Source organism: Roseateles asaccharophilus (assembly GCF_031458115.1).
Lineage (GTDB): Bacteria > Pseudomonadota > Gammaproteobacteria > Burkholderiales > Burkholderiaceae_C > Pelomonas > Pelomonas asaccharophilus_A.
The window spans coordinates 55,698-280,083 of the sequence record NZ_JAVDXV010000009.1 but is presented as its reverse complement, the minus strand read 5'-3'; the positions used below and the strand labels follow the sequence as shown (position 1 = coordinate 280,083).

197 protein-coding genes, 1 pseudogene and 1 riboswitch (1 of these 199 running past the window's edge) are annotated in these 224,386 nt (G+C 69.6%); of the genes and pseudogenes, 108 read left to right on the top strand and 90 right to left on the bottom strand.

Going from position 1 to position 224,386, the window contains the following annotated elements; genetic code table 11:
• The 4 genes from J2X21_RS22165 to J2X21_RS22150 form a co-directional block, all read left to right on the top strand.
• Nucleotides 1-758, top strand: the 3' portion of a protein-coding gene (locus tag J2X21_RS22165; RefSeq protein WP_310332256.1) for a 23S rRNA (adenine(2030)-N(6))-methyltransferase RlmJ. It extends 97 nt beyond the left edge of the window; 758 of the gene's 855 nt are visible here — the last part of the coding sequence; its start codon lies beyond the left edge, outside the window; its stop codon occupies nucleotides 756-758.
• Nucleotides 759-778: 20 nt separating this feature from the next.
• The gene (locus tag J2X21_RS22160; protein ID WP_310332255.1) at nucleotides 779-1,540 is read left to right on the top strand and encodes a UPF0149 family protein; all 762 of its coding nucleotides are present in this window, start codon (nucleotides 779-781) and stop codon (nucleotides 1,538-1,540) included.
• A 118-nt stretch (nucleotides 1,541-1,658) separates the two neighbouring features.
• A complete protein-coding gene (locus J2X21_RS22155) occupies nucleotides 1,659-2,423 on the top strand; it encodes a metallophosphoesterase (protein ID WP_310332254.1) in 765 nt (254 codons plus the stop codon).
• A gap of 245 nt (nucleotides 2,424-2,668) precedes the next feature.
• Nucleotides 2,669-5,563 (top strand): carbohydrate-binding protein, encoded by a 2,895-nt coding sequence (locus J2X21_RS22150; protein ID WP_310332252.1) that lies wholly within the window; start codon nucleotides 2,669-2,671, stop codon nucleotides 5,561-5,563.
• Here the strand turns inward: J2X21_RS22150 and J2X21_RS22145 are convergent.
• Nucleotides 5,560-6,522, bottom strand: coding sequence for a DMT family transporter (locus J2X21_RS22145; RefSeq protein ID WP_310332251.1), 963 nt, complete (start codon nucleotides 6,520-6,522; stop codon nucleotides 5,560-5,562). The two genes, J2X21_RS22150 and J2X21_RS22145, sit on opposite strands and share 4 nt — an antisense overlap.
• Before the next feature lie 23 nt (nucleotides 6,523-6,545).
• Nucleotides 6,546-7,997, bottom strand: coding sequence for a glycerol-3-phosphate dehydrogenase (glpD, locus tag J2X21_RS22140; RefSeq protein WP_310332249.1), 1,452 nt, complete (start codon nucleotides 7,995-7,997; stop codon nucleotides 6,546-6,548).
• A 170-nt stretch (nucleotides 7,998-8,167) separates the two neighbouring features.
• On the opposite strand from glpD, the gene glpK reads away from it, so the two are divergent.
• Together glpK and J2X21_RS22130 are read left to right on the top strand one after the other, a co-directional pair.
• On the top strand, nucleotides 8,168-9,625 hold the full coding sequence (glpK, locus tag J2X21_RS22135; protein ID WP_310332247.1) for a glycerol kinase GlpK: 1,458 nt from the start codon (nucleotides 8,168-8,170) through the stop codon (nucleotides 9,623-9,625).
• A gap of 4 nt (nucleotides 9,626-9,629) precedes the next feature.
• Nucleotides 9,630-9,902 carry a hypothetical protein gene (locus J2X21_RS22130; RefSeq protein ID WP_310332246.1) on the top strand — a complete coding sequence of 91 codons (273 nt, stop codon included), beginning with the start codon at nucleotides 9,630-9,632 and terminating at the stop codon, nucleotides 9,900-9,902.
• Nucleotides 9,903-9,910: 8 nt separating this feature from the next.
• On the opposite strand, the gene J2X21_RS22125 is transcribed toward J2X21_RS22130, so the two are convergent.
• Nucleotides 9,911-10,240, bottom strand: a complete 330-nt coding sequence (locus tag J2X21_RS22125; RefSeq protein WP_310332244.1) for a DUF805 domain-containing protein — start codon at nucleotides 10,238-10,240, stop codon at nucleotides 9,911-9,913.
• Nucleotides 10,241-10,311: 71 nt separating this feature from the next.
• The gene (locus J2X21_RS22120) at nucleotides 10,312-10,890 is read right to left on the bottom strand and encodes a TMEM165/GDT1 family protein (RefSeq protein WP_310332399.1); all 579 of its coding nucleotides are present in this window, start codon (nucleotides 10,888-10,890) and stop codon (nucleotides 10,312-10,314) included.
• Between the two features lie 88 nt (nucleotides 10,891-10,978).
• Between J2X21_RS22120 and J2X21_RS22115 the strand changes: the two genes are divergently transcribed.
• Complete coding sequence (locus tag J2X21_RS22115; RefSeq protein WP_310332243.1) at nucleotides 10,979-11,374, top strand: VOC family protein; 396 nt, start codon at nucleotides 10,979-10,981, stop codon at nucleotides 11,372-11,374.
• 236 nt (nucleotides 11,375-11,610) lie between these two features.
• Nucleotides 11,611-12,306: a helix-turn-helix transcriptional regulator gene (locus J2X21_RS22110; RefSeq protein ID WP_310332241.1), complete on the top strand. Its 696-nt coding sequence runs from the start codon at nucleotides 11,611-11,613 to the stop codon at nucleotides 12,304-12,306.
• A 99-nt stretch (nucleotides 12,307-12,405) separates the two neighbouring features.
• Here the strand turns inward: J2X21_RS22110 and J2X21_RS22105 are convergent, their stop codons facing one another.
• The 4 genes from J2X21_RS22105 to J2X21_RS22090 all read right to left on the bottom strand — a co-directional run bounded on the left by J2X21_RS22105 (nucleotide 12,406) and on the right by J2X21_RS22090 (nucleotide 17,215).
• Entirely contained in the window at nucleotides 12,406-12,795 is a 390-nt protein-coding gene (locus J2X21_RS22105) for a DUF488 domain-containing protein (protein ID WP_310332239.1), read from the bottom strand.
• 3 nt (nucleotides 12,796-12,798) lie between these two features.
• A complete protein-coding gene (locus J2X21_RS22100) occupies nucleotides 12,799-15,597 on the bottom strand; it encodes an ATP-binding protein (protein ID WP_310332238.1) in 2,799 nt (932 codons plus the stop codon).
• Between the two features lie 118 nt (nucleotides 15,598-15,715).
• Nucleotides 15,716-16,798 carry an acyltransferase family protein gene (locus J2X21_RS22095; protein ID WP_310332237.1) on the bottom strand — a complete coding sequence of 361 codons (1,083 nt, stop codon included), beginning with the start codon at nucleotides 16,796-16,798 and terminating at the stop codon, nucleotides 15,716-15,718.
• Nucleotides 16,799-16,891: 93 nt separating this feature from the next.
• A complete protein-coding gene (locus J2X21_RS22090; RefSeq protein WP_310332236.1) occupies nucleotides 16,892-17,215 on the bottom strand; it encodes a BON domain-containing protein in 324 nt (107 codons plus the stop codon).
• A gap of 235 nt (nucleotides 17,216-17,450) precedes the next feature.
• Here J2X21_RS22090 and J2X21_RS22085 point away from each other — a divergent pair, with 235 nt between their 5' ends.
• From J2X21_RS22085 to J2X21_RS22075, 3 genes are read left to right on the top strand one after another with little or no spacing between them, the layout of a single operon-like run.
• Nucleotides 17,451-18,329, top strand: coding sequence for a hypothetical protein (locus J2X21_RS22085; protein ID WP_310332235.1), 879 nt, complete (start codon nucleotides 17,451-17,453; stop codon nucleotides 18,327-18,329).
• 38 nt (nucleotides 18,330-18,367) lie between these two features.
• Entirely contained in the window at nucleotides 18,368-18,664 is a 297-nt protein-coding gene (locus tag J2X21_RS22080) for an autorepressor SdpR family transcription factor (RefSeq protein ID WP_310332234.1), read from the top strand.
• Nucleotides 18,661-19,038, top strand: coding sequence for an SdpI family protein (locus tag J2X21_RS22075; RefSeq protein ID WP_310332233.1), 378 nt, complete (start codon nucleotides 18,661-18,663; stop codon nucleotides 19,036-19,038). Before J2X21_RS22080 ends, J2X21_RS22075 begins: the two co-directional genes overlap by 4 nt.
• 6 nt (nucleotides 19,039-19,044) lie before the next feature.
• Here the strand turns inward: J2X21_RS22075 and J2X21_RS22070 are convergent, their stop codons facing one another.
• Nucleotides 19,045-19,428, bottom strand: a complete 384-nt coding sequence (locus J2X21_RS22070) for a hypothetical protein (RefSeq protein ID WP_310332231.1) — start codon at nucleotides 19,426-19,428, stop codon at nucleotides 19,045-19,047.
• 152 nt (nucleotides 19,429-19,580) lie between these two features.
• Here J2X21_RS22070 and J2X21_RS22065 point away from each other — a divergent pair, with 152 nt between their 5' ends.
• From J2X21_RS22065 to J2X21_RS22050, 4 genes are all read left to right on the top strand, one after another.
• Entirely contained in the window at nucleotides 19,581-20,117 is a 537-nt protein-coding gene (locus tag J2X21_RS22065; RefSeq protein WP_310332229.1) for a DUF924 family protein, read from the top strand.
• Nucleotides 20,118-20,212: 95 nt separating this feature from the next.
• Nucleotides 20,213-21,994, top strand: a complete 1,782-nt coding sequence (locus tag J2X21_RS22060) for a hypothetical protein (RefSeq protein ID WP_310332228.1) — start codon at nucleotides 20,213-20,215, stop codon at nucleotides 21,992-21,994.
• Nucleotides 21,995-22,101: 107 nt separating this feature from the next.
• Nucleotides 22,102-22,320 carry a hypothetical protein gene (locus tag J2X21_RS22055; protein WP_310332226.1) on the top strand — a complete coding sequence of 73 codons (219 nt, stop codon included), beginning with the start codon at nucleotides 22,102-22,104 and terminating at the stop codon, nucleotides 22,318-22,320.
• A 69-nt stretch (nucleotides 22,321-22,389) separates the two neighbouring features.
• A complete protein-coding gene (locus tag J2X21_RS22050) occupies nucleotides 22,390-23,370 on the top strand; it encodes an XdhC family protein (protein ID WP_310332225.1) in 981 nt (326 codons plus the stop codon).
• 1 nt (nucleotide 23,371) lies between these two features.
• Here J2X21_RS22050 and J2X21_RS22045 read toward each other — a convergent pair whose 3' ends face one another.
• Nucleotides 23,372-23,995, bottom strand: a complete 624-nt coding sequence (locus tag J2X21_RS22045; RefSeq protein WP_310332223.1) for a DUF6515 family protein — start codon at nucleotides 23,993-23,995, stop codon at nucleotides 23,372-23,374.
• A 126-nt stretch (nucleotides 23,996-24,121) separates the two neighbouring features.
• Between J2X21_RS22045 and J2X21_RS22040 the strand changes: the two genes are divergently transcribed.
• On the top strand, nucleotides 24,122-24,748 hold the full coding sequence (locus J2X21_RS22040) for a glutathione S-transferase family protein (RefSeq protein ID WP_310332222.1): 627 nt from the start codon (nucleotides 24,122-24,124) through the stop codon (nucleotides 24,746-24,748).
• Nucleotides 24,749-25,184: 436 nt separating this feature from the next.
• The gene (locus J2X21_RS22035) at nucleotides 25,185-25,898 is read left to right on the top strand and encodes a PEP-CTERM sorting domain-containing protein (protein WP_310332221.1); all 714 of its coding nucleotides are present in this window, start codon (nucleotides 25,185-25,187) and stop codon (nucleotides 25,896-25,898) included.
• A gap of 4 nt (nucleotides 25,899-25,902) precedes the next feature.
• On the opposite strand, the gene sppA is transcribed toward J2X21_RS22035, so the two are convergent.
• Nucleotides 25,903-27,783, bottom strand: coding sequence for a signal peptide peptidase SppA (gene sppA, locus J2X21_RS22030; RefSeq protein ID WP_310332220.1), 1,881 nt, complete (start codon nucleotides 27,781-27,783; stop codon nucleotides 25,903-25,905).
• An 86-nt stretch (nucleotides 27,784-27,869) separates the two neighbouring features.
• Here sppA and J2X21_RS22025 point away from each other — a divergent pair, with 86 nt between their 5' ends.
• Both J2X21_RS22025 and J2X21_RS22020 read left to right on the top strand, forming a co-directional pair.
• Entirely contained in the window at nucleotides 27,870-29,522 is a 1,653-nt protein-coding gene (locus J2X21_RS22025; RefSeq protein ID WP_310332219.1) for an FMN-binding glutamate synthase family protein, read from the top strand.
• An 84-nt stretch (nucleotides 29,523-29,606) separates the two neighbouring features.
• On the top strand, nucleotides 29,607-30,254 hold the full coding sequence (locus tag J2X21_RS22020; protein ID WP_310332218.1) for a response regulator: 648 nt from the start codon (nucleotides 29,607-29,609) through the stop codon (nucleotides 30,252-30,254).
• Here the strand turns inward: J2X21_RS22020 and J2X21_RS22015 are convergent, their stop codons facing one another.
• Nucleotides 30,255-30,881 (bottom strand): glutathione S-transferase family protein, encoded by a 627-nt coding sequence (locus J2X21_RS22015; RefSeq protein ID WP_310332217.1) that lies wholly within the window; start codon nucleotides 30,879-30,881, stop codon nucleotides 30,255-30,257.
• A gap of 210 nt (nucleotides 30,882-31,091) precedes the next feature.
• On the opposite strand from J2X21_RS22015, the gene J2X21_RS22010 reads away from it, so the two are divergent.
• Genes J2X21_RS22010 through purB form a run of 3 tightly spaced genes read left to right on the top strand, consistent with a single transcriptional unit; the run spans nucleotide 31,092 to nucleotide 34,789 of the window.
• Complete coding sequence (locus J2X21_RS22010; RefSeq protein WP_310332216.1) at nucleotides 31,092-32,306, top strand: YjgN family protein; 1,215 nt, start codon at nucleotides 31,092-31,094, stop codon at nucleotides 32,304-32,306.
• Nucleotides 32,303-33,379 (top strand): M48 family metallopeptidase, encoded by a 1,077-nt coding sequence (locus J2X21_RS22005; RefSeq protein WP_310332215.1) that lies wholly within the window; start codon nucleotides 32,303-32,305, stop codon nucleotides 33,377-33,379. The genes J2X21_RS22010 and J2X21_RS22005 overlap by 4 nt, the downstream gene beginning before the upstream one ends.
• A 33-nt stretch (nucleotides 33,380-33,412) precedes the next feature.
• Nucleotides 33,413-34,789: an adenylosuccinate lyase gene (gene purB, locus J2X21_RS22000; protein ID WP_310332214.1), complete on the top strand. Its 1,377-nt coding sequence runs from the start codon at nucleotides 33,413-33,415 to the stop codon at nucleotides 34,787-34,789.
• 54 nt (nucleotides 34,790-34,843) lie between these two features.
• On the opposite strand, the gene J2X21_RS21995 is transcribed toward purB, so the two are convergent.
• Nucleotides 34,844-35,353: a GNAT family N-acetyltransferase gene (locus J2X21_RS21995; RefSeq protein WP_310332212.1), complete on the bottom strand. Its 510-nt coding sequence runs from the start codon at nucleotides 35,351-35,353 to the stop codon at nucleotides 34,844-34,846.
• A gap of 69 nt (nucleotides 35,354-35,422) precedes the next feature.
• Here J2X21_RS21995 and J2X21_RS21990 point away from each other — a divergent pair, with 69 nt between their 5' ends.
• The 6 genes from J2X21_RS21990 to J2X21_RS21965 all read left to right on the top strand — a co-directional run bounded on the left by J2X21_RS21990 (nucleotide 35,423) and on the right by J2X21_RS21965 (nucleotide 43,095).
• Complete coding sequence (locus tag J2X21_RS21990) at nucleotides 35,423-37,669, top strand: putative bifunctional diguanylate cyclase/phosphodiesterase (RefSeq protein ID WP_310332211.1); 2,247 nt, start codon at nucleotides 35,423-35,425, stop codon at nucleotides 37,667-37,669.
• A gap of 34 nt (nucleotides 37,670-37,703) precedes the next feature.
• On the top strand, nucleotides 37,704-38,507 hold the full coding sequence (gene pyrF / locus J2X21_RS21985) for an orotidine-5'-phosphate decarboxylase (RefSeq protein WP_310332210.1): 804 nt from the start codon (nucleotides 37,704-37,706) through the stop codon (nucleotides 38,505-38,507).
• Between the two features lie 92 nt (nucleotides 38,508-38,599).
• Nucleotides 38,600-41,884 (top strand): PAS domain-containing hybrid sensor histidine kinase/response regulator, encoded by a 3,285-nt coding sequence (locus J2X21_RS21980; RefSeq protein ID WP_310332208.1) that lies wholly within the window; start codon nucleotides 38,600-38,602, stop codon nucleotides 41,882-41,884.
• A 28-nt stretch (nucleotides 41,885-41,912) separates the two neighbouring features.
• Nucleotides 41,913-42,626, top strand: a complete 714-nt coding sequence (locus J2X21_RS21975; RefSeq protein ID WP_310332206.1) for a queuosine precursor transporter — start codon at nucleotides 41,913-41,915, stop codon at nucleotides 42,624-42,626.
• Between the two features lie 22 nt (nucleotides 42,627-42,648).
• The gene (locus tag J2X21_RS21970) at nucleotides 42,649-42,915 is read left to right on the top strand and encodes a hypothetical protein (RefSeq protein WP_310332205.1); all 267 of its coding nucleotides are present in this window, start codon (nucleotides 42,649-42,651) and stop codon (nucleotides 42,913-42,915) included.
• A 48-nt stretch (nucleotides 42,916-42,963) separates the two neighbouring features.
• The gene (locus J2X21_RS21965) at nucleotides 42,964-43,095 is read left to right on the top strand and encodes a hypothetical protein (RefSeq protein WP_310332204.1); all 132 of its coding nucleotides are present in this window, start codon (nucleotides 42,964-42,966) and stop codon (nucleotides 43,093-43,095) included.
• Between the two features lie 60 nt (nucleotides 43,096-43,155).
• Here the strand turns inward: J2X21_RS21965 and J2X21_RS21960 are convergent, their stop codons facing one another.
• Together J2X21_RS21960 and J2X21_RS21955 are read right to left on the bottom strand one after the other, a co-directional pair.
• Nucleotides 43,156-45,222, bottom strand: coding sequence for an alpha/beta hydrolase family protein (locus J2X21_RS21960; RefSeq protein WP_310332203.1), 2,067 nt, complete (start codon nucleotides 45,220-45,222; stop codon nucleotides 43,156-43,158).
• A gap of 70 nt (nucleotides 45,223-45,292) precedes the next feature.
• The gene (locus J2X21_RS21955; RefSeq protein WP_310332201.1) at nucleotides 45,293-48,304 is read right to left on the bottom strand and encodes a TonB-dependent receptor domain-containing protein; all 3,012 of its coding nucleotides are present in this window, start codon (nucleotides 48,302-48,304) and stop codon (nucleotides 45,293-45,295) included.
• Nucleotides 48,305-48,751: 447 nt separating this feature from the next.
• On the opposite strand from J2X21_RS21955, the gene J2X21_RS21950 reads away from it, so the two are divergent.
• The gene (locus tag J2X21_RS21950) at nucleotides 48,752-49,423 is read left to right on the top strand and encodes an alpha/beta hydrolase family protein (RefSeq protein WP_310332199.1); all 672 of its coding nucleotides are present in this window, start codon (nucleotides 48,752-48,754) and stop codon (nucleotides 49,421-49,423) included.
• Nucleotides 49,424-49,435: 12 nt separating this feature from the next.
• Here J2X21_RS21950 and J2X21_RS21945 read toward each other — a convergent pair whose 3' ends face one another.
• From J2X21_RS21945 to J2X21_RS21935, 3 genes are all read right to left on the bottom strand, one after another.
• On the bottom strand, nucleotides 49,436-51,154 hold the full coding sequence (locus J2X21_RS21945; RefSeq protein WP_310332198.1) for a M14 family metallopeptidase: 1,719 nt from the start codon (nucleotides 51,152-51,154) through the stop codon (nucleotides 49,436-49,438).
• A gap of 112 nt (nucleotides 51,155-51,266) precedes the next feature.
• Complete coding sequence (locus J2X21_RS21940) at nucleotides 51,267-52,028, bottom strand: LytR/AlgR family response regulator transcription factor (protein WP_310332197.1); 762 nt, start codon at nucleotides 52,026-52,028, stop codon at nucleotides 51,267-51,269.
• On the bottom strand, nucleotides 52,025-53,080 hold the full coding sequence (locus J2X21_RS21935; protein WP_310332195.1) for a sensor histidine kinase: 1,056 nt from the start codon (nucleotides 53,078-53,080) through the stop codon (nucleotides 52,025-52,027). Before J2X21_RS21935 ends, J2X21_RS21940 begins: the two co-directional genes overlap by 4 nt.
• Before the next feature lie 115 nt (nucleotides 53,081-53,195).
• Here J2X21_RS21935 and J2X21_RS21930 point away from each other — a divergent pair, with 115 nt between their 5' ends.
• The 3 genes from J2X21_RS21930 to pcaF are packed head-to-tail and all read left to right on the top strand — an operon-like array spanning nucleotide 53,196 to nucleotide 56,604.
• Nucleotides 53,196-53,993 carry an enoyl-CoA hydratase-related protein gene (locus tag J2X21_RS21930; protein WP_310332194.1) on the top strand — a complete coding sequence of 266 codons (798 nt, stop codon included), beginning with the start codon at nucleotides 53,196-53,198 and terminating at the stop codon, nucleotides 53,991-53,993.
• The gene (locus J2X21_RS21925; RefSeq protein ID WP_310332193.1) at nucleotides 53,990-55,402 is read left to right on the top strand and encodes a 3-hydroxyacyl-CoA dehydrogenase; all 1,413 of its coding nucleotides are present in this window, start codon (nucleotides 53,990-53,992) and stop codon (nucleotides 55,400-55,402) included. Before J2X21_RS21930 ends, J2X21_RS21925 begins: the two co-directional genes overlap by 4 nt.
• Nucleotides 55,399-56,604: a 3-oxoadipyl-CoA thiolase gene (gene pcaF, locus J2X21_RS21920; RefSeq protein ID WP_310332192.1), complete on the top strand. Its 1,206-nt coding sequence runs from the start codon at nucleotides 55,399-55,401 to the stop codon at nucleotides 56,602-56,604. Before J2X21_RS21925 ends, pcaF begins: the two co-directional genes overlap by 4 nt.
• 6 nt (nucleotides 56,605-56,610) lie before the next feature.
• Here the strand turns inward: pcaF and J2X21_RS21915 are convergent, their stop codons facing one another.
• Together J2X21_RS21915 and J2X21_RS21910 are read right to left on the bottom strand one after the other, a co-directional pair.
• The gene (locus J2X21_RS21915; protein ID WP_310332190.1) at nucleotides 56,611-57,819 is read right to left on the bottom strand and encodes an NAD(P)/FAD-dependent oxidoreductase; all 1,209 of its coding nucleotides are present in this window, start codon (nucleotides 57,817-57,819) and stop codon (nucleotides 56,611-56,613) included.
• Between the two features lie 95 nt (nucleotides 57,820-57,914).
• A complete protein-coding gene (locus J2X21_RS21910) occupies nucleotides 57,915-60,854 on the bottom strand; it encodes a TonB-dependent receptor plug domain-containing protein (RefSeq protein WP_310332188.1) in 2,940 nt (979 codons plus the stop codon).
• A gap of 652 nt (nucleotides 60,855-61,506) precedes the next feature.
• Here J2X21_RS21910 and J2X21_RS21905 point away from each other — a divergent pair.
• Nucleotides 61,507-64,428, top strand: coding sequence for a TonB-dependent receptor domain-containing protein (locus J2X21_RS21905; protein WP_310332186.1), 2,922 nt, complete (start codon nucleotides 61,507-61,509; stop codon nucleotides 64,426-64,428).
• Between the two features lie 101 nt (nucleotides 64,429-64,529).
• Entirely contained in the window at nucleotides 64,530-66,356 is a 1,827-nt protein-coding gene (locus J2X21_RS21900) for a tetratricopeptide repeat protein (RefSeq protein WP_310332184.1), read from the top strand.
• Here J2X21_RS21900 and J2X21_RS21895 read toward each other — a convergent pair.
• On the bottom strand, nucleotides 66,340-66,825 hold the full coding sequence (locus J2X21_RS21895; RefSeq protein WP_310332183.1) for a hypothetical protein: 486 nt from the start codon (nucleotides 66,823-66,825) through the stop codon (nucleotides 66,340-66,342). The two genes, J2X21_RS21900 and J2X21_RS21895, sit on opposite strands and share 17 nt — an antisense overlap.
• A 29-nt stretch (nucleotides 66,826-66,854) precedes the next feature.
• On the bottom strand, nucleotides 66,855-69,026 hold the full coding sequence (locus tag J2X21_RS21890; RefSeq protein WP_310332181.1) for a malate synthase G: 2,172 nt from the start codon (nucleotides 69,024-69,026) through the stop codon (nucleotides 66,855-66,857).
• Nucleotides 69,027-69,181: 155 nt separating this feature from the next.
• On the opposite strand from J2X21_RS21890, the gene J2X21_RS21885 reads away from it, so the two are divergent.
• Nucleotides 69,182-70,087 carry a LysR family transcriptional regulator gene (locus tag J2X21_RS21885; RefSeq protein ID WP_310332179.1) on the top strand — a complete coding sequence of 302 codons (906 nt, stop codon included), beginning with the start codon at nucleotides 69,182-69,184 and terminating at the stop codon, nucleotides 70,085-70,087.
• A 263-nt stretch (nucleotides 70,088-70,350) separates the two neighbouring features.
• Here J2X21_RS21885 and J2X21_RS21880 read toward each other — a convergent pair whose 3' ends face one another.
• The 7 genes from J2X21_RS21880 to J2X21_RS21850 all read right to left on the bottom strand — a co-directional run bounded on the left by J2X21_RS21880 (nucleotide 70,351) and on the right by J2X21_RS21850 (nucleotide 80,487).
• On the bottom strand, nucleotides 70,351-70,914 hold the full coding sequence (locus J2X21_RS21880) for a DUF922 domain-containing protein (RefSeq protein WP_310332178.1): 564 nt from the start codon (nucleotides 70,912-70,914) through the stop codon (nucleotides 70,351-70,353).
• On the bottom strand, nucleotides 70,907-72,607 hold the full coding sequence (locus J2X21_RS21875; protein WP_310332176.1) for an AMP-binding protein: 1,701 nt from the start codon (nucleotides 72,605-72,607) through the stop codon (nucleotides 70,907-70,909). Before J2X21_RS21875 ends, J2X21_RS21880 begins: the two co-directional genes overlap by 8 nt.
• A 106-nt stretch (nucleotides 72,608-72,713) precedes the next feature.
• Entirely contained in the window at nucleotides 72,714-75,590 is a 2,877-nt protein-coding gene (locus J2X21_RS21870; protein ID WP_310332175.1) for a serine/threonine-protein kinase, read from the bottom strand.
• Nucleotides 75,590-76,180 carry an ECF-type sigma factor gene (locus J2X21_RS21865; RefSeq protein WP_310332174.1) on the bottom strand — a complete coding sequence of 197 codons (591 nt, stop codon included), beginning with the start codon at nucleotides 76,178-76,180 and terminating at the stop codon, nucleotides 75,590-75,592. The genes J2X21_RS21870 and J2X21_RS21865 overlap by 1 nt, the downstream gene beginning before the upstream one ends.
• A gap of 4 nt (nucleotides 76,181-76,184) precedes the next feature.
• On the bottom strand, nucleotides 76,185-77,468 hold the full coding sequence (locus tag J2X21_RS21860) for a tryptophan--tRNA ligase (protein ID WP_310332173.1): 1,284 nt from the start codon (nucleotides 77,466-77,468) through the stop codon (nucleotides 76,185-76,187).
• A 36-nt stretch (nucleotides 77,469-77,504) separates the two neighbouring features.
• Nucleotides 77,505-78,527, bottom strand: a complete 1,023-nt coding sequence (locus tag J2X21_RS21855; protein ID WP_310332172.1) for a LacI family DNA-binding transcriptional regulator — start codon at nucleotides 78,525-78,527, stop codon at nucleotides 77,505-77,507.
• 31 nt (nucleotides 78,528-78,558) lie between these two features.
• Nucleotides 78,559-80,487: a glycoside hydrolase family 3 protein gene (locus J2X21_RS21850; RefSeq protein ID WP_310332171.1), complete on the bottom strand. Its 1,929-nt coding sequence runs from the start codon at nucleotides 80,485-80,487 to the stop codon at nucleotides 78,559-78,561.
• 194 nt (nucleotides 80,488-80,681) lie between these two features.
• Here J2X21_RS21850 and J2X21_RS21845 point away from each other — a divergent pair, with 194 nt between their 5' ends.
• The 9 genes from J2X21_RS21845 (at nucleotide 80,682) to J2X21_RS21805 (ending at nucleotide 93,218) form a co-directional block, all read left to right on the top strand.
• Nucleotides 80,682-83,402: a TonB-dependent receptor gene (locus tag J2X21_RS21845; protein WP_310332170.1), complete on the top strand. Its 2,721-nt coding sequence runs from the start codon at nucleotides 80,682-80,684 to the stop codon at nucleotides 83,400-83,402.
• A gap of 61 nt (nucleotides 83,403-83,463) precedes the next feature.
• A complete protein-coding gene (locus J2X21_RS21840) occupies nucleotides 83,464-84,816 on the top strand; it encodes a GH1 family beta-glucosidase (protein WP_310332169.1) in 1,353 nt (450 codons plus the stop codon).
• 133 nt (nucleotides 84,817-84,949) lie between these two features.
• On the top strand, nucleotides 84,950-86,179 hold the full coding sequence (locus J2X21_RS21835) for an ABC transporter substrate-binding protein (protein WP_310332167.1): 1,230 nt from the start codon (nucleotides 84,950-84,952) through the stop codon (nucleotides 86,177-86,179).
• A gap of 2 nt (nucleotides 86,180-86,181) precedes the next feature.
• Nucleotides 86,182-87,057 (top strand): carbohydrate ABC transporter permease, encoded by an 876-nt coding sequence (locus J2X21_RS21830; RefSeq protein WP_310332164.1) that lies wholly within the window; start codon nucleotides 86,182-86,184, stop codon nucleotides 87,055-87,057.
• Nucleotides 87,057-87,923, top strand: a complete 867-nt coding sequence (locus J2X21_RS21825) for a carbohydrate ABC transporter permease (protein WP_310332163.1) — start codon at nucleotides 87,057-87,059, stop codon at nucleotides 87,921-87,923. The genes J2X21_RS21830 and J2X21_RS21825 overlap by 1 nt, the downstream gene beginning before the upstream one ends.
• A gap of 145 nt (nucleotides 87,924-88,068) precedes the next feature.
• Nucleotides 88,069-89,121 carry an ABC transporter ATP-binding protein gene (locus J2X21_RS21820; protein WP_310332161.1) on the top strand — a complete coding sequence of 351 codons (1,053 nt, stop codon included), beginning with the start codon at nucleotides 88,069-88,071 and terminating at the stop codon, nucleotides 89,119-89,121.
• Between the two features lie 22 nt (nucleotides 89,122-89,143).
• Nucleotides 89,144-90,538, top strand: coding sequence for a glycoside hydrolase family 30 protein (locus J2X21_RS21815; RefSeq protein ID WP_310332159.1), 1,395 nt, complete (start codon nucleotides 89,144-89,146; stop codon nucleotides 90,536-90,538).
• A gap of 107 nt (nucleotides 90,539-90,645) precedes the next feature.
• Nucleotides 90,646-92,910 carry a putative bifunctional diguanylate cyclase/phosphodiesterase gene (locus tag J2X21_RS21810; protein ID WP_310332157.1) on the top strand — a complete coding sequence of 755 codons (2,265 nt, stop codon included), beginning with the start codon at nucleotides 90,646-90,648 and terminating at the stop codon, nucleotides 92,908-92,910.
• Nucleotides 92,911-92,978: 68 nt separating this feature from the next.
• On the top strand, nucleotides 92,979-93,218 hold the full coding sequence (locus tag J2X21_RS21805; RefSeq protein WP_310332155.1) for a hypothetical protein: 240 nt from the start codon (nucleotides 92,979-92,981) through the stop codon (nucleotides 93,216-93,218).
• On the opposite strand, the gene asd is transcribed toward J2X21_RS21805, so the two are convergent.
• Nucleotides 93,215-94,048, bottom strand: coding sequence for an archaetidylserine decarboxylase (asd, locus tag J2X21_RS21800; protein WP_310332153.1), 834 nt, complete (start codon nucleotides 94,046-94,048; stop codon nucleotides 93,215-93,217). The genes J2X21_RS21805 and asd overlap by 4 nt on opposite strands.
• A gap of 35 nt (nucleotides 94,049-94,083) precedes the next feature.
• Between asd and trhO the strand changes: the two genes are divergently transcribed.
• The gene (trhO, locus tag J2X21_RS21795; RefSeq protein WP_310332151.1) at nucleotides 94,084-94,875 is read left to right on the top strand and encodes an oxygen-dependent tRNA uridine(34) hydroxylase TrhO; all 792 of its coding nucleotides are present in this window, start codon (nucleotides 94,084-94,086) and stop codon (nucleotides 94,873-94,875) included.
• On the opposite strand, the gene J2X21_RS21790 is transcribed toward trhO, so the two are convergent.
• Nucleotides 94,872-96,749 carry a TOL_0244 family TonB-dependent receptor gene (locus tag J2X21_RS21790; RefSeq protein ID WP_310332149.1) on the bottom strand — a complete coding sequence of 626 codons (1,878 nt, stop codon included), beginning with the start codon at nucleotides 96,747-96,749 and terminating at the stop codon, nucleotides 94,872-94,874. The genes trhO and J2X21_RS21790 overlap by 4 nt on opposite strands.
• A gap of 187 nt (nucleotides 96,750-96,936) precedes the next feature.
• Between J2X21_RS21790 and J2X21_RS21785 the strand changes: the two genes are divergently transcribed.
• The 4 genes from J2X21_RS21785 (at nucleotide 96,937) to J2X21_RS21770 (ending at nucleotide 101,118) form a co-directional block, all read left to right on the top strand.
• Nucleotides 96,937-98,238 carry a UDP-N-acetylglucosamine 1-carboxyvinyltransferase gene (locus tag J2X21_RS21785; RefSeq protein WP_310332147.1) on the top strand — a complete coding sequence of 434 codons (1,302 nt, stop codon included), beginning with the start codon at nucleotides 96,937-96,939 and terminating at the stop codon, nucleotides 98,236-98,238.
• A 2-nt stretch (nucleotides 98,239-98,240) separates the two neighbouring features.
• Nucleotides 98,241-99,131 (top strand): hypothetical protein, encoded by an 891-nt coding sequence (locus tag J2X21_RS21780; protein ID WP_310332145.1) that lies wholly within the window; start codon nucleotides 98,241-98,243, stop codon nucleotides 99,129-99,131.
• A gap of 86 nt (nucleotides 99,132-99,217) precedes the next feature.
• Nucleotides 99,218-100,036 (top strand): pseudouridine synthase, encoded by an 819-nt coding sequence (locus J2X21_RS21775; RefSeq protein WP_310332143.1) that lies wholly within the window; start codon nucleotides 99,218-99,220, stop codon nucleotides 100,034-100,036.
• The gene (locus J2X21_RS21770) at nucleotides 100,033-101,118 is read left to right on the top strand and encodes a GGDEF domain-containing protein (protein ID WP_310332141.1); all 1,086 of its coding nucleotides are present in this window, start codon (nucleotides 100,033-100,035) and stop codon (nucleotides 101,116-101,118) included. The genes J2X21_RS21775 and J2X21_RS21770 overlap by 4 nt, the downstream gene beginning before the upstream one ends.
• 28 nt (nucleotides 101,119-101,146) lie before the next feature.
• On the opposite strand, the gene J2X21_RS21765 is transcribed toward J2X21_RS21770, so the two are convergent.
• The gene (locus J2X21_RS21765) at nucleotides 101,147-101,863 is read right to left on the bottom strand and encodes a hypothetical protein (RefSeq protein ID WP_310332138.1); all 717 of its coding nucleotides are present in this window, start codon (nucleotides 101,861-101,863) and stop codon (nucleotides 101,147-101,149) included.
• Between the two features lie 351 nt (nucleotides 101,864-102,214).
• On the opposite strand from J2X21_RS21765, the gene J2X21_RS21760 reads away from it, so the two are divergent.
• Nucleotides 102,215-103,204 (top strand): GGDEF domain-containing protein, encoded by a 990-nt coding sequence (locus tag J2X21_RS21760; RefSeq protein ID WP_310332136.1) that lies wholly within the window; start codon nucleotides 102,215-102,217, stop codon nucleotides 103,202-103,204.
• A gap of 119 nt (nucleotides 103,205-103,323) precedes the next feature.
• Here the strand turns inward: J2X21_RS21760 and J2X21_RS21755 are convergent, their stop codons facing one another.
• Nucleotides 103,324-104,142, bottom strand: a complete 819-nt coding sequence (locus J2X21_RS21755; RefSeq protein ID WP_310332134.1) for an HDOD domain-containing protein — start codon at nucleotides 104,140-104,142, stop codon at nucleotides 103,324-103,326.
• Between the two features lie 94 nt (nucleotides 104,143-104,236).
• On the bottom strand, nucleotides 104,237-105,001 hold the full coding sequence (locus tag J2X21_RS21750; protein ID WP_310332131.1) for a TSUP family transporter: 765 nt from the start codon (nucleotides 104,999-105,001) through the stop codon (nucleotides 104,237-104,239).
• A gap of 449 nt (nucleotides 105,002-105,450) precedes the next feature.
• Here J2X21_RS21750 and J2X21_RS21745 point away from each other — a divergent pair, with 449 nt between their 5' ends.
• The 13 genes from J2X21_RS21745 to J2X21_RS21685 all read left to right on the top strand — a co-directional run bounded on the left by J2X21_RS21745 (nucleotide 105,451) and on the right by J2X21_RS21685 (nucleotide 119,576).
• Complete coding sequence (locus J2X21_RS21745) at nucleotides 105,451-106,854, top strand: TIGR03790 family protein (RefSeq protein ID WP_310332129.1); 1,404 nt, start codon at nucleotides 105,451-105,453, stop codon at nucleotides 106,852-106,854.
• Between the two features lie 140 nt (nucleotides 106,855-106,994).
• Nucleotides 106,995-110,150, top strand: coding sequence for an NHL domain-containing protein (locus J2X21_RS21740; protein ID WP_310332127.1), 3,156 nt, complete (start codon nucleotides 106,995-106,997; stop codon nucleotides 110,148-110,150).
• 101 nt (nucleotides 110,151-110,251) lie between these two features.
• Nucleotides 110,252-110,680 carry a type II secretion system major pseudopilin GspG gene (gene gspG, locus J2X21_RS21735; protein WP_310332125.1) on the top strand — a complete coding sequence of 143 codons (429 nt, stop codon included), beginning with the start codon at nucleotides 110,252-110,254 and terminating at the stop codon, nucleotides 110,678-110,680.
• Nucleotides 110,680-111,873 carry a type II secretion system F family protein gene (locus J2X21_RS21730; RefSeq protein ID WP_310332123.1) on the top strand — a complete coding sequence of 398 codons (1,194 nt, stop codon included), beginning with the start codon at nucleotides 110,680-110,682 and terminating at the stop codon, nucleotides 111,871-111,873. Before gspG ends, J2X21_RS21730 begins: the two co-directional genes overlap by 1 nt.
• Nucleotides 111,870-113,381 carry a GspE/PulE family protein gene (locus J2X21_RS21725; protein ID WP_310332122.1) on the top strand — a complete coding sequence of 504 codons (1,512 nt, stop codon included), beginning with the start codon at nucleotides 111,870-111,872 and terminating at the stop codon, nucleotides 113,379-113,381. Before J2X21_RS21730 ends, J2X21_RS21725 begins: the two co-directional genes overlap by 4 nt.
• A complete protein-coding gene (locus J2X21_RS21720) occupies nucleotides 113,374-114,468 on the top strand; it encodes a hypothetical protein (RefSeq protein WP_310332120.1) in 1,095 nt (364 codons plus the stop codon). The genes J2X21_RS21725 and J2X21_RS21720 overlap by 8 nt, the downstream gene beginning before the upstream one ends.
• Nucleotides 114,465-114,968, top strand: a complete 504-nt coding sequence (locus tag J2X21_RS21715) for a GspMb/PilO family protein (RefSeq protein WP_310332118.1) — start codon at nucleotides 114,465-114,467, stop codon at nucleotides 114,966-114,968. The genes J2X21_RS21720 and J2X21_RS21715 overlap by 4 nt, the downstream gene beginning before the upstream one ends.
• On the top strand, nucleotides 114,965-115,471 hold the full coding sequence (locus J2X21_RS21710; RefSeq protein WP_310332116.1) for a hypothetical protein: 507 nt from the start codon (nucleotides 114,965-114,967) through the stop codon (nucleotides 115,469-115,471). Before J2X21_RS21715 ends, J2X21_RS21710 begins: the two co-directional genes overlap by 4 nt.
• Nucleotides 115,468-117,636: a secretin N-terminal domain-containing protein gene (locus J2X21_RS21705; RefSeq protein ID WP_310332114.1), complete on the top strand. Its 2,169-nt coding sequence runs from the start codon at nucleotides 115,468-115,470 to the stop codon at nucleotides 117,634-117,636. Before J2X21_RS21710 ends, J2X21_RS21705 begins: the two co-directional genes overlap by 4 nt.
• Nucleotides 117,637-117,642: 6 nt before the next feature.
• A complete protein-coding gene (locus J2X21_RS21700; RefSeq protein ID WP_310332112.1) occupies nucleotides 117,643-118,110 on the top strand; it encodes a type II secretion system protein in 468 nt (155 codons plus the stop codon).
• 2 nt (nucleotides 118,111-118,112) lie between these two features.
• The gene (locus J2X21_RS21695) at nucleotides 118,113-118,493 is read left to right on the top strand and encodes a type II secretion system protein (protein WP_310332110.1); all 381 of its coding nucleotides are present in this window, start codon (nucleotides 118,113-118,115) and stop codon (nucleotides 118,491-118,493) included.
• Nucleotides 118,480-119,028, top strand: a complete 549-nt coding sequence (locus tag J2X21_RS21690) for a type II secretion system protein (protein ID WP_310332109.1) — start codon at nucleotides 118,480-118,482, stop codon at nucleotides 119,026-119,028. The genes J2X21_RS21695 and J2X21_RS21690 overlap by 14 nt, the downstream gene beginning before the upstream one ends.
• A 104-nt stretch (nucleotides 119,029-119,132) precedes the next feature.
• Nucleotides 119,133-119,576 (top strand): hypothetical protein, encoded by a 444-nt coding sequence (locus J2X21_RS21685; RefSeq protein ID WP_310332108.1) that lies wholly within the window; start codon nucleotides 119,133-119,135, stop codon nucleotides 119,574-119,576.
• An 80-nt stretch (nucleotides 119,577-119,656) separates the two neighbouring features.
• Here the strand turns inward: J2X21_RS21685 and J2X21_RS21680 are convergent, their stop codons facing one another.
• A complete protein-coding gene (locus tag J2X21_RS21680) occupies nucleotides 119,657-120,205 on the bottom strand; it encodes a PEP-CTERM sorting domain-containing protein (RefSeq protein WP_310332107.1) in 549 nt (182 codons plus the stop codon).
• Nucleotides 120,206-120,444: 239 nt separating this feature from the next.
• Between J2X21_RS21680 and J2X21_RS21675 the strand changes: the two genes are divergently transcribed.
• Entirely contained in the window at nucleotides 120,445-123,189 is a 2,745-nt protein-coding gene (locus J2X21_RS21675; RefSeq protein WP_310332105.1) for a S8 family serine peptidase, read from the top strand.
• 70 nt (nucleotides 123,190-123,259) lie between these two features.
• Here J2X21_RS21675 and J2X21_RS21670 read toward each other — a convergent pair whose 3' ends face one another.
• Nucleotides 123,260-123,673 (bottom strand): hypothetical protein, encoded by a 414-nt coding sequence (locus J2X21_RS21670; RefSeq protein ID WP_310332103.1) that lies wholly within the window; start codon nucleotides 123,671-123,673, stop codon nucleotides 123,260-123,262.
• 98 nt (nucleotides 123,674-123,771) lie between these two features.
• Here J2X21_RS21670 and J2X21_RS21665 point away from each other — a divergent pair, with 98 nt between their 5' ends.
• Complete coding sequence (locus tag J2X21_RS21665) at nucleotides 123,772-124,260, top strand: CAP domain-containing protein (RefSeq protein ID WP_310332102.1); 489 nt, start codon at nucleotides 123,772-123,774, stop codon at nucleotides 124,258-124,260.
• Here the strand turns inward: J2X21_RS21665 and J2X21_RS21660 are convergent.
• On the bottom strand, nucleotides 124,257-124,910 hold the full coding sequence (locus tag J2X21_RS21660; protein ID WP_310332100.1) for a response regulator transcription factor: 654 nt from the start codon (nucleotides 124,908-124,910) through the stop codon (nucleotides 124,257-124,259). The two genes, J2X21_RS21665 and J2X21_RS21660, sit on opposite strands and share 4 nt — an antisense overlap.
• Entirely contained in the window at nucleotides 124,901-126,112 is a 1,212-nt protein-coding gene (locus J2X21_RS21655) for a sensor histidine kinase (protein ID WP_310332099.1), read from the bottom strand. The genes J2X21_RS21660 and J2X21_RS21655 overlap by 10 nt, the downstream gene beginning before the upstream one ends.
• A 110-nt stretch (nucleotides 126,113-126,222) precedes the next feature.
• On the opposite strand from J2X21_RS21655, the gene J2X21_RS21650 reads away from it, so the two are divergent.
• Nucleotides 126,223-127,761: an alkaline phosphatase PhoX gene (locus J2X21_RS21650; protein WP_310332098.1), complete on the top strand. Its 1,539-nt coding sequence runs from the start codon at nucleotides 126,223-126,225 to the stop codon at nucleotides 127,759-127,761.
• Between the two features lie 11 nt (nucleotides 127,762-127,772).
• A complete protein-coding gene (locus J2X21_RS21645; RefSeq protein WP_310332096.1) occupies nucleotides 127,773-128,363 on the top strand; it encodes a PEP-CTERM sorting domain-containing protein in 591 nt (196 codons plus the stop codon).
• On the opposite strand, the gene mnmA is transcribed toward J2X21_RS21645, so the two are convergent.
• Complete coding sequence (gene mnmA / locus J2X21_RS21640) at nucleotides 128,345-129,463, bottom strand: tRNA 2-thiouridine(34) synthase MnmA (protein ID WP_310332094.1); 1,119 nt, start codon at nucleotides 129,461-129,463, stop codon at nucleotides 128,345-128,347. The genes J2X21_RS21645 and mnmA overlap by 19 nt on opposite strands.
• A 25-nt stretch (nucleotides 129,464-129,488) precedes the next feature.
• Nucleotides 129,489-129,986, bottom strand: a complete 498-nt coding sequence (locus J2X21_RS21635; RefSeq protein WP_310332092.1) for an NUDIX hydrolase — start codon at nucleotides 129,984-129,986, stop codon at nucleotides 129,489-129,491.
• A gap of 85 nt (nucleotides 129,987-130,071) precedes the next feature.
• On the opposite strand from J2X21_RS21635, the gene J2X21_RS21630 reads away from it, so the two are divergent.
• The 7 genes from J2X21_RS21630 (at nucleotide 130,072) to J2X21_RS21600 (ending at nucleotide 137,225) form a co-directional block, all read left to right on the top strand.
• A complete protein-coding gene (locus tag J2X21_RS21630; protein ID WP_310332091.1) occupies nucleotides 130,072-131,187 on the top strand; it encodes a Re/Si-specific NAD(P)(+) transhydrogenase subunit alpha in 1,116 nt (371 codons plus the stop codon).
• Nucleotides 131,188-131,192: 5 nt separating this feature from the next.
• On the top strand, nucleotides 131,193-131,513 hold the full coding sequence (locus tag J2X21_RS21625; protein ID WP_310332398.1) for an NAD(P) transhydrogenase subunit alpha part 2: 321 nt from the start codon (nucleotides 131,193-131,195) through the stop codon (nucleotides 131,511-131,513).
• Nucleotides 131,510-132,934 (top strand): NAD(P)(+) transhydrogenase (Re/Si-specific) subunit beta, encoded by a 1,425-nt coding sequence (locus J2X21_RS21620; protein WP_310332090.1) that lies wholly within the window; start codon nucleotides 131,510-131,512, stop codon nucleotides 132,932-132,934. Before J2X21_RS21625 ends, J2X21_RS21620 begins: the two co-directional genes overlap by 4 nt.
• Before the next feature lie 93 nt (nucleotides 132,935-133,027).
• The gene (locus J2X21_RS21615; RefSeq protein ID WP_310332088.1) at nucleotides 133,028-134,701 is read left to right on the top strand and encodes a long-chain-fatty-acid--CoA ligase; all 1,674 of its coding nucleotides are present in this window, start codon (nucleotides 133,028-133,030) and stop codon (nucleotides 134,699-134,701) included.
• Between the two features lie 61 nt (nucleotides 134,702-134,762).
• Nucleotides 134,763-135,290, top strand: coding sequence for a hypothetical protein (locus J2X21_RS21610; RefSeq protein WP_310332087.1), 528 nt, complete (start codon nucleotides 134,763-134,765; stop codon nucleotides 135,288-135,290).
• A 40-nt stretch (nucleotides 135,291-135,330) separates the two neighbouring features.
• Nucleotides 135,331-136,044 (top strand): 16S rRNA (uracil(1498)-N(3))-methyltransferase, encoded by a 714-nt coding sequence (locus tag J2X21_RS21605; protein ID WP_310332085.1) that lies wholly within the window; start codon nucleotides 135,331-135,333, stop codon nucleotides 136,042-136,044.
• Nucleotides 136,041-137,225, top strand: coding sequence for an MFS transporter (locus tag J2X21_RS21600; protein WP_310332083.1), 1,185 nt, complete (start codon nucleotides 136,041-136,043; stop codon nucleotides 137,223-137,225). The genes J2X21_RS21605 and J2X21_RS21600 overlap by 4 nt, the downstream gene beginning before the upstream one ends.
• On the opposite strand, the gene J2X21_RS21595 is transcribed toward J2X21_RS21600, so the two are convergent.
• Nucleotides 137,176-137,688 carry a hypothetical protein gene (locus J2X21_RS21595; RefSeq protein WP_310332080.1) on the bottom strand — a complete coding sequence of 171 codons (513 nt, stop codon included), beginning with the start codon at nucleotides 137,686-137,688 and terminating at the stop codon, nucleotides 137,176-137,178. The genes J2X21_RS21600 and J2X21_RS21595 overlap by 50 nt on opposite strands.
• Nucleotides 137,678-138,946, bottom strand: coding sequence for a THUMP domain-containing class I SAM-dependent RNA methyltransferase (locus J2X21_RS21590; RefSeq protein WP_310332078.1), 1,269 nt, complete (start codon nucleotides 138,944-138,946; stop codon nucleotides 137,678-137,680). Before J2X21_RS21590 ends, J2X21_RS21595 begins: the two co-directional genes overlap by 11 nt.
• Nucleotides 138,947-139,003: 57 nt before the next feature.
• Between J2X21_RS21590 and J2X21_RS21585 the strand changes: the two genes are divergently transcribed.
• The 7 genes from J2X21_RS21585 to J2X21_RS21555 all read left to right on the top strand — a co-directional run bounded on the left by J2X21_RS21585 (nucleotide 139,004) and on the right by J2X21_RS21555 (nucleotide 145,925).
• Nucleotides 139,004-139,873 (top strand): alpha/beta hydrolase, encoded by an 870-nt coding sequence (locus tag J2X21_RS21585; RefSeq protein ID WP_310332076.1) that lies wholly within the window; start codon nucleotides 139,004-139,006, stop codon nucleotides 139,871-139,873.
• An 84-nt stretch (nucleotides 139,874-139,957) separates the two neighbouring features.
• A complete protein-coding gene (locus J2X21_RS21580; protein WP_310332074.1) occupies nucleotides 139,958-142,858 on the top strand; it encodes a monovalent cation/H+ antiporter subunit A in 2,901 nt (966 codons plus the stop codon).
• Complete coding sequence (locus tag J2X21_RS21575; RefSeq protein ID WP_310332072.1) at nucleotides 142,858-143,202, top strand: Na+/H+ antiporter subunit C; 345 nt, start codon at nucleotides 142,858-142,860, stop codon at nucleotides 143,200-143,202. Before J2X21_RS21580 ends, J2X21_RS21575 begins: the two co-directional genes overlap by 1 nt.
• Entirely contained in the window at nucleotides 143,202-144,830 is a 1,629-nt protein-coding gene (locus J2X21_RS21570; RefSeq protein ID WP_404667326.1) for a monovalent cation/H+ antiporter subunit D, read from the top strand. Before J2X21_RS21575 ends, J2X21_RS21570 begins: the two co-directional genes overlap by 1 nt.
• A complete protein-coding gene (locus J2X21_RS21565; RefSeq protein ID WP_310332068.1) occupies nucleotides 144,827-145,315 on the top strand; it encodes a Na+/H+ antiporter subunit E in 489 nt (162 codons plus the stop codon). The genes J2X21_RS21570 and J2X21_RS21565 overlap by 4 nt, the downstream gene beginning before the upstream one ends.
• The gene (locus J2X21_RS21560) at nucleotides 145,312-145,587 is read left to right on the top strand and encodes a K+/H+ antiporter subunit F (protein WP_310332066.1); all 276 of its coding nucleotides are present in this window, start codon (nucleotides 145,312-145,314) and stop codon (nucleotides 145,585-145,587) included. Before J2X21_RS21565 ends, J2X21_RS21560 begins: the two co-directional genes overlap by 4 nt.
• Complete coding sequence (locus J2X21_RS21555; RefSeq protein ID WP_310332065.1) at nucleotides 145,584-145,925, top strand: Na+/H+ antiporter subunit G; 342 nt, start codon at nucleotides 145,584-145,586, stop codon at nucleotides 145,923-145,925. The genes J2X21_RS21560 and J2X21_RS21555 overlap by 4 nt, the downstream gene beginning before the upstream one ends.
• 20 nt (nucleotides 145,926-145,945) lie before the next feature.
• Here the strand turns inward: J2X21_RS21555 and J2X21_RS21550 are convergent, their stop codons facing one another.
• On the bottom strand, nucleotides 145,946-146,881 hold the full coding sequence (locus J2X21_RS21550) for an alpha/beta fold hydrolase (RefSeq protein WP_310332063.1): 936 nt from the start codon (nucleotides 146,879-146,881) through the stop codon (nucleotides 145,946-145,948).
• Between the two features lie 28 nt (nucleotides 146,882-146,909).
• Nucleotides 146,910-147,269, bottom strand: coding sequence for a hypothetical protein (locus tag J2X21_RS21545; protein WP_310332061.1), 360 nt, complete (start codon nucleotides 147,267-147,269; stop codon nucleotides 146,910-146,912).
• Between the two features lie 122 nt (nucleotides 147,270-147,391).
• On the opposite strand from J2X21_RS21545, the gene J2X21_RS21540 reads away from it, so the two are divergent.
• Nucleotides 147,392-148,225, top strand: coding sequence for an AraC family transcriptional regulator (locus tag J2X21_RS21540; RefSeq protein ID WP_310332059.1), 834 nt, complete (start codon nucleotides 147,392-147,394; stop codon nucleotides 148,223-148,225).
• On the opposite strand, the gene J2X21_RS21535 is transcribed toward J2X21_RS21540, so the two are convergent.
• Genes J2X21_RS21535 through J2X21_RS21495 form a run of 9 tightly spaced genes read right to left on the bottom strand, consistent with a single transcriptional unit; the run spans nucleotide 148,222 to nucleotide 155,774 of the window.
• Complete coding sequence (locus J2X21_RS21535; RefSeq protein WP_310332057.1) at nucleotides 148,222-148,692, bottom strand: hypothetical protein; 471 nt, start codon at nucleotides 148,690-148,692, stop codon at nucleotides 148,222-148,224. The two genes, J2X21_RS21540 and J2X21_RS21535, sit on opposite strands and share 4 nt — an antisense overlap.
• Nucleotides 148,693-148,700: 8 nt before the next feature.
• Complete coding sequence (locus tag J2X21_RS21530; protein WP_310332055.1) at nucleotides 148,701-150,194, bottom strand: RNA polymerase factor sigma-54; 1,494 nt, start codon at nucleotides 150,192-150,194, stop codon at nucleotides 148,701-148,703.
• A 2-nt stretch (nucleotides 150,195-150,196) separates the two neighbouring features.
• Nucleotides 150,197-150,958 carry an LPS export ABC transporter ATP-binding protein gene (gene lptB / locus J2X21_RS21525; RefSeq protein ID WP_310332053.1) on the bottom strand — a complete coding sequence of 254 codons (762 nt, stop codon included), beginning with the start codon at nucleotides 150,956-150,958 and terminating at the stop codon, nucleotides 150,197-150,199.
• Nucleotides 150,955-151,560 (bottom strand): lipopolysaccharide transport periplasmic protein LptA, encoded by a 606-nt coding sequence (lptA, locus tag J2X21_RS21520; RefSeq protein WP_310332051.1) that lies wholly within the window; start codon nucleotides 151,558-151,560, stop codon nucleotides 150,955-150,957. The genes lptB and lptA overlap by 4 nt, the downstream gene beginning before the upstream one ends.
• A 45-nt stretch (nucleotides 151,561-151,605) precedes the next feature.
• A complete protein-coding gene (locus J2X21_RS21515) occupies nucleotides 151,606-152,259 on the bottom strand; it encodes a thiol:disulfide interchange protein DsbA/DsbL (RefSeq protein ID WP_310332049.1) in 654 nt (217 codons plus the stop codon).
• Nucleotides 152,260-152,261: 2 nt separating this feature from the next.
• The gene (locus J2X21_RS21510) at nucleotides 152,262-152,924 is read right to left on the bottom strand and encodes a thiol:disulfide interchange protein DsbA/DsbL (protein WP_310332047.1); all 663 of its coding nucleotides are present in this window, start codon (nucleotides 152,922-152,924) and stop codon (nucleotides 152,262-152,264) included.
• A gap of 31 nt (nucleotides 152,925-152,955) precedes the next feature.
• The gene (locus tag J2X21_RS21505; RefSeq protein ID WP_310332046.1) at nucleotides 152,956-153,606 is read right to left on the bottom strand and encodes an SPOR domain-containing protein; all 651 of its coding nucleotides are present in this window, start codon (nucleotides 153,604-153,606) and stop codon (nucleotides 152,956-152,958) included.
• Nucleotides 153,603-155,324: an arginine--tRNA ligase gene (gene argS, locus J2X21_RS21500; RefSeq protein WP_310332044.1), complete on the bottom strand. Its 1,722-nt coding sequence runs from the start codon at nucleotides 155,322-155,324 to the stop codon at nucleotides 153,603-153,605. Before argS ends, J2X21_RS21505 begins: the two co-directional genes overlap by 4 nt.
• 54 nt (nucleotides 155,325-155,378) lie before the next feature.
• Nucleotides 155,379-155,774 carry a VOC family protein gene (locus tag J2X21_RS21495; protein WP_310332043.1) on the bottom strand — a complete coding sequence of 132 codons (396 nt, stop codon included), beginning with the start codon at nucleotides 155,772-155,774 and terminating at the stop codon, nucleotides 155,379-155,381.
• Nucleotides 155,775-155,814: 40 nt separating this feature from the next.
• On the opposite strand from J2X21_RS21495, the gene J2X21_RS21490 reads away from it, so the two are divergent.
• From J2X21_RS21490 to J2X21_RS21480, 3 genes are all read left to right on the top strand, one after another.
• Nucleotides 155,815-157,164, top strand: a complete 1,350-nt coding sequence (locus tag J2X21_RS21490; RefSeq protein ID WP_310332040.1) for a serine/threonine-protein kinase — start codon at nucleotides 155,815-155,817, stop codon at nucleotides 157,162-157,164.
• Nucleotides 157,165-157,258: 94 nt separating this feature from the next.
• A complete protein-coding gene (locus tag J2X21_RS21485) occupies nucleotides 157,259-157,564 on the top strand; it encodes a PsiF family protein (protein ID WP_310332039.1) in 306 nt (101 codons plus the stop codon).
• Nucleotides 157,565-157,745: 181 nt separating this feature from the next.
• A complete protein-coding gene (locus J2X21_RS21480) occupies nucleotides 157,746-158,006 on the top strand; it encodes a glycine zipper domain-containing protein (protein ID WP_310332037.1) in 261 nt (86 codons plus the stop codon).
• Nucleotides 158,007-158,070: 64 nt separating this feature from the next.
• On the opposite strand, the gene J2X21_RS21475 is transcribed toward J2X21_RS21480, so the two are convergent.
• From J2X21_RS21475 to J2X21_RS21415, 13 genes are all read right to left on the bottom strand, one after another.
• On the bottom strand, nucleotides 158,071-161,067 hold the full coding sequence (locus J2X21_RS21475) for a TonB-dependent receptor (RefSeq protein ID WP_310332036.1): 2,997 nt from the start codon (nucleotides 161,065-161,067) through the stop codon (nucleotides 158,071-158,073).
• Nucleotides 161,068-161,227: 160 nt separating this feature from the next.
• Nucleotides 161,228-162,187, bottom strand: coding sequence for a peptide ABC transporter ATP-binding protein (locus tag J2X21_RS21470; RefSeq protein WP_310332034.1), 960 nt, complete (start codon nucleotides 162,185-162,187; stop codon nucleotides 161,228-161,230).
• Nucleotides 162,180-163,130, bottom strand: coding sequence for an ABC transporter ATP-binding protein (locus tag J2X21_RS21465; protein ID WP_310332032.1), 951 nt, complete (start codon nucleotides 163,128-163,130; stop codon nucleotides 162,180-162,182). Before J2X21_RS21465 ends, J2X21_RS21470 begins: the two co-directional genes overlap by 8 nt.
• Nucleotides 163,130-164,023: an ABC transporter permease subunit gene (locus J2X21_RS21460; protein ID WP_310332030.1), complete on the bottom strand. Its 894-nt coding sequence runs from the start codon at nucleotides 164,021-164,023 to the stop codon at nucleotides 163,130-163,132. Before J2X21_RS21460 ends, J2X21_RS21465 begins: the two co-directional genes overlap by 1 nt.
• Nucleotides 164,023-165,036: an ABC transporter permease gene (locus J2X21_RS21455; RefSeq protein WP_310332027.1), complete on the bottom strand. Its 1,014-nt coding sequence runs from the start codon at nucleotides 165,034-165,036 to the stop codon at nucleotides 164,023-164,025. The genes J2X21_RS21460 and J2X21_RS21455 overlap by 1 nt, the downstream gene beginning before the upstream one ends.
• Nucleotides 165,037-165,045: 9 nt before the next feature.
• Nucleotides 165,046-165,966 (bottom strand): N-acetylmuramoyl-L-alanine amidase, encoded by a 921-nt coding sequence (locus J2X21_RS21450; RefSeq protein WP_310332025.1) that lies wholly within the window; start codon nucleotides 165,964-165,966, stop codon nucleotides 165,046-165,048.
• Nucleotides 165,967-166,070: 104 nt separating this feature from the next.
• On the bottom strand, nucleotides 166,071-166,715 hold the full coding sequence (locus J2X21_RS21445; RefSeq protein WP_310332023.1) for a glutathione S-transferase family protein: 645 nt from the start codon (nucleotides 166,713-166,715) through the stop codon (nucleotides 166,071-166,073).
• An 84-nt stretch (nucleotides 166,716-166,799) separates the two neighbouring features.
• The gene (locus tag J2X21_RS21440) at nucleotides 166,800-167,606 is read right to left on the bottom strand and encodes a hypothetical protein (RefSeq protein WP_310332021.1); all 807 of its coding nucleotides are present in this window, start codon (nucleotides 167,604-167,606) and stop codon (nucleotides 166,800-166,802) included.
• A gap of 67 nt (nucleotides 167,607-167,673) precedes the next feature.
• The gene (locus J2X21_RS21435; RefSeq protein WP_310332020.1) at nucleotides 167,674-168,510 is read right to left on the bottom strand and encodes a pectate lyase; all 837 of its coding nucleotides are present in this window, start codon (nucleotides 168,508-168,510) and stop codon (nucleotides 167,674-167,676) included.
• A gap of 272 nt (nucleotides 168,511-168,782) precedes the next feature.
• A complete protein-coding gene (locus J2X21_RS21430) occupies nucleotides 168,783-169,304 on the bottom strand; it encodes a DUF2894 domain-containing protein (protein WP_404667315.1) in 522 nt (173 codons plus the stop codon).
• Nucleotides 169,305-169,312: 8 nt separating this feature from the next.
• Nucleotides 169,313-169,960 carry an OmpA family protein gene (locus J2X21_RS21425; protein WP_310332018.1) on the bottom strand — a complete coding sequence of 216 codons (648 nt, stop codon included), beginning with the start codon at nucleotides 169,958-169,960 and terminating at the stop codon, nucleotides 169,313-169,315.
• The gene (locus J2X21_RS21420) at nucleotides 169,953-172,667 is read right to left on the bottom strand and encodes a coiled-coil domain-containing protein (protein ID WP_310332017.1); all 2,715 of its coding nucleotides are present in this window, start codon (nucleotides 172,665-172,667) and stop codon (nucleotides 169,953-169,955) included. Before J2X21_RS21420 ends, J2X21_RS21425 begins: the two co-directional genes overlap by 8 nt.
• Nucleotides 172,667-173,341 carry a DUF3348 family protein gene (locus J2X21_RS21415; protein ID WP_310332015.1) on the bottom strand — a complete coding sequence of 225 codons (675 nt, stop codon included), beginning with the start codon at nucleotides 173,339-173,341 and terminating at the stop codon, nucleotides 172,667-172,669. The genes J2X21_RS21420 and J2X21_RS21415 overlap by 1 nt, the downstream gene beginning before the upstream one ends.
• Before the next feature lie 183 nt (nucleotides 173,342-173,524).
• Between J2X21_RS21415 and J2X21_RS21410 the strand changes: the two genes are divergently transcribed.
• Nucleotides 173,525-174,661 carry a threonine aldolase family protein gene (locus tag J2X21_RS21410; RefSeq protein ID WP_310332013.1) on the top strand — a complete coding sequence of 379 codons (1,137 nt, stop codon included), beginning with the start codon at nucleotides 173,525-173,527 and terminating at the stop codon, nucleotides 174,659-174,661.
• Nucleotides 174,662-174,673: 12 nt separating this feature from the next.
• Here the strand turns inward: J2X21_RS21410 and infA are convergent, their stop codons facing one another.
• The 4 genes from infA to J2X21_RS21390 all read right to left on the bottom strand — a co-directional run bounded on the left by infA (nucleotide 174,674) and on the right by J2X21_RS21390 (nucleotide 178,397).
• Nucleotides 174,674-174,922 (bottom strand): translation initiation factor IF-1, encoded by a 249-nt coding sequence (gene infA, locus J2X21_RS21405; protein WP_310332011.1) that lies wholly within the window; start codon nucleotides 174,920-174,922, stop codon nucleotides 174,674-174,676.
• Between the two features lie 336 nt (nucleotides 174,923-175,258).
• The gene (locus J2X21_RS21400) at nucleotides 175,259-176,563 is read right to left on the bottom strand and encodes an MFS transporter (RefSeq protein ID WP_310332009.1); all 1,305 of its coding nucleotides are present in this window, start codon (nucleotides 176,561-176,563) and stop codon (nucleotides 175,259-175,261) included.
• A 219-nt stretch (nucleotides 176,564-176,782) separates the two neighbouring features.
• Entirely contained in the window at nucleotides 176,783-177,463 is a 681-nt protein-coding gene (gene trhA / locus J2X21_RS21395; RefSeq protein WP_310332007.1) for a PAQR family membrane homeostasis protein TrhA, read from the bottom strand.
• 109 nt (nucleotides 177,464-177,572) lie between these two features.
• Entirely contained in the window at nucleotides 177,573-178,397 is an 825-nt protein-coding gene (locus tag J2X21_RS21390; protein ID WP_310332005.1) for a DUF5694 domain-containing protein, read from the bottom strand.
• A 212-nt stretch (nucleotides 178,398-178,609) separates the two neighbouring features.
• Between J2X21_RS21390 and J2X21_RS21385 the strand changes: the two genes are divergently transcribed.
• A complete protein-coding gene (locus J2X21_RS21385; RefSeq protein ID WP_310332003.1) occupies nucleotides 178,610-181,177 on the top strand; it encodes a cellulase family glycosylhydrolase in 2,568 nt (855 codons plus the stop codon).
• A 239-nt stretch (nucleotides 181,178-181,416) separates the two neighbouring features.
• Here J2X21_RS21385 and J2X21_RS21380 read toward each other — a convergent pair whose 3' ends face one another.
• The 7 genes from J2X21_RS21380 to J2X21_RS21350 all read right to left on the bottom strand — a co-directional run bounded on the left by J2X21_RS21380 (nucleotide 181,417) and on the right by J2X21_RS21350 (nucleotide 190,274).
• Nucleotides 181,417-182,022: a hypothetical protein gene (locus tag J2X21_RS21380; protein ID WP_310332002.1), complete on the bottom strand. Its 606-nt coding sequence runs from the start codon at nucleotides 182,020-182,022 to the stop codon at nucleotides 181,417-181,419.
• A gap of 89 nt (nucleotides 182,023-182,111) precedes the next feature.
• Complete coding sequence (locus J2X21_RS21375; RefSeq protein ID WP_310332000.1) at nucleotides 182,112-184,223, bottom strand: TonB-dependent receptor family protein; 2,112 nt, start codon at nucleotides 184,221-184,223, stop codon at nucleotides 182,112-182,114.
• Between the two features lie 36 nt (nucleotides 184,224-184,259).
• Complete coding sequence (locus J2X21_RS21370) at nucleotides 184,260-186,146, bottom strand: M3 family oligoendopeptidase (RefSeq protein ID WP_310331999.1); 1,887 nt, start codon at nucleotides 186,144-186,146, stop codon at nucleotides 184,260-184,262.
• Between the two features lie 62 nt (nucleotides 186,147-186,208).
• A complete protein-coding gene (locus J2X21_RS21365) occupies nucleotides 186,209-187,489 on the bottom strand; it encodes a phospholipase D-like domain-containing protein (RefSeq protein WP_310331997.1) in 1,281 nt (426 codons plus the stop codon).
• 162 nt (nucleotides 187,490-187,651) lie between these two features.
• Nucleotides 187,652-187,960 (bottom strand): HNH endonuclease, encoded by a 309-nt coding sequence (locus J2X21_RS21360; protein WP_310331995.1) that lies wholly within the window; start codon nucleotides 187,958-187,960, stop codon nucleotides 187,652-187,654.
• Nucleotides 187,961-187,979: 19 nt separating this feature from the next.
• Nucleotides 187,980-188,291, bottom strand: a complete 312-nt coding sequence (locus J2X21_RS21355; protein ID WP_310331994.1) for a DUF1330 domain-containing protein — start codon at nucleotides 188,289-188,291, stop codon at nucleotides 187,980-187,982.
• Nucleotides 188,292-188,384: 93 nt separating this feature from the next.
• Nucleotides 188,385-190,274 (bottom strand): sigma-54-dependent Fis family transcriptional regulator, encoded by a 1,890-nt coding sequence (locus tag J2X21_RS21350; RefSeq protein WP_310331992.1) that lies wholly within the window; start codon nucleotides 190,272-190,274, stop codon nucleotides 188,385-188,387.
• Nucleotides 190,275-190,560: 286 nt separating this feature from the next.
• Between J2X21_RS21350 and exaC the strand changes: the two genes are divergently transcribed.
• Nucleotides 190,561-192,084, top strand: coding sequence for an acetaldehyde dehydrogenase ExaC (gene exaC, locus J2X21_RS21345; RefSeq protein WP_310331991.1), 1,524 nt, complete (start codon nucleotides 190,561-190,563; stop codon nucleotides 192,082-192,084).
• 166 nt (nucleotides 192,085-192,250) lie between these two features.
• Nucleotides 192,251-192,628 carry a DUF779 domain-containing protein gene (locus tag J2X21_RS21340; RefSeq protein ID WP_310331989.1) on the top strand — a complete coding sequence of 126 codons (378 nt, stop codon included), beginning with the start codon at nucleotides 192,251-192,253 and terminating at the stop codon, nucleotides 192,626-192,628.
• A gap of 1 nt (nucleotide 192,629) precedes the next feature.
• Here J2X21_RS21340 and J2X21_RS21335 read toward each other — a convergent pair whose 3' ends face one another.
• The 3 genes and pseudogenes from J2X21_RS21335 to J2X21_RS21325 form a co-directional block, all read right to left on the bottom strand.
• Entirely contained in the window at nucleotides 192,630-193,286 is a 657-nt protein-coding gene (locus tag J2X21_RS21335) for a hypothetical protein (RefSeq protein ID WP_310331988.1), read from the bottom strand.
• Between the two features lie 120 nt (nucleotides 193,287-193,406).
• The gene (gene sugE / locus J2X21_RS21330; protein ID WP_310331986.1) at nucleotides 193,407-193,721 is read right to left on the bottom strand and encodes a quaternary ammonium compound efflux SMR transporter SugE; all 315 of its coding nucleotides are present in this window, start codon (nucleotides 193,719-193,721) and stop codon (nucleotides 193,407-193,409) included.
• 194 nt (nucleotides 193,722-193,915) lie between these two features.
• Nucleotides 193,916-194,158, bottom strand: a pseudogene (locus J2X21_RS21325) (alpha/beta hydrolase family protein); the annotation flags it as partial.
• 179 nt (nucleotides 194,159-194,337) lie between these two features.
• On the opposite strand from J2X21_RS21325, the gene J2X21_RS21320 reads away from it, so the two are divergent.
• Nucleotides 194,338-195,780: a CotH kinase family protein gene (locus J2X21_RS21320; protein ID WP_310331984.1), complete on the top strand. Its 1,443-nt coding sequence runs from the start codon at nucleotides 194,338-194,340 to the stop codon at nucleotides 195,778-195,780.
• A gap of 6 nt (nucleotides 195,781-195,786) precedes the next feature.
• On the opposite strand, the gene J2X21_RS21315 is transcribed toward J2X21_RS21320, so the two are convergent.
• The 5 genes from J2X21_RS21315 to J2X21_RS21295 all read right to left on the bottom strand — a co-directional run bounded on the left by J2X21_RS21315 (nucleotide 195,787) and on the right by J2X21_RS21295 (nucleotide 201,660).
• Nucleotides 195,787-197,040, bottom strand: coding sequence for a glycerophosphodiester phosphodiesterase family protein (locus J2X21_RS21315; RefSeq protein WP_310331983.1), 1,254 nt, complete (start codon nucleotides 197,038-197,040; stop codon nucleotides 195,787-195,789).
• Nucleotides 197,041-197,114: 74 nt separating this feature from the next.
• Nucleotides 197,115-198,377, bottom strand: a complete 1,263-nt coding sequence (locus tag J2X21_RS21310; RefSeq protein ID WP_310331982.1) for a glycoside hydrolase family 10-like protein — start codon at nucleotides 198,375-198,377, stop codon at nucleotides 197,115-197,117.
• 3 nt (nucleotides 198,378-198,380) lie between these two features.
• Nucleotides 198,381-199,514, bottom strand: a complete 1,134-nt coding sequence (locus tag J2X21_RS21305; RefSeq protein WP_310331981.1) for an acyltransferase family protein — start codon at nucleotides 199,512-199,514, stop codon at nucleotides 198,381-198,383.
• Entirely contained in the window at nucleotides 199,511-200,782 is a 1,272-nt protein-coding gene (locus tag J2X21_RS21300; protein ID WP_310331979.1) for an MFS transporter, read from the bottom strand. Before J2X21_RS21300 ends, J2X21_RS21305 begins: the two co-directional genes overlap by 4 nt.
• Nucleotides 200,779-201,660 carry an N-acetylmuramic acid 6-phosphate etherase gene (locus J2X21_RS21295; protein ID WP_310331977.1) on the bottom strand — a complete coding sequence of 294 codons (882 nt, stop codon included), beginning with the start codon at nucleotides 201,658-201,660 and terminating at the stop codon, nucleotides 200,779-200,781. Before J2X21_RS21295 ends, J2X21_RS21300 begins: the two co-directional genes overlap by 4 nt.
• Nucleotides 201,661-201,881: 221 nt before the next feature.
• On the opposite strand from J2X21_RS21295, the gene bufA2 reads away from it, so the two are divergent.
• The 6 genes from bufA2 (at nucleotide 201,882) to J2X21_RS21265 (ending at nucleotide 206,085) form a co-directional block, all read left to right on the top strand.
• Nucleotides 201,882-202,136, top strand: a complete 255-nt coding sequence (gene bufA2, locus J2X21_RS21290) for a BufA2 family periplasmic bufferin-type metallophore (RefSeq protein ID WP_310331975.1) — start codon at nucleotides 201,882-201,884, stop codon at nucleotides 202,134-202,136.
• A 132-nt stretch (nucleotides 202,137-202,268) separates the two neighbouring features.
• Entirely contained in the window at nucleotides 202,269-203,090 is an 822-nt protein-coding gene (bufB, locus tag J2X21_RS21285) for an MNIO family bufferin maturase (protein ID WP_310331974.1), read from the top strand.
• Complete coding sequence (locus J2X21_RS21280; protein ID WP_310331973.1) at nucleotides 203,087-203,863, top strand: HvfC/BufC N-terminal domain-containing protein; 777 nt, start codon at nucleotides 203,087-203,089, stop codon at nucleotides 203,861-203,863. Before bufB ends, J2X21_RS21280 begins: the two co-directional genes overlap by 4 nt.
• A gap of 46 nt (nucleotides 203,864-203,909) precedes the next feature.
• Nucleotides 203,910-204,440 carry a peroxiredoxin gene (locus J2X21_RS21275; protein ID WP_310331971.1) on the top strand — a complete coding sequence of 177 codons (531 nt, stop codon included), beginning with the start codon at nucleotides 203,910-203,912 and terminating at the stop codon, nucleotides 204,438-204,440.
• Nucleotides 204,440-205,831 carry an amidase gene (locus tag J2X21_RS21270; protein ID WP_404667325.1) on the top strand — a complete coding sequence of 464 codons (1,392 nt, stop codon included), beginning with the start codon at nucleotides 204,440-204,442 and terminating at the stop codon, nucleotides 205,829-205,831. Before J2X21_RS21275 ends, J2X21_RS21270 begins: the two co-directional genes overlap by 1 nt.
• A complete protein-coding gene (locus J2X21_RS21265; RefSeq protein ID WP_310331968.1) occupies nucleotides 205,828-206,085 on the top strand; it encodes a hypothetical protein in 258 nt (85 codons plus the stop codon). The genes J2X21_RS21270 and J2X21_RS21265 overlap by 4 nt, the downstream gene beginning before the upstream one ends.
• A 9-nt stretch (nucleotides 206,086-206,094) precedes the next feature.
• On the opposite strand, the gene J2X21_RS21260 is transcribed toward J2X21_RS21265, so the two are convergent.
• Nucleotides 206,095-207,570: a hypothetical protein gene (locus J2X21_RS21260; RefSeq protein WP_310331967.1), complete on the bottom strand. Its 1,476-nt coding sequence runs from the start codon at nucleotides 207,568-207,570 to the stop codon at nucleotides 206,095-206,097.
• On the bottom strand, nucleotides 207,567-208,088 hold the full coding sequence (locus J2X21_RS21255) for a hypothetical protein (protein ID WP_310331964.1): 522 nt from the start codon (nucleotides 208,086-208,088) through the stop codon (nucleotides 207,567-207,569). The genes J2X21_RS21260 and J2X21_RS21255 overlap by 4 nt, the downstream gene beginning before the upstream one ends.
• On the opposite strand from J2X21_RS21255, the gene J2X21_RS21250 reads away from it, so the two are divergent.
• The 7 genes from J2X21_RS21250 to metW all read left to right on the top strand — a co-directional run bounded on the left by J2X21_RS21250 (nucleotide 208,087) and on the right by metW (nucleotide 213,306).
• A complete protein-coding gene (locus J2X21_RS21250) occupies nucleotides 208,087-208,707 on the top strand; it encodes a glutathione S-transferase (RefSeq protein ID WP_310331962.1) in 621 nt (206 codons plus the stop codon). The two genes, J2X21_RS21255 and J2X21_RS21250, sit on opposite strands and share 2 nt — an antisense overlap.
• Before the next feature lie 8 nt (nucleotides 208,708-208,715).
• Nucleotides 208,716-208,904, top strand: a complete 189-nt coding sequence (locus J2X21_RS21245; protein ID WP_310331960.1) for a nuclear transport factor 2 family protein — start codon at nucleotides 208,716-208,718, stop codon at nucleotides 208,902-208,904.
• Nucleotides 208,905-209,226: 322 nt separating this feature from the next.
• A complete protein-coding gene (locus J2X21_RS21240) occupies nucleotides 209,227-209,379 on the top strand; it encodes a hypothetical protein (RefSeq protein ID WP_310331958.1) in 153 nt (50 codons plus the stop codon).
• 82 nt (nucleotides 209,380-209,461) lie between these two features.
• Entirely contained in the window at nucleotides 209,462-209,698 is a 237-nt protein-coding gene (locus tag J2X21_RS21235) for a hypothetical protein (RefSeq protein ID WP_310331956.1), read from the top strand.
• Between the two features lie 166 nt (nucleotides 209,699-209,864).
• Complete coding sequence (locus tag J2X21_RS21230; protein ID WP_310331954.1) at nucleotides 209,865-211,436, top strand: methyl-accepting chemotaxis protein; 1,572 nt, start codon at nucleotides 209,865-209,867, stop codon at nucleotides 211,434-211,436.
• Between the two features lie 2 nt (nucleotides 211,437-211,438).
• Nucleotides 211,439-211,514: riboswitch (SAM riboswitch) on the top strand.
• 44 nt (nucleotides 211,515-211,558) lie between these two features.
• Complete coding sequence (gene metX / locus J2X21_RS21225; protein ID WP_310331952.1) at nucleotides 211,559-212,734, top strand: homoserine O-succinyltransferase MetX; 1,176 nt, start codon at nucleotides 211,559-211,561, stop codon at nucleotides 212,732-212,734.
• Entirely contained in the window at nucleotides 212,731-213,306 is a 576-nt protein-coding gene (metW, locus tag J2X21_RS21220) for a methionine biosynthesis protein MetW (protein ID WP_310331950.1), read from the top strand. Before metX ends, metW begins: the two co-directional genes overlap by 4 nt.
• Nucleotides 213,307-213,528: 222 nt before the next feature.
• On the opposite strand, the gene J2X21_RS21215 is transcribed toward metW, so the two are convergent.
• Both J2X21_RS21215 and J2X21_RS21210 read right to left on the bottom strand, forming a co-directional pair.
• On the bottom strand, nucleotides 213,529-215,232 hold the full coding sequence (locus J2X21_RS21215; protein WP_310331947.1) for an MORN repeat-containing protein: 1,704 nt from the start codon (nucleotides 215,230-215,232) through the stop codon (nucleotides 213,529-213,531).
• Complete coding sequence (locus J2X21_RS21210; protein WP_310331945.1) at nucleotides 215,229-216,563, bottom strand: hypothetical protein; 1,335 nt, start codon at nucleotides 216,561-216,563, stop codon at nucleotides 215,229-215,231. The genes J2X21_RS21215 and J2X21_RS21210 overlap by 4 nt, the downstream gene beginning before the upstream one ends.
• Nucleotides 216,564-216,682: 119 nt before the next feature.
• On the opposite strand from J2X21_RS21210, the gene J2X21_RS21205 reads away from it, so the two are divergent.
• Entirely contained in the window at nucleotides 216,683-218,158 is a 1,476-nt protein-coding gene (locus tag J2X21_RS21205; RefSeq protein WP_310331944.1) for a M20 family metallopeptidase, read from the top strand.
• Nucleotides 218,159-218,161: 3 nt separating this feature from the next.
• Complete coding sequence (locus tag J2X21_RS21200) at nucleotides 218,162-219,109, top strand: LysR family transcriptional regulator (RefSeq protein WP_310331942.1); 948 nt, start codon at nucleotides 218,162-218,164, stop codon at nucleotides 219,107-219,109.
• Here the strand turns inward: J2X21_RS21200 and J2X21_RS21195 are convergent, their stop codons facing one another.
• A complete protein-coding gene (locus tag J2X21_RS21195; protein ID WP_310331941.1) occupies nucleotides 219,110-219,661 on the bottom strand; it encodes a hypothetical protein in 552 nt (183 codons plus the stop codon).
• Between the two features lie 90 nt (nucleotides 219,662-219,751).
• Between J2X21_RS21195 and J2X21_RS21190 the strand changes: the two genes are divergently transcribed.
• Genes J2X21_RS21190 through rsmA form a run of 3 tightly spaced genes read left to right on the top strand, consistent with a single transcriptional unit; the run spans nucleotide 219,752 to nucleotide 224,186 of the window.
• Entirely contained in the window at nucleotides 219,752-222,124 is a 2,373-nt protein-coding gene (locus J2X21_RS21190; RefSeq protein WP_310331939.1) for an LPS-assembly protein LptD, read from the top strand.
• The gene (locus J2X21_RS21185) at nucleotides 222,121-223,419 is read left to right on the top strand and encodes a peptidylprolyl isomerase (RefSeq protein WP_310331938.1); all 1,299 of its coding nucleotides are present in this window, start codon (nucleotides 222,121-222,123) and stop codon (nucleotides 223,417-223,419) included. The genes J2X21_RS21190 and J2X21_RS21185 overlap by 4 nt, the downstream gene beginning before the upstream one ends.
• Entirely contained in the window at nucleotides 223,407-224,186 is a 780-nt protein-coding gene (rsmA, locus tag J2X21_RS21180) for a 16S rRNA (adenine(1518)-N(6)/adenine(1519)-N(6))-dimethyltransferase RsmA (protein WP_404667313.1), read from the top strand. Before J2X21_RS21185 ends, rsmA begins: the two co-directional genes overlap by 13 nt.
• Nucleotides 224,187-224,386: the final 200 nt, after the last annotated feature.

Here is a 224,386-nt window from a genome sequence, read left to right as displayed (position 1 = left end):
ACAAGCCCTACACGCTGATCGACACCCATGCCGGCGCCGGCGGCTACTCGGTAGAGGGCCGCTACGCGCAGAAGAAGGGCGAGTACGGCGAAGGCATCGCCAAGCTCTACGACCGCAAGGACCTGCCCGCGCCGCTGGCCGATTACATGAGCCTGGTGCATGCCTTCAATCCCGACGGCCAGCTGCGCCAGTACCCGGGCTCACCGGCCATCGCCAACTTCCTGCTGCGCGAGACCGACCGGTTGCGCGTCTATGAGTTGCATTCGACCGACCACCGCATCCTCAGCAGCTACCTGGAGAGCCGCCCCAACACCCAGGTCAGCGACCGTGACGGCTTCAGCGCCATCAAGGGCGAACTGCCGTCGCCCACGCGACGTGCGGCGCTGCTGATGGACCCGTCTTACGAGATCAAGACCGACTACGCCAAGGTGCTGGCGGCGCTGCGCGAGGCGCTGGAGCGTGCGCCCGACACGGTCGTCATGATCTGGTATCCGCAGCTGCAGTTGCTGGAGTCCACCCAGATGCTGCCGCGCCTGAAGGCCAGCGCCGACAGCATGGCCAAGAAGGGCTGGCTGCATGCGCGGCTCACCGTGACCCAGGCCGACGAGCGCGGTTTCGGCATGATGGGCAGCGGCATGCTGGTCGTGAACCCGCCGTTCACGCTGCACGACGAACTGGCCGAGTGTTTGCCGCTGCTGGTGGAGCGGCTGGGGCAGTACGACGGTGCGAACTTCGTGCTGGAACAAAAAGCCGTTTGAGCCCGAAGGACAATCGAGCCATGAGCACCCAAGACCTGACCGATTCCGAGTTCGCCGAACTCGACGAACTCCTGGCCGCCACGCCCGCGCCGCTGCAGCCGCTGGACGCCTCCATGCTGGACGGCTACCTGTGCGGCGTCATCGTGCAGCCCCGCCTCATCGACGTGGACGAATGGCTGCCCAACATCTTCGACTACGACGGCGGCCTGCTGCCCGAGTCGGTGGATGCCACCTGGCTGGACCGCATCACCGAGCTGGTCCAGCGCCGCCATGCCGCGCTGAACAAGGGCCTGGTGGAAAACGGCTGGTTCGACCCCGTCATCCTGGACGTCGACGAGGAGCAGGAGCCCGAGCCGCTGCCCGAGGACGCTTCCGAAGACGAGCGTGCCGCGCGCGACAGCTATGACGCGCTGGGCCCCATCTCGCGTGCGTTGATGCCTTGGGTGGCCGGCTTCCAGCATGCGGCGCTGTGCTTTCCCGAACTGGCCGAGCTGCCCAACGACGACATCTCGGCCGCGATGGCGCGCCTGTACCGTCACCTGCCGGCCGAGACGCCGGAGGAGAAGGAAGTCGTCGCCACGCTGAACCGCGAGCATCCGCTGAAGGACCTGGACGACGCCATCGAGGAGCTGGTCGTCACGGTGGCCGACCTGGCCGACCTGACCGAGGAAGAGCGCTACCGCGTGGACACCATCCGGCGCGACACGCCCAAGGTGGGGCGCAACGATCCGTGCCCTTGTGGCTCGGGACGCAAGTACAAGACCTGCCACGGCAGTAATTGAGCCCCCCCGTACCGGCTTCGCCGGCCCCCCGATGGGGCGCTGCCAGTGGCCCGGCAAAGCCGGTTCCACGGCAGCCGCTGGATGAGGCCCGGCGCTGCGCGCGGGCCGACTGGTCATCATGAAGCTGCAACTGCTGTCCGATCTTCACCTGGAGACGGAGTCCTACCAGCCGGTGCCCGCCCCGGGCGCCGAGCTGCTGATCCTGGCCGGCGACATCGACACGACGTGGCGCAGCTTCGAGCTGTTCCGCGGCTGGCCGGTGCCCCTGCTGTTCGTGCCCGGCAACCACGAGTTCGACCGCCGTGACGTGGACGACGCGCGCGAGGCCTTGCGCGCGCATGTGACGGCGCTGGGCATGCGCATGCTGGACGACGAGTCCGTCGTGCTGCCCGATGCGCAGGGCCGGCGTGTGCGCTTTGTTGGCAGCACGCGCTGGTGCGACTTCGACGCGTTTGGCGCGGCAGGCCGCGAGCGCGCGATGCGCGCCGGCGGCTACTTCCAAAACGTCATGCAGGCCACGCGCTTTGGCGAGACCTTCGGCGTGGATGCCGTGCGCAAGCTGGGTCTGGAGCAGCGCGCGTGGCTGGCCGAGGAGCTGCAGCGCACGGGCGACTGGGACGCCACCGTCTGCGTCACGCACTTCGCACCCAGCCTGAAGAGCGCCGACCCGCGCTACGGCCGCCAGCCCGGCACGGCCAGCTTCTGCAACAACGACGACGACCTGCTGCCGCATGCGCAGCTGTGGGTGCACGGCCACCTGCATTGCCGCCACGATTACCGCGTGGGCGAGACCCGAGTCGTCGCCAATGCGCGCGGGCACAGCAAGCGCGGCGAGGCCGATGGCTTCGACGGGCAGCGCGTGTTCGACGTGTTCGCCCGCTGAGTCGGCGCGCGCATCGGGGAATCTCCCCGGGTCGCGTTACCAGCCGCGCCGATGCCGGCCCAGTACCCATGAGAGGCGGTCAGCGCCCTGTGGCGAATGCGAAGCCGCCCTGAAGCGGTTCTGAAGCTTTGAAGGTTGCGGCCTTGCGCCGCGCCAGGGCATCGCCGCGAGTGCGGTCGGCGCTCCTAGAGTGGTTTTCGACCCGCGCAAGACGGGTCTCGTGAAGACCACTACGGAGACAACCGATGCACCTGACGACACCGGCGGTGAGCCGCCTTCTTTCCTGCCTGCCTTTCTCCTTCCTGATGCTGGCCACGGCCGCGCAGGCGGCCACCTTCCAGGCCGAGAGTGCCGCATTGAGCGGAGGCGCCGTGACGGCCGGCAACCACACCGGCTACACCGGCAGCGGCTTCGTCGGCGGCTATGTGGACGGCAACAAGGGCAATGCGCAGACCAGCTTCACGGTCAGCGCGGCGGCGGCCGGCAACCACACGCTGAAGCTGCGCTACGCCAACGGCACCGGCTCGGCCAAGACGCTGACGCTGTATGTGGACGGCGTGTCCAGAGGCCAGGTCAGCCTGCCCGCCACCGCGTCGTGGAACGACTGGCTGGTGCACACCACCACCGTCGCGCTGACCGCCGGCAGTCACACGGTGGCCTACCGCTTCACCGCGGCCGACAGCGGCAACGTGAACCTCGATGCGCTGGACGTGGATGCCGTCGCCGCAGCGCCCGGCCTGCAGGCCGAGAACGCCGCGCTCAGCGGCGGTGCGACGGTGGCGACCGACCACACCGGCTACCAGGGCAGCGGCTTTGTCGGCGGCTTCACCGATGGCAACAAGGGCAACGCACAGGTGGCCTTCAGCGCGACGGCCGCGACCGCAGGCAACCATCAGCTCGCGCTGCGGTATGCCAACGGCACGGGCTCGGCCAAGACGCTGACGCTGTTCATCGACGGCGTATCAAGCGGCCAGGTCTCGCTGCCGGCCACGGCCAACTGGGACACCTGGGCCACGCAGACCACCACCGTCAGCCTTGCGCCCGGCGCGCGCACGCTGGCCTACCGCTTCACGGCGGCCGACAGCGGCAACGTGAACCTCGACGCACTCGAAGTGACGGCCGTCACCGGCGGCGGCACGGGCAACCCCAACGTGACGCCGGCCGAGGCCGAGACCTGGTTCCTGTCCGGCGGCGCCAGCGTGGCGACGTCCATCACCGGCTTCGACGGCAGCGGCTATGTGGCCGGCTTCTCCAACAACGGCGCGCGCGCCATCCGCAATGTGTTCATGGCCGCCGACGGCAGCGCCACCACCAGCCTGCGCTACCGCAACAGCAGCGGCGGCGCGCGCGTGCTGGACGTGCACGTCAACGCCGCCCGCGTGGGCACCGTGAGCCTGCCGGCCAACTCGGGCTGGACCACCGTGAGCCTGCCGCTGACGCTGCGCACGGGCCACAACACGGTCACGCTGCAGGCGGCGTCCACCGGCGCGGATGTGGGCATCGACAGCCTCGGCGTGCCCGGTGAGCTGGCCCAGGCCGCGCGTGGCGCCACCGTGCGCACGACGGCGTATGAGGCCGAGTCGGCGTCCACCAACGCCACGGTGCTGGCCGCCAGCCGCACGCCGTTCACCGTGCAGTCCGAATCCAGCGGCCGCAGCCTCGTGCGGCTCGCCAACACCGGCCACCAGGTCAGCTTCACGCTGACACAGCCCACCAATTCGCTGGTGCTGCGCTACTCCATCCCCGACTCGGCCGGCGGCGGCGGGCAATCGGCCACGCTGGCGCTCTACGCCAACGGCAGCAAGGTGCAGGACCTCAACCTCACGTCCACCTACGCCTGGCTCTACGGCGCCTACCCGTTCCGCGGCGTTCCCAGTGATGGCACGCCGCGCCACTTCTACGACGAGGTGCGCGTGAAGCTGGCCAGCAGCTACCCCGCGGGCACCGTCTTCAAGCTGCAGAAGGACAGCGGCAACACGGCCAGCTACTACGACATCGACCTCATCGAGACCGAGGTGGTGCCTGCCGCCTACGCGATGCCGGCCGGTGCGTTCTCCGTCACCAGCTATGGCGCGGTGTCGGGCGGCGGCGATGCGACCAACGCCTTCCAGCAGGCCATTGCCGCCGCGCAGCCCACGGGTGGCGTGGTGTGGGTGCCGGCCGGCACGTTCAAGCTGGGCACGCGCATCAACGTGGCGGGCGTCACCATCCGCGGCGCCGGCCCCTGGCATTCGACGGTGGAGCTCGGCGACAACGGCCGCGGCGGCTTCTACGCCACCGGCAGCAACCTGAAGATGGCCGACCTGCTGCTGCTGGGCAAGGTCACGATGCGCGACCCCGACGAGACGGTGCTGACCGATGCGCCGCTGGAGGGCAACTTCGGCACCGGCTCCATGCTGCAGAACCTGTGGTTCGAGCACACCAAGGTGGGCTTCTGGCCCGACTCCGGCACCAACGGCCTGTACGCCACGGGCCTGCGCATCCGCAACACCTTCGCCGACGGCGTGAACTTCCACGCCAATGTGCAGAACACGGTGATGGACCAGAGCGTGCTGCGCAACACCGGCGACGACGCGCTTGCCATGTACTCGCGCGGTGCGGCGGTGACGAACTCGGCCTATGTGCGCAACACCGTGCAGTCGCCCGTGCTGGCCAACGGCATCGGCATCTACGGTGGCAACGGCAACCGCGCCGAGTACAACGTCATCCAGGACACGGTGGTGGGGTCGTCCGGCATCACGGTCAGCTCGCGCTTCAGCCCGGTGCCGTTCAGCGGCACGACGCGCATCACCGGCAACACGCTGCTGCGTACCGGCGGCTTCGAGCCCAACTGGAACGATCAGTTCGGCGCGCTGTTCCTGTTCGCCGACACGTCCGCCATCACCGCGCCGGTCATCGTGAAGGACCTGCTCATCCAGGACAGCACCTACTCGGGCCTCTATATCAGCGGGCCCAGCCAGGTGCAGAACGCGCTGTTCGACGGCGTGACGATCAGCGGCGCCGGCACCTACGGCATCCAGATCAAGTCCGGCGGCAGCATCACGGTGCAGAACGTGACGGTCAGCGGTGCGGCGCAGGGCGGCATCAGCAACACGGGGGGCATGACCGTGACGCGCGGGCCGGGCAACAGCGGCTTCTAGACCTGTTTGACGGGCTTGATCCTTAGCGCCCACATCACGCCGGCGATCAGCAGCAGCACGCCGGCGATGGTCGCCGGCGGCGGCATGCGCTGGTTCCATGCGAAGGCATAGGCCAGCGCGGCCAGCGTCTCGAAGACGATCAGCTGGCCCGACAGCGAGGTTGGCAGCCGCTGGCTGGCCTCGTTCCAGCACAGGGTGCCCAGCCACGAAGACAGCAGGCCGATGGCCAGCATCAGGCCCACGAAGGCCAGCGGCTGCGCACCCAGCGGGAAGGCATAGCCCGAGGGCACCAGCGTGCCCGGCGCGGCCAGGTGGACGGCGCCCACGGCCAGCAGCCCCACCAGCGCCATGGGCCCGGTGACCAGGCCCTGCGCCGTGGCCCAGGCGCGCGGGCTGCGGTCCGCATGCGCGCGCAGCCAGTCGGCGTTGCGTATCGGATACCAGGTCCAGCAGGCCACCGCCGCGATGGCCAGCAGCGCGCCTTCGGCATAGCGGCGCAGGTCGCCGTTGCCGGCCTGCAGATGGGCCAGCTCATCGCGGTTGACCAGCGCCAGGCCCGCGGCGATCAGCGCCAGCGACGGTGCCAGCTTTGCCCAGGGCAGGTGCCCGTCGCGCATGCGATTGCGGTGGTTGGCGCAGACGGCGATGACCACCGGCAGCGTGCCGATGATCATCGTGGGCAGCGGCGCGCCGGCGCGCTGGATGGCGGCCGACAGCGTCAGGTAGTACAGGAAGTTGCCGATCGCGCTGAGCTTGGCGGCCTCCCACCAGTCGGCGGGGGTCAGCTCGCGCAGCGCGCGGCGGTCCATCAGCGCCAGCGGCAGCGCGATGAGGCCGAAGGCCAGGTAGCGGCCCGTCGTCAGCAGCGCCGGCGGACAGTTCGGCAACATGACCGGCGCGACGAACACCAGCCCCCACATCAATCCCGCCGCGAGGGCGAACAACACACCGGACAACATGGGGCGGCATCATGCCGCAGACCCTAAAACCAGGCGGCGACGGCCTCGCGCTGGGCCGGGCTGTAGTGCAGGCCCAGCTTGCTGCGCCGCCACAGCACATCCTCCGCGCTGCGCGCCCACTCGTGATCCACCAGGTGGCGCAGTTCGCTTTCGAACAAGCCCGGCGCGACCTCCGCGCCCGGCGATGCGGCCAGCACCTCGGCAGCGGCGCTGCCGTAGGCCCGCGCCAGGCGGGCCACCAGCGCGGCGGGCCGGTCCGCATGGCGGGCCTGCAGCGCCGCCGCGAAGCCGGCGATGTCCACGCCATGCGCGCCGAGGTCGCCACCGGGCAGCCGCGCGCGCTCGGTCCAGGGCCGGCGTGCTTCGCCCAACAGCTGGCCCAGCTGCGTGGCGCCGTCTTCTGCCAGCTTGCGGTAGGTGGTCAGCTTGCCGCCCCAGACGTTCAGCAGCGGCGCGGCACTGCAGTTCGTCTCCAGCAGGTAGTCGCGCGTGACGGACGAGGCCGAGCCGCCTTCGTCCAGCAGCGGCCGCACGCCGGCATAGGTCCACAGCACGTCGGCCGGCGTCACGGGCCGGGCCAGATAACGGCTGGCCTGCTCGCACAGATAGGCGATCTCGTCGGCCGCTATCCGCGCCTGCGCGGGCGGCTCGGCATCGTCGGGCAGCTCCACGTCCGTCGTGCCTATCAACGTGAAGCGGCCCTGGTAGGGGATGGCGAAGATGATGCGGCCATCGGGGTTCTGGAAGATGTAGGCGTGGTCGTGCGTGAAGCGCTGATCCACGACGATGTGGCTGCCCTTCACCAGCCGCAGTCCGCGTGCCGGCAGGCCCTGGCCGCGCAGGAAGGCTTCAGCCCACGGCCCGGCCGCGTTGACCAGCGCGCGGCTGCGCAGGTTGCGGCCGCTTTGCAGCGTGACCTGCCAGTGCTCCGCACGGCGCTCGGCACGCGTGACGGCGCAGCGCGTCAGCACCTCGGCACCGTGTGTCTTGGCGTCCTGTGCGTTGGCCACCACCAGCCGCGCGTCGTCCACCCAGCCGTCCGAATAGACAAAGCCGCGCGTGAACTCGGGCCGCAGCGGCTCGCCGTAGACGCTGCCGGCGAGATTGAGCCCGTGCGAGCCCGGCAGCAGCTCGCGGCGTGCCAGGTGGTCGTACAGAAACAGGCCCATGCGGATCATCCAGGCCGGGCGCAGGTGCGGCGCATGCGGCAGCACGAAGCGCAGCGGCTGGATGAGATGAGGCGCGCTCCTCAACAGCAGCTCGCGTTCCTGCAGCGCCTTTCGCACCAGCGAGAACTCGTAGGTCTCCAGGTAGCGCAGCCCGCCGTGGATCAGCTTGGTGGAGCTGGACGACGTGTGCTGGGCCAGGTCTTGCGCCTCGGCAAGCAGGATGCGCCAGCCGCGGCCGGCCAGGTCACGGGCCAGCCCCGCGCCATTGATGCCACCGCCCACCACCACGACGTCAAAATCGCCCATGAGGCTACTCTAGCCCCGCCCAGCCTTGCGTCGCTGAACGCCAGCGAGTCTGGTCGGCCCGCCGAGGGGGTGGCGATGCTCGCGGCATTGAGCCACGAGCGCATCGCCAGCGCGGGCCGGCTTGGGAGCGGCCCGGCGCTCGGCCCGCATACGATGGATGGATCACTGACATGGATGCATTGCTTGCACTGGACCAGGGGACTTCGAGTTCGCGGGCCGTGGTGTTCAGCCGCGACGGCCGCGTGCTGGCTTCGGCCCAGCGCGAGCTGACGCAGCATTTCCCGCAGCCGGGCTGGGTGGAGCACGACGCCGCCGAGATCTGGGCCGGCCAGGTTGAGTGCGCGCGCGAGGCGCTGGCCAAGGCCGGCGTGAAGCCCGCGGCCATCGGCATCACCAACCAGCGCGAGACCACCGTGCTGTGGGATCGCAAGACCGGTGAACCGCTGCACAAGGCGCTGGTCTGGCAGGACCGCCGCACGGCCGACTTCTGCGAGCAGCTGAAGGCACAGGGCGTGGAGCCGCGCGTGCGCGCGCTGACCGGCCTGGTGCTGGACCCGTACTTCTCAGCCACCAAGCTGCGCTGGCTGCTAGACAACGTCGCAGGCGCCCGCGAGCGCGCCGAGCGCGGCGAGCTGGCCTTCGGCACCGTGGATACGTGGCTGCTGTGGAAGCTGACCGACGGCAAGGTGCACGCGACCGACGCCAGCAACGCGTCGCGCACGCTGCTGTTCGACATCCACCGTGGCGACTGGAGCGACGAGCTGCTGGGCCTGTTCGGCATCCCGCGCGCGCTGCTGCCGGAGGTGCGGCCGTCGGCCGGTGTCTTCGGCCAGGCGCAGGAGTTCGGCATGCCCATCGCCGGCATCGCGGGCGACCAGCAGGCCGCGCTGTTCGGCCAGGCGGCGCTGCAGCCGGGCCAGGCCAAGAACACCTATGGCACCGGCTGCTTTCTGCTGATGCACACCGGCGCCCAGGCGCGCGCGTCGGCCCACGGCCTGGTCACCACGCGGGCGGCGCAGGTGGGCCCAGCGGCGCAGTACGCGCTGGAGGGCAGCGTGTTCGTCGGCGGCGCCGTCGTGCAGTGGCTGCGCGACGGGCTGGGGCTGATCCGCTCCAGCAGCGAGATCCAGGCGCTGGCCGAGAGCGTGCCCGACAGCGGCGGCGTGACGCTGGTTCCGGCCTTTGCCGGCCTGGGTGCGCCGCACTGGCGGGCCGACGCGCGGGGCGCCATCGTGGGCCTCACGCGCGGCAGCCATCGCGGCCACATCGCGCGTGCAGCAGTGGAAAGCATCGCGTTCCAGAGCGCCGAGCTGCTGCAGGCCATGCGCAACGATGGCGCCGCGCTGACCGAGTTGCGCGTGGACGGCGGCGCGTCGGCCAACGACCTGTTGATGCAGTTCCAGGCCGACCTGCTGGGCATCCCGGTGCTGCGGCCTCAGGTCATCGAAACGACGGCGCTGGGGGCCGCGCTGCTGGCGGGCATAGGTTCAGGCGTCTATGCGTCGCCCGAAGAAGTGAGTGGCATCTGGCAGCTGGACCGCGCCTTCGAGCCACGCATGTCGCGCGACGAGGCGGGGGCGCGGCTGGCGCAGTGGGACAAGGCCGTGCGGCAAGTGCTGGCGGAGTGAGCGCGTGACTGCGTGGTGGTTGTTGATCGCAGGGGCCGGCTTTGCCGGCCTGGCCGTGGATGCCTACCGCTTGCGGGGCGGCTCGCGCGATGCGCCGTACGAGGTCGTCGAAGCGAAGATCCTGGACCAGTCGCTGGACGGGGTGCCGCTGACGGAGCAGCGGGAGCGCCGGAAGTCTGTGCGTCGCCAAGTGGGCAACCCCGACGCCATGGTCTGGGTCTGGGGCATTCTTGCGGTGGGTTGCCTGGTGGCCGCGTTGTTCGCGGGCCTGGCTTGAGCGGTGCGTCAGGTACCGGTGAGCTGAGCGTCCACGCCGCCCTTGCCCTCCTGGGCCAGCAGCACGATGAGGATGATGCCGCCGATCAGCGGGATGAAGCCGATCAGCAGCCACCAGCCGCTGCGGTCGGTGTCATGCAGGCGGCGCACGGCGACAGCCAGCGACGGCAGGAAGGTGCCCAGCACCAGCAGGTAGTAGATGAAGTCGCTGAAGAGCGCACCTGCCACATAGATGATCACCAGGAACAGGAAGAACCACCAGTACTCCGAGCGGCTGGCGCGGCCGGAGAAGTCGACGTACTTGCTGAAGCAGGTGCGAATGGATTCCTGGAACGTCATGCGTTTCTCCATGAGGTGCGGTGCGCGCGGATGCTAGCCGCGCCCGCCACCGGGAGCACGCGGATCGGTGCTCACAACCCCAGGGATTGACCGACGCCGGCCAGCGTCATCACGCCCAGCACTGCAAAGATCACCGCCGCCACCCTGTGCACGAGCTTTACCGGCAGCTTGTCCGCGAGCTTGCCGCCCACCAGCACGGCCGGCACGTTGGCCACCATCATGCCGGCCGTGGTGCCCATGACCACGCCGATGAAGTCCGCCGGGAAGCGCGCCGCCAGCGCGACGGTAGCGATCTGCGTCTTGTCGCCCATCTCGGCGAGGAAGAACGCGATGACCGTCGTCACGAACACGCCGTGGCCGGGCTTGGGGGTGTCGTCCTCATCCAGCTTGTCGGGGATCAGCATCCAGCCCGCCATCGCGAGGAAGGACAGACCCAGGATCCAGCGTAGCGCCATCGGCCCGATGACGCTCGTGAGCCAGGTGCCTACGGCGCCGGCCACGGCATGGTTGACGATGGTCGCCACGAAGATGCCCAACACGATGGGCCAAGGCCGCTTGAAGCGGGCCGCGAGCATGAAGGCGAGGAGCTGGGTCTTGTCGCCGATCTCGGCGAGGGCCACCAGGCCGGTGGCGATGAGGAAGGACTGCATGGCCAGCGCATTATCGGCGGGGGCTGCTGACATGGTTTGACAGGCAGTCGGGCGCAGCATGCGGGCCTTGACCCACCCGGAGATCCGAATGCTGTTTGCCTACACCCTCGTCTTCGTGGCAGATGTCGCCGCGTCGCTGGACTTCTTCGACCAGGCCTTCGGCCTGCCGCGGCGCTTCCTGCACGAGAGCGGCGCCTACGGCGAGGTCGACACCGGCGAGGGCGGTGTGAAGCTCGCGTTCGTCGACCATGCGACCGCGCGTGACAGCGTGCAGGGCGACTACGTGGCCGCCGACACCAGCGCCAAGCCGCTGGGCATGGAGATCGGCTTCACGGTCCTGGATGTGCAGGCCGCCTTTGACCGCGCCGTGGCCGCCGGCGCCCGCCCGGTGGCGGCGCCGGTCAGCAAACCCTGGGGGCAGGTGGTGTCTTACGTGCGCTGCCCGGACGGCACGCTGGTGGAACTCTGCACGGCCATGGGCTGAGCGCGCGCCCTCGCGGGGCGGCCTGCCCCTTTGCGGCGCACGCCTTGGGCCACGAAGAGTTGGTCGTTGGCGAGGGATTGCAGCGGGGCACTGATGGTGCCCAGCGTAACCAGGTCGACCCGCTGGGTGCCGCGGGTCTCGGAGGAGGCGTAGATGGCCATGATGGTGTTCGACGTCGTTGTCGGTGACCCATGCCTTCTGCAAGGGGCGTGCCGGCTGCCCCAAAATGAATATCTATGCGCCGCGCCGACCGCCTCTTCCAGATCGTCCAGCTCATCCGCGGCCGCCGTCTCACGACGGCCGACTACCTGGCCCAGCGGCTGGAGGTGTCCATGCGCACCGTCTACCGCGACATCGCCGCGCTGGCACAGCAGGGCGTGCCCATCGAGGGCGAGGCCGGCGTGGGCTATCGCATGCGGGCGGGCTTCGACCTGCCGCCGCTGATGTTCAGCAAGCAGGAAGCGCAAGCCCTGGTCGCGACCGTGCGCATGGCCGAGTCGCGGCTGGACGCGGCGCTGGCCCGCCAGGCCGAGAACGCGCTGTCCAAGATCCTGGCCGTGCTGCCGCTGGACGCCCGCGCGGCGGCCGAGAGTCTGGCGCTGTATGCGCCGCTGCCGGCGCTGGACCCCGCCACCAGCGCCCACCTGACCGCGTTGCGCGAGGCCACCGAGGCGCGGCGCAAGCTGAAGATGGGCTACCTGGACCTGGGCGGCGTGAAGAGCGAGCGCATCGTGCGGCCGCTGGCCTGCTTGTTCTGGGGGCCGGTGTGGACGCTGTCGGCCTGGTGCGAGCTGCGCGACGACTTCCGCAGCTTCCGCGTGGACCGCATCGAGACGCTGCTGGCGCTGGACGAGACCTTCCGCGACGAGCCGGGCAAGACGCTGGCGGACATGAACCGCCAACGCGAGGCCCATGAGGCCGGTGGGGCATGAAATGGTGCCCCTCGTCCAGACCCGCTCCCGCTGAACGCGGGCGGCCCTGGCCGGTCCCCCGAGGGGACGGCTTGGGACGGCCGGCGCTTGGCCCGTGAGTCACTCGGCCATCTTTGCGCCCTTGTCCGCCAGCAGCGCGCGCAGCACCGACCGATGGCAGCGCGCCTCGTCCTCGCAATAGCAGCCCACCGCGAAGTTCGCATGCGCTGACAGCGCGGCCAGCACATCCAGCGTTCGGCTGGCGGCGGGTTCGGCCATCTCGGCGCGGTACTTCTTCGTGAACGCGGCCCAGGCGGCCGGCGTGTCGGCGTCCTGGCCCAGCTTCATGGTCTGCACGCTGGGCGCCAGCTCCGGATACCAGACGTCGTAGAAGTCGCGCGACGCGAACTCGGCCTTGGGCACGCCGCGCGGCGGGCGGCGCACGGTGCCGATGCGCGTGCCTTCATCCGGCGCGCGCGGGCTGCCGAGCCGGACGATGCGGATGGGCATGGCTCAGGACCTCCCCAACACGCGGAGAACTTCGGCTTCCGCCACCGGCTTCGCGATGAAGCCGTTCATGCCCGCCGCCAGCGCGGCCTGGCGCTCCTGGTCCAGCACGGCGGCGGTGAAGGCGTGGATGGGCAGGCCTGCGGTTGCCGGGTCGGCGCGCAGCAGCTGCGTCGCTTTCAAGCCGTCGATCTTGGGCATGTGCAGGTCCATCAGCACGGCGTCCAGCCGCGGGGCCTGCTCGCGCGCGATGGCGATGGCCTGCTCGCCGTCCTCGGCTTCCACGACCTCGGCGCCCAGGCGTTGCAGCAGCGCGCCGATGATGAGGCGGTTGACCGGGTTGTCCTCGGCCACCAGCAGGCGCTGGCCGGCCAGCGGGTGCAGCTGCGGGATGGGAATGCGCCGGCGCGCGGCCGTGTCGTCCACGGTCAGCGAGCGCGGCAGGCTCAGGTTGGCCCAGAACGTGGAGCCGCTGCGGCCGTCGCTGTCCACGCCCACGCTGCCGTCCATGCGCGCGGCCAGTTCGCGGCAGATGGACAGGCCCAGGCCCGTGCCGCCGAAGCGCCGCGTCGTGGAGTCGTCGGCCTGCGCGAACGGGCGGAACAGCCGCGGCTGCAGCTCGGGCGGCACGCCGATGCCGCTGTCCTGCACGGCGAAGCGCACGCGGTCCAGCGCGGGCGCCGTGACGCTGAGCCGGATGTGACCGCGCTCGGTGAACTTCAGCGCGTTGACGAGGAAGTTGGCGAGGATCTGGCGCACCCGCACCGAGTCGCCCACCACCAGGCGGGGCAGGTCGGGCGCCAGGTCGATGCGCATGTCCAGCCCGCGTTCGCGGCCCAGCGCCGCGCACCCCTCGAAGCTGGCCTGCACCAGCGCGTGCAGGTCGAACTCGATCTGCTCCAGCTCCAGATGGCCGGCCTCGATCTTGGACAGGTCCAGCACATTGGAGACGATCTCGTTCAGCGACTCGGCCGCGCCGACGAGGTGGGCCAGGTACTTGTCGCGATGCGGGTCGTCGGGGCCGCCCTGCTGCAGCAGCCGCGCCAGGCCCAGCACACCGTTCAGCGGCGTGCGGATCTCGTGGCTCATCGTCGCGAGGAAGGCGCTCTTGGCATGGCTGGCCGTCTCGGCCTGCTGCTTGGCCGCCTTGAGCTCGCGCTCCTGGCGGCGCTGCTCGGTAACGTCCTCGGCCACCCACAGCGTGGGGTGGTCGTCGTCGTGCCGGCCGGCCACGGTGGCGGGCAGGCCGCGGGCGTTGAACTGCACGGTGATGCGCCGGCCGTCGGGGCGGATGAAGTCGCGCTCGAAGGCCTGGGCGGCATCGGCGATGTCCTGCAGCGCGGGCAGCGCGGTGCTGCTGTCGGCCAGGCGCGGCTCGGTGCCGCCGAAGATGCCCTCCCAGTGGCGGTTCACGCGCTCGAAGCGCTCGCCGTGCGTCAGCGCGATGCCCACGCTGGCGTGGTCCAGGATGGCGTCGGCCTCGATGCGCTCGCGCTCGCGCGCGGTGATGTCGCGGGCGATCATCATCGTGGCGGGCTCGCCATCCCAGTCCAGCCGCGTGGCGGACAGCTGCAGGTCACGCCACTCGCCGTTGACGAGGATGGCGGTGCGGAAATCGCGCACGATGCCGTGCTCGTTGAGCGCGGCGCCCAGGCGTTGCGGCTCGCTGTCGTCGGCCCACAGGCCCAGCTGGCGGGCGCTGCGGCCCAGCAGTTCGTCGCGGCCGCGCGCCACCAGCGCGCAGAAGCCGTTGTTGACGAAGGCGATGCCGCCGTCGGCGATGCGGGCCACGCAGATGGCGTCGGGGCTGGCGCGCAGCAGGCGGTCCAGCAGGCCGGCGGTGCGCTGGTGCTGCTGCAGCGCGAGGCGCTCGCCGGTGATGTTGTGGCTGACGCCGCGCCAGCCCACATGCTGGCCGTTGGCGTCGAACATGGGCTCGCCCGAACTCAGCGTCCACAGCGTGCGGCGGTCGGGCGTTTCGAAGCCGTTGATGCGGTCGCGGTAGGGGCGCTGCGCGCGGATGTCTTCCAGCAGCGCGAGGTAGTCGGCGTCGCGCACGAGCCGGGCGCCGTCGGGCTCGCCCAGGCGCATGAAGTCCTCGCGCTTGTGGCCGCTGAGCGCCTCGAACTCGTCGGACAGCGATGTGATGCGAAAACGCGCGTCGGCCTCCCAGGCCCAGTTGTGCGAGGCCTGCACCAGCCGGTTCAGCCGTGCGCCCTCAGTAATCGCGCGGGCCAGCGCGGCACCGAGGATGCGGTTCAGCAACAGCGCCGACGCCAGGCCGCTGACGGCGAGGAGCAGGTGGGCGACCAGCCGGTCGGCCAGCTTGGGCAGCTCCGGCCGGTTCATGCCGGCCAGTACACCCTGGTGCTCGGCCACCGCCAGGCCCGCGATGGCGGCGAGATAGAGGGACGCCAGCGCGAACGCCGCCCGGTTGCCGGCCACGCCGCCGGCCAGCGCGATCAACAGCGCACCCGCCGCGAGGATGAGGGTGTGCACGCCCAGGCCGATGTGCACCGCGTGGCTGACGAGCGCCACCAGCGTGCCGCCCAGCACCAGCGTGGTCGCCAGCCGTGGTCGGCCCCCGCGCACCAGCCCGAAGGCCACGGCGCCCACGGCCAGCAGCGCCAGCCCCACCATCAGCCGCTGGCTGGCCCACAACGCGCGCAGGCTCAACACGGTTTCCATCGCGCCGATGGTGGCGGCCAGGGCGCCGACGAGGAGGACGATCCAGATCAGCGTGCGCGCGGCCATGCGCTGCAGCGCGTCGTTCGTCAGGCCGGAGTCGGTAGTTGCGGATGCCATGGGTGGATGGCGTGCCGTCTGGGCAGGCGACGGGCAGCCGCGGCCGACATTAGCACGCGAGTGGCGCGCGACTGCCCCAGGTTTTCAGGGGCTCGCGATGCGTGAAGGCAGGGTCTGTTCACGCGGTACGCGGGCGCGGCAGCCAGGCCAGCGGGTCCCAGCGCGCGGCCGGCAGCTCCACCCAGCGGTGGAAGGTCGGGGCCAGGCGGTGGGCGAGGGCCCAGGTCGCCACGAGCAGCGCCACGCCTGCCGCGGGCGGGGCGTCCGGCCATTGCGCCAGCAGCGCGTTCGTCAGCAGCAGCACCGGGAAGTGCAGCAGGAACAGCGCATACGACGGCGTGGCCCATGCGGTCAGGCGGTCGCCCCAGCGTGCCGGTAGCGGCGCGCGGCCCGCGGCCTGGCGCGTCTGCGCCCAGGCCAGCCACAGCGCGGTGGCCAGCGCGAGGGCCAGGCGGTCGCGCCAGTCCAGCAGCAGCGCGGTGCTCGCGGCCAGCACCAGCAGCGCCAGGCCCGCGCGGCCATGGCGCCAGCAGCCCAGCCAGTGCACCAGCGCGCCCAGGCCGTAGGCGGCAAAGAAGTAGGGCGCCCAGACGTCCAGCGTCGCGTCCAGGTTGAAGAAAAAGGCGGAGGCCAGCGCCATGCCGGCCACCAGCAGCGGGCCCGCGAGCTGGCGGCCCGGGTGCCGCCAGCCGCGCCTGGCCAGCCACAGCAGGCCCAGCAGCAGCGCGAACAGCTGCAGGTCGATGGCCACGTACCAGGCACCGACCGTCAGCGCTTCATAGCCCAGCACGTCGTGCAGCAGCAGCGCATGCGCCAGCAACTGGACCGCGCCGATGCCGCTGGGCAGCAGTTCGGGCAACGAGGAGGTAATCAGTGCCGACGCGCCCAGCGTCAGCGCCAGCGCGGCCAGGAAGGGCAGCACCAGCCGCAGATAGCGCCGCCACAGCAGCGCCGCCACGCCGGCCTGCAGCGCGCCGCCGCGTGGCGACAGCGCGCGAGCGCTCAGGTAGCCACCCACGACGAGGAAGACCTGCACAGCCATGCGGCCGTAGTCTTGCAGCAGCCCGGCGAGCGCCGGCAGCGCGTCATGCGCGGCGCGTGCGATGGGGCCGTAGCTGACCAGGTGGTGCAGCACGATGACCTGGGCGGCGAGGGCCTTCAGCAGATCGACCTGCGGCAGGCGATGAAGGGGCGTGGACATGACGGGCACAAAAAGAACGGGCCTGCACGTGGCAGGCCCGTTGTCGCGGACGGGCGGGATTCTATCGACCGCCCCTGGCGAGGATCAGCGTGTTCAGGTCGGCGTGACGGTCAGCTGGTTGTCGACCGACTTCACGCCCTCCACCGCCTTGGCGATGCTGTCGGCGCGGTCCTTCTCGGCCTGCGTCTTGACCTTGCCGGTCAGCTGCACATGGCCGTTGGCGTCGGTGTCCACCTGCACGTTGACGAGCGACGTGACCTTGCTGGCGGCCAGCTGGGCCTTGATCTTGGTGGTCACGACCGAGTCCTTGACCCAGGTCTTGGCGGTGGCGGTCTTGGTGGCGTCGTTGGCCTGCACGGCCAGCGGCGCGACCATGGCGCCGACGATGACGAGGGAGGCGATTCGCGAGAGCTTCATGACAGGTTTCCTTTCATCGGAAGCGGCAGCACCCGATGCGCACCGCTGAAACACGAATCTAGGAAATCGGTGAAGCGCCGAGGAGCGGACGGCGTGCTGCCGCGCTGTAGGACGGTTTCTCGCGAGCCACTGCCATTGGTTACATCTGAGAGGGAAGAAAAGGCCCGGCGGCCGCGTTGTCGGGAGGAAGGGGCGGGAGAGCCGGTCCCGAGAACTCGATCAGCGGGAGCCCACCATGCATTCAGTCCAACCCCTTGTTGTTGCCGCCGCGCTGCTGCTGGGCAGCCACGCCGACGCCGAAGAGGCAGCCCCCAATGCCGACAAGCGCGCCATCAACACCGCTGTGCAGCGCGATGCGCGCGGCAACCAGAGCGCGGCGGCGGCCGTCGGCCTGCCGGTGGGCAGCCAGGCCTGGGTGCAGGCGGGCGTGGGCCGCTCGCGCAGCCGCGATGCGGCCAGCGGCGCCACTTACAAGCCCAGTCAGGTCGCGGCGGGCGGTGGCGTCGCGGGCAGGAGCTGGCAGGCCAGCCTGAATGCCAGCCAGCGCCGCGACGGCGGCAAGCTGCGCCAGATGGACTGGGGCGCGTCGGCAGACTGGAAGCCGGTGGACGGCGTGGTGGTGGGCGTGGACGCCACCCGGCGCAGCGCCCGCGCGCGTGGCACGGCGGCGGGCGCCGCGGTGGAGCAGCGGCTGAAGGGGCAGGGCGCCGGCGTGCACGCCGCCGTGGCCGTGACGCCGCGCCTTTCCGTCTACGGCGCGACGATGCGCAACAAATACAAGAGCAGCACCACGCAACAGACCACCACGACCCCGCCCGGGCTGCTGGGCGCGCTGACCGGCAACCGCGTGTCCGTGGTCAACCGCGACGAGGCCGCACTCGACCGCAGCCATCAGCTGGGCGCAACCTGGCGCATCAGCGAGCGCGTGGCTTTGAACGGCGAGGTCACGCAGGACCGCGTGTTCGAAGGCGGTCGGCTGCAGAGCGTGCAGCTGAAGGCGGCCATCGCGGCGGGCATCAGCGGCTGGACCTTCACGCCCGGCATCGGTCGCAGCCGCGACGCGCAGGGTGCGTCCGTGAATTCGGGTTCGCTGGCGGCCAGCTTCGCGTGGTGAGGCTTGACACGATTCGATGTTTGGCTAATCATCGAATCATGAGCCTGGTCTTCAAAGCGCTGTCCGACCCCACCCGCCGCCGCGTGCTGCAGCTGCTGCGTGAGCGGCCCATGAGCGCCGGCGAGCTGAGCGACCAGTTCGATGTTTCCAAGCCCACGATGTCGGCGCACTTCGCGGTGCTGAAGGAGGCCGACCTCGTTCACGCGGAGAAGTCGGGCAAGTCCGTCATCTACCACCTGAAGCTCACGGTGCTTGAAGAGGCGCTGCTGGGCTTCGTCCATTCGTTCGGCGTGGGCACGGCCAGGCCGCGAGCCCGCAAGGAGATCGCGAGATGAACAAGGAAGTCGTCTCGTCTTTGGCCTGGGGCATCGGCATCGTCGTGCTGGCGTTGGCTGCCACGCTCGCGCGCAAGCTGGGCTACGTCGATGCGGACACGGTCACCCGCGTGGTCATCGCGGCCACCGGCTTGATGATCGCGGCGTTTGGCAACCGCATGCCCAAGGCCTTCGTGCCCAGCCTGTATGCCCGCAAGGTGCAGCGCGTGGGCGGCTGGTCGCTGGTGCTGAGCGGCCTCGTTTATGCCGGCCTGTGGGCGTTCGCGCCCATGCAGGTGGCGGTGGTGGGCGGCTGCCTGGCGGTTGGCGCCGGCATGGCCGTGACGATTGGCTATTGCCTGTCGCAGCGCGCCAAGCTGAAGAAGGTGGCCTGAGGCCACTCAGCGAGCGGCGCGCGCCGGCGGTCGGCGCTGCCAGTTCTCGACGGCGTTGATGACGGTCTCCCAGACGCCACGGTCGTAGGTCACCGCCGCGAACAGGTTGTCCTTGTTGGGCTGCTGCCTGACGGCCGTGCGGGCCAGCCGCTCCAGCGGTTCGCGCGCTGCGGCGACGCAGCCGGCCAGGTCGGCGAACATGGACGTCACGCGGTGGAACAGCACGCCGCGCTGCAGGTCGGTGGCCTTCAGCGATGGCATCTCCACGGCGCGCAGGAACACGCGCGCCTGCCCGTCGCCCAGCAGCTCCACGCAGAACTCGCGGCGCCAGCCGGTGAGGCTTTGTTCGGTGGTCAGCGTGGCCTGGGTGTCGTCGATGTGCAAGGTCATTTGATCAGTCTGCATGACGACGTGGTGCAAGCTGCCGCGGGTTGTATCGCGATGCTTCGGCACCAAGGCCTGCGGCTAACGTCGACTGCGACAAGTTGCGCGCTGTTTCCATGCAGACTTGGGGCCTGTTCACACTACGGGAGCAGGCCGCCATGCCCCACACCGTCCTCAGTTTCTGGTTCGACGAGATCCAGCCCGCCCAATGGTGGAAGGTGGATGCCGCCTTCGACGACCTGATCCGCATGCGCTTCGGCGCGCTGCACGAGCAGGCGCGGCGCTGCGAGCTGTTCGGCTGGCGCACCACGCCCGAAGGCCGGCTCGCCGAGGTCATAGCGCTGGACCAGTTCGCCCGCAACATCCACCGCGGTACGCCGGCCGCTTTCTCGGCTGACCCGCTGGCGCTGGCGTTGGCGCAGGAGGCCGTCGCGGCCGGTGCCGACCTGGCGCTGCCCGTCGAGCGGCGCGCCTTCCTCTACATGCCCTATATGCACAGCGAGTCCGCTGCCATACATGACGTGGCCGAGCCGCTGATGAAGGCCCGCGCGCCGCAGGGCACGCATGAGTTCGAGCTGAAGCACAAGGTCATCATCGATCGCTTCGGGCGCTACCCGCACCGCAATGCCATCCTGGGCCGTGCGTCCACGGTGGAGGAGGTCGGGTTCCTGAAGCAGCCGGGCTCAAGTTTCTGATGTGATCCAATAGCGAAATTGGAATCGATTCCAATTCCGCTCCCGATACCCGGGCGCGGCAGCCACGACAGCCAGGCCACTGGCGAGGACGAGACATGCCACGCAAGACCGCAAAGACCGATGTTGCGCGCCCGCGCGCCCCTGCCTCCCTGCTTCCCGCCCTGCTGGCGGCCGCCACGCTCGCGCTGCCGGCCGTGGCAGCGCCGCCTGACTTCGGCCCCAACGTGCACGTCCTGAGCCCGTCCACGCCGGGCCTGCAGCAGCGCATCCTGGACATCTACGAGGCGCAACAGCCCAACCACTTCGGGCCGCGCCGCGACGCCATCCTGCTGTTGCCGGGCACCTATGAGAACCTGCGCATCCCCGTGGGCTTCTACACGCATGTGCTGGGGCTGGGCCGCCATCCGGGCGACGTGCATGTCATCGGCGAGCTGCGCTCCAACGCTTTTCTGGAGAACGACAACGCGACGCAGAACTTCTGGCGCGGCGCCGAGAACTTCGCCGTGACGCCCACGCTGGGCCTGGAAGGCCACACGCTGCAATGGGCCGTGTCGCAGGCCATTCCGTTCCGGCGCATGCACGTGCGCGGCAACATCCGGCTCAACCAGAAGAACGGCTGGGCCAGCGGCGGCTGGTTCTCGGACGTGCTGGTGGACGGCCAGGTCAACTCGGCCACGCAGCAGCAATGGATCTCGCGCAACAGCGAGTGGGGCAGCTGGACGGGATCCAACTGGAACATGGTGTTCGTCGGCGTGCCCAATCCGCCAGCCGGCGAGTTCCCGACGCCGGGGCAGCGCTTCACGAAGATAGACAAGACGCCACTGGTGCGCGAGAAGCCCTATCTGTTCGTCGAGAAGGACGGCGGCTACGCGGTGCGTGTGCCCTCGCTGCGGCGCGACAGCATGGGCATCTCCTGGGCCAACGGCGCCGGCAAGCCCGTGATGACGCCGGGCAAGACGCTGCCGCTCGCGCGCTTTCACATCGCCAAGCCGGGCGACACGGCCGCCGCGCTGAACGCGCAGCTGGCCGCCGGCAAGCACCTGTTGTTCACGCCGGGCGAGTACCTGCTGACCGAGACGCTCCAGGTCAGCAAGCCCGGCACCGTCATGCTGGGCATAGGCTTCCCGACGCTGCGCTCGGACACCGGCGCGCCGCTGGTGAAGACGGCGGACGTGGACGGCCTGACCATCGCCGGCCTGTTTCTGGACGCCGGCCAGAAGGACTCCGGCGTGCTGATGGAGGTGGCGCCCACGGGCAGCGCCAGGCGCCACAAGGCCGACCCCATCGTGTTGCACGACCTGTTCTTTCGCGTCGGCGGCGCGGCGGCGGGCCAGGTGCACACGGCGCTGCGCATCAACGCGCACGACACCCTGGTGGACCACACGTGGATCTGGCGCGCCGACCATGGCGCCGGCGTCAGCTGGAGCGACAACCCGTCCGCCCACGGCCTGTGGGTCAATGGCGAGGACGTGACCATCTACGGCCTGTTCGTCGAGCATTTCCAGAAGGAGCAGGTCGTCTGGCAGGGCAATGGCGGGCGCGTCTATTTCTACCAGTCCGAGATCCCGTACGACCCGCCGACCCAGCCGGAATGGACCAACGCCGCCGGCGGCCGGGGTTTCGCGTCGTACAAGGTGGCGGACTCGGTGACGCGCCACGAGGCCTGGGGTCTGGGTGTCTACAGCGTGTTCCTGAAGCCCGATGTCGTGCTGGACCGCGCCATCGAGGCGCCCAACAAACCGGGCGTGCGCTTCCAGTCCATGATCACCGTCTGCCTGGTGGACAAGGGCAGCATCGAGCGCGTCATCAACGACGCGGGCGAGCCGGCGCGCTGCAAGGGCGGCAGCAACACGGCCACGCTGAAGAGCTACCCCTGAGATGAGACGCTGTCGGCGGTGTCCGACAGCGGGTCGCGCCGCCGTTACATCCTCCCGGTGCGGGCCGGCCCCCACACTGGCTGCACCATCAACCTGGGGGAATCACCATGGGACCGACCAAGATCATCGGCATCCTGCTGCTTGTGGCCGGCGCGGCCGCGCTGGCGCTGGGGGGCTTCAGCTACACCAAGGAGAACACCGTCGCCAAGCTCGGCCCGGTCGAGCTGTCCGCCAAGGAGACCGAGCGCGTCAATTTGCCGGTGTGGCTGGGTGTCGGCGCCATCGCCGTGGGCGGGCTGCTGCTGGTGTTCGGCCGCAAGAACTGACCTTGCCCCGGCGGCGGGTCGGATAGCCGCTTACCCTAGCGGCCTCGCCACTTCTGAATCCCGGCCGCAATGGACAACCTCGACCTCAGCGTGTTGCGCACGGCCGCCGGCTGGCGGGCGGAGGCGCGCGGCGTCGTGCTGGGCACGATCACGCGCACCTGGGGCTCGGCGCCGCGGCCGGTGGGTTCGCTGGTGGCGGTGCGCGACGACGGACTGATTGCCGGCTCCGTGTCGGGCGGCTGCATCGAGGACGACCTGGTCGCGCAACTGCGCGCCGGCAGCCTGCAGCTGGCCCGGCCCGCGCCGCTGCGCTACGGCGTGGGCGCCGAGGAGGCGCGCCGCTTCGGACTGCCCTGCGGCGGCACGCTGGAGTTGATGCTGGAGCCGCTGGGGCCGCAGTCGGCGGTGGACGAGTTGCTGGCGCGGCTGACCCGGGGCGAGCGCGTGCGCCGCACGCTGGAGCTGGCCACGGGCGCCGTCGCGCTGGCCGACGCCGAGCCCGGCGCCGACACGCTGGAGCTGAGCGACACGCAGCTGGTCAGCCACCACGGGCCGCAGTGGCGGCTGCTGGTCATAGGCGCCGGCCAGATGACCGACTACCTCGCGCAGATGGCACTGGCGCTGGGCTATGGCGTGACCGTGTGCGACCCACGCGAGGAGTACGCCGACGGCTTCGCCATCGCGGGCGCCACGCTGACGCGCGACATGCCCGACGACGTGGTCACAGCCTTCAAGCCCGATGGCGCCACCGCCATCGTCGCGCTGACGCACGACCCCAAGCTGGACGACCTTGCGTTGATGGAGGCGTTGAAGAGCGCCGCCTTCTACGTGGGCGCCATCGGTTCGCGCGTGAACCAGGCCAAGCGCCGTGCGCGGCTGGCCGAGCATTTCGACCTGACCGATCAGCAGCTGGACCGGCTGCACGGCCCCGTAGGCCTGGACATCGGCGCCCGCACGCCGCCGGAGATCGCGCTCAGCATCCTGGCGGAGATGACGGCGGTGCGCTACCGCGCGGCCGGCACTCGTCCCGAGGCCGGTTGCGCCGTCTGAATCACTTCAACGTGTAGCCGCGGCCATCCATGCAGGCCTCGACGGCGCGGTTGAACACGCTGCTATCCGCTTGCGCATTGGGCTGCGTCGTCGCCCAGCGGTTGCAGTCACGGCGGTCGGTCTCCAGCTGTTCGGGCGATTGGCCGTTGCGCGGGTAGATGATGGGATCGGCCTTGGGTGGCGGCGGTGGCGGGGCGGGCTGCACCTGCGGTGCGGCGGTGTCGGCCGGTGGCGTGGCGACGGCATAGCCCTCCGGCACCGGCCGGTAGTAGACGCCGTTGGCGTAGTAGTAGGGCTGGCCGCCCAGCGTCAGCGTCACATAGGACGGCGGCAGCAGCGGAATGACGACACCCACCGGTGGCGTCACGACGCGGTAGCGCGGGCCATAGGGCTGGTACCAGACGCCGCCGTGGAACCAGTAGCGGCCAGGGCCGGCGCCGACGATGACCGAACCGCGCGGCACGCGCGGTGCGACATAGCCCGGCGCGGGGTAGTAGTGGTCGTGGTGGTAGCGGTTGTCGAACACCATGCCGATGTTGGCGCGCACGCGCACGTCGGCATGGGCCGGCGCGGCGGCCAGCGCGGCGCACAGCGCCAGCAGAGGGAGGGTCAGCAAGGTCTTCATGGGGATTCACCTGTCGGGCCGGGATGGGAGGCCAACGCCGCCAGCGTGCCGGCCGCGCACTGCTGGGCGGTTGCAGCCACGTAAAGTTCGGCGCTCCCTCCTGTCGCCCGCCTGTCGCCGCCCGCCATGATCGAACTGCACTACTTTCCCAGCAACGCCAGCTTCGCGCCCCACATCCTGTTGGAGGAGATGGGCATCCCGTTCACGCTGCGCCAGGTGGACCGTGCCAACAACGAGCACAAGTCGCCGGCCTACCTGAAGCTCAACCCCAACGGCCTGATCCCGACGCTGGTGGATGGCGACCTGGTGCTGTACGAGACCGCCGCCATCCTGATGCACCTGGCCGACTGCCACCCCGGCTTCGCGCCGGCGCCCGGCACGCCCGAGCGCGCGCAGTACTACAAGTGGATGACCTGGCTGACCAACACGCTGCAGGCCATGCTGATCCACTACTTCTACCCGGACCGCATGGCCAGCGACGCCGCCGAGGTGAAGGCGCGCGCGGAGGCGCAGGTGGCGCCCATGCTGGACCAGCTGGACGCCGAGCTGGCCCGCCACGGCGGCCCGTGGTTCCTGGGCGCGAACTACACAGCCGTCGATCCGCTGGCCTTCATGCTGTGCCGTTGGACGCGCATGCAGGCCAACCCGGCCAAGACGCGGCCGGCGCTGGGCGCCTACCTGAAGCGCGTGTTCGAGCGTGAGGCGACGCAGCGCGTGGTCGCGAAGGAGAAGCTGCCGGATCCGGTGTATTGAGAGCTGATTTTTGTTTGATTGAGTTGCTTTTGCGAAGAGAGCGGCTCATCGAGAGATTGCGGGGAGTCCGTCCCGGCGGCCGGGTAACTTTCTTCTGCGGCGCCAGAAGAAAGTCACCAAAGAAGAGGCGCTGAACCGCATCCCATCGCGACGACACCATGAGCGGCGCGCGAAAACGTTCAGTCGCATGGCGCCTGGATGCGAACCGCTTCGCTCCGCGTCTGACTTGTGACGAACGCGCCTCGTCGCCCCACCTGCCCGTCCGACGCGCGGCTGCACGCCGTGCTCACCAAAACAGCCCAGTGCAGCGCCGCCCGGGCGGCGCGGCTGTCCCCCCACGTTCGCAGTGCCAGCCCATGGCCGGGTTCAGCGGCCATTTGCGTTGGTCGGAATGCGTCGAGCTTGTCGACCGCATTCCAGCCAAGGAGCACTCCACATGAACCACCGTCAATGGGCCGCCGCTGTGGCGGCCATCCTGGCCTTCAACAGCGCCCACGCCGCGTCCATCCTCGACACCTTCAGCGACGGCACCGGCCTGATCCAGACCGATGCCGCGCCGTTTGTCGAAACCCATCTGCCGTCGGCGCAGGCGCCCGGCGGCGGGCGTTACATCGCCAACAGCATCGAGGCCAGCGTGGCGCAACCGGCCAAGTTCACCTTTGCCGCGATCCAGGCCGGCGCCTACTTCACGCTGGCCGACGCGGCCGTGCCGCTGGTCACCAACCTGACCTATGGCGTGGCCAATCTGCTGGGCACGGATCTGTCCATCGACCTGCGCAGCGAGTCCGCCTTCAAGCTGGACTTCCGCTATGTGTCGGCGCCGATGTCGCTGACGCTGTCCGTCATCACGGCCCACGGCCCCGGCACGTTCGCCAGCGTCGCCGACTTCGCCACCGGCCTCAGCGCCTCGCAGGCGCAGAGCGTGGTCATCCCGTTCAGCGCCTTCGTCAACGACGCCGGCAACCCCAGCCCGGTGGACTGGGCCGACATCGACGCGATCAGCATCTACGTCTCCGGCCCCGGCGGCTCGGGCTTTGCGCTGGACACCTTCAGCACGCTGCCAGCCGTGCCCGAGCCGTCCAGCCTGGCCCTGCTGGCGGCGGGGCTGGGGCTGGTGGCGTTCACCGCGCGGCGCCGGCTGGGCCGCTGACGGGTCAGGGCACGCCGCAGAGGCAGTGCGCGGCCGCGGAGCGATCCCAGCGGCCTTGCGCCGACAGCCGCGCCAGTTCCTTCAGCGCCGCCAGTTCCTCGACGACAGGCGCCGGCAGCGCGTCCAGCCCCAGGGTCTGGCCAATGGACTGGGCCAGCGGCGGCGCCACCACGTCGGCCAGCGACGCCAGCAGCCGCTCCTTGCGGCTGACCTCGCGTTCCACATAGGCCAGCGGCGGCTTGTCGCCGTCCTTGACCTCCAGCTTGGCCAGCTTCACGGCGGTCTGCACCGCGTCGTCCAGGCTGCCCAAGCGGTCGATGAGGCCGCGCTCCTTGGCCTGCGCGCCGGTCCACACGCGGCCCTGGGCGACGGCATCGATCTTCTCGGGCGTGCTCTTGCGCGCCTGCGCGGCCAGCGTCGTGAAGCGGTCGTAGACGTTGTCGATGCTGGACTGGATGACGGCCTTCAGCCGCGGATCCAGCGCGCGTCGCGCGTCGTAGCCGCCGGCCAGCCAGGTGGTCGTCACGCCACCGGTGTGCAGCGACAGCTTGTCCATCAGCCCCTCGCCGGTGGGCAGCATGCCGAACACGCCGATGCTGCCGGTCACGGTGCCGGGGTCGGCGATGACGGCATCGCTGCTGGTCGAGATCCAGTAGCCGCCCGAGGCCGCCACGTCGCCCATGGACACGACGACCGGCTTGCCGGCCTTGCGCGTCAGCTCCAGCTCGCGGCGGATGATCTCAGACGCGAACGCGCTGCCGCCCGGCGAGTTCACGCGCAGCACGACGGCCTTGATGGCGTCGTCCTCGCGCGCCTTGCGGATCAGCCGTGCGGTGGAGTCGCCGCCGATGCGGCCCGGGCCGGCCTCGCCGTCGACGATCTCGCCCTCGGCCACGACGATGCCCACGCCCGGCTGCAGCGTGCTGGGCCGCGGCGCGGCCTTCACATGCGCGAGGTAGGCGCCCAGCGACACCTGGCGGAAGGTCTTGGCCTGCTCGTCCTTCGCGCCCTTGGCGATCAGCAGCTCGCGCATCTGGTCGCGCGTGCGCAGACCGTCCACCAGCTTCTCCTGCAGCGCCAGCTGGGCCGAGTCGCCCTTCAGCGCGGCCAGGCGTTGCGGCAGTTCGGCGATGCCCTTGGCGATGCTGCCGGCCTCCAGCTTGCGGGCCGCTTCGATGCTGGCCGTGAAGCCGTTCCACAGCTCGCCGTAGACCAGGCCCACCGACTCCTGGGTGGCCGGGCTGGGGCCGTTCTCGGTGTAGATCTCGACGGCGTTCTTGTAGGTGCCGGCCTTCATCACATGGGCCGTCACGCCCAGTCGGTCGAACGCGTCGCGGTAGTAGACGTTGTAGCGGCCGAAACCCTCCAGCGCCACGCTGCCCATGGGGTGCAGGTAGACCTCGTCGGCCTGCGCGGCGAGGAAGTAGGCGCGCTGGCTGTAGCTGTCCGCATAGGCCAGCACCGGCTTGCCACTTTTCTTGAAGCGCTGCAGCGCGGCGGCCACCTCGTGCAGGCTGCTCAGGCCGGCGCCGCGCAGCTCGTCCAGGTCCAGCAGCACGGCGCCGACGCTGTCGTCGCGGGCGGCCTGGTCCAGCACGGCCAGCACGTCGCGCAGCCGCGTCTGGCGCGCGGTGCTGCGGCCTTGCGCCTGCGCCATCAGCTGCTCGCGCGGGCTGCCGGAGAACTGCTCGACCAGATTGCCGTTCAGGTTCAGCACCAGCGTGGTCTTGGGCGCCAGCGGCGCGGGGCCGCGTGTCAGCCAGGCCGTCACGAAGATGACGATGAGCAGCAGCACGAACAGGTTCATCAGCGCGCGCCGTGTGCCGTCCAGCAGCCACCAGGCCTTGGAGAACAGCCAGCCAATCTTGGAGAGCACAGACTTCATCGACGTTCCCTGAGGGTTGTTTCGCGCCGATTGTGGGGCGTGGCGGCCTTAAGCTCCGGTCGTCACGGTGGAGGAGAAGGACACCTATGCTTGCCTGGCCCGGCTGGTTGAGACGCCTGAACACGCATTTTCCGCTGCGGTACGCGACCTGGATGCTGTGCGGCCTGCTGGCGATGTTCTTCGCCATACGCTGGACGGCCGGGCTGGCCGACGGCTTGCTGGCCGTGCTGTTCCTGGCGCTGACGCTGCTGGGCCTGCGCGACATGCGCCAGACGCGCCACTCCATCCTGCGCAACTATCCCGTCATCGGGCACCTGCGCTTCCTGCTGGAGTTCATCCGCCCCGAGATCCGCCAGTATTTCCTGGAGGGCGACAACGACGCCGCGCCGTTCTCGCGCGCGCAGCGCTCCATCGTCTACCAGCGCGCCAAGGGCGACCCCGACCAGCGCCCCTTCGGCACGCAGCTGGACACCGGCGCACGTGGCTACGAGTGGATCAACCACTCGCTGGCGCCCACCCACCTGCCCAGCCACGACTTCCGCATCACGGTGGGCGCGGGCCGCGCGCAGCCCTACTCGTGCAGCGTGTTCAACATCTCCGCGATGAGCTTCGGCGCGCTGAGCGCCAACGCCATCCTGGCGCTGAACAAGGGCGCCAAGCAGGGCGGCTTCGCGCACGACACCGGCGAGGGCTCCATCAGCATTCACCACCGCCAGCACGGCGGCGACCTGATCTGGGAGATCGGCTCGGGTTATTTCGGCTGCCGCAACGACGACGGCTCGTTCAACGCGGACAAGTTCGCCGCGAATGCGCGCGACCCGCAGGTCAAGATGATCGAGCTCAAGCTCAGCCAGGGCGCCAAGCCGGGCCACGGCGGCGTGCTGCCCGGCCCCAAGGTCACGGCCGAGATCGCTGCCGCGCGCGGCGTGCCCGAGGGCGTGTCCTGCATCTCGCCGGCCCGGCACAGCGCGTTCTCCACACCCATCGAGATGATGCGGTTCATCGAGCAGCTGCGTGAGCTTTCGGGCGGCAAGCCCACCGGCTTCAAGCTGTGCATAGGCCATCCATGGGAATGGTTTGCCGTCTGCAAGGCCATGCTGGAGACCGGCATCACGCCCGACTTCATCGTCGTGGACGGCGCCGAGGGCGGCACCGGCGCGGCGCCGCTGGAGTTCACCAACCATGTCGGCGCGCCGGTGCAGGAAGGGCTGCTGCTGGTGCACAACACGCTGGTGGGGCTGGACCTGCGCGACAAGATCAAGATCGGCTGTGCCGGCAAGGTCACCACCGCCTTCGACATCGTGCGGCTGATGGCGCTGGGCGCCGACTGGTGCAACTCGGGCCGCGGCTTCATGTTCGCGCTCGGCTGCATCCAGGCCCAGGCCTGCCACACGGGCCATTGCCCCACCGGCGTGACGACGCAGGACCCGCACCGCCAGCGTGCCATCGTCGTGCCCGACAAGGCGCAGCGTGTCTCCAACTTCCACCAGGGCACGCTGAAGGCGCTGAAGGAGCTGGTGGAGGCCGCCGGCCTGTGTCATCCGCAGGAGATCACGGCTCAGCACATCGTGCACCGGCTGGACAAGCACGAGGTAAAGCTGCTGGCCAACCTGCTGCCCTTCGTGAAGCGCGGCGCGCTGCTGCAGGGCGAGCTGCCGCACAACACCTTCCGCGTCTACTGGCCGCTGGCCAGCGCGCACAGCTTCGCGCCGCAGGGGGCGATCCAGCCTTCCCCCTGACCTTGGTGGCAACCGCCAGTTCATGGGGGTTGAAGACTACGATTTAGGGGGTTTTGTGCTGAAACGCGCACAATGCGCAACACCATGCCCACCGTCTACCTGCTTCGCCTCGGCGAGACCGCGCTGCAACGCACGCGGTCGCTGCTGCTGCGCGCCGATGGCGTGGAGCTGGCCGGCAGCAGCGGCAACCTGACCGACGCGCTGCAGGAGATCCACAGCCTGGCACCCGACATCGTCGCCAGCGACCTGCGTCTGGTCGACGCGCATGCCATGCGCGTGGCCCATGAACTGGGCCGGCTGCCCGTGAGGCCGCAGCTGCTGCTGCTGACGCCCACGGCCGACGACCTGCAGCTGTTCGCGGCGCTGAGCGCCGGTGCCAACGCGTATCACGTGGACGATGGCAGCGGCGCGGGCCTCGTCGAGGCGCTGGCGCGGCTGCACGACCGCCGTTCCATGCTCAGCCCGCAGCTGGCCCGGCAGGCGTTGGCCGCGTTTGGCATCGAGCGCAGCCCGCTGGTCACGGCCCGCCAGGCGGCAGCCGCGCTGGACGCGACGCCCGCCGGCCGTCAGATCGAGCAGGCCAGCCGCCATCTGCTGACGCTGCTGGCGCAAGGCCTGTTGCTGGCCGAGATCGCGACGCTGTGGGTGCTGGACGCCGCCGAGGTCGAGCGCCGCATCTGGCGCCTGGTGCGCCTGCTGCACGTCCGCTCGCGCGAACTGCTGATCGCCTGATCAGGCGGTCGGTACCGTCTCGGCGAAGCTGGCGCGCTGCGACAGCTTGTCCATGTGCCGAGCCAGGTTGGGATGGCTCTCGCGCCAGTGGATGTCCGGGAAGCGGAATTCCAGCCAGCCCAAAGCGCAGCCGACGGCGATGTCGGCCAGCGAGAAATGGTTGCCGGAGCACCAGGCCTTCTCGCCCAGCCCCTGGCTCATCGCGGCCAGCCCTGCATGCACCTTGCCCAGCTGGCGGTCCGCCCAGGCGGTGCTGCGCTGTGCGTCGGTGCGGTGCGGCCAGTGGCGTTCCTGGCGGGCCAGGATGGCTGCATCCATGATGCCGTCGGCCAGCGCCTCCCAGGTGCGCACCTCGCAGCGCTCGCGGCCGCGGTCGGGAATGAGCTTGCCCACCGGGGACAGCGTGTCCACGTACTCCACGATGACGCGCGAGTCGAACATCGCACCGGTGATGGAGTCCTGGCCTTCCATGACCAGGCAGGGCACCTTGCCCAGCGGGTTGATCTTCAGGATGGAGTCGCTGCCCCAGACGTCCTCGAGCACGAGCTGGAAATCGAGCTTCTTCTCAGCCATCACGATGCGCACCTTGCGCACGTAGGGGCTGGTGAGAGATCCGATCAACTTCATCGTCATAGGGCAAACACGGGCATCACAAGTCGAAACGATTCTAGCGATCGGTCCTTGAGCCAAGCCCAGTGAAAAAAGCCTGTCGGCTCGCCCCGACAGCCGCGCATCCAGGGGTTGCCAGTCTCCACGGTGCCCTGCAAAGTGCTGCCCGCCCAGACGCTGCGGTCACGTCGCCGGAAGCCGGAACACATGAGCATCCAGGGAGGATGAATGATCGATGCCGACTTGACCGCGGACGTGCCGTCCGTGGTCGAACCGCCGCCTGCGCCCGAGGCGCCCACCGAGCGCGAGCTGCCGCTGCACTTCAGCGGCACCGGCACCGAATACCTGCGCATCTGGCTGCTGCACACGCTGCTCATCCTGCTGACGCTGGGCCTGTACCTGCCGTTCGCGAAGGCGCGGCGCATCCGCTACCTGTACGCCAACACCTGGGTGGATGGCGACGCGCTGGCCTTCCATGGCGAGCCGAAGACGATGTTCCGCGGCTTTCTGGTGCTGGTGGCGCTGTTCGGCATCTATGCGATCGGCTCGCGCTTTTCGCCGCTGGCTGGCTACGTCGCCTTCCTGGGCCTGTGCGTGCTGTGGCCGGCGCTGTGGCGGGCGGGCCAGCAGTTCCGGCTCGCCAACACCTCGTGGCGCGGCCTGCGCATGGCCTTCCGCGGTGACCTGGCCGACGCCTACTCGGTCTTCGGCGTCGCGATCTGGCCGCTGGTGCTGATGATCGGCGTGCAGCAGTTCGCGCGCGCCGTCATGGAGGGCAGCGTGGCCATAGGCTCGCGCTGGGCCGGGCTGATCGGCGGCAGCATGATCGTCATCGGCGGCATCGGCGCCGTGCTCTACGTCGCGCTGCTGCCGCTGGCGCTGGCCAAGGTCAAGCACTACCAGCACAACCACTACCAGCTGGCCGACCAGCGCGCGCAGATGCAGCTGCCCACGCGGCGCTTCTACGGCCTGGCCGTGAAGACGCTGGGCTGGGTGCTGGTGCCGGCGTTGGTGGTGCTGGCCGTGCTGATGATCCGCGGCGTGGGGGCGTGGATGACGGACCACAAGTTCGCCGGTACGGCCGCCATCGGCGTGACGCTGTTGGCCTACCTGCTGTCCTTCGTGCTGATCCTGCCGTTCTTCCATGCCCGCCTGCAGAACCTGGTCTGGAACCACACGGCGTCGCAGCAGCTGCGCTTCGCGAGCCGGCTGAGCTTTCGCCGTCTGGCCTGGCTGAACACGAAGAACTGGGTGCTGACGCTGCTGACGCTGGGCCTGTACCGGCCGTTCGCGGTTGTCAACACCTGGAAGCTGAAGCTGGAGGCGGTCAGCATCACGGTGACCGGCTCCATGGACGGCTGGGACGGCAGCGACAGCGCCGCGGTGGCCGATGCGTCCGGCGAAGCCGCGGGTGATTTCTTTGGCATCGAGCTGGGCCTATGACCACGACCGCTTCCCCCACGCTGGCCATGCAGTGGTTCGATGGCCTGCGCCCCGTGCCGCGGCCCGTGAAGGTCTGGCTGGACGCGCAGCGCGTCTGCGTGCAGGTCGACGACGCCGCGCCGCGCGATTACGCGTCGGCCAGGTTGCGCTGGCCCGAGCCGCTGCAACATGGCCAGCGCCAGATCCTGCTGCCCGACGGCGGCGTGCTGAGCTGCACCGACGCGGCCGCCTACGATGACTGGCTGGGCCACAGTGGCCGCCGGCACGGCGCCATCCCGCGCTGGCAGCGCAGCACGCAACTGGCGCTGCTGACGCTGCTGCTGCTGGTCGCCACGCTGTTTGCCGGCTGGCGCTGGGGCGTGCCGGCGGTGGCGGACACCACCGTCAAGGTCTTGCCCGCGCACTTCGACGACCAGGTCGGCCGCCGCGTACTGAAGGAGCTGGACCGGCACTGGCTGCGGCCCAGCCGGCTGACCTGGCTGCAAAGGCGCACGGTGTTCGCGCGCTTCGCCAACGCGGTGAACGTGTCGCTGCAGCAGCGCGCGCTGCCGCAGTTGACGGAGTTCGAACTGGAGTTCCGTGAAGGCGGCCCCCGCTTCGGCCCCAACGCGCTGGCCTTGCCGGGTGGCGTCATCGTCGTGACCGACGAGCTGGTCAAGCTGCTGGAGGACCAGCCCGACGCCATCGTCGGTGTGCTGGGCCACGAACTGGGGCATGTGAAGCATCGCCACGGCATGCGGCTGACGCTGCGCGCCGGCGCGGCGGGCCTGGCCAGCGGCGTGTTGATCGGTGACTTCTCCCTCGTGCTGGCCGGCGCGCCGGCGCTGCTGGCGCAGCAGAGCTACTCGCGCGACTTCGAGCGCGAGGCCGACGACTACGCCCGCACGCTGCTGCGCGGCGCGGGCATCAAGCCGGCTGTCATGGTCAGCTTCTTCGAGCGGCTGCAGCAGCATCGCCAGGAGCACGGGGAGGACGAGGACACCGGCTATGCCACGGCGTTTTCCAGCCATCCGCCGGACGAGGAACGCATTGCCTTCTTCAAGGCCGAAGCCGCACCGCCCCCCAAAAACTAGAATCGCGGGTTTTCCACGATCCGCCCGGCTGCCATGACCACCTCCGACTACTCCGCCATCAGCGCCCTCTCGCCGCTGGACGGCCGCTATGCCGCCAAGGTGGCCGCACTGCGCCCGCTGCTGTCGGAGTACGGCCTGATGCACCGCCGCGTGCAGGTCGAGGTGGAGTGGTTCATCGCGCTGAGCGATGCCGGCTTCAAGGAGTTCAAGCCGCTGTCCAGCGCCGCGCGCTCGCGCCTGCGCCGCCTCGTGAAGAAGTTCAGCGAGGCCGATGCCGAGGAGATCAAAGCCATCGAGCGCACGACCAACCACGACGTGAAGGCCGTGGAGTACTGGATCAAGCGCAGCTTCGAAGGCCATCCCGAGCTGCTCGCCGCCGGCGAGTTCGTGCACTTCGCCTGCACCAGCGAAGACATCAACAACACCAGCCACGCGCTGATGCTGAAGGCCGCGCGCGACGAGGTCATGCTGCCGGCGCTGGACGGCATCATCGAGAAGCTGCGCGGCATGGCTCACCAGTTCGCGGCCATCCCGATGCTGAGCCGCACGCACGGCCAGACGGCCAGCCCCACCACCGTGGGCAAGGAGATCGCCAACGTCGTGGCCCGCCTGCAGACGGCGCGTGCGCGCATCGCCGCCGTGAAGCCGCTGGCCAAGATGAACGGCGCGGTGGGCAACTTCAACGCCCACCTGTCGGCCTGGCCCAAGCACGACTGGGAAGCCTTCAGCAAGACCGTCATCGAGAAGCAGTTGAAGCTGACGTTCAACCCGTACACCATCCAGATCGAGCCGCACGACTACATGGCCGAGCTGTTCGACGCCTTCACGCGCGCCAACACCATCCTGATCGACTGGTCGCGCGACGTCTGGGGCTACATCTCGCTGGGTTACTTCAAGCAGAAGACCAAGGCGGGCGAGATCGGCAGCTCGACGATGCCGCACAAGGTCAACCCCATCGACTTCGAGAACGCGGAAGGCAACTTCGGCCTGGCCAGCGCCGTGCTGACGCACCTGTCGCAGAAGCTGCCCGTGAGCCGCTGGCAGCGCGACCTGACCGACTCCACCGTGTTGCGCAACATGGGCGTGGGCCTGGGCTATGCGCTGCTGGGCTACGACTCGCTGGCCAAGGGCCTGGGCAAGCTGGAAGTGAACGAGGCCGCGCTGGCCGACGACCTCGACGCCGCCTGGGAAGTGCTGGCCGAGCCCATCCAGACGGTCATGCGTCGCTTTGGTCTGCCCAACCCCTACGAGCAGCTCAAGGAGCTGACGCGCGGCAAGGCCATCACGCAGGAATCCATTCGCGCCTTCATCGAAGGACTGGATCTGCCCAAGGCCGAGAAGGCGCGGCTGCTGAAGATGACGCCGGGTTCCTACACGGGTCTGGCGCAGGAACTGGCAAAGAAAGTTTGAAGACTTTGCGGGACAGACTGATCGAGCGCAGCGAGTAGCTCTGTCCCCAACTGGCTAGAGAGCCAGCTTGAACACTCTCGAGGGCTCGTTGTAGCCCTCGAGCCATTCCTGCCCCTGCTCGACGAAGCCCAGCTTGCCCAGCAGGCCCGTGCTGCGTGGGTTGTCGACGGCCGTGATGGCCATCAGCGTCTGCCAGGCCAGCCGCTCTCGCGCGTGCGTGACGCAGGCTTGCGCGGCCTCCAGCGCATAGCCCTGGCCTTCGTGAACGGCCAGCAGCGCATAACCCAGGTCGGGCTCCGGCAGCACCGCGCGCTTGAACAGGCCGCACATGCCCAGCAGTTCGCCGTCGCTACGGCGCTGCACGGCCCAGAAGCCGTGACCGAGTTCGCAGTAGGCCGCGAAGAGCCGTTTCTCGGCCCACGACAGCGCGTCGTCCAGCGTGCGCACGCCGGGGTCGTTGATGTTGCGAATCCATCCAGGCTCGTTGACCAGACGCAGCAGGAAGGGGGCATCAAGCGGTGTGAATTCACGCAGCGACAGGCGTGCGGTGTCCAGGATGTGCATGGATCCAGACAATAGCCTGTTACTGCCCCGACATTTCGCTACACGTCCGCCTCCACCCATCCATCGCTCATGAGCCTAGCGTCCGACACCAGCGACAACCCCGAGCTCAGCCAGGCGCTGCGCGAGCTGGATGTCATCCTGGCCAACGCCGGCGTGGGTGTGGTGTTCGTGAAGAACCGCACGCTGGTGCGCTGCAACCAGCGCTATGCCGAGATCTACGGCTTCGCCAGCCCCGAGGCGGCCGTGGGGCGTAGCAGCGTGGAGTTGTACGAGAGCGAGGACGCCGCGCGCAGCCTGGGCCGGCGCGCCTATCCGCTTCTGGCCGCCGGCGAGACCTTCCGCAGCGAGCAGCTGATGCTGCGTCAGAACGGCGAGGCCTTCTGGGCCCATCTGACCGGCCGCCTCATCAACCCCTACGACCCGGCCGATGGCTCGATCTGGATCGTCGACGACATCCACGACCGCCGGCTGGCCGATGCCGCGCTGGCCGATCTGCACGCCGAGCAGCAGCTGATCTTCGACCACGCGATGGTGGGCATCGTGTTCCTGCGCGGCCGCCGCGTGACGCGCGTGAACCGCGCGTTCGAGCAGATCTTCGGCTTCGAGCCCGGCGAGCTGGACGGCCAGTTCTCGCGCGCCTGGTACCTGAGCGACGAGGACTGGAAGGCCGCGGGCGACCTCTGCTATGAACCGCTGTCGCGCGGCGACTCTTTCCACGCCGAGATGCTGCTGGGCCGCAAGGACGGCAGCCCGGTCTGGTGCGAGGTGCGCAGCAAGGCGATTGACCGCAGCGACCTGTCGCGCGGCTCCATCTGGATCACGCAGGACATCACGGCCCGCAAGCTGGCCGAGCAGGAGCTGCTGAACGCCAAGAACCAGCTGGAAGCGCTGGTCGCGCAGCGCACCGAACAGCTGAGCCAGACCGTGGCGGAGCTGCAGCTGAAGATCGCCGAGCAGCAGGCCGCCGAGGCGCGTGCGCAGCGCCTGGCGATGTTCGACGGGCTGACCGGCCTGCCCAACCGCCACCTGCTGGCCGACCGCGCGACGCAGGCCATCGACATCGCACGCCGCAGCGACGAACCGCTGGCCGTGCTGTTCCTGGACCTGGACCACTTCAAGAACGTCAACGACTCGCTGGGCCACCGCGTGGGCGACACGTTGCTGGTGCAGCTGGCCGCGCGGCTGCGCGGCGCCGTGCGCGAGCAGGACACCGTGGCCCGCACCGGGGGCGACGAGTTCGTGCTGGTGCTGCCGCTGACCGACATCGCCGGCGCCGCCCACCTGGCCACCAAGCTGATGGCGCTGGCCAGCGCGCCCTTCCAGGTCGATCAGCAGGAGCTGACCGTCACGCCGTCCATGGGCATCGCGATGTTCCCGACCGACGGCGACGATTTCGACACGCTGTGCAAGTGCGCCGACGCGGCCATGTACCGCGCCAAGCGCGACGGCCGCAACGCCTACCGCTTCTTCACGAGCGAGATGCAGGCCCAGTCGGCCCGCGCGCTGACGCTGGAGAACGCGCTGCGCCGCGCGCTGGAGCGGCAACAGCTGAGCCTGCATTACCAGCCGCAGTTCGCGCTGGAGGCCGGTGGCGAGACCCGCATCGTCGGCGCCGAGGCGCTGCTGCGCTGGCAGCACCCCGAACTGGGCTGGGTGTCGCCGGCCGAATTCATCCCCATCGCCGAAACCACCGGGCTGATCCTGCCCATCGGCGAATGGGTGCTGCAGGAAGCGCTCTCCCAGCTGCGTCGCTGGGACCAGGCCGGCCTGCCGGAGCTGACCATGGCGGTCAACCTGTCGGCCGTGCAGTTTCGCAACGACGACCTGCCCGGCCTGGTGGGCCGCGTGCTGCACGACGTGGGCATGCCCGCCGAGCGCCTGGAGCTGGAGCTGACCGAGGGCGCCGCGATGGAGAACCCCGGCGCGGCCATCGCCGTGATGAACGAGCTGCACGCCCGCGGCGTGCGGCTGTCCATCGACGACTTCGGCACCGGCCACTCGTCGCTGAGCTATCTGAAGAAATTCCGCGTCGGAAAGCTGAAGATCGACCAGTCCTTCGTGCGCGACCTGACCGAGGACGCGGAAGACCGCGCCATCGTCGACGCCGTCATCCGCATGGCTGCGGCGCTGGGCCTGGAAACGCTGGCCGAAGGCGTCGAGACCGAAGGGCAGCTGGAGTTCCTGCGCCGCCAGGGTTGCATGGCCGTGCAAGGCTATCTGTTCAGCCGGCCTGTGCCGGCCGATGCCTTTGCTGAGTCCGTGCTCGCGGAGAATCCACCGATCTCCGCGCCCAACTCGGCCTACGCACTCCCATGAAGCCCGCTCGCGCAAGCGACTGGGTGCCCTCGCCATGACCTTCATCGCCCAGCTCCAAGCCCTGACCCCCAGCTCCCGCCTGTGCGTGGGCCTGGACCCCGAGCCCAGCCGCTTCCCCGGCGCCTGGGCCGGCGATGCCAGTCGCATCTACGACTTCTGCGCGGCCATCGTCGACGCCACGCACGACCTGGTCTGCGCGTTCAAGCCGCAGATCGCCTATTTCGCGGCGCACCGCGCCGAGGACCAGCTGGAGCGGCTGATCGCCCACATCCACGCGGTTGCGCCCCAGGTGCCCGTCATCCTGGACGCCAAGCGCGGCGACATCGGCTCCACCGCCGAGCAGTACGCCCGCGAGGCCTTCGTGCGCTACGCGGCAGATGCCGTGACGCTGTCACCCTTCATGGGCTTCGATTCCGTCGAGCCCTACCTGGCCTACGAGGGCAAGGGCGCCATCCTGCTGTGCCGCACGTCCAACAAGGGCGGCGACGACTGGCAGATGCAGCGCCTGGCCGATGTGCCCGGACATCCGCGGCTGTTCGAGCACCTGGCGCATCTGGCCGAGACGCAGTGGAACCGCAACGGCCAGCTGGGCCTGGTCGTTGGCGCCACCTATCCCGAGGAGATCGCCCGCGTGCGCCAGCTCGCGCCGACGCTGCCGCTGCTGGTGCCTGGCGTGGGTGCCCAGGGCGGCGACGCCGCTGCCGTCGTGCAGGCCGCCGGGCGTGACGCGCCGCTGGTGGTCAATTCGTCGCGCGCCATCCTGTACGCCCATGCGGGCGCCGATTTCGCCGAGAAGGCTCGCGCAGTCGCCATCGCCACGCGCGCCAGCCTGGCCTGAGGGCATGCGGCCCCCGCGCTCACTTCGTTCACTGCCCCCCGAGGGGGCGCGTCAGCGCCTTCGGGCGGCCGGGCGGCGCTGACATGGGCAGGATGGTTGACGAACTCAGCAGCCTCGTCGGCCATGCCCTGCCGCCTGAGCGGCAGCGTGAGCGGCTGCATGTGCGCATGCGCTGGCAGGCGTCGCGCGTCTTCCTGCTGGCCTGCGCCCAGATTTTCCTGCCGGTGGCGCTGCTGCTTTGGTTCACCCGCGAGCCTCACGAGTGGCAGGGAGGCTGGCTGCCGCCGGCCTTCGCACTGCTGATCGCCGCGCTGGCCTTGCTGCGGCTGGCGCTGCTGAATCGCATGCCCCAGCAGCAGGGGCCGTGGCTGGCGCTGGGCATGCTGGCGCTGGTCATGTCGCTGCCGGTGGTGGTGTCGGTGTCGCGGGACCTGGGCCTGTGGTCCATGAGCCTGCCGCTGATGGGCCTGGTGGTGGCCTTTGCGACCGGCCTGCTGGGCCTGTGGGCCGGTCTCACGCTGACCGGCCTGGGCGCGGCAGCGCTGCTGGGCCTGGGCGTGGCCGAGGCGCTGGGCTGGCACACCCGACCCGTCGCGTCGGCAGACCTGCTGCTGCGCGCATCGGCGCAGGCGGCCATGCTGTTCTCCGGCCTGATCACGGGCATCGGCGTACTGAAGATGGTCAAACGCTCGCTGGCCGAGGCCGAGGAGCGTACCGCGCGCTTCCGCGGCCTGCTGGGCATGGCGGTGGACTGGTACTGGGAGATGGACCGCGAGTTCCGCTTCACGCACGTGGCCGAGGAGCGCGAAGGCAACTCCGGCCTGGATCTGCAGTGCCGCCTGGGCAAGACACCCTGGGAGGTGGAGGGCATGGGCCTGTCCGACGACGAGCTGGATGCACACCGCGCCGATCTGGAGTCGCACCGTCCCTTCCACGGCATGGTGGCCCGCCGTACCGGCACCGACGGCAGCCCGCGCTGGGTGTCCATCAGCGGCGAGCCGCGCTTCGATGCGCAGGGCAACTTCCGCGGCTACTGGGGCGTGGGCCGCGACGTGACGCACGAGGTTGCCGCCGAGCAGACCGTGCACGCCACCGAGACGCGCTACCGCGAGCTGTTCCGCCGCTCACCCAGCCCGCTGGTGCTGCACCGCTGGGGCCGCGTCGTGGATGCCAACCCGGCCGCCATGGCGATGTTCGGCTACGCGCAGCGCTCCAGCATGATCGGTCAGGATCTGTTCAGCCACTACGAGCCGGGCGACGACGAGACCGCGCGCCAGCAGGCCGCGCGGCTGGAGGGCCTGGCGCCCGGCGCCATGCAGCCGATGGGTGAGTACCGGCTGCGAACGCTGTCGCGCCGCCGCCGCCTCGTGCAGGCCACCAGCGTGCGCGTCGAGACGGCCTCCGGACCGGCCACGCTGACCTTCTTCACCGACCAGACCGAACAGAGCCGCGCGCAGGATGCACTGCGCCGGAGCGAGGGCCTGCTGTCGCACCTGGTGGCGACCAGCCCCGAAGTCATCACGCTGACGGAGGCCGAGAGCGGCCGCTACGCGATGGTCAACAAGACCTTCGAGCAGCTCAGCGGCTGGAGCAGCGCCGAGGTGCTGGGCCGCACCGCCGAGGAGATCGGCATCTGGCACAACACCCACGACCGCGCCGCCGTGCGCGATGCCATCCGCCGTGACGGCATCGCCAGCAACCTGCCCATCAGCTTCCGCCGCAAGGATGGCAGCGCCGTCTCCATGCTGGTGTCGGTCGCACCGTTCGAGATGGACGGCCAGAACTATCTGGTGCTGTACGCGCGCGACGTGTCCGAGAGCGAGCGGACGCGGCTGGTGCATGGCGCCATCCTGGAGAACGCGTCCATCGGTATCGCGCTGACGCGCGACCAGCAGTTCGTGCTGGCCAACCCGCGCCTGGAAGCCATGTTCGGCTGGGAGCGCGGGGCGCTGATCGGCCAGCACGGCAGCGTGGTCTGGCCGTCGGTCGAGGACTGGCAGGCGGTGGGCCGCGAGGTCGGCCCGCGACTGGCCGCCGGCGAGCAGATCGAGGCCGAGCGCACGATGCGCCGCCGCGACGGCACCACCTTCCTGGCGCGGCTGCTGGCCCAGGTGGTGGACCCTGCCCACCCCAGCCGCGGCGGCACGATCTGGATCATCGAGGACATCACCGAGCGCCGTCGCGTGGAAGACCAGCTGGCCCACGCCAAGGACGAGGCCCAGGCCGCCAACCGCGCCAAGAGCGCCTTCCTGGCCAACACCAGCCACGAGATCCGCACGCCGCTGAACGGCCTGCTGGGCTTGGGCCGGCTGGCGCAGCAACCCGACCTCTCGGACGCGCAGCGGCGCGACTACCTGAACCAGATGATGGACAGCGCCGAAAGCCTGTCCGGGCTGATCTCCGACATCCTGGACCTGTCCAAGATCGAGGCCGGCCGCCTGACGCTGGAGAGCCAGCCGTTCTCGCTGCGCGAGCTGCTCGGGTCCATGCGCCTGGCCTATGTGACGCTGGCGCAGGCGCGCGGCCTGTCCTTCGCCGTCGAGATGGACCCGGCGCTGCCCACTTGGGTGTTCGGCGACCCGCTGCGCACGCGCCAGATCCTGTCCAACTACCTGACCAACGCGCTGAAGTTCACCGAGCGCGGCGGCGTCACCGTCAGCGTGAAGGCCTTGCCCGTCAACGGTCAGGGCAGCGCCGGCGAATGGGTGCGGGTGGAGGTGCGCGACAGCGGCCCAGGCATCGCGCCCGAGCAGCAGGCGCGGCTGTTCCAGCCCTTCACGCAGGCCGACGAATCCACCACGCGCCGCTTCGGCGGCACGGGCCTGGGCCTGTCCATCTGCCGCGAGCTGGCCATGCTGATGGGCGGCGAGGTCGGCGTCGTCAGCGCCGTGGGCGAGGGCTCCACCTTCTGGGCCGAGCTGCCTCTGCCCGGCGCGCCGGCACCGATGGCACACCAGCCGCGCGAATCGCGCGCCGCGCCCGATGCGCTGCAGGGCCGGCGCGTGCTGATCGCCGAGGACCACCCCGTCAACATGCTGATCGCCGTGGCGCAGCTGGAGCAATGGGGCATGGAGGTTGCGCAGGCCAGCGACGGCCGCCAGGCCATCGAGGCCGTGCTGGCCGCGGCCAGCGTGGGCAAGCCCTTCGACGTGGTGCTGATGGACGTGCAGATGCCGGTCATGGGCGGCCACGACGCAACGCGCGAGCTGCGCCGGCACTTCACGTCCGAGCAACTGCCCATCGTCGCGCTGACGGCGGCCGCGCTGGTCTCGGAGCGCGACGATGCGCTGGCCGCGGGCATGAATGACTTCCTGACCAAGCCCATCGACCCGCCCAAGCTGCACGCGGCTTTGCTGCGTTTGACGACCAAGCACTGAGAATGCGGGCTCCAACGGGAGGGAGCCCATGAACAAAGCCGAGCCTAGGAACTTCAAGTATTACGACTTGATCATGGCGGCCTGCGTCTGCGTGCTGCTGTGTGCCAACCTCATCGGGCCGGCCAAGGCGGCGCAGGTGGACCTGCCGCTGCTTGGCACCGTCACCTTCGGCGCGGACCTGTTCTTCTTCCCCATCAGCTACATCTTTGGCGACGTGCTGACCGAGGTCTACGGCTACGGCCGCGACCGCCGTGTCGTCTGGGCCGGCTTTGGCGCACTGGCGTTCGCAGCCTTCATGGCCTTCGTCATCGTCAACCTGCCGCCGGCGCGCAACGCCTTCATGGATGGCTACCAGCAGCACGTGGAGGCAATGTTCGGCAACACCTGGCGCGTGGTGGCGGCGTCCATGATCGCGTTCGCGGCGGGCAGCTTCGCCAACAGCTTCGTCATGGCCAAGATGAAGGTCGCGACCGCCGGGCGCTTCCTGTGGGCGCGCATCGTCGGCTCCACGGCCGTGGGCCAGCTGCTGGACACAGGCCTGTTCCTGACCATCGCGTTCTGGGGCATCTGGCCGCAGGAGCAACTGCTGGCGGTATTCGTCGCGCAGTACTTCTTCAAGCTGATCTGGGAGGCCGTGCTGTACCCGGTCACGGCGCGCTTCGTCGCCTTCCTGAAGAAGGCCGAGGGCCTGGACCACTACGACCGCGACACCAACTTCAACCCGTTCACGCTGAAGGTCTGAGGGCCAGGTGCAGAATCAGGGCATGTGGCGCCGTCTGCTCCTTGTGTTGACCCTGCTTGCCAGCTTGGCGCTGGTGCCGCTGGCGCGCGCGGCCCAGCCTTGCTGCGAGTCGGGCGGCTGCGATGCGATGCCGGCCTGCGTGAGCGTCTGCGCGCTGTGCGCGAGCCCGGTGGCGCTGCCCGTGATGGAGCCTTCCACGCCGGAGGCTGCACCGGCGCGCCTCGGGCCGGCGGTGCTGCCGCTCTCCTTTGACAACTGGATCGATGAAATCTGGAGCCCGCCCGACTAGCTCGCGGCGTCTGCCTTCTTCTCATCCATTCAACTTCAAAGGACTTCCATGAAATCCATGTTCATCAAGCTCGCGGCCGCCGCGAGCCTGCTGACGGCTTCCGCCGTCGCCCTGGCCGCGCAGAATTGCTGCGGCGACCTGGCCTGCTGCGTGCAGCGGCTGATGGCCTGCTGCCTGTAAGCCCGGCCTGAAGCAAGAACGGCGGCCCGCGGGCCGCCGTTCTTCATGGGTGAGTCAAGGTCAGAGACCGCCGCCGCCGCAACCCGAGCCGAGGTAGTTGCTGATCAGGTTCAGCTGGTCGGCGTTGGTCTTGCGCGTCCATGCAGGGCCGTGGCCGTAGTCCTTCAGCACGTGGTACTCCACCGGCTTGCCGGCGGCCTTGGCCTTGTCGACGAAGAGCTCCGACTGGATCAGCGGCACGGTCTGGTCGCGATCGCCGTGGTAGACCATCAGCGGGATCTCCATCTTGTCCGCCTTGGTCAGCGGGCTCAGGCCACGCACCGTCGGCTCCTGCCCGGATTGGAAGTACGGGTTGGTGAAGAACCTGGCCCAGATGCGCTCGATGTCGGACACGCCGGCGCCGGCGATGGCGCACTTGTAGAGGCCGTTGGACCGCACCGAGGCCGCGAACGCCGCGTAGCCGCCGTAGGAAAAGCCGAACAGGGCGACGCGCTTGGGATCGGCCAGCTTCTCGCTGACCAGCCACTTCACGGCGTCGTCCTTGTCGTCCTGCATCTTGCCGCCCCATTCACGGTCACCCGCAAACCACAGTGTGCGACCCCAGCCCGACGAGCCCCGGTACTGCGGCTGCAGCACGACGCGGCATTGCGACACGAGCAGCGGCACCCAGCCCGAGCGGTCGTAGTCCATCGTGTCGCGCGCCCATGGGCCGCCGTGAGGGTGGATGACAGCGGCATACGGGCCGGGGCCGCACAGTTGCGGATTGGGCACGGTCAGGTAGGCCGGGATGTTCAGGCCGTCGCGCGCCTTGTAATACACGAAGCGCGCGGTGCCCAGAGCGCGCCTGTCGACGTCCGGGAACTCCTTGGCCAGCAGCTGGATCTTCTGGTCTCGCAGCAGGTAGTGCTCGGTCGGGTACGTGGAGCCGCTGACACGGATCAAATAGGTCGGCTTTTCGCCGGCCACGTACTGCATCACGCGTACGGATACGCCGTCGAAGGAGCGCACCGCCGCGCGCTCGCCCGAGCCCACCATCACCAACTCTTGCGCCATTTCCTTGATGCCCAGCGCCTGCGCGATGCCCAGCACGGCTGACTCCATCTGCGGGTTGTCCCAGTGCTCGTCGTTGCCCAGGTGACCGTCCAGCGCAAAGCCATCGAAGCCCTCGTCGTTCGGGCCGTCGTCGTTGCGGAACGAACGCACGCCGGTTGCATCGAAAAACTTGTGCTCGAACAGCGTGTCGGTCACCTTGCGGGCAGCGATGTCGTACTCGTACAGGCCGGCGACCTCGCGGCCGACGTTGCTGCGGATGATGGCCGTGCCCGCCTTCGTGCCGGGGGCGATCACGTCGACCACGTCGCGGTTCTTCACGTAGCTGCGGAAGTGCTCCACCCACTCGCCATCCTTACCGCGCAGGTCGATGGCCGTGAACGTTCCCTGGCCATCGCTGCCCAGTCGCGTCTTGGCCCAGACCTCGCCCTTGGAGTTGGCAAGTACGGCGTTGTCCGAGTCGCCCAGCCGCATGATGCGGGTGGCCCGACCGGTGCGCAGGTTGTAGCGGTAGATGTCGCGGTTGGAGGACAGGCCCGAGTCGCTCAGCAGCACGACGTGATCGGGGTCGCCTGGCATGCGGCTCAGCACGGTCGGGTTGGACAGCGCCGCCACCTTCTTGGCGATCTCGGAGCGGGCGATCTCGGTGGAGGCCATCGGCTCCACCCAGTTCTTTCCCTCCAGGTCGGTGAACAGCAGCTTGCTGATGAAGGTCTTGACGACCTCGTCAGAGCGCAGGTCGTAGATCTGCGTCATGGTGACCTGCAGCATGTCGGTCTTCAGGAACGACGCGCTGCTGATCTGCATGCTCGTGGCGCCAATGACGGTGGGCTTGGCGTTCAGGTCCGACAGTTTCCAGACCAGGATGTTGCGGGAGTCGCCCTGGCTCTGGATGGCGATCATGTGCTTGCCATCGGGCGAGATGCGGAAGCCCGTCATGCCGGGGAACTGGGCCAGTGTCTCGATGGTGGGGACGCGGATGGGAGGTGGATCGGCAGCCACGGCAGCCTGGCAGAGCGCCAGCGCGGCACCCGTGGCGAGCAGCAGCCGCCCTACGTGGTTCAGGGTGGTTTTCATGCGGAATGAGTCTGAAAAAAAGCCCTGGCAACCACGGGGTGCCAGGGCGTTGATCGCTAAGAGTGGGCGATTAGAACGTCTTGGAGAAGTTCATGAAGAAACGACGGCCCAGGTAGTCGTAGCCGCTGTACAGAGGCGCATTGCCGACGCGGTTTGCATAGCCCTGCGAAATCATGGGCGGCGTCTTGTCAGCCAGGTTGCGCACGCCGAACGTCGCCGACCACTTGCCCACGCTGTCGCTGTACTTGACGGACGCCGAGTGCAGGAAGTAGTCAGGGGTACGCATCTGGTAGATGCTGGTGTCGGGGTTGTACAGCGCAGCGGATGCGGCCGAGGTGGCCTGACGCTGGTAATACTCATAGCTCGACGTGGCACCGACCCACTCCATGCCGTAGTAGGCCGTCCAGCCCTTCACGGTGTAGTTCACGTCCAGGGCACCAGACCAGCGCGGGATGCCGACGCGGCCGTTGTTCTGGATCAGCGGATCGGTCGGGAAGACCTTGCTGGCTTGCGAGTGGTACTCGGTGGCCGACAGGTTCACACGCAGCTTGCCGACGCCGACGTCGTTCGTGTAGCGGATGTTGTAGTCGTAGCCGCGGACGACGTCGGTCGACAGGTTGATGTAGCTGTTGTTGACCGTCAGCGCGTTGGTCGTGGCGTTACGCGTGATCAGGTTGCAATAGCCACCACCCGTGCGGAACGCCGGGTCGTCATAGCACAGAGCCAGGATGCTGCCCGTGGCGATGCGCGACACGCCGTTGTCCACCTTGACGTCGAAACGGTCCACGGCGATGGACACGTCACCGAAGCCGGTCGGCAGTGCGGGTTGCAGGATGATGCCCCACGACGAGTTCTTCGACGTTTCCGCAGCCAGACCCGACTCACGACCACCCTTGGTGATGGAGGTGATGCTTTGCGTCTGGTTGAAGGTCGGCGACAGGCCCTCGCTGGCGCAGTTCGCCGCGCGCGTCGTGCCCGCGGTGGGCGTGTTGCAGGGATCGCCCGACTGGTTCAGGAAGCCCGTCGTCGCGCCCACGAACTGCTCGAACAGTGCCGGAGCACGGTACGAGGTGCCGTTGGTGCCGCGCAGCGAGACCCAGCTGGTCGGGGCCCACAGGGCGCCGATCTTGTAGGTGGAGTCGGCGCCATAGGACTTGTAGTCGGCACGGCGGACGGAACCGTTCAGCGTCAGGTCCTTGGCCAGCGTCACGTTCTTCAGCAGCGGCACTTCGATTTCACCGAAGACGTCGAAAGCCTGGTCGCTGCCACGGGTCGGCGTGGAGGACGTGAAGTTGTAGATGTTGGCGGTCTGCTGGTCGACGGACGGAGTGTCGTCGATGGACATCTTGCGGAATTCGGCGCCGACGGCACCCTTCACGTCGCCGTAAGGCAGCTTGAAGATCTTGCCGGTGGCCGAGGCCGAGACGATGCTTTCCTTGTACTTGGTCGAGCCGGTGAAGTTGTCGTAGACAAAGCCCAGCCAGGCAGCCGGCAGCTGGCCGCCGATGACGGCCGAGGTCAGCGCAGGAGCGGCGACGCAGCCGTTGGCGGTATTGGCGCAGGCAAAGCTGTTGCCGTTCGCCACGACGTTCATGCTCTGCGACAGGCGGTCGGTGCGGAAGCCGTCGAAGGTGTAGCTGCCCTTGCTCTCTGCATGCTGGACCGAGACGTCATAGTCCCAGTTGAACATCATGGCGCCACGCACGCCGGCGACGACGCGCGTGAAGTCCACTTCCTGGCTGGAGTAGCTGTTGCCGGCACCGATGAAGCCGCGCACGCCCGTGGCCAGGCCGTTGGTCATCAAGGAGCCACCGGCCGGCAGGAAGGTGCTGAACTGCAGGTTGGCGGGGATCAGCGGGCTGCCCTTGGCGTAGTCCAGCGACAGCTGGCGGAAGCCGACCTGTGACGACTCGCGGCGGTTGAACAGCAGTTCCCAGTAGGCTTCGGTATCGCCGCCCAGAGCCGGGACGTCCATCGCACCTTGCGCGTACAGGTTGTGATTGCGCACCGGCGACATCACTGTGTTGTTCATCGCACGGGGGTCGAAGGTGTCGCGAACGTTCAGGTTGTTGCTGCCGCCGCCCACGCCTTCCCACCCAGCCAGACCGGTGGTCACGGCCGAGTTCGGACGCCAGCGGTTGAAGCTGGTGCCGACCGAGCCGGCAGCGCCAACGCCAGTGGCGGAGGCGGTGCCGAGGGTGTTGATGGTCACGCCGTTGGAGCCCGTGCCCGTGATCGGGTAGCACTTGGGCTTGCCGGTCAGCGGGTCGACGAAGTCGCCGCTGCCCCAGGCACCGACGACGCCGTTCGCGCTGGTGCGCAGGTAGTCGGTGTTGCAACGGGTCCATTCGCGCTGACCCAGGGTCATCGCGGTGTTCTCGCTGAAGTTGTACGACGCCAGGAAGCGCGAATGGTCGTTGACCACGCCGCCGGCGATGGAGAAGTTGTAGGCGTTGCCGCCGCCATGCTCCGTCTGCGAGAGGGAGCCGTCCAGGCGGATGCCCGTCAGGTTCTTCTTCGTGATGATGTTGATCACGCCGGCCACGGCATCGGAGCCGTAGATGGAGGAGGCGCCGTCCTTCAGCACTTCGATGCTGTCGACGATGGAGTTCGGCAGCGTGTTCAGGTCGGCGGCACCGACCGAGCCGCGCGTGCCGGACGGCGACATCCGGCGGCCGTTCAGCAGCACCAGCGAGCGGGTCGGGGCGAAGCCGCGCAGGCCCACGGTGTTGGCGCCCGGGCCGCCGTCGGTGACGTAGCCGCCGAAGGCGTTGTTGATCTGGCCGGCGCCGCCGGTCACTGAGGTGCTCTGCAGCACCTGGGCCGTGGACGTGAAGCCCGCCAGTGCGGCGTCTTCGTTCTTGATGATCTGGATCGGTGCCGGCGAGCTGAAGGCGTCGCGCTTGATGCGCGAGCCGGACGTCACGACGACGGTGTCCAGCTTCTGCGGCGTGGTGGTTTGGGTTTCTGCGGAAGTGGCCGGCTTGTTATTGTCGGCTGCGGTTTGCTGCGCTGCAGCATGATTCGCCAGGGTGAGGCTGAATACCGCGAGGGCGATGGGTTTCAGAGTGGGTTTGAACACGGTGGGGTGAGGGATAAGAAAAGGAACAACCGAAGCGGGATGTCTTCGATCGGCGCGACGCCGGGGTAGCGGCGCGACCATTCGGCTTGTCACCGAAACTTCATACTAGGGGGGCGGGTCAGGCCGAATGTGAACGGCGGGTAGACCTAGGGTCGACCCTAGGTGGATGATTGCTGTTGTGTGGCTGCATCGTTGCAATCAGCCAACACACGTAACTGCCCGACCGGGCGGTCGGCTAAAGAACAATGCTGCTAACAGCATCGCCATACTGTTTGGTGTGAAAAATAATCAGCAACCTTCGCTTACTGGAAAACCGGCCAATAAAGGTTGGCGAATTCATGCTCTGCTTGGGTGCATGAAGTCATGCCAACCCCGGTTTTTTTTAAATAATCCGCCCCAAATTCTTACTAGGCCGGAGAAATGGGATCTGGCGCCGAAAATACTGCGATGAGCACAAACCAAGAGACGGGTACGGCACCCGAGTTGCTGTTCGTGCTGCTGACCGACAGCGGCATCGCCCCCGACGGGCCCGACACGCTGGCGCCGCTGGCTGCCGCGCTGCAGGCGCAGTACCCGCGGGCGGTCACGCTGAACCTGCACCCGCCGCTGCGCGATGCCGAAGGGCGCTGCCGCTGGTGGGCGGACGAGTCACCCAGCCCCGCCGATGTAGAGACGGCGCTGCCGCACCTGATCGACCGGGTGCGCGCCGAGGGCGCGAAGCTGGGCCTGCCCTGGCAGCGCGTGGCGCTGGCCGGCGTGGGCGACGGCGCGCTGCTGGCGCTGGAGGCCGTGCAGGCTGAGCCCGCACTGGTGGGCCGCGTGCTGGCCTTCGCGGGCGGCTATATGGCCCGGCCCGAAGCGGCGCCGCAGGATGTCTGCGTGCACCTGTTCCACGGTCTGGAGGACCGGCGCTTCTCGTACCGCCACGTCGTCGACGCGGCGCAGGCGCTGGTGGACCTGGGCGCGGACGTGACGGCCGACCTGCTGCCGCACCTGGACCACGGCCTGCACCCGGCGCTGATCGCCAAGGCCATGGAGCAGCTGCGCAACTTCATTCCCGCGCGGCTGTGGCGCGAGGCCTTGATCGCCGCCCAGGAGAACGAGCGGCCTGTCGGCTGAGGCCGCGCCGGATCAGTCCAGCACGACTTCGGTCCGCACGATGCCGGCGCGCTCGGCGCTGGCCGACAGCGTGATGCGCGTGCCGACCGGCGCGCGCACCACCCACTCCGCCACGGCGCGGTCGCCGGTGGGCTGCTTGTTGGGCAGGAAGGCCAGCTGGCTCTGCTTGGGCGCATGGCCTTCCAGCTGCGGGCCTTCCATGCGCTCCTTGCCGTTGACCAGGCTGATGGCCGGGTCGCCGCTGGGCAGGTGCAGCTCGAACATGACGCCGCGCACGGTCTTGCGCTCCAGCGCGCGCTGCGTCACATAGGCCGGCAGGTAGCCCGAGTTGGCGACCGCCATGCGCACCCGCCACATGTCCGGGCCCAGCGCGCGCACCTCGGTGCGGATCAGCTCCAGCTTGGGCAGGCTCATCGCGATCTGCGTCATCCAGGCCGGGAAGCGCGCGGCCTCGCGCTCGCGCAAGGCGGGCGGCGGGTTGCGCCAGTAGTTCATCTTGTCCCAGCCGCCGATCTCGACGGCGCCCAGTTGCGGATGCTGGAACGGCGTCCACGCCACATAGGCCTGGCCGCCGCATTTCTCGTCGCTCCAGCGCAGCAGCTTCAGGTCGTCTTCCACCGGGTGCTCGCGGAACCAGTCGATCCACTTGTAGCCGTCGACGCCGGCCTCCTTGTTGGGCGACCACAGCTCCACGACCCAGAACAGCGCGCCCAGGTGCTCGTAGACCCAGTCCTGCGTGCCGGTGATGACGTCCTTGGGGTGGTAGCGGAACTCCTCGTAGATGCTGACGGCCGGGTAGCCCGTGTGCTTTTCGCCCAGCGCCGAGAACTGCTGGAACAGCCACAGGTCCTCGGGCGTCATGTCCTTGTCGCTGCGCGTGCCGCAGGGGCGCAGGATGACGCCGCTGTGCGTGTGGAAGCTGATGGCAGCGCCGATGTTGGGATGGCTGGTGATGAACTCCACCATCGCGCGCACCTCGGGCTCGCTGGTGGGGTAGGGGCCGGCGCCCAGCTGCTGGAACTCCTGGCGCCATTCGCCGGGGAAGTTGCGGTTCAGGTCCAAGCCTTCGCGGTCGGCGTTGAGCTTGATGGTCAGGCCGTCGTGGTTGCGGATGAAGCCCTCGGGGATCAGGCGGAAGTACTCGCCGCCGTGCTCGCCGGGCTCGCGCGGCACCATCAGCCGCGGGTCGCCGGCATGCTTCTTGTAGCCGCCGTGCGGGTCGGGCACGCGCATGGTCAGGATGCGGCCGTCGCCGTCCACGTCCTCGATGGTCAGGCCGTCCACCGGCTCCTCGGTGAAGGGGTAGGGGCGTGTGGAGCTGCGGATGTGGCGCGGTCGGTCGGCCAGTGCCAGCTCGGCGCCGTCGGGGTTCAGGCGCGGCACGATGTACAGCGTGCGCGTGTCCAGCAGCCGGTTGATCTGCTGCGCCTCGGCCGACGTGCCGCCGTGCTGCGTCAGCAGCTGGTGCATGTAGTAGATGCAGGTGGTGGACGCGGTCAGCTCGGCCGCGTGGATGTTCCCGTCCAGCCACATCGCCGGCTTGTCGATGTCCATGCCGCTGGCGAGATTCGTCACGACGACCACCCAGATGTCGCGCCCCTCGTAGCTCTTGCCGATGGAGCGCACCGACACGAGGTTGGGTCGGGCCTCGGCATAGGCGAACAGCAGCGAGGTCAGTTCGTCGTAGCGGTAGAAGTGGTCGAAGCGGGGGCTGGGCAGCGTGCTGGGCATGGCGTCGTCTGGGCCGTCGCGCAGGTCTGCGGGCGCCGGCGGGTGTCTTTTGTAAGACGCGGATTCTGGTGATGCACCAGAGCTGCGCAGCCAAGGGTTTCCACTGGATTCGCTACTGGCCCTTGAACAGCCCCTGGAACTGCCGCGACACCGGCAGCTTCTCCTCGCGGCCGCGCAGCGTGACGACCATGGTGCCTTCGTCCACGCGGACGGCGCGCGCGATGCAGCGGCTGTTGACCAGCACGCTGCGGTGGATCTGCCAGAACTGGTCGGGGTCCAGCTGCGCCAGCAGCTCGCGCAGCGGCGTGCGGATCAGCGCGTCGCCGCCCTGGTGCACCACGCGGGTGTAGCGCGCGTCGGCCTCGAAATAGACGATCTCGTCGGGCGGGATCAGCTGCACCTCGCGGCCCAGGCTGGCCTGGATGGGGCGGGGCGCCGGCTTGGGCGCGGCCAGGCTGGCCAGCAGGCGCTGCAGCGCGGCGGTGTCCGTTGCGGCGGGCTGCGCCAGGCGGGGCTTCAGGCGTGCCAATGCCTGCGCCAGCCGCTCGTCGTCCACCGGTTTCAGCACATAGTCCACCGCGCCGGCGTCGAAGGCGGCCAGCGCGTGGTCGTCGTAGGCGGTGACGAACACGATCAGCGGCGGCGTGGCCAGCGCCGAGAGCCGGCGCGCGACGTCCAGCCCGGTCAGGCCCGGCATGCGGATGTCCAGGAAGGCGATGGCGGGCTCATGCGCGAGGCAGTCGTCCCAGGCCTCCACGCCGTTGGTGCTGGCGGCCACGATGGCCAGCTCGGGCCACAGCCGGGCCAACGCGGCGCGCAGTTGTTCGCGAGGGGCTTCCTCGTCGTCGGCGATCAGGGCGGTCAGTGCAGTCATGGTGTCAGTGTCAGCGTGGCGAGGCAGCCGGGGTCGGCGGAGGTCAGGGTCAGGGTGCAGCTGGGGCAGGCTTGGGCGAGGCGGCGGCGCGTGTTGGTCAGGCCCACGCCGTCCTTCTGGTCGGCGGCCAGGCCGGGGCCGTCGTCACGCACGGTGACGATGGTGTTGGCGCCGTCGCGCCGCACGGCGACGGCCACGTGGCCGCCGCGCAGCTGCGGCTCGATGCCGTGCGCGATGGCGTTCTCCACCAGCGTCAGCACGATGCCGGGCGGCAGGAGCGCGTCGACGCCGGCGGGCAGGTCGATGCCAAAGCTCAGCCGCGCGCCCAAGCGGGCCTGCATGATGGCGAGATAGCGGCGCACCATCTCCAGCTCGTCGGCCAGCGGCTGCAGCTCGCGCTCGAACATCGGCAGCGTCGCGCGCAGGTAGGCCGTGAAGTCGCGCAGCAGCGGCGCGGCGCGGGCGTCGCCGGTATCCACCCAGTGCTGCAGCGAGGCCAGCGTATTGAACAGGAAATGCGGCTGGATCTGCGCGGCGGCCAGACGCGTGGACAGCTTCAGTGCAGCGTCCTGCTCGGCCAGCTCGCGCAGCCGGGCCTCGATCTGCTGCACGCGGAACAGCGTCACCATCCACCAGGCCGACAGCACGGCCGCCATCAGCGCCAGCACCAGCGGCAGGCGGTCCCGCGTCTCGTCTTGCCAGCCGATCTTGGTGGCCAGCACGCCGCCGGCGCCGATCGCGATGCCCACGACCCAGCTGGCCTGGTTGAGCCGCTTGCGGGTGGGCTGCTGCCACAGCCAGCGTGCCACGGCCAGCGACAGCCAGCACAGCGCCAGCCCCAGGGGCCAGATCCACGGCATGCGCGAGGTCTCGTGCGACGTCACCGCCAGCACCATGATGACGTTGACGTAGGTGTAGTGGTCGATGCCGCTGGGCCAGGGCTGGGTGCCCGCGCGGGCCATCTCGTCGGCCGTGAAGACGCGCCGGGGGCCCGGGTAGTACCACTGCTCCCAGTCGAGGCGGGTCGTCTTGGATGAGGGGCTTGAAGACATGGCGCGCAGTCTAGGAGGGCGCCGCGCACCGATCGCCCGGCCTGCGGCGAATGGCGGAAAGCAGCGCTTGGATGGTTATTCGACCGATCGGTCGGGAAAAGGCAGAATGCGCGCCATGCCTTCCTGGACCGCCCTCGACCTGGATCGCCGCGCCGACGGCGTCGCCGTGCTGACGATGAACCGGCCGGCCGTGTTCAACGCCTTCGACGAGATCTTGATCGCCGAGCTGGACGCGGCCTTCGAGCTGCTCGGTGGCGACGACTTAGTGCGCGTCATCGTGCTGGCCGGTGCCGGCAAGCACTTCAGCGCCGGTGCCGACCTGCAATGGATGCAGCGCGCGGCCGCCGCCTCGCAGGACGACAACCTGGCCGATGCGCGCCGCTTCTCGGCGATGCTGGCCCGCATCGCCGAAGCGCCCAAGCCCACCATCGCCCGCGTGCAGGGCGCGGCTTTGGGCGGCGGCGTGGGGCTGGTGTGCGCCTGCGACATGGCCGTCGCGTCCGACGCCGCGAGCTTCTCGGTCAGCGAGGCGCGCATGGGCATCCTGCCGGCCGTCATAGGCCCGCACCTGCTCAACGCCGTGGGCCTGCGCGAGGCGCGGCGGCTGGCGCTGACAGCCAGCCGCATCACCGCCGACGAGGCGCTGCGCGTGGGCCTGGTGCAGCGCGTGGTTCCGGCGGAGGGGCTTGATGCGGCCGTCGACGCCTTCGTGACTGACCTGCTCGCCTGCGGCCCGCAAGCTCAAGCCGAGATCAAGCAGCTGTACGCCCGGCTGGCGCCCGGCCCGGTGACGGGTGACGTGCGCGAGCTGACCGCGCAGACCATTGCCCGTGTCCGCACCACGCCCGAGGCCCGCGAAGGCTTTGCGGCCTTCTTCGCCAAGCGCAAGCCGAATTGGAACGACTCCGAATGAATCTGCAAGACGCCAGCATCCTCGTCGTCGGCGCCGGCCTGATGGGCGCCGGCATTGCGCAGGTCGCAGCCCAGGCCGGCCATGCCGTGACGCTGTTCGACAACCGCCCCGGCGCCGCCGACGCCGCCAAGGCCAAGCTCGCCCAGACGCTGGACGGCCTGGCGGCCAAGGGCAAGCTGACGGCCGACGCCGTGCAGGCGACGCTGGCGCGCATCACGCCGGTGGACGCGCTGGCCGCGGCCGACCTGGTCATCGAGGCCATCGTCGAGAACCTGGATGTCAAGCGCGCGCTGTTCGCCGAGCTGGAGGCGCTGCTGGCGGACGACGCGGTCATCGCGACCAACACCTCGTCCATCTCCGTGACCGCGCTGGCCCGCGGCATGACAAAGCCGGAGCGGCTGGTGGGCATGCACTTCTTCAACCCCGTGCCGCTGATGAAGCTGGTGGAGGTGGTGTCGGGGCTGGGCACCGACCCGGCGGTCGCGCAAGCCATCTTTGAGCTGTCGGCGCGCTGGGGCAAGACGCCCGTGCATGCGCGCTCCACGCCAGGCTTCATCGTCAACCGCATCGCCCGCCCGTACTACGCCGAGGCGCTGATGCTGCTGCAGGAGCGCGCCGCCACGCCCGAGGTCATCGACGCCTGCCTGCGTTCCGCGGGCTTTCGCATGGGGCCTTGCGAGCTGATGGACCTGATCGGCCACGACACCAACTTCGCGGTGACGAACTCGGTGTTCGCCGCCAACTTCTTCGACCGCCGCTTCACGCCGTCGCTGGTGCAGCAGGAGCTGGTGGATGCCGGCTACCTGGGGCGCAAGAGCGGGCGCGGGTTCTATCGCTACCCCGAAGGTGCGCCGGCATTGCCGGCCGTGGACGCGACAGCGCCGATCGCGGCGCAGCTCGTCGTGCACGGTACCGGCTGGGTGGCGGACAGTTTCGCCGCGGCGCTGCCGGACGCGGTGCGCGAGCGGGACAGCGACTGGACAGGCCTCAGCGCCGATGGTCGCCAGCTGCGCCTGACCGATGGCCGCCGCGCGACGGACCTGGGTCGCGGCAGCGCGGTCTTCGACCTGCCGCTGGCCGCGTCGGGCGACATCGCCTTCGCCGGCGATGCCGCGACGGGCGCCTGGCTGAACGTTCTGGGCCTGACGCCGCGCGCCGTGGCCGACGTGCCCGGGCTGGTCGTCGCGCGCACCATCGCCATGCTGATCAACGAGGCCGCCGACGCCGTGCAGCAAGGCGTCTGTGACGAGGCCGGCGCCGATGCGGCGATGAAGCTGGGCGTCAACTACCCCGCCGGCCCCTTCGAATGGCTGGCCCGCTGGGACCGCCGCGCCGTTGCTGCGCTGCTGGACCGACTCGATCAACATCACCGCGGCGAGCGCTACCGCGTCTCGCCCTACCTGCAATGAGCATCCACGCCTTCATCTGCGACGCCATCCGCACGCCCTTCGGCCGCTACGGTGGCGCGCTGTCCTCCATCCGCACCGACGACCTGGGCGCGCTGCCGATCAAAGCGCTGATGGCGCGCAACGCCAACGTCGACTGGGCGGCCGTTGACGACGTGCTGTACGGCTGTGCCAACCAGGCCGGCGAGGACAACCGCAACGTCGCCCGCATGGCCGCGTTGCTGGCCGGCCTGCCGGTGGACGTGCCGGGCAGCACCATCAACCGCCTGTGCGGCTCGGGCCTGGATGCCGTCGGCACGGCCGCGCGCGCCATCCGGGCCGGCGAGGCCGGCCTGATGATCGCCGGGGGCGTGGAGAGCATGAGCCGCGCGCCGTTCGTCATGCCCAAGGCCGAGAGTGCCTTCAGCCGCGCGAATGCGGTCTACGACACCACCATAGGCTGGCGCTTCGTCAACAAGCTAATGAAGGCGCAGTACGGCGTGGATGCCATGCCCGAGACGGCCGAGAACGTCGCGCGCGACTTCGGCATCGAGCGCGAGGCCCAGGACCGCATGGCGCTGGCCTCGCAGCGCAAGGCCATCGCGGCCCAGCAGCGCGGCTTCTTCGAGCGCGAGATCGTTCCGGTCGATGTGCCGCAGAAGAAGGGCGACCCGCTGCGCGTGCTGCTGGACGAGCATCCGCGCGAGACCAGCCTCGAGGCGCTGGCCAAGCTGAAAGGCGTGGTGACGCCCGAGGGCAGCGTGACCGCCGGCAACGCCAGCGGCGTCAACGATGGCGCCTGCGCGCTGCTGCTGGCCAGCGAGGCCGAGGCCGCACGCCATGGCCTGACGCCGCGCGCCCGCGTGGTGGGCATGGCGACGGCCGGCGTCGCGCCGCGCATCATGGGCATGGGCCCGGCGCCGGCCACGCGCAAGGTGATGGCGCTGACGGGGCTGAGCCTCGCGCAGATGGACGTCATCGAGCTGAACGAGGCCTTCGCCGCGCAGGGCCTGGCGGTGCTGCGCGATCTGGGCTTGGCGGACGACGACGCCCGCGTGAACCCCAACGGCGGCGCCATCGCGCTGGGCCACCCGCTGGGCGCCAGCGGCGCGCGGCTGGTCACGACGGCGGTCAACCAGCTGGAAGTCAGCGGCGGCCGCTATGCGCTGTGCACGATGTGCATCGGCGTGGGGCAAGGCATCGCGCTGGTCATCGAGCGAGTCTGATCAGGACTACTCCAGGAACAGCCGGGTCAGCCCCTTCAGGCTGACCAGGTTGCCCGGGTTGCTGGTCTCGTTGAGCACACCGCTCATGCGCTTCAGCAGCCGCGGGCTCTTCTTGGCGCGCCAGATCAGCAGGTCGGCCAGCCAGGGGTGGGCGTTGACACGGTTGGCGCGTTCGTAGAGGTCGAACTTGGGCTTCAGCGCCGTCAGGCCAGCCTCGTAGGAAGCACGTGCGGCAGCGTCGTCCGTGTGGGCTAGGATGGCGTCGGCGGCCAGCATGCCGGTCTCCATCGCCTTGCCTATGCCCTCGCCGGTGAACGAGTAGGTGGAGCCCGCCGCCTCGCCGGTAACCAGCAGCCCGGGGCGAGACCACTTCGCGCCGGTCAGCGTGCAGCGCAGCGGTGCGCCTTTCAGCTCGCCCACCAGTTCGCCCACGCGCATCAGCTCGGCCGCGGGCGGGTACTTGGCGACGAAGGCGTCGAAGATCGCGCGCAGGTTGACGTCCTTCTTCTGGCCCTTGCCGCCCAGGTCCTGGTGCGAGTCGGTGACGCCCACGCCGATGTTGAAGTGGCCGTCGGGCGCCGGAAAGATCCAGCCATAGCCCGGCCGCACGGCCTTGTCCCAGACCACCTCCAGCGCCTTGATCTTGCCGACCATCTGCGGCGCCTTCACATAGCCACGCAGCGCGACGCCGCTGGGCGTGTGCCGCTCGCACACGCCGGCGGCGGTTAGCGCCTTGGGCACCGCGCCGGTGGCGAGCACGACCCAGCGTGCCGGCACTTCGACGATCTCGTCGCCGCGCTTGAGGCGTGCGCCGACGACGCGGCCGTCCACCTCCAGCGGCGCCTCGAAGCGGGCCTGCTCGAAGCGCGCGCCGGCGTCCTGCGCGGCCTGCAGCAGCAGCGCGTCCAGTTCCTTGCGCGGCAGCACGGCCAGCGACCCCGGCACATCGATGCGCCCGCCGCGCGGGCCTATGCAGCCAACGTGCGCCACGGGCTCGGCGCGGCGCATCACGTCGTCCAGCAGGCCCAGTCGGGCCAGCGCCTTGTGGGCGTCCGGGATGAGGCCGTCGCCGCAGGTCTTGTCGCGGCCCGGCGGGTGCTGGTCGACCAGCAGCACGGCGATGCCGGCGCGGGCCAGCACGCGGGCGCAGGCGCTGCCGGCGGGGCCGGCGCCGACGACCAGCACGTCTGTGCGCAGGGAGGGGGAATCAATCATGAAACGGGACAAAACAGGAGACCAAAAAAAAGCACATCGAGCCGATGTGCTTTTCGGTGAAGGCACCCGCCGGGGCGGGTGCTTCGCGGTCAGGCTTACAGGCTGTAGCGCAGACCGACGTAGTAGCGACGGCCGATTGCATCGTAGACGCTGGCGTTGGTTTCCGCGCCGGTCGTGTTGCCAGGCAGGCCTGAGATGATCGGAGGCGCCTTGGTGGCCGTGGCGTTGTCGATGCCGAAGTAGACCTCGCTCTTGCCCAGCTTGTAGTTGGCTTGCAGGTCCAGGTAAGCGCGGGACTTGACCTTGCCGTCCATCTTGTTCGTGCTGCCGAAGTTGTCGCGCATGAACACGTCGTCCAGGTAGGACTGGCCGAAGTACGTGGTCGTGGCTGCGACGCCCAGGTTGCCGATGTTGTAGCCCAGGTTCAGCACCCAGCGGTTGCGGGCGTTGCCGACTTCGCCTTGCGAGAAGTCGCGTTCAGCCTGCGGCGTGGCCTGGTTGTACGCCTTCATGATGTACGTGTAGGCGATGCGCGAGTTGAACATGCCACCAAACAGGCGGGTGCGGTAGGTCGCGGTCACGTCCACGCCTTCAACGAAGTCGCCGCCGGTGTTGGCCGAGGTTTCGTTGATGAACTCCAGCGAACCGGCGCTGTTGGGGCCGATGTCGGCCGGGCGGCGCGTGATGTATTGGCAGAACGAGGTGTTGCCACCGCCGTAGCACTGGTTCAGCGCGTATTGGCGTCCCGGGGTGTTGATGGCGTCCTTGATCTTGATCTTGTAGTAGTCGGCCGTGAACGTGAAGTCCTTCAGCAGGTCGATACCCTTGGGCGTGACGACGATACCGATGGTCGTGGACTTGCCTTGTTCGGCGTCCAGGTTCGGGTTGCCGCTGTCGAAGCCGCTCACGCCTTGCAGGTCCGCCTGGGTCAGCTTGAACACGCCGCCGTTGGCGTTCATGTTGGCCACGACGCCCGGAACCAGGCGGCAAGCCACGGAGACGGCATCCGTGCCGGTCAGCGTCTTGCCCAGGCAGGGGTCGACCAGGCCGGTCGGGAAGGTTTGCGACGGTGCCTGGTACAGCTCGGCGATGTTGGGAGCGCGGGTCGACACCGAGTAGTTGGCGCGCACGCGGAACGTGGAGTTCAGGCCCCAATCCAGGCCGCTGTTCCAGCTGGTGGTGTCGCCGACGGTGGAGTACTTGCCCTGGCGAACGGCCAGTTGTGCGTCCAGCGTCTTGACCAGCGGCAGGTTCTTCAGCAGCGGGGCGCGGACTTCAACGAAGGCTTCCTGCACGTCGAACTTGCCGGCCGTGTTGGGCAGCGCGTTGCCGGCGTTCAGGCCGGTCTGCGTCAGCGCGTCGAACTCCATGCTCGACGTTTCCTTGCGGTACTCGGCACCGAAGGCCACGCCCACCGGGCCGGCCGGCAGCGAGAAGGGCTCGCCGCTGACCGAGGCGCCGACCAGCGTCTGCGTGATGCGGGTGTTCAGCGACGACGGCGCGTGGATGTAGCGCGCAGCAGCAGCGCTCAGCGTGTTGGCGCCGAAGATGTTGGCGGCCACGCAACCCTGGTCGCGGGCGATGGCGTCCTTGCAGATGGCTTCCGTGCGGTTGCCGTTGCCGTTGACGTCGTTGACGTCGGCCACGGCACTCAGCGCGTTCATGAAGTTCATGACGTTGACCTGGCCGGTGCCGGTCTGGCCTTCCTTCGTGAACGAGTGGGCCGCGTAGGCGTCGTAGGACCAGGTCTTGGTGATCTCGCCCTTCACGCCACCCAGCAGACGGAATGTGTCGCGCTGGGCCTTGTTGCCGCGGTTCTCGATGTCCGACATGCGGCGCGTGAAGTTGTAGTCCTTCAGGCCGTCGCCGTCGCGGTCGATCGCGTTGTTGTAGATGGTGTCGGGCACCAGCGGATTGCGCATCTTGACGCCATTGACCATGAACTCGGCCGGGATCAGGCCGCCCAGGTCGGTGGAGTCCAGCGGATAGGGTTCCAGCTGGGTCTTGGTCTTCGTGGCGGCGTAGTTGCTCTCGAAGAAGACCGTGTGCGAGTCGTTCAGGTTGAACTCACCCTTGCTGGCCAGCATCAGGCGATCGGTCGGGATCGCGATCGTGCGGACGGCCGAGCGGTTGTAGCCGGTGGCGCCCACGCCGTCACCGGCCGGGCCGTTGGTCGAGAACGGGATTTGCTGGCCGGCAGCGTTGTAGGTGAAGTTGCGGGTCGCGGTGCCGTCGCTGTAGAAGAAGCGGCCCTGCGGTGCGAAGCTGGAGTAGAACGGACGTGCGATGGTGAAGACGTCCTTCACGTCGCCAGTGACGAATGCACCCAGCGAGGCCTGGTCGACGGCCGCGAAGTCGCGGTCACGCGAGTACACGGCGCCCTGTTGGCTGGCCGACAGGTTGACCATCAGGTTGCCCTGACCGTCGGAACCGTTCATGCCGAAGGTCACGCTGACCTTCTTCTTCTTGTCGTCGCCTTCTTCGGAGACGCCCATCTGCGCGTCCATGCGCAGGCCCTGGAAGTTGCGCTTCAGGATGACGTTGACCACGCCAGCGACGGCGTCAGAGCCGTAGGTGGACGAAGCGCCACCGGTCATGACCTCGACGCGTTCGATGAAGTCGGCGGGGATGGTGTTGAAGTCGACCGCGGTGTCACCGGGAACGCCGGACACGTAGCGGCGGCCGTTCACCAGCACCAGGGTGCGGTTGGAGCCCAGGTTGCGCAGGTCCACGGTGGACACGCCGGCGCTGGACGTCGAGAAGTTGGAATTGGTGCGGCTGATGGCCGGCGTGCCGAACACGGGGCTCTTCAGCAGCAGTTCCTGCAGGTTGGCCACGCCGGAGGCGGCGATGTCAGCGGCGCTCAGCACCTGGATGGGTGCGGCCGATTCGGCGTTGAGCGACAGGATGCGGCTGCCGGTGACTTCGACGCGCTCGAGTTGCTGGGCATTGCCTTGCGCTTGGGCAAAGGCGGAGGAAGCGATCAGTCCCAGGGCAGCGGCTGCGGCCGTAGAGAGCAGGGTTCGTTTGTGCATGAGAACTCCAAGTTGACCGATGGGTCATGAACTGCGCGAGCCGCCCGAGTCAGGCGCCTACACGTTTTCCCGATAAGGGAGCCGGCGCGGATTGTCTGGACGGGGACCGCTGCAAGGCAGTCAGGGAAAGTCTGGTGACGCGCCAACGACCGTCCTCACGTTCGGCATCAATTCCCAGCGTTCGGGCTCGCCAGTGCCCTAAGTCACTGATTCGGCGGCTTTTTTTACGGGGTGGTCAGTGCTGCCTGGGTGCGGGTGACTTTTGCCGCCGAGGGCAAGCCCCTGGCTTTTTGTGTCAGGAAAGAGACAGCTTTCCCGACCGGCGCGAAGCGGAAAGCCCAAAAACTCGCTGAACTGGCGTTCAGAAGCGCCGTTTTGCGTACTTAGAGCCGATCAACCGGCCGGTCGACAGGCTTGGATGTGGCGATGTGACAACGCGTAAGCGCACCAAACCCTGGTGAAACCCCTTGGTTTTGTTTTCCTAACCCTGTCTTTTGGCACTTGTTGAGGGTCTATAGGGGGCATCCCGGGGCGGGGTTGAATTCCTGCGTCGCCAGACTTCGCGGGCGAAAGAGCGACCGCCGCAGACGGGTGCATTTCCAAATCTTGCCTACCAAACCACAACCTTGAACGTCCTCACAAAGGAGTAGTCATGTTCAAACGCAATGCCCGCAGCGCCGCCGCGGTGGCGCTGATCGGCACGCTCGGTGCCACCGGTGCCTTCGCCCAAGAGGCCGACACCCAGAAGCTGGAGCGCATCGAGATCACCGGTACGCGCCTGAAGACCATCGGCGCCGAGTCCAGCAGCCCGATCACCACCGTCGCCAAGGAAGACATGGCCGTCCGCCAGCCGGTCGCCGTCGAGGAACTGGTGCGTGGCCTGCCGTCGGCCTATCCCGCCATCGGCCCCAGCATCAACAACGGCTCCAACGGCACGGCCTCCATCGACCTGCGCGGCATGGGCTCCAACCGCACGCTGGTGCTGATCAACGGCCGCCGCTTCGTGCCGGCCACGCTGGGCGGCACGGTGGACACCAACTCCATCCCCGTCTCGCTGCTCGACAAGGTTGACCTGGTCACCGGCGGTGCGTCGGCCGTGTACGGCGCTGACGCCGTCGCCGGCGTCGTCAACTTCGTCACCAAGCGCAATTTCAGCGGCATCGAAGCCTCCACGCTGTACAGCGTCAGCGAGCGCGGCGATGCCACCCGCTTCAAGAGCGACCTGACCGTCGGTGCCAGCTTGCCCGACGGCCGCGGCAACGTCGTCATGCACGTGGGCACCACCCGCACTGGCGCGCTGCGCTTGGGCGAGCGCGATTACGCCAACACCGTCATCTCGTCGCGCAACGGCACTCCCGGCGGCTTCTCGCAGACCGCCGCGCCGGCGGTGTTCCAGTTCCCCGCCCCGGCCAACGCGACGCTGACGGGCGACCGCGTCATCGACCCCGCCACGGGCCTGCTGCGCGCCGGTAACGGCCTGGTGCCGCCGGACGGCTACAACACCAACCCGCCCAACTATTTCGAGACGCCGCTGACGCGCACCCAGGCTACCGGCCTCGGTCATTTCCGCGTCAACGACAACCTCGAGGTCTACGGCGAGTTCTTCCACAACCGCAGCAACGTGGTGCTGAACCTGGCGTCGTCGGGTACCTTCCTGCAGTCGTTCGCGGTGCCCATCGGCAACCCCTACATCTCCCCGGCGCTGCGCACGCAGCTGTGCGCGGCCTACAACATCACCGCCGCCAACTGCGTGGCCGGTGCTGCCGGCACGACCGAAATCAACATCGGCATCGGCCGCCGTTTCGTTGAAGCCGGCCCGCGTATCTACAACTACGACAACGTGTCGACGCAGTACACGGCCGGCGTCCGCGGTGACATCCCGATGCTGGACGGCTGGTCGTACGACGCCTACTACCAGAACGGCCGCGCCGACCAGACGCTGAACACCGGCAACGGCTTCTCGCGCACGAAGACGCAGCAGGCCCTGCGCGCCTTCAACACGACCAGCTGCTCGGTGACCACCGGTGGCTGCGTGCCGCTGGACGTGTTCGGCGCCGTCGGCTCCATCACGCCGCAGATGCTGTCGTTCATCTCCATCCCGACCTTCCAGACCACCCGCGTCGACCAGCGCGTGATGGGCGTGAACGTCAATGGCGAGGTGGGCTTCCTGAAGAGCCCGTTCGCACGCAACCCCGTCGGCCTGGCGCTGGGCTATGAAGACCGTCGCGTCGTGGGTGGCAACGCCTCCGACAACGTGGTGCAGACGCAGGGCGAACTGCTGGGCAGCGGTGCTCCCGTGCCTGACCGTCGCGGCATGATCAAGTTCAAGGAAATCTTCGGCGAAGCCAACATCCCGCTGGCGCAAGGCAAGCCCTTCATCCACAGCCTGGACCTGGGCCTGGGCTACCGCGAGACCGATTTCAAGACGCAAGTCACCGGCAAGAGCTATGGCAGCTACAAGGCGGGCCTGATCTGGGCGCCGGTGCGCAGCCTGCGCTTCCGCGGCGAACAGCAGCGCGCCACCCGCGCGCCCAACGTCAACGAGCTGTATGCACCGGTCGTGACCGGTCTGGCCACGCTGTCGCAAGACCCCTGCCGCGCCAACCTGATCAACACCGGCGACGCCGGCAAGGCCGGCACGCTGACCAATCTGTGCCAGCAGACCGGCGTGCCCACGGGTCAGATCGGCTTCGTGCAGAACCCGTCGGCCAGCCAGGCTGCCAACACCTCGGGCGGCAACCCCAACCTGGGTCCCGAGAAGGCGGACACGACCACCTTCGGTCTGGTCTGGGAGCCGACCGGCACGACGTTCTCGGCGACGGTGGACTTCTGGAAGATCAAGATCACCGACGCCATCACGGCGCCGACGGCGGGTCAGGTCTCCGACAGTTGCTACAACCCGGCTCGCAATCCCGGCTTTACGTACAACGCGTTCTGCCAGCTGATCGCCCGCAACCCGACCAGCGGTGGTCTGAGCGGTTCCGGCTTCAGCGGCATCAACACGCAGTCGTCCAACCAGGGTCTGCTGGACTACTCCGGCGTGGACATCGGCATGAACTACCGCTACATGCTGAAGAACATCGGCCTGGATCTGGGCCGCCTGGACTTCAGCCTGCAGCTGAGCCTGCTGGACAAGGCCGACTTCAAGTCGCTGCCGGTGCTGGACACCATCGAGTACGCCGGCTTCTACGGCGTCGACGTGGGCACGCCGTACAGCAAGCGCCGCTTCAACCTGCGCACCAGCTGGACGCACAAGGACTGGAACGCCGGCGTCATCTGGCGCCACATCAGCGCCACCGAGGTGCAGAAGACCGGTTCCACGGCCAACCTGCAGGGCACCTTCCTGGCGGCCTATCAGACCATTCCGGACTTCGACTACATCGACCTGAACGTCGGCTACCAGCTGATGAAGAACGTGCGCGTGTCGCTGACGGTGAACAACCTGTTCGACAAGGCGCCGCCCTTCATCGGTACCGGCATCGGCCCGGGCGCGTCCAACTACGGCAACACCTTCCCGAGCGCGTACGACGTGATCGGCCGCCGCTACACGGTGAACGCCACGGCCAGCTTCTGATCGCTCGCGCCCTTGGTGGCGCCGTGACCAGCCAACGGGCCCTGCGGGGCCCGTTTTTCATGGCGGCGCGCCGGACAATGGCGTGCTGCCCCCGACTGTTGATGAGCACCTCCTCCATTCCCGCATTGCTGGACCAGGCCATGCGCGCGCTGTCCCAGGGCCGGCCGCAGACGGCCGAGCCGTTGCTGCGCGAAGTCCTGCAGCGCGCGCCCGGCTCGCCGCCCGCCCTGGCGGGCCTGGGCCAGATCGCCGCGCAAGGCCGGCGCTGGGCCGAGGCCGAGGCCGCCTTCCGTAGCTCGCTGGCCGGCGATGCCGCGCAGCCGCGCGTGTGGTTCGCGCAGGCGCAGATGCTGGAAATGCTGGGCCGCCCCGGCGACGCGGCGCATGCGTTCGCGCAGGCCGCCGACCGCCAGCCTGGCTGGGCCGCGCCGCGCTACCAGCTGGCCCGGCTGCTGCGCGAGCTGGGCCGGCCCGCCGACGCGCTGGGCGTGGCGCAGCAGGCAGCCGACCTCGCGCCGCAGGATGCCGACGCGCTGCAGTTGCTGGCCATGCTGCAGGAAGAGCAGGGCCAGCTACCGGCCGCCGCCGCAACGCTGGCCGCCGCGCTGGCACGGGCGCCGCAGCGCGCGGCGCTGCACCACAACCTGGGCGTCGTGCTGCACCGGCAGGGGCGCCACGTACAGGCGCTGGCGGCCCATCAGCAGGCCTTGGCGCTGGGCCTGGACGTCGCCGAGGCCCACTACAACACGGCCAACACCTTGCAAGCGCTGGGCCGGGCGGACGACGCGCTGGCGGCCTACCGGCGCGCGCTCGCGCTGGCACCCCAGCATGCGCTGAGCCTGTACGACCTGGCGCGGCTGCGCTGGACCCTGGGCCACGCCGACTTCGACGCCGAACTGCTGGCCGCACAGCAGCAGGCGCCCAGCTCCGACCTCGCGCCGGGCCTGCGCGGCCTGCTGCTGCTGAAGGCGGAGCGCGCCGACGCGGCGCTGCAGGCCTATGAACTCGCCGCCCGGCTCGCGCCGCAGCGCGCGGACTACCTCGATGGCCAGGGCCAGGCCTTGACGCTGCTGGGCCGCCACGACGATGCGCGCGCAGCACACCAGCGCGCGGTCGCGCTGGCGCCGCAGGACGCGGGCGTGCTGGCCAATGCCGCACGCAGCGCCTTTGCCGCAGGCCATGCCGACGAGGGCCTGGCGCTGGCCGAGCGCGCCCACCAACTGGCGCCGCATGACCAGCTGGCCCTGGCGCTGCTTGGCGTGGGCTGGCGGCTGAAGAGCGACGCGCGTGCCGCCTGGCTGCATGACCTGGACGAATTGTTGGCCGTCATCGAGCTGCCGCCGCCGCCGGGCTGGGCCGACATCGAGAGCTTCAACGCCGCGCTGGCGCTGGAGCTGCAGCGCCTGCACACCGACCGCGAAGCGCCGGTGGACCAGACGCTGCGCGAGGGCACGCAGACGCGAGGCCACCTGTTCGACCTGGAGCTGCCGCTGGTGCAGGCGCTGCGCGGCCAGATCGCCGAGGCCATCACGCAGTGGTTGGCCAGCCGCCGCACGGACGCGACCCATCCGCTGCTGGGGCGGCGCACCGACGCCTGGCGCTTTGCCGGCAGCTGGAGTTCACGGCTGCGCCGCAGCGGCTTCCACACCAACCACGTCCACGGCCAGGGCTGGCTGAGCAGCTGCTACTACGTCGCCACGCCAGCGTCCGCGCTGGCATCGGCCACGCATGAAGGCTGGATCAAGTTCGGCGAGCCCGACCTGCCCGGGCCGCTGCGCGAGCGGCTGCCGCCCTGGCGCTACGAGGCACCGCAGCCAGGCCGGCTTCTGCTGTTTCCGTCCTACCTGTGGCACGGCACCGTGCCGTTCGACGATGAGGCCCATAGGCTCACCGTCGCATTCGACGTGCTGCCTACTCCAGCCGCTTGACCTTGGGCGAGGTGTTCAAGCCCTCGAAGTCCAGGTGGAACGCGCCGAACATGCCGCGCCGCACCGACACGTTGCGCGCGCCGCGCGGCATGGACACCGACGTGCCGTCAATGATCTGCCAGACCTGACCATTGGCCAGCTTGATGGACTGGTTGGGTCCCCAGCCGGCGAAGTCGGCGCCCACGCTGCTCTGCACCGTCTCCGGCTCGCCTTTGGGTCGCTTGACCGGCAGGCCGAAGGTGTCGGCGGGCTTGGGCGCCGGTGCCGGCGCGGCGGCGACCGGTGCCACGGGTGTCATGGGCGCTGCGGCGGCCGCAGGCGGCTTGGGTCGCGCATCGGCCAGCGCGTCGTAACAGGCCAGCCGGGCGGTGGTGTCCGCGATGACGCGGCAGCGCTGAAGCGACGCATCCTGGCCGAACGCGGGGCCGGCCAGGACGAGGAGCAGGGGGGTGAGGTGCAGGGCTCGCATGGAGTGCAAGCCTAGCAGCGGCGGCCTGGTCAGGCGCGCGCCTTTACCCGCAGTCGCCACGCATGCAGCAGCGGCTCCGTGTAGCCGCTGGGCTGGGCCTCGCCCTTGAACACCAGGTCCAGCGCGGCCTGCATGGCCGCGTCCTGCGGGTTGTCGGCCAGCGGCCGGTAGGCCGGGTCGGCGGCGTTCTGGCCGTCCACGACCAGCGCCATGCGCGCAAAGGTCGCGCGCACCTGCTCGGCCGTCACGACGCCGTGGCGCAGCCAGTTGGCGATGTGCTGGCTGGAGATGCGCAGCGTCGCGCGGTCTTCCATCAGGCCCACGCCGTTGATGTCGGGCACCTTGGAGCAGCCCACGCCCTGGTCTACCCAGCGCACGACGTAGCCCAGGATGCCCTGCACGTTGTTGTCCAGCTCCTGCTGGCGCTGCTCGGGCGTCCAGTCGGCGGTGGGTGCGACGGGGATGGTCAGCAGCGCGTTCAGGATGGCGTCGCGTTCGGCGGCCAGGTCCACCTTCTCCAGTTCCTGCTGCACGGCGGCGACGCTGACCTGGTGGTAGTGCAGCGCATGCAGCGTCGCGGCGGTGGGCGAGGGCACCCAGGCGGTGTTGGCGCCGGCCTTGGGATGGCCCACCTTCTGCTCCAGCATCGCGGCCATCAGGTCCGGCATGGCCCACATGCCCTTGCCGATCTGCGCGCGGCCGCGCAGGCCGCAGGACAGTCCCGTCAGCACATTGCTGCGTTCGTAAGCCTGGATCCAACTGCTGGTCTTCATGTCGCCCTTGCGCAGCATCGGGCCGGCGCGCATGGCGGTGTGCATCTCGTCGCCGGTGCGGTCCAGGAAGCCGGTGTTGATGAAGGCGACGCGGCTGGCGGCCGCGGCGATGCAGGCCTTCAGGTTGACCGACGTGCGGCGCTCCTCGTCCATGATGCCCAGCTTGACGGTGCTGTCCGGCAGGCCCAGCAGCTGCTCCACGCGTGTGAACAGCTCGGCGGCGAAGGCCACTTCTGCGGGGCCGTGCATCTTGGGCTTCACGATGTAGACGCTGCCCGTGCGGCTGTTGCCGCGGCGCTTCAGGTCGTGCATCGCGATGGTCGTCGTGACGACCGCATCCATGATGCCCTCGGGAATCTCGCTGCCGTCGTCCAGCAGGATGGCCGGGTTGGTCATCAGGTGGCCCACATTGCGCACGAACATCAGCGAGCGGCCGTGCAGCGTGACGGCGCCACCGGCGGGTGCCGTGTAGACGCGGTCGGCGTTCAGGCGGCGCGTGAACGTCTTGCCGCCCTTGGCGACCTCCTCGGTCAGCGTGCCCAGCTGGATGCCCAGCCAGTTGCGGTAGGCCAGCAGCTTGTCCTCGGCGTCGACGGCGGCGACCGAGTCCTCCAGATCCAGGATGGTGGACAGCGCGGATTCCAGCACCACGTCCGCCACGCCGGCCGCGTCGCTGCTGCCGATGGGCGTGCTGCGGTCGATGCGGATGTCCAGGTGCAGGCCGTGGTGGACCAGCAGCACGCTGCTCGGTGCGGCGGCATCGCCCTGGTAGCCGGCGAAGGCCGCCGCGTCCTTCAGGCCCGTCGTGGCGCCCGAGGCCAGCGCGACGACCAGCTGGCCGCCCTCGACGCGGTAGCCGGTCGAGTCCGCATGCGAACCGGCGGCCAGCGGTGCGGCCTGGTCCAGCACCTGGCGGGCGAACGCGATGACCTTGGCGCCGCGCTTGGCGTTGTAGCCGCCCGCACGCGTCGCGCCGTCGGTCTCGGGAATGGCGTCGGTGCCGTACAGCGCGTCGTACAGCGAGCCCCAGCGCGCGTTGGCCGCGTTCAGCGCGTAGCGCGCGTTCAGGATGGGCACCACCAGCTGCGGGCCGGCCTGCAGCGCCAGTTCGGCGTCGACGTTGGCGGTCGTCGCGCGCACGGAGGCCGGTGCGTCGACCAGATAGCCGATGCGCGTCAGGAAGGCCTTGTAGGCCGGCATGTCGGCGATCGGGCCGGGGTGCGCCTCGTGCCAGGCATCGATCTCGGATTGCAGCCGGTCGCGCTCGGCCAGCAGCGCGCGGTTCTTGGGGGCCAGGTCGTGCGCGATGGCCGAGAAGCCGGCCCAGAAGGCATCTTCTTCCACACCGGTGCCGGGCAGCACCTCGGAGGCGATGAAGCGGGCCAGGTCGGCGTCGACCTGCAGGCGGTGGAGGGTGGTGCGGGGCATGGCGATCTCCGTTGGCGGCGATGAAAGATTGCCTGGCATCTTGCCCGCGCGCGAGCCCTTATTTGCTGCAGTGCACGCAAGGTATCTGTGACTGAAACGCAAAGATCCTTGTGGTGGCCGTCATTTTTCATTCGGCGAGTCAGCACAATCGCGGCATGGACAAGCTCAAGCAGATGGAGTCCTTCGTGTTGGTGGCGGCCAAAGGCAGCCTGACGGCCGCGGCGCAGGTGGAGGGCGTGGCGCCCGCTGTCATGAGCCGGCGGCTGGATGCGCTGGAGGCGCGGCTGGGCGTGAAGCTGCTGCTGCGCACGACGCGGCGGCTGACGCTGACGCCCGAGGGCCAGGCCTTTCTGGAGGACTGCCAGCGCCTGGTCGCACAGCTGGCCGACGCCGAGGCAGCCGTCAGCGCCGGCGGGCTGAAGGCCAGCGGCCACCTGCGCGTGACGGCGCCGGCCGGCTTCGGCCGCCGCCATGTGGCGCCGCTGGTGCCCGGCTTCCTGGCCGAGCATGCGGACCTCAGCCTGTCGCTGAACCTCAGCGACCGCGTCGTGGACATCGTGCACGAGGGCTTTGACTGCGCCGTGCGTGTGGGCGACCTGCCGGACTCCAGCCTGGTCAGCACGCGGCTGGCCGACAACCGCCGGCTGTGTGTCGGGGCGCCCGGCTATCTGAAGCGGGCGGGCACGCCGCGGCACCCCGACGAGCTGGTGCGCCACGCCTGCCTGACGCTCAGCTCCGAGGCCAGCCAGGTGCGCGGCTGGGCCTTCCAGGTCGACGGCGTGGTGCAGCATCTGCGGCCGGTCGGCCGGCTGGACTGCAGCGACGGCCAGGTGCTGCACGACTGGTGCGTGGCGGGCCTGGGTCTGGCCTGGCGCAGCACCTGGGAGGTGGAGGCCGACCTTGCGGCGGGCCGGCTGGTCAGCGTGCTGGACGAGTTCGCCGCGCCGCCCAACGGAATCTATGCGGTGTTCCCGCAGTCGCGCCACCTGCCGCTGCGAACCCGCTTGTGGGTGGAGCACCTGCGCGGCCACTACGGCCGCCCCGACTACTGGCGGGGCTAGGGCCTGTTAACGCTACGGCAGTGGGTCGCGAAGGCCATCCGCCAGGGGCCAATCAAGGCGCAGCGCGCCGCCCGCATTGATATGCGGGCCAGCGGTGCAACGCCGAGTGGCCCCTGGCGGATGGCCTTCCCTTAGGGTTGAGGCCAGAAAGCCCGCGTGCTGCGTTGCAAATGCTCGCCGGGTGTGCAACCCGGCTCCGCTTTGCGCCTTGTTCGCGGGCTTTCTGGCCTCAACGCGACCCGCTGCCGTAGTGTTAACAGGCCCTAGTGGATCAGGCAGGCGCCCTGCGTGCAGCCGTGCCGGGTCCTGACGTCGTAGGCCTTGTTCTCGCGCTTGGCGCGCTCGATGATGGCGCCGGCCGTGCGGGCGACCTCCTGCTCCAGCAATGCGCAGCCGTACATGGGCGGCAACTCGCCCAGCGCCGCGGCGACGTCGCGCGCCGCGCCCTGGCCCACGCGCCGATGGCCTTCCTCGTGTTCGACGAGCGCGGGGTAGTAGCGCGCGAACTGGGTTGCGCCCTCGGACGTGCTCTGCTTCAGGTCGGGCAACGTCATCGTGACCGCCAGCCGCACATTCACGACCGTCAGCGCGCACAGGCCGTCGGCCTGCACCTTGTACCGGTAGTTCCAGTGCACGCGCCAGTCCGTGTAGCCGTGAAAGGGTTGCCCTTCCGGACGGATCGGCGTGGCCTGGTTCAGGGCCTCCAGCAGGCTCATGCCCGACACCTGGTGCACGTCGTAACGCTTGCTCTCGAAGGTCTCGGGCACCTCCGCAAGCGCCGCGCCGCAGCCGCAGGCCAGCAGCAGCGCGGCAACGCGCTCAATCACCAAACAGCACTTTCGCCCGCTTGCCCACCCAGGCCTCGAACTTGCCGCCGTAAGCTTCCTCGATGCGGTTGCGCTTGACCTTGAAGGTGGGCGTGATGAAGCCGTTGTCCACGGTCCATGGCGTCTGGATGACCACCAGCGCGTCCAGCTGCTCGTGCGGGTCCAGCCGCGCGTTGACGTCGTCCAGGTGCTTGCTGAGCTCGGCCATCAGCGCCGTCTTCTCGGCGTCGGTGCTGGCGCGCTGCAGGCCCGCGGGCGACAGCATCGCGATGCCCAGCGGCTGCCCCATGTTGGCGCCGGCCACGCAGCAGGCCTCGATGTTGGGGTTCATGCCCAGCTTGTCTTCAATCGGCGCGGGCGCCACGTACTTGCCCTTGCTGGTCTTGAACAAGTCCTTCACGCGGCCGGTGATGCGCACGCAGCCGTCCTTGTCCTGCGTGACCTTGTCGCCGGTGTGCAGCCAGCCGTCATCGGTCAGCGCCTCGGCGGTCAGGCCCGGCTCCTTGTAGTAGCCGAGCATCAGCGCCGGGCTGCGCATCTGCAGCTCGCCGTTCGCGGGGTCGATGCGGGTCTGCACGCCGGCATAGGCGGGGCCTACGGTGCCGCGCTGGTTCACGCCCGGCAGCGTCATGTGCGACAGCGCCAGGTTCTCGGTCATGCCGTAGCCCTCGTTGATGTGCAGGCCCAGCGCGCCGTACCACTCAAGCAGCGCAATGGGCATGGGCGCGGCGCCGCCCACGGCGATGCGGCATTGATCCAGCCCCAGCGCCTTCATGATCTTCTTGCGCACCAGCCCGCCGATGATGGGTAGGCGCAGCAGCTTGTTGAGTTTCTGCTGCGGCATCTTGGCCTGCACGCCCTGCTGGAACTTGACCCACAGCCGCGGCACGCTGAAGAAGATGGTGGGGCGCGCGCGCTGCAGGTCGGCCGTGAAGGTGTCCAGCGACTCGGCGAAGAACAGCCGCATGCCCGTCTTCAGCCAGCCGTGCTCCACCAGCACGCGTTCGGCCACGTGGGCCAGCGGCAGATAGGACAGCATGCGGTCGTCGGCGCTCATCGGGAAACGGATCAGCCCCTCGCCGATGGCCCAGGCGAAGCCGCCGAAGTTGTGCATGACGCCCTTGGGGTTGCCGGTGGTGCCCGAGGTGTAGATCAGCGTGCAGAGTTCGTCGGCGCCGCGCACGAGCTCGCCCTTCATGGGCTCGGTGCGGGCGCAGATGGCGTCCCAGCTTTCGTAGGTCTTCTTCGCGTCGTCGGGCGACAGGGCATAGCTGGCGCCGGGCAGGCTGGGCAGCACGCCGGGCTTCATTCCTTCCCAGCCGTCCAGCTTGCCGACGAAGATGAAGCGCGCCTCGCTGTGCGTGAGGATCTGCGTGATGGTTTCGGCGGCAAGCGTCGGGTACAGCGGCACCGAGACGTAGCCGGCCATCCAGATGGCCAGGTCGGTCATCAGCCACCAGGCGCAGTTTTTGGACAGGATGGCGATCTTGGCGTCGGCGGGCCAGCCCTCGGCCTGGCCCTTGGCCTTCAGGAAGGCGGCCATGCGCCGCGTCTCGTCGGCGACCTGGGCCCAGGTGTAGTCCTTGACCTGCGGCCCGCCCATGGGCTGGGTCAGCGCGATGCGGCCGGCGGTGGTGCGCTCCCAGTGGTACAGGCGCGGCAGCGAGAGCTGGTCGGCGGCGATGGTGGCCATGGGGCTGTCTCCTTGGTCTTGTCAGGAACGCCAAGGTAACTGGGCGGCGCCGCCGCGGTGCTCCGGGTAAACGCGCTGAAACGTGATTTGCTGTAGAGCGCCAGCTCTAGAGCTGGCCGCCCCATTGCGGCCGCCACTGGCCGCGGCCCAGCTCGGCGCGCAGCGTGTCCAGCGGGTGGGACTGCAGCCAGTCGGGCCGCAGCGCGTCGGCGCGCTGCAGCGCCGCGGCGGCCTCCGGCGTGCCGATCAGGCTGGCCGCCAGGTCCAGTTGCGCGCGCCAGTGGGGCAGGCCTTGCGGCTGCTGCAGCGAGTCCAGCAACTGCACGCGCTGGCGCAGCTCGGCCACACCGGCATCGCGCCGGCCGTTGGCGCGGGCCAGCTCGCCCTGCAGCTGCGCGATGCGGCTGCGCAGCTGCGCGTGGGGCTGCAGCCAGGGCTGGGCTTGCAGGTCCAGCAGTGGCGCCAGCGCGCCGCGGGCGAGCGCCAGGTCTCCCAGGCGCAGGCCCACGCGGGCGACGGCCAAGCTGGCCTCGACCCGGGGCGGACCGCTGATGTCGGGGCTGCTCGCCAACTCGTCGGCGACGCGGCGTGCCTTGGGCAGCCATTCGGCCGCCCGCTCGGGCTGGGCCAGCGCACGCGCCAGTAGCGCGGCACTCTCTCGCGGCAGCCGCAGCGTGGGGTGCTCGGCGGCTTCGGCTGGCAGGCCGCGCTCCTGTTCGGCATAGACCTGCACGGCCTCGGCGTACTGGCCGAGTTCGACGAAATGGCGGGCCAGGTCGCCGCGCATGCGCTGGCTGCTGGAGTTGCCGGGGCCCATCAGCGCGTCGATGTCCTTGATGAGCGCGTGCGCGTTCTCGACACTGCCCTCGGGGCGGCCCAGCCGGGCCTGCATGGTCCACAGGTGCATGCGCTGGCGCTGCACGAAGCGCGCGCGATGCGCCGGCGCGGTGGCCCAGGACGGCCGCGTGCTCGCGATGGTCTGCTCGGCCTCCAGCAGCTTGCCCTCGGCCAGGCGCAACTGGTACATGTAGTTGTTGTAGTAGACGTACTCGTAGTCGCTGGGCTTGTAGATCTTCTGCACCAGCGGCCAGGCCTTGGCGTGCGTGGCCAGCGCGTCGTCGATGCGGGCCACGCCCGCGTAGGAGACGATGAGCTGGTACAGCATGCTCTCGTACTCGTCCTCCAGCAGCGTGCCGGGACGGGCCGCGGCGAAGGCGGGCAGCATGGGCTCGCACAGCGCGATGACTTCCAGCGGCGAGCCCAGCGCCGTGTAGATGCGCGCCAGCCGCAGCCGCGCGATCAGCGTGGGCTCGGCGTCGTCGCCCCAGTGACGCGCGTTGACGGCGATCAGCTCCTTGGCGAGCGGGATCGCGATGTCGTGGCGGTTCATGTCCGAGTAGGTCACGACCAGCACGTCCAGCACGCGGATGTAGGTCAGGTCGTCGCCGGCGAAGCGCTGCTGCAGGTTGACGCGGCTCTTCTCCAGCACTTCGAAGATGGTGGGGATGTGGCCGCCATGCTTGTCGGGGTTGGCCGAGGCCAGCAGCTCGGTCAGGTAGCGCGTGACCTCCTCGCTCTGGCGCGCGGCGGCCTGCGCCTCGTCGCGCTGCCACAGGCTCACGCCCAGGCCCACGCTCAGCGCGGCCAGCACCAGGCTGCCGCCCAGCGCCAGCGCCGCATTGCGGCGGAACCAGAGGTGGGTGCGGTGGCGCCAGTCTTCGGCGCGCACGCTGACCGGGCGCTGCGCCAGCCAGCATTGCAGGTCGTCGATGAAGCCAGCCACGCTGGCATAGCGCTCGGCCGGATCCTTGCGCAGCGCCTTGGCCGCGACGGCCTCCAGGTCGCCTGCGGCGCGCGTGACGTCGGCCGGGCGGCCGGGGCCGGCGTCCGTGCCGGCGGTGTGGGTCTCGCCCAGACCGACCGTGCGCGTGATGCGCAGCGCCTCGCCGTGCAGCACCGCATGCTCCATGGCCGTGCGGCTGGCGCCGCGCTGGCCGAACGGCAGCCGGCCGCTGGCCAGCTCGTACAGCATGACGCCCAGCGAGTAGATGTCGGTCGCGACGCCTATGGGCCCGCCGGCGATCTGCTCGGGCGCGGCATAGGCCGGCGTCAGGCGCCGGCCGGAGATCTGCGTCAACTGGCTGTCGGCCTGCTGGCCCGAGTCGTCCAGCAGGCCGGCGATGCCGAAGTCCAGCAGCTTGGTCTGGCCGGCGTAGCCGCCTGCCGGGCCGCTCCCAAGGGCGGCGGCGTCCCCTCGGGGGACCGCGCGCGTACCCGCGAGCGAGGGGCGCACGTCTTCCACCATGACGTTGCTGGGCTTGAGGTCGCGGTGCACGATGAGCTGCGCATGCGCGTGTTCCACGGCGCGCGCCACCTCGATGAGCAGCTTCACGCGCTCCACGAGGCCTAGCCCCATTTCCCGCACATGCTCGGAAAGCGTGCGTCCGGCCACGTACTCCAGCACCAGGAAAGCGCGGCCGTCCTGCTCGCCGGCATCCAGCAGCCGCGCGATGCCCGGGTGCGTCAACCGCCCCAGCAGCGCGCGCTCGCGGGCGAAGCGCGCGGCCAGGCCGGGGCCGGCGAGGTCGTCGCGCAGCAGCTTGATGGCGGCCTCGCCCTGGTAGAGCCCGTCGGCCCGCTCGGCGCGCCAGACCTGGCCCATGCCGCCTTCGCCCAGCAGCTCGGCCAGGCACCAGGCGCCCAGGCGGTCGCCAGGTTCGGCCGGGCGGGATGTGTGCTCGGTCGCGTTGTTCAGCGCGTGGGCCAGCTGGGTGTTGAAGCCGGTCGGCCCGACCAGCACGGTGGCATCGTCGTCGGGCAGCGAGGCCAGCATGCGGCGCAGCCGCGCCACCAGCTCGGGCGGCTGCAACGCGGCCAGCTGCGCCTCGCGCTCGCCGGTGGGCAGGTCGGCCAGTTCGTCGAACAGCGCGGACAGGCGCTGCCAATCGGTGGCCGTCAGGTCGGCTTGCGAGCCGGCGTCCATCAGTACACCGTCGTGGGCGGGTCGCCCAGCAGCTCCTGCAGCAACGCGCGCGCTTTCAGCAATTCGCGGTTGATGGTGCGCGTGGACAGACCGCGCAGCTCGGCCACCTCGGCGATGGACAGGCCCGCAAAGCCGATCATCTCGATCAGCTCGTACAAGCCGGTGTCGATGCCGCGCAGCCGCACGAGCGCCTGGTCCAGGCCGATCAGGTCCACCGCCTGGCTCTGCACGGCGGGCACGTCGCCGGCGGCCGACAGCGTCACCATGACGGCGTCACCACCACGCTTGTCGCGGCCCTCGGTGCGCAGGTGGTCGATGACCACCGAGCGCAGCACCTGGCCCACGTAGGCGAAGAATTGGCCGCGCGTCTCGCCCTGCAGGCCTTGCTGGTCGGCCATGCGCAGGAAGCCTTCGTGCACCAACGCGGTCGTGTCCAGCCCGGCCATGCGGCCGTTCGGGCCGCTCTGTGCCAGGCGGATGCGCGCGACGCGCTTGATCTCCGGGTACAGCGCCGCATAGAGCTGCTGCAGCGACGCGGCATCGCCGCGCGCCGTGCCGGCCAGCAGCTCGGTGATGGCGGATGTGGTCACCGCGTCACTCAGCCTGGAAGGCCGCCAGCGCGGCGGCGATGTCGGCTTCGGTGCCTTCGCGCGCCACCGGCGCATCGGCCACCAGGCCCTCGCGCTTCAGCCGCGCCACCCACTGGCCGGCGTCGCGGCCCTGCTCGAAGGCGTGGCTCTGCAGCAGCAGCGCGCCGTCGGCGGACAGCAGCTTGAAGTAGAACTTGCCGTCGGCCTCGCGGTACTGCTTGAACACCGGCAGCGCGGCCTTGTCGGCCTTGGCCTGCGTGGTGGCCGCGGTCGACGTGTAGGGTCGCAGTCCCACGGCCTCGCGCAGCGTCTTCAGGAAGGGCGCGGCGATGGCGCGCGCCTTGGCGGCACCGGCCTGCAGGATGGCCTCCAGCTCGGCCGGGTTGGCCATCAGCGCGTCGTAGCGGGCGCGCATCGGGCCGACGTGCGCTTCGATCAGCTGCACCAGCTGCTGCTTGGCATCGCCCCAGCCCAGGCCGTCGCGCAGCGCCGTGCGGAAGGCGGCGCGCTGCTCGGGCGTGGCGAAGGCGTCGTAGAGCGTGACCAGTGCCTGGCCCTCGGGGTCCTTGGGCTCGCCCGGCAGCTTGCTGTCGGTGACGACGCGTGCGATCGCTTCCTTCAACGCCTTGGCACCGCCCTCGAACAGCGGCACGACGTTGTCATAGCTCTTGCTCATCTTGCGGCCGTCCAGGCCGGGCAGCAGCTCCATCTCCGTGTCCGTCACGGCCTCGGGCAGCACGAAGAACTCGCGTCCCTGGCCGAACAGGTGGTTGAAGCGCTGCGCGACGTCGCGCGCCATCTCGATGTGCTGCACCTGGTCCTTGCCCACCGGCACCTGGTGCGCGTTGAACATCAGGATGTCGGCCGCCATCAGCACCGGGTAGCTGAACAAGCCCATGCTGACGTTGGCGTCGGGGTCCTCACCGGCGGCCACGGCTGCGTCCACTGCGGCCTTGTAGGCGTGGGCGCGGTTCATCTGGCCCTTGGCCGTCACGCAGGTCAGCAGCCAGGTCAGCTCGGGGATCTCGGGGATGTCGCTCTGGCGGTAGAGCGTCACGCGGTCGGTGTCCAGCCCGGCGGCCACCCAGGTCGCGGCGATCGCGCGGCTGGAGCGCGCGATGCGGTCCGGCTCGTCGCACTTGATCAGCGCGTGGAAGTCGGCCATGAAGAAGAAGCTCTCCACGCCAGGGGCACGGCTGGCGGCCACGGCCGGGCGGATGGCGCCGACGTAATTGCCGAGATGCAGGGTGCCGGTGGTGGTGATGCCGGTCAGGACGCGGTGGGACATGGGTTTGGTGAAAAGTAACCAAACCGGATTGTGGCCTCAGCTGCGCTTGCGGGAAGGGGGGGCGGCCACGGAGGCACGCCAGCTGACCGAGATCTCGAACTGCCGCGAGACCGGCAGCTCCATGTCGTAGCAGCGGTTCAGCAGCCAATGCAGGCCTGCCAGCGCCACCTCGCGGCTGGGCACGTGCACCGAGGTCAGCCGCGGCGCCGCGAATTCGGCGCTGGGAGAGTCGTCATAGCCCAGCACCGAAACCTCGTGCGGCACCGACAAGCCGCGCTCCTGGAAATGCGCCAGAAGGCCGATGGCCATCTCGTCGTTGGCGCAGAACACGGCGGTGGGCCGCTTCTTCTGCGCCAGCAGCGCGCCGGCGGCGTCCCAGCCGGCATGGTTGGAGAAGTCGCCGGGCAGCGTCTGCACGCGGGAGATATCCAGCCCGCGCTGCGCCAGCTCGCCCATGAAGCCGCCCAGGCGCGCCACGTTGTCGGGCGACGTGGTGGGGCCGGAGATGACGGCGATGTCCTTGTGCTTGTGCTGCAGCAGCGCGCGTGCGGCCTGCACGCCGCCCTGCACGTGGTCGGCCGTGAAGCACTGGTCCTTGATGCGGTCGAAGTGCCGGTTCAGCACGACGACCTGGCGCGCCGCCGGGCCCAGCGCCTTGAGATCCTCGTCCTGCAGCGCGTTGGACAGCACGATGAGGCCGTCGCAGTCGCGGTCCAGCAGGAAGCGCATGCCGTCGTTGGTCTCGACGCGCTCGTCCTCGATGCCCTCGCCGAACGCCACCACCATGTGCAGGCCGTTGGTGCGCAGCACCGTGTCGATGACGCGCAGGATGGGCGTGTAGAAAGTGCCGCGCAGGAAGGGGATGTAGACGCCGATCAGCTTGGACGTGCCGGCGCCCAGCGAGCGCGCGGCGTGCGACGGCCGGAACTTCAGCTGCGCGATGACCTTGCGCACGCGCTCGGCCGTGGCCGGCGCGACGGAACCGTTTCCGCTGATGACGCGCGACGCGGTGCCCACGCCCACGCCCGCCAGTCGCGCTACATCCTTGATCGTTGCCATGCGTCCTCTTCCTCGAACGCGGCGGATTGGATCACAGCGGGCAGATCGGAGCGGGGTCCGCCGGCTCGGGCAGCTTCTTGGGTTCGGCCTTCTCCTTGCCACTCAAGCCCCCACCCACCGGCCACCAGGGCTTGGCCTCGCGCGTGCTGAACTGGCAGGGGCCTGCCGGCCAGGGGAAGGACAGCCGGCCCGTGAACCCGGGCCAGGCCTTGTCGTCGTCCGGCGCCACCAGCACGTCCACAAGGCCCGCGCCTTCTGTGCCGGGCAGCCAGGCGGCGACGAGGGCGTCGCTGCGGTTGGCCAGGTCGTTCACGTACAGCGGCCGGCCCGAGTACAGCACCGTGACCACCGGCGCGCCGCGGCCGGCGACCTTCTGCAGCACGGCCAGGTCTTCGGGATAGCGCTTGCTGTGGCGCAGGTTCTCGGTGATGCGGATGTCGCCCTCGCCCTCGGCGTAGGGCGCCTCGCCGATGACGGCGACGACGGCGTCGAAGCGGGCCGGGTCGTGCTGGCTGCCGTCCACGTCGAACGTGACCTGGACCGCGCCCAGCCGCTGGCGCAGCGCGGCCAGCAGCGTGGTGCCCTGCGGGAAGTCGGCGTTGCTCGCGTCGCGCGCCTGCCAGCTGACGCTCCAGCCGCCTGCCTGCTTGGCCATGCTGTCGGCCGCCGCGCCCACCACCAGCACGCGCGCCGTACGCTTGAGCGGCAGCAGACCGGGCTTGTGCTTGAGCAGCACCAGCGACTCGCGCACCGCGCGGCGTGCCAGTTCGGGCGCCTGCAGCGCCTCCACCGTGGCAGGCACGCTGGACGCGATCGCCATGCTGAACTTCACGCGCAGGATGCGGCGCACCGCGTCGTCCAGCCGCGCCATGGGGATGCGGCCCTGTTCCACGGCGCGGACCGTGTTGTCGTGGAAAGCCTTCCAGTGGAAGGGCACCATGACGATGTCGATGCCGGCATTGATGGCGGCGGGGCAGTCCTCGTTGCGGCAGCCGGCCACCTGGCCCACGCCGTCCCAGTCGCTGACGATGAGGCCGTCGAACGCCAGCCGCTCCTTCAGCACGCCGGTCAGCAGCGTCTTGTTGCCGTGCATCTTGCCGTGCTCGACATAGCCGGCCGTGTCGGTCCAGCTGTTGAACGAGGCCATCGCCGTCAGCACGCCGGCGTCCAGCGCGCCGAGGTAGCCGGCGCCGTGCACCTGTGCCAGTTCGGTGGGCGTGGTCTGCGCGACGCCTTGATCGATGCCGCGCCGCGTGCCGCCGTCGGCGATGTAGTGCTTGGCCGTGGCGAGCACGCCGCGGCCGTCCTTCAGACCGTCCTGCAGGCCTTCCACGGCCGCTTGGCCCAGCTTGCGAATCAGCGCCGGGTCGCTGCCGAAGCTCTCGTAGGTGCGGCCCCAGCGCACGTCCTGCACGACGGCCAGCGTGGGCGCGAAGGTCCAGTGCAGGCCCGACGCGCGCACCGCGCGGGCGGTAGCGCGGCCGATGTCGCGCACCAGGTCGGCGTTGCGCGTCGCGCCCAGGCCGATGTTGTGCGGGAACAGCGTGGCGCCGCGCACGTTGTTGTGACCGTGGACCGCGTCGGTGCCCCAGATCAGCGGGATGCCCGGCGTGGCCTGCAACGCCGCGGCCTGGAACTGCTCGGACAAAGCCTTCCACTGCGCCGGCGTGGCCGCGCGGTCATTGCCCGGCCAGCCGCCACCGCCGTTCAGCACGGTGCCGATCGCGTACTCGCGAACCTGGTCCGGCGTGATCGCGCGGATCTCGGGCTGCACGATCTGGCCCACCTTCTGGCGCAGGCTCAAGGTCTTCAGCGCGGCCTCCACGCGCGCTTCCAGCGCGGCGTCGCGCTGCGGCTGGCGGGCCGGCCAGGCCTGCAAAATGGCATCGGTTCCATCGGCATGGGAGCCTGCGACCGCCAGCAGCAGCGTCGCGGCGAGGAAAAGAGGTTTCTGTCTCATCGTTATTGCCTTCATCGGGGACGCGACGGTAGTGGCTGAAGCAAAAAAACGTCAACCCCTGGGCGTGTTCTGTTGACAAGGTATTTGCCGGCCGATTAGATTTGCGCCGCGTTTGGAACCGGTTCCACACTTTCGCAAGTGAGGCCGATATCCAGACCGGCGAACAAGACGAACCAGATCCAGGAGACAAACAAATGAACCGCTCCATCCTGCGGCCACAGGTGCCTGCTCAGCGCCTGCGCCTCACCCCCGTCGCCGCGGCGGCGCTGCTGTGCGTGCCGCTGCTGGCGGCCGCGCAGGCCGCACCGGCCACCGAGCAGAAGCTGGAAACCGTCACGGTGACGGGCTTCCGCGCCAGCCTCGAGTCGTCCATCAGCACCAAGCGCAATGCCGACGCCATCGTGGAGGCCATCTCGGCCGAGGACATCGGCAAGCTGCCCGACGTGTCCATCGCCGACGCGATTTCGCGCCTGCCGGGCCTGACGGCCCAGCGCGTGGCCGGGCGCTCGTCGGTCATCAGCATCCGCGGCATGGCGCCGCGCTACGGCGTGACGCTGCTCAACGGCCGCGAGATCGTGTCCACCGGCGACAACCGCTCGGTGGAATACGACCAGTTCCCCAGCGAGCTGATCAACGCGGCCACCGTCTACAAGACGCCCGATCCCAGTCTGTCGGCGCAAGGCCTGTCGGGCACCGTCAACATGAAGACGCTGCGCCCGCTGGACTTCGGCAAGACACAGACCGTCATCGGCGGCCGCGTGGAGCGCAACTCCAACGGCTCGCTGAACCCCGAGATCTCGGGCAACGGCAACCGGCTCAGCGCGTCCTATGTGACGCAGTCGGCCGACCGCACCTGGGGCGCGGCCGTGGGCTTCGCCCATCTGGATTCGCCCAACCAGGAGAAGCACTACAAGAGCTGGTGGTGGGCCAACACCAGCGTCTGGGGCTCGCCGCTACCGGGCACGCCGACGGACTCCGTCGCGCTGCAGGGCTTCGAGCTGGGCGCCGCGTCATCTCGCCAGAAGCGCGACGGCCTGATGGCCGTGCTGGAGTACAAGCCCGGCAACGGCTTGCACAGCACGCTGGACCTGTACTACTCCAAGTTCGACCAGACCGAGGCGCGCCGCACGGTGATGGCCGACATGTCGGTCTGGGCCGGCGCGAGCTGGAGCGGCGCGCAGACCACCGTCGTCAACGGCGACAAGCTGGTCACGGGCGGCACGGTCAACAACGTGAACCCGGTGGCGCTGACGACCTTCAACAAGCGCAAGGACGACATCCGCGCGCTGGGCTGGAACAACGAGCTGAAGCTGGCCGACTGGAAGCTGGTGGCGGACCTGAGCTGGTCCAAGGCCAAGCGCACGGAGCAGAACGCCGAGCTGGCGGCCGGCTCGCCCACGCGGGTCAGCCTGGGCCTGGCCAACATCGCCAGCGGCGACGGCATCTCCACCTTCAATCCGACCTTCGACTACGGCGACGGCAGCAAGGTCATGCTGACCGACCCGCCGGGCTGGGGCCGTGACGGCCGCAGCCAGTTCCCCAAGGTGGGCGACGAGATCAAGGCGCTCAAGCTCAGCGCCGGCCGCACGTTCGACGGCTTCCTCAGCAGCATCGAGGGCGGGCTGGACTACTCCGAGCGCGACAAGAGCATGAACCGCACGGAGGTCTACTACAACCTGAAGAACAACCGCGCGCCGGTGCTCATCCCCGCCAACCTGCTGCACACCCCCACCGACCTCAGCTTTGCCCGCAGCCCTATCCGCATGGTCAATTTCGACCTGCCGAGCGCGCTGGGCCTGTACGACGTGGTGCCGTCCTCCGCCGACCAGGCGCCGGGCCGCATCTGGTCGGTGCATGAAAAGGTCACGGCCGCGCACGCCAAGCTGGGCTTCGACGCCGAGTGGGGCGTGCCGCTGCGCGGCAGCCTGGGCCTGCGCGTGGTACACGCCAAGCAGTGGAGCAACGGCATGCTGTGGAACACCCGCACCAACCAGAGCGATCCGATGACCGGCGGCACCAGCTACACCGATGTGTTGCCCAGCATCAACCTCGCGGCCGACCTGACGGAGCGCACCGTGCTGCGATTCGGCGCGGCCAAGGTGCTGGCGCGGCCCAACATGGAAGACATGCGCGCCGGCTTCTCCGGCATCACCGTGGGCGAGCAGGACCGCCGCTGGTCCGCCAACGGCGGCAATGCCAAGCTGGAACCGTGGCGCGCCGACGCGGTGGACCTGTCTGTCGAGCACTACTTCAGCAAGCGCAGCTATGTGGCGGCGGCGGTGTTCCACAAGCACATCACCAACTTCGTCTACGGCCAGGGCATTCCGTTCGACTTCACCGGCTTCCCCAACCCGACGCAGTGGACGCCGCAGAGCAACATCGGCACGTTGAACACGCAGGCCAACGGCCAGGGCGGCATGATCGCCGGCACCGAGCTCAGCGGCTCGCTGGACGCCGGCCTCATCAGCCCGGCGCTGGACGGCATCGGCGTGAGCTTCAGCTACTCCAACACGCGCAGCTCGCTGCACGAGGAGAACAACGTCAGCAAGCCGCTGGACGGCCTGTCGGGCGTGGCGACCAACTTCACCGTGTACTACGAGCGCAACGGCATCTCGGCCCGCATCGGCAGCCGCCACCGTTCGCCGTTCGTCACGACGGTGCGCGGCACCTTCGGCGAGAACGTGCCCAGCATGATCTCCGGCGAGACCATCATCGATGCGCAGATCGGCTACGCGTTCGAGACTGGTGCGCTGCAAGGCCTGTCGCTGACACTGCAGGTCAACAACCTGCGTGACCGGCCGTACCGCACGCGGGTGGGCATCTCGTCCGGCGCGAGCGACCCGAACTCCACGCTGCCTGAGCGCTTCACCTCCTACGGGCGCCAGTTGTTGCTGGGCGGCACGTACAAGTTCTAAGTTCCCGTTTTCCTTTCTGAACCCGCGCCGGCTTGCACGCCGGCGCCCCTACATCCGAAGCATGAGCTCCAACAACGCCCCGAACCGAAAAGACTTCCCCGCCGACTTCCGTTGGGGCGTGTCCACCTCATCCTTCCAGATCGAAGGCGCCGGCCGCGAGGACGGCAAGGGCGAGTCCATCTGGGACCGCTTCTGCAGCGAGCCCGGCCGCATCCGCGACGGCTCCAACGGTCTGGTCGCCTGCGACCACTACCACCTGTTCCCGCAGGACCTGGACATGGCCAAGCAGTTGGGCGTCAACGCCTACCGCTTCTCCATCGCCTGGCCGCGCATCCTCCCCAACGGCCGCGGCGCCGTGAACGAGGCCGGCCTGGCCTTCTACGACCGGCTGGTGGACGGCATGCTGGAACGCGGACTGGACCCGTGGTGCACGCTTTACCACTGGGACCTGCCGCAGGCGCTGCAGGAGCAGGGCGGCTGGACCTCGCGCGACACGGTGGCGGCCTTCCTGGAGTACACCGACGTCGTCACGCGCCGGCTGGGCGACCGCGTCAAGCACTGGATCACGCACAACGAACCGTGGTGCTCCTGCATGATGGGCTACTGGGAGGGCGTGCACGCGCCGGGCGGCACCAGCCTGGCCGACGGCATGCAGGCCTGCCACCACGTGCTGCTGTCGCACGGCCAGGCCATCCCGCTGATCCGCAAGAACTCGGGCGGCGCCAAGGTAGGCATCACGCTCAGCCTGCATCCCATCAGCGCCGCCTCCGACAGCCCAGAGGACCTGGCGGCCGCCCGACGCCACGACGGCCTGCGAAACCGCTGGTTCCTGGACCCGCTGTTCGGCCGTGGCTATCCGGCCGATACGCTGGAACTGCTGGGCGCTGCAGCTCCAAAGGTTCAGCCGGGCGACCTGAACGACATCGCCGCGGCGACCGACTTCCTTGGCGTGAACTACTACTTCCCCGAGATGGTGGCCGACGATCCGCAGGGTAGCCACAGCCCGATGCGCGCCAGGCTGGTTGATCGCGAAGGGGTGGAACGCACCGGCTTCGGCTGGGAGGTGTCGCCGCAGGGCCTGGTCGATCTGCTCACCCGCATCCAGCGTGACTACAACCCTGCCGTCATCCAGTTGACCGAGAACGGCTCCACCTTCGAGGATGTGCTCACGCCCGAGGGCCGCGTGCACGACACCCAGCGCCTGTCGTACCTCCAGCGCCACCTGGCGGCTCTCAAGCAGGCCGTGGACGCCGGCGTGCCGGTGAAGGGCTACTTCGCGTGGAGCCTGCTGGACAACTTCGAATGGGCCGAGGGCTACCTGCGCCGCTTCGGCATTGCCTATGTGGACTACCCGACGCAGCGACGCATCCTGAAGGACAGCGGCCTCTGGTATGGGCAGTTTCTGAACGAATAATTAAAGACGGCAAGCCCGTATTTAGGCGGGAACACGCAGTTTCTAAATGAAAAATTACAGGGTCCACCCTCAGACATGAAGGTGGCGTCCCAAGAGACACTGCGCCCCGCCATCCACAAGATCCGGAGACAAGATGAAGTACCGCCGCCACGCCCTGGCCGCCCTGGCACTCGCCGCCGCTGCGCTGCCCGCCCATGCCCAGCTCAAGGCCGAGGTCATCCACTGGTGGACGTCCGGCGGCGAGTCTGCCGCGGCGAAGACGCTGGCCGATGCCTACAAGGCCCAGGGCGGCCTGTGGGTGGACACCGCCGTCGCCCTGGGCGAGCAGGCCCGCTCGGTGGCCATCAACCGCATCGCCGGCGGCAATCCGCCGACCGCCGCGCAGTTCAACACCACCCAGCAGTTCCGCGACATCGTCGACCAGGGCCTGCTGAACAACGTCGACGAAGTCGCCAAGCGCGACGGCTGGGACAAGTTCCTGCCCGAGACCGTGCTGCAGGCCATCCGCGTGAACGGCCACTACTACGCGGCGCCGGTCAACATCCACAACATGACCTGGTTCTGGTTCTCCAAGGCCGCCTTCAAGAAGGCCGGCATCGCGGAGGAGCCCAAGACCTTCGACGAACTGTTTGCCGCGCTGGACAAGCTCAAGGCCGCCGGCTTGGTGCCGCTGGCCCACGGCGGCCAGCCCTGGCAGGACGGCATCGTCTTCACCGCCACGCTGGCCCACTTCGGCGGCCGCGACCTGTACCTGAAGGTCTTCCGCGACCGCGACCCCAAGGCCATCCTGGGCGAAGACTTCAAGAAGGTGCTGCTGGCCTACAAGAAGCTGCAGAGCTACACCGACAAGGGCTCGCCCGGCCGCAACTGGAACGACGCCACGGCCATGCTCATCAACGGCCGTGCCGGCGTGCAGATCATGGGCGATTGGGCCAAGGGCGAGTTCGCCCAGGCCAAGCAGGAAGCCGGCAAGGACTACGGCTGCGCACCCGGCTTCGGCCCCAAGGCGCCCTACATCATCCAGGGCGACGTGATGGTCTTCCCCAAGACAGCCAAGCCCGACCAGGTCAAGGCCCAGCAGCTGCTGGCCAGCGTCATCACGCAGCCGGCCACGCAGGTCGCGTTCAGCATCAAGAAGGGCTCCATCCCCATCCGCACCGACGTGGACGTCAGCAAGATGGACGTCTGCGCCCAGATGGGCGTGGCCGCGATGAAGGACAAGTCGCGCCACCTGGCCAACGGCGAGATCTTCATCACGCCCGACCAGAACGGGGCGCTGCAGGACGTGCTGACCAGCTACTGGAACCGCAACGTGCCGGTCGAGAAGGTCCAGAAGGACATCGTCTCGGCCCTCAGGAACTGACGATGAAACGCCGTGGCCTCGCGGCCTGGGGTGCGCTGCTGCCCCTGGCCGTCATCGTCGGTGTCGGCTATGTCGGCACCGTGCTGTGGACGTTGCGCACGTCCATGTCCAGCTCGCGCACCTTCCCCAAGGACGACTTCGTCGGTCTGCAGCAGTTCGAGCGCCTGCTGGACAACGAGCGCTGGATGCTGGCCATCCACAACCTCGCGGTCTATGGCGTGCTCTACATCGTGGCGGCCATGCTGATCGGCTTCCTGCTGGCCGTCTTCATCGACCAGAAGGTGCGTGGCGAGGGCGTGCTGCGCACCGCCTTCCTGTACCCGTACGCGATGTCCTTCGTCGCGACCGGCCTGGTCTGGCAATGGGTGCTGAACCCCGACAGCGGCCTGCAGAACGCGATGCAGCAGCTGGGCTGGACAACGTTCCAGTTCGACTGGATCGTCGATCAGGACATGGTCATCTACACGGTGGTCATCGCCGGGACCTGGCAAGGCGCGGGGCTGGTCATGGCGCTGATGCTGGCGGGCCTGCGCGGCATCGACGAAGAGATCTGGAAGGCCGCGCGGCTGGACGGCATCCCGACCTGGCGCGTCTACCTGTCCGTCGTGCTGCCCATGATGGGCCCGACGCTGGCCACCGTCTTCACGCTGCTGGCCGTCAGCGTCGTCAAGGTGTTCGACACCGTCGTCGCGATGACGCAGGGCGGCCCGGGCAACGCCAGCGACGTGCCGGCCAAGTTCATCATGGACCACCTGTTCGGCCGCGCCAACCTGGGCCTGGCCTCTGCAGGTGCGGTGATGCTGCTGCTGACGGTGCTGGCCCTGGTCGCGCCACTGGCCTATGCCCGCTCGCGTCAGAAGACGCAGGGAGGCCATTGATGAGCAAGAAGCGCAAACCCACGGCACTGTGGGCCCGCATCGGCATCTACGCCTTCCTGGGCGCCGCCGCGGTGTTCTTCCTGCTGCCGCTGTACGTGATGTTGACGACCTCGTTCAAGACCATGGACGAGATCCGTCTGGGCCAGATCTTCGCGCTGCCGTCCTCCGTCACCTTCGACGCCTGGCGCGCGGCATGGAGCGAGGCCTGCACCGGCGTCAGCTGCGAAGGCGTGCGCGGCGGATTCTGGAACTCCGTCACCATCGCCGTGCCGTCCGTCGTGCTGCCCATCCTGCTGGGCGCGATCAACGGCTATGCACTGAGCTGGTGGAAGCCCAAAGGCGGCGAATGGCTGTTCGGCCTGCTGATGATGGGCGCCTTCATCCCCATCCAGGTGATGATCTACCCGCTCGTCAAGCTGGAGGCCGCCATCGGCATCTACAGCAGCCTGCCCGGCATCGTCGTCGTGCACCTGGTGTTCGCGATGCCCATCATGACGCTGCTGTTCCGCAACTACTACGCAGGCCTGCCGGCCGAGCTGTTCAAGGCGGCGCGCGTGGATGGCGGCGGCTTCTGGCGCATCTTCGTGCAGCTGGTGCTGCCGATGTCCACGCCCATGCTCATCGTCGCGGCCATCATGCAGATCACTGGTGTGTGGAACGACTACATCCTGGGCCTGACCTTCGCCGGCCGCGAGAACCAGCCGATGACTGTGCAGCTCAACAACGTCATCAACACGACGACCGGCGAGCGCCTCTACAACCTCAACATGGCCGCGACCATCCTGACGTCGGCGGTGCCATTGTTGGTCTATCTGATCTCTGGCCGCTGGTTCGTCCGTGGCATTGCTGCGGGAGCCGTGAAATGACCCACCCCCTACGCGCTTCGCGCGCCCCCTCAAGGGGGCACTGCCAGTGGACTGGCAAAGCCGGTTCCACGGCAGTCGCTGGGTTTCTGATCGGTGATCGCAACCCGTTGGCCGTTTTCTCCAACAACATCAAGCAGCGTTGAGCATGAGCGGCGTCAATATTCAAGGTCTGAGCATCAAGTTCGGCCACAACGAGGTCATCAAGGGCCTGGACCTGCAGGTCCACGAGGGCGAGTTCCTCGTGCTGCTGGGCCCGTCGGGCTGCGGCAAGTCCACGCTGCTGCACAGCATCGCCGGCCTCATCGACGTCAGCGGCGGCAGCATCCACATCGGCGGCACCGACATGACCGACGCCGAGCCCAGCGAGCGCGGCATCGGCATGGTGTTCCAGAGCTATGCGCTGTACCCGACGATGACCGTCGAGAAGAACATGAGCTTCGGCCTGCGCGTTGCCGGCACGCCCAAGGCCGAGATCCAGCGTCGCGTGGACAAGGCCGCGGCCATGCTGCAGCTGACACCGCTGCTGGACCGCAAGCCGGCCCAGCTGTCCGGCGGCCAGCGCCAGCGCGTGGCCATCGGCCGGGCGCTGGTGCGCGAGGCCGGCGTGTTCCTGTTCGACGAGCCGCTGTCCAACCTCGACGCCAAGCTGCGCGCCGAACTGCGCCGCGAGCTGAAGCTGCTGCACCAGAACCTCGGCAGCACGATGGTCTACGTGACCCACGACCAGGTCGAGGCGATGACGCTGGCCTCGCGCATCGTCGTCATGAAGAGCGGCGTCATCCAGCAGATCGGCACGCCGGCCGAGGTCTACGAGCGGCCGGCCAACCTGTTCGTCGCCGGCTTCCTTGGCGCACCGGCCATCAACCTGGTGCCCGCCACGGTAGCCGCCGACGGCCAATCGCTGGAAGGCGTGCTGCCGCTGCGGCTGCCCACCGGCCGCGCCAAGGCCGGCCAGCAACTGGTGCTGGGCATACGCCCGGAGCACGTGCGCCTGCAGTCCGACGGCCGCTGGCGCGCGACGGTGCAGCTGGTCGAGCCCATGGGCAACCACCAGGTGGTCTGGATGCAACTGGGCACGCTGACGATGTCCGTGCTGGTCCACGACGGCCGCCGCATCGCGATGGGCGACGTGCTGGCCTTCGATATCGACGAGACCGCGCTGGGCGTCTTCGACGCCACGACCGAGCAGCGCATCTAAGAGACTCTAGCCAGGAGACAACATGAAGACAGCCGTTCTCGCGCTGGTGGCAGCCATTGCCTGCAGTGCTAACGCACAAACTGTGCGTGCTCATCTGACCACGGCGGACAAGCAGCATCTGCTCGCACCCAGTGCCGTCATGGCACCGGTGGCCAAGGCCGATGTCGTCATCCGCATCGACCCGAAGCGCCGTCACCAGCGCATGGCCGGCTTCGGCGCCGCCATCACCGAGGGCTCCGCCTGGCTGATCCGCCACGGCATGAGTCCGTCGCAGCGAGACGCGCTGATGAAGGAGCTGTTCACCCGCGAAGGCGGCGGCGTAGGCTTCGACCTGACGCGGCTGACCATTGGCGCGTCCGACTTTTCGCGCCGCCACTACAGCTTGAACGACATGCCACCGGGCCAGACCGACCCGCAGCTGAAGCACTTCTCGCTGGCGCCCGAGCGTGAGGACGTCATCCCGGCCACCAAGCAGGCGCTGGCGCTGAACCCGCAGCTGCAGGTCATGGCTTCGCCGTGGAGCGCGCCGGGCTGGATGAAGACCACCGACAGCCTGGTGCAGGGCCAGTTGAAGCCCGAGCACTACGGCGCGTTCGCGAAGTACATGGTGCGCTACGTCGACGAGATGAAGGCCGAGGGCGTGCCCATCTTCGCGCTGACGCTGCAAAACGAGCCGCACTTCGAGCCCGGCGACTACCCCGGCATGCGCCTGACGCCGCGCGCCCGCGCTGCCATCGTGGGCCAGCACCTGGGACCGCTGCTGAAGTCCAAGGGCATGAACACGCAGATCCTGGAGTGGGACCACAACTGGGACGAGCCCTGGAGCCCGCTGTCCATGCTGTCGGACGCGACGGCCAAGAAGTACGTGTCCGGCGTGGCCTGGCACTGCTATGCGGGCGACGTGTCCGCGCAGTCGCAGGTGGCACAGCACCACCCCGAGCTGGACGTCTGGTTCACCGAGTGCTCCGGCGGCGAATGGAAGCCGCAATGGGCCGAGACGCTGCCCTGGATGATGCGCAACCTCATCATCGGCAGCACCCGCCACGGCGCGCGTGGCGTGCTGATGTGGAACCTGGCGCTGGACCCGAAATACGGCCCGCACCTGGGCGGCTGCAAGGATTGCCGGGGCGTCGTCACCATCGACCCCAAGGACGGCGGCGTCACACGCAACATCGAGTACTACGCCTTCGGCCACGCCAGCCGCTTCGTGCGGCGCGACGCGCGGCGCGTCGAGTCGCAGGGCGGCGATGCCAGGCAGACCGGCCTGGACCACGTGGCCTTTACCAACCCCGATGGCAGCACCGTGCTCATCGTCAGCAATTCAGCCGCTCAGCCGCGAACCTTCACGGTGCAGGCGCCGGGCCGGCGCTTCGGCTACGAGCTGCCGGCCAGTGGCGTCGTGACGCTGGTCTGGTGAATTTTTCCCTGTCGCTGCGCTTGCAGCGGCGTGATTTCCGCCGCGACGGCGACGGGCCTCCACAACATGCATGGGTCATGAACGGCCAGCCTCGCTAGGATGGCCGCATGACCTGGCTGCTGTTGATCAGCTCCAGCTTGCTGCTGATGCTCGGCGTGTCCCTGCTGCTGCTGGCGAGACTGGAGCCTGCGCATCGCCACATCAGCGACTGGGGCTGGAGCCACGTCTTTCTCGCCATCGGGCTGGCCCTGGGGGTGGCCCTGGTGCCGTCCGACACCGAATCGCTGCACTACAAGGTGCAGGCGACCATCGCCACCACCTGCATCATCGCCGCGCTGGCCTGGCAACTGGCCGGTGCCAGCCGCTATCGCGGCCGGCCGTGGAACTGGCGTCGCACGTCGCCGCTGTTCGCCGGCCTGCTGCTCTTCATCCTCGCGCTGGCGATGCTGGAGCTGCGGCTGGCAGTGGTGACCTCGGCGCTGGTGCTGGCGGCGGGCAGCTTCATCGCCGCCGCTTGGCTGTGGCGCGGCGGCGAGGTGGGCGAGCGCTTTGTCGCGGGCTGCTTCGTCGCGTTGAGTCTGGTGCAGCTGAGCGGGCCGCTGATCCACCCGCTGGCGCGCTCCATCGAGACGCATGTGGCCGGCACCTATGTGCAGGTCACGCTGGCCATGGGGCTCATCCTGCTGTCGGTCCGCCGGGCCCATCGGGAGGCCACGCGCATGGGCGAGCGCCTGAGCCAGCTCTACGAGCAGTCCATGCAGGGCCTGCTGGTGCTGCGCGCGGGTCATGTCGTGTACGCCAACCCCGCCGCACTGGCGATGTTCGGCTACCGCAGCATCGACGACGTGGGCGACATTGCGTCGCGCATCGCGTCCGGCGAGCAGGAGGATTTCCGCGCCCGCTACGTTCAGCTGATGGAGCAGCGCAGCGGCCACATTTCATGGGAAGGCACCCGCTACCGCCGCGACGGCAGCGCGCTGTACCTGCGCGGCACGTCCAGCTACATCGAGTGGGAAGGGGCGCCGGCTCTGCTGGTGCTGATGCTGGACGACACCGAGCGCCAGCGCGCCAACGACGCCATGCGCCGCCAGGCCCTGCATGACGATCTGACCGACCTGCCCAACCGCCATGCGGCGCTGGGGCGCCTCACCGAGCTGACGGCGCCCGGCACCCCGGGCTTTGCGCTGCTGTCGGCCGACGTAGACCGCTTCCAGCTCGTCAACGAGAGCCTGGGCCACGAGACCGGCGATGCGTTGCTGCAGGCCATCGCCGCACGGCTGCGCGCGCCGCTGCCGCCCGACGCGATGCTGGCCCGCCTGGGGGAAGACCAGTTCCTGCTGCTGCTGCCCGGCGTCGACAGCGACGCGGCCGCCCAGCTGGCCGGGCAGCGGCTGCTGGCCCAGATGAACGCGCCGTTCACCGTGGGCCACCGTGCGCTGTACGTGCACTTGTCGGTGGGCGTGGCGCGCTTCCCCGCGCACGGCCTCAACGGCGCCTCGCTGTTGCGCGCCGCGGACATCGCCATGCACCAGGCCAAGCAACAGGCCGGCGCGGCGGCGGTCACTTTCCAACCCGGCATGTCCGCGGGCGCGAGCGGCCTGCTGGAGATTGAGCAGGCGCTGGCCGCGGCCATCGAGAACGAGGAATTCCAGCTCGACTACCAGCCCAAGTTCGCGGCCGGCACGCGTCATCTCGCAGGCTTCGAGGCGCTGGTGCGCTGGCAGCGGCCCGGCCAGGGCCGGGTCAGCCCGGCCGACTTCATTCCGGCGGCCGAGCGCACCGGTCAGATCGTCGCTCTGGGTGTGCTCATCCTGCGCCAGGCCATCGGCCATTTGCGGGCCTGGCAGCAGCAGGGCCTGGCCGTGAGGCCGGTGGCGGTGAACGTGTCGCCGCTGCAGTTCGAGGACCTGGGCTTTGCCGACTGGCTGGTGGCGCTGGTGCACGCCCACGGCCTGGCGCCGGAACTGGTGGAGGTGGAGATCACCGAGACCGCCGCGATGACGCACATGGAGCGCGTGCTGCCGCAGCTGGCGCGGCTGCGCGAGGCGGGAATGGGCGTCGCGTTCGACGACTTCGGCACCGGCCAGAGCTCGCTGACGCTGCTGCGCCGGCTGCCCATCACGACGCTGAAGCTGGACCGCAGCATGGTGGACCCGCTGCCCGAGCCGTCGGCCGGCGCCGTCGTGCGCGCCGCCTGCGTGGTGGCCGAGGCGCTGGGGCTGACCATCGTGGCCGAAGGGGTCGAGACTGAAGAACAGGCCGCCGAGGTCGAGCGGCTGGGCTGTACGCATCTGCAGGGCTGGCTGCTGGGCCGGCCGCTGCGCGTGGAGGCCGCCGAGGCACTGCTGACGCCGGCATCCCTAAAAGTGTGATGCCGGCCTGACGGGTCGGTGCGCTGGAAAGCGTTCTACAGAGGGTCAGCAACCTCGGGAGCGCAGACATGAACCCTTCATTCACCACCCGCCGGGGCGCCTTGCGCGCCGCGGCCGTGCAGATGGTCGTCGTGGCCACCTGTCTGGGCTGGATCGGCGCCGGCGGGCCATCCGCCGAGACCGGCCTGTGCCGCGAGGCCGCGCAGCTGGCCGGCGGCGCCGGCCGCGTGGCCGAGCAACAGCTGCTGGCCTGCGTGGCCTTGGGGCACGTGCCGCCGCAGACCGTCGCGGCGGCGTCTGCGCCTTAGCGCGCCATCACCTCGCCCATGCGGATGGCGCCGCCAGGCTGCCACGCCGGGTTGAACTGCAGGCCACTCTTCTCGAACAGCATGACGACGGTGGAGCCCAGCAGGAATCGGCCCATCTCGTCACCTTGCTTCAGGCTGACCTGGCCCGGGGTGTAGTCCCACTCGCGCACGGGACCCTTGCGGGCAATGCCGCCATGCCAGACGGTCGCCATGCTGCCCACGATGGTGGCGCCCACCAGCACCAGCACCCAGGTGCCGAGCGTGTCGTTCTCGAACACGCAGACGACGCGTTCGTTGCGCGCGAACAGCCCCGGCACGCCGCGCGCCGTCGTCGGGTTCACCGAGAACAGCGCGCCTGGCACGTGCACCATGCGCACGAGGCGGCCGTCGGACGGCATGTGGATGCGGTGGTAGTCCTTGGGGCTGAGGTAGAGGTTGGCGAACAGGCCGTCCTGGAAGCGTGCCGCCAGCTTCGCATCGCCGCCGACCAGCGCCGTCGTCGAGAACGCCTGGCCCTTGGCCTGGTAGACCTGGTCGCCCTTGATGCGGCCGACCTGGCTGATGGCGCCATCCACGGGGCAGATCAGCGGTGCCTCGGCCAGCGGCCGTGCGCCGGGCTTCAGCGCGCGGGTGAAGAAGTCGTTGAAGGTCGCGTAGGCCGCGATGCTGGGCTCGGCGGCCTCGTCCATGTTGACGCCGTAGCGTGCGACGAAGCGGCGGATGGTGGCCGTCGTCATGCCGCCGCGCGGCTTGCTCGCGATGCGCCCGGCCAGGCGGGTCATGGCGCCCTTGGGCATCAGGTATTGGGGAAGGACTTTGAGGCGCGACATAGCGTTGGCAGTGTACGAGCCGACAATTCAGTGCCATGTCTGTCGTTCATAGCTCGTTCTACCGTTTTACCCCCATCTCTGAGCCGACCCGCTTCGCCGAGTGGCTGCGTGAGCGCGGTGCGGCGCTTCGGCTGGGCGGCGTCATCCTCGTCGCCGAGGAAGGCCTCAGCGCCGCCATCGCCGGCGAGGCCGACGCGGTGCGCGCCTTCGAGGCCGAGTTGCAGCAGCAGCCCGGCTTCGCCGACCTGCACTGCAAGCACAACCACTGCGAGCGCCGGCCGTTCAGCCTGCTGAAGGTGTCGGTGAAGCGCGAGATCGTTGCGTTCGGCATCCCCGGCGTCAGCGGCGGCGACGCGCTGGATACGCATGTGAGCCCGCAGCGCTGGCGCGAGCTGCTGGACGATCCCGACACCGTCGTGCTGGACAACCGCAACAGCTTCGAGTTCAAGCTGGGGCGCTTCCGCGGCGCCATCGACCCTGGCGTGGCCCACTTCCGCGACTTCCCGGCCTATGTCGAGGCGCACCGCGACGAATGGCAGGGCAAGACGGTGGCCATGTACTGCACCGGCGGCATCCGCTGCGAGAAGACCGCGGCCTGGATGCAGGCCCAGGGCCTGCAGGTCGCGCAGTTGGACGGAGGCATCCTGAATTTCCTGGAGGCCTTCCCCGACGCCGCGGCCGACTGGCAGGGCGAGTGCTATGTGTTCGACAAGCGCATCGCCATCGACGCCGCCGGTCACGAGACCGGCACGACGGCCGAGCAGGTGTTCACCGACCCGGCCGACGCCTGGCGGCTGGCACGGGCGAAGCGGCTGGATCCGGTTTAGAGCGGGCTCCAACGCAGCTGCACATAGCCCTCGGGCCCCCACACATTGCGGCCCGGCGCCGCATTGGCCTCGGCGTGCCGGCCGGACAGCAGGTTCTGGCCGCCCAGCATCAGCTCCAGCCCGGGCGCCGCGCGCCAGGCGTAGTGCAGGTCCAGCACCGTGTAGGCCGGCACGGCCGGGTTGGGCAGCGCGGCCACGCGGCGCAGGCCCAGGTCCAGCTCGTGGCGGGCGTGCGGCTGCAGGCTGGCGCGCAGCTGCCATTGCTGGCGCGGGTCGTTGCCCAGCGCGGACGGCCCTACCGGGTCGCGGCTGCCGGGCTGCACGGCAAGGTCCTGGTGCAGCCGGTTCAGCCCGGCGCTGAGCTTCAGCCACGTCAACGGCTGCCACTGGCCCCAGGCCTCCAGCCCCCAGCTGCCGCCGGCGATCATGTTCTGCACCATCGCGTTGGGCGGTGGCTGGCCGCTGCGCAGCCGGCTCCAGTCGTGGTGGTACAGCGTGAGCGCGTAATTCAGCGACGGCATGGGCTGGCCGCGGTGGCCCAGCTCGACGACGCGCGCCACCTCGGAGACGAAGTCCGGCCCGCCGGCGATCAGGAAGGGCGGTTGCGGCGGCAGACGCAGGTCGCGGTCCAGCCGCGCGGGCGCCCGCACCGCGCGTGACAGCGACGCCCACCACTGCTGGCGCGCCGACGGCATCCAGCCGACGCGCAGGCTGGGCAGCGCCTCCCAGCCGGTGTAGCCGTTGTGTTCGAACTTCGTGCCGACCGTCAGCTGCCACTGCTCGTTCAGCTGCCACTGGTCCTGCACAAACAGGTTGAGCCAGCGCTGCGTGGCCCGATCAGGCGTGAAGCCGAAGAACAGCCCGGGTGCGATGCGGTCGCGCGCCCGGCGCCAGCCGCCGCCCCAGTCGAGCTGGTGCGCGCCCCAGCCGACGCTGTGCTGCAGCTCCAGGTCCAACACCGAATAGCGCGGGCTGTACAGCAGCCGGTCTTCGCGCGTGACGTGGTCGTAGTAGGCGCGGGCGCGCAGCCGCGAGCCGCCGTCCAGCCGGCCGGTCCAGCGTGCCAGCACGTTCGTGCCCGATGTGCGCACGCCGCCGCGGTTCAGCCCGGCGAGCACACGGTCCTCGGTGTCGCCGCGGTAGATATCGCCTTGCAGCGTCACGCCGTCGCCGTCGTCCAGCCAGTCGGCGCGCCAGCCCAGCTGCTCGCGCCGGGAGGCGTCCGTCGTCGCATTGCCGGCCTCGCTGACGCCGGCCTGCTGGCGCTGCAGCTTGGCGTAGGCGCGCCAGTGGCCCTGGCCCGGCAGGCTGCCGCCCCAGCGCAGGCCGGCGCTGCGCTGGCTGGCGCTGCCCGTGGCCACCAGCATCAGGCCCGGCGTGGCGGCGGCCGGCTTGCGGATGATGTGGATGATGCCGTTGACCGCGTTCGTGCCCCAGACGCTGCCGCCCGGCCCGCTGGTGACCTCGATGCGCGCCACGTCCTCCAGCATCACGTCCTGCTGGTCCCACTGCACGCCCGAGAAATAGGGCGCGTAGACGGTGCGGCCATCGATGAGCACCAGCAGCTTGTTGCCCACCGCGTTGTTGAAGCCGCGCGCCGTGATGGCGTACTGGTCGGCGTTGAGGCGGGCCACCTGCAGGTTGGGCGCCAGCCGCAGCGCTTCGGGCAGGCTGCGCGCGCCGCTGCGGCGGATCGCGTCGGCGGTGATGACGTACAGCGACGCCGGCACGCGCGCGAGCTTCTCGACGCGTCGCGACGCCGAGCTGACCTCGACGGCCGACAACTCCTCGAGCGACAGCCGGGTCAGGTCCTGGGCCGACGTGGCACCGCCCAGCAACGCCGTGGCGGCCGCGATGGCGCCCGGTCTTAGCATGCGCGGCCCGCCGACCGGATGACTGGGTCCATGAACTCCGGCATGACGGCCTCCTTCGTTCTTCGGGTGATCCAGCATAACAACGCCGTCAGCCGGTGGTGGGGATTTGCGGGTGGCGCGAGGCCCACCGCCGGACGGGGTTGCTGTGAAAGCCCGACAATCGGGCTTCCGCTTTCAGTCCGCACCCATGTCCCACCTGATCGTCCACGGCGGCACGCCCCTCTCCGGCCGCATCACCCCCTCGGCCAACAAGAATGCCGTGCTGCCCATCCTGTGCGCCACGCTGCTGACCCGCCAGCCCGTGCGCCTGCGCGGCGTGCCTGAGATCACCGACGTGAAGAAGATCGTCGAGGTCTTCCGCAAGCTGGGCTCCAAGGTCGAGCTGGACTTCAAGACCGGCATCCTGGACGTGCACCACCAGGACACGCATTTCGACCCCGCCACCGACCGCCTGCCCGAGGAGATGCGCTCCTCCATCATGCTGGTGCCGGGCCTGATGGCCCGCTTCGGCGCGGCGCGCATCGAGGACGACGTCAAGGGCTGCACGCTGGGCGCCCGCGAGATCGATCCGCACGTGGAGGTGTTCCAGCGCTTCGGCGCCGACGTGGAGCGCCTGCCCGACGGCCTGGTGCTGCGCGTGAACCGCCCACTGAAGGCCAACGACCACTGGACCGACTACGCCTCCGTCACGACCACCGAGAACTTCGTGCTGTGCGCGGCGCTGGCCGACGGCGCCTCCACGCTGACCAACGCCGCCAGCGAGCCGCATGTGCAGGAGTTCTGCAACTTCATGTCGCTGCTGGGCGCCAAGATCGAAGGCCACGGCACGTCCAAGCTGAAGATCAGCGGCGTCAAGGAACTGGGCGGCGCCGACTACACCTTCACCGAGGACTTCCACGAGATCGTCACCTTCCTCGCGCTGGGCGCCATCACCGGCGGCAACGTGCAGGTCAAGAACGGCGCGCCGGAGATGTTCCCGCTGCTGGACCGCACGTTCGCGAAGTTTGGCGTCGAGATCGTCCACGAGGACGGCTGGAGCCGCTGCGTGACGAACGGCCCGCTGAAGGTCAAGGAGCCCTTCACGCGAAACATCCTGCAGAAGGTCGAGGCCGCGCCCTGGCCCTATGTGCCGGTGGACCTGCTGCCCATCTTCGTGGCACTGGGCGTGAAGGCCGAGGGCAGCGTGATGTTCTGGAACAAGATCTACGACGGCGCGATGGGCTGGACGTCGGAGCTGGCCAAGTTCGGCGCGCACGCCTTCCTCAGCGACCCGCATCGCATGATCACCTTCGGCGGCAAGCCGCTGAGCCCGGCCGAGGTGGAGAGCCCCTACATCATCCGCGTCGCCATCGCGCTGCTGATGGTGGCGGCCAGCATCCCCGGCAAGAGCGTGATCAAGAACGCGACGCCGATCCGCCGCGCCCACCCCAACTTCGTCGAGCACATCGGCGAGCTGGGCGCCCGCATGGAGTGGGTGGAAGGCGACTGACCATGCGCCGGGTCTGGGTGCTGGCGGGGCTGCTGATGGCGGCTGCCGTCCAGGCCGACACCATCCGCTGGGTGGCGCAGGACGTGCCGCCGCACTTCAGCTTCGTCGACGGCCGCGCGCCGCGCGGGCCGGCCGAGCTGGCCAATGGCGAGGTGGACGGCTTTCTGCGAGTGCTGCTGCCGCGCATGGCGCGGCACCGGCACGAGTTCGTCGAGGCCAGCACGGCGCGCTACGAGGCGGCCAGCCGCGGCGGCGAAACGCTGTGTTCCGCGCTGCACGTGCGCACCGCGCGGCGCATGGAGTGGCTGTACTTCTCCCACCTGTACCCGTCGCTGGCGTCGCGCGAGATCCACGTCATCGTGCGGCGTGACTTCGTCGATGCGCTGGCCCAAGGCCGGCCGCAGGACAGACGCCTCACGCTGGTGGAGCTGCTGAAGCGCTCCGAGCTGCGCGTGCTGCTGGCCAACGACCGCTCGTTCGGCCCGCAGATCGACGGCATGCTGGCCCGCCACGTCGTGCCGCGCCTGGCCGTCGGGGCGCAGCTGAGCAACCAGCTGCTGGACATGCTGCGCGCCGGCCGCATGGACTACACGCTGGAGTACCCCGCCGTCGTCAGCGACTACCTGAAGCGCGCGGGCGACCCCGACGCGCTGGTGGCGCTGCCGCTGGCCGAGGGCTTCACGACGCAGCTGGCCACGGTGTCCTGCAGCCGCACGCCGGAGGGCAAGCGCCACATCGAGGCCATAGACGCGGCCGTGCGCCAGCTGGCGCGCGAACCCGACCGCGACGCCTGGGTGCGCGACTGGCGCGGCAGCCGCCAGACGTCCACGGATCAGCGCCGCCTGAACGCCTACATGGACGAGCGCGCCCGGGGTGGCCCGCGCATCGAGTAGTGGCTCGTCCACCGAAGCCAGTCTTGCCCTTGCGCGATGGCGTCGCCGCCAGCGCGGTGTTCTGCCCAACCGGACCATGGACGACGATGGCCGCCTTCCTCGCCGAGCGGTTGCCGCGCGTCGGCGACTGGCCCGAGCGCCTGGCGCGCGGCGACGTGGTGGATGACCACGGCCACCCGGTGGATCCAGCCTACCGGCCCAACCGCCGCGTCTACTACTGGCGCTATCTCGACGTGGAGCCCGACGTGCCGGGACGCGAGCGCATCGTGTTCCAGGACGCCCATCTGCTGGTGGTCGACAAGCCGCATTTCCTGCCCGTCACACCCAGCGGCATCTATGCCCGCCAGACGCTGATGGCGCGGCTGCGGCATGCAACGGGCCTGGTGGACCTGATCCCCATCCACCGGCTGGACCGCGAGACCGCGGGCCTGGTGGTGTTCAGCGTGCGGCGCGAGGACCGCGATGCCTACCACCGGCTGTTCCGCGAGCGCGAGGTCGACAAGGTCTACGAGGCCATCGCAGGCTTCGGCGACGGCCCCTGGCCGCGCGTCGTGCGGCACCGGCTGGTGGAGCCCGACGGCGACGACTTCATGCAGATGCAGGTGGTGGACGGCGAGCCCAATGCCGAGACGCGCATTGATCGGATCGAGCGCCTGGACGGCGGCTTGGCCCGCTACGAGTTGCGTCCGCTGACCGGCCAGCGCCACCAGCTGCGCGTGCAGATGAACGCGTTGGGCCTGCCCATCCTGGGCGACCGCATCTACCCCGTGCTGCAGCCGCACGAAAACCCGCCGCGCTTCGATGCGCCGCTGCAGCTGGTGGCGCGCGCGATCGCGTTCACGGACCCGGTGACGGGCCAGCGACGTGAGTTTTCACGGGGCGCCGTCACAATCGCGGCCTCATGACGCCCTCAGACGCCCAAGCCCAGATCCAGGATCTGCGTCGCCAGCTGCAATCGCTGCTGGAGGCCGCGCATGCGAACGAGCGCAAGCTGGACCGCTTCGACGCGCTGGAGCGCCGCCTCGTGGCGGTCAGCTCCATGGAGGAGCTGGTCAATCTGCTGCTGGTGGACTGCCGGGCCGACTTCGGCCTGGACGCCGCCGAGCTGTGGCTGCTGGATCCGGACGGCGAACTGAGCCGCGCGCTGCCCAGCCTGCCCATGGTCAAGGCGCCGCAGCTGCTGGACAACCATGGCCCGCTGAAAGACATCTTCGGCGCCGCCCGCACCACCCGCCTCATCGGCCCCGGCCATGACGAAGCGCTGCTGCGCAAGGCCTTCGATCCGCAGGCCACCGTCCGTTCCGCCGCGCTGCTGCCGCTGATCCGCCAGGGCCTGCTGATCGGCAGCCTGCATTTCGGCGCGAATGACCCCGAGCGCTACGACGCGGCTTCGGGCACCAAGTTCCTGGACCGGCTGTCGGCCATCGCGGCCATCGCCATCGAGAGCATGCTGAACCGCGAGCGCCTGCGCCGCGCGGGCATGACCGATGGCCTGACCGGCGTGCACAACCGGCGCTACTTCGACCACCGCAGCCTCATCGAGTTCAGCCAGGCCGTGCGCCACCGCTACCCGCTGGCCTGCCTGTTCCTGGACATCGACCACTTCAAAGCCATCAACGACGGCCACGGCCATCCGGCCGGCGACGAGGTGCTGCGCCAGGTGGGCGGGCTCATCCAGCGCTCGCTGCGCACCGGTGACCTGGCCGCGCGCTATGGCGGCGAGGAATTCGTCGTGCTGCTGCCGCGCACCGACCTGGCCGGCGCCCGCGAAGTGGCCGAGCGCATCCGGCAGATGGTGCAGGAGGCGCCGTTCGTCATGCCCGAGGGCGGCACCGTCAGCGCGACGCTGTCCGCCGGCTTGGCCATGCTGTCGTCCGATGCCACCAGCTTCGCCGAGCTGCTGTCGGCCGCCGACCGGGCGCTCTACGAGGCCAAGCGCGCGGGGCGCAATCGGACCATTGCGGATACCGAGGGCGAGACCGCCTGACTTTGGGTGTGCGGGCTGGGCGAGGGGCTTACCTCAGCCACTGCAGCTGTAGCGTGAACATGTCGCCGCGGCTGCCGTAGGTCTTGCCGAACAGGAAGGCGGTGTTCAATGTCACCGTGTCGGGGCCTTCGTCCCACAGTGTGGCGAGCAGTGCCGGTCCGGCGCGGTGTGACTGGCGCTCGCTCGGCAGCCAGTCGTTCCACTTGCCGACTTCGCCAAAGCCCTGCACGCCCAGCCGCCAGCCCGGCGCGACGCGGTAGAGGCTGCGCCACTGGTACTTCAAGCGCGTCTGCCGCCGGCGGTCGTCGTACTCCCAGAACACATTCGCGTTCAGCTTCAGCCGGCCGAGGTCGGTCTGCCACAGCGGCCCCAGCTCCAGCGCGGTGCTTTCGCCGCGGTTGCGGATCAGCTGCATGTGGACGCCGAGGTCGTAGGGTTTCTCGCCCTGGGTCAGCAGCACGACGTTCTGCCAGTTCCAGCTGGACAGCTTCATGTCGGAGCGGCCGGTGCCAATCCAGCTCGCCAGCAGCCGTGTCGTCCAGCGCGTGTTGACGCCCCAGCTCAGGCCCAGTTCGGGCCACAGCTGGGCTGGCTCATCGTTGGCCTTGACGGTCCAGTAACGCAGCTCCGTGCCAACGCGGCCGGCCTGGTCGTAAGGCGTCACGACGTAGTAGCCGGGGTCGGCCAGCGCCGGCAGCGCGTTGCCGGCGGCCAGCCAGATCCAGATCGAGGCGCGGGATTTCATGTGCCGACTCTAGGGCCTGTTAACACTACGGGAGTAGGTCGCGAAGGCCATCCGTCAGGGGGCAATCAAGGCGCAGCGCGCCGCTCGCATTGATATGCGAGCAAGCGGTGCAACGCCGAGTGGCCTCTGACGGATGGCCTTCCCTCCGGGTTGAGGCCAGAAAGCCCGCGCGGCGTTGCAAATGCTCGCCGGGTGTGCAAACCGGCTCCGCTTTGCGCCTTGCTTACGGGCTTTCTGGCCTCAACGCGACCTGCTCCCGTCGTGTTAACAGGCCCTAGGGCAAGCACGGGGCATGGCGGCCGCCCGGCGCGCGGCGCGCCGCTGACAATGAAGCGTTCTGGCCGTATGCAGATGAGCACCGAATCCCCTGACGAGCTTCCGGGCCGCGAGACGCGGCGGCTGGGGTCGCTGCGTCTGCGCCTGACGCTGGCCCTGCCGCTGCTCAACGTGCTGGCCGTGGCCGCCTTCGAGTGGAGCCTGGGCGGCGACGCGCCCACGCCCGAGGGGCTGGCGCGGCTGGCCTGGCTGGTGCTGCTGCTCAGCGCGGCCCAGCTGTTGCTCGTCGAGTTGTGGATGCTGCGGCCGCTGCGCCGTCTGGCGGCGGGCTGCGAGGCGATGGAGTCGGTGCCCATGCCGCTGACGACGGACGGCGAGGGCGCCGCGCCGCGGCTGGCCGTAGAGCTGGACCGCATCGGCCATGCGATGCAGCGGGCCCGCGATTCGCTGTGGCAGCAGGAGCAGGCGGCGCGCGAGCTGCAGCGCGAGCTGACCGAGCAGCGCCAACAGCTGGACCAAGCCCAGGCCACGCTGGAAGCCAACCGGCGCGAGTTGGCCAGCCTGGAGCGCGTCGACACCTTGACCGGCATCGCCAACCAGCGCGTGTTCGACGAGGCCCTGCGTCGCGAGTTCAAGCGCGCCCAACGCCAACGCGGCCTGCTGGCGCTGGCCGTGCTGGACCTGGACCAGTTCCGCCAGTTCAACGAGACGCATGGCCGCGAGGCCGGCGACGCCGCGCTGCAGCGTGTGGCGGCGCTGCTGTCCACGCGCTTCAAGCGCGACACGGACCTGGTCGCCCGCCTCGGCGGCGAGGAGTTCGTGGCCTTGCTGCCCGGTTTTGGCATGGCGGAGGCGCAAGGGGTGCTGGAGTCGCTGCGCGAGGAACTGCGCGCGCTACGCCTGCCCGATGGCTCGTCCGAGCAGCCCTTGACCGTCAGCATCGGCCTTGCGGCGGCCAGTCCGGCCCATCCCTACTTGAGCGCCCAGGCCCTGCTGCAGGCCGCCGATGAGGCGCTCTACATCGCCAAGCACGCGGGTCGCGACAGGTTGAGCCTTGCCGCCTGAGTTGTCAGGCCGCCGCAGGCCGGCCGCCCCTCCAGCGGCTGCCGTGGATCCGGCTCTGCCGGGCCACTGGCAGCGCCCCCTCGAAGGGGGCCGGCGTCAGCCGGTAGGGGGTGAGCTAATTACCTGCCGTGTTCCTTGGCGGCGAGGATCTGTTCGTTGACGCGGCGCGCGGCGCGCAACACCAGCGTTTCGTCCAGCTGCGCCTGCGGCGCGATCTGGCTGGCGATGTCGTCCAGTTGATCGGGGTGCTCCAGCAGCGCCCAGGCCACCGTGGAGATGGCCGCCACGCTGCGGCGCACCAAGCTGTCCGGCATGGTCAGCGTGGCCTGAACCTCCACGTGCTGGCGCACGCTGGCGACGGCCGCCGGGGCCAGGCCCCAGCTCTCGCACAGCGCGGCGCCCAGCGCGTCGTGGCTGACGCCGAAGGCCGTCTTCTCCAGCTCCACCAGCTCCGCGTCGCGCGTGGCCGCGCGCAGCATGGCGGGGTAGTGTGTGGGGGCGTGGCGGTACAGCACCGCCTTGCCGCATTCCTCGAACAGGCCGGCCGAGTGGGCGGCCCACGGGTCCACGCCCAGCATCTGGCCCATGCGGCCCATCAGCAGGCCGCGTTGCGATGCGCGCGTCCACACGGCTTCCAGTTCCGCCGCCGCGGGGAAGGCCGCGCGCAGGCCCATCTCGAACGTGATGGCCGCCACCTCACGCATGCCGAGATACGTCAGCGCCTGGTGCACTGTCTGCACGCGGCCGCGCAGGCCGTACAGCGACGAATTGACCGCCTTCATGACGGCGGCCGCCAGGGCCATGTCGGTCTCGACCAGCGCGGACATGGCCTGCAGGTCGATGTCCTCGGCCGCCATCAGCAGCGAGAGCTTGACCAGGACCTCGGGCTGGGTCGGGATCTCGATGTCGAGATTGCGCAGTTGAGGATCGACGGGCATGGCTTGGTGTGGCGGCGGGGGAATGGCCGATCGTATGTCAGTTGCCCTGGCGTCGCGTCGAAACCGGCCGGGTAATGCGACCCTGGCGGGCCGCCTATTTGATGAATGCGTCGAACGCGGTTTTCAGGATCAGCGCGCCGACGACGACGATGAACACGCCCCGCACGAAGCCCGCGCCATGCTTGAGCGCCAGCCGCGTGCCCAGCAGGCTGCCGGCCACGTTGGTCACCGCCATCACCGCGGCGACATGCCACCAGACGTGACCCTTGCTGGCGAACAGCATGATGGCGAACGCGTTGGTCAGCAGGTTCATCAGCTTGGCGGTGGCCGACGCGTGCAGGAAGTCGTAGCCCAGCACGCGCACGAACAGGAACACGAAGAAGCTGCCCGTGCCGGGGCCGAAGAAACCGTCGTAGAAGCCCACGGCCAGCGCGATGCCGCCGGCCACCAGCGCCTCCGCGCGGCCGGCGTAACGTGGCCGGTGCTCGCGGCCCAGGTCCTTCTTGGCCAGCGTGTAGAGGAACACGGCCAGCAGCACCAGCGGCAGCGCCTTGCGCAGGCCGTCGGGGCTGACCATCGTCAGCACCCAGGCGCCCGTGAAGCTGCCCAGGCCCGCCAGCACGGCTGCCGGCATCAGCCGGCGCCAGGGCAGCGACACGCGCTTCACGTACTGCACGGTGGCCCAACCGGTGCCCCAGATCGCCGCCGCCTTGTTGGACCCCATCAGCGTGGCCGGCGCGGCATTCGGGAAGGTGCTGAACAACGCCGGCGTCAGCACCAGCCCGCCACCCCCGGCCACGGCGTCAATGAAGCCCGCCAGCAGCGAGGCGAGGGCGACGATAGCGAGGTCAACGAGCATGTCCAAGAATCCAATCATCGACGCGGCCGTCGTGCCTTCACGGGCCGAGCGCCGGGCCGCTCCCAAGCCGGCCCGTCTGGCGATGTGCGAGCGGGGCAAGCCCCGCGAGCATCGCCGTCCCCTCGGGGGACCGACCGGGCTCGCACGCGTCCAGCGGCGAGCGCGGGCGAGGGGCACAAAATAAAACGGCCACCAAGGGGTGCCTTGGTGGCCGGTGGGATTGTCTTCGGGGTTACGAAGCAAACCTTGTGCGCTATGCGCTTGTCTTGTCTCCTCACAACCCGCCTGGCGGCCCTGGGAGAGCCCCGGAACCGCATCGAGTGAAAGGACTGTATTGCCCCGCCGCGGTGCATGAAACTGGGGTAAGCCCGGGTTTGCGGTGCGCGAAAGGGAAACGTCGCCCCAAAGAGGTGCATTTTAGGCTTCGATGCGCGGGTGAAAATGACCGTATGAGTCGCCTGCTCCGCCTGTGTTCGTTGCTGCTGGCTGCCCTGTTGAGCGGCTGCGGCGGTGGTGGCGGCGGCGGGTCGGACACCGGCGGCGGCGGCGGCACGCCAGGGGTTGGTGGCATAGGGCAGACGCTGACGTTGACGCTGCCCGCCAGCGGCCTCGCGCCGGCCGATCTGGCGGTCATCGTGGCCGAAGGTGATGCGCTGTCCGAGGCGGCCGGCGCGGCCTATGTGGCGGCGCGCGGCGTGCCGGCCGCCAACCTGATCCGGGTCAAGGTCAACACCGCCAGCCCGACGATTTCAGCGGCTGACTTTGCGTTGTTAAAAACCGACATCGACGCCAAGCTCGCCGCCGCAGCGCCCGGTGTCCAGGCCACCTTGCTGACCTGGGCAGCGCCCAGCCGCGTGGTGGGCGCGTGCGCCATGGGGATCACCAGCGCGATGGCGCTGGGCTATGACACCCGCTACTGCAATCCCAACCCGGCCACCGACACCTGTGCCAGCACGAGTGCGTCGCCGCTGTACGACAGCGAGTCGCGCCGGCCGCAGGCCGAGCTGCAACTGCGGCCATCCATGCTGCTGGGCGCGACGACGCTGGCCGGCGCGCAGGCGCTGATCAACCGCGGCGTCGCGGCCGATGCGACGCGGCCGGCCGGCGACGGCTGGCTGGTGCGCACGACCGATGCCGATCGCAGCCCGCGCTGGTCCGACTTCGCTGCGCTGCCCGTGGCCTGGAGCGGCACGCTGGCACTGAACTATGTGGACAACAGCGAAGGCGCCGGCAGCGCCAACTCGCTGTCCGGCAAGACCGGCGTGCTGTTCTATCTGACCGGCCTGGCCAGCGTGGCCCAGCTGAACACGCTGCAGTTCCGCCCCGGTGCGCTGGCCGACACGCTGACATCCACCGGCGGCCAGCTGCCGGCGGGCGGCGGCCAGATGCCCATCACCGCCTGGCTGGAGGCCGGCGCGACCGCGAGCTACGGCACCGTCGAGGAGCCCTGCAACTTCCAGCAGAAGTTCTCGCGCGCTTCGGTGCTGATCGACCACTACTGGCGCGGCGCGACCGCCATCGAGGCCTACTGGAAGGCCGTGCAGTGGCCGGGGCAGGGCCTGTTCATCGGCGAGCCGCTCGCACAGCCCTTCCGCGATGCGCCCAGCTTCGCCATCGTGGGCGGCGAGTACCAGATCAAGACGCGCAACCTGCGGCCCGGCTCGCGCTACAGCCTGGAGTACCGCACGCTCGCGGGCGGCGCCTGGACCTCGCTGGCCGAGTTCACCGGCGTGCGCGGCCAGGCACTGGATGCCCGCGCGCCGCTGCCGCCGGCGGCGGCCCAGCAGATCCGCTGGGTCGGGCCCTGCTCCGACAACGCCGCCAACCGCTGCCCGCTGGCCGTCTCGCCCTAGGGTTTGCACCGCCGTTCGGACTCGCCCGAATGCGGGGGAGTTCCGATCGCTGGAGGCCGGGTTGCCGTGGACACTCGCGGCCCGCCGCGTCGGTCAGGCGCGGTGACGCATGAGACGGTGCCGAAGAGCAAGGGAGTGAGATGACAAGACTTGAAGCTGCAGCGCAGCGACTGCGTGTCGCTGGCCGGATCCTTGGACTGTGCGCCGGCCTGGCGCTGACCGCCTGCGGCGGTGGTGGAGGCGGCGGTGGCGCGGACAGCCCGCCGCCCGCGCCAGCCATCGTGGCGCCCAGCATCGGCACTCAGCCGCTGGATACCAAGGTCATCGATGGTGCCACCGCGACCTTCAACGTCACGGCCGCCGGCTCCAGCCTGACCTACCAGTGGCAGCGCGACGGCAAGGCCATTGCCGGCGCCACCGGCGCCAGCTACACGACGCCCGTGCTGCGCATGGCCGACAACGCGGCCAAGTTCCAGGTGGTGGTGACCGGCCCGAACGCGTCGGTGACCAGCAATGCCGTCACGTTGACGGTCACGCCCATCGCGCTCAGCCTGAGCACCCAGCCCAAGGCCCAGACGGGCAAGGACGGCGAGGTGGTGTCCTTCGACGTCGCCGCCACCGGCAGCGAGCCCATCCAGTACCAGTGGCAGCGCAATGGCGTCGCGCTCACCGGCGCCGACAAGGCCAGCTACACGACTCCGGCGCTGGCGCTGGCCGACGATGCCGCCGTCTTCAAGGTCGTCGTCACCAACCCGGCGGGCACGGTCACCAGCCAGGAGGCCAAGCTCACCGTGACCGCGGTCGCGCCGCGCATCGTCACGGCACCGGAGTCGGTCACGACCAGCGACGGCGCCACCGTCACGTTCAAGGTGACGGCCGCCGGCAGTGCGCCGCTGGCCTACCAATGGCTGCGCAACGGCAGCGCCATCAGCGGTGCCACCGGCACCAGCTACACCGTCGCGCTGGCCTACGCCGGCAGCGGCGACCGCTACAGCGTGCAGGTCAGCAACGGCACCGGCCAGATTGTCAGCGACGCTGCCGTCGCGACGGTGAACGCCAATGCACCGGCCTTCAGCCAACACCCGGCCGACGTGAGCATCTCCACTGGCGGCTCGGCCAGCTTCACCGCGACCGCCAGCGGCACGGCGCCGCTGCGCTACCAATGGCAGCAAAGCCAGGACGACGGCCTGAGCTGGACCAACATCACCGGCGCCACGTCGGCCACCTATGCCGTCAGCAACGCCACGCTGGCCGACGCCCACACGCGGCTGCGCGTGGCCGTCAGCAACACGGCGGCGACGCTGAACAGCAATGTGGCGCGGCTGAGCGTGCAGGCCAATGTGCGCATCCTGGCCGGCACCACAGGCGGCATGGGCTATGCCGATGGCAAGGGCTCGGCGGCGCGGCTGGGTTATGTCTGGGGCATGGGTGTAGACGCGGCGGGCAACATCTACGTGGCCGACAACAGCTACAGCGTGATCCGGCGCGTCAGCCCCGATGGCACGGTGCAGCTGTTCGCCGGCAAGGCCAAGACAGCGGCAAGCGTCGACGGCGCGCTGGCCGACGCGCGCTTCTCCTATCCGACCTATGTCGCGGCCGACCGTACCGGGAACCTCTACGTTGCTGAGAACTGTGTCGTGCGCCGCATCGCGGCTGACCGGGTGTCCAGCTTCGTTGGTGGCGGCAATTGCACGACCCGCGACGGCACGGCGGGCCAGAGCGGATTTGGTTCCATCATGGGCATGACGGTGGACGCGGACGGCAACGTCTACGTCTCCGAGTTCGCCAGCGGCGGCGGCCAGTTGCTGCGCAAGGCCACGCCGGCCGGCGTGGTGACCACACTGGCGGGCAGCGCCACCGAGCGCGGCAAGGCAGACGGCACGGGCAGCGCGGCGCGCTTCTCCAGCCTTGGCCGCATGACCGTGGACGCCGATGGCAATCTCTACGTGGTCGACGGCACTGCGATCCGGCGGGTGACGCCAAGCGGCGAGGTGAGCACTTATGCCGGCGCGCCGGACGTTTCGGGCGCGACCGAAGGCCACAGGACTGCGGCACGCTTCGGCTACATCACCGGCCTGGCCTTTGACGGCGGTGGCAACCTGTTCGTGGCCGACACATGGCGCATCGTGCGCATATCCCCGACGGGCAATGCCGTGGCGGCTGCCACGACCAGTCATGACAGCGTGGGCTCGGTCAAGAGCATCGACGGCCCCAACGATCGTGCATCGATAGGCTACGCCAGCACCATGGCCAGCTTGCCGGACGGCAATGTTGCCTACTTCGACAGCGCGTCGTATACGGTGCGCATCGTGACACCTGCCGCCGCCATCAGCACGCTGGCAGGCGGAGGGCCGCGCGGCGGGTTCGCCGATGGCGTTGGCACGGCCGCGCGCATCGGCGCCTACTACACGCAGGACAACGCGCTGATCGCCGGCCCCGCAGGCACCGCCTACCTGGCGGACGCCGTCAATCGGCGCGTGCGGCGCCTGGCACTGGACACCAACCGGGTGGACACGCTGGCCGGTAGTGGCGATTACGGCAGCACAGACGGCGCTGCGGGCGTGGCCACCTTTTATGGGCCCACTGGTTTGGCACAGGATGCGGCGGGAAATTTATACGTGGCCGACTCCGGCCATGCGATCCGCCGCATCAGCAGCACCGGCGTGGTCAGTTTGCTGGCCGGCAAGTACAACGAGTCGGGTAGCGCGGATGGCGCTGGCACATCGGCACGCTTCAACTGGCCGGGTGCGCTGGTAGTGGACAGCAAAGGCCATGTCATCGTGGCTGACAAGTCCAACTTCGTGTTGCGCCGCATCAGCCCGACCGGTGTTGTGACCACGCTGGCCGGCAAGGTGGGCGAGAACGGCTATGTCAACGGCACCGGCAGCGAGGCTAGGCTGGGCCTTGTGCGCTATCTGGCCATAGACGCTGCGGACAACGTCTACTTCACCGACTCCAGCCATGCGATCCGCAAGGTGTCGCCGACCGGCGAGGTAGGCCCGGTCGCTGGCGCGCCCTACTCGGAGGGCCACATCGATGACCTGGGCGCCTTCGCCCGCCTCTCCAGCCCGGCGGGCCTTGCCTTTGATTCCCGCGGCAATCTCTTTGTTGCCGACGCTGGCAATCACGCCATTCGGCGGATCACGCCCGGCGGGCATGTCAGCACGGTGGCCGGCGGCCGCGGTGTTGTGCTGCGCCCCGGCTTGGACGGCAGCATCAATCAGCCCGCAGGCCTGGCCGTCACCGCCTCAGGCCGGCTGATCTTCGTCAGCGAGGGCGCCATCGTCGGAGATTGAGACCGGCGCTGTCACGGCGCCCCCTCAGAATGCGGTGCGGTCAAATCCCGATTGCCCGCCGGCGCCCGCCGTTGAACAGTCGCCGTCCCGCTGTACCCTGCATGACCATGTTCCGACCCCGCTCTGCCCGCCCGCGCGGCTTCACCCTGCTTGAACTGCTGGTCGTCATGGTCATCATCGGCCTGCTGGCTGGCTATGTGGGCCCGAAGTTCTTCGGCCAGATCGGCAAGAGCGAGGTCAAGGCGGCCCGCGCGCAGATCGACGCGCTGACCAAGGCGCTGGACCAGTACCGCCTGGACGTGGGCCGCTACCCGGGCACCGAGCAGGGCCTGACCGTGCTGAACGCCAAGCCGGCCGACGAGCCCAAGTGGGCCGGCCCGTACCTCGCCAAGGCCGTGCCCAAGGATCCTTGGGGCAACGACTACCAGTACCGCAGCCCCGGCGAGCATGGCGAATACGACCTGCTGAGCCTGGGCAAGGACGGCCGCCCCGGCGGCGAGGGTGAGGACGCCGACCTCACCTCCTGGTGATGGCAGTTTTCCAGGCTCGCGTGCTGCGCGCTGGCGCCGTCAGCAGCGAGCGCGTGGAAGCACCTGACCGCGCCGCCGTCGCGGCCGTGCTGGGCGTCGCGCCGCAGCATGTGCTGGAGGTGCGCGAGGTCGCCGCAGCGGCGGCCGCAAGACCCTGGCGCCGCCGCGCGAAGTTCCCGCTGCAGCTGTTCAGTCAGGAACTGGCCGTGCTGCTGGACGCCGGCATCGCGCTGCTGGAAGCCTTGCAGACGCTGCGCGAGAAGGAGGCCCAGCCCGGCGTGCGCGCGGCGCTGGACGGCGTCGTCGCGCAGATCGAGCAGGGCCAGCCCCTGTCCGCCGCGCTGCGCCAGCAGCCGCAGGCCTTCGACCAGCTGATCTGCGCCATCGTCGCCGCCAACGAGAAGACCGGCCAGCTGTCCATCGCGCTGGCCCAGCATGCGCGCTACCTGGCCTGGGTGGATGCGCTGCGTTCACGGCTGGTCGCCGCGATGGTCTACCCGCTGATGCTGCTGGGCGTGGGCGGCGCGGTGATCCTGTTCCTGCTGCTGTACGTGCTGCCGCGTTTCTCCGGCATCCTGGAACAGACCAGCGCCGAGCTGCCCTGGGCCTCGCGCGTGCTGATCGAGTTCGGCCAGACGGCGGGCGCGCATCCGGGTCTGGTGCTGGGCGGCCTCGCGGCCATCTGCTTCGGCGTGTTCGCGCTGTTCCGCCAACCGGCCGTGCGCCAGCGGCTGCAGGCCGCGCTGTGGACGCTGCCGGGCCTGGGCCCGCGACTGCGCGTGCTGGCGCTGGCGCGGCTGTACCGCTCGCTGGCGATGCTGCTGGCCGCAGGTGTGCCGGCGCTGGCGGCGCTGAAGATCGTCGTCGACGTGGTGGCCGCGCCGTGGCGCTCTGCCGTGCAGGCCGCGGCCGCGCAGATCGAGCGCGGCGAGCGCCTGTCCAGCGCCTTCGACGCGCAAGACCTGGCCACGCCGGTCGCGCGCCGCATGCTGCGCGTGGGCGAACGCAGCGGCGAGGTGGCGGCCATGCTGGAGCGCGCCGCCGCCTTCCACGACGAGGAGGCCGCGCGGCTGACCGACCTGCTGTCGCGCCTCGTGAACCCGGCGCTGATGCTCATCATGGGCGTGCTGATCGGCGGAATCATCGTGTTGATGTACTTGCCGATCTTCCAGTTGGTGGAGCAGGTGCAATGAGCACGTCGTTGAACGACTGGCTGCCCGCCGAGCAAGGCCCCTGGCACCTGGACTTCGAGCAATGGCCGCAGGCGCAGGCGCAGCGTTGGCGCGCCGTGCTGGCCGTGGGCGCCAACGATAGCCGCGTGCTGCTGGCCGAGCGCGACGAGGACGCGATGCTGCTGCAGAGCGTGGAGTCGCGGCTCAATGCGCCGGTGGGCTGGCAGCGCGCCTCCAGCGAGGCGGTGACGCATTTCCTCGGCGCGGGCGAGGCGGACTTCCGCGCGTTGTCGGATGTGGAAGAAGCGCTGACCACCATCGAGGACCACACCGAGGAACTCTCGGCGTTGGCGCTCAGCGAACAGGCCAGCCCTGTCGTGCGGCTGCTGAACGCGACGATCTACGACGCGCTGCAGGACGCCGCCTCCGATATCCACATCGAATGCACGGCGCGCGGCGCGGTGATCCGCTTCCGCGTTGACGGCGTCATGGCGCTGGTGCGTCAGGTCGACGGTCCCCAGGTCGCCGAGCAACTGGTGTCGCGCCTCAAGGTCATGGCCGAGCTGGACATCGGCGAGCGCCGTCTGCCGCAGGACGGCCGCTTCAAGCTGCGCGTGCAGGGCCGCGAGATTGACTTCCGCTTGAGCGTCATGCCCAGCGTGTTCGGCGAGGACGCGGTCATCCGCATCCTGGACCGCGCGGCCATCGCGCGTGCCGGCGCGCTGACGCTGGACGCCTTGGGCTTCGACGACGACGAACGCGCTGCCATCCGCCACCAGGCGCGCCAGCCGCACGGCATGCTGCTGGTGACCGGCCCCACCGGCTCGGGCAAGACCACCACGCTGTACGCGACGCTGGCCGAGATCCACACCGGCGCCGACAAGATCATCACCATCGAAGACCCGGTCGAGTACCAGCTCAGCGGCGTCGTGCAGATCCCCGTCAACGAGAAGAAGGGCCTGACCTTCTCGCGCGGGCTGCGCTCCATCCTGCGCCACGATCCCGACCGCGTCATGGTGGGTGAGATCCGCGACGCCGAAACGGCGCAGATCGCCGTGCAGGCCGCGCTGACCGGCCACCTGGTGTTCAGCACCGTGCACGCGAACAACGCGTTCGATGTCATCGGCCGCTTCATGCACATGGGGCTGGACCTCTACAACGTCGTGTCGGCGCTGAACGCCGTGCTGGCGCAGCGGCTGGTGCGGCTGACGTGCAAGCACTGCGCGCAGCCGTTCTCGCCTGACCCGGTCACTTTGGCAAGGCATGCCGTCATCAACGGCAACTTCATGAAGGGCGAGGGCTGCGGCCACTGCCGCGGCACCGGCTACAAGGGTCGGCGCGCGGTGGCCGAACTGTTGAAGCTGGACGACGGCCTGCGCGACCTGATCGCGGCGCGCGCGCCCATGTCCGAGATCAAGGCCGCGGCCAAGGCGCGCGGCATGAAGTCGCTGCGCGACATGGCGCTGGCCGCCGTGTGCCGCGGCGAGACCACCTTCGAGGAGCTGGAACGTGTCACCCTCGATGAGTGAGCGCCTGAAGGCGCGACTGGCCCGGCCGAGGCGCCTGTTCGTCACGCCGGGTGGCGACGAGTTCGCGGCCTGGTGCAAGGACCATCCCGGCACGGCCGTCGAGCTGGTCGTCAGCGCCCGCGCCTTGCATGAACTGGTCGTGGAGCCGGGCCTGCCACTGGCCGACCTGGACGCCGTGCAGGCCTATGCGCAACAGCAGTTCGCGCATTACTTCGGCGCCGCCGCGCAGCGCTTCGCCATTGCGCCGTGGAAGCTGGGTGAGGCGGCGGGTGCGTCCGCATTGCACGGACTGGATCTCGCCTCGCTGCGGTCCGCGCGCGTGCATGTCGCCGCCGTGCGGCCGGCCTGGGCCGTGTGGCTGGCCTCGCTGCCCGCCGCGACGCGTGCGGGCACGGGCCGCGCGGTGTGGCACGAAGGCGAGATCGCCGTCGTCATCCAGCTGGACCGTGGCCGTGTGACGGCGCTGCAGTCGCGGCGCGTGAAGTCGCTGGCGGACCTGGGTGGCGATGCACCGCTGGCCGTTGGCACGCCGGACAGCGACCTCGCAGCACAGCCCGGCCCCGCGACGCCGCAGCCCGACTTCCTGCCGCGCAGCGCGCAATCCCCGTTGGCCTGGCCGCTGGCGGCAACCGGCGCGCTGGTGCTGGCGACGGCGGCCTGGAGCGCCGTCGAGAGCCATCGCGCGCTGGAGGTGGCCCAGGCCGCGCGCGAGCGCGTCGCGCAGTTGCGCCCCACACCCAAGCCGCAGCCGCGCCGCACCGCGCAGCCGGCCGAGAACCGGTCCGCCACCGAGGCCCGCGCGCTGCTGGCCATGCCGTGGGAGCCGCTGCTGACGCGCGTGGAGACCACCGGGGCCGACGCGAAATCCATCGCCTGGCTGGGCCTGGACGCCAGCGCCGGCCGCGGTGAGCTGCGGCTGGAGGGCCTTACTCCCGACAAGCTGCTGGCGCTGCAGTTGGCCGAGCAGCTGGGTGCCACGCCCGGCTGGGGTCAGGTCGTGCTGTCGCGCTTCGCGGCGGCCGAGACGGGCCTGACCGGTCAGCGCTTCGAGATCAGCGCGCGCGTGCCGACCGGGAGCGGCTCATGAACCGATTCATCAAGGCATTGGGTTGGCCCGGCCTCGCGGGGCTGGTGGCGCTGCTGCTGGCCGCCGTCGCCGTCGTGCTGGGCCAGCGCTGGGATGCGCAGGCCACGGCGCTGCAGGATCAGGCACGCGAACTTCGCGCCAAGGCGAGGCCGCTGGCCACCACGGCGGCGGTTCCTGTCAGCCTGCAGCAGTGGCAGGCCACGCTGCCCGCGGCGGCAGCGCGCCAGCAGCGCCTGGCCGACCTGCTGGAGCTGGCCATACGGCTGGAGCTGAACGTCGCGCGCACCGAACACCGCCTCGCCAGCAGCGAGGGCCTGGAGCGGCTGCGTGTGAGCATGCCGCTGACGGGCAGCTATGCGCAGGTCCGCCGTTTCATCGCCGCGGCGCTGGCCCACGATCCGGCGCTGAGCCTGGACGCGGTCAAGCTGCGCCGGCCCAGCCCACTCAGCGCCGATGTGGATGCCGAGCTGCAATGGTCGCTGCATGGGAGGGCGCCATGACACCGCGTCATCTCGTGCTGGGTGGTGCGCTGGCCGCGACGCTGGCCGCCACGGCCTGGGTGGCAACCCGGCCCGATGAGAACGCCGGCACGGTCGCGGTCGTCGAGCCCGTTCGCAAGCCGACGGCTGCAGCGTCTGCGCCCGCGCCACAGACCGCCGCGCGCCAGCCCTGGGCCGAGGCCTCGGCCGAGCAGCTGGCCGCGTGGCAGCCGCCACCGCCTCCGCCCGCGCCACCCCCGCCGCCGCTCTCCACCGTGGCCGCGCCCGCACCGCCATCGGCGCCGCCGCTGCCGTACCAGATGATCGGCCGGCTCGTCGAAGGCGAGGGCGCGCAGGCCGTCGAGCTGGCATTGCTGACCAGCCCCAGCCGCACACTCAGCGTGAAGCGCGGCGACGTCATCGACGGCCAGTGGCGCGTGGAGCAGGTCTCGACCAGCGGCGTCAGTCTGACCTGGCTGCCGTCGCAAATCCCCCAGAACATCGTTTTCAAGGCTGTGCCATGAAGCAGCTCCTGCTCCTGATCAGCGTCGCGCTGTTGACCGCGTGCGCCAACCCGGCGTTGCGCCAGGCCGAAGACCTCGGCCGCAGCAACCAGTGGCCCGCCGCGCTGCGCGTGCTGGACGACGCCATCGCCAAGGACCCCACGGACCCGACGCTGCGTGCCGCCCAGGTGCGTGCCCGCGAGCAGGCCACGGCACGGCTCATCCTGCAGATCGAGGCGCTGCGTGGCGCGGGCCGCTGGGATGAGGCGCAGGCCTTGCTGAGCCAGCTGGCGCTGGCCGATGCCAAGCACCCGCGCCTGGCCGCGCTGACCGTGGACATCGACCGTGGCCGCCGCCACGAGACCCAGCTGGCCGCCGGCCGTGCGGCGCTGAAGGCCGGCCGCATCGAGCGCGCCGATGCGGTGGCGCGCGAGATCCTGGCCGAGGCGCCGCAGCACCCCGGCGCGCGGCTGCTGGCCAGCCAGGTCGCGCAGGCGCGGCCGCTGGAGTCGGCCGTCGGCGAGCTGGGCCCGGGGTTCCAGAAGCCGGTGACGCTGGAGTTCCGCGATGCGCCTTTGCGCCAGGTGTTCGAGGCGCTGGCGCGCAGCAGCGGCATCAACTTCGTGTTCGACAAGGACGTGCGCGCCGATGCGCGTGTGACCGTCTTCCTGCGCGGCGTCACGCTGGACGAGGCGCTGCGCGTCGTGCTGGGCACGCAGCAATTGGACCGCAAACTGCTGAACGACAGCTCGGTGCTGATCTTCCCCAACACGGCAGCCAAGCAGCGCGAGCACCAGGAGCTGGTCACGCGCACGCTGTACCTGACCAACGCCGACGTGAAGCAGGTGCAGGCCATGGTGCGCACCATCGCCAAGGTGCGCGACATCCACATCGACGAGCGCCTGAACCTGCTGGTGGTGCGCGATACGCCCGAGGTGCTGCGTCTCGTGGAGAAGCTGATCGCGTCGGTGGACCTGCCTGAGCCCGAGGTGATGTTGGAGGTGGAGGTCATGGAGCTGGCCACTGACCAGGTCGACGCGTTGGGCCTGCAGTGGCCCGAGACCGTCAATTACGGCCTGCCGGGCGTCGTGGGCCAGGTCTTGCTCAGCGAGCGCAACCAGTTCCGCGCCAGCATCGCCAACCCCGCCATCGTCGCCAACATCAAGGGCACGGCCGGCAACTCCAACCTGCTGGCCAACCCCAAGATCCGTGTGCGCAACCGCGACAAGGCCAAGGTGCACATCGGCCAGAAGCTGCCCGTGTTCACGACGACGACCAACTTCACGGGCTCCACGTCGGTGGCCGCGTCGGTCAGCTACCTGGACATCGGTCTGAAGCTGGACGTGGAGCCCACCATCCAGCTGGACAACGACGTGGTCATCAAGGTGGGCCTGGAGGTCAGCAACCTGATCCGTCAGGTCACCGGCCCTGGCGGCACGACGGCCTATGAAATTGGCACGCGCAACACCGCCACCGTGCTGCGGCTGGCCGACGGCGAGACGCAGGTGCTGGCCGGCCTCATCAACGACGAGGACCGCAAGAGCGCCGCCGGCATTCCGGGGCTGTCGCGCATCCCGCTGCTGGGCCGCCTGTTTGGCACGCAGACCGACACGCGGCTGAAAACCGAGGTGGTGCTGCTGATCACGCCGCGCGTGGTGCGCAACCTGGCCGTGCCGGATGCGTCGCTGACGCGGCTGGCCAGCGGCGTCGACGCCAGCCCCGGTGCGTATTCCAGCCTGCTGCGCCGCGAGGCGCGCGTGGGCGTGGGGCCCAGCGGTGGCGCGGTGGCCGCGCCTGCTGCGGCTACGGCGGCTACGGCGGCTACGGCGGCCGCCGCCGCGGCGGAGGCCACATTGCGGCTGGACGTCACGCCGCAGATCCCCGCCGGCGGCACGGTGGCGGTCGCGTTGAAGAACGACAGTGGCGCGACGGTGCGTGCTGAACTGGAGTACGACGCCAGCCGCCTGACGGCCGCGCAGCCGGTGGCCAACGCGCCGGCGGGTCGCTATCCCGTGGAGCTGCCGCCACGCGGCGAGCGCGTGGTGGCGCTGCGCGCGCTGCCGTCCGCGGCCGGGCAGGCGCTGAACATCGGCGTGGGGTCGCTGCAAGCCGCAGGGGCCAATGGCGAAGCCGTGCCGGTGCGGGTCGATGGCTCCGGCCTCGTCACGGTGGAAGCTGCCAGGTAGCCGAGCATGCGCCAGCGGGGCTTCACGCTGATCGAGATGCTGGTCGTGCTGGCCATGCTGGGTGTGCTCGCGTCGGCGGCGCGGCCGCTGCTGGAGCTGTCGGTGCAGCGCAGCCGCGAGGCCGAGTTGCGTCAGTCGTTGCGCACGCTGCGTGGCGCACTGGACGCCTACAAACGCGCGGCCGAGGCCGGCCACATCCAGCAGAGCCCCGAGGACAGCGGCTACCCGAAGTCGCTGCGGCAACTGGTGGACGGCGTGCCCGACGCCAAGGCACCCGATGGTCGCCGCATCTACTTCCTGCGCCGACTACCGCGCGACCCCTTCGCGCCCGCTGACCAGGCTGCGGCCGACAGCTGGGCGCTGCGCGCCTACGAGAGTCCGCCCGACGAGCCACGAGCGGGCAAGGACGTGTTCGACGTGTTCTCGCGCAGCGAGCGCAAGGCCTTGGACGGCACGCTGTTGAAGGACTGGTGACGATGAAACGCGGTGCGGGCTTCACATTGATCGAGCTGATCGTCGTCATGGCCATCGTGGCGCTGCTGGCGTCCATCGTGGCTCCGCGCTATTTCAACTCGCTGCAGAAGAGCAAGGAGACGGCGCTTCTGCACTCGTTGACGACGATGCGGGATGCGATCGACCAGTTCGCCGCAGACAAGCGCCGCTATCCGGACTCGCTGCAGGAGCTGGCCGATGCGCGCTACATCCGCGAGCTGCCCGAGGACCCGCTGACCGGCGCGCGCGACAGCTGGGTGGAACTGCCGCCGCCGGCCGACATGCAGGTGAGCGGCAATGTGTGGGACGTGCGCAGCGGCGCGGCCGGGCGCAGCGCCGACGGGCGGCTGTATGCAGACTGGTGACGCTTCGGAACGCGGCTACAGCTACCTGGCCGTGCTGTTCCTCGTCGCGTTGACGGCCGCGGGCCTGGCTGCGCTGGGGTCGGCCTGGCACACGGCGGCGCAGCGCGAGAAGGAGCGCGAGCTGGCCTTTCGCGGCGGCGAGATCGCGCGCGCGATCGCCAGCTATGTCGGGGCTGGCGAGGGCGGCGTGCATCCGCGCAGGCTGGAAGATCTGCTCATCGACCTCCGGGGTCCCAAGCCGCGCCATCATCTGCGGCGTCTCTACCCCGACCCCTTTACGGGGCGAGCCGACTGGGCACTGATCGTGGCGCCCGGCGACCCCCAGGGCTTTCATGGCGTGCACAGCCGCTCCGAGCAGGCGCTGCTGCGCCAGGTACAGCCGGACGGGTCCAGCACCCACCTGGCCAGCGACTGGATGTTCCTGGGCCAGGCCCATGCGGTGCCGGCACCTGTGACCGGGCAGCAGGGCGGGGGCAGCGAGTCTCTGCCGATGCCCGTGCCGGCGTCGGGGCCTGTTGTGCCGCAGCCCGGCTGAGTGCCGCGGGCGGGGCGCTCCGGCTATTCTTGGCGCCTGTGAAGACATGCAGCCCCGCGATGCGCGCTCATCGCGGGCGCTCAAGGCCTTTCTGGAGAGCTTCCATGGCAAGTCGGCCTTCGTACGTGCTGGCGAAGCTGGCGCTTTGCCTCATGAGTCTGGATGTGACGATGGCTCAATCGCTGCCGGCGGACCAAGCCGAGAACGCCGTGGCTTCCCATGCCCGTGCCGGCTGGGTGCGACCGGGGGCTGACGGCGTCGTTGCACGGGGGGCCATCGAGGCCGCGGTGCGGGCCGATGCGGCGCGTGCCTGGCAACTGCACCGACCCGATGCGTTGAAAGTCGGCGTCGAGGAGCTGAACTGGGCCGATGCGTCGCTCGGTTGCCCACGCCCCGGCATGGCCTACACGCAGGCACTCGTGCCGGGCTACAGGCTGGTGGTGCGCGAGGGCCAGCGCGAGGCGGTCTATCACGCCAGTCGGCGCGGGCACTGGTTGTGGTGCCCTGGTGCGCCGGTCTCAGGGCTGCGGGGCGAAGCGGAGCTCTGAGGCCCTCGCCGACGCAACGACGCGCTCCAGCTCAAAGGGCCGCATGATGCGGCCCTTGGATGCGTCAGGTGCTGCAGTGGTCAGGACTTGCGGCGACGCGTCGTGGCACCCGCGCCCAGCAGGGCCAGGGCGGCCAGGCCGAAGGTCGCGGGCTCGGGGACATACGTCACCGTCAGGTCGCCGCTGAGCCAGGTGGCGTCAGTCGCGCCGACGAAGTCATCAAAGTACTCGAAGAACTCGAAGTTCAGCCGGCCGGTGCTGTCAAGGAAGAAGTCGGCACCCAGCGCGATCAGGTCGGCGGAGCCGCTGTAGCTGCCCGTACCCGCAAAGTCGTCGCCAATGCCGGCGAACAGGGAAACGCCGCCTGCAGCGCCGTTGTTCAGATCGACGCCGATCTCGGACAGCCAGCTGGAGCCTTCTGTCGCGAAGCTGACATTCCACGAGATGTTGGTGATCTGCACGCCCGCCAGGATGTCGATGTAGCGCGTCTCGTTGGTCGGATCACCCAAGGCGCCGTTGCTGGCAATGCCCCCCACGCTGAGCGTAACGGTTCCCGCATGGGCCGTGCCGGCCATCATGGCCGCGGCCACCAAGGAGGCGCCGATGGCGCTGCGTTTGAGTAGGTTCATAAGCGTTTGCTTCCCAGGTTTGTTGACTGCCGGCCGGCGAGTTCCGGGCGGCGACATGAAGTGACGCGAATCTGCCATCCCGTTCCGTCGGCGGCAAGCTGACAAGCCCTGCTCGGCGAATGCCCTCCCGCGATTCGGTGGTCGGACTAACCCGTGCTCGCAGGCCGGCGACGAGCCGCTTTGCGAGGCATGCCGGGCCGGATGCGCGGCATGCGTCACCGCTCATTCGCGGGGGGTGTTTGTGGCGCCTGCCTGCAGGCACCGCTTGCGCTCGGGAAAGCCCCGATCCGCGCGCCTTCGCAAGTGGAGAGCATGCACAGCTTCGAAACGTACGGAGAGTTCACATGCCTAGCTGGAATCTGAGTCGCAAGCCAATTGTTCTGGCCATTGCGGCGCTTTCTACCGCCACTCTAGCGATGGCCCAATCGGTCCCTGTTGCGGACGCCGAAGACACGCGCCTGTGGTTCGTCGAGTTGACCGGCAAGCCGGTGGCGGATGGTGCCAAGCTGACAGCGGTGCAGGCCGAGCAGAGCGCCTTCCGCGCCGCCGCAGCCAATGCTCGGATCGCCTACCAGGAGCGTCGGTCCTTCAGCTCGCTCTTCAACGGCCTTGCCGTCTCGGTGGACGCCGCGCAGCGCGCCAAGTTGGTTCGTGTGGCGGGAGTGAAGGCCCTCCATCCGATCGAGATCATCCAGGCGCCGACGCCTGAGCAGGTTGCAGGTTCCGCGGTGGAACTCCATCGCGCGCTGTCGTTGACCGGCGCCAACGTCGCGCAGAACTCGCTGGGGCTGACGGGGGCGGGCATCAAGGTCGGCATCATCGACACCGGCGTGGACATCGACCATCCGGCCTTTGGCGGCTCCGGCGTGAATGGCACGACGCCGTTCCCGAGCGCGCGGGTGGTGGCGGGATGGGACCTGGTCGGCGATGCGTTCAATGCCGACCCGAGCAGTGCCTCATACAACCCGGTCGCGACGCCTGACGCCAACCCCGATGACTGCGGTGGCCATGGATCGCATGTGGCCGGCATCGTCGGCGCCAACGGCGGCGGCCTCAAGGGTGTGGCGCCGGGCGTCACGTTCGGTGCTTACCGCGTGTTCGGCTGCAATGGCAGTACCACGTCCGACATCATGCTGGAGGCGCTGGAGCGTGCGCTGGCCGACGGCATGCAGGTGATCAACCAGAGCATCGGCGCCAGCCGCCAGTGGCCGCAGTACCCGACCGCACAGGCCGCGGCGCGGCTGGCGGCGAAGGGCGTCGTGATGGTGGCCTCGATCGGCAACAACGGCCCCGGCGGCAGTTCGCCGGATGCCCTGTATGCCGCCGGCGCACCTGGCGTGGGCGATGGCGTGATCGGCGTCGCGTCTTTCGACAACGGGCAGACCTCGTTCAACGTCAATGGCACGCCCTATGGCTACAACCCGTCAACGGCCTCGCCACTGCCGCCGACCAGCGGCAGCCTGCCCATGGCCAGGACCGGTGCGACCAACCAGCCGACGCTGCCCACGACAGCCCCGGACGGCTGCACGGCGCTGCCGGCCGGCAGCCTTGCAGGCATGGCGGTGCTGATCCGGCGCGGTTCCTGCGGCTTCTATGACAAGGCGCTGGTTGCCCAGAACGCCGGTGCTGCGGCGGTCGTGATCTACAACCACTCGGCCGGTGCGATCAATGCGACGGTGGCAGGCGCGGTGCCGATCACGATCCCGGTCGTGGGCATCACGGCGGCCCAGGGTACGGTGCTGCACAACGCCATTGGTGCGGGTCCGACCACGCTGAACTGGACTGCCGATGGCGTGGCCTACCCCTACGGCACCGGCGGCCTGATCTCGGGTTTCAGCTCCTTCGGCCTGGCCGCTGATCTGAGCTTCAAGCCCGATATCGGCGGGCCTGGCGGCGGCATCTTCTCGGCCTATCCGCTGGAGCAGGGAGGCGGTGCGACGCTGAGCGGTACCTCGATGTCCGCGCCGCATGTGGCCGGCGCGACGGCGCTGATCCTGCAGGCGCTGCCCAACGCTGCACTGGGCCGCGAGAGCGCGATCGTCGGCCGCTCGGCGCCGCCGATGGTCAACATGCTGACGCGCCTGCAGAACACCGCGAAGCCGAAGCCGTGGTCGGGCAATCCGGACCTGGGTTTGCTGGAGCACACCTTCCGCCAAGGCGCCGGCATGGTCGACGTCGTGGCGGCGGTGCAGGCCCAGCAGTTCGTGATGCCTAGCAAGATATCGACCGGCGAGAGCGCCGCAGGATCGACGGTGCAGAAGCTGACGCTGCGCAATGACGCGTCGGTGGCGGTGACGTACACGCTGGGCCATGTCGCCGGTGTGGCGGCCGGCGCGAACACGCAGACCGGTACCAGCTACAACCTGACCGGGGTCTTCAGCGCTCCGGCGTCGGTGGGGTTCAGCAGTGCCAGCGTCGTCGTTCCGGCCAAGGGCGTGGCCACGGTGACTGTGACCATTACGGCCAACCCGGCTCTGGCGGACCGCTCGCTCTATGGTGGCTACATCACCTTCACGCCGCAGACCGTGGGTTCGCCGATCCAGGTGGCCTACGCGGGCTTCAAGGGTGACTACCAGTCGACGCAGGTGATGACGCCGACGGCCAACGGCTTCCCGTGGCTGGCCAGACTCTCCGGCACGAGCTACCAGAAGCAGGCAGCCGGTGCCAGCTTCACGATGGTGGGCAATGATGTTCCCTTCGTGCTGCTGCATCTGGATCATCAGTCGCGCACCCTGAAGCGGGAAGTGCTGGATGCCACGACGCTGGCCAGCCGCGGCGTCATCAGCGAAGAGCACTACCTGGGTCGCAGCGCAACGCCGGGCGGCTGGTCTGCCGCGGGCTGGGATGGCAGCACGTCGATGGGCGTTCTGGCCAACGGCAGCTACATCATCAAGCTGTCGGTGCTGAAGGCGCTGGGCGATGCCGGCAACCCGGCGCATTGGGAAACCTGGAGCAGCCCGGCGCTGACAATCGCGCGTCCCTGACGCGTTCTCCGGTGCCCTGGTGGCACCATCAAGAACAGGCCCTGCGGGGCCTGTTTTCCTTGGGGGCCGGTTAGCGCGTGAGTTGAATCCCCGCGTCGCTGCCGGGCGGATTCATCTGGCAGCGCCGGGCCACGCAGGTGGTGCCGAGGTCGGTGACGACGGCGCAGTTGGAGACGCGGCCGTCGCGCGTGTTCTCGCTGGTGCGCAGCGAGCGATGCTGTTCCACCAGGCGTTGCAACTTGTCGGCCTGCGTGTAGCGCACCGACCATGGCAGATAGCGCTCCGGCCCGCCGCAGGCCTTGGCGCCGACGCCGATGGTTCGGCAGTCGGCGTTGCTGTCGCAAGGGGCCTCGCCGATGGCACGTTCTATGGCCTGCAGGGCTTGCACCGGGGTCTGTGCGCGCGTTGTTTCGTTGGCGCACGCCGGCAGGCCCAGGGACAGCACCAGGCAGATGGCGGCGAGGGCGCGGGGTTTGGGCGTCATGGCGATCCCTTTCATCACGGCTGGACGTTGGCGCCATCCTGCGGCCAGGGTTGCGGATTGGCAATCACCAAGGTCGCGACTGCGCCTAGGATGCCGGCATGCGTGTCCTGCTGTTGCTTTCGCTGTGCCTGGCCTTGTCACCGGCGACCCAGGGCTGCCAGCCCGGCATCGATGCGACCCTCGCCGCGCTGAATGCACTGCGCGCCAGCCCGCAGACCTGCGGTGGCCGCGCATGGCCCGCAGTGCCGGCGCTGCGTTGGCAGGACACGCTGGCCGCATCCGCGCGCAGCCATGCCGTCGACCTGGCCGGCCGCGACCGGCTGGATCACCTGGGCGCCAACGGCGCGCCACTGCGCCAGCGGCTGCGCGAGGCGGGCTATGCGATGCGCCTGGCCGGCGAGAACCTGGCCGGCGGCCCCGAGACGCTGGATGAGGCGCTGGTGCAGTGGCTGGCCAGCCCGGCGCATTGCGAGAACCTGATGGAGGCGCGCTTCGAGGAGGCGGGCCTCGCCTGCGTGACCGGCCCCGGCAGCCTGCAGCGCTATTGGGTGCTGCAGTTGGCCGCGCCAGCGCGGACCAAGCCTTAGATCCAGCCCAGGTCGATCGCCCGCAGCACCGCCTGCGTGCGGTCGCGCACGCCCATCTTGGAGAAGATGGCCGAGCAATGGTTCTTGATGACGCCTTCGCTGTTGCCCAGCAGCGCCGCGATCTCGGTATTGCTGCGGCCGCTGGCCACAAGGCGCAGCACCTGCAGCTCCTTCGGCGACAGCGGGTCGGGATGGTCGGCCGCCGTGAACGCGCGCTCACCGCCCTTGGCCTCCATGCGGGTGGTCAGCGATGGCCGCAGCGCGGTGCCGCCGGCATGCACATCGCGCAGTGCCTGGGCCAGTGTCTCGGGGCGTATGGCCTTCAGCAGGAAGCCCTTGGCGCCGGCGCGCGCGGCCTCGTCGAAGGCGGCCGTGTCGTCGAAGGTGGTCAGCAGGATGACCGGCAGACGCAGCGCGCGCGCGGCCAGCGCGCGGATCAGGCCGATGCCGTCCAGCCGCGGCATGCGCATGTCGGACAGGATGACGTCGGGCATGTCGTCCGCCGGCGCGGCGGACAGCCACTCCAGCGCCTCGGCGCCGTCGTTGGCCTCGCCCACCACCTTCAGGTCGTCGTGCAGCGCCAGCAGGCCCTTCAGGCCTTCGCGCACCAGTTGCTGGTCTTCGACCAGCAGGATCTTGATCACACCCATCGTGGACATCTCAGCTCGATTCGGAAACCCGGGCTGGTGCGCGTGACGCGCATCTGCCCCCCCAGTTCGGTCATGCGCTCGGTCATGCCGGACAGTCCATTGCCGGCCCGGCCTTCGTGCCAGCCCGGCGCGCCCCGCCCATCATCGTCGATGCTGACGGCGATGGCGTCGCCGACGCCGCGCAAGGTCACCTGCACGCGGCGTGCGCCAGCATGGCGCACGCTGTTGGTCACGCCCTCCTGCACGCAGCGCAGCAGCGCATGGGCCGCGCGAGGGCCCAGGTCGCGCGCGGCGTCGTCCACGTCCAGCTCGATGCGCGTGCTGGCGATGCCCTCGGACAAGGCCTGCAGCGCCGCGGACAGGTCAATGCGCTGCGAGTCGCGCTGCTGCGAGACGGATTCGCGCACATCGGCGAGCAGCTGCGCGGCCACGCCCTGTGCGCGGTCCAGTGCCTGACCGGCGCCGCCGGAGTCGGCGCGCGCCAGCAGCGCGTTGCCCAGCTGCAGCTGCAGATTCAGCGCGGTCAGGTGGTGGCCCATCAGGTCGTGCAGCTCGCGCGCGATCTGCATGCGCTCGTTGTAGCGCATCTGCTCGGCCAGCAGGTGCTCGCCGGCCATCTGCTCGGCCAGCACGGCCTGCAGCCAGCGGCGCTTCTCGGCCTCCGCGGCGGCCATGCGGCCCAGGCCGAAGGCCAGGCCGTGCAGCGCCAGCATGGACGACAGCAGGCCGAACTGGTCCAGCCAGGCCTCGGCCTGCGGCGCGGCGTAGATTCCGGTGTTCAGCAGCACCTGGGCCGCGCCGAAACCCAGCGCGATGCGCGCCGGCAGCAGCACGGCGGCCAGCGCGGTGACGAGGAAGGGCAGGCCCGGCGTGACGCCGAAGGCCAGCAGGTCCACCAGCAGCAGCCAGCCCAGGCGGCGGTTCACGCTCATCGCGCCAGAGCCCTGGCGGGCCAGCTGCCAGGTCAACGCGACGAAGCTCAGCAGCAGCGCCACGCAGACCAGCAGCAGGCCGCGGTCGTTGGCGTCGCCGCCCAGCTGGCGCCAGACCCAGGCGACCAGGCCGTCATAGGGCTCGGTGCGGGCGCCCAGCAGCGCCGCGCCGGCGCTGACCAGCTCCATCGCGCAGACCACCAGCGCGGCCAGCCGCAGCACCACGCCGGGTTCGGCAAGGCGGGCGAGCGTGCGGTCGAAGCGATTCATGGACGCGCATTTTCATGTGGCTTTCATATCGCGCCGCGAGCATGCGCGGCTCAGAAGCCGTGTGATGGATTTCACGGCTTCCCAGCCAATCCCAAATCGTTGGAGTAGCCATGGATCAAGCAGACTCGGGCCGTCGCGGCCTGCTCAAGGGCGGCGCGGCCGCCATTGCCGCCGCCTTCGCCGGCCCCATCGGCGCGCTGGCCACGCGCGTGGCCGAAGCCGCTGCAGCCGACAGCTGTGCCGCCGCCGGCGCGTCGGTGCTGCTGGACAGCCCCTACGGCCCCACCGCGCCGGTCAACGACCTGACGACCGGCCTGCCGCTGGTCGAGCTGCCCGCCGGCTTCAGCTACAAGAGCTATGGCTGGAAGGGCGACGTGATGTCCGACGGCCTCGTGACGCCCGGCGCGCACGACGGCATGGGCGTCGTCGTGCAGCGCCGCGTGGGCCGCAGCACCGAGATCATCCTGGTGCGCAACCACGAGCAGAGCACCAGCAGCAATGCCGCCAACATCATCGGCGGCAGCCGCGCCAACGTCGCCAAGTACGACACCGGCACCACCAGCGGCGCCTACCAGATCGGCGGCAACACCAACCTGGTGTGGCGCGACGGCGAATGGGTGTCCAGCTACGCGACGCTGGGCGGCATCTACCGCCCCTGCGCCGGCGGCGCCAGCACCTGGGGCTCGTGGCTGTCCAACGAGGAGATCCGCAGCAACAGCGTCTCCACGACGGGCAAGAAGCACGGCTACATCTTCGAGGTGCCGGCCGACACCAGCCTGAACGCGGCCAACACGACGCCCATCGTCGCGATGGGACGCATGGCCCACGAGGCCAGCGCCATCGACCCGGCCACCGGCTACTGGTACCTGACCGAGGACCAGGGCAACGCCAACACGCTGTACCGCTTCCGCCCCGCCAACTGGGCCGGCGGCCTGAACAGTCTGCACGCCGGTGGCACGCTGCAGGGCCTGCGCGTGCGCGCCGTGGCCAACGCCGACATGCGCGACCCGACGCTGTGCCAGGAGTACATCTGCGACTGGGTGGACATCGCCAACCCCGACCTGGACGGCGCCTCGCTGTCCACCATCAACGGCAGCGTGTCGGCCAGCGGCCCCTACCGCCAGGCCTATGCCAACGGCGCGGCCATCTTCGGCGCGACCGAGGGCTGCTGGGTCGCCAACGGCATCGTCTACTTCACCGACAAGCAGGTCACCAGCAGCCCGGCGCGCGCCGGCCGCATCTGGGCGCTGCACCTGGCCAGCATGACGCTGAAGGCCATCTTCGTCAGCAACAGCCTGCATGTCGGCAACTCGCCCGACAACCTGTGCGTGAGCCCGCGCGGTGGCGTGCTGTTCTGCGAGGACGGTTCCTCCAGCGGACCGGGCACGCTGCCGGGCGCGTCCATCCCGTCGCAGCATCTGAAGGTGGTGCACCCCACGGGCGGCAGCTACCTGTTCGCGAAGAACAACTACAGCTTCACGCGCGCCCAGCTGGACGCCGTGGGCAAGACCGGCGCCACCGCCGGCGACGAGCGCGACACCGAGATGGCCGGCTGCGTCTTCAGCCCGGACGGCCGCGTGCTGTTCGTGAACCTCTATGTCGGCGTCACGCTGGCCATCACCGGCCCGTGGACCAAGGGCACCCTGTGAGCACCACCATCATGAACAAGCACTCCCTGAACCTTCTCGCGCTGACCGCGCTGCTGTGCGCTGCCGCGCCGGCCCAGGCCCTCACGTTCGAAGGCGCCGTCACGCAAGGCGCCACGGTCGCCAACGACTACAGCGCCATCGGCCTGCTGTCCTTCGACCTGGACCTGGCCAACGGCAGCCCGGCCGTGCTGAGCTGGCGCATCGACGACGAAGACCTGCTGGCGCCCATCGCGTTCAATGCCGTCATCCGCAACTACACCGGCGCAGGCCTGAAGGGCCTCACGCTGACACTGGACCACAGCAGCTTCGCCAGCGTCGGCAGCGTGACGCGCCAGTTCGGCGGCGACTGGACCGTGACCGGCAGCGGTGCCACGCGCACGATTACGTTCGCGCCCGAGGACTATCTCGACATCGAGCTGGGCAACGCGCTGGGTGGCGCGGGCAAGACCGACTGGACGCTGGCGCAGGCCGGTTTCAAGGTCGGCGACCGCTTCAGCCTGACCGTCAGCGCGGTGCCGGAGCCCAGCCAGGTCGCGCTGCTGCTGGCCGGCCTGGGCGCCGTGGGCTGGGTGGCGCGCCGTCGTCAGGCCGACAAGGCCTGAGCAATGACGCCGCCGCCCAGGCAGACCTCGCCGTCATAGACGACGGCGCTCTGGCCAGGCGTGACGGCCCATTGCGGGTCGGGGAAGCGCAGCGTCAAGCGCCCCTGCACGTCGAAGGCGACGCTGCAGGGCGCATCCGCCTGGCGGTAGCGCGTCTTGGCCGCGGCCTGCGCCGTTGCCGGCGCACGGCCGGCGATCCAGCTGAGGTCGTCGGCCTCCAGCGCGGGGCTCAGCAGCAGCGGATGGTCGTGGCCTTGCACGGCGATCAGCGTGTTGCGCTCGATGTCCTTGGCCGCGACGAACCAGGGCTCGTGCTCGCCACCGCCGCGCGGCGTGCCCTTTTCCTTCACGCCGCCGATGCCCAGTCCCTGGCGCTGGCCCAGCGTGTAGAAGCTCAGCCCCACGTGCTCGCCCAGCTTGCGGCCGCGCTCGTCCTTGATGGGGCCGGGCTGATGGGACAGGTACTTGTTCAGGAACTCGCGGAACGGTCGCTCGCCGATGAAGCAGATGCCCGTCGAGTCCTTCTTCTTCGCATTCGGCAGGCCGATCTCGGCCGCGATGCGGCGCACCTCGGTCTTGGGCAGGTGGCCCACGGGAAACATGGCCTTGCTCATCTGCGCCTGGCTCAGCCGGTGCAGGAAGTAGCTCTGGTCCTTCAGCGGGTCCAACCCCTTCAGCAGCTGGAACTCGCCATCCACTTCGCGCACGCGGGCGTAGTGGCCTGTGGCGATCTTCTCGGCGCCCAGCCGCATCGCGTGGTCCAGGAAGGCCTTGAACTTGATCTCGGCGTTGCACAGCACGTCGGGATTGGGCGTGCGGCCGGCCTGGTACTCGCGCAGGAACTCGGCGAACACGCGGTCCTTGTACTCAGTCGCGAAATTGACGTGCTCGATCTCTATGCCCAGCACGTCGGCCACGGAGGCCGCGTCCAGGAAGTCCTGGCGCGTGGAGCAGTACTCGTCGTTGTCGTCGTCTTCCCAGTTCTTCATGAAGATGGCGACGACCTCGTGGCCTTGCTGCTTCAGCAGATGGGCGGTGACGGCCGAGTCGACGCCGCCGGACAGGCCGACCACGACACGGTGCTTCTTGGGGGAACTCATGGGCGCGATTGTCCCAAACGGGGCATCAACCCTTCACGAGCGGGGTCGTCAGCGAGCCGTGCGCGAATACCGTGTCCAGCGGCAGGCGCCGTCCGGCCGCGTAGTCCCGCACGCACTGCAGCACCAGCGGGCTGCGATGGCGCTCCGCGCAGGCGGCCAGTTCGTCCAGCGTCAGCCACAGCGTGCGGTGGATGCCCTCGTCCAGCGCGCGGCCGGCGATCTGCTCGCCGACCGAGCCGCTGAAGGCCAGGCGCACATAGGTGACATCCTCCGATCGCGCCGGCCGCATGAAGCGCGCCAGGTAGACGCCCAGGAAGGCCTCGGGCACGAAGGGTCGCGCGGTCTCCTCCAGCGCCTCGCGCACGACGGCGTCCAGCGGGCTCTCGCCCAGCTCCACGTGGCCGGCCGGGTTATTCAGCATCAGGCCTTCGGCGGTTTCCTCCTCCACCAGCAGATAACGGTCCCCGCGCGCTATCACGGCGGCGACGGTGACGCTGGGTCGGAATCGGTCTGTGGCAACCATGGAACTTCCTCTCGATATCCCGCACGGGGCACTGGCACGCATTGTGTAAGCTGCCACGCAACCCCTGCCCCCGCAAGGAGCTTCCATGCAGATAGGCGTACCGCGCGAGCGCGCGGCCGGAGAGACCCGCGTGGCCGTCACGCCCGAGACGGCCAAGAAGCTGAAGGCAGCCGGCCACGTGCTACGCATCGAGAGTGGCGCCGGCGTCGCGGCCAGCGTCACCGATGCCGCCTACGAGGCGGTGGGCTGCGAGATCGTTGACCAGGCCACCGCGCTCGGCAGCGAATTGGTGCTGAAGGTGCGCGCGCCGGATGCCGACGAACTGGCGCTGATGAAGCCGGGAACGGCGCTGGTGGGCATGCTCAATCCGTTCGATCGCGACGGCCTGTCCGCGCTGGCGCAGGCCGGGCTGACCAGCTTCGCGCTGGAGGCCGCGCCGCGCACGACGCGGGCTCAGAGCATGGATGTGCTCTCCAGCCAAGCCAACATCGCCGGCTACAAGGCCGTGATGATCGCGGCCGACCGCTACCAGCGCTTCTTCCCGATGCTGATGACGGCCGCCGGCACCGTGAAGGCGGCGCGCGTGGTCATCCTGGGCGTGGGCGTGGCGGGGTTGCAGGCCATCGCGACCGCCAAGCGGCTGGGCGCGGTCATCGAGGCCAGCGATGTGCGGCCCTCGGTGAAGGAGCAGGTTGAATCGCTGGGCGGCAAGTTCATCGACGTGCCCTACGAGACGGCCGAGGAGAAGGAAGCCGCCGAGGGCGTGGGCGGCTATGCGCGGCCCATGCCGCCCAGCTGGCTGGAGCGGCAGAAGGTGGAGGTGGCCAAGCGTGTGGCGCTGGCCGACGTTGTCATCACGACCGCGCTGATTCCGGGGCGCGCGGCGCCGGTGCTGGTCACCGAGGACATGGTCAAGGCCATGAAGCCGGGTTCGGTCATCGTGGACATTGCAGCGCCCGCCGGTGGCAACTGCCCATTGACGGAGGCGGGCAAGACGGTGGTGAAGCACGGCGTGACGCTGGTGGGCGAGACCAACCTGCCGGCGCTGGTGGCGGCCGACGCGTCGGCGCTGTACGCGCGCAACGTGCTGGACTTCCTGAAGCTGGTCATCTCGAAGGAGGGCACGTTCCAGGTGCCACTGGATGACGACATCGTCGCGGCCTGCCGCGTGACCCAAGACGGACAAGTGACGAGGGCTTGAGCACCATGGAACTGGTCGACAACACCATCATCAATCTCATCATCTTCGTGCTGGCCATCTACGTGGGCTACCACGTCGTCTGGACGGTGACACCCGCGCTGCACACGCCGCTGATGGCCGTGACGAACGCGATCTCGGCCATCGTCATCGTCGGCGCCATGCTGGCTGCGGCGCTGACCGAGACGCCGCTGGCCAAAGGCATGGGCGTCGTCGCCGTCGCACTGGCGGCGGTGAACATCTTTGGCGGCTTCCTCGTGACTCGAAGGATGCTGGAGATGTTCAAGAAGAAGGAAAAGAAGGCGCCGACGACGGAGGCCAAGCCATGAGCATGAATGTCGTCACGCTGCTGTACCTCATCGCCAGCGTCTGCTTCATCCAGTCGCTGAAGGGCTTGTCGCACCCGACCACGTCCATCCGCGGCAATCTGTTCGGCATGGTGGGCATGGCCATCGCGGCGTTCACGACGGCCGCGCTCATCGTCAAGCTGGCGGGTGATTCGGCCGTCGGCCTGGGCTGGGTGCTGCTGGGCCTGGTCGTCGGCGGCGGCTTTGGCGCCTGGAAGGCCAAGACGGTCGAGATGACCAAGATGCCGGAGCTGGTGGCCTTCTTCCACAGCATGATCGGCCTGGCGGCCGTGGCCATTGCGGCGGCCGCGGCCTACGAGCCCTGGGCCTTCCAGATCACGGCCAAGGGCGGCCAGATCCCGGGCGGCAACCGCATCGAACTGGCGCTGGGCGCCTTCATCGGCGCGGTCACGTTCACGGGCTCCGTCATCGCCTGGGGCAAGCTGTCTGGCGGCAGCAAGTTCCGGCTGTTCCAGGGCGCGCCGGTGGTCTTCAGGGGCCAGCATGCGCTGAACGCGGTGCTCGGCCTGGCGGCGGCCTTCTTCGTGTTCGGCTTCTGGCACAGCCAGAGCCAGATGGACTTCTGGATCGTCGTCGCGCTGGGTTTCGTGCTGGGCGTGACGCTGATCATCCCCATCGGCGGCGCCGACATGCCGGTGGTCGTGTCCATGTTGAACAGCTACTCCGGCTGGGCGGCGGCGGGCATCGGCTTCTCGCTGAACAACAGCATGCTGATCATTGCCGGCTCGCTGGTGGGCAGCTCGGGCGCGATCCTGAGCTACATCATGTGCAAGGCGATGAACCGCTCGTTCTTCAGCGTCATCCTGGGCGGCTTTGGCGGCGATGCCACCGCGGCGACCGGCGGCGCGGCGCAGCAGCGCAACGTGAAGAGCGGCAGCGCCGACGACGCGGCCTTCGTCATGGGCAACGCCGAGAGCGTCATCATCGTGCCGGGCTACGGCCTGGCCGTGGCGCGCGCCCAGCATGCGGTGAAGGAGCTGGCGCACAAGCTGCACGAGAAGGGCGTCACGGTGAAGTACGCCATCCACCCGGTGGCCGGCCGCATGCCCGGCCACATGAACGTGCTGCTGGCCGAGGCCGAGGTGCCCTACGACCAGGTGTTCGAGATGGAGGACATCAACGCCGAGTTCGGTCAGGCCGACGTGGCCATCATCCTGGGCGCCAACGACGTCGTGAACCCCGCCGCGCACGTGAAGGGCAGCCCCATCTACGGCATGCCCATCCTGGAGGCCTACAAGGCCAAGACCATCATCGTCAACAAGCGCTCCATGGCCGCCGGCTACGCGGGCCTGGACAACGAGCTGTTCTACATGGACAAGACCATGATGGTGTTCGGCGATGCGAAGAAGGTTGTCGAGGACATGCTGAAGGCGGTGGAGTGAACCTAGAGGCGCGCCTCTAGCCGCTATCGAATCCCCTGATCGGGGCGTTGTCAGCCATCGGTCAGAATCGGCGCCAACAAAAGGAGACATGGCATGGAGCCGATCTGGCTGAAGCAATACCCGGCCGCAGTGCCGAGCGACGTCAACACGTCCCTGTATCCCAGCCTGGTCGACCTGCTCGACACCGGCTTCAAGAAGCACGGCGACAAGCCCGCCTATCTGATGATGGGCAAGAGCATCAGCTTTGCCCAGGTCGATGAGGCGTCGCGCGCGCTGGCGGCCTATCTGCAGGGACTGGGGCTGGAGAAGGGTGACCGCGTCGCCATCATGATGCCCAACCTGTTCCAGTACCCGGTCGCCGTGGCCGCCGTGCTGCGGGCCGGCTATGTGGTCGTCAACGTGAACCCGCTGTACACGCCGCGCGAGCTGGAGCACCAGCTCAAGGACTCCGGCGCCAAGGCCATCATCATCATCGAGAACTTCGCCTCGGTGCTGCAGCAGGTCATCCGCAGCGTGCCCACCAAGCACATCATCCTCGCCGCGATGGGCGACATGCTGGGCCTGCTGAAGGGCAGCATCGTCAACTACGTCGTGCGCAACGTGCGCAAGATGGTGCCGGCCTTCGAGCTGCCCGGCGCGGTGCGCTTCAACGACGCGTTAGCCCAGGGTCGCGGCAAGAGCTACAAGAAGCCCCAGCTGGGCCCTGAAGACATCGCCGTGCTGCAGTACACCGGCGGCACCACCGGCGTGTCCAAGGGCGCGGTGCTGCTGCACCGCAACCTGGTGGCCAACATCCTGCAGAACGAGGCCTGGTACCAGCCGGCGTTGAAGAAGGTGCCGGCCGGTGAGCAGGTCGTCACCATCTGCGCGCTGCCGCTGTATCACATCTTCGGTTTCAACGCGAACATGATGCTGTCCATGCACATTGGCGGCGCCAATGTGCTGATCCCGAATCCGCGCGATCTGCCGGCCATGTTCAAGGAGCTGAAGGGACATCGCTTCCACAGCTTCCCGGCCGTCAATACGCTGTTCATGGCGATGGCCAACCACCCCGAGTTCAACTCGGTGGACTGGAGCAAGCTGGTCATCTCCGTGGGCGGTGGCATGGCCGTGCTGCAGGCCACGGCCAAGCTGTGGCTCGAGAAGACAGGATGCCCCATCGTGGAGGGCTACGGCCTGTCCGAGACCTCGCCGACCGCCACCTGCAACCCGACCGACAGCCAGGCCTACACCGGCACCATCGGCCTGCCGCTGCCGCTGACCGAGCTGAAGCTGCTGGACGACGACGGGAACGAAGTGCCCGCGGGCCAGCCGGGCGAGATCGCGATCAAGGGCCCGCAGGTCATGGCCGGCTACTGGCAGCGCCCCGACGAGACGGCCAAGGTCATGACGGCCGACGGTTTCTTCCGCAGCGGCGACATCGGCACCGTGGATGAAAAGGGTTACTTCAAGATCGTCGACCGCAAGAAGGACATGATCCTGGTCAGCGGTTTCAACGTGTATCCCAACGAGGTCGAAGACGTGCTGACGCAGATGCCCGGCGTGCTGGAATGCGCGGCCGTGGGCGTGGCGGATGCCAAGGCAGGCGAGGCGGTGAAGGTCGTCATCGTGAAGAAAGACCCGAATCTCAGCGAGGCCGACGTGCGGGCCTATTGCGAAGCCAACCTGACCGGCTACAAACGGCCCAAGATCGTCGAGTTCCGCACCGACCTGCCCAAGACGCCCGTGGGCAAGATCCTGCGCCGGGAACTGCGGGACAAGGCCTGAGGCCTGGTCCCCAGTCGCAACGCGCAGGCGGTGATCCCGCCTGGGCACCACTACCGACACCGTGCTCGAACTGCTGCATTCCAAGACCGACGCCGGCCGCGCCGAGATCCGCGCGCGCGCCCTGCCGCTGTCGCGCGCGGCGCGCAATCTGCTGCTGGTGCTGGACGCCACCAAGCCCGCTGGCGAATGGCTGCGCCTGGTGGCGGGGGCGACCCAGGCGGACCTGGAGGCGCTGCGACAGCATGGGCTGATCGCGCCGCAGGGTGCCGGCGGCTCGCCGCAGCCGGTGGCCGCACCGGCGCCTGTGCCCGTGGCGGCACCGGTCGCCTCAGCGCCTGCGGCGTCGGTCGCGCAATCGCCGGCCGGCGGCTCGCTGCTGCTGGACCGCGCGGCGCTGTACACCTATCTGAGCGGCGAGGCGCCGCGGCTGCTGGGCACGTTCAAGGGCTATGCCTTCGCGCTGGAGGTCGAGAAGGCCGACAGCCTGAGCGCCTTGCAGGCTTTGGCACTGCAACTGGTCGAGCGCGTGCAGAAGGCCAAGGGCGAGGACGCCGCTTCCGCCGTACGCCAGGCGCTGGGATTGCGCTGATCTGGGACACTGGCGGGCCACACCCGCCGCCGTCCGCACCTTGCCCCGCTTCTTCGTCGACACCCCACTCGCCGCTCCCGGCGAACTCGCGCTGCCGCCCGGCGCCGCCCGCCATGTGCAGGTGCTGCGCCTGCAACCCGGCGACGCGCTGACGTTGTTCGACGGCAGCGGCCCGGAATGGCAGGCCGAGGTCACGGCCATGGGCCGCAGCGAGGTGCGCGTTCGCCTGCTTGAGCCCACCCAGCCGCAGCGCGAACTGGCGCGCGCCATCACGCTGGCCGTCGTCATGCCGGCCAACGACCGCATGGACTTTCTCGTCGAGAAGGCGACCGAACTGGGCGCCGCGGCCTTGCAGCCGTTGGTGGCCGAGCGGTCCGTGCTGCGCCTGGCCGGCGAGCGGGCCGACAAGAAGCGCGCGCACTGGCAGGGCGTGGCGATTGCCGCGGCCGAGCAGAGCGGGCGCACGGTGCCCACACACATCGCACCGGTGATGCCGCTGTCCGCCTGGCTGGCCGCGCTGCCGCCGGCGGGTGATGACGAATGGCGCGGCCTGCTGAGCCCGCGCGCCGCGCAGCCGCTGGCGGCCTTCGCGCAGCAGCGGGCGCTGTTCCTCAGCGGTTCCGAAGGTGGCCTCAGCGATGCCGAGGAAGACGCCGCGCGCGCACGCGGCTTCGCGGCCGTTTCGCTGGGCCCGCGCATCCTGCGCGCCGACACGGCCCCGCTGGCGGTTCTTTCCTGGCTGGCGCTGTCTTGAACCGCAAGCTCGCGCTGCTGGTCCTGGCCCAGGGCCTGTTCCTGACCAACAACATCTGCTTCATGGCCATCAACGGCCTGGTGGGGCTGGCGCTGGCGCCGCAGCCGTGGATGGCCACGCTGCCCATTTGCGCCTATGTGGGCGGCGGGGCGCTGATGGCGCGCATGGTGGGCCGCCACCAGCTGCGTTTCGGGCGCCGGCGGGGCTTCCAGATCGGGCTGCTGGTGGCGGCGTTCAGCTGCACGATGGCGCTGTGGAGCGTGCTGCAGCACAGCTTCTGGGGCGTTGTCAGCGCGACGCTGATTGCCGGCTACTACACGGCCAACGCGGCGCTGTACCGCTTCGCGGCGACCGAGCTGGTCGCGCCCGAGAAGCGCGAGTCGGCCATCTCCTGGGTGCTGGGCGCCGGCTGCCTGGGCGCGATCATCGGCCCGCTGCTGGCGCGCGAGAGCAAGGACCTGCTGGTCGCGCCGTTCGCTGGCGCCTACCTGCTGTTGATCTTCGTCGCGCTGGCGGGGCTGGTGCTGATCTCGCTGATCGACTTTCCGGCGCTGGTGCAGCCCAAGCCGGGCGATGGCGGCCGCGGCACGGCGGAGCTTTTGCGACAGCCCATCTTCCTCGTCGCGATGGCCGCGAGTGCGCTGGGTTACGGCGTCATGAACCTGCTGATGGCCGCGACCCCCATCGCGATGGGCCAGTGCGGCCTGCCGTTCAGTGATGCGGGCCTGGTGCTGCAGCTGCATGTGCTGGGCATGTTCGTGCCCAGCTTCTTCACGGGGCCGCTGATCAAGCGCGTGGGCGTGGTGCCGGTCATGTGGGCCGGCGTGTTGTTGAACGTGGGTTGCGTGGCCTTCGCGCTGGCGGGCCAGGACCTGGCGCATTTCACCGGCGCGCTGCTGCTGCTGGGCATAGGCTGGAACTTCCTCTACATCGGCGGCACGACGCTGTTCACGCAGGCCTACCGGCCCGAGGAGAAGACGCGCGCGCAGGGGCTGATGGACACGGGCGTCTACGCGACGATGACCGTCACGTCGTTCTCGTCCGGCGCGCTGGTGACGACCGGTGGCTGGCAGTGGATGAACTGGGCCAGCCTGCTGCCCATCGCGCTGTGCGCGGCGGCGCTGCTGTGGCTCAGCGCTGGTCGTGCCGCAGGTACTCCGCCGCCATCTGCGCCGCGATGAGTTCCGGCTTCAGCCGCGTGAGCGCCGCGCGCGCGGCCTCGCGCTGCGTGACGAACAGCGGTGTGCCGATGCGCAGGCCCACGATGGCGCCGCCGTCGCCGAGCTGCGGCAGCAGCGGGTAGACGCGCAGCCGCAGCACCAGCTGCTCCTGCTCGTCGGCAAACACGGCGGTCTCGGCCAGCGTGGCGCAGCCCAGCCGGTCGGCCTCACGCAGCAACGCGATGCCGGCGGCCTGCGGATCGACCTGCACGGCAGGCGCCGTCATGGGCACCACGCGCCGGCCCTGGGCTTGCAGCGTGTCGGCCATCGCGGTGTTGAAGCGCTCGTTCAGCGCGTCCCAGTCCGGGCCGCCCGGCTCCGGGGCGTTGCGGCCCTGGCCGAACACCAGCGTGCAGGAGGACTGCGCCTGCGCCGCGCCGCACAACAGCAGCGCCAGCGCGGCCGCCATCAGCTCACGGCGCATCCGCCGCGGTCTCGGGCTTGCGGGCCGAGCCCTTGATGAGGTCGAAGCGGAACAGCCGGCACTCGATGGGGCCGTTCCACATCGGCACGCGGCGGGCTTCCTTCAGCCGCATCTTGCTGGGCAGCTTCATGTCGGGGCTCAGCATCCAGGCAGTCCAGCCGGCGGGGTTCTCGGTGTACTGGCGCTTCCAGTGCGCGGCCAGGCGCGGGAAGAAATCGTCGCCACCATCGCGCTCTTCCGAGCCGCCAGCATCGCGCGTCATCGCCGCCTTGCCGCGCACCTCGATGCGCTCGCCGTACGGCGGGTTCATGACGATGCTGCCGGCCATGCCGTCGGGCAGCTTGGGGGCCGGGCGCTCCAGCGCGTCGCCGCCGTTGAACTGGATGTACTGCGCGACGCCCGCGCGCTCGGCGTTGCGGCGTGCGAAGTCGACCATGCGGAAGGCCACGTCGCTGGCGTAGATGGGCACGGCCGGCGGGCGTATGCGCGCGCGCGCCGCCTGCGCCATCTCGCCCCATGTGGCTTTCAGCGCAGGCGTGGAGAACGGCAGCTGGCGCTCGAATGCGAAGCGGCGCAGCAGGCCCGGCGCCGAGTCGCAGGCGATCAACGCGGCCTCGATAGGGATGGTGCCGGAGCCGCAGCAGGGATCGTGCAGCGCGCTGTCACCGCGCCAGCCGGCGGCGGCCAGCATCGCGGCGGCCAGCGTCTCCTTCAGCGGCGCATCGCCCTTGTCGACGCGCCAGCCGCGCTTGAACAGCGGCTCGCCGGAGGTGTCGACGTAGATCGCCGCGCGCTCGGGGCCCACGTGCAGCAGCACGGGCAGGTCGGGCGAATGCGTGTCCACGCTGGGGCGCTCGCCGGTGTGCTCGCGCAGCTGGTCGCAGATCGCATCCTTGATGCGCAACGTCGTGAAGTTCAGGCTCTTCAGCGGCGAGCGTTGCGCGACGGTGTCCACGCGTATGGTGTGTCGCGGCGTGATCCAGTCGCGCCAGTCGACGCGGCGGGCCAGCGAGTACAGGTCTTCCTCATGGCGGTAGGGGCCTTCGATCAGCTCGACCAGCACGCGCTGCGCGAGCCGGCTTTCGAGGTTGATGCGCAGCACGTCTTCGGCGGTGCCGAGCACGCCACAGCCGCCGCGCAGGGCTTCTACCTTGCTGCGCACGCCGGGCGGCAGGAAGCGTTTCAGCTCATCCTCCAGCAGGGGTTCGACGCCACCGGCGCAGGACACGAAAAGGGATAACTTGTTGGGCAGGCTCACCGCGTCATTGTCGCTGCCCCTAAACTGGATAGCGTTGTCCAAGACTCAACGCAAGCCATGAAGCGAATCGTCCTGACCCTGGCCTTCCTGTTCGGCGCCGTCCAGGCTCAGGCCGCCGACCCGGCTCCTACCTACCCGGCGCACACCATTCCCGGTTCGCAGCTGCGCGCGCTGCCCAAGAACGCCGATGGCCGTAGCTACCAGCTGCATGTGCAGCTGCCGGCGTCGTTCGCCAGCGAGCCCAAGCGCCGCTACCCGGTGCTGTACGTGACCGACGGCTACTGGGATTTCGCCACCGTCGTCGCGTCGTACAACAACCTGAACTACGACAAGGTGGTGCCCGAGTTCATCATCGTGGGCCTGGGCTACGCGGGCGACAACCTGGACTACGGCCAGCTGCGTGCGTGGGAGCTGTCGCCGGTGCGCATGAACCCGCTCGCGGCCAACACCGGCAATGCCGACAAGTTCCTGGACGCGCTGGAGAAGCAGATCTTCCCGCTGGTGGAGCGCGACTACCGCGCCGACCCGGCGCAGCGCTTCGTGGCCGGCAGCTCGCTGGGCGGGCTGTTCGTGCTGCATGCGATGTACGCACGGCCCACGCTGTTCCAGGGCTATATCGCGGCCAGCCCGGCCGTGGTGGTCGGCAACGACTGGATCATCGGCCGCGCCAAGGCCTACGCGGCCAGCGGCAAGCCCATCAAGGCGCGGCTGTATGTGACCGGCGCCGAGCACGAGTGGCCGGGCTTCCTGGCCGGTATCAAGCGCTATCAGGCGCTGCTGCCGGAGTTGAAGCATCCCGAGCTGGTCTGGCAGAACCGCACCATCGACGGCGAGCGCCACGCCGGCACCAAGGCCGAGAGCTACACGCGCGGCATGCGCTACGTATTCGAGCCGCTGGCGCCGGAGAAAGGGCCGTCCAGGGACTGATCCGCGCTCAGGCCAGTCGCTTGGCGCGGTCCGGCTGATCGCGGTTCGCGGGGTCGTCGCATCGGGAAAGTAGACTGCCCCGCAATGTCCCTGCTGATACTTCTCGCACTGCCGTTCCTGGGCAGCGCGGTAGCCGCGCTGTTGCCCACCAATGCTCGCAATGTCGAGTCGCTGTGGGCTGCGCTGATCGCGCTGGCGCTGCTCATCCCGCTGGCGCTGCTCTACCCCGACGTCAGTGGCGGCGCGGTCGTGTCCGAGCGCCTGGCCTGGTTGCCGGCCCTTGGAATGGACATCGTCGTGCGGCTGGATGGCTTCGCATGGATGTTCGCGATGCTGGTCTCCGGCATGGGGCTGCTGGTCATCGTCTACGCGCGCTACTACCTGTCCGCGAGTGACCCGGCCGCGCGCTTCTACTCGCTGCTGCTGGGCTTCATGGGCGCCATGCTGGGCGTGGTGGTGTCGGGCAACCTGGTGCAGCTGGTCGTGTTCTGGGAGCTGACCAGCGTCTTCTCCTTCCTGCTGATCGGCTACTGGACGCACCGCAAGGACGCGCGTCGCGGCGCCCGCATGGCCTTCACGGTCACGGCCACCGGCGGCCTCGCGCTGCTGGCCGGCGTGCTGGTGCTGGGCCACATCGTTGGCAGCCTGGAGCTGGATGTCGTGCTGGCCGCGGGTGATGTGGTTCGTGCCCATGCGCTGTATCCGCTGGCATTGGGCCTGGTGCTCCTCGGCGCACTGACCAAAAGCGCGCAGTTCCCCTTCCACTTCTGGCTGCCGCACGCGATGGCCGCGCCGACGCCGGTGTCGGCCTACCTGCACTCGGCCACGATGGTGAAGGCCGGCGTGTTCCTGCTGGCGCGGCTGTGGCCGGTGCTGTCGGGCACGGACGCCTGGTTCTGGATCGTCGGCGGCGCGGGCCTGGCGACGCTGCTGCTGGGCAGCTACGTGGCCATGTTCCAGAACGACCTGAAGGGGTTGCTGGCGTACTCGACGATCAGCCACCTGGGCCTCATCACGCTGCTGCTGGGCCTGAACAGCCCGGTGGCGGCCGTCGCGGCGGTCTTCCACATGATGAACCACGCGACCTTCAAGGCCTCGCTGTTCATGTCGGTGGGCATCATCGACCACGAGACCGGCACGCGCGACATGCGCCGGCTGGACGGGCTGTTCCGCTTCATGCCCATCACCGGCACGCTGGCCATCGTGGCCTGTGCGGCCATGGCCGGCGTGCCGCTGCTGAACGGCTTCCTGTCCAAGGAGATGTTCTTCGCCGAGACGGTGTTCGTCAGCTCGCACCCGGCCATCGAGTACGGCCTGCCGGCCGCGGCCACGCTGGCCGGCATCTTCGCGGTCGTCTACTCGCTGCGTTTCGGCCACGACGTGTTCTTCGGCAATCCGCCGGTCGATTGCCCGCGCCAGCCGCACGAGCCCACGCACTGGATGCGCGTGCCGGTGGAGTTGCTGGTGCTGGCCTGCGTCGTCGTCGGCACGCTGCCGGGCTGGTCGGTCGGGCCGTTGCTGGCGGCGGCCGCGCGTCCGGTGGTGGGCGGCTCGCTGCCCGACTACAGCCTCGCGCTGTGGCATGGCTTCAACACGCCGCTGATGATGAGCGGGGTGGCGATGGCCGGCGGGCTGCTGATCTACCTGCGCTTCGCCGCGCGCTTCAAGCAGCTGCGCGGCACGCCGCTGCTGCGCGGGCTGGACGGCAAGCGCCAGTTCGAGCGCGTGATGGCGTGGTTGTCCGACGGCGCGCGCCGGCTCACGCGGCGGCTCAGCACGCGCCGGCTGCAGCCGCAGCTGTTCACCATGCTGTTGATCGCGACGCTCGCGGGCGTCGCCTCGTCGCTGATCGTGCCGCTGAGCTGGGGCGACCGTGCGCGCGTGCCGGCCACGCCGGAGTTCGTGCTGCTGTGGGGCGTGGCCGGCGCCTGCGCGTTGGGCGCCGCCTACCAGGCCAAGTTCCACCGCCTCGCCGCGCTGACGATGCTGGGCGTCGTCGGCCTGGCGCTGTGCATCACCTTCGCGTGGTTCTCGGCGCCCGACCTGGCGCTGACGCAGCTGTCCGTGGAGGTTGTGACGCTGGTGCTGTTCCTGCTGGGCCTGCGCTGGATGCCGCAGCGCAAGGAGCAGGACGATGCGCAGATCCTGGTGCGTCACCGCTGGCGCCGTCGCCGCGACCTGCTGCTGGCGGTGGGCATCGGCGCGGGTCTGGCGGCGCTGTCGTATGCGCTGCTGACGCGGCACGCGCCGCTGTCGATCTCACCGTTCTTCATCGACCGCGCGTTGCCCGAAGGCGGTGGCACCAACGTCGTCAACGTCATGCTGGTGGACTTCCGCGCGTTCGACACGCTGGGCGAGATCACCGTGCTGAGCATCGTCGGGCTGACCGTCTACGCGCTGCTGCGGCGCTTTCGCCCGGCGCGCGAGACGGTGGACCAAACCGCTCAGCAGCAGGTCGCCGCTGGCGCCGACCTGACCGACCCCGATGCCGACGGCGACGACTACCTGCCGCCCTACCTGGAGGTGCCCGCCGTGCTGGTGCGGCTGCTGCTGCCGGTGGCCGGGCTGTTCGCCTTCCACCTCTTCATGCGCGGCCACAACGAGCCGGGCGGCGGCTTTGTCGCCGGCCTGGTGCTGGCCATCGCGTTCATTGCGCAATACATGGTCAGCGGCACCCGCTGGGTGGAAGCGCGCATGGAGCTGAAGCCCACGCGCTGGATCGCCGTGGGCCTGCTGGTGGCGCTGGCGACGGGTACCGGCGCACTGGTGCTGGGCTATCCGTTCCTCACCACCCACACCGCGCATGTGACCTGGCCGCTGGTGGGTGAGGTGCATCTGCCCACGGCGGCGTTGTTCGACCTGGGTGTCTTCGCGGTCGTGGTGGGCTCCACGCTGCTGCTGTTGACCGCCATTGCGCACCAGTCCCTGCGCGCCCGGCGCCGGCAGCCGCTGGCAGCCCCCACCGAAGAAGCGGGAGCGCACTGATGGAGTTCGTGGTTTCCATCGCCATCGGCGTGCTCGCCGGCGCCGGCGTGTGGCTGGTGCTGCGGCCGCGGACCTTCCAGGTGCTGATCGGCCTGTCGCTGCTGTCGTACGCGATCAACTTCTTCATCTTCAGCGTGGGCAGCCTGGCCATCGGCCGCGAGCCCATCGTACGCCCGGGCCTGGCGCCCGACCTCGTCAACTACAGCGACCCGCTGCCGCAATCGCTGGTGCTGACGGCCATCGTCATCGGCTTCGCCACCACCGCGCTGTTCCTCGTCGTGCTGCTGGCGCTGCGCGGCCTGTCGGGTGGCGACCATGTGGACGGCCAGGAGGAGAAGCCTTGATCGCGTTCGAGCACCTGCTGGTGCTGCCCGTGCTGCTGCCGCTGGGCACGGCGGCACTGATGCTGCTGGGCGACAGACGCAAGGGCTTCAAGGCCGCGATGAACGTGGTGTCTGCGGCACTCGGACTGGTCGTGGCCGTGCTGCTGCTGCAGGGCGTCGCCGAGCGCGGGCCGGGGGCCTTCGGCATCTACCTGCCGGGCAACTGGTCGGTGCCGTTCGGCATCGTGCTGGTGGCCGACCGGCTCTCCGCGCTGATGGTGGTGCTGACCGGCGCCGTGGGGCTGGCCTCGGCGCTGTACGCGCTGGCGCGTTGGCAGCAGGCGGGCGTGTACTTCCACGCGCTGTTCCAGCTGCAGTTGATGGGCCTGTACGGCGCGTTCCTGACGGCCGACCTGTTCAACCTGTTCGTGTTCTTCGAGGTGCTGCTGGCCGCCAGCTACGGCCTGCTGCTGCACGGCGGCGGCGCGCCGCGCGTGCGCGCCGGGCTGCACTACATCGCGATCAACCTCGTGGCGTCGCTGCTGTTCCTGGTCGGCGTGGCGGTGTTGTACGGCGTGACCGGCACGCTGAACATGGCCGACATCGCGCAGAAGCTGCCGCTCGTGCCGGAAAGCGACCGCGGCCTGCTCCATGCGGGGGCGGCCATCCTGGCCATCGCCTTCCTGGCCAAGGCCGCGGTATGGCCGCTGAACGCCTGGTTGCCACCGGCGTATGCCGCGGCCAGCGCGCCGGTGGCCGCGCTGTTCGCCATCCTGACCAAGGTGGGTGTCTACGCGGTGCTGCGGCTGTGGACCTTGTGCTTTCCCGCGGGCGCCGGCGCCTCGGCCGGCTTCGGCGGCGAGGTGCTGATCTGGGGGGGCATCCTCACGCTGGCATTCGGCGCGGTGGGAATGCTGGCTTCGCAGCAACTGGCGCGGCTGGCGGCGTTCAGCGTCATTGCCTCGTCCGGCACGCTGGTGGCCACCATCGGCTTCGATGCGCCGACCCTCAGTGGGGGGGCACTGTTCTATCTGGGCAGCTCCACATTGGCCGGGTGCGCGCTGTTTCTGCTGGTGGAGTTGCTGGAGCGTGCACGCCAGGTGGAAGTGGGCCCGGCCGAGATCGATGACGGCAATGGTGCGCTGCCCAGCTTCCTGGATGCCGAAACGCCCGTGCATGCCAACCTCGACGACGACCAGCAGGTGCTCGTGGGCCGCGCCATCCCGGCGGCGCTGGCCTTCCTGGGTGTCACGTTCACCGTCTGCGCACTGGTCACGGCAGGGCTGCCGCCGCTGTCGGGCTTCGTCGCCAAGCTCGCCATGCTGACAGCGCTGCTGGACCTTCGCACGGCGGCGGCATGGGCGCTGTTCGCGCTGCTGATCATCTCCGGGCTGTTCGCCGCGGTGTCGCTGATGCGCGTGGGCATGCGGCACTTCTGGGCCGCCGATCGCCCGTCGCCGCGGCTGCGCGTCATCGAGACGGCGCCCATCGCCGGCCTGCTGGCGGGTTCGGTCGCCATGGCGGTGCATGCCGGGCCGGTGCTGGACTACATGCGGGCGTCGGGTGAGGCGCTGCATTCGCCGGAGCTCTACATCAACGCGGTGATGAGCGCGCAGCCGCGCTCCGGGCCGGAAGGAAGCGGGCAATGAACCGGCTGCTGCCTGCACCCTGGTTGTCGCTTGCACTGTTCGCCGGGTGGCTGCTGCTGACGCGCACCTTCAGCCTCGGGCAGGCGGTGCTGGGTCTGATCGCCGCCATCGCGATCCCGTTGCTGCTGGCGCCGCTGCGCCCACGGCCGCGACCCATGAAGCGCCCGCTGGTGCTGCTGCGGCTCATCTTGTGCGTGGGGCGCGACGTCGTGCGATCCGGCCTGCAGGTCGCCGCTGGCGTGGCGCGAGCGCGCTCCCGGCCGCCCCGGGGCAGTTTCGTCGTCGTGCCGCTGGAACTGCGCGATGCGCACGCGCTGGCCGCGCTGGCCATGATCACCGCCGTCATTCCGGGCAGCGTCTGGAGCGAACTGGCGGCTGATCGCAGTGCGCTGATGATCCATGTCTTCGATCTGGATGACGAGGCTGCGTATATCGCGCATTTCAAGGCCGACTACGAACGTCCGCTGAAGGAGATCTTCGAATGAGCTCGCTGCTGTCGCTCGCGATCACTGTCACCCTGGGGCTGTATGCCATTGCGATCGTCGTGGGCACGCTGCGGGTCTTCCGTGGACCCGCCGCGCAGGACCGTGTGCTGGCGCTGGACTTCATCTACGTCGTCGGCATGCTCGTGATGCTGGTGCTGGCCGTGCGCTACGACAGCGAGATGTATTTCGAGGGGGCACTGCTGATGGTGCTGTTCGGCTTTGTCAGCTCGATGGCGCTGGCCAAGTTCCTGCTGCGCGGCGAGGTCGTATGAACATGCCGCCACTGGGCGAGATCATCGTGTCCGTGCTGCTGCTGGGCAGCGGCGTGGTGGTGCTCGTGGCTGCGCTGGGGCTGCTTCGCCTGAAGGACTTCTTCCTGCGCATGCATGCGCCGGCGCTCGCCTCCACGCTGGCCGCCTGGATCGTCACGCTCGCGTCCATCGTGCACTTCAGCACCCGTGGCGGCGGGCTGGCGCTGCACGTGTGGCTCATCATCATCGTGCTGTCGATCACCGCGCCGGTCACCACCATCGTGCTCGCCCGAGCCGCGCTGTTCCGCCGCCGTCAGGCCGGCGATGCACTTCCGCCGCCGCTGAGGTCGCAGCGCTAGCGCCGCGACCTCGATCCCATTTACTTGCTGACGAAGTCCAGCAGGTCCTGGTTCAGACGGTCCTTGTGCGTGTCGGTGATGCCGTGCGGGCCATCGGCGTACTCGATGAGTCGCGCGCCCTTGACCAGCTTGGCCGTCGCGCGGCCCGTCGTCGCGATGGGCACGATCTGGTCGTCGGCGCCGTGGATGACCAGCGTCGGCACGTTGACCTTCTTCAGGTCTTCGCGGAAGTCGGAGTGGAAGAAGGCCTCGATGCTGTCGTAGGTGGCTTTGCTGCCGGCCTGCATGCCCTGCACGTAGAAGCTGTCGGCCTGGCCTGACGAGACCTTGGCGCCTGGGCGGTTGAAGCCGAAGAACGGGCCGCCGGCGATGTCCTTGTAGAGTTGGGCGCGGTTGTCCAGCGACGCTTTGCGCAGGCTGTCGAACACAGCCTCGGGCACGCCGTCGGGGTGGGTGGGGCTGGCGCCCAGCATGGGCGTCACGGCGCCCACCAGCACGACCTTGGCGACGCGCGCCGTGCCGTGGCGGCCGATGTAGCGGGCCACTTCGCCGCCGCCGGTGGAGAAGCCCACCAGCGTCGCGCGCTTGATGTCCAGCGTGGTCAGCACGGTGCCGAGGTCGTCGGCGTACTGGTCCATGGTGTTGCCGGCCCAGGGCTGGCCCGAGCGGCCGTGGCCGCGACGGTCATGGGCGACGACACGGTAGCCGCGCTCGGCCAGGAACTGCATCTGCGACTCCCAGCTGTCGGCGTTCAGCGGCCAGCCGTGGCTGAAGACGACGACCGGGCCGTTCCTGGGGCCCCAGTCCTTCACGTAGAGCGGCGTGCCGTCGGCGGCGGCCACGTACTGGCTGGCGACCGCGGCGGCGGCGGTCGGTGCGGCCGTGGCCTGGGTCTGGGCGGCAAAGCCACCGACGGCGATGGTGGCGGCGAGGGCGAGGCGGGAGAAGGCGTTCATGGCAGGCTTTCCTTGGAAGTGGTGGCGATCAGGCCTTGGTGGCGGGGCGGACGGTCTCGCCACGGCGCGCGGCGTACTCGGTCACCAGTGCGGCGTAGCGCGTGCCATGGCGCAGCGCGGCATAGCGCTCGCGGGCGGCCTGCAGGGCCATGCTGTTCCACTGGCCGGTCTCTTCGGCCGTGCGCTCGGCGGCGGCCAGGCCGGACTCCTGGTAGACCTTCAGGTCGGCCAGCACCTCGGCGCGCGACACGGTGGACTGCACGCTGACGCTCTGGTTCGTTTCCAGGTCGGTCACATAGGACTGCGCCTGGGCCGACGCGGCGACGAACACGGCGGCGCCGGTCATCAGTTGCAGCAGGGCACGGTTGAGGGCGGGTTGGCGGATCATGGTGAGCTCCTTCGCGGTGTCGGTGGGTGGTGGGTTCTGTCTTGCGACGGTATGAACTGTGCCGGCGATGCCCGTACCTGAGATGCCATAAAGTACGTTTAACTTTGCATCTGGTACTTCCCATGGCCGACCGACTTGCCGCGCTGTTCACGCACTTCGCCGTGCGGGCCGAGACCTTCCAGACCGGGCTGCTGTGCGGCGTCAACAGCCTGGAGCCCCAGGCGGGGCGCGGCCAGCTGCACCTGATCCGCGAGGGCGGCGTGGAGGTGCACAACGCCGGCACACCCGAGCCGCTGCGCATCACCGAGCCCAGCCTGCTGCTCTACCCGCGCCCGCTGGCGCATCGCTTCGTGACGGACCCGAGCTGCGGCGCGCAGTTCCTGTGCGCGCACATGGCCTTCGAAGGCGGCGCCAGCCACCCCATCGCGGCGGCGCTGCCGCCCTGGGTCTGCCTGCCGCTGGCGTCCGTGCCCGGCTGTGCGCCGGTGCTGGGCCAGTTGTTCGCCGAGGCGCAGTCCAGCTATTGCGGCCGCCAGCTGATGCTGGACCGGCTGTTCGAGGTGCTGCTGATCTGGGTGCTGCGCGAGCTGATGTCGCAGGGGCAGGTGGCGTCGGGCATGCTGGCCGGCCTGTCCCACCCCAAGCTGCGCGGCGCGCTGGTGGCCTTGCACGACGCGCCGCAGCGCGACTGGCCGCTGGAAGAACTGGCGGCGGCCGCCGGCATGTCGCGCACGGTGTTCGCCAACGCGTTCCGCGACGTGGTCGGCTGCACGCCGGGTGTCTACCTGCAGCGCTGGCGCATCGGCTTGGCGCAGAAGGGGCTGCGCGAGGGGCGGGCCCTCAAGCACATCGCGATGGACGTGGGCTACGGCGGCGAGGCCGCGCTGTCACGCGCGTTCCGCGCGCACACGGGGCAGTCGCCACGGGAGTGGCGCAAGGCGGAGTTGTTGCCTTAGCGGGCGCGGACCACCCGTACCTGGAAGGGCACGCCTTCGATCTCCAGGAAGTAGGAACCGAACAGGCCGCGGTGCACCACGACCTTGGGGTCTTGAAGCTCGTACAGCGCCTCGCTGTCGTCGGCGATGCGCCAGACCTGGCCGTTCTCCAGCTCGATGCGCTTGTTGGGCCCCCAGCCCAGGAACTTGCCGCGGATGCGGCTTTCCACCTGCTTCAGCGCGGGTGGTGCGCCGGCCGGCGGCTTGAGGGCTTCCTGGCCGAACTTCGCGACCGCGTCGGAGGCCGGCGCGACGGGCTTGGCCGCAGCGGCAGGCTCGCCGCCGGGCAGCTTCATCGCGTCGTAACAGGCCAGCCGCGCTGCCGTGTCGGCCTTCAGCCGGCAGGCCTTCACATCGCCGACCAGGTCTTGCGCCGTGGCGCCACCGCAGGCCAGAACCAGTCCTATCGCCAGCAACTTCTTGCTCATCTGGATTCCTACAGCGCCTTGCGCAGATTCGCCGGCGCGATCTTCATCGCTTCGCGGTACTTGGCCACCGTGCGGCGCGCGCACTGGATGCCTTGCTCCTCCAGCATGGCGGCCAGCGCGCTGTCGGACAGCGGCTTCTTGGTGTCCTCGGCGGCGACGAACTGCTTGATGAGCGCGCGCACCGCCGTGCTGGATGCCTCGCCGCCGGCTTCCGTGCTCAGGCCCGAACCGAAGAAGTACTTCAGCTCGAAGGTGCCCCAGCTCGTCGCCATGTACTTGGCCGTCGTCACACGCGAGATGGTGGATTCGTGCAGCCCCAGCTCGTCGGCGATCTCGCGCAGCACCAGCGGCTTCATCGCCAGCTCGCCGTGCGTGAAGAAGCCCCGCTGGCGCTCGACGATGGCCTGGCTGACGCGCAGGATGGTGTCGAAACGCTGCTGGATGTTCTTGATGAACCAGCGCGCCTCCTGCAGTTGCCCGCCCAGTGGCGAGTTGCTGATGCCGCCACGCGTGGCGCGCAGCGCATTCGCGTACAGCTCGTTGATGCGCAGCTTGGGCGCCACCTCGGGGTTCAGCATCACGCGGAATTCGCGGCCGCTCTTGCGCACGATGACGTCGGGCACGATGGCCGCGGCGGCGCCTTGCGCGAAGCGGCGGCCGGGCTTGGGTTCCAGCTTCGTGATCAGCAGCTGCGCTTCGCGCAGCAAGGTCTCGTCGGCGCCGGTCTCGGCCATCAGGCGGCGCATGTCGCGCCGCGCCAGCAGCTCCAGATGACTCTTGCAGATCAGGATGGCGATGACCTGCTCGGGGCTCTTGGCCAGCGTGCGCAGCTGCAGCACCAGACATTCGGACAGGTCGCGCGCGGCGATGCCGGCGGGCTCCAGGCTCTGCAGCAGCTTCAGCGCGATGCGCAGCCGGTCCAGCAGCTCCTCGAGTTCCTCGGCGTCGTCGGTGAAGGCCGCGGCGATCTCCTCCAGCGGGTCCTCGAGGTAGCCGTCCTCGTTCAGCGACTCGATCAGCACGTGCATCACGGCACGGTCCTCGGCCGACAGGTGGTGGCCGGCCAGCTGCTGCCCCAGATGCTGGGCCAGCGTCAGTTCGGCCGACTCCTGGCTCTCGCGTTCGCCGTCGTCGTCGCTGCCACTGCCGGGGCTGCTGCTGGGCAGCTCGCGGATGCCGTCGAAGTCGTCGCCCTCGGTGCCGTTCTCCCAGTCCTCGCGCTCGGTGCCGCCGAAATCCTCGGCGCTCAGCTCGGGGGCTTCGCCGCCTTCGCCCACTTCGCCACCGCTGTCAGCCGCCGTCTCGGCCGGCGCGTTCGCGGCCAGCTCGGGCGTGCTGACGCTGAATTCCTCTTCGGTCTCCAGCAACGGGTTGCTGGCCAGCATCTGCTCGACTTCCTGATGCAGCTCCAGCGTCGACAACTGCAGCAGCCGGATGGATTGCTGCAGCTGGGGCGTCAGCGCGAGATGCTGACTGAGGCGGACCTGAAGCGTCTGTTTCACCGCTACATCCGGAAGTTTTCGCCGAGGTAGACCTTGCGCACGTCGGCATTGGCCACGATCTCGTCGGGCGTGCCTTCGGCCAGCACGGCCCCCTCGCTGATGATGTAGGCGCGGTCGCAGATGCCCAGCGTCTCGCGCACGTTGTGGTCCGTGATCAGCACGCCGATGCCGCGCGCTTTCAGGAAGCCGATGATGCGCTGGATCTCCAGCACCGCGATCGGGTCCACGCCGGCAAAGGGTTCGTCCAGCAGGATGAAGCGCGGCTGCGTGGCCAGCGCCCGGGCGATCTCCACGCGGCGGCGTTCGCCGCCGGACAGCGCCGGCGCCGGGCTGTCGCGCAGGCCGTCGATGGACAGGTCGTGCAACAGGCCGTTCAGCAGCTCGTCGATGCGCGCGCGGGACAGGCTCTTGCCGCGCTCGTCCTGCTGCAACTCCAGCACCGCGCGGATGTTCTGCTCCACCGTCAGCTTGCGGAAGATGGAGGCTTCCTGCGGCAGGTAGGACAGGCCCAGCCGCGCGCGGGCGTGGATGGGCAGGCGCTGCACCTCGGCGCCGTCGATGCGGATGACGCCGGCATCCGAGCGCACCAGGCCCACGATCATGTAGAAGCTGGTCGTCTTGCCGGCGCCGTTGGGGCCCAGCAGGCCCACCACCTCGCCGCAGTCCACGCGCACATGGACGTCCTTGACGACCTTGCGCACGCCATAACTCTTGGCCAGGCTCTCCGCTTCGAGCCGGCTGCCGCAGGAGGGCTGATCCGTCATGGGGTCTTGGGCGGAGCGGTGAGGGTCGTGGACGGCTGCAGCGGCAGCGGCGAAGACGCCGCGGGCGCGGCCTCGGGCTGGGGCGGCGGCATGCGGATCATGCGCACGCGCCCGCCGGGGTTGGAGGAGGCGCTGCCGCCCTCCACCGTGAACTTCTCGGCGCGACTGTCATAGGTGATGACGGCGCCGGTCACCTCGTCCACCACGGCCGAGCCCCGCGTCAGCCGCACGCGCGCGTTGCCCAGGAAGCGCACGGTCTCGGACTTGGTGTCGTATTCGAGCTGGTCGGCCACGCCGTCGATGGCCTCGCCGGGCAGGTCGCGCGCCTGGCGGAAGCTGACCGGCTGGCCGGTCTTGCCGTTGGCGTAGGCCTGGTGGTAGCCGTCGCGGGTCTCGCGCACGTCCACCTTCTCGGCGCGCAGCACCAGGCTGCCCTGCGTGATGACGACGTTGCCCTGCAGCTCGGTGCGCTGGTTCACGCCGTCGACCTCGCCCTGCTTCTCGGCGGTCAACACCATGGGCTTGAGGCGGTCGCCCTTTTCCGCCAGCGCGGGGCCGGCGGCAAGGGCAAGGGCGATCAGGAGGGGCAGTCGCTTGGACATGGCGGCACGGAAGTTGCAGGCCATTCTATGGGCCTGCCGCCGTCCTCAGCCTTTCCCGCGCGACAACTTGATCAGGAAATCCGCGACGGCCAGCGTCAACTGCCCCTGGGCGGCTTCGCTCTGGCCGGGGTTGGCGCCCATGCCCACGGCGGTGCGCCAGCGGCCGCCGATCATCAGCGCCGGCACGGAGTCGGCGCCGGCCAGCTCGGCCAGCTTCTGGCCTTGCGCGACCTTGCCTTGCACGCCAAAGGACGAGAAGGCCTGCTTGAACTTGGCGGTGTCCACGCCCAGGCGGCCCACCAGCGCGGTCACGGCGGCCTCATCGTTCGCGTCCACGCCCTGGCGGTGGAACGCCTGGAAGATGCCCGTGTGCACGGCCGGCGTCAGCGCGCCCATCGCTTCCAGCGCGTAGAACATGCGCTGGTGCAGCTTCAGCAGCGCCTGCTGGCCCACGGGTACGCGGCGGAAGCTGACATCGGCCGGCAGCTGGTGCACCCACGACTCCAGCAGCGGGTCGAACGCGAAGCAGTGCGGGCAGCGGTAGAAGAAGAACTCGACCACCTCGATCTTGCCCGGCGGCGTCGGCAGCGGCTGGCCCAGGCGCACGTAGTGGCGCCCTTCGACCGGGCCGCCTTGCGCGAAGGCGGCGGGCGCCAGCCCGGCGGCGGCCAGCGCGGCGGCCGCATCGCGTCGTTTCATCATCAGGCCTTGCCGCGCACGCGCTGGATCAGGAAGTTGCTGACCTGCAGCGCGCGGCTGTGCAGCTCGTGCTCGGGCAGCGGCTGGCCGCCGGCCGAGACGCTGGGCGACGTCAGGAAGCGGCCGCCGATGCCGATGCTGGGCACGCCGTCGATGTTGTAGGCCTCGGACAGCTTCTCGGCCTGCGTGCACTTGGTCTGCACGCCGAAGGAGTTGTAGGCGTCCTGGTACTTGGCGGGATCGATGCCGAGATTGCTCAGGAACTTGGCCTGGCTCTTGGCGTCGTCCAGCGCCAGGCCTTGCTGGTGCATGGCCTTGAAGATGGCGGGGCGGGCGACCGCCTCCTTGCCCAGGGCTTCCAGCGTGTAGAACATGCGCTGGTGGATCTTGACGTTGGCGCGGAAGGCCACGTGCACCTTGCGGAAAGCGACGTCGGCCGGCAGCTGCCGGGCCCAGGCCTCGATGCTGTCCTCGAAGGCGTAGCAGTGCGGGCAGCCGTACCAGAAGAACTCGACCACCTCGATCTTGCCGGGCTGCGAGGACAGCGGCTTGGACAGGGCCTTGTAGTGGCGGCCCTCGACGGGGCCACCCTGGGCGAGGGCGGCGGGAGCGGCGCCGGCCAGCGGGGTGGCGGCGAGCAGGGCAGAAAAATCGCGGCGCTTCATGGCGTCAGGCTTCCTTCAATGGATGCTGTTTTCAGCGTTGTACACGAACGAGATTGGCCTCAAAGCCTGCTCCCTCAACCTTGCGCTGCAGGCCTTCGGCCTCGTCGCGCGTGTCCACCGGGCCCAGGCGCACGCGGTAGACGGTGCGGCCGGCCTGCTCGCGCTCCATGACCTTGCCCGTGAAGCCCTGGATGGCCAGCTTGGCCTTCTGGGCCTCGGCATCCTCGGGGCGGGTGTAGGCGCCGGCCTGCACGAAGTAGACATAGGCGTCCGCGCCGGCCGCCACGGGCGCGCTGGCGGGCGCCGACGCCTTGGCGGCGGGCTTGGCTGCCGCGGGCAGCGCACCGGTCGCCGCAGCGCTGGCAGCCGCGACGGCGGCGCTGGCGCTGGTGGCCGGAGGCAGCGTGGTCAGCGCGGGCGCGGCGACGACGCCGCTGGCGCTGCGCCCGGCCTTGCCAGCCAGCGGCGCGTTCGGGTCCCAGTTCCGGTTGCGCTCGGCCTCCGCGGCGTCCTGCTCGGCGGTGCGCTGCGGCACCTTGTTCACGAACGGGATGGGCACCTTGGTGATGTACAGCGCCACGGCCAGCGCGATGGCCAGGCCCAGCAGCAGGCCCACGATCATGCCGAGGACGAAGCCGCCCTTCTGGTTCTTCTGGCCGGCAGGCTTGGATGCAGAACTCATTCGGTCTCCGGTTGGTCCTGAGCCGCGTCGCGGCTCATCTGTTCAGGGGCGCTGACGCCCAGCACGGCCAGCGCATTGGCCAGCACCTGGCGGGTGGCGGCCAGCAGGGCCACGCGGGCGCGGCTCAGCTCGGGCGCCTGGTCCATCACGCGCTCGGCAGCGTAATAGGAGTGGTAGGCGCCGGCCAGGTCGCGCGCGTAGAAGGCGATGTCGTGCGGCGCGAGGCCGGCGGCCGCACCGCTCAGCATGTCGGGGTAGGCGGCGAGCTTGAGCATCAGGGCCTCCTCGGTCGGTGCGGTCAGCAGACTGAGGTCGGCGCCGGCGATGGTGGCCACATCGCCGCCCATGTCGGCCGCCCATTTGCGGATGACGGAACAGATGCGCGCATGCGCGTACTGCACATAGAACACCGGGTTCTCGTCATTGGCCTTCAGCGCCAGGTCGATGTCGAACACGAACTCGGTGTCGGCCTTGCGGCTGATGAGGAAGAAGCGCACCGCGTCGCGGCTGGTCCAGTCCACCAGGTCGCGCAGCGTCACGTAGGACCCGGCGCGCTTGGAGATCTTGACCTCCTCGCCGCCCTTCATCACCGTGACCATCTTGTGCAGCACGTAGTCCGGGAAGCCCTGCGGGATGCCGAGGCCGACGGCCTGCAGGCCGGCGCGCACGCGGGCGATGGTGCCGTGGTGGTCCGTGCCCTGGATGTTGATGCACTGCGTGTAGCCGCGCTCGAACTTGTTGATGTGATAGGCCACGTCGGGCACGAAGTAGGTGTAGCCACCTTCCTTCTTGCGCATGACGCGGTCTTTGTCGTCGCCGAAGTCGGTGGTGCGCAGCCACAGCGCGCCGCCTTCCTCGTAGGTCTTGCCGCTGGCGACCAGACGCTCGACGGTCTTCTCCAGCTGGCCGCCCGCATAGACGCTGGACTCCAGGAAGTAGCTGTCGAACTTCAGGCCGAAGGCCTGCAGGTCCAGGTCCTGCTCGTGGCGCAGGTAGGCCACGGCGAACTGGCGGATGCCGTCCAGGTCGTTGACGTCGCCCGACGCGCTGAATTCGCGGTCGTCGGCCTTGACGGTCTCCTGGCGCAGGAAGGCGTCGGCGATGTCCTGGATGTAGTCGCCGTTGTAGGCGGCCTCCGGCCATTCGGCGTCGCCGGGCTTGAAGCCCTTCAGCCGCATCTGCGTGGAGTTGGCCAGCGTGGCGATCTGCACGCCGGCGTCGTTGTAATAGAACTCCCGGGTCACGTCGTGGCCCTGGGTCTTGAACAGCGAGCACAACGCGTCGCCCAGGGCCGCCTGGCGGGCATGGCCCACATGCAGCGGGCCGGTGGGATTGGCGGACACGAACTCCACCATGACGTGCTGGCCAGTGGCGGCACGGTGGCCAAACTGGGCGGCGGCGGCCAGCACCTCAGCCACGACCGCCTGCTTGGCGGCCGGCTTCAGGCGGATGTTGATGAAGCCGGGGCCGGCGATCTCCAGCGACTGCACCCATTGCTGGAAGGCCGGCTTGGCCTCCAGCGCGGCGATCAGGCGCGTGGCCAGTTCTCGCGGGTTGGCCTTCAACGGCTTGGCCAGCTGCATGGCGGCCGTGCAGGCGAAGTCGCCATGGGCGGCCTGCTTGGGGGATTCGAAGGCCGCCGGCGCGTTGGAGCCGGGGGCGATTTCTTGCAGAGAGTCGGCGAGTGCGGCGAGCAGCGCCTGCTTGGCTTGGATCATGGGCGGGATTTTAGGAGGCCCGCCTTCAACGCACGGGCCGCTGGGCGCGCCGACTCAGCCGGCCGTCGCTTCGTGACAGGCGACGCAGAGCTTGTTGCCCTCCGTGTCGCGGAAATACGCGCCGTAATAGTTTGCGTGGTACTCGGGGCGCAGGCCCGGCGGCCCCTCGCAGCGGCCGCCCAGGCTCAGGGCCAGGCGGTGGGCTTCGTCCACCTGCGCGCGGCTGGCCGCCAGCAGCGCCACCATCTGGCCGTTGCCGGGCTCGTGCTGGCCTTCGAACGGTATTCCCAGCAGCAGCAGCGGGCGCGGTTCGGGGCTGCTCTGCCAGCCGGCCCAGGGGCGCTGCGGCTCGCAGAAACGCTCGGCGACGCCCAGCAAGGCCAGCAGCGGCCGGTAGAAGGCGAGGGCGCGATCAAAGTCACGCGTGCCGATGTAGATGTGTGAGAACAAGGGACAGGTCTCCACGGAAGCGGCCCGTATCATGCCCCGCGTGACCGCCCCCGCAGACGACCTGCCCACCCACATCGGCCGCTACCAGGTGCTCAAGCGCCTGGGCGAGGGCGCCACCAGCGATGTGTTCCTGGCGCGCGATCCATTCCAGGATCAGGGCGATGGGCGCGAGGTGGCCATCAAGCGCATGCGCGCCTGGGCGCCGCCGGCCGATGCGCCGTCCAGCGATTTCAGCAACCGCTTCTTCAGCGCCGAGGCCGCGCTGGCCGGGCGGCTGCACCACCCCAACGTCGTGGCCATCCTGGACGCGGTGTCCGAGGACGCCTCGCCCTATCTGGTCATGGAATACGTGCCGGGCGTGACGCTGAAGCACTTCTGCCGCAACGACCGGCTGCTGCCGCTGGAGCAGATCGTCGAACTGGCCTTCAAATGCGCGATGGCGCTGGGCTATGTGTTCCGCCAGGGGCTGATCCACCGCGACGTGAAGCCGGCCAACCTGCTGGCCGTGCTGGATGGTGCAGGCCAGGTGGTGGATGTGAAGGTCAGCGACTTCGGCTCGGCGCTGAACCTGAATGCCGACGCCACGCAGATCCACCGTGTGGGTTCGCTGGCCTACATGCCGCCCGAGCAAATCGACGGTGGCGACGTGGATTGCCGCGCCGACATCTACGCGCTGGGCGCCGTGGTCTACAACCTCATCGCCGGCCGCCCGCCGTTCGAGGCCCAGCACCAGATGGCGCTGATGCACCAAATCTACCACCAGGCGCCGACGCCGCTGACGGGCCAGCGCCAGGGCGTCACCGAGGCATTGGACGCCGTGGTGCTGCGCGCGCTGGCCAAGCATCCGCAGGAGCGCTTCGCCGACTGGGACAGCTTCGCCCAGGCCTTGTCGGCGCTGGTGGCCGGCCAGCAGGTGCCGATGAACCGGCTCGGCGAGGTGCGTGATTCGGAGCGCTTCAACATGCTGCGCGCGCTGGAGTTCTTCGCCGAGTTCGGCGACGTGCAGCTGTGGGAGGTGGTGCGGCGCGCGCGCTGGAAGCGCTACCCGCTGGGCCACGCCTTGTTCAAGCGCGGCCAGGAGGGCAACAGCTTCCACATCATTGCGCAGGGCGAGGTGGAGGTGTTCCGCGAGGGCCGGCTGGTGGCCACGCTGGGGCAGGGCACGTCGGTGGGCGAGATGGCCTATCTGGCGCCCAACCCCGACCTGCGCCGCCACAGCACCGACATCAAGGTCAGCCAGGAGTGCACGACGCTGTGCTTCACGCCCGAGTCGCTGGGCCAGCTGAGCCCCGAGTGCCAGCACCGCTTCGACCGCGGCTTCATCCGCGTGCTGGTGCGACGGCTGCACGCGGCGCACGAGGCCTTGGCGCACCCGCGACGCATCCTGTGATTTGGCTGACGGCGGGCATTGCCTCGCTTGGCAGCGTCACGCGGTCATGCTTGAATCAATCGGCCCATCATCCTCCAGAGGAAGGAGTTCCCCGATGAAACGCATCTCTCTCGCCATCGTCCTCGGCTGTGCCGCGCTGGCTGCCCAGGCCGCCGACAAGGCGCCCACGGCGCAGCAGTCCAAGATGGCCACCTGCAACAAGGACGCCGGCGACAAGAAGGGCGACGAGCGCAAGGCCTTCATGAAGGAGTGCCTGTCCGCCAAGGGCGCCGCCGCTGCCCCGGCGGCCGGCAACGCCGCCTGCGAGAAGTCGGCCGCCGACAAGAAGCTGCATGGCGCGGCGGCCAAGGCGCACATCAAGAAGTGCACGGCCGACGCCGCGAGCGCACCCAAGGCCTGATCGCATCGTTCCGACGCCAGTCGTCGGACGCCGGAGCCACCCTGTCGGGTGGCTCTTTCATTTCCGGTAGGCAGCGTCCGACGCCGCGTCGGCCCGCCCGCTGGCCCCGCGCGGTGCGGCCGGCGACGAAAGTGGAGACATGCACGGCATCCCCCGAGCATCACCCGGAAAGGACCCGATCATGAACACCGAACTGCACACCGAGAACACCCCCGCGACCGGCGCCTACTGGCGCGTGACGGTCGTCTCCCTGGCCGCTGCCGCCACGCTGGCGTTGACCGCCTGCGCCGGCATGTCGTCGCGTGAAACCAGCACCGTCGTCGGCGCAACCGCTGGCGCCATCGTCGGCGGTGCCGTGACCGGCACGACCGCCGGCGCGGCCATCGGCGCTGCAGCCGGCGGTGTCGTCGGCAACGAAGTCGCGAAGAAGCGCAACCGCTAAGCGGCTTCTTGCCTGAAAAGCAAAAGGGCCGGCGGATGCCGGCCCTTTCTCATGGCGAGGGCGCTCAGAACTTGTAGCGTGCTTCCAGGTAGTACTGGCGGCCGCTGGCGTCCACCTTCTGCTGCTCGGCTTCGCTGTAGCGGTAGGTCGCGCGCACCGGGTTGGTCAGGTTGGTGGCGCTGAAGGCGAGCTGCAGCTGTGGTGTGATGTCGTAGTTGGCCGAGAAGGCCACGCTGGACACCGGCGCGGCGATGGTGGGGGCGCTGGGCATCAGCACGCCGCCGATGGTGGACATGCCCTGGCTGTTGGCCGTGGGGCCGGGCGCCGTCGTGCTCGACACATAGTCGCCGCGGTAGTTGTAGACGAGGCGGGCGCTGAACACGTCGTTCTCCCAGTACACGCCCAGGTTGCCGGCGAGCTTGGAGGCGCCGTTCATCGGGCGGCCGTCTTCCACGCGGGTTTCGGCGTAGCTGGCGTTGGACTGGAAGCCGAAGCCCCACCACAGCGGCTGCTCCCAGGCCAGCTCGGCGCCGCGGATGCGGGCCTTCTGCTGCGTGGAGCTGTTGATCATGTACGTGCGATAGGTGTTGGTCGAGCCGTCGTACAGCTCCACCGTCTGGCCCGACGAGGTGCCACCGGTCTTGGCGTAGCCGTCGATCAGCGAGCTGAAGAGGTTCAGCGCCAGCATGGAGCGCTTGGCGTAGTACCAGGCCAGCGAGATGTCCAGGTTGCGTGCGCTCAGCGGCTTCAGGTTGGGGTTGGGGCCTGTGACCGTGCAGCCCTGCGAGGTGCAGGTCTGGCCGGAGTAGGTGGCGCCGTAGAGGTTGTAGTTCTGGCGACCGATGGTCTTGGACAGGCCCAGGCGGCCGATGATGTCGTTGCCGAAGTTGTAGCGCAGGTTCAGGCTGGGCAGGATGTCGTCGAAGACCCGCTTGGTGGTCTCCTTGCGGTAGATGGTGCCGGTAGCGCCGTTGAAGGCCACGCCGTCGTAGTAGGGCTGGCCTTCGCTGACGTCGATGATGGCGTCCGGATAGGCCGCGCAGGGAACGAGGGGCTTGCCCGGCTCGATGCGCAGGCACTGACCGGCCGGGATGGGCACTGGGGTGCGCGACGTGACCGCCGTGCGCACCAGCCGCACGCCAACGTCGCCCGTCAGCCGCCCCGCGTCCAGGTTCTGCATCAGGTAGGCCGCGCTCTGGATCTCGCGCAGGTCGATGGAGTTGGCGATGCGCCGCTCCCATTGCGAGTTGGTCTGCTTGGCCAGGTTGGTGTCGAAGTACTGGGTCAGGAACTCGCGCGAGAAATAGAAGCCGGAGTTGTCGATGTTGCCGCCGAGGTACTGGCCGAAGTCGCCCGGGTAGGGCACGGCCTGGGCGGGGTCGATCGGGGTGATGACGTTGGTCTTGGCGGCTACCGTGGACAGGCCGTACTGGCGACGATGGTCGGCATTGCGGAAGCCGAAGGCCAGCGAGCTGAAGATGCCGCTGTCCTGCGTGTACTCACCGTCGATGGCGAAGCTCTTCTCGCTGTCGATGGTGTGATAGCGGTTCATGCCGCTGCGGCCAGTCAAACGGTAGCCAGGCGTGCCCGCAGGTGCGGTGCTGGCCAGCGGCGCGGTGCCGCTGCCGGCGTTGATCCAGCTGAAGTCAGGCGCCTTCTCGAGATCGGTGAAGGCGTACTTGATGCCTTGGCCGTAGCGCGAGAAGGTCAGGCCGCGGTCCATGTCGGTGTGGCCTATGCCCTTGGTCGTGCTCAGCAGGCCTTTCAGCGTCAGGCGGTCGCTGACGACCCACTTGCCGTTCAGGTCCAGGAAGCCCGAGCTGGCATAGGCGCCGCTGCGGTAGAAGCCTTCCGAGTCGCCCACGTACTGGGCCGGCAGGCCGTTGGCGTAGGAGATCTCGGCGGACTTCAGCACGCGCAGCTTGTGGCCGTAGACGGTCGTTTCCTCGGCAATGACCGGGTTCTTGATCGACGCGTAGACGCGCTGGCCGCCCACATTGGTGGCCGTGGTGCCGCCCAGCGGGCCGGCCTGGCCGGCCAGCATCTGGTAGATCGCGCCCATGGTCGCGCGGCCGAAGTTGGAGGCTTCCATCTTGGAATAGAAGCCGGTCACGCCGACCTCGGTGCTGGCCGTGGGCTTGAGCTGGCCGGAGAACATGCCGCCCTTGCGGTCACGCACGCCTTCGACGAACTCGGTGGACATGGAACCCGGCAGGCGCACGCCGTTCAGGTCCGATGCCTTCAGGCCGGTGCCGGCCAGCGACGCGTCGGTGATGCCCAGCATCGTGGCGGTGTTGATCTGGTCCCAGCCGGAGTTGGCGCCGTAGGCGAAGCGCGACGCGGTGTCGCGGCGCAGATAGCGCTTCTCGGCGAACACCTGGCCGATGAAGGCCAGTGTGCTGTCCTCGTTCTTCCAGTTCAGGTTGGCGTTGAGCTGTGGGCTGCTCTTGCCCGGCAGGTCGGCATAGACCGCGCCGGCGCGCACCGAGCCGCTGAAGCCCTTGGGCGCGTCGAGCGGCCGGCGGGTCGTCACGTTGATGGTGCCGGCCAGGCCGCCGTCGACGATGTCGGCGCGGGACGTCTTGTGGACAGTGGCTCGGTTCAGAACCGATGACGGCATCAGCGACAGGCTGGTGGAGCGGCTGCTGGAAGCCTGGTCGGACAGATACCAGTCGCCGCCCGAGACGGTGTGGCCGTTGAACAGGATCAGCGACATGTCCGGGTTGGTGCCGCGCATGGAGACCTTCTCGGCCTCGTCGTAGTCCGTGCGAACGGCCACGCCGACGACGCGCTGCAGCGAGTCGGCCAGGTTCTTGTCGGGCATCTTGCCCACTTCCAGCGCGCTGATGACATCGACGTTGCCCGACGCGTTGCGCTTGGCATCCAGCGAGCTTTCCAGCGACGCGCGGATGCCGGTGATGACCACGGCTTCCAGTTGCTGCTTGGCCTTGGCGTCCTTTTCCGCCTGGGTCTCGGTGGCTTGCTGGGCCAGGGCGGCGCCTTGCAGGCTGAGCAGCAGGCCGGCCAGGCCGCAGGCGATGGGAGTGGGCTGGAACTTCATGGTCGTTTTTCCTCGCGTTGCCGAATGCAAAGATTCTTGCGACCCAAGTCACGGCATGTCAGAGGTCAAGCGCGCGAAGTCGGCACCGCAGCAACACTTGGCGCATCACGGTATGGCCCCGGGCCATGCATGGCGGTTATGCCCGCCACGCAGCCGGCGCTCAAACGACGTGGCAGGCGACCCGGCGGCCGTCGATTTCGCGCAGCAGCGGCACCTCTTCGCTGCAGCGGGGCACCGCCAGCGGGCAGCGCTTGTGGAAGCTGCAGCCCGTGGGAGGGTTCAGCGGGCTGGGCAGCTCGCCGCGGATGACGATGCGCTCGCGCCGGTCGGCCGCGCGCAGTGCCGGCGTGGCGCTCATCAGCGCGCGCGTGTAGGGGTGCAGCGGCTGCGCGAACAGCGTGGTCTTGGCGCCCACTTCCACGGCCGCGCCCAGGTACATCACCATGACCTCATCGGCCACATGCTCCACGACGCTGAGGTTATGGGAGATGAACACATAGCTCGTGCCGAACTCGTCCTGCAGGTCCATGAACAGGTTCAGGATCTGGGCCTGGATGGACACGTCCAGCGCGCTGACCGGCTCGTCGGCGACCACGATGCCGGGGTTCAGGATCATGGCCCGCGCGATCGCGATGCGCTGGCGCTGGCCGCCCGAGAACATGTGCGGGTAGCGGCGCAGGTGCTCGTGGCGCAAGCCCACCTTGGCCGCCAGCGTCTCGACGCGCTCCTGGCGCTCGGCGGCCGACAGCGGCGTGTTGATCAGCAGCGGCTCGGCCAGCGTCGTCGCGATGGTCTTGCGCGGGTTCAGCGACGCGAACGGGTTCTGGAACACCATCTGCACGTCGCGGCGCAGCGTCTTCAGCGTGGCGGCGTCGGCATGCGCGGCGTCGGTGCCGCGTATCTTGAGTGCGCCGCGCGTGGGCGGCTCGATCAGCGTCAGCTGCCGCGCGAGCGTGCTCTTGCCGCAGCCGGATTCGCCGACGACGGCCAGTGTCTTCTTCGGTGCCAGCGTGAAGCTGACGCCGTTCAGCGCCTTCACGGTCGCCTTGGGCTTGAACAGGCCACGGCTGACGCTGTAGTGGCGGGCGAGGTCGGTCGCTTCCAAGAGGAGTTCAGACATGGGCCGCCTCCTCGACGGGGAAGAAGCAGCGCACGCCGTTCTCCAGTGCCGGCCGTTCGGCCACGCACCTGGGCTGCACGCGCGGGCAGCGCGGCGACAGCAGGCAGCCCGCCGGCCGGTCCAGCGCGCCGGGCACGATGCCGGGCAGCGCCGACAGCCGTGTCGCGCCCTTGTTGTGTTCGGGAATCGCGGCCAGCAGCGCGTTCGTGTATGGGTGGCGCGGCGCGTCGAACAGGTCGGGCACGGGACCGGTCTCGACGACCTGGCCGGCGTACATGACCGCCACGCGCTGGGCCATCTCGGCCACGATGGCGAGGTCGTGCGTGATCATGATGAGGCCCATGCCCTGCTCGCGCTGCAGTTTCAGCAGCAGCGCCATGATCTGGGCCTGGATGGTCACGTCCAGCGCCGTCGTGGGCTCGTCGGCGATCAGCAACTTGGGGCCGCAGGCAATGGCCATCGCGATCATCACGCGCTGGTTCATGCCGCCGGACAGCTGGTGCGGGTAGGCGTTGGCGCGGTTGGCCGCGTCGGGGATCTCGACCTGCTCCAGCAGTTCGATGACACGCTTCTTTGCGGCCGATCCACGCAGGCCCAGGTGGGCCTTCAGCACTTCGGCGATCTGGGCGCCCACCGTGTAGCTCGGGTTCAGGCTGGTCAGCGCATCCTGGAACACCATGGCCACGTCGCGGCCGATGAGTTCGCGCTTCTCGCGCGGCGACAGCTTCAACAGGTCGCGGCCGTTGAACTCCAGCGCGTCGGCGGTCACCACGCCGGGGGCGTCGATCAGACCCATCACGGCCAGCATGCCCACCGATTTGCCGGAGCCGGACTCGCCGACGATGCCCAGCAACTCGCCGGCTTCCAGCGTCAGATCCACGCCGTCGACGGCGGGGAAGTTGCCGAACCGGACGCGCAGGTTCCTGATGTTCAACAAAGGCATCAGGAGACTTTCTTCAGCTTGGGGTCCAGCGCGTCGCGCAGTCCGTCGCCCATCAGATTGATGGCCAGCACCGACACGAGGATGGTCAGGCCCGGCAGCGTGACGACCCACGGCGCGCGCGTGATGTAGTCGCGCGCGGCCGACAGCATCGTGCCCCACTCGGGCGTGGGTGCCTGAACGCCAAGGCCCAGGAAACCCAGGCCGGCGGTTTCGAGAATCGCTGACGAGAAGCTCAGCGTTGCGTTGACGATCAGCGGCGCCATGCAGTTGGGCAGCACGGTGATGAACATCAGCCGCCACACGCCGGCACCTGCCACGCGGCTGGCGGTCACGTAGTCGCGGCCGATCTCGGCCAGCGCGGCGGCGCGCGTCAGCCGCACATAGCCCGGCAGTGCGCCGATGGCGATGGCGATGACCGTGTTGACCAGGCCCGGGCCCAGGATGGTGATGACGCAGATGGCCAGCAGCAGCGCCGGCAGCGCCAGCACGATGTCCATCACGCGCATGATGGCCGGCGACAGCCAGCGCTGGAAGAACGCCGCCAGCAGGCCCAGCAGCACGCCGGGCAGCAGCGACATCGTCACGGCCGCCAGGCCGATGCCCAGCGATGTGCGGCCACCGTGCAGCAGCCGGCTCAGCATGTCGCGGCCCAGCTCATCGGTGCCCAGCAGGAAGCGTGCGCTGCCGCCATCGGCCCAGACGGGCGGCGTCAGCATGTGGTCGCGGTACTGCTCGATGGGGTCGTGCGGCGCGATCAGCGGCGCGAGCAGCGACGCCAGCGCGATGACGGCGAACACGATCAGCGCGATGAAGGCGCCGCGGTTGGCGACGAAACCGATCCAGAACTCCTTCGCAGGGCCTGGGGGCTGTTTCTCGATCAGCACGGCACTCATCAGTGGCCACCTCCGCGGATGCGCGGGTTCACGACGCCGTACAGCACATCCACCACCAGGTTCACGACGATGAAGGTCAGGGCCGAGATCAGGATGCCGGCCTGCACGACGGGATAGTCGCGCCGCGCGATGGAGTCGATCAGCCACTTGCCGATGCCGGGCCACGAGAAGATGGTTTCGGTCAGCACCGCGCCGGCCAGCAGGCTGCCGGTCTGCAGGCCCACCACCGTCAGCACCGGAATCAGCGCGTTGCGCAGCGCATGCACGACGACCACGCGCGTCGGCGACAGGCCCTTGGCGCGCGCGGTGCGCACATAGTCCTCGCGCAGCACCTCCAGCATGCTGGAGCGCGTCATGCGCGCCACCACCGCCAGCGTGCTGGTGCCCAGCACCAGCGCCGGCAGGATCAGGTGCATGACGGCCGACTTGAACGCGCCTTCCTCGTCCGACAGCCACGCGTCGATCAGCATGAAGCCGGTCACGCGCGGCGGGTCGTACTCGATGCCGATGCGGCCCGACACCGGCGTCCAGCCCAGCTGCACCGAGAAGAACATGATGAGGATCAGCCCCCACCAGAACACCGGCATGGAATAGCCGATGGTGGCCGTGCCCATGACGCCCTGGTCCAGCAGCGAACCGCGCTTCAACCCCGCGCTGACACCCAGCAGCAAGCCCAAGCCCACGGCGAACAGCAGCGCGGCGAAAGCCAGCTCCACGGTGGCCGGGAACAGCGCAACGAACTCCCGGCTGACCGGTTCGCGGCTGACCAGGCTCTCGCCCAGGTCGCCCTTCAACAGCTTGCCGACGTAGTCCGCGTACTGCACCGGCAGCGGCTGGTCCAGACCCATGCGCTTGACCAGCGCGGCGTGCGTCTCGGGGTCCAGCTGGCGCTCGCCCATCATGACCTCGATGGGGTCGCCGGGCACCAGGCGGATCAGGCCGAACGCGACCAGCGTGATGCCGATCAGCGTCGGCACCAGCGTGGCCAGGCGTTTGAGCAGGAAGGCGAACACGGGGCGAACTTACCAGCGCGACGTGTAGGGCCGCGTCTCGGTGTCACCCGCGCCGGCCACGCGCATCGTGGCCGGTGTGGAGGCCACCTCGATCAGCGCGGCGGTCTCGGCGTCCACCGTGCCGGAGATGTCGCGCGGGCGGTACTTCATCTGGAAGGTGGACACGACCGACTGGGTCAACGTGTCCATCTGGCCCGAGCGCGACACGTTGTAGCCGATGCGCGTCAGCCGCTCCTGCAGCCAGGCCACGTCGCGCGGCGCGACCTCGTGCTCCAGCGTCTTCACCAGCACGGCCGGGCCGTCCGGCCAGGGGATCAGGCCCGCGTCGGCCAGCTGCTTCCACGGGAAGTTGGGGCCGGGGTCCTGCTTGCGGCCGGGCGCGATGTCGGCGTGGCCGATGATGCGTTCGGGCCGCACGTTGTGGCGCTTCTGGATGTCGCGCACCAGCGCGATGACCTCGTCGACCTGGGCCTGCGGGAAGGGCGCGTAGACGCGCCCGCCCGGGCCATCCACATAGCCGGCGTTGACGATCTCTATGCCGATGGACGAGGAATTCAGGTTGGTGTGCCCGGCCCAGAAGCTGGCGCCGGCGTGCCAGCTGCGGCGGTTCTCGTCGACCAGCGCATAGCTGATGGCCGGGTTGTCGCGCACCAGGTAGTGGCTGGACACCTGGCCGCCGGTGGTCAGCACGCGCAGCGACTTCTCCCAGTCCAGTACCGTGTAGTGCAGCACGATGAACAGGCTGCGGCTGTCCTGGTTCTGCGACGTGTGGCTGCGGTCGATTTGCGGCGCGCGGATGTCGCCCGCCGACGTGCGTAGCGGTGGCGGCGGCGTGGTGGCCTGCACCGGCTGGCCCGGCGGCGTGGGTGCGGCGCAGGCGCTGAGCAGCAGGACGAGCGAGGCGGCGAGGACGCGGACGGAGACGGTCATGGCCGGATTGTTGCAGCGCACACCGCCCGCCCGGCCCCGGGCCGTCCCGCAAGGGCCATGCGGGACGTCCATGAGGGTATGAGTGCAGGTGATGGCTAGTGTCGTCAGCCCGGGATGGGCGGCAGTGCCGGCGCGTCCAGTCCGTCGAACGGGTCTGCCCAGGCCGGTAGCGCCAGCAAGCGCTCGTTCCAGGCCGCGACGGCCGGGAAGTCGGCCAGCGGCAGCCGGGCCACGTCGTTGTAGGGCAGGAAGGTGGCCATGCGGAAGTCGGCATAGCTGAGGCCGCTGGCCAGCATCCAGTCCTGCTTGGCCAGATGAGCGTCCAGGATGGCGGCGCTGTGCCGGAACTGAGCCAGGCCGCTGGCCAGCAGCGCCTCGTCCAGCGCGCCCAGCCGGTAGCGCTGCTTGGTGCCGCGCTCGAAATGCACCACGTCGCAGGCGTGCGCGAAGTTGCTGCGCGCCCAGCTGACCCAACGGATCATGTCCGGCAGCTCCGCGCCCGTGCGCCAGAACTCCGAACCCACCATCTGCGACAGCCGGCAGGCGATGGCATCGGCCTCGAACAATCCCGCGCCGCCTTCCTCAAGGATGGGCACGCGCAGCGATGGGTTCAGGGGGCGGAACTTCTCGGCCTGCCCCGGCGCCAGCGGCGCGGCGAACGCATACGTCACTGGCGCGGCAAGATGTCGACCCACCGCGACGGCCAGGCGCGGGTTGGGGTTGCGGGAGAAGTGCAGGATGGGCGGCATGGTGGTCGGGGCTCGCGGCGGTACGCCATCGTGTGCCGCCGGGCTGACAGCTAGTGTCAGCAGAGCCGGCGGTGGCGCCGGGCGTCAGCGCAACTCGTCGAACAGCCGCTCACGCTCAGCCGGCCACAGACCCGGCGCCTGCGACAGCAAGACCGCCGCACGGTCCGGGTCGATGTCGTGCAGGTTGCGGGCCAGCGCCTGCCAGGCCCGCCAGCGGCGCTCGGGGTCGGCGATGCGCGTGACCAGGTCCATCGCCTCGTGCGGTGCATGGCGGGCCAGCTCATCGGCGCTGGCGTGGTGGGCGATGGCCGTGTCCAGCTCGGCCAGCGGCGCATAGGAGCGCAGCCAGTCGCGCGCGGCGGGGCCGTCCTGGGCCGTCCAGCGCGACAGGCTTTCGTCCAGCAGCGCCTGGCGCTGCGGCCCGGCCGGCAGGCTGCGGGCGAACACGGTGGCCGAGCGGGCGTCGTGCTGCAGCCAGCGGTCGTGCAGCGGCGCCAGCAGCGCTGCCTGGCCGGGCGTGTCCCGCGCCCAGCGTGCGGCCTGCTCGGGCGCGGCTTCGGCCCAGCGGGCCAGCAAGGTCTGCAGCCGCTGTTGCCGGGTTTCGGCATCGAGCGGCGCCCGTTGCAGCGCCAGCACGGCCAGCGGGTAGTCGCGCAAGTCCATCCAGTCCGGCCGTGGCTCGTCGGGCGCCGTGGCATCGGCGACCTCCTCGGGCAGGCCGGCGATGGGCGCTGCCAGCCCCATCATCTTCAGCACGGGGCTGGGCGCCGCCGCGGCGACGGAAGCCGGCGGCGGCTCGGCGGGCGGCCGGCCCAGGATCCATGCCCCCAGGCCGGCCGCTGCCAGCAGCCAGGCAAGCCTTGATCCACCAGTCGACCGCTTGCTACTCATCGAAGCCTCGTTGCATCAATGCCTTGGCGCAGTCGCCGCGTTCACCACAAGGCGGGCCGCAGCGTCATCACTTGAGCACGCAGGCGCGCGCGACGTTGCTGGCGTTGCTGTCCTTCACCGGCTCGCTGCCGGAGCCAGTGCCCACATAGCCCTCGCACTTGGCCTTGGAGCCGCTGTAGGCCAGGTCGGTGATGGTGGCCACGTCGTACTTGCCGGCGATGCCCGACTTGCTGTCGTAGCTGCTGTTCACCCCGATGCCGGACGAGTTGACGGTGCCCAGGCGCACGCCGGTCACGGTCACCTTGCGGGCGTACTGCGTGGAGCAATTGCCGCAGGAGCGCACCAGCTTGCCGATGTTGTCGGCGTAGAAGTCGGTGATGACCAGCGTGCCGTCGCTGTTGTGCTGGAACAGCTTGTCGGCCGCCTTGAAGGCCGCGCCGCCGCTGATGGTCAGCTTGCTGGTCACGCCACTGAGCTTCTTCACGGTGGCGCCGTCTTCGCCCACATCGGCCCAGTAGACGTTGGTGATGTTGCAGACGCCGTAGCAGTGCACGCCGTCGGCGCCGCCGGCGGCCAGGTTGGTGCCGCTGCCCAGCGAGCCGTCGCCGATGACGACGTTCTTCACCGTGGAGCCGTTGTTCAGCTTGAACATCGGGATCTGGCTCTCGCTCTGCGTGCCCTTCATGTTGGACGCCGTGCCCACCAGACAGACCCACTTGCCGTACTTGGCCACGCCGTCCCAGGTGGTGCCGGCGGGCACGTCGATGGTGGCGCTGACGTTGACCTTGGTGCACGCGGGCACGGTGCGCACGCCCGGTGCGGCGGCCGCGCTGCCGGCGGCGGCCACCAGGGCCAGCGCCAGGAAACCGCGCCACAGGCGACGCGCCATCAGAAGTCCGTTCATTCCTTGTCTCCAGTCTTTGCTTTGAATTCACAGCCACGGGCGTGGTTGCGGTCAGCGCAACAGAGTCCTGGAGGGGCTCCAACAGGCAAGGGCAAAGCGGGGGAGTTGAACAGCGGCTCCGGCCCGTCAGTCTTTGACGGTCGAGAAGTCCAAAACGGCGTATTGCACCGAACGGAACGCAATTTCGTTGTTTTGGAACATTGTTCCAATCGGTGTTTGCCTGAGCCTGGATGACGCTTCGGGCGGACGCGCACGTCCGCGCGGGCCGGGCTTCAGCGCTTGCGCGAGGCGGTCTTGCGGCCGGCCGGCCGGGCCGGCTTGTCGGCCTCGGCGGCCACCTGCAGCGGCGCAAGCGCGGCCAGCGCGTCGAGCTGGGTCAGCAGGCGCTGTAGGTAGTCGGGCGCCAGCGCCTGCAGCTGCTGCAGCGCACGGGTCACCAGCACCTGGTTGTTCAGCGGCCCCAGGTGCTCGGGCACCGGCGCGCTGACCTCGGCCATGCGGCGCGCGACACGCAGCTGGCTCCAGGTGCGCTGGTGGGCCTGCACCTGGCGCAGCTCGGGGCCGGCGGCCTGCAGCTGTGCCAGCAGCGCGGCCAGCGGGCTGCGGGTGCTGGCCGCGCGGCGTTCGGGCAGCGGCGCGGGCGGTGCGGCCGCACGCTGCTGCAGCTTGGCGATCAGCCGGTCACGCAGCGCACCCGGCGGCTGCGCGGCGGCGCGCTGGGCCAGCGCCAGCAGCACGCGTGCGCGCATCGCGTCGGCGGGTTGGGCCTGGGCCCAGGCGACCGGATCGTCCATGGTTGGCGTCACGGCGCGGAGGCCGCCAGCGCGCGCTTGGGCCGCGGCGTGGGCGCGATCTCCACGCGCCGGTTCAGCGCGCGGCCGGCCGCGTCGTCGTTGGAGGCCACCGGCTGCTGCGGCCCGAAGGCGGCCGCGAACACGGCGTCGGGCGGCAGGCCCTCGGCCATCAGCGCGCGCGCGACGTTCAAAGCGCGCTGGGCGGACAGCTCCCAGTTGTCGGTGAAGGCCATGCCCTTCACCAGCGCGCGGTCATCGGTGAAGCCGCTGACCATCAGGATCTCGTCGCGCTGCGCTAGGTAGGTGCGCAGCGGCGTGGCCAGGCTCTTGATCAGCGCGCGGCCGTCGGCGTGCAGCTGGTCGGAGCCGGTCGCGAACAACACCGCGCCGCTGATGCCGATGCGGCCTTCCACCAGCGTGATGCGGCCATCGGCCAGCGGGCCGGCCAGCGCGCGCTCCAGCGCCTCGCGGCGGGCCTGCTCGGCCTGGCGCTGTTCCACCTCGGCCTTCAGCTGGTTGGCCAGGTCCAGCTGGCCCACCAGCGCGGCGGCCAGCACCAGCACGAAGGCGCCCAGCACGCCGGCCATCAGGTCGCCGAAGGCCGCCCACGCGGGCGTGCCGACGCCTTCCTGCTCGATCTCCAGCGGCTCATCCATTCGCGGCCGCCGTGTTCTGCAGCGCGTCCAGCACCTGCTTCTGCGAACCCAGGCACAGGTCGATGACCTCGCGCGCCTGCGCCACGTAGTAGCCCAGCTGCTCGTCGCTGCGGTTCATCGCGGCGGACAGGCGCTCCTCCAGCGCGGCCAAGTGCTGCACCAACTGCGCATTGGCGCCCTGGAACTGCTCCACCGCGGCGCCGAAGCCTTCGCCCAGGCTGCCCATCTCGGCGGCGCTGGCGGCGATGGTGGTCGCGGCTTCCGACAGCGCCTGGCCCGTGGCGCCGGCCTGCTCGGTGAAGCGCTGGCCCAGCGATTCGAGCTGCGTGGCCGAGCCGTCCATCAGCGTGCTGACCTGCGTGGCCGTGCCGGCCAGCAGCGTCTCCACCTGCGTGGCGGCGCCACCCAGCAGCGTGCCGACCTGGGCGGAGGCGCCCTGCAGCAGTTCGTCCACCTTGTGCGAGGCACCCCCCAGCAGCACCTCCACCTGCGAGGACGTGCCGACGATCAACGCATCGACACGGCCCGACGCGCCGGTCAGCAGCGTGTCCAGCGCCGCGCGCTGCTCGCCGGCGGCCTGCTGCAGCGAGGCCAGCAGCGTCGACACGGTCTGCATCAGCTCGGCGCGCTCGGCCAGCGCGGCGCGGTCCTGGGCCTGGCTCTGGGCCAGCTGTTCGCGCAGCGCCGCCACGACCTCCACGGCCGCACGCGGGGCCTCGCCGGCGGCCTGCAGCAGCGCACCGGCTTCGCTGAGCGTCGTCTTGGCCTGCGCCTCGGTCTGCGCGACCAGATCGCGCGTGTGGCTCAGCAGGCCATCGGTGAGCTGCTGCTGCTGCGCCAGCTGCGCGGCGCCGGCCGACTGCAGTTCGGTGCGCCAGGCGGCCAGGCGCTCGGCATCGTTGGCCGCATGGGCGGTTTGCAGCTGCGTGTGCGCATCGGCCAGCGCCGTGACGGCGGCCTGCGTCTGCGCGGCGAAGGCGGCGGTCAGCTCCGTCAGCGCGTCCTGGGCGCGCTGGCCGCTGGCGGCCAGCAGCTGCTGGGCCGCTTCGCGCTGGGCCACCAGCAGCTGTTCGTTGGCGGCGCGCTGCGCGCTCAGCGCGTCGGCGTCGGCGCGGGCCTCGGCGCGGCGCTGCGCGTCCAGTTCGGCCTGCAGCGCGGCGTGGCGGGTTTGCGTGTCGGCAATGCGGTCCAGCAGGTCCTGCGTCTGCGTCGCGAAGCCGGTGGTCAGCTCGGTCAGCGCCTGCTGCGCGCGGGCGCCGCTGTCGGCCAGCAGCTGTTGTGCGGCTTCACGTTGCGTGGACAGCAATTGCTCGTTGGCAGCGCGCTGTGCGCTCAGCGCGTCGGCGTCGGCACGGGCTTCGGCGCGGCGCTGTTCGTCCTGCGCGGCGACGCGGTCCAGCAGTGCCTGCGTCTGCACGGCAAAGCGGTCGGCGGCATCGGCCAGCGCCTGCTGGGCGGCGGCGCGCTGCTCGGCCAACGCATCAACCTGGCCTTGCAGCGCGGCGGCGCGGGCGGTGTCGGCTTCGGCCTGGGCGGCCTGGTGGCGGGCGGTGGCGGCGGTCAGCGCCGCCAGCAGCGCCTGCGCGTCGGCGGCGCTGCGTTCGCCCAGACGGGCCACAGCCTGCTGCGTCGTGCTGGCGGTGTCGGCCAGCAGTTGAAGTGCGGCCTCGCGCTGCTGGGCCAGACCTTGCGCCTGTGCCTGGGCGGCGTCCTGCTGCTGCTGCGCGATCTGCGCAACGCCAGACTCGAAGCGCGTGCTCAGCGCCGTCAGCTGCTCGCCCACCTGGGCGCCCACGCGCTCGTGCAGCGCGGCGGCCTCGCGGGCGATGCCGGCCATCGCGGCCTCGGCGGCGGGCTGGATGGCGGCGCCGGCCAGGCGGGCGGCGTCCGTCAGGCTGGTGCGCAGCGTCGTGTCGACGCTGGCGGCCAGTTTTTCGTAGGACTTGCTGGTCTCGGCGTGGAAGCTGTCGTTCTGGGCCGTGAGTCGGTCGGTCATCGCTTTCGCGAACTGCTTCAGCTGATCCACCAGCTCCAGCTGGTGGTTGCGAGCGGTCTCGGCGGCGGCGGCTTCCGCGGCGGCCTGTGCCACGTCGCGGCGATGCGCGGCCGTCAGCGGGCGCAGCGGGCCCAGCAGCGCCGTGTCCAGCTGCGCGACGGTGGCCGCGCGCTCGCGGCGGGCCAGTGCCACCATCAGGCCCAGCATGGCCGAGCCGGTCACGCCGGCCACGCTGGCGCTGAACGCCAGGCCCAGGCCTTGCACCGGTGCACCCAGCGCCGTGCGCAGCGCGGCCAGGTCGGCTGAAGCGCCCAGCGCCGTGGCCGTGCTGCTCAAGGTCAGCACCAGGCCGATGAAGGTGCCCAGCATGCCCAGCAGCACCAGCAGGCCGGCCAGCGCGGGCGCCAGCGCCAGGCCGGGCAACGCCACGCGCAGGCCGTCCAGGCGTTGCTGCACGGCGGCGCGCAGCGTGGCCGGCGTGGTGCTGATCCAGCCGTCGTTGGCGTCGCCTGCCAGCGCCGCGCCCAGTTCGCGGCTGGCGCGGCGGAAGGCGGTCAGCTCCCACACGCCCACGGCGAAGAAGGCCGCGATCAGCAGCGTCATCGCCAGCGCCACGGGGTGGTGGCGCGCGGCGGCCAGCGCGGCACCGGCAATGCCGGCCAGGCCGGCGGCCAGGGCCAGGGGGTAGAGAGCGTTCAGGAAGCGGTTCATCAGGCGGATTCGGTCGTGCCCAGGGCGGTGATCAGCCCCAGCACCGGTTGAAGTCTCAGGTCCAGCTCGGCCCGCAGCAGCCGCTGCAGGTCGTCCCAGAAGCGGGCGCGCCAGCGGCGCGGGTCGGCGGCGTGGTGGGTCTCGGCGCGTTTCGTCAGCAGCGCGGGCAGGCCGGCCAGCGCGTGGCGTTCGGCATCGCCCGTGGCGCGCTCCAGCACGGCGTCCAGCTGGGCCAGCCGCGCGAGCGCGCCCGACGCCTCGGCGAGCCGCGGGCGCAGGCGCTCGCGCAGCGTGGCGACGCGGGCGGCCATCGCGCGCTGCTGCTGCGCATGGTGCAGGCGGAACGGCGCCAACAGATCGGCCAGCGGGATGTGCTCGGGCGCGGGTTCGGCGGCATCGCGTGCCAGCAGCGCGTCGTCGAAGCCGGCAGCCAGGTCGGCCTGCACGCGATCCAGCGCGGCGGCGGCCCAGTCGCTGGCCTCGCGGCGCGCGGCGTCGTCGGCCGCGCTGCCCGGCGCGCTGGCCAGCACCTGCGACAGCCCGATCGCATCCGCCCAGCCCAGCCCGCCGCCCACGCGCGTGGCCACCGGCGCCGCGGCGGGTGCGGGCGCCACGCCCCACTGCAGCAGCAGGCGCGGCAGCGGGTCGGCAACAAAGGCTTGAGGAGCGGTCACGGGCGAACGGAACCCGCGCGGGCGCGCGAGGAAAAAGGGCGGGATTTTAGTGAGGCCCATCGTTGTGCCCCGAGTGCGCGGCTCGCGGTGGCGGTCAGAGCGTCGAAGAGCCGGCGCAGAATGAACGGTTCCATCGTTCAGCCTTCCCATGTGCATCGCCGTCTGGCACCGCGACGCCTGACCATGCCGTCCAACGCCCATACCCACGCCAGCGCCGCCGTCACCGACGTGGAGCTGCGCAACCGCTGCACCCGCTGGCTGAGCGGCCACCGGCCGCTGCGCAGCATGCGTGACTCGCTGCTGGCGCTGGCCGACCTGCCCGAGGCGGCGCAGCCGCTGGACGTCTACGGGCAGGGCCGCGCCATCCACGCGCTGGAGGCGCGGGTCGCCGCGCTGCTGGGCAAGCCGGCCGCGCGCTTCATGCACAAGGGCGTGGCCGCGCAGTTGGCCGCGCTGCAGACCTGGGCGACGCGCTACGGCAACGGCGTCGTCGCGCTGCATCCGCAGAGCCACATCGCCATCGACGAGGCCGGGGCCTTCGAGCAACTGCTGCAGCTGCGCGGCATGCGGGTCGGATATCCGGACACGCCGCTCAATGTGTCGCTGCTGGATGCCTGCGCCCCCGCTGGTGACGTGCCCGGCATCGTCACCGTGGAGCTGCCGCTGCGCCGGGGCGGCTACCGGCTGCCCGAATGGAGCGAACTGCGCGCCATCAGCGCCTGGTGCCGCGAACGCGGCGTGCCGCTGCACTTCGACGGCGCACGGCTGTGGGAGGCGGCGGCGCACTACGACCGGCCGCTGGCGGACATCGCCGCGCTGGCCGACTCGGTCTATGTGTCGTTCTACAAGGGGCTGGGCGGCCTGGCCGGCTGCGTGCTGGCAGGGCCCGAGGACTTCATCGCTGACACCGCGCCGTGGCAGACGCGGCTGGCCGGCAATGTCTACACGCTGTACCCCTTCGTGCTGAGCGCGCTGCAGGGGCTGCGCGAGCAGTTGCCGCGCATGCCGGTCTATCGCGCGCGCGCGCAGGCGCTGGCGGTCGCGCTGGTGGCGGCCGGGCCGGAGTGGGTGGTGGCACCGGAGGTGCCGCAGGTCAACGCCTTCCAGCTGCATCTGCCCGTGGCGCCCGAAGCGCTGCGCGAGGGGCTGCTGGCGGTCGCGCGGCAGCAGGGCTTCTGGCTGGGCGCGCGCGCCTCGGCCTCGCAGGTGCTGTCGGGCGGAGCGATGGTGGAGGTGGTGGTCGGCAACGCGGCCGACGACTGGACCGATGACCAGGCCGTGGCGGCTTGGCAGGCAGCCGTCCAAGCCGCGCGGGCCTGAACGACGCTGGGGTCAGCGGGCGCCGGGAGCCGGGCCGCGGTTGGCCAGGTGGCGGAACGTGATGCGGCCCTTGCTCAGGTCGTAGGGCGACATTTCCAGCGACACGTTGTCGCCGGCCAGGATGCGGATGTGGTGCTTGCGCATCTTGCCGCCGGTGTAGGCGATGACCTTGTGGCCGTTCGTCAGCGTCACGCGAAAGCGCGAGTCCGGCAGGATTTCGTCGACGACGCCGTGCATTTCAATCAGTTCTTCCTTGGCCAATATGCGCTCCGTTGGACAGTTGAGACAGGCACCGCCCGCGCCGCTTTGGGCGACTGGGGCAGGGTGACTGGGGGAAGCTCTCCACTGGCGCAGCGCCGGGTGGAGACAGAAGAAACACTCAAGAACACTTGCCGGGAGTTGGCTGTGGCGCGCCGCTCGCGAGACGAGGCCAGAGGATGGCCGGCGGGGCTGCCGAGAAGACCTGGGAGAACGGTCTTGGGCGAATCTATCGGGGCAATTGTACCGTCCGGCCCGCAGGCGCCGCTGCCGGTGCTGGCAATGGGCCTGCCCGGCGGCGGACATCGGTCACGGCAACCGCGTCAAAGAGGGTGCGGCTCAGTGCGGATGGTCGTTGTCCGGCTTGCGCGGGAAGGGCGCGAACATGGCGCCCAGTACCGACGGGATGGCCGCGAACATGACGATGATGAAGTAGGTCTTGTAGCCCACCGCATCGGCCAGCGGGCCCGAGATCATCTGCGTGGGCACCAGCGTCAGGTTCATGATGGAGTTCGCGAACGCGTAGTGCGTCATGTGGAACCGGCCCGGGGAGATCTGCTGCATCATGTACAGCATGTTGGCCACGAAGCCGAAGCTGTAGCCGAACTTCTCCACGGTCACCAGCGTCGCCACCGTCCAGAACGACAGCGTGTGGCCCGGCCCCGCCAGCTGCGACAGCACGACGAAGCACAGGTGCGGGATGTTCAGGCACAGCGCCATGAACACCAGGGTGCGGCGGTTCAGGCCGTACCTGGACAGGAACATGCCGCCCAGCAGGCCCGCCGACAGGCTCACCACCGTGGCGATGGTGCCGTCGATCAGACCCTTGTCCTTCAACGACAGGCCCACGCCGCCCGCCTCGACCGGGGCCTGCAGGAACAGCGGCGCCAACTGCAGCAGCAGGCCTTCGGAGCTGCGGTACAGGAAGACGAACATCAGCATGCCCCAGATGCTGTCCTTCTTGAAGAAGTCGACGATGGCTTCCCAGAAGTTGCCGAAGGCCGCGCTGACGCTGACCGGCCGGTCGCCCACGCTGCCCGTGGGCAGCATGAAGCGGTGGTACACCGCCAGCAGCGCCATCGTCGCGGCCGACAGGCCCATCGCCCATTGCCAGGCTTCCGTGCTGCTGAGGCGATGGTCTTCTTTCAGCGAGCCTGCGAACCACACCACCAGGGCCGTGCCGAACAGCCGCCCGACGTTCCAGAACACGCCCTGCACGCCGATGTACCTGGCCTGCCCTTTCGCATCCAGCGCGGTGATGTAGACCCCGTCCACGCAGATGTCCTGCGTCGCCGACGCAAACGCCATCACCCACAGCACGGCGATGGTGATCTGGAAGTAGTTGGGCAGCGGCAGGGCCACGGCAATGCCGCACAGCAGCAGCGCCATGATCACTTCCATCCAGAGCACGAAGAACTTCTTCGTCTTGAACATGTCCAGGAAAGCGGCCCACAGCGGCTTCAGCGACCACGCGATGCCGATGCTGGCCGTGGCCAGCGTGATCTCGCCGTCGCTGTGGCCCAGGTCCTTGAACATCGTGCCGGCCACCCAGATGACCATCGCGAACGGGATGCCTTCGGCCAGGTAGGACGACGGCACCCAGGACCAGGGGTTGCGGATTCGGGGCGTGCTTGTGGTGCTCATGCGCGTGAAACAGGGTGGAACTTTTCGGAGGCTGTCCTGATGTATCGGAGCAGGCGGGTTATCGATATGACACCGTTGTCATGTCGCCAGGGCTGAGTGCCCCATGAACAGCATTGCCGCACTGCCGCCAGGCGGTTTCGGCGAGTGCGCAGGCATGCTAGGGGTGAAACCGCCTGTGGCTCGCCCGGGGTTACGCCAGGGCGGAAGCGGCCGCCGATTTCAGCCGTAGGCGTACCAAAGTGCGGCGAAGAAGTGGCAGGTGCTGCCGCCCAGCACGAACAGGTGCCAGACGAAGTGGGCGTAGTGCAGCCGGTTGTCCAGCAGGAAGACGAAGGCGCCCAGCGTGTAGCTCAGGCCGCCCGCCACCAGCAGCGCCAGGCCGGCGGCATGCATGCGCTCCACCAGCGGGCCCACGACCGTCACCACCGCCCAGCCCATGGCCAGGTAGATCAGCGTGGACACCAGCGGCTGGCGCAGCCGGTTCAGCAGCTTGATGGCCACGCCCAGCGCGGCCGCGGCCCAGACGGCGATCAGCAGCGTCGGGCCCGGGCCCGTGTCCAGCACGCCCAGCGTGAACGGCGTGTAGCTGCCGGCGATGAAAAGGTAGATGGCCGCATGGTCCAGCCGCAGCAGCCAGGCCTTGGCACGGCCATGCCACAGGCTGCGCGGCAGCGCGTGGTACAGCGTGGAGGTGCCGTACAGCAGGATCATCGTGGCCGCATAGACTGTGGCGCCCGCCACGTCGACTTCCCGGCCCACGGCCAGCGCGCGCGTCACCAGAATGGGTAGCGCCGCGACCGCCAGCAACACGCCCAGGCCGTGGCTGACGGCGTTGGCAATCTCCTCGCCCAGCGTCTGGTCGCGGTCGACGGCTGGAGCGGCGATGGTGGCGCGGATCATGGCTGCCTCCGTACTGCAGGACAGATGGCGCCAGCATGGCACTCTGGCGCGGCGACGCCACCCAAGGTTTGAGGGGTGGGCGAGAAGGCAACGCCAGCGTCTGTGCGCTTCAGCGCAGGTAGTCGACCGCCTCCACCAGCGTCCAGCCCGGTTGCTCCCGCACGCACTGCCGCAGCAGATGGCTGTGCCCGGCGCCGAACAGCACGAGGATGCGGTCGCCCGGCTTCGCCAACTGCACCATGCGCCCGCAGGAGCGTGCGTTGCGCAGCGTCCATTGGCCCAGCAGCTCGGCGCCGGGTTGGTCGGCGCCGCGGCCCATGCGCAGCAGGCGGGTGTTGAACTGGTGGTCGTGCAGGATGCGCGCCGGGTCGTTGAACGCGGCCAGCGTCTGCATGATGGTGCGCGTGTACTGCGCCTGCTCGTCGGCCTTGCTGCGCTGCTTCAGCTCGTCCAGTTGCGCGTTCAGCTGCGCCTCGGCGCCGTTCTTCTTTGCCCAGGTCTGCACCGCCTCGAACGGGAAATCGCCGTCGGCATCGATGCCGTAGACGGCCTCGTGCTTCATCGCGGCGGCCAGGCGGTAGCCGACCTGCTCGACCTCGTTGCGCACGTCGCGCCGGCCGCCGGCACGCCAGGCGTCGTAGGCGGGCAGGCGCTGGCCTTCGTGCTTGTCGCCGTCGCGCTCGACCATCACCTTGGTGGGCGCAAAGCGCGCGAGCTTGGCGGTCAGCGCTTCCAGCTCGACCTGCCGGTGCGGTTGAAGCACATCGTCTACCTTCGTGTTGACGATGTCGCTGCCGGGGTTGCCGAAGTGATACGTCCCGAGCACCACCACCTGCACGCCGGCAGCGTCCTTGGGTGGGGCGGCATGGGCGGCGGTGGCGGCCAGCAGCAGCGCGGCCGCGCTCGCTTTCATCGTCATTGCGATGCGTTGCATCGGCGTCTCCTTGTCGTTGGGAAGGCGCCATGCTGCTGAACCCGGCACGCGGCCGCGCGAGCGATGCGACAGGCTGCACGGCGGCGGGCACAGGCCGCGAGCGCGCTTGAAAACGCGCCGACACAACCCCGCGGATTCAGGAAGTTGACATGTGCCGCGGCTGTCCTGGATACTGAATTGGAACCGATTCCAATCAAACAACGGAGACAGACGTGGATCAACGACGGAGCGCGAAGGACGCTGGCGGAGCGCTGCGCGGCGCCTTGGTGGGAAGCCTGCTGGGCGTGGCGCTGCTGGCCGGTTGCGGTGGTGGCTCGGGCGGCGGATCGGACCCGGCGCCGACGCCTCCCACGCCCGCGCCGCAAGGCCTCACGCTGCTGAAGACCGACGGCACCAAATGGGTGGACGCCAGCGGCAAGCAGGTGCTGCTGAAGGGCACCAACCTCGGCAACTGGCTCGTTCAGGAGTTCTGGATGATGGGCCAGGGCGGCAATGGCGTGACCGACCAGTGCACGCTGGAGGCCAAGCTGACCGAGCGCTTCGGCTACGACGAGAAGGAGCGCCTGATCAAGTTGTTCCGCGACAGCTGGATGACCGAGCGCGACTGGGACCAGCTCAAGGCCTTCGGATTCAACGTCGTGCGCCTGCCCATCCTGTGGAGCGTCATCGAGGACGAGAAGAAGCCCAAGACACTGCGCGCCGACGCCTGGAAGTACCTGGACTGGAGCATTGCCGAGGCGAAGAAGCGCGGCATCTACGTGATCCTGGACCTGCACGGCGCCCATGGCGGCCAGACGCCCAACGACCACACCGGCTGCGCCGGCCAGAACAAGTACTGGACCGACACCGACGCGCAGGAGCGCACCAAGTGGCTGTGGCAGCAGATCGCCACCAAGTACAAGGACGAACCGGTGGTGGCGGCCTACGACCCGCTCAACGAGCCCTGGGGCTCGACCTCGGAGGCCATGGTCACGCGCGTGGAGGAACTCTACAAGACCATACGCGCCATCGACACCCAGCACATCGTGCTGCTGCCCAGCCACTACGGCAGCATCGACGGCTACGGCAACCCGACCGCCAAGGGCTTCACCAACGTCGCGTTCGAGATCCACCCCTACCCGGGCCTGTTCGGCGACCGGCCGGGCGACACCGCCTACATGGTCCACCGCGACTGGCTGCGCTGCGGCCCCACCGGCAGCACGGGCGTGTGTGCCTACAACAAGCAGGTCAGCGACCTGAAGATCCCGCTGCTGGTGGGCGAGTTCCAGCCCTGGCAGGGCGCCGGCCTGGACCTGGGCGGCCAGATCGGCCGCGCCACCTACGACACCTTCGCCGGCTACGGCTGGGCTTCCACGAGCTGGTCGTACAAGGTGACCAGCCCTGCCGGCGGCTCGGGCAAGGGCACCTGGGGGCTGGTGACCAACGCGCCCAACACCAACTTCGACACCGGCGTGGGCATGGTCACCAAGGCCAGCACCTGGGACTGCGCCGGCTGGAACTCCACGTTCGCCAACGCCTGCGCGGTCAAGGCGCCAGCCATCAAGGTCGGCGGCACCGGCCCCAAGACCTACTGGTTCGTCATCAAGAGCGGCGCGGTGGGCGGCAGCAACCCCGACGTGACGTTCGACAAGATCAGCATCGTCGACACCGCCAGCAACGCCGAGGTCATCAGCAACGGCGGCTTCGGCTCCAGCACGGGCTGGACCGCGCTGACCATCAGCGGCGCGCTGAGCCTCGACTTCAACGACACCACCGCCGGCAAGGCGCCCACCGGCAGCGAAGGCGCCGTGCTGCGCGTGACGCGCCCGGCCGGAGTCACCGGCGAGATCAACGGCGGCGTCTACCAGGCCATCACGCTGCAGGGCGGCAAGACCTACACGCTGAGCGGCGTGTTCAAGGACAACGGCAGCGCCAACACCTGGGCCGAGATGTACCTGCTGGACAAGCCGCCGGTGCCGGGCAAGGACGTCATCGACATGAACGGCAAGGTGGACTTCACCACCGCCACCGTCGCCGAGATCGAGACGCTGTTCAAGAGCTACGCCACGCAGGCGCTGGAGCCGCATACGGGCCTGGCCCAGTGGCTGGTCAGCGCCACGGCGCCGGAGGTGTTCCAGCTGCCCGAACGGCCCGCCGGCCTGAAGCTGGCGGAAGGCGCCGGCGGCAATGCGCTCAGCTGGACCGCCAGCACCGACGCCAAGGTCACGGGCTACAACGTCTACCGCGCCACCAGCGCGGCGGGCAGCTACGCCAAGCTCGCCGACAAAGTCGCCACGCCCTCATACAACGACGCCAGCGCCGCCAGCGGCAGCACCTACTACTACGTGGTGACGGCGCTCACGGCCGCCAACGAGAGCTTCTACAGCGACGCCGCCAGCACCACGCTGAAGCACGTGCCCGTGCCCGCCACGCTGCAGGCCGAGGCCTTCACCGCGATGAGCGGCATCCAGCTGGAGAACACCAGCGACACCGGCGGCGGCCAGAACGTGGGCCACTTCGACCCCGACGACTACATCGAGTTCAAGATCAGCGTCGCCACCGCCGGCAACTTCACCCTCGACTACCGCCTGGCCACCGCCAACGGCAGCACGGGCTTCGAGGTCTGGGTGGACGGCGCGAAGGTGTTGGACGCGATGGCCGTGCCCAACACCGGCGGCTGGCAGACCTGGGTCACGCAGACCAGTGCGCCGTTTGCGATGACGGCGGGGAATCACACGTTGCGGTTGAAGTCGGTGGGGAAGGAGTGGAATCTGAACTGGCTGACTGTGAAGACGCAGTGAGTACTACTGTCGGCTCGCGCAGATACTCCACCGCCTCCGCCAGACTGCAGCCGAGTCCACATCTTCACGCATTGCCGCAGTCGGGGTTGACGAAATAGAAGGCCCCGAGGATGCGGACTTCAACGCTCCTCGAGACCAGGCCATGCAACAGGTGGAGTGGCGGCAGGCATAGGCCGTGCGGTTGCCTCAAGGGTCGGGACTTGAGGCCGGACCCCGAAACACTGGAGCGCTAAACAAGCCTAGTCGGCTTTGTTCTTGCTGTCGGAAGTGCCTGCATCCTTTGTTGTGAAGACAAAACCGAACTCCAGATCGGGTTCAGACAATGGCCGTGTCTTCTCCGTGATCGCACTAAGACACCAGAGCATCCATAGGCAGACGCAAAGGAAGTCACCGCGCGGGCCTGGAGGAAGGTCTCGCCGAATGTCCGAGTCTGGCTCTTCGTAGATCTGCCCCTTATTTAGTTCTCGAACGCGGGCCTTAACGGCAGTGTCTTCAAACGAGCCTCCATGAATGTTGTGTGCAAATTCATTGCGAATGCGTCGTATGAGGTGGAGGTTGCGACAGAACTTTGTAGTAATTAGTCCGAGCCGGTGCGCCATCGCAATCTTTGCGCTGAAAGTCGAGAGTGGCGCGTTAGTGCCGTCGAAAAGGTCGTCATTCGACGACGAGCACGGCACCAAGTATTGGCGCAAAAGACTGTCGAGCGAGGAGTCAAATATTGAAGCGGCAACGATGACTGCAGCTCGATCAGACTCCCTCCCAAACTCTTTCACAAATACGTTGTTCCAGTGGGCAACTCGCTCGGAACGTGTTTGCTTGGTTGCCGTTGTCTCAGGTTTGCTCATTCAGTCATCGTAAGAATCGGTGCATGTCATGGCTCTTATGTCTAACCCGGCTATGCACGGATCGGCATCAGACCTGAAATCCACCTCTTTCAGAACCGGTAGCTCGCGTTCCCCCCCACCACCCACGCCCTCCCCGGCGCCGGCTCAAAGAACCGCCCATTCCCGTCATTGACGATGACCGACCCCGCATAGCGCCGGTCCGCCAGGTTGTCCACGCGCAGCAGTGCGCCCAGGTCCCAGGGACCCACGCTGACCTGGTAGCCCACGTGGGCCGCCAGCGTCGCGTAGCCGGGTGCGGCGTCGTTGTTCAGGTCGTTGACGTAGACCTTGGAGAGCGCCCGCGCCTCGGCGCCGATGCGCCAGCCGCCCATGGGCTGCCAGGTCAGTGCGCCGAACAGCGAGGTCCGCGCGATGCCGGGGATGCGGTTGCCGGCGGCAATGGGCGTGCTGGCCGCCGCGCAGGGCGTGGCGGTGCAGGTCACGAAGCCGTCGCGGTAGCGCGCGTCCAGCCAGGTGGCGGCAAGCTGCGCCTGCAGCGTGGGCGCGAGCTGGAACTGGCCCGACGCCTCCAGACCGCGGCGGCGCGTGGCGCCGGCGTTCTGGAAGGTGGAGCGGCCGCCCACATTGGTCTGCGTGACGATCTCGTTCTTCGTGCCGGTCTGGAACAGCGCCAGCGTCAGCTCGCCGCCGTCCCAGGGCCGGGCCTTGAGGCCCGCCTCGACGCTGCGGCTCAACGAGGCCTGCAGCGCGAAGTTCATGCCGGTGGCGCCGCTGGCGCGGTAGGCCAGTTCGTTCAGCGTGGGCGTCTCGAAGCCGCGGCCGGCGGTGGCGTACACGCGCAGCCGCTCGTCCACCGCGTAGCTGACGCCCAGCACCGGTAGCGTGGCCGAGTAGCTGGCCGAGCCGCTGTCGTCGGGGTTGGTGCGCGTGATGTAGGCATCGGTCGAGCGGAACTTCACGTCGCTGCGGCGCACGCCGGCGCTGAGCAGCCAGGCGGGCGTGGGCCGCCATTCGGCCTGCAGATAGGGGTCGGCGTTGCTGACGCGGTTGCGCTCGTCGCGGCGCAGCGCGCCCTCCACGCCCAGCGTCGTGCCGATGAAGTTCTGCCGGCCCATGCGGTGCTCGCTCAGCTCGTCGGCCGCGATGCCGGCAACCACGCTGGTGGTCTCGCCCTTCCAGCGCCAGCGCAGGTCGGCGCCCTGGTAGTCGCGCGTCAGGTCGATGACGCCGCCGGGGTGCAGCGCGTTGGCCTGCGTGGCCACCGGGATGGACTGGAACTGCATCGTCGTGCGGTGGCCGCGGTAGACCATCGCGCGCAGCGTGTTGGCGGCGTCGATGCCGTGCTCCAGCACCAGGCCGCCCTGCTGCTGCTTCATCGTCTTGCGGGTGTCGAAGCTCAGCGCGCCGGGGTCCACGCCGCGCGGGTCGGCCTGCCATTGCGCGCGGGTCAGGCCCAGCGGGTCCTGCGCCTCGGGCAGGTCCACGCTGTTGGCGATGACGGTGAGCTGCGTGTCGCTGCCCAGCTTGAAGTTCAGCCGCGCATTGGCGAGGCGGCGCTCGGTGCGGCTGTGCTGGCGGTAGCCGTCGGTCTCGAAGCGGCTGGCGCCCAGCGTGTAGCCGATGGTGCCCGTGCTGCCGCTGGCCGACGCCGCGGTGCGGCGCATGCCGTCGCTGCCGAACGCGACGCCGGCCTCCACGCGCGGCGGGCCGCTGGGGGTTTGGGAGTAGATGCTGATGATGCCGCCCGACGAGTTGCCATACAGCGCCGAGAACGGCCCGCGCAACACCTCCACGCGGCCCACCGTGCCGATCTCGACGTTGGTGATCTGGCCCTGGCCGTCGGGCAGCGTGGCGGGGATGTCGTCCACGTACAGGCGCACGCCGCGGATGCCGAAGCTGGCGCGCGCGCCGAAGCCGCGCACGGAGATCTGCACGTCCTGTGCGTAGTTCTGGCGGTCGCGCGCCAGCAGGCCCGGCACGCCGCCCAGGCCTTCCGACAGGTTGACCTGGGCGCGGCCGGCGCGCAGTTCGTCGCCGTCAATGCGCGTGATGGAGGCGGGCACGTCGAACGGCGCGGCCTCGGTGCGCGTGGCCGTGACGACCACGGGCTCCAGCACGGTGGGTGCGGCATGCGCGGCGGCGGTCATGGCCGCCGCCAGCGCAAGGGCGTGACGCCGGGCGATCCAGTGGGGTGGGGTCATGGGGCGGGGGGGTGTTGCGCCGACGGACGGGGCCGCTCAGGCCTTCTGGGCCAGCAGCTTCTCGATCTCGTCGAGCAGCCGGTCCATGTGGCGCACCAGCGCCTGGTAGGGCGCGGGGGAGTCCATGTCCAGCCCGGCCGTGCGCAGCCGCGGCACCGGATGCACGCTGCCGCCCGAGCGCAGCACCGACAGGTAGGTCTCCGGCATGCCGGGCTTCTTGTGCAGGATCTGCTCGGTGAAGTAGGCGGCGCCGGCCATCGAGGTGGCGTACTGGTAGACGTAGAACGGCCGGTGGAAGTGCGGCACGAAGGCCCACTCGCTGCACACCACCGGGTCGACCTTCATGACGCCCTGGTCCGCGCCGTGGTACTTGCGCAGCAGGCCGCAGTAGAGCTGCGTCATGCGCTTGCCGGTCAGCGGCTCGCCGCGCTGCAGCGCGTCGTGCGTGGCCAGCTCGAACTCGGCGAACATGGTCTGGCGGAAGTACGAGCCGCGCAGCCGCTCCACCGCCTCGGTCAGCAGGTACAGCCGCTCCTCCTTGGTCCTGGCGCGGTCCAGCAGGTGGCGCTGCAGCAGCAGCTCGTTGCTGAACGACGCGATCTCGGCCAGGAACAGCGGGTAGCCCGCCGTCTCGAACGGCTGGGTCGCATTGGCCAGCACGGTGTGCATGCCATGGCCCCATTCGTGGGCGAAGGTGCTGAGGCTGTCGAACGTGCCCTGGTGGTTCAGGAACACCAGCGGCGTCATGCCGTAGACGCCGCTCTGGTAGGCGCCCGACGACTTGCCCGGCGCGGGGAAGACGTGCATCGTCTTCGCGCCCAGTGCCTCGCGCAGCCGGCGCTGGTAGTCCGTGCCCAGCGGCGCGGTGGCAGCCACGGTCAGCTCGCCCGATTCCTCCGGCGTGTAGCGGCGCTCGCTCTTGACCAGGTCGGGGTAGAGGTCGTGGTAGGCCAGGTCCGGCAGGCCCAGCAGGCGCTGGCGCAGCTTCAGGTAGCGGTGCAGCGTGGGCAGGCCCTTGTTCGTCTCGGCCACCAGCGTACGGTAGACCGACTCGGGGATGTCGTTGTCCGCCAGGCTGGCCGCCACGGCCGACGGGTAGCCGCGCAGCCGCGCGTTGACGACGCCCGTTTCCACGCGCTGGGCCAGCAGGCTTCCCAGCGTGTTCTCCAGCCGGCCGTAGGCGCCGAAGAAGCGCTGGAAGACCTGCTCGCGCACGGCGCGGTCCGGGTGGGCGCGCAGCCGGGTGTAGCCGATGTCGTTGAGCTTCTCGGCTTTGCCGTCCACCTCGATGGTGGGCCACTCGGCATCCACGGTGGTCAGCAGCGTGCGCGCGTTGGTGGCCGCGCCCATCACCGGGCCGAAGGCGGCGACGGCGGCCTCGGCCTCGGGCGTGAGCTGGTGGGCGGCCAGGCGCTGCACGTCGCGCAGGCGCTTCTCGTGCTTCTTCAGGCCCGGTTCGGCGGCCAGCCAGGCATTCAGCTTGGCCTCGCCGATCTGGCGGATCTCGCTGTCCACCCAGCTCAGCGCGCTGCCCCACTGGCCGCCCAGCGAGCGCAGCAGCGACTGGCGCTCCTGGTTGCGGGCGTCACGGTTGTCGGTGGAGGCCATGGCGCTGGCGTACACGGCCACGCGCACATAGCGCTCGCGCCAGGTGGACAGCGTGTCCAGCGCCTGGCGCAGGCTGGTGGCGTCGCGGCCGAAGTTGCCGCGCAGCGCCTGCAGGCTGGGCAGGACCTGCTGGATGGCCTGGCGCTCGGCGTCCCAGGCGGCGTCGGTGGCGAACAGCGGACTCAGGTCCCACACGTAGCGGGCATCGGGCGCCGCGGCCGGGGTTGCGGTGGCCTGGGCGTGGGCGAAGGTCGTACCAAAGGCTGCGCAGGCGGTGGCCAGCAGCGCGGCAATCAGGGTCGGGCGGGTCGTCATGGGTGGGCGAGGCGCAACGGAGTCAGGGAACCTGCGAGATTAGCGCGAGCGCCGGCCGCAGCTCAGAGCTGGGTGCGCAGCAGGCGCGCCAGCAGCTCCCAGAAGCGCTCGGACAGCGGGCGGTCGCGCCATTGCTGCAGCGTGATGCGCTGGGCGCGCGCCCAGTCGGCCTCGAATACCGCCTGCTGCTCGCGGCTGAAGTCGGCGTTCATCACGTTCAGGTTGGCCTCGTCGTTGAGCCGGAACGAGCGGTTGTCGAAGTTGGTGGAGCCCACCGACGAGAACACGCCGTCCACCACCAGGCCCTTCACATGGAACATCGTCGGCTGGTACTCGGCGAACTCGATGCCCGCCTCCAGCATCGGGCCCCAGGTGCTGCGCGAGGCCTTGCGCACCGTCTCGGAGTCGATGTGGCCGCTGGGCGTCAGGATGCGCACCTTCACGCCGCGGCGCGCGGCGTCGATCAGCGTGCGTATGGTCAGCTCGTCCGGCACGAAGTACGAGTTGGCCAGGTCGATGCTCTTGCGCGCCGCCGTGATCGACAGCAGGTACATCAGGTGCATGCTCTCGCTGCCGCCGCTGGGCGAGCTGCTGAACATCTGCGCCGTGTACGGCCCCACCGGCTGCAACGCCGGGAAGTAGGCCTCGCCATGCAGCACCTCGCCGGTCGCGCGCATCCAGTTGTCCAGGAAGACCGACTGCATCTGCCCCACCACCGGCCCGGCCACGCGGTAGTGCGTGTCGCGCCACTCGCCGGGGTGGCGCGCATTGCCGCGCCACTGGTCCGCGATGCCCACGCCGCCGGTGAAGCCGACACGACCGTCCACCACCAGCAGCTTGCGGTGCGTGCGGTTGTTCAGCCGGCCCCAGTGCGAGAAGCGCGGCTCGTGGAAGCGCTCGCAGGCCACCCCGGCGGCCTTCATTTCGTCCAGCAGCGCGGTGTCCATCTTCATGCTGCCGACCCAGTCGAGCAGCACGTTGACCTTCACGCCGGCGCGGGCGCGCTCGGTCAGCGCGTCGACGAACTCGCGGCCGATGCTGCCCGACCAGTAGATGTAGGTCTCGAAGTTGATCGTGTGCTGCGCCGAGCGGATGGCCGCCAGCATGGACGGAAAGATCTGGTCGCCGTTCAGCAGCGTCTCCACCTGGTTGCCCTCCACCAGCGGCGGCCCCAGCAGCGCGCTCAGCGAGCGGCGGAACTCGGCGTCGTCCGTCTCGTAGAGCTTGGGCAGCTTCTCGTCGATCTTCTTCTCGGCCGTCGCGAAATTCTGGAACAGCAGCACGACCAGCAGGGTCGCCGCGACGGTCGAGAGGATCACGACCCAGGTGGAAGGGGAAGGCATGGACGCTTTCATGGTGTGCTGACGGGCCGGTTGCTGCGCGCGCCGCGCTACCCCCTGCCGGCCCGCCACCGTGATGCTAGGCAGCGCGCCCGGGTTGCGGCGTAGGTGGGCGCCGCGTCACCGGGGGCCATGCCGTGCCGTTGGCGCTCTAAAGGCGATCCGTCAGCGCCGCCGCAGCCGCGCGCTCTTGCGCGTGGGCACGAAGAAGTCGTCCGGTTTGGTCTTCACCCAGTCCACGAAGGCCCGGATCTGCGGATGTGCCAGCAGCGCGTCCACCGTGGCGTACTGCCTGGCCAGCTCGGTCTCCGTCAGCAGCGCATGGACCTGCCGGTGGCAGACCCGGTGCAGGAACTCCGTGTGTCGCCCGCCGCGGCTCTTGGGCACCAAATGGTGGGCGTCGCGCTGCGCGGGCGGGATGGGCCGCTCGCACAGCGGGCAGATCAGCGGCGTGGCGTCGGGCGGGGCAGGCATGGCCGCGGGGCGGCGGCGCTCACTGCGTGCCAGGCTGCGGGCCGTCGTAGCCCTCCACGATGACCACGTCCGCCTCGGCGGCCGACTGGCGCAGCGCGATCTGCGGCGCGTACTCGGGGGAGCGGTAGCAGGCCAGCGCCACTTCGTAGCTCGGGAACTCGATCACCACGTTGCGGCCGCGGCTGCTGCCCTCGGGGTTCTCGAACTGCCCCGCGCGCACGAGGAACCGGCCGCCGAACTTGGCGAACACCGCGTCGTTGCGCTGGACGTAGAGCTTGTAGGTGTCGATGTCGGTCACGTCGACGCGGGCGATCCAGTAGGCTTTGGGCATGGTGGATTGAGCAGATGAGGCAGGCCGGCGTTGTAGCGCATCGGCGCACGGTCGTTGGCAGCAGGCGTTGTTGCCGGCAGGCTCATGCCAGCGCTAGGCGCCCAGCCACCTGTACAGCGTGCTCCGGCTGACCCCCAGCCGCCGCGCGGCCTCGGACCGGTTGCCGTCTACCGCTGCCAGCGTCTCGCGGACGCGCGCATCAGCCAGTTGGCGCAGATTGCCTGCCGGCTCGGTGCTGGCCGCGGGCGCCGGCGGCGTGACGTCCGGGTCCGTTTGCAGTTCGTCCGGCAGCAGCGCCAGCGTGATGACGCACTCGCCCGGGTCGAGCAGCGCCACCCCCGTTCTCACCACATTCGCCAGCTGCCGCACATTCCCCGGCCACCGATACCGAGAAAACGCCGCCATCACCTCCTCGTCCACGCGCAACGCCCGCTCCGGCGCCTCCGCCTTCAGCAGCCGGGCCGCCAGCGCCGCCAGGTCCGTCCGCTCCCGCAGCGGCGGCAGCGGCAGCGTCAGGCCGTTGAGACGGTAGTACAAATCCTCCCGGAACCGCCCCGCCGCCACCTCGTCCTTCAACTGCCGGTGGCTGGCGCAGATGAGCCGGATGTCCACCGCCACCGCCGCGCCGCCGCCCAGCGGCGTGACGCTGCGCTCCTCCAGTACGCGCAGCAGCCGGGCCTGCATCGCCAGCGGCATGTCGCCGATCTCGTCCAGGAACAGCGTGCCGCCGTGGGCTTCGCGGATGCGACCCGGGGCGCCGTGGCGGCTGGCGCCGGTGTAGGCGCCGGGGCGGTAGCCGAACAGTTCGGCCTCGATCAGCGCCTCGGGCAGCGCCGCGCAGTTGACGGCGACAAACGGCTCGCTGCGCCGCGCGCTGCTGGCGTGGAGGGCGCGGGCCAGCACGTCCTTGCCCGTGCCGGTCTCGCCGGTGAGCAGCAGCGGGATGGCCGGCTTGTCCAGCACGCGGCGGGCGCGGTCCAGCGTGGCGCGCAGCGCGGCGTCGCCGGTGTCCAGCGCGGCCAGTGCGTCCACGGGGCGCCAGGCGGTGTCGGCCGCGGGCCGGGCGTGGCGCAGCGTGCGACCGGGCTCCAGGCGCAGCCACAGCGGCGGGGCGCCGCCGTCGCGCCGCAGCGGGCGTGGCGCGCTGCCGCCGGCCATAAGCGCGGGCAGGTCGAGGCCGAACAGGCGCTCCACGGTGGTGGCGCCGATGTCGCGGCGCGTCAGGCCCAGCAGTTCCAGCGCGGCGGTGTTGGCGCCGATGACCCAGCCGTCCTCGCCGAGCGCGAGCAGGCCTTCAGTGACGCTGTCCAGGCCTTCGCGCTGTGCGTGCAGGCGCAGGCGCAGACCGGCGCCGTGGCGGGCCTCGAACAGCTGGTGCTCGATCATGCGGGCGCCGCTGCGCGCCAGGCCCAGCGTGTGGCGGTGGTAGCCGCGGCGGTCGCCGGAGATGTCCAGCACGCCCAGCAGCTGGCCGGCGGGGTCGGCGATGGGCGCGGCGGCGCAGGTGAGGAAGCCGTTGCGGTCCAGGTAGTGCTCGCCGCCATGCACGACCACCGGGCTGCCCTCGGCCAGCGCGGTGCCGATGGCGTTGGTGCCGCGCCATTGCTCGCTCCACAGCGCGCCGGGCCGCAGCGCGACGCGGGCGGCGCGGTCGGCGAAGGGCGCGTCGCCGGCGGCGTGTAGCAGCAGGCCGTGCGCGTCGGCCAGGAGCACGAGGCTGTCGCTGCCCTGCACCTGCTCGTTGAGGAAGGCCATCACCGGCTTGGCATGGGCCACGAGGCTGTGGCGGTGCTCCAGCGCCCGTGCCAGCTGGGCGGCGCTGGCATGCGGCGCGCCCTGCGGCCGGCCCAGCGGCTCCAGCCCGAAGGCACGGCAGCGGGCCCAGCTGGCACGCAGGGTCTCGGGGATCAGGCCGTTCTCGACCTGGCCTTGCTCCAGCCATTGCCGGCGGGCGGTGCGCAGCGGGGTGGGCGCGGTGGGCATGCGTGTCTCCGTGGCTCTTTTGGGGGCAGAGCTTGATGGGTTTGGCGGACGCTACGCTGACGGCGCAGCCCGTCAAGCGGATGGACCGCGGGACGGGTGTTTCACATCAGGGTGTGCCATTTCGGGACAGGTGTGGCATGGCGGCACGGCGGCGCCGCGGGTATCGGGCCGTTTTGTGCCACAGGGGCAGCGCTGGCAGACGAAACCGGCGCTGGCACGGTGCGTGCGATGGCTGGGCCGACCCGGTGGCAGGTGCCCTCGGGCAGACAACACCGGAGACATCGCCATGACCGTTTACGCCGCCCCCGGCCAAGCCGGCGCCAAGATTGCCTACAAGCCCCGCTACGACAACTTCATCGGCGGCAAGTTCCAACCGCCGGTGGAGGGGCAGTACTTCGACGTCATCTCGCCGATCAACGGCAAGGTCTACACGCAGGCCGCGCGCTCCGGCGCCGCCGACATCGAGCGCGCGCTGGACGCGGCGCACGCCGCCGCCGCCGGCTGGGCCGCCGTGCCGCCGGCCGCGCGGGCCAACCTGCTGCTGCAGATTGCCGACCGCATCGAGCAGAACCTGGAGCTGCTGGCCTATGCCGAGACGGTGGACAACGGCAAGCCCATCCGCGAGACGCTGAACGCCGACATCCCGCTGGCGGTGGACCACTTCCGCTACTTCGCCGGCTGCGTGCGCGCGCAGGAAGGCGCGCTCAGCGAGATCGACCACAACACCATCGCGTACCACTTCCACGAGCCGCTGGGCGTCGTGGGGCAGATCATTCCGTGGAACTTCCCCATCCTGATGGCGGCCTGGAAGCTGGCGCCGGCGCTGGGCGCCGGCAACTGCGTCGTGCTCAAGCCGGCCGAGAGCACGCCCATCAGCCTGCTCATCCTGACGGAGCTGATCGCCGACCTGCTGCCGCCCGGCGTGCTGAACATCGTCAACGGCTTTGGCCGCGAGGCCGGCATGCCGCTGGCCAACAGCAAGCGCATCGCCAAGATCGCGTTCACCGGCTCCACGGCCACCGGCAAGGTCATCGCGCAGGCGGCGGCCAGCAACCTGATTCCGGCCACGCTGGAGCTGGGCGGCAAGAGCCCCAACCTGTTCTTCGAGGACGTGATGGCCGAGGACGACGCCTTCCTCGACAAGGCCATCGAGGGCCTGGTGCTGTTCGCGTTCAACCAGGGCGAGGTCTGCACCTGCCCCAGCCGCGCGCTGATCCAGGAATCCATCTTCGACAGGTTCATGGAACGCGCCGTGAAGCGCGTCGCCGCCATCAAGCAGGGCAATCCGCTGGACACCGACACCATGATGGGCGCGCAGGCCTCGTCCATGCAGATGGACAAGATCCAGACCTACCTGGCGCTGGGCAAGGAAGAGGGCGCCAAGGTGCTGATCGGCGGCGAGCGCGCGCAGCTGGGCGGCGACCTGGCCGGCGGCTACTACATCCAGCCCACGCTGTTCCAGGGCCACAACAACATGCGCATCTTCCGCGAGGAGATCTTCGGCCCGGTGCTGGCCGTGACCACCTTCAAGACCGAGGCCGAGGCGCTGGCCATCGCCAACGACACGCCCTATGGCTTGGGCGCCGGCGTGTGGAGCCGCGACGGCAGCCGCGCCTACCGCCTGGGCCGCGGCATCCAGGCCGGCCGTGTGTGGACCAATTGCTATCACGCCTACCCGGCGCATGCCGCCTTCGGTGGCTACAAGGAGTCCGGCATCGGCCGCGAGACCCACAAGGCCATGCTCGACCACTACCAGCAGACCAAGAATCTGCTGGTCAGCTACAGCCCGAACGCACTGGGTTTCTTCTGAAGCAACGCTACCCCTCGCCCAGACTCGCATCGCTGAACGCGTGCGAGTCTGGTAGGTCCCCCGAGGGGACGGCGATGCTTGGCGGGTTGACTGCCAAGCACATCGCCAGCGCGGGCCGGCTTGGGGCGGCTCGGCGCTCGGCCCGCCTTTTCTCATGGAGGCCGCGATGTCTGATTCCATTCCCCGCGTGCAGGCCAGTGACGCGGCCCGCGCGCTGATTGCGCTGCTGCGCCGCCTGCATGGCGAGCTGCTGTTCTACCAATCGCACGGCTGCTGCGCCGGCAGCGCGCCCATGTGCTTTGCCGTGCACGAGTTGAAGCTGGCCGACGACGACCGCCTGCTGGGCCGGGTGGATGGCGTGCCCGTCTACGCCAGCCAGTCGCAATGCGACTACCTGGCCGGCCTGCAGATGACGCTGGACGTGGCGCCCGGCAACAGCGGCAGCTTCGGGCTGGAGGATGGGTCGGGGCAGCACTTCGTCGCGCATTTCCGGCTCTGGACGGACGAGGAGGTGCCGCGTGTGGCGGCCATCGGCCCCGCCTGAATCAGCGCCGACGGCGCGCCAGCGGCAGCACGCCCAGGGCCAACAGCGCCAGCGGCAGCGAGCCGGGCAGCGGCAGCTCGCTGGCGCGCATGGCGACCCGGAAGTTGTCCAGGGCGGTCTCCTCGTTGCCGCCGCTGGCCTCGTGGGCCTCGGTCCAGCGGAACCTGGTGATGGCGTGGTCCGAAATCACGCCGGCGAAGACGAGTGGCACGGGCAGCCCGGGGTTGCCGGACAACAGGATGTCCTGTGACGTGCCATCGCTGAACCAGAACGTCAGCACGCCCTGATCGACGGCCGTGCTGGGGTTGCCAGGCTCGGACTCGAAGCTGGTGATGTCCAGCGCCGCAGCCAAGAAGGGCAGCGCGTACTGGCCCTCGAAATACGCGGTGCCCGTCGCGCGCGTGGTGCCGAAGGCCGACGCTGTCTTGTTGGCGCCGAACACGTGCAACGGTCCGTCGATGTTGCTGCTCAGCGTGAGGCCCGGCAACACGGCCACGCCGGCCAGTGGGGTGTCGTTGGCGTAGCCGGAGAAGTCCTGCAGCTGCGCCGGGCCACTGATGGCGGCTTCCCAGCTGGCCAGGCTGGTATAGACGGACACCGTGGCGGCCTGGGCCAGGCCGAAGGCGGACAGGGCAAGGGCGACAAGGATTCGGCGCATGAGGGGCTCCCAATGAGGAGCCCCATTGGGCGGCGCGAGCGCGGGCGCCGCCCACCCCAAACACTTGGGGGCGCCCCGCAGATGGAGGGCGGCGCGGGTACCGGTGTGGGGACCGCGGGGTCAGGCGGTCAGCTTCAGTCCCGCGATGCCGGCCACGATGAGCGCCACGCAGGTCAGTCGCGCGACGGTGGCCGGTTCGTTGAACAGCAGCATGCCCAGCACCACCGTGCCCACGGCGCCTATGCCGGTCCAGACCGCGTAGGCGGTGCCCAGCGGCAGCGAGCGCATCGCCAGGCCCAGCAGCGCGATGCTGACGATCATGGCGCCCGCCGTGGCCACGCTGGGCCACAGCCGCGAGAAACCTTCGGTGTATTTAAGGCCTATGGCCCAGCCGACTTCGAACAAGCCGGCGATGACGAGAAGCAGCCATGCCATGGCCCGACTCCTTGGCGCGTGGTGCGCGTGGTGTCCGGGTCGTCCCGGCGGGGTGGCATGCGGGCCGAGTCGTCCCGGCCGGCGGCTTCTTTGATGGAAGCGCAGGCGAAGTTTAGGCAGTGGCGGCTCGCGTGGGGCGCATGCCACAGCGCGGCATGGGTGGTTGCGACGCGACAGTCGCGCCGCAGGCCACCTCAAGGTGCTGCCGGCTGCAGGTGCTTGCCCAGGAAGGTCTCCACGCGCTTGGCAAAGTCCAGCCGCGCGCTCATCTGCTGCCAGCCGTGGCCCTCGTTTTCGTACTCGACGTACTCGGGCGCGTTGCCGGCCTTGGTCATCGCGTCGCGCAGGCTGCGGCCGTGGTCCTTGGGCACGCGCAGGTCTTCCGCGCCATAGGGCAGCAGCAGCGGCGCGTTGATGCGCGCCGCCTGGTGCACGGGTGAGGATTCGTTCTTTGGGCGGCGCGGATTATGGGATAAAAGATAGCGCTATCCAATGTGAATTCTTCTCCTGTCGCTTCGCGCCACCGCCGTACCCCGTTGGAAACCACGCCCGGCCGCTTGCTGCCTAGACTGCCGCCCGCATTGCCGCCCCCGAGAGCGGCTCGCAGGAGACGTGAATGACGAGGAACATTCCCTGGCTGACGGCTGCCGCCGCCGGTGTGTTGGCTGCCGGCTGTGGCGGTGGAGGAGGTGGTGCAGATGGCGGAGGCGCGCCCGTGCCACCGCCGGTATCGGCACCCGCGCCGGCCCCAGCCCCAGCCCCAGCGCCGACTCCTGCACCCGCACCGCCGCCCGCGGCGCCCGCCTGGATCCCGACCGGCACGGCGCAGGCCTTTGCGCAGCTGGAGATCAACACCACCAACGCCGCGCCCATCGCCAACCGCGAGGACTATGTGAAGGGCACGTTCAAGCTGTCCGGTGCGGGCGTCGCAGCGTCCGACGGGACGCTGGAGATCCGCGGCCGCGGCAACTCCACCTGGGGCTGGCCCAAGAAGCCGTACCGCATCAAGCTGACCACCGCGACGCCGCTGGCCGGCATGCCGGCCAGCCGGCACTGGGTGCTGCTGGCCAACTACGCTGACAAGACGCTGGTGCGCAACGACATGGCGTTCACGCTGAGCCGGCAGTTGGGGCTGCCCTACACGGTGCGCGACCAGTTCGTCGAGCTGATGCTGAACGGCGAGTACCGCGGCCTCTATCAGTTGGCCGAGCACATCCGCATCGCCAAGGACCGCGTGGACATCCCGGAGCTGAAAGCCACCGACACGGCCGCCGACAGGATCAGCGGCGGCTACCTCATCGAGGTGGACTTCCGCATGCACCGGGACTACTGCAAGGATCCGCTCAACTCGTACGAGTCGTTCTGCGTGAACGGTGTCAATACCGATCGCGAGGCCCAGTACTGTGTTGACTCCACGCGCAGCGCTCCCTTCTGCGTGAAGGAGCCCGAAGACATGCTGAAGCCCGAGTGGGCGGCGCAGCGGGCCTACCTGGAGAAGTTCTTCGCCGATGCGGAAGCCGCGCTGTTCGGCGAGGGCTTCAAGGACCCTGCCACCGGCTACGCCAAGTACCTGGACGTCGACTCGGTCATCGACTACTGGCTGATCAACGAGTTCGCCAAGAACGTCGACAGCGCGGCTGGCAGCTTCTTCATGGCCAAGAAGCGCGATGGCAAGCTGCACTTCGGGCCGATCTGGGATTTCGACCTCGGCTTCGGCAACGCCGGCTACAGCGGCGTGGACAAGACCTCCGGCTGGCATCTGCGCCAGTACCCGTGGTTCGCCCGGCTGTTCGAGGACCCGGCCTTTGCCGCCAAGGTCAAATCGCGCTGGTTGGCGCTGAAGGCCGAGGGCAAGTTCGAGCAGATCCTGAAATACGCCGAGGCCCGTGCCACCTGGATGGCCACGGGCCAGCAGAAGAACTTCGTGAAATGGCCCATCTTCGACTGGACCACCTGGTACACCCGCGTCGTTGCGGGCAGCTACGACGGCGAGGTCAAGGAGATGCTGCGCTGGCAGCGCGAGCGCCTCGCCTGGATGGACGCCGAGCTGAGCAAGTAGCGCGGGCTATTTCTGGCCGGTGCAGTTCGCGTAGAAGCTGGTCGTGGCCGGCCAGTCCGAGAACACGCCCAGCACGCCGATCTGCTCGGCCAGCACGTCCAGCACGCGGTAGACATCGCCCTCGCGCTTGATCGCGGTGTCGAAGGTCTGGAAGTAGAAGCCGTTGCCACCGTCGGCCAGGATGCCGCTGCGCTCCAGCGTCCACGTGATGATGTCCAACCCGGCGGCCTTGGCGTTGCGGGCGTATTGCGACGGCAGGATGTTGCCGCTGGTGTCTGCCGTCAGCAGCGCGAACAGCGGCGGCGCGACGATGCGGATGCCGGCGGCGCGGTAGGCCTTCAGGTCGGCGGCGGTGGGCAGGTCGGCCACGACGTTGGCGTCGTCCAGGTAGACCGCCTGGCGGCCCCAGCTGGGCTCGTTCTTGACCCAGTACAGCACGTCGTTGATGTCGAAGCTCTGCGGCCACACGTCGCGCGCCGGCACGCCGGCGGCCTTGTGCTCGTCGATGAGCTTCTGCGCATAGGCGGCCTGCGTGAAGCCGTTGAACGGCATGGCCACGCTGGGCGACTTCAGCTCGGGCGTCATCTTCACGTCCAGCTGCTTGAACAGCGCGATGGCCTCCTTCAGCGTCAGCAGCGTGCCGCTGGTGGGGCCGGCGTGCAGGTCCGTGCGCCAGTTCGCCGTGCCGGCCATGTACTCGGCCACCGTGCGGGCGCGCGGGTTGAACGCGTCCATCTTGCCGCGCAGCGTCTTGAACTCGGCCAGCGTCAGCTCGCTCGTGCGGCACTCGGCGGCGGCCGGGGCGACCAGCGTGCCGGCCGCGTCGAACTGAGCCGGCGTGAACGGCGTGACGCATTTCGAGGCCAGCGGCGTCGCGAGGATGTTGGTGGTCGTGTGCAGGTCGTTCTGCGCGTGGCGGCAGACCAGCTCCTTGTCCTTCGTGAAGGTCACGTCGCACTCGACGATGCCGGCGCCGCTGCGCGCGGCGGCCACATAGCTCTCGCGCGTGTGCTCCGGGAACAGCAGCGGCGCGCCGCGGTGGCCGATGGAGAACAGCGTGGGCTTGAATTCGTCGCGGCGGGCCGCGCATTGCTGCAGCTTGCGCTTCAGCGCGCCGTCGGCCATGTCATCGGCCAGGAAGAAGGGGCGCGGGCCCAGCTGCACGCTGCCCGCACCTCGATCGTTGTGGTCGTGGGCGAAGGTGGGCAGGGCGGCGATGCCCAGCACCAGCAGGGCAAGGCGGTTGGCGAAGCGGCGCATGGCGGTCTCCGGTGAATGGAAACCGCGCAGGCTAGGCAGGCGGCATGAAGCCGCCGTGACAGGGCTGCGCGAAGTTAGGGGGCCGCGTAGGGCCCGCTGCGCAGCGCATCCGCCAGGCCCTTGCGGTTCTGCTGTAGCGCCACCATGGAGAAATGGATGTGGCCGCTGCCGGGCGACTGCTTGCGGATGATGTCGATCTGCGCCAGCACCTCGTCGGGCTGCCAGCTCTGCGGCGTGTCGTTGATGCGGCTGGTGAACAGGCCCGGGTGGATAGGCCGGCCCAGCGGGTTGTTCGCGCGCCAGGCCTGCAGCAGCGGCTCGAAGGCCTGCGCCGTCTGCGAGCGCGGCCAGTACAGCTGCGGCGCAAGGTAGTCCATCCAGCCCTCGCGCAGCCACAGCTCCACGTCGGCATACAGCTTGTCGTACTGGCTGAAGCCGCTGATGCCGGCCGGACGCATGCCGGGCTTGGGGATGCCAAACGGGCTGACGCCCACGCGCGTGCCGGGGCGCACCTCGTGGGCCAGCGTGTACAGCCGCTGCACCAGCGTGTTGACGTTGTAGCGGCGCCAGTCGTGGCGGCTCAGCGAACCGCCCTTTGCGACGTACTTCTGCCAGCTGGGCTCGTCGGGGAAGTCCACCTCCTGCTTGGTCGCCGGGTCGACGATGGGGTAGGGGTAGAAGTAGTCGTCGATGTGCACGCCGTCCACCGCGTAGCGGCTCAGCAGGTCGCGCACGACGGCCAGCGTGTGCTCGGCCGAAGCCGGCTCGCCCGGGTCCATCCACAGCTGGTCGCCATAGCGCCGCACCCAGTCGGGATGGGTCTTGCTGACGTGGCTGTCGTGCACCGGCGATTTGGCCGAGCCGTGGCGCGAGCGGTAGGGGTTGAACCAGGCGTGCAGCTCCAGCCCGCGCGACTTGGCCTCGCGCAGCCAGACGGTCAGCGGGTCGTAGCCGGGGTGCTGGCCCTGCGTGCCGGTGAGGTACTCGCTCCACGGCTCCAGCTTGGACTCGTACAGCGCGTCGTTGGCGGTGCGAACCTGCAGGATCAGCGCGTTCAGGCCGATGCTCTTGGCCGTGTCGCACAGCGCCACGATCTCGGCCTGCTGTGCCTCTGCGCTGAGGCCCGGCTTGCTGGGCCAGTCGATGTTGGCGACGGTGGCGATCCAAGCGGCTCGCCATTCGCGCGGCGGCGGCGGGCCCATCGCGACGGCCGGCGCCGGCGACGGCGCCGACGTGGCGTTCAGCGCGGCATCAGTGGGCGACACCGGGGCCGGCGGCGTGGCGCAGGCGGTCAGCAGCGGGACAGAGGCGAGGCTCAGCAGTTCACGACGTTTCATGGCTTAGACCTTGATGAACCAGCGATTGCGGTACATGAGCCACGCGATGGCGTACATCACGAGGACGAACGCGATGGCGTGGAGGAGGGAGGCATTGACCGGGGCGAGCCCCGAGTCGCGCAGCGGCGCGTAGAGCGCTCGGCCCAGCGAGGTGCCGTCGGCGAGCTTGATCGTGTAGAGCATCTTCGCGATCAACCCCGACAGCGCGAACAGGAACAGCGCGTTCATGCCGAACACGACCAGCGGGTGCAGCCAGCGCGCCCAGCGTTCGCGGGCAAGCGGCTGCGGCATCGCGTCCAGCAGCCAGTGGAAGACGGCGAACACCACCAGCGCCCAGCCGGCCATCGTGAACACGAAGGAGGGCGTCCACAGTGACTTGTTGATGGGCATCAGCCACGCATCCAGCACCTGCCCCAGCCACAGCGAGGCCAGGCCCCACAGCATCCACGTCATGCTCTTCTCGGCCGGCTGGCGCTTGGACGCGATGACATAGCCGGCCAGCACGCCCAGCAGCTGCGACGATACGGCCGGCAGCGTGGACAGCAGGCCCTCGGGGTCCCAGGTCTTGGCCTGCTTCCACAGGTGGCCGTCCATCAGCAGCCGGTCCAGCCAGGCGCCGGCGTCCTTGCCGGGCTCCAGCAAGCCCACATGGACCACGCCGTCGGCGTCGGGCACCGGCAGGCAGATCTGGATCAGCGAATAGATCGCCATCAGCAGCACCGCCCACAACGCCACGCCTCGCGCGTTGCACCACAACACGATGGGCGCCGCCGCCAGCGTGCACAGGCCCAGGCGCTGCAGCACGCCGGGGAGGCGCACGGTGTCGAAGTTGAAGCTGGGGATGAGGTTCAGCAGCAGGCCGATACCGATGATGACCAATGCTCGGCGCGAGGTGCTCAACAGCAGCGCGGTCTTGTCGGCACCCGCCTGCGCGCGGCGCGCGAGGCTGATGGTCATCGCCATGCCGGAGATGAAGACGAAGAACGGGAACACCCAGTCCGTGAACGTCCAGCCGTGCCATTTGGCGTGCAGCAGCGGCGCGTAGACATGGCCCCAGTCGCCCGGGTTGTTGACCAGCAGCATGGCTGCGATCGCGAAGCCGCGGAACGCGTCCAGGCTGAGCAGCCGGTTGTTCACGCGTCGGCCTTCTTGCCGAAGCCCTCGGGCACCTTGATCAGCGCCGTCATCGCGAAGCTCGGGATGGTGGCCACCAGCACCCAGATGAAGAAGCTGACGTAGCCGATCTGGTCCTGCAGCCAGCCGCTCCACATGCCCGGGATCATCATGCCCAGTGCCATGAAGCCGGTGCAGATCGCATAGTGCGCGGTCTTCTGCGGGCCGTCGGCCACGTGGATCATGTACATCAGATAGGCCGTGAAGCCCAGGCCGTAGCCGAACTGCTCCACGGCCAGCGCCGCGCTGATGACCGCCAGGCTGGTCGGGTGTGTCAGCGCCAGCAGCAGGAAGGCCACGTTGGGGATGTGCATGGCCAGCACCAGCGGCCACAGCGCCTTCTTCAGACCGACGCGGGAGATGACCCAGCCGCCGGCCAGGCCGCCCAGCGTCAGCGCCGTCAGGCCCACCGTGCCGTAGGCAATGCCCACGGCCTTGGTGGACAGGCCCAGGCCGCCCTCGCCGACCGGGTCCAGCAGGAAGGGTGTGGCCAGCTTCAGCAGCTGCGCCTCGGGGAAACGGTACAGCAGCAGGAAGGCCAGCACGACCAGGATGCCGGGCTTCCTGAAGTAGCTGGCGAACACGGCGAAGAACTCCGCCACCAGGCCGCGCGCGGCCGAACCACCCACGCCGCGCACATCGGCCGCGGGCCGCGGGAGCACCAGTGCATGCCAGACGGCCAGCGCGACGAACAGCCCGCCCAGCAGCCAGAACACCCAGGTCCAGGCCTGCACGACGCTGCCGGTGCGCTCGGTCAGTTCACCGGCCAGATAGACCAGCCCGCCCTGGCCGCCGATGTTGGCGAGGCGGTAGAACGTGGAGCGCACGCCGACGAAGGCGGCCTGCTGGTGCTGCGGCAGCGCCAGCATGTAGTAGCCGTCGGCGGCGATGTCATGCGAGGCCGACGCGAACGCCATCAGCCAGAACACCGCCAGCGACATCTGGAAGGCGCGCTCCATCGGCAGCGTCAGCGCCACGCCGGCCAGCGCCGCCCCGATGAAGAACTGCAGCACCGTGACCCACAGCCGCTTGGTGCCGAACAACTCGGCCAGCGGCGACCACAGCGGCTTGATGACCCAGGGCAGGTAGAGCCAGCTGGTGTAGAGCGCGATGTCGGTGTTGGAGAAGCCCAGGTTCTTGTACATGACGACCGACAGGGTCATCACGACGACATAGGGAATCCCTTGGCCGAAGTAGAGGCTGGGGATCCAGACCCAGGGGGAGCGGGTCATGCCGCCAGGGCCTTGCTCACGCTGCCTTCGGCCGCATCCAGCAGCGCATGCGCCTCGCCGGCCGTGACGCCACGCTTCAACATGACCAGCGCGGTCTTCACATGGTTGTCGCACTGGGCCAGCGCCGCTTGCGCATCCGCCTCGCTGGCGCCCGACGCGCGCACCGTCAGCGCCAGAGCGCGCTTCACGAGCTTGGCGTTGGTGGCCTTCAGGTCCACCATCAGGTTGCCGTACACCTTGTTCAGCTTGACCATCAGCGCCGACGAGAAGGTGTTCAGCGCGATCTTCTGCGACGTGCCGGCCTTCAGCCGCGTGCTGCCGGAGATCACTTCCATGCCGGTATCCAGCGTGATGCCGATGTCGGCCTGCTTCGTGACGGGCGCGTTCGGGTTGTTCGCGAAGCCTATGGTCAGCGCGCCGGCCGCGCGGGCGGCTTCCATCGCACCCAGCACATAGGGCGTGCCGCCCGAGGCCGCCAGCAGCAGCGCCACGTCGTTGGGGCCGGGGTTCAGCGCGGCCAGGTCGGCGGCACCTTGGCCGCGGTCGTCCTCGGCGCCTTCGACGGCGACGAACATCGCGCCCTCGCCACCGGCAATGACGGCCACGGCACGCTCGCGCGGCCAGGAGAACGTGGGGTACAGCTCCACGCTGTCCAGCACGCCCAGGCGCCCCGACGTGCCGGCGCCGGCATACAGCAGCCGCCCGCCCGCGCGGATGCGTGGCAGCGCGGCGTCCACGGCGGCGGCCAACTGCGGCGCGGCGGCCTTCACGGCGGCGACGGCAGCGTTCTGGTCGTCGATGAACGCATCCAACAATGCCGGAGTTGCGTAAGAGTCCAGGTCGGTGTGACGGGTGCTCGGGGTCTCGGTGTTCAGCATGGGAGAGAAAGGCAGGCGCAGGCTTGCCGCACTCTAGCGGCTGGCTACGCGGCATGACGAATGCCACGCGGCATTGCAGCCATAACGGCAGGTAATCAGAATCCGGGCGCTGGCTGTAAGGACTCGGTGTGTTGCTCCGACGCAGGCTGGCGGGTTGGTTCCGAAAGAACCAGCCTGTGGTGACCCGATCTCAACCACTTCCTTTTTGTTTGGAGACATTCATGAACGCTTCCATGAAGACTGGCCTGGGCATTGCCGCCGCGGCCGCTGCGCTGTTCGCCACCGCCGTGCCCACCACCGCCGTCGCCGCCGACGGCATGGTCAAGTGCTCGGGCGTGAACAGCTGCAAGGGCACGTCCGAATGCAAGACCGCCAAGAGCGGCTGCAAGGGCCAGAACGGCTGCAAGGGCCAGGGCTGGGTCAGCAAGAAGACCGCTGACGAGTGCACCAAGGCTGGCGGCAAGGTAGAGAAGTAAGACCACCCCCTACCGCGGCGCAGCCGCGGCCCCTCAAGGGGGGCTGCCAGTGGCCTGGCGAAGCCAGATCCACGGCAGCCGCTGGAGGAGGCGCGACGCCGATGGCGCCGCGCCGTTTTTGTGCTGATACGCATGACCAAGATCCAAGGCTTCGGCCTCGGTCTGCGCGTCGAGCATTACGCCGCCTTCGAGGCCGGCGTGGATGCCGGCGCGCGCCCCGACTGGCTGGAGATCATTTCCGAGAACTACCTGGTGCCGGGCGGCCCGCCGCTGGCGCACCTGGAGCGCATCCGCGCGGACTACCCCGTCGTCATGCACGGCGTGTCGATGTCCGTCGCGGGGCCCGAGCCGCTGGACCTGACCTATCTGCGCGAGCTGAAGGCGCTGGCGGACCGCATCGAACCCGGCTGGGTGTCCGACCACCTGTGCTGGAGCGCCGACGCGCACAGCCAGCTGCACGACCTGCTGCCCGTGCCGCTGACCCGTGCCGCGCTGGACCACGTGGGCGGCCGCATCGCGCAGGTGCAGGACGCCCTGGGCCGGCCGCTGGTGCTGGAGAACGTGTCCAGCTATGTGCGCTTCGCGGCAGACGAGATGGCCGAGTGGGACTTCATTGCACAGCTGCTGAAGGCCACCGGCGCGCAACTGCTGCTGGACGTCAACAACATCTACGTGTCCGGCCGCAACCACGGCTTCGATCCGCTGGCCTATCTGGATGCCATCCCGGCGGGTGTCGTGCGCCAGATCCATCTGGCCGGCCACGAGGACCGCGGCGACATCGTCATCGACACGCACGACCACCCGGTGCGCGACGAGGTCTGGGCGCTGTACGCGCACGCGCTGAAGCGCTTCGGCCGCGTGCCGACCATGATCGAGCGCGACGACCATATCCCGCCGCTGACGGAGCTGCTGGCCGAGCTGTCCTTTGCACGCGAACTGGCGCGCCAGGCATGAGTGACATCAGGCAACAGCAGCAACAGCTCGCGACGGCCATCCGCGACGGCAGCGACCCTGGCCTCCTGCTGGCCGGCGACTTCGCCACCGGCCTGGAGGTCTACCGCCACGCCTACCGCGCGCGGCTGGCCGAGGCGCTGGCCGACAACTACACGGTGCTGGGCCGCGCGCTGGGCGACGAGCCCTTTAACGCGCTGGCCCAGGCCTACATCGCCGCGCGGCCCAGCCGCCATCCGTCCATACGCTGGTTCGGCCACGAGTTGGCCGATTTCATGGCCACGGCCGGCGACGAGCTGGTGCCGCACGCCAGCCTGGTGGACTTCGCCCGCATGGACTGGGCGCTGCGCAGCGCCTTCGACGCCGCCGACGCGCCGCTGCTGCAGCCCGCCACGCTGGCCGCGCTGAGCCCGGACGACTGGGCCGGCCTGCAGCTGCGCCTGCATCCCAGCGTGCAGCGCGTGGCGCTGGCCCATGCCGTCGAGCCCGCCTGGCTGGCGCTGCGCGAATGGCAGCCCGGCGAAGCTCAGCCCGAGCTGGACGAGCCGGTGGCGCACGAGCACACGCTGCTGGCCTGGCGCCAGCACGGCGAGACCCGCTGGCGCTCGCTGGAGCCGCTGGAGGCCGCGCTGCTGCAGGCGGTGGCCGGCGGCGAGCCGTTCGCGGGACTGTGCGAGCGCGCCGCGCTGGCGCTGGGCGATGCCGGGTCCGCCGCGCCAGCCGTCATCGCCCTGCTGCAGGGTTGGTTGTCCGACGGGCTGCTGCAGGACGGTTGACGCGCCGCTATCCTGCGGGCCCAACTGCCACCCCGAGGATTGCCCGATGTTGATCAAGTCGCTTTGCGCGCTGTCTGCTGCGCTGTTGATGCCGCTGGCCCATGCCGCGCTGGCCGTCGGCGCCCCGGCGCCCGACTTCACGACCGAAGCCGCCGTGGGCGGCCAGGCCTTCAAGTTCAGCCTGGCCGAGACGCTGAAGAAGGGCCCGGTGGTGCTGTACTTTTATCCCAAGGCCTTCACCAGCGGCTGCACGGTCGAGGCCCACCAGTTCGCCGAGGCGACGGACAAGTTCAAGGCCTTCAACACCACCGTCATCGGCATGTCCAACGACAACATCGACACGCTGAAGAAGTTCAGCGTGGAGGCCTGCCGCAGCAAGTTCGCCGTCGCCGCCGACGCCAACGGCAAGACCATCAAGGACTACGACGTGGCGCTGAAGATGGTGCCCGGCAGCATGGCCGACCGCGTGTCCTTCCTGATCGGCACCGACGGCAAGATCGCCGCCGTGCACGCCAGCATGAATCCCGATGGCCACATCGCCGCGATGCTGCAGGCGGCCGAGAAGCTGAAGAAGTGATCCACCTCGGCACGGCCGCACTGCTGGCGGCTTACGGCCGGCGCGAGCTGTCGCCGGTGGACGTCATGCGGGCCGTTCTGGCCCACGCGACTGCGCGCGAGGGCCAGCTGCATGCGCTGTGCGCCGTCGATGCCGACGCGGCGCTGACCGCCGCCCGGGCCAGCGAAGCCCGCTGGCGCGCCGGCACCGCGCTGGCACTGGACGGCGTGCCCGTCACGCTGAAGGAGAACATCGCAGTGCCCGGTGCGGCCTACCGCTTGGGCACTGCCGCGATGCCGGACGATGCGGTGGCCGACTTCGAGGCCCCGCCCGCGGCACGCCTGCGCGAGGCCGGTGCCATCGCCTGGGCGCGCACGACGATGCCCGACTACGGCATGCTCAGCTCGGGCCTGTCCAGCCTGTACGCCGAGCCGGCGCGCAACCCCTGGGACACGCGCATGACGCCGGGCGGCTCCAGCGCCGGTGCCGCCGCCGCGGCGGCCGCGGGCTATGGCCCGCTGCACCTGGGCACCGATATCGGCGGCTCCATCCGGCTGCCGGCTGGCTGGTGTGGCCTGGTCGGGCTCAAGCCCAGCCATGGCCGTGTGCCCATCAAGCCGGGCTATGCCGGTCGCGTCGCCGGGCCGCTGACGCGCACGGTGGAAGACGCCACGCTGATGCTGGCCGCATTGGCGCAGCCCGATGCGCGCGACCCGACGCAGCTGCCGCCGGGCCAGGTCTTGCCGAGGCCGCTGGAGCTCCGCGGCTTGCGCATGGGCCTGTGGCTGGACGCCGGCTGGGGCGAGGCGCCGCAGCCCGAGGTGCTCGCGGCCGTCACCGCCGCGGCACGCGCCTTCGAGGCGCAGGGCGCCATCGTCGAGCCGCTGCCCGCGTTCACCACGCGCGAGATGGCCGACGGCATGGACCGCTTCTGGCGCATGCGTTCGTGGCTGGACATCTCCGCGCTGCCCGACGAACGCCGCGCCCAGGTGCTGCCCTACATCCTCGACTGGGTCGCGCCCGCGGCTCACTACGACGGCGCGACCGTGTTCCGCGGCTACAGCCAGATGCAGGCGCTGCGCGAGGCGGCCAACGCGGCCATGGACGGGGCTCAGCCCTTCGACTTCGTGCTGTCGCCCGTCAGCCCCATGCCGGCTTGGCCGGCCCATCAGGCCAGCCCGCTGCATGACCCGGCGCGGCCCTTCGAGCACATCGCGTTCACGTTGCCGTTCAACATGAGCGAGCAGCCGGCGCTGGCGATCAACGCTGGCTACACGGCCGCAGGGCTGCCCATCGGCCTGCAGATCATCGGCCGCCGCTTCGACGATGCCGGCGTGCTGGCGCTGGGCGCGGCGTGGGAGCAGCTGCGGCCCGCGCAACGCCCCTGGCCTTTCAACCCCACTGAACCATGACCGCCTTCATCTCCGTTCGCGTGCGCAATGCCCTCGTCCTGCACGGCTACACCGACGACAACCAGGAGGTCGTCGAGACCTTCAGCGACCAGCCCTTCGTCGAGAAGCTGCTGGCGGTGTCGCGGCTGCAGTCGGTCTCCGAGCAGTACCTGCTGGTCACGTCCTCGCACGGCCGCGTCATGTACTGGGAGTACGAGGGCAGTCTGGCCGACATCCGCGCGCGCCTGCAGGCCGCCGGCGTGTCCGTCGGCTGACCGCGCGCTTCAGCGCCGCTTCACGAAGCCCAGCAGCGCCGCCATCGGCAGCACCGAGCGCGGCAGGTAGGGCAGCCGCCACAGGCCGCCGTGGTTGGCGGTGTGCACCAGCAGCTTCAGCGGATGCGCGAAGTCGCGTGCCTCGGTGCGCAGCTGGTGCACCCACATCGCGGCCATCAGCGCATTGGTGGTGGCCGGCTCGAACACCTCCACGCCAAAGGCCTTGGCGCCGCGAAAGCCGGCGGCCAGCAAGGGGTTGGAGACGACCGACGCCGTCGTGGTGCTGGGCGCGACGTTGAAGGCCACGCGATGTCCGTCGGCCCGCGCCACCAGCGCCCGCCACTGCTGCAGCCGTTTGGCCAGCGCGTAGTTGGGGCCTTGCTCGACGACCAGCGCGTCCACCAGGCCCCAGTGGCCGAAATCGCCGGCATCCACCAGCGCCTGCATGTGCGGCGCAAAGCCGCGCCCGCCGCTGGACAGCCGCGCGCCGAACTGCGCCAGCTTCTTGACAACGCCGCGCTGCGCATAGCGCTGCATGACGGCACTGGCCAGCGTCTCGGGCACGGCGAACACATCGGTGGGCGTGGCCATGTAGGCCAGCTGCGTGCGGGCATCGGCGGCGCACAGCGTGGCGCTGATGGCGTCCATCGCCAGCGACACGCGCACATGGCGCTCGCCGTCCAGGTAGGCGAGGTTGGCGATGGACAGCGGCCGGCCCAGCGACACCAGCCAGGCGGCAATGTCCGGCGTGTCGGCCAGCAGGTCGGCGCCGGCATGCGCCGCGTCCAGCGGCTGGCCCGGCGCGACGGGTGCCGTCAGCGTCGCATTGCCGGCGGCCACGGTCGCGGCGATGCGCTTCCACGTAGCGGCGCGTGCCAGGTCCACACCGACGAGGTTGGCTCGCCACTTCGCCAACCATCCCAGCGGCCCGGCCTCGCTGCCGGCGCCCAGCAGCACCAGGTGCTGGTCGGACAGGTCGAACCACTCCGGGTGGGCCAGGCAGTCGCGCAGCGCGGCGGCGTGCGCGGGTTCGCAGACGCCGGCCTTCTCCCAGCGGTCGATCTGGCGCGCCAGTGCGTCGCCATGCAGCTCGCGGCCCTGGTGCGGCACGGTCCAGCGCGCCGGAGCCGCATCGCCGCTGCCGCGCAGTTGCAGTGTCTGCAGCGAGCGCTGCGGCGAGCGCATCGCGTCGGCCAGCGCCAGCGGATGGCCGGCGCGCACGAAGGGCAGCTCGGCCCAGGCCGCATGCAAGCCCGCGCGTGCCGATGCGACGACGCCCACCGGCCGCGCGGCCTGGGTCTGCACCAGTGCGCGCCAGTGGCGCGGGTAGGCGTGGCGCCAGTCACGTTCGGCAACGACGGCGTCGGCGGCCGCGGAATCCAGCCCGCGCAGTGCGGCCGCGACGATGCGCTGGCCCGGCGCGCCCGATGCGCGCTTGCCCTTGGCATCCAGCGGCCATTGCAGGCCCGTGACTTCGGCCGTCATGCGCGCAAAGGGGGCGGCTGCGTGGGTAGGCCCGCCGCGGTCAGGTCGGCGTTGACCAGCGCCCAGGCCGCGTCGAAGCTCTCGGCGCGGCGCACGGGCCGGCTGGCGCGCCAGATGTCCAGCAGCGCCGGCAGGCGCTCGATGCCGGGGATGCCGGGCTGCACGACGAACACCGTGGAGATGGCCACCAGGCCGCGTGACGTGAATGCCTCGGTGCTTTGGCGCAGCTGCGTCAGCGCGTCGGCGTCCATGACCAGGCTGCCGTGGATCTCGATCAGGTCGCCGAAGCGGCGGTCGGCCGGCAGGCGCTTGCCGGCCAGCGCGATCGCGCGCTTGACGGCGGCCATCAGCGCGGCGTCGAACGGCCCTTCGGCGCGCGACACCATCACGCGACCATGCACGCCCACGCTGACGCGGCCGAAGCTGGGCCGCGGCGTGGATCGTCGGGATGGCGGCAGTGCGGGCGTGGGGCACATGATGTGAGACGATTTTGCACGCTCGACGAAGGAGTCATGCATGTTGACCCTGTATGGCAGCAAGGGTTCCGGATCGGCCGCCGTGGAGGCCGCGCTGGCCCGCGCCGGCCTGGCCTACACCGGCGTGGAAGCCGCCACCTGGAACCCCGGCCCCGGCTACGACGAACTGCTGCGCGTGAACCCGCTGGGCCAGATCCCGACGCTGGTGCTGGCCGACGGCACGGTGCTGACGGAAAGCGCCGCCATCCTCATCCACCTGGGCCTCACCGCCGCGCCGGGCCTGCTGCTGCCGCTGGACGCCGGCGCGCGGGCACGGGCGCTGCGCGGGCTGGTCTACATCCCGGCCAACTGCTATGCGGCCATCAGCGTGCTGGACTACCCGGAGCGCTGGTGCGAGCCCTGCGACGACGCGATGAAGGAGCGCATCCGCGCCGGCACGCGGGCGCGGTTGCACCACCACTGGTGCGTGTTCGCCGACCAGTTCGGCATCGGCTTCGACGCCGGTTCGCCCGGCGCGCTGGAGCTGCTGGCCACCGTGGTGTCCAAGTGGTCCGGCGCCCGGGCCCATCTGCAGGCGCTGCGGCCGACCTTCCATGCGCAGCTGGAGCGCGTGGAGCAACACCCCGACGTCGCCGCGGTTTTCCAACGCCACTGGCCTTGAGGACTGAAATGACCCATCCCATCGATGCCTGGCATGCGCTGGCCCAGGCCCGCAACCCCAAGGCGCTGGCCGCGTTGCTGGCCGACGACGTGGCCTTCCACTCGCCGGTGGTGCACACGCCTCAGCAGGGCCGCGCGCTGGCCAGCCGCTACCTGAGCGCGGCGCTGATGATTCTGGGCAATCCCAGCTTTCGCTAGGGCCTGTTAGCGCCACGGGAGTAGGCCGCGAAGGCCATCCGCCAGGGGGCAATCAAGGCGCATCGCGCCGCCCGCATTGATATGCGGGCAAGCGGTGCAACGCCGAGTGCCCCCTGGCGGGTGGCCTTCCCTTCGGGTTGTGACCAGAAAGCCCGCGCGCGGCGTTGCAAATCCTCGCCGGGTATCAACCCGGCTGCGGTTTGCGCCTTGCTCGCGGGCTTTCTGGTCACAACGCGGCCTGCTCCCGTGGCGCTAACAGGCCCGGCGCGAGATCCGCGGCGAGCGCGATGCGCTGCTGGAGTTCGAGCTGGAACTGGACGGCGTGCAGGTCAATGGCGTGGACCTGATCCGCTGGAACGATGCCCAGAAGATCACCGATTTCAAGGTCATGATCCGGCCGCTGAAGGCCATCCAGGCGGTGCAGCAGAAGATGGGCGAGCTGCTGGCGCAGATGCAGCAGCAACAGCAGCAGTAGCGCGGCGCGGCAACAGCGCAGTTTTGGAGAAGCGCCGCGGGGGCGGCGTGGCAACACTGGGCTCCTCACTGAAGGAGAACCCATGACCCACCCGATCGCCCCGACGCTGGACCGCTGGATGCGCCAGAGCCACCGCTGGCTGTCCATCGTCTTCACGCTGGCCGTGCTGGCCAACTTCGTGGCCCGCGGGCTGCAGCCCGGCGAGCCGCCCGCCTGGATCACCTACGCGCCGCTGCCGCCGCTGTTCCTGCAGCTGGTCTCGGGCCTGTACCTGTTCGCGCGGCCCTACCTGGGGCGGCGGCCGGCCGGCGCGCGCTGATGTGCCTCGCCTGGCAGCTGGCCCACCTGGGCTTGCATACACGAGAAATCCGACCGCCCGGCAGCGGGATTCACGGCTTGCCTTTGCCGACCACTCCAATAGCATGCTGTGACTTGAGAACCAATGCGCCGCGCCACGCTAACGAGCCGGCCAAGGAGACAGAGTCATGGACCTGGGAACCTGGATGCGCGGCTTCACGATCCGCACCCGCATGCATGGCGCGATCGCGCTGGTGCTGTTGATGTTTGCCGCGCTGGGCCTGACGGGCCTGGCCGGCGGCCGGCAGCTGATAGCGCTGAACAACGACGTGACGACGCATGCCATCGATGACCTGCGACACCTGGCCGCCATCCGCCAGGGCCTGGCCGACGTGCGGCTGGAAGAGAAGGAAATGGTCATCAACTACGAGGACACCGAGCAGGTCAAGCAGCTGCGCCAGCGCTGGAACGCCGCGGCCGGCCGGCTGGAGAAGTCTTTGCAGGGCCTGCAGGCCACCAACCAGCCCGACAACCAGGCTGCGGCGACCGAGTCGTTGAAGTTCCTGCAGGACTACCGCAGCGGCGCGCAGGGCGTGCTGAACCAGATCGAGGCCGGCGGCTTCGACACGGCCAAGGTGGCCGACCGCATGCTGAACCGGCCCAAGGCGGCGATGCGCGAGATCGAACAGCGCGTGGACCGCGTGGGCGGCCTCATCGACCAGCAGGCCAAGGACGCGCAGGCCGAGTTCGGCGCCGAGATCGCGCGCATAGGCTGGCGCTCGCTGGCCGTGCTGGTGCTGGTCATGGTGCTGGTGGTGCCGCTGACGCTGATCAACTCCGCCACCATCACCAGCCCCATGCGCTATGCCGGCACGGTGGCGCAGTCCATCGCCGGCGGTGACCTGGACAACGCGATCCGCGTGGAGGGGCGCGACGAGGCTTCCGAGCTGCTGCGGGCGCTGGATGCCATGCAGTCCAGCCTGCGCGACCTGGTGCGCCAGGTGAAGACGTCGGCGCACAGCATCGAGACGGCCAGCAGCGAGGTGGCCTCGGGCAACCAGGACCTGAGCCAGCGCACCGAACAGGCCGCGTCCAGCCTGCAGCAGACCACCAGCTCGATGGAAGACCTGACCAGCGGTGTGCGCCACGGCGCCGACGCGGCCGGCAAGGCGCGCCAGCTGGCCGAGGGCGCGGCCCAGGTGGCGCGGCGCGGCGGCCAGGAGGTGTCGGAGGTGGTGGCGACGATGGACCAGATCAACGACAGCTCGCGCCGCATCGCCGACATCGTGGGCCTGATCGACAGCATCGCGTTCCAGACCAATATCCTGGCGCTGAACGCCGCCGTGGAAGCGGCGCGGGCCGGCGAGCAGGGGCGCGGCTTCGCGGTCGTCGCCAGCGAGGTGCGGGCGCTGGCGCAGCGTTCGGCCGGCGCCGCGCGCGAGATCAAGACGCTGATCGGCACCAGCGTCGAGCGGGCCGAGGCCGGCGCGCGGCTGGTGCAGCACGCGGGGCTGACGATGCAGGAGATCGTCGACAACGTGCAGAAGGTCAGCGACATGATCGGCGAGGTGGCCACCGGTGCGGCCGACCAGAGCGCGCGCATCGTGCAGATCAATGGCACCGTCACGCAGCTGGACCACATGACGCAGCAGAACGCCGCGCTGGTGGAAGAGTCCGCCGCGGCCGCCGACAGCCTGCGCCAGCAGACGCAACTGTTGGCGGGTGCCGTCGCGCAGTTCCGCATCGACGGGCGCGCTTAGAATGCTGCCATAGCGCCGATTTGTTCCGGATTGCGGGCGCTCTATAAATGCCGCTAAACAGGACGCTCTGACCAACCGGCGTCCAGCAAGTGGCGCCGGTTTTGTCTTTTCTGGAGTGGGCCATGACGGGCCGTAGCGTCGGCGATGTATCGCCGCAGAGTTTTCATTTCGACGAACCGCTGCCGCTGCGCAGTGGCGCCAGTCTGGCGGCCTACGACCTGATGGTCGAGACCTACGGCCAGCTGAACGCCGAGCGCAGCAACGCGGTGCTGGTCTGCCATGCGCTGAACGCCAGTCACCACGTGGCCGGCACTTACGCGGGCCAGGCCAAGAGCGAGGGCTGGTGGGACAACCTCATCGGCCCGGGCAAGGCGCTGGACACCGACAAGTTCTTCGTCATCGGCGTCAACAACCTGGGTTCCTGCTTCGGTTCCACCGGCCCCATGCATGTGAACCCGGCGACCGGCCGCGCCTGGGGCGCGGACTTCCCCGTCGTCACCGTGCAGGACTGGGTGGACGCGCAGGCCCGCGTCGTCGAACGCTTCGGCATCCTGAAGCTGGCGGCGGTGCTGGGCGGCTCGCTGGGCGGCATGCAGGCGCTGGACTGGGCGCTGCGCTACCCGGAGCGCGTGGCGCACTGCATCGCGATCGCGACGGCGCCCAACCTGTCGGCGCAGAACATCGCATTCAACGAAGTCGCGCGCCGCGCCATCGTGACCGACCCCGACTTCCACGGCGGCCACTTCTACGCGCACGGCGTGGTGCCCAAGCGCGGCCTGCGCGTGGCGCGCATGATCGGCCACATCACCTACCTGAGCGACGACTCCATGGCCGAAAAGTTCGGCCGCGAGCTGAAGACCGGCGCTTTGGGCTACTCCACGCAGGACATCGAGTTCCAGATCGAGAGCTACCTGCGCTACCAGGGCGACAAGTTCAGCGACTACTTCGACGCCAACACCTACCTGCTGATCACGCGCGCGCTGGACTACTTCGACCCGGCCGCCGAGCATGGCGGCGACCTGAGCCGCGCGTTCGCGTCGGCGCGGGCCAAGTTCCTCATCGCCAGCTTCACGACCGACTGGCGCTTCTCGCCGGACCGCTCGCGCGAGATCGTCAAGGCGCTGCTGGACAACCGGCTGGATGTGTCTTATGCGGAGATCGATGCGCCGCACGGCCACGACGCCTTCCTGCTGGACGACCCGCGCTATCACGGCGTGCTGGGCGCCTACTTCGAGCGCATCGCCGGCAACCTGAGTCCTGCGGCACGGCCCCTGCAGATCAAGGGGGTGGCCGTATGAGCTTCGATCCCGCCATTGCAGCCCTCGTTCCGGCCGGCTCGCGCGTGCTGGACCTGGGCTGCGGCACCGGCGAACTGCTGGAGCACCTCATCAAGCACAAGGGCTGCACCGGCTACGGCGTGGAGCTGGATGACACCAACCTGCTGGCCTGCGTGAAGCGCGGCGTCAACGTCATCCAGCGCAATCTCGAAGAAGGCCTGTCCATCTTCGAGGACCAGAGCTTCGACGTCGTGCTGCAGCTGGAGACGCTGCAGCATCTGCGCAATGCCGAGCAGATGCTGAAGGAGACGGCGCGCGTGGGCAAGCTGGGCATCGTCAGCTTCCCCAACTTCGCGCACTGGCGCAATCGCCTGCAGGTGCTGGCCGGCCGCATGCCGGTCACCAAGGCCTTGCCCTACCAGTGGTACGACACGCCCAACATCCGCGTCGGCACGTTTGCAGACTTCGGCGTGCTGGCGCGCAAGAACCGCCTGAACATCCTCGACAGCTTCGGCCTGCAGGACGGTGAGGTGGTGCGCAGGCTGCCCAACCTGATGGCCAGCGTGGCGGTGTTCAAGTTCAAAACTGAGTAGGCTGTTGCGCGGGCCGAGCGCCGGGCCGCTCCCAAGCCGGCCCGTCTTCGGCGATGTGCTTGCGGCTCGATGCCGCAAGCATCGCCGTCCCCTCGGGGGCTGAGGCCGGACACAGGGCGTCCAGTGGACGGCCTGTGCCTGCCGAAGCTCTGCGGCCACGGGCCGCAGAGCGGTCCCGATCAGGCTCACCGGCGTTCAGCCGGCGTGAGACTGAGCGAGGGGTCAATTTTTTCTGATGATGTGGCCGTCATCGGTGCGCTCGTCGTCCTTGAACACACCTTCCCAGCGGTCGCCGGTGGGCCAGTGGAAGACGCCGGCGCCGTGCTTCAGCCCGCGTGACCAGGCGCCCTCGTAGCGTTCGCCGCTCTTCCACGCGTACTTGCCTTCGCCGTGCGCCTTGCCGGCCTCGAACTGGCCTTCGTAGACGTCGCCGCCCGGAAAGACCATGCGGCCGCGCCCTTGCGGCAGGCCGGCTGCCAGCTGGCCCTCGTACTGGTTGCCGTTGGCGAAGCGCATCTTGCCCTGGCCCTGCGGCTTGTCCTGCACCCAGTCGCCCTCGTAGCGCTGGCCGCTCATCCACACGTAGCTGCCCTTGCCATGCGGCAGGCCCTGGCGGATCTGGCCCGTGTAGACGTCGCCCGACGCGTAGGTCAGCTTGCCTTCGCCCTCGGGCTGGCCGTCCACCAGCGTGCCGTCGAAGTGGTTGCCGTTGGCGAACGCCATCTGCCCGCGGCCGGTGGCGCGGTCGTTGACCCATTCGCCCTTGTAGCGCTGGCCGGTGGCCCAGCGGATCTCGCCCACGCCCTGGCGCACGCTGCGCTGCAGCGGGCCTTCGTAGACATCGCCGTTCTTCCACTCCACGCGGCCGGTGCCGCTGACCGTGTCGTCGTCGTTGCGCACGAACTGGCCCACGTAGCGCGTGTCGCCGGCGCTGCGGTCGAACAGCTTGGGCTCGGGCGCCGGTGCGGGCGCGCTGGGCAGCGGCACGACGGGCGTGGCGGCGGCCTGGCGCAGCGGTGCGGTGGCTGCTGCGGGCGCGGTGGTGGGCGCCGCGGCGGGAGTGGCTGCGGCCGGCTTGGGTGCCGCGGCGGTGACGGTGGGTGGGGCAGGCCGCGGCGTCGGCGTCGTTCCGGGCAGCGGCGTGGCCACCCACGGCGTGCCGCGCTCGCGGGCCAGCGCCTGCGCGTTGTTCTGCGCCAGCTCCTGCGCGCTGCCCTTGCAGACGCCGGCGGTCTCGCGCCACAGTGTCTCGGCGATCTGGCTCTGCTGCTGGCGCTGATCCAGCGGCAGCGCGGCGGCGCTGTTGCGCAGCTTGGTGGAAAAGTCGCGGGCGCGGTCGAAGGGCGGGGCGCAGAACTCGGCGTTATGGCCGTCGATCTCGCTCTGTTCACGACGGCGCTGGGCGGTCTGCTGCTGGCTGCCGGTGCACTGCTCCACGGCCAGGTCCCACATGCCTTCGGCCTTGCGGTAGAGGCTGGCGGCCTCGGGGAAACGGCGCTCGCCGAAGGCCGCGCGCGCCAGCTCCTGCAGCGCGGCGGCGTCGCGGTGGGCGTTCTCGCACTGGCTGCCGGCCTGCAGCTTCTCGGCCAGCGCGTCATGCGCCTTCTGGCTGTCGGCCAGGTTGCGGTGGGCGCGTTCGCGCGCGCGGCCGTCGCAGGCGGCGATGGCCGCGCCCCATTGCGCCACCGCCTCGTCGTAAAGCCTGACCTGGACCTGCAGCGGCTGGTTCTGCGACTGCGCGGTCGCGGCCTTCAGGTCGGCCGACAGCGCGCGGCTGGTCAGCTGCGCGCAGCTGGGCGGCGGCGGGCTGGGCGCAGCTTGCGGCTCGGACGCCGCAGGCGCGGGTGCCGAGGCCGGCGCGTCGGGCGGCGTCTGGGCCGTGGCCGTGGTCGCGGCGGTCAGCAGCAGGGCGGCGACGAGTTTCATTTCCGGCGCGTGCCTGTTTCGGTGGGCATCTCCAGCATCGCATCGACCAGCCCGCGCGAGAAGCGGCCGGCGCCGGGGTCGTCGGGGCTGTCGAACGAGAAACTGGCCTGCGCCGACGCCAGCGGCATCGCGCCGATGGCGGCCACCAGCGTGTCGGCGCGGTAGCCGCCCAGGATGGCCGTCACCTCGGCCTCGAAGCCGCGCGCCGCGGCCACCTTGTTCAGCGCGGCCAGCCGGTCGGCGTCGAACAGCAGCGCGTTGCTGGCCAGGCTGCGCTGCAGCAGCTTCTGGTGCAGCGTGAAGCCGGCCAGCGGCGGCGCGCCCAGGGCGGCCATGCGCGTGAACGCCCAGGCATCGGCGCGCTCGAAGGCGGTGGCGGCGATGCGCGAGATGCCGCCCAGCGAGCCGCGGTTGGCGGCCGCGGCCTGCATGACGTTGAGCACCTGTTGGCGGGTCAGCTGCTGGGCGGCGTCCATCAGGCCGTCGCGCAGCTTCTGCGTGGCGAGAGCCCGGCCCTGCTCGATGAGCTGGTTCTTCAGGAACTCGCTGGCCGCGTTGGCGGCGGCGCTCTTGGCCGCCGACAGCGCCGCGTCCGCCGCCAGCGCGGCGGCCTTCACGCCCGAGGCCAGCGTGGCCAGGTTGTAGAGCGTGCCGGCGATCTTGACCGCGTAGTGATAGGTCTTCATGCGCGCGCCGCCCTCTTCGGACAACCCTTGCGTCCACAGCACCAGCCACAGCGCCTCGTCGGGCGTGGGCTCGGCCTGCGTGAGCTCCAGCGGGTGCAGGCTCAGCAGCCAGTGGTAGTCCTGCAGCTGCGGCGTGTTGGGCGGCGCGAAGCGCGTGTAGCCGCGGCAGACCTCGAAGGGCTTGATCGGCACCGCCTGGCCGGTGACCGTGACTATGGTGAAGGGCTTGCCGGCATCGCGCGCCTCGGCCAGCCACTCCAGCAGGCGCTCGCCGTCGTCGCTGGTCTGGCCGGCGATGTGGTTGAGCCGCGTGCCCGGCGCCAGCGGTGAATCGGCCGTGGCGGCGATGACGGTGAGCCGCTCGTCCACCTGCAGCGCGCGGGCCCAGGCGACGCGGTCGTCGGCGCTCCAGCCGGCGCTGGTGGCCACGGCGAAGGGCAGCTCCCACTGCTTGTCGCAGTCCTTGTCCTTCAAGGCCGCGCTGCGGGCGATGGCGGGGCGGATCAGCCGCTCGCCCGCGCCATAGGCGCGCATGCCGGCCAGCAGCGTCTCGTCGACCTTGCGGCCGTCGTCGACGGTGAACTTGGGGCCGGACGCGCAGCCGGTCAGCAGCACGAGCAGGGCGAGCAGCAGCAGGCGGGTCATTTGGCGCCGAGCCTAAGCGGTCACCGCGACAGGCGTCGCCGGTAGTTGTACGGAGCCCTGTGGAGCAATTCCCGCCGGCCTAAACTGCTTGTTCGCGCCACAAGCGCCAGGAGTACGCCATGAACGCACGAGACCCCCACCTGCCCCTGCAAGCCGACGAGGCGACCGCGCTCGGGACCTTTGCCGAACGCGTCTGGGACGAGGAAATCGTCCCCGCGCTGACCGACTACATCGCCATCCCGGCCAAGAGCCCCATGTTCGACGCCGACTGGGCGGCCAACGGCCACATCGACAAGGTGCTGACCCAGGCCGCTGCCTGGGTGGAGAGCAAAAAGGTCGCCGGGCTGAAGCTGGAGGTCATCCGCATCCCGGGTCGCACGCCGGTCATCTTCTTCGAGGTGCCGTCCACCAAGCCGGGTTCAGACGACACCGTGGTGCTGTACGGCCACCTGGACAAGCAGCCCGAGTTCAGCGGCTGGCGCAGCGACCTGGGCCCGTGGACGCCCAAGTACGAGAACGGCCTGCTGTACGGCCGCGGCGGCGCGGACGACGGCTACGCGGTCTACGCGTCGCTGACGGCCATCATGGCGCTGGACAAGCAGGGCATCCCGCGCCCGCGCTGCGTGGGCCTGATCGAGACCTGCGAGGAGAGCGGCTCTTTCGACCTGCCGGCGTATCTCGACGTGCTGAAGACCCGTCTGGGCAATGTGTCGCTGGTGGTCTGCCTGGACTCCGGCGCCGGCAACTACGACCAGCTGTGGCTGACCACCTCGCTGCGCGGCATGGTGTCCGGCGTGCTGAAGGTGGAGGTGCTGACCGAGGGCATCCACAGCGGCGACGCATCGGGCGCCGTGCCGTCGAGCTTCCGCATCCTGCGTCATGTGCTGGACCGGCTGGAAGACAGCAAGACCGGCCGGCTGCTGCCGGAGAGCTTCCACTGCGAGATCCCCGGCGCGCGGCTGGAGCAGGCGCAGGCGACGGCTGCCATCCTGAAGGAAGAGGTCTACAAGCGCATGCCCTGGGCCTGCGGCGCGGACGGCGGCCCGGTGCTGCCGGTGACCAGCGACCCGGTCGAGGTGCTGCTGAACCGCACCTGGCGGCCGACGCTGTCGGTGGTCGGCGCCGACGGCTTCCCGGAGCTGAAGAACGCCGGCAACGTGCTGCGGCCGTACACGGCCTTCAAGCTGTCGCTGCGCCTGCCGCCGCTGGTGGACGGCAATGAGGCCGCGCTGAGGCTGAAGACGCTGCTGGAAGACAACGCCCCATACAACGCCAAGGTCACGTTCACGCCGGATGGCCGTGCCGGCGCCTACGGGGCGACCGGCTGGAACACGCCGGACCTGTCGCCGTGGCTCAGCCAGGCGCTGAACGATGCCAGCCAGGCGCATTTCGGCGCGCCGGTGGGCTATATCGGCCAGGGCGGCACGATTCCGCTGATGAGCATGCTGCAGAAGGGCTTCCCCAAGGCGCAGATGATGGTCTGCGGCGTGCTGGGGCCCAAGAGCAATGCGCATGGGCCCAACGAGTTCCTGCATGTGCCGTACGGCAAGCGATTGACCGCTGCGGTCGCGCAAGTCATGGCCGCGCACCCGTAACGGATGGACCAGCTCCGCGCCATCAAGGTTTTCGTCCGAGTCATCGACGAGGGCAGTTTTGCCGGTGCGGCGCGCGCGCTGGATCTGGCGCCCGCCGTCGTCACGCGGCTGGTGGCCGAGCTGGAAGATCACCTCGGCACCCGGCTGCTGAACCGCACCACGCGGCGACTGTCGCTGACCGAGATCGGCGAGGCCTATCTGGAGCGGGCGCGGCGCATCCTGGCCGACGTGGACGAGGCCGCCGCGTTGGCGGCGTCGGCCACGCAGGAGGTGCGCGGCCTGCTGCGCGTGTTGTGCCCGCCGGCCATTGCCGTGCATCAGTTGGCCAAGCACCTGCCGCGCTTTCACCGCGAGTACCCGGCGGTGACGCTGGAGATCACGTCGCCGGGGCCGGTCGACACGGTGGACGATGGCTACGACCTGACCATCTTCCTGTCACGCGAGGCGCTGGATGGCGACTTCATCGCCCGTCGCCTGGCGCGCAGCGAGTTCATCCTGTGCGCGTCGCCAGACTACCTGGACCGGCGCGGCCGGCCCCAGCACCCCAGCGATTTGAAACAGCACGATGCGCTGATCCCGCCCACGCCGTCGCTGATGCGCGGCCTGACGCTGCAAAGCGGCGACGGCACCGAGGAGATCACGCTGCCAATGTCGCCCAACCGCGCGACGCTGTCGACGACGCACATGGACACCAACTACGCCGCCGCGCTGCATGGCCTGGGCATTGCCGGCCTGCCGAGCTTCGTCGTGGAGGATGCGCTGCTGGAGCAGGCGCTGGAGCGGATCATGCCCCAGTGGCGGCTCTTCGGCACCACGCTGTGGGCGGGCATGCCCACGCGCAAGTACGTGCCGGCACGCACGCGTGCCTTCCTGGACTTCCTGCTGGAGATCTTCGGCGGCGAGGACCGCGACCCCTGGCTGGTGGCTGCAGGCTGTGCGACCTGTCCCTGATCAGCGCAGGCTGAAGCCGAGCTGGAAGAACTCCGGGAAGCGTGCCTCCATGGCCCGCTTCAGCGGCCCGAACGCCACATAGCGGCTGGCCGTCTTGGCGATGTAGGCCAGCAGCCGGCGCTCCTCGGCATGGCCCTGGCCCAGCAGCACCAGGTGCCAGCGCAGCGCGCTCCATTCCAGCTCACGCCAGTATTCGCCGAAGTCGGCGGCCAGCTCCTCATCCAAGTGGCCTGCGGCGCGGCAGCCTTCCCAATGGCGCACGGCCCAGTCGATCTCCTGGGGCTCGTCCCAGGCCAGCTCGGGTGGGCGCAGCAGTGCGGCCAGCGCGTCGGTCACGCTGCCCTGCGGCGCGTCGGCGACGAGACGCTGCAACACGGCGTCCAGTCCTTGCTGGGCAATGCGGGCGAGGCCGGCGCGCAGCGGCACCGCATCGACCGGCACCCGCACGGGCGGCTGGGTGCGCAGGGCGGCGCAGGCGTCGCGCATCAAGGCATCGGCCCGGGCCGGTTCGGCGCGCAGTGCGGCAATCAGTTCGTCATTCGGGGGAGTCATCGCAAAAGCCCTCGTGGATAATGAAATTCTAAGAAGCCGGCCCCGGCAATCCCCCCTGACTTCGAGGCCCCGCCGCCCGTCCTGCCGTCCGTGCCGCGCTCGTTCCGACTCCCCCGCCCCTCGCTGCTGTCCGCCCTGATCGCCCTGGGCTTTGGCGCCGGTGCGCCGGTGTGGGCGCAGCAGGCGCCGGCCAGCGATGGCGTCGCGCTGAAGAACAGCCGCGTGCTGGGCGCGCCCACGCGCACCGGCGGCAAGGCGGCGCTGGCCATCAGCGCCGGCAAGATCACCGCGCAGGCCGACCAACAGGCCGAGGCGACGGACGCGGTGGAGCTGCGCTACGGCGAGGTGCTGCTGAATGCCGACCAGCTGAACTACCGCGTGGTGGACGACTTCGCGCGCGCCGAGGGCAACGTCCGCGTGCATCACAAGGGCAACGTCTTCACCGGGCCGCTGCTGCAGATGTATGTGGACCGCTTCGAAGGCGAGTTTCTGACGCCCAGCTTCTTCCTCGCCGCGACCGGCGGCGCCGGCAAGGCCAAGGTCGTGCGCTTCCATGACAGCGAGCACCTGAGCGCCACCGCCGCCAGCTACAGCAGTTGCCCCGCGGTCGAGAACCAGGAGCCGGCCTGGCAGATTTCGGCCAAGGAGCTGCGCCTGGACCTGGCCGGCAACGAGGGTCAGGCCGAGGGCGCGGTGCTGCGCTTCCTGGGCGTCCCGCTGCTGGCGGCGCCGGCGCTGAGCTTCCCGCTGAGTTCGGCGCGCAAGTCGGGCTGGCTGCCGCCCAACATCTTCCTGGACAACCGCAGCGGCTTCGAGTTCGGCGTGCCGTACTACTGGAACATCGCGCCGCAGCGCGATGCGACGGTCACACCCTTCGTCATGACCAAGCGCGGCGTGGGCGTGGACAGCGAGTTCCGCTACCTGGAGCCGGGCCACGCCGGCCGTATCAACCTGGACCTGCTGCCCGGCGACCGCGTGTTCGGCCGCTCGCGCTGGGGCCTGAAGCTGGACAACGACGGCCGCCTGGGCGACTGGCGTTACAAGCTGAACAGCGAGCGCGTGTCCGACGACGACTACTGGAAGGACTTGTCGCGCCGCGTCGAGAGCCAGACGCCGCGCCTGCTGGCCAACGATTTCAGCCTGCACCGCCAGCGCGAGCTGTCCTGGGGCGTCATCGACAGCTACGCCCGCGTGCAGCGCTGGCAGACGCTGCAGGGCACGGATGCGGAGGCGCAATTCGTTTCGCCCTACCAGCGCAGCCCGCAGGTGGGCGTGCGCGTGACGACGGCGGCCGACGAGGCCGTGCTGGACAGCTTCCGCCCCTGGGGCCGCAAGGCACGCCTGGAGGGCAGCCTGGAGCTGGAATACAACCGCTTCGACCTGCCCGTTTCCGCGCTGCCGCGCCAGGCGCGCGGCGGCCAGCGCGTGCATGCACTGGGCCATGTGGCCGCGCCGCTGGGCGGCGAGGCCTGGTGGTTCATCCCGCGCCTGTCGGTCAACGCGGCGGCCTACGACCTGGACCGCCCGCTGGACGACGGCCGCCGGCGCCTCAGCCGCGTGATCCCGTCGCTGAGCATCGACCACGGTTGGGTGTTCGAACGCGACACCAAGCTGTTCGGCCGAGCGATGCGCCAGAGCCTGGAGCCGCGGCTGCTGTACGTGAACACGCCGTACCGCGATCAGCTCAGCCTGCCCAACTTCGACGCGGCGCCCAAGGACTTCAATTTCGACTCCATCTACACCGACAACCAGTTCTCGGGCGTGGACCGGGTGTCGGACCAGCATGCGCTGAGCTTTGGCGCCACCAGCCGCTGGATCAGCGCTCGCCAAGGCGAGGAAATCCTGCGCGTGGGCGCCGTGCAGCGCGTGCTGTTCCGCGACCAGCGCATCACGCCGGACGGTCAGCCCGTCACGCAGCGCTTCTCCGACCTGCTGCTGGCCGCCGCCGCGCATCTGGACGAACGCTGGTGGGCCGAGACCACGCTGGAGCTGAACCCCGAGACGCACCGCTTCGAGCGCTCGGTCGTGCGGGCGCGCTACTCGCCGGGCGCCTACAAGACCGTCAGCGTGGCCTACCGGCTGGCGCGGGCGCAGAGCGAGCAGGTCGAGTTCGCGTGGCAATGGCCCATCTACGGCACCCCCGTCACGCAGCGCGGCGCCAACAGCCAGAGCTGCGGCGGCGCCTGGTACAGCGCTGGTCGCGTGCAGTACTCGCTGCGCGACAAGCGGCTGACCGATTCCGTGGCCGGCTTCGAGTACGACGCCGGCTGCTGGCTGCTGCGCTTCGGGCTGGAGCGGCTGTCCACCGGCCGCGCCGAAACCAACACCCGATTCATGCTGCAACTGGAGCTGGTGGGTCTCAGTCAGCTTGGCTCCAATGCCCTGAAGGTCTTGAAGGACAATGTGCCCGGTTACCGCAGGCTGAGCGCCGACCGCTCGGCGAGTTCAGATTTCCAACCATGATCCATCGCCTCGCTCCACTTGTTCTGGCCCTGGCCGCTTTTTCCGCCTCGGCCCAGACGTCCACGCTGCAGGCGGGGGACTACATCGCCGCCGTCGTCAACCAGGACGTCGTCGCCGCCAGCGAGGTCGTCCAGCGCACCGAGCGGCTGCGCCAGGAGGCCCGCCAGAAGGGCGAGGTCATGCCCGAGACGGCCGGGCTGCGCAAGCAGGCGCTGGAGGCGTTGATCGAGGAGCGCGTCCAGGTCACCCATGCGCGCGACATCGGCCAGCGTGTCGATGAGCCCGAACTGGACCGCGTGGTGGCCAACGTCGCCGCGCAGAACAAGCTGACGATGGCCCAGCTGCTGGAGCGCCTGAAGCAGGACGGCACCGACTACAAGAGCTTCCGCGAGAACCTGCGCGACCAGATGATGACCGAGCGCGTGCGCGAGCGCGAAGTGCAGGGCCGCATCAAGATCACCGACGCCGAGATCGACGCCTGGCTGGACAAGCGCCGCGCCGCGCTGGAGCAGGGCGGGCAGATCAACCTGGCCCAGGTGCTGGTGAGCGTGCCTGACGGTGCCGCCGCCGCGGTCGTCGCCGAGCGCAGCGCCAAGGCCGAGGAGGCGCTGGCTCGCATCAAGGGCGGCGAGGATTTCGGCAAGGTCGCCCGCGAGGTCTCCGAGGACGGCAACAAGGCGCGTGGCGGCGAGATCGGCATGCGTCCCGCCGACCGCCTGCCGGACGTCTTCGTCGGCGCCGTGAAGGACTTGAAGCCCGGCCAGGTCGCGCCGCAGTTGCTGCGCACCGGCGCGGGCTTCCACATCCTGAAGCTGGTCGACCGCCAGGGCGGCGCTTCGCTGACGCAGAGCCTGCAGACGCGCGCCCGCCATATCCTGTTGCGCCCCTCGGCCCAGCTGACCGCCGAGGTGGCCGCCCGCCGCCTGGCCGAAATGAAGCGCCAGATCGAGAGCGGCCAGGCCAAGTTCGAGAACCTGGCCAAGGCCAACTCCGAGGACGGCAGCGCGGAAGCCGGCGGCGACCTGGGCTGGATGGGCGCCGGCGGTTTCGTGCCCGAGTTCGAGGAAGCGATGAACGCGCTGCCGCTGAACGGCATCTCCCAGCCCGTCATGTCGCGCTTCGGCGTGCACCTGATCCAGGTGCTGGAGCGCCGCTCGGTCGAGGTCGAGATGAAGGTGCTGCGCGAGCAGGCCCGTGGCGCGCTGCGCGAGCAGAAGTACGACGAGGCCTACCAGGAGTGGGTCAAGGACCTGCGCGCCAAGGCGTTCGTCGAAGTTCGGGAATGGCTGGATTGAAGTCACACATCCCGCGCAAGCGGTTTGGCCAGCACTTCCTGACCGACAAGGCGCTGATCGACGCCATCGTCGACCTCATCGACCCACAGCCTGGCGAGACGCTGGTCGAGATCGGCCCCGGCCTGGGCGCGATGACGCTGCCGCTGCTGGAGCGCCACAAACCGCTGACCGTCATTGAGCTGGACCGTGACCTGGCCGCGCGGCTGCGCACGCGCGACGACGTCGAAGTCATCGAGAGCGACGTGCTCAAGGTGGACTTCAACGCGTTGTCCGTCGCCAAGGGCGCGAAGCTGCGCGTGGTCGGGAACCTGCCCTACAACATCTCCACGCCCATCCTGTTCCACCTGCTGGATGCCGTGGACGTGGTGGTGGACCAGCACTTCATGCTGCAGAAGGAAGTCGTGGACCGCATGGCTGCGGGACCGGGCGGCAAGGACTACGGCCGCCTCTCGGTGATGCTGCAGTGGCGCTACGACATCGAATCGGTGCTGGACGTGCCGCCCGAGGCCTTCGACCCGCCGCCGCGCGTGGACTCGGCCATCGTGCGCATGCAGCCGCTGAAGACCCCTCCGGCACTGGATCCAGCGCTGCTGGGCGCGCTGGTGACCAGCGCCTTCTCGCAGCGCCGCAAGCTGCTGCGCCACAGCCTGGGCCACTGGCTGGCCGAGCGTGGCTACCAGGGCCATTTCGACCTGCAGCGCCGTGCCGAGGAGGTGCCGGTCGACGAGTTCGTCGCGCTGGCGCTGGAAGTGGCGCCGCAGAAATAGAAAACGGGACCCGAGGGTCCCGTTCTTCATCGTGTCGAACGACGGCTTCAGGCCGCGCTCAACCACATGGACGTGTCGAAGGCACTGCACATCATCGGCATGTTCACGCCGAAGTTGGGGTTGCCAATCGTCGTCTTTGCCGTCTTGGTCGGCTTTTCAATCACCGGGGCCACCTCAGCAGCCCGCTCCCATGACCCGTT

Excerpts from the sequence above, each read along its gene's own strand:
- J2X21_RS22160 (WP_310332255.1), top strand. The coding sequence starts at position 779 with ATGAGCACCCAAGACCTGACCGATTCCGAGTTCGCCGAACTCGACGAA.
- J2X21_RS22155 (WP_310332254.1), top strand. The coding sequence starts at position 1,659 with ATGAAGCTGCAACTGCTGTCCGATCTTCACCTGGAGACGGAGTCCTAC.
- J2X21_RS22150 (WP_310332252.1), top strand. The coding sequence starts at position 2,669 with ATGCACCTGACGACACCGGCGGTGAGCCGCCTTCTTTCCTGCCTGCCT.
- J2X21_RS22145 (WP_310332251.1), bottom strand. The coding sequence starts at position 6,522 with ATGTTGTCCGGTGTGTTGTTCGCCCTCGCGGCGGGATTGATGTGGGGG.
- glpD (WP_310332249.1), bottom strand. The coding sequence starts at position 7,997 with ATGGGCGATTTTGACGTCGTGGTGGTGGGCGGTGGCATCAATGGCGCG.
- glpK (WP_310332247.1), top strand. The coding sequence starts at position 8,168 with ATGGATGCATTGCTTGCACTGGACCAGGGGACTTCGAGTTCGCGGGCC.
- J2X21_RS22125 (WP_310332244.1), bottom strand. The coding sequence starts at position 10,240 with ATGACGTTCCAGGAATCCATTCGCACCTGCTTCAGCAAGTACGTCGAC.
- J2X21_RS22120 (WP_310332399.1), bottom strand. The coding sequence starts at position 10,890 with ATGCAGTCCTTCCTCATCGCCACCGGCCTGGTGGCCCTCGCCGAGATC.
- J2X21_RS22115 (WP_310332243.1), top strand. The coding sequence starts at position 10,979 with ATGCTGTTTGCCTACACCCTCGTCTTCGTGGCAGATGTCGCCGCGTCG.
- J2X21_RS22110 (WP_310332241.1), top strand. The coding sequence starts at position 11,611 with ATGCGCCGCGCCGACCGCCTCTTCCAGATCGTCCAGCTCATCCGCGGC.
- J2X21_RS22105 (WP_310332239.1), bottom strand. The coding sequence starts at position 12,795 with ATGCCCATCCGCATCGTCCGGCTCGGCAGCCCGCGCGCGCCGGATGAA.
- J2X21_RS22100 (WP_310332238.1), bottom strand. The coding sequence starts at position 15,597 with ATGGCATCCGCAACTACCGACTCCGGCCTGACGAACGACGCGCTGCAG.
- J2X21_RS22095 (WP_310332237.1), bottom strand. The coding sequence starts at position 16,798 with ATGTCCACGCCCCTTCATCGCCTGCCGCAGGTCGATCTGCTGAAGGCC.
- J2X21_RS22090 (WP_310332236.1), bottom strand. The coding sequence starts at position 17,215 with ATGAAGCTCTCGCGAATCGCCTCCCTCGTCATCGTCGGCGCCATGGTC.
- J2X21_RS22085 (WP_310332235.1), top strand. The coding sequence starts at position 17,451 with ATGCATTCAGTCCAACCCCTTGTTGTTGCCGCCGCGCTGCTGCTGGGC.
- J2X21_RS22080 (WP_310332234.1), top strand. The coding sequence starts at position 18,368 with ATGAGCCTGGTCTTCAAAGCGCTGTCCGACCCCACCCGCCGCCGCGTG.
- J2X21_RS22075 (WP_310332233.1), top strand. The coding sequence starts at position 18,661 with ATGAACAAGGAAGTCGTCTCGTCTTTGGCCTGGGGCATCGGCATCGTC.
- J2X21_RS22070 (WP_310332231.1), bottom strand. The coding sequence starts at position 19,428 with ATGACCTTGCACATCGACGACACCCAGGCCACGCTGACCACCGAACAA.
- J2X21_RS22065 (WP_310332229.1), top strand. The coding sequence starts at position 19,581 with ATGCCCCACACCGTCCTCAGTTTCTGGTTCGACGAGATCCAGCCCGCC.
- J2X21_RS22060 (WP_310332228.1), top strand. The coding sequence starts at position 20,213 with ATGCCACGCAAGACCGCAAAGACCGATGTTGCGCGCCCGCGCGCCCCT.
- J2X21_RS22055 (WP_310332226.1), top strand. The coding sequence starts at position 22,102 with ATGGGACCGACCAAGATCATCGGCATCCTGCTGCTTGTGGCCGGCGCG.
- J2X21_RS22050 (WP_310332225.1), top strand. The coding sequence starts at position 22,390 with ATGGACAACCTCGACCTCAGCGTGTTGCGCACGGCCGCCGGCTGGCGG.
- J2X21_RS22045 (WP_310332223.1), bottom strand. The coding sequence starts at position 23,995 with ATGAAGACCTTGCTGACCCTCCCTCTGCTGGCGCTGTGCGCCGCGCTG.
- J2X21_RS22040 (WP_310332222.1), top strand. The coding sequence starts at position 24,122 with ATGATCGAACTGCACTACTTTCCCAGCAACGCCAGCTTCGCGCCCCAC.
- J2X21_RS22035 (WP_310332221.1), top strand. The coding sequence starts at position 25,185 with ATGAACCACCGTCAATGGGCCGCCGCTGTGGCGGCCATCCTGGCCTTC.
- sppA (WP_310332220.1), bottom strand. The coding sequence starts at position 27,783 with ATGAAGTCTGTGCTCTCCAAGATTGGCTGGCTGTTCTCCAAGGCCTGG.
- J2X21_RS22025 (WP_310332219.1), top strand. The coding sequence starts at position 27,870 with ATGCTTGCCTGGCCCGGCTGGTTGAGACGCCTGAACACGCATTTTCCG.
- J2X21_RS22020 (WP_310332218.1), top strand. The coding sequence starts at position 29,607 with ATGCCCACCGTCTACCTGCTTCGCCTCGGCGAGACCGCGCTGCAACGC.
- J2X21_RS22015 (WP_310332217.1), bottom strand. The coding sequence starts at position 30,881 with ATGAAGTTGATCGGATCTCTCACCAGCCCCTACGTGCGCAAGGTGCGC.
- J2X21_RS22010 (WP_310332216.1), top strand. The coding sequence starts at position 31,092 with ATGATCGATGCCGACTTGACCGCGGACGTGCCGTCCGTGGTCGAACCG.
- J2X21_RS22005 (WP_310332215.1), top strand. The coding sequence starts at position 32,303 with ATGACCACGACCGCTTCCCCCACGCTGGCCATGCAGTGGTTCGATGGC.
- purB (WP_310332214.1), top strand. The coding sequence starts at position 33,413 with ATGACCACCTCCGACTACTCCGCCATCAGCGCCCTCTCGCCGCTGGAC.
- J2X21_RS21995 (WP_310332212.1), bottom strand. The coding sequence starts at position 35,353 with ATGCACATCCTGGACACCGCACGCCTGTCGCTGCGTGAATTCACACCG.
- J2X21_RS21990 (WP_310332211.1), top strand. The coding sequence starts at position 35,423 with ATGAGCCTAGCGTCCGACACCAGCGACAACCCCGAGCTCAGCCAGGCG.
- pyrF (WP_310332210.1), top strand. The coding sequence starts at position 37,704 with ATGACCTTCATCGCCCAGCTCCAAGCCCTGACCCCCAGCTCCCGCCTG.
- J2X21_RS21980 (WP_310332208.1), top strand. The coding sequence starts at position 38,600 with ATGGTTGACGAACTCAGCAGCCTCGTCGGCCATGCCCTGCCGCCTGAG.
- J2X21_RS21975 (WP_310332206.1), top strand. The coding sequence starts at position 41,913 with ATGAACAAAGCCGAGCCTAGGAACTTCAAGTATTACGACTTGATCATG.
- J2X21_RS21970 (WP_310332205.1), top strand. The coding sequence starts at position 42,649 with ATGTGGCGCCGTCTGCTCCTTGTGTTGACCCTGCTTGCCAGCTTGGCG.
- J2X21_RS21965 (WP_310332204.1), top strand. The coding sequence starts at position 42,964 with ATGAAATCCATGTTCATCAAGCTCGCGGCCGCCGCGAGCCTGCTGACG.
- J2X21_RS21960 (WP_310332203.1), bottom strand. The coding sequence starts at position 45,222 with ATGAAAACCACCCTGAACCACGTAGGGCGGCTGCTGCTCGCCACGGGT.
- J2X21_RS21950 (WP_310332199.1), top strand. The coding sequence starts at position 48,752 with ATGAGCACAAACCAAGAGACGGGTACGGCACCCGAGTTGCTGTTCGTG.
- J2X21_RS21945 (WP_310332198.1), bottom strand. The coding sequence starts at position 51,154 with ATGCCCAGCACGCTGCCCAGCCCCCGCTTCGACCACTTCTACCGCTAC.
- J2X21_RS21940 (WP_310332197.1), bottom strand. The coding sequence starts at position 52,028 with ATGACTGCACTGACCGCCCTGATCGCCGACGACGAGGAAGCCCCTCGC.
- J2X21_RS21935 (WP_310332195.1), bottom strand. The coding sequence starts at position 53,080 with ATGTCTTCAAGCCCCTCATCCAAGACGACCCGCCTCGACTGGGAGCAG.
- J2X21_RS21930 (WP_310332194.1), top strand. The coding sequence starts at position 53,196 with ATGCCTTCCTGGACCGCCCTCGACCTGGATCGCCGCGCCGACGGCGTC.
- J2X21_RS21925 (WP_310332193.1), top strand. The coding sequence starts at position 53,990 with ATGAATCTGCAAGACGCCAGCATCCTCGTCGTCGGCGCCGGCCTGATG.
- pcaF (WP_310332192.1), top strand. The coding sequence starts at position 55,399 with ATGAGCATCCACGCCTTCATCTGCGACGCCATCCGCACGCCCTTCGGC.
- J2X21_RS21915 (WP_310332190.1), bottom strand. The coding sequence starts at position 57,819 with ATGATTGATTCCCCCTCCCTGCGCACAGACGTGCTGGTCGTCGGCGCC.
- J2X21_RS21910 (WP_310332188.1), bottom strand. The coding sequence starts at position 60,854 with ATGCACAAACGAACCCTGCTCTCTACGGCCGCAGCCGCTGCCCTGGGA.
- J2X21_RS21905 (WP_310332186.1), top strand. The coding sequence starts at position 61,507 with ATGTTCAAACGCAATGCCCGCAGCGCCGCCGCGGTGGCGCTGATCGGC.
- J2X21_RS21900 (WP_310332184.1), top strand. The coding sequence starts at position 64,530 with ATGAGCACCTCCTCCATTCCCGCATTGCTGGACCAGGCCATGCGCGCG.
- J2X21_RS21895 (WP_310332183.1), bottom strand. The coding sequence starts at position 66,825 with ATGCGAGCCCTGCACCTCACCCCCCTGCTCCTCGTCCTGGCCGGCCCC.
- J2X21_RS21890 (WP_310332181.1), bottom strand. The coding sequence starts at position 69,026 with ATGCCCCGCACCACCCTCCACCGCCTGCAGGTCGACGCCGACCTGGCC.
- J2X21_RS21885 (WP_310332179.1), top strand. The coding sequence starts at position 69,182 with ATGGACAAGCTCAAGCAGATGGAGTCCTTCGTGTTGGTGGCGGCCAAA.
- J2X21_RS21875 (WP_310332176.1), bottom strand. The coding sequence starts at position 72,607 with ATGGCCACCATCGCCGCCGACCAGCTCTCGCTGCCGCGCCTGTACCAC.
- J2X21_RS21870 (WP_310332175.1), bottom strand. The coding sequence starts at position 75,590 with ATGGACGCCGGCTCGCAAGCCGACCTGACGGCCACCGATTGGCAGCGC.
- J2X21_RS21860 (WP_310332173.1), bottom strand. The coding sequence starts at position 77,468 with ATGTCCCACCGCGTCCTGACCGGCATCACCACCACCGGCACCCTGCAT.
- J2X21_RS21855 (WP_310332172.1), bottom strand. The coding sequence starts at position 78,527 with ATGGCAACGATCAAGGATGTAGCGCGACTGGCGGGCGTGGGCGTGGGC.
- J2X21_RS21850 (WP_310332171.1), bottom strand. The coding sequence starts at position 80,487 with ATGAGACAGAAACCTCTTTTCCTCGCCGCGACGCTGCTGCTGGCGGTC.
- J2X21_RS21845 (WP_310332170.1), top strand. The coding sequence starts at position 80,682 with ATGAACCGCTCCATCCTGCGGCCACAGGTGCCTGCTCAGCGCCTGCGC.
- J2X21_RS21840 (WP_310332169.1), top strand. The coding sequence starts at position 83,464 with ATGAGCTCCAACAACGCCCCGAACCGAAAAGACTTCCCCGCCGACTTC.
- J2X21_RS21835 (WP_310332167.1), top strand. The coding sequence starts at position 84,950 with ATGAAGTACCGCCGCCACGCCCTGGCCGCCCTGGCACTCGCCGCCGCT.
- J2X21_RS21830 (WP_310332164.1), top strand. The coding sequence starts at position 86,182 with ATGAAACGCCGTGGCCTCGCGGCCTGGGGTGCGCTGCTGCCCCTGGCC.
- J2X21_RS21825 (WP_310332163.1), top strand. The coding sequence starts at position 87,057 with ATGAGCAAGAAGCGCAAACCCACGGCACTGTGGGCCCGCATCGGCATC.
- J2X21_RS21820 (WP_310332161.1), top strand. The coding sequence starts at position 88,069 with ATGAGCGGCGTCAATATTCAAGGTCTGAGCATCAAGTTCGGCCACAAC.
- J2X21_RS21815 (WP_310332159.1), top strand. The coding sequence starts at position 89,144 with ATGAAGACAGCCGTTCTCGCGCTGGTGGCAGCCATTGCCTGCAGTGCT.
- J2X21_RS21810 (WP_310332157.1), top strand. The coding sequence starts at position 90,646 with ATGACCTGGCTGCTGTTGATCAGCTCCAGCTTGCTGCTGATGCTCGGC.
- J2X21_RS21805 (WP_310332155.1), top strand. The coding sequence starts at position 92,979 with ATGAACCCTTCATTCACCACCCGCCGGGGCGCCTTGCGCGCCGCGGCC.
- asd (WP_310332153.1), bottom strand. The coding sequence starts at position 94,048 with ATGTCGCGCCTCAAAGTCCTTCCCCAATACCTGATGCCCAAGGGCGCC.
- trhO (WP_310332151.1), top strand. The coding sequence starts at position 94,084 with ATGTCTGTCGTTCATAGCTCGTTCTACCGTTTTACCCCCATCTCTGAG.
- J2X21_RS21790 (WP_310332149.1), bottom strand. The coding sequence starts at position 96,749 with ATGCTAAGACCGGGCGCCATCGCGGCCGCCACGGCGTTGCTGGGCGGT.
- J2X21_RS21785 (WP_310332147.1), top strand. The coding sequence starts at position 96,937 with ATGTCCCACCTGATCGTCCACGGCGGCACGCCCCTCTCCGGCCGCATC.
- J2X21_RS21780 (WP_310332145.1), top strand. The coding sequence starts at position 98,241 with ATGCGCCGGGTCTGGGTGCTGGCGGGGCTGCTGATGGCGGCTGCCGTC.
- J2X21_RS21775 (WP_310332143.1), top strand. The coding sequence starts at position 99,218 with ATGGCCGCCTTCCTCGCCGAGCGGTTGCCGCGCGTCGGCGACTGGCCC.
- J2X21_RS21770 (WP_310332141.1), top strand. The coding sequence starts at position 100,033 with ATGACGCCCTCAGACGCCCAAGCCCAGATCCAGGATCTGCGTCGCCAG.
- J2X21_RS21765 (WP_310332138.1), bottom strand. The coding sequence starts at position 101,863 with ATGAAATCCCGCGCCTCGATCTGGATCTGGCTGGCCGCCGGCAACGCG.
- J2X21_RS21760 (WP_310332136.1), top strand. The coding sequence starts at position 102,215 with ATGAGCACCGAATCCCCTGACGAGCTTCCGGGCCGCGAGACGCGGCGG.
- J2X21_RS21755 (WP_310332134.1), bottom strand. The coding sequence starts at position 104,142 with ATGCCCGTCGATCCTCAACTGCGCAATCTCGACATCGAGATCCCGACC.
- J2X21_RS21750 (WP_310332131.1), bottom strand. The coding sequence starts at position 105,001 with ATGCTCGTTGACCTCGCTATCGTCGCCCTCGCCTCGCTGCTGGCGGGC.
- J2X21_RS21745 (WP_310332129.1), top strand. The coding sequence starts at position 105,451 with ATGAGTCGCCTGCTCCGCCTGTGTTCGTTGCTGCTGGCTGCCCTGTTG.
- J2X21_RS21740 (WP_310332127.1), top strand. The coding sequence starts at position 106,995 with ATGACAAGACTTGAAGCTGCAGCGCAGCGACTGCGTGTCGCTGGCCGG.
- gspG (WP_310332125.1), top strand. The coding sequence starts at position 110,252 with ATGACCATGTTCCGACCCCGCTCTGCCCGCCCGCGCGGCTTCACCCTG.
- J2X21_RS21730 (WP_310332123.1), top strand. The coding sequence starts at position 110,680 with ATGGCAGTTTTCCAGGCTCGCGTGCTGCGCGCTGGCGCCGTCAGCAGC.
- J2X21_RS21725 (WP_310332122.1), top strand. The coding sequence starts at position 111,870 with ATGAGCACGTCGTTGAACGACTGGCTGCCCGCCGAGCAAGGCCCCTGG.
- J2X21_RS21720 (WP_310332120.1), top strand. The coding sequence starts at position 113,374 with ATGAGTGAGCGCCTGAAGGCGCGACTGGCCCGGCCGAGGCGCCTGTTC.
- J2X21_RS21715 (WP_310332118.1), top strand. The coding sequence starts at position 114,465 with ATGAACCGATTCATCAAGGCATTGGGTTGGCCCGGCCTCGCGGGGCTG.
- J2X21_RS21710 (WP_310332116.1), top strand. The coding sequence starts at position 114,965 with ATGACACCGCGTCATCTCGTGCTGGGTGGTGCGCTGGCCGCGACGCTG.
- J2X21_RS21705 (WP_310332114.1), top strand. The coding sequence starts at position 115,468 with ATGAAGCAGCTCCTGCTCCTGATCAGCGTCGCGCTGTTGACCGCGTGC.
- J2X21_RS21700 (WP_310332112.1), top strand. The coding sequence starts at position 117,643 with ATGCGCCAGCGGGGCTTCACGCTGATCGAGATGCTGGTCGTGCTGGCC.
- J2X21_RS21695 (WP_310332110.1), top strand. The coding sequence starts at position 118,113 with ATGAAACGCGGTGCGGGCTTCACATTGATCGAGCTGATCGTCGTCATG.
- J2X21_RS21690 (WP_310332109.1), top strand. The coding sequence starts at position 118,480 with ATGCAGACTGGTGACGCTTCGGAACGCGGCTACAGCTACCTGGCCGTG.
- J2X21_RS21685 (WP_310332108.1), top strand. The coding sequence starts at position 119,133 with ATGGCAAGTCGGCCTTCGTACGTGCTGGCGAAGCTGGCGCTTTGCCTC.
- J2X21_RS21680 (WP_310332107.1), bottom strand. The coding sequence starts at position 120,205 with ATGAACCTACTCAAACGCAGCGCCATCGGCGCCTCCTTGGTGGCCGCG.
- J2X21_RS21670 (WP_310332103.1), bottom strand. The coding sequence starts at position 123,673 with ATGACGCCCAAACCCCGCGCCCTCGCCGCCATCTGCCTGGTGCTGTCC.
- J2X21_RS21665 (WP_310332102.1), top strand. The coding sequence starts at position 123,772 with ATGCGTGTCCTGCTGTTGCTTTCGCTGTGCCTGGCCTTGTCACCGGCG.
- J2X21_RS21660 (WP_310332100.1), bottom strand. The coding sequence starts at position 124,910 with ATGGGTGTGATCAAGATCCTGCTGGTCGAAGACCAGCAACTGGTGCGC.
- J2X21_RS21655 (WP_310332099.1), bottom strand. The coding sequence starts at position 126,112 with ATGAATCGCTTCGACCGCACGCTCGCCCGCCTTGCCGAACCCGGCGTG.
- J2X21_RS21650 (WP_310332098.1), top strand. The coding sequence starts at position 126,223 with ATGGATCAAGCAGACTCGGGCCGTCGCGGCCTGCTCAAGGGCGGCGCG.
- J2X21_RS21645 (WP_310332096.1), top strand. The coding sequence starts at position 127,773 with ATGAACAAGCACTCCCTGAACCTTCTCGCGCTGACCGCGCTGCTGTGC.
- mnmA (WP_310332094.1), bottom strand. The coding sequence starts at position 129,463 with ATGAGTTCCCCCAAGAAGCACCGTGTCGTGGTCGGCCTGTCCGGCGGC.
- J2X21_RS21635 (WP_310332092.1), bottom strand. The coding sequence starts at position 129,986 with ATGGTTGCCACAGACCGATTCCGACCCAGCGTCACCGTCGCCGCCGTG.
- J2X21_RS21630 (WP_310332091.1), top strand. The coding sequence starts at position 130,072 with ATGCAGATAGGCGTACCGCGCGAGCGCGCGGCCGGAGAGACCCGCGTG.
- J2X21_RS21625 (WP_310332398.1), top strand. The coding sequence starts at position 131,193 with ATGGAACTGGTCGACAACACCATCATCAATCTCATCATCTTCGTGCTG.
- J2X21_RS21620 (WP_310332090.1), top strand. The coding sequence starts at position 131,510 with ATGAGCATGAATGTCGTCACGCTGCTGTACCTCATCGCCAGCGTCTGC.
- J2X21_RS21615 (WP_310332088.1), top strand. The coding sequence starts at position 133,028 with ATGGAGCCGATCTGGCTGAAGCAATACCCGGCCGCAGTGCCGAGCGAC.
- J2X21_RS21595 (WP_310332080.1), bottom strand. The coding sequence starts at position 137,688 with ATGCGCCGTGAGCTGATGGCGGCCGCGCTGGCGCTGCTGTTGTGCGGC.
- J2X21_RS21585 (WP_310332076.1), top strand. The coding sequence starts at position 139,004 with ATGAAGCGAATCGTCCTGACCCTGGCCTTCCTGTTCGGCGCCGTCCAG.
- J2X21_RS21580 (WP_310332074.1), top strand. The coding sequence starts at position 139,958 with ATGTCCCTGCTGATACTTCTCGCACTGCCGTTCCTGGGCAGCGCGGTA.
- J2X21_RS21575 (WP_310332072.1), top strand. The coding sequence starts at position 142,858 with ATGGAGTTCGTGGTTTCCATCGCCATCGGCGTGCTCGCCGGCGCCGGC.
- J2X21_RS21565 (WP_310332068.1), top strand. The coding sequence starts at position 144,827 with ATGAACCGGCTGCTGCCTGCACCCTGGTTGTCGCTTGCACTGTTCGCC.
- J2X21_RS21560 (WP_310332066.1), top strand. The coding sequence starts at position 145,312 with ATGAGCTCGCTGCTGTCGCTCGCGATCACTGTCACCCTGGGGCTGTAT.
- J2X21_RS21555 (WP_310332065.1), top strand. The coding sequence starts at position 145,584 with ATGAACATGCCGCCACTGGGCGAGATCATCGTGTCCGTGCTGCTGCTG.
- J2X21_RS21550 (WP_310332063.1), bottom strand. The coding sequence starts at position 146,881 with ATGAACGCCTTCTCCCGCCTCGCCCTCGCCGCCACCATCGCCGTCGGT.
- J2X21_RS21545 (WP_310332061.1), bottom strand. The coding sequence starts at position 147,269 with ATGATCCGCCAACCCGCCCTCAACCGTGCCCTGCTGCAACTGATGACC.
- J2X21_RS21540 (WP_310332059.1), top strand. The coding sequence starts at position 147,392 with ATGGCCGACCGACTTGCCGCGCTGTTCACGCACTTCGCCGTGCGGGCC.
- J2X21_RS21535 (WP_310332057.1), bottom strand. The coding sequence starts at position 148,692 with ATGAGCAAGAAGTTGCTGGCGATAGGACTGGTTCTGGCCTGCGGTGGC.
- lptB (WP_310332053.1), bottom strand. The coding sequence starts at position 150,958 with ATGACGGATCAGCCCTCCTGCGGCAGCCGGCTCGAAGCGGAGAGCCTG.
- lptA (WP_310332051.1), bottom strand. The coding sequence starts at position 151,560 with ATGTCCAAGCGACTGCCCCTCCTGATCGCCCTTGCCCTTGCCGCCGGC.
- J2X21_RS21515 (WP_310332049.1), bottom strand. The coding sequence starts at position 152,259 with ATGAAACGACGCGATGCGGCCGCCGCGCTGGCCGCCGCCGGGCTGGCG.
- J2X21_RS21510 (WP_310332047.1), bottom strand. The coding sequence starts at position 152,924 with ATGAAGCGCCGCGATTTTTCTGCCCTGCTCGCCGCCACCCCGCTGGCC.
- J2X21_RS21505 (WP_310332046.1), bottom strand. The coding sequence starts at position 153,606 with ATGAGTTCTGCATCCAAGCCTGCCGGCCAGAAGAACCAGAAGGGCGGC.
- argS (WP_310332044.1), bottom strand. The coding sequence starts at position 155,324 with ATGATCCAAGCCAAGCAGGCGCTGCTCGCCGCACTCGCCGACTCTCTG.
- J2X21_RS21485 (WP_310332039.1), top strand. The coding sequence starts at position 157,259 with ATGAAACGCATCTCTCTCGCCATCGTCCTCGGCTGTGCCGCGCTGGCT.
- J2X21_RS21480 (WP_310332037.1), top strand. The coding sequence starts at position 157,746 with ATGAACACCGAACTGCACACCGAGAACACCCCCGCGACCGGCGCCTAC.
- J2X21_RS21475 (WP_310332036.1), bottom strand. The coding sequence starts at position 161,067 with ATGAAGTTCCAGCCCACTCCCATCGCCTGCGGCCTGGCCGGCCTGCTG.
- J2X21_RS21470 (WP_310332034.1), bottom strand. The coding sequence starts at position 162,187 with ATGTCTGAACTCCTCTTGGAAGCGACCGACCTCGCCCGCCACTACAGC.
- J2X21_RS21465 (WP_310332032.1), bottom strand. The coding sequence starts at position 163,130 with ATGCCTTTGTTGAACATCAGGAACCTGCGCGTCCGGTTCGGCAACTTC.
- J2X21_RS21460 (WP_310332030.1), bottom strand. The coding sequence starts at position 164,023 with ATGAGTGCCGTGCTGATCGAGAAACAGCCCCCAGGCCCTGCGAAGGAG.
- J2X21_RS21450 (WP_310332025.1), bottom strand. The coding sequence starts at position 165,966 with ATGACCGTCTCCGTCCGCGTCCTCGCCGCCTCGCTCGTCCTGCTGCTC.
- J2X21_RS21445 (WP_310332023.1), bottom strand. The coding sequence starts at position 166,715 with ATGCCGCCCATCCTGCACTTCTCCCGCAACCCCAACCCGCGCCTGGCC.
- J2X21_RS21440 (WP_310332021.1), bottom strand. The coding sequence starts at position 167,606 with ATGAGTAGCAAGCGGTCGACTGGTGGATCAAGGCTTGCCTGGCTGCTG.
- J2X21_RS21435 (WP_310332020.1), bottom strand. The coding sequence starts at position 168,510 with ATGAACGGACTTCTGATGGCGCGTCGCCTGTGGCGCGGTTTCCTGGCG.
- J2X21_RS21430 (WP_404667315.1), bottom strand. The coding sequence starts at position 169,304 with ATGGACGATCCGGTCGCCTGGGCCCAGGCCCAACCCGCCGACGCGATG.
- J2X21_RS21425 (WP_310332018.1), bottom strand. The coding sequence starts at position 169,960 with ATGGATGAGCCGCTGGAGATCGAGCAGGAAGGCGTCGGCACGCCCGCG.
- J2X21_RS21420 (WP_310332017.1), bottom strand. The coding sequence starts at position 172,667 with ATGAACCGCTTCCTGAACGCTCTCTACCCCCTGGCCCTGGCCGCCGGC.
- J2X21_RS21410 (WP_310332013.1), top strand. The coding sequence starts at position 173,525 with ATGCCGTCCAACGCCCATACCCACGCCAGCGCCGCCGTCACCGACGTG.
- J2X21_RS21400 (WP_310332009.1), bottom strand. The coding sequence starts at position 176,563 with ATGAGCACCACAAGCACGCCCCGAATCCGCAACCCCTGGTCCTGGGTG.
- trhA (WP_310332007.1), bottom strand. The coding sequence starts at position 177,463 with ATGATCCGCGCCACCATCGCCGCTCCAGCCGTCGACCGCGACCAGACG.
- J2X21_RS21390 (WP_310332005.1), bottom strand. The coding sequence starts at position 178,397 with ATGCAACGCATCGCAATGACGATGAAAGCGAGCGCGGCCGCGCTGCTG.
- J2X21_RS21380 (WP_310332002.1), bottom strand. The coding sequence starts at position 182,022 with ATGAGCAAACCTGAGACAACGGCAACCAAGCAAACACGTTCCGAGCGA.
- J2X21_RS21375 (WP_310332000.1), bottom strand. The coding sequence starts at position 184,223 with ATGACCCCACCCCACTGGATCGCCCGGCGTCACGCCCTTGCGCTGGCG.
- J2X21_RS21370 (WP_310331999.1), bottom strand. The coding sequence starts at position 186,146 with ATGACGACCCGCCCGACCCTGATTGCCGCGCTGCTGGCCACCGCCTGC.
- J2X21_RS21365 (WP_310331997.1), bottom strand. The coding sequence starts at position 187,489 with ATGCCTTCCCCTTCCACCTGGGTCGTGATCCTCTCGACCGTCGCGGCG.
- J2X21_RS21360 (WP_310331995.1), bottom strand. The coding sequence starts at position 187,960 with ATGCCTGCCCCGCCCGACGCCACGCCGCTGATCTGCCCGCTGTGCGAG.
- J2X21_RS21355 (WP_310331994.1), bottom strand. The coding sequence starts at position 188,291 with ATGCCCAAAGCCTACTGGATCGCCCGCGTCGACGTGACCGACATCGAC.
- J2X21_RS21350 (WP_310331992.1), bottom strand. The coding sequence starts at position 190,274 with ATGCCCACCGCGCCCACCCCGCTGCGCACCGCCCGCCGGCAATGGCTG.
- exaC (WP_310331991.1), top strand. The coding sequence starts at position 190,561 with ATGACCGTTTACGCCGCCCCCGGCCAAGCCGGCGCCAAGATTGCCTAC.
- J2X21_RS21340 (WP_310331989.1), top strand. The coding sequence starts at position 192,251 with ATGTCTGATTCCATTCCCCGCGTGCAGGCCAGTGACGCGGCCCGCGCG.
- J2X21_RS21335 (WP_310331988.1), bottom strand. The coding sequence starts at position 193,286 with ATGCGCCGAATCCTTGTCGCCCTTGCCCTGTCCGCCTTCGGCCTGGCC.
- sugE (WP_310331986.1), bottom strand. The coding sequence starts at position 193,721 with ATGGCATGGCTGCTTCTCGTCATCGCCGGCTTGTTCGAAGTCGGCTGG.
- J2X21_RS21320 (WP_310331984.1), top strand. The coding sequence starts at position 194,338 with ATGACGAGGAACATTCCCTGGCTGACGGCTGCCGCCGCCGGTGTGTTG.
- J2X21_RS21315 (WP_310331983.1), bottom strand. The coding sequence starts at position 197,040 with ATGCGCCGCTTCGCCAACCGCCTTGCCCTGCTGGTGCTGGGCATCGCC.
- J2X21_RS21310 (WP_310331982.1), bottom strand. The coding sequence starts at position 198,377 with ATGAAACGTCGTGAACTGCTGAGCCTCGCCTCTGTCCCGCTGCTGACC.
- J2X21_RS21300 (WP_310331979.1), bottom strand. The coding sequence starts at position 200,782 with ATGACCCGCTCCCCCTGGGTCTGGATCCCCAGCCTCTACTTCGGCCAA.
- J2X21_RS21295 (WP_310331977.1), bottom strand. The coding sequence starts at position 201,660 with ATGCTGAACACCGAGACCCCGAGCACCCGTCACACCGACCTGGACTCT.
- bufA2 (WP_310331975.1), top strand. The coding sequence starts at position 201,882 with ATGAACGCTTCCATGAAGACTGGCCTGGGCATTGCCGCCGCGGCCGCT.
- bufB (WP_310331974.1), top strand. The coding sequence starts at position 202,269 with ATGACCAAGATCCAAGGCTTCGGCCTCGGTCTGCGCGTCGAGCATTAC.
- J2X21_RS21280 (WP_310331973.1), top strand. The coding sequence starts at position 203,087 with ATGAGTGACATCAGGCAACAGCAGCAACAGCTCGCGACGGCCATCCGC.
- J2X21_RS21275 (WP_310331971.1), top strand. The coding sequence starts at position 203,910 with ATGTTGATCAAGTCGCTTTGCGCGCTGTCTGCTGCGCTGTTGATGCCG.
- J2X21_RS21265 (WP_310331968.1), top strand. The coding sequence starts at position 205,828 with ATGACCGCCTTCATCTCCGTTCGCGTGCGCAATGCCCTCGTCCTGCAC.
- J2X21_RS21260 (WP_310331967.1), bottom strand. The coding sequence starts at position 207,570 with ATGACGGCCGAAGTCACGGGCCTGCAATGGCCGCTGGATGCCAAGGGC.
- J2X21_RS21250 (WP_310331962.1), top strand. The coding sequence starts at position 208,087 with ATGTTGACCCTGTATGGCAGCAAGGGTTCCGGATCGGCCGCCGTGGAG.
- J2X21_RS21255 (WP_310331964.1), bottom strand. The coding sequence starts at position 208,088 with ATGCATGACTCCTTCGTCGAGCGTGCAAAATCGTCTCACATCATGTGC.
- J2X21_RS21245 (WP_310331960.1), top strand. The coding sequence starts at position 208,716 with ATGACCCATCCCATCGATGCCTGGCATGCGCTGGCCCAGGCCCGCAAC.
- J2X21_RS21235 (WP_310331956.1), top strand. The coding sequence starts at position 209,462 with ATGACCCACCCGATCGCCCCGACGCTGGACCGCTGGATGCGCCAGAGC.
- J2X21_RS21230 (WP_310331954.1), top strand. The coding sequence starts at position 209,865 with ATGGACCTGGGAACCTGGATGCGCGGCTTCACGATCCGCACCCGCATG.
- metX (WP_310331952.1), top strand. The coding sequence starts at position 211,559 with ATGACGGGCCGTAGCGTCGGCGATGTATCGCCGCAGAGTTTTCATTTC.
- metW (WP_310331950.1), top strand. The coding sequence starts at position 212,731 with ATGAGCTTCGATCCCGCCATTGCAGCCCTCGTTCCGGCCGGCTCGCGC.
- J2X21_RS21215 (WP_310331947.1), bottom strand. The coding sequence starts at position 215,232 with ATGAAACTCGTCGCCGCCCTGCTGCTGACCGCCGCGACCACGGCCACG.
- J2X21_RS21210 (WP_310331945.1), bottom strand. The coding sequence starts at position 216,563 with ATGACCCGCCTGCTGCTGCTCGCCCTGCTCGTGCTGCTGACCGGCTGC.
- J2X21_RS21205 (WP_310331944.1), top strand. The coding sequence starts at position 216,683 with ATGAACGCACGAGACCCCCACCTGCCCCTGCAAGCCGACGAGGCGACC.
- J2X21_RS21200 (WP_310331942.1), top strand. The coding sequence starts at position 218,162 with ATGGACCAGCTCCGCGCCATCAAGGTTTTCGTCCGAGTCATCGACGAG.
- J2X21_RS21195 (WP_310331941.1), bottom strand. The coding sequence starts at position 219,661 with ATGACTCCCCCGAATGACGAACTGATTGCCGCACTGCGCGCCGAACCG.
- J2X21_RS21185 (WP_310331938.1), top strand. The coding sequence starts at position 222,121 with ATGATCCATCGCCTCGCTCCACTTGTTCTGGCCCTGGCCGCTTTTTCC.
- rsmA (WP_404667313.1), top strand. The coding sequence starts at position 223,407 with ATGGCTGGATTGAAGTCACACATCCCGCGCAAGCGGTTTGGCCAGCAC.